The sequence below is a fragment of the Bacillus sp. 5RYD7K genome, from assembly GCF_059831465.1.
In genome coordinates this window covers 2,501-233,186 of the sequence record NZ_CP191200.1, presented here as the reverse complement: position 1 = coordinate 233,186, position 230,686 = coordinate 2,501, and the positions used below count along the sequence as shown (strand labels likewise).

Below are 230,686 nucleotides of genomic sequence, written 5' to 3'. Positions count from 1 at the left end.
ATTGTGTTGTTAACATTATCTGGCGTCATTTTGGGAATAGCCAATCAATTTTACATTTATGTTATCGGCTACGCCCTTTTGGTTTGTGGAATAGGGATTTTTAATGTATTTCTAAGAACAGAACGAGTTAAGCTAATACCGAAACATCATTTAGGTAAGAGTATGGGAACTATTGTTTTCTTTAATCGTCTAAGCCTGCCCCTTGCTGGATTAATAACTTCTACCTTTACTAAAATTACAGGACCTCAAGAAGTAATATTAGGAGTTTCGATTTTTTGGATTATAGTCAACTCCACAATATTTACTTATTATTTTTATAATAAACGTCATGCTGCCCAGAAAGATGTTTTAGAATTATAATATGAAGATAAAGGGGACAAGTATTATGACTAAACACATATGTATTATTAATCGCTGGTCAGTAGGGTGGGATTCTGAAAAACCTGATTATGAAAAGATAATGAATCATAACGAATATAAAGTAAGTTATATTGTTGACGCTGAAGGTAATAAGGGTTTAACTCAAAATATTTTAGAAAATTCTATCATAGAGCTTGTTGAGGATATTAACTCTTTGGATAACATTCGTACAGCATTTGAAACGATTGAAAAAAAAGGTGGAAGTATAGATCGGTTAATAGCTCTGAGTGAATGGGATATATTGAATTCAGGGAAATTAAGAGATGAAAAGGGATTAGAGGGTCTATCTTTTGAACAGGCTCTAAATGCCAGAGATAAGGTAAGGATGAAAGAGATTGTCAGCCAATCTGGCTTAAGAACTCCTAAATTTAGTAAATGTGATAGTGTAGAGGAGTTAGAACAATTTATTAACCAAGCAGGCTTTCCTATTGTCATAAAGCCTAGGAGAATGGCTGCTAGTAAAGGAGTTCATATTCTTCATAATCAAGAGGAGTATGACGAAATATTGCCACACATAGAATTTAAGGACTTGGAATGCGAGGAATATTGTGAGGGAACAGTATTTCACGTTGATGGATTAGTAAAGGATAATCAATTAAAATTTTGTATTCCGTTTCGGTATATCAATCCGCCAATAAAATTCTTTCAACAAAGTCCATTGGGATCGGTTTCTGTAGATAAGAATGAGACTATGTTATATGAGGGGCTCATCGACTTTACCCAAAAGACCGTTAATGCCTTGGGAATAAACAATACTATGTTCCATCTTGAAATAATTGCAGATGAGAAAAGTGACAAGCTCGAACCTATTTTTATGGAAATTGGAGCCCGTATGGGAGGAGCAGATATCCCAAGATGTGTAAGTCTATTGATTGGCAGAGATGCTGTAACTGATCAGTTAAAAGTTGAATTAGGGGAAGAAGTTTCGGATGTGCGGCTGGATGAAGGAGTATCTTCAGGCTATCTCTTAATTCCTTTTCCAGCAGAACTGCCTTGTTTAATGGAAAAAAACACTTCATTTAAAGGGAAATTGTCAACTTTAGTAGAAGAGTATTTACGGAGTAAAGGAGAAGTACTGGATGGAAGCGGCGGATATTTGAAGATTCCGGCCAGATACATCTTTAAAGGGGAAACAAATCAAGTTTATAAAGATGTCATGAATGCTATAAAAGAACATCAGTATGAATATAAAAGCTTTGTAAAACAGTAATATTACAATAAAAAATAATTTTATAAGATTCATTAACTTGAGTTTTGGAAGGGGAAGATTAAATTGTCAACCTTGCTTACCGAAGAAAAAAGTTTGTCTCTAGGTATGAGTGAAGGTGTAGTTTTAGAAATATCACAGGCTGAAAAAGAACTGATTGAGAACTTAATAAAGGAAATTAATTTCAATCCAAATGTTATTAATAATTCTGCCCTAAATAGATTACAATTTGTTTCGCATAATCTTCCAGACAGAGTAAAGAGTGCTCTAATTAATTTTAAGCGAAATTCTAACAGAGAAGGAACGATTTTATTTAGAAACTTGCCTACAGACGATAGTTTACCTCAGACTCCTGATGATGGCAATCCCTCTTTGGATAAGATCTCCTTTGTTAGTGAATTATGTCTAATGCTATTCATGCTGTATATGGGTGAGCCGATTGGGTATGCTGATGAAAAAAATGGACAACTCATTCATGATATTTGTCCAATTAAGGGGAAAGAAAGCGGTTTGGAAAACTCTGGATCGAAAGTCTTTTTTACTTATCATACTGAAGACGCTATACATCCATACAGACCTGATCACCTTGCTTTATATTGCTTACGATCAGACCATAAAAACGAAGCACAAACAGAAACTGCTTCTATAGTTAATGCTTTAGAATTACTGCCAAGTTCAGTAGTATTAACATTAAGAGAGCCTCTGTATAAATTAAGCCCGCCTGCTTCATTTAATTCGGATGACTTATCAAAGATCATACCCGTGCTTTCAGGCAGCATTCAAGCACCAGAAATGGTCATTCATTGTTCCTTAATGGAAGGAATAACTGAAGAAGCAAAATGGGCATTGGAATTATTAAAAGAAGCATTAAGTAAGGTTTCTATAAAAGTACCCCTCTGTCCTGGGGACCTTATTATTATCGACAACAGATTAGCAGCGCACGCTCGCTCATCCTTTACCCCACAATACGATGGGAATGATCGTTGGCTTCAAAGAATGTTTACAGTGAATGATCTAGGCCGATCTAGTTTTAGCAGAAGCCCTGGCAGTCATGTATGCATACCTCTAAAATATGAACTCAAATTAAAGTAAATTGTCGTTTTATGCAGTTAGCTTAATATAAAATTCTTAAATCATACACTTAGAATAAATTTTATTGTTTAACTAAGTGTATGGTTTATTTAAATTGTTAACCTCTAAGATATTAACAAGGAGAGAACCAGAATGAATAATAGTGAGGTTTATAAAATTGGAATTCTTGCAGGGATGGGACCAAGATCAACAGGTCCATTTTTAGAATCTGTTCTGGACTGCTGTGAAAATTTATATGGAGCAAAGTTCGATAATGATTTTCCCCATATGATAATATATTCGCTGCCAACACCTTTTCATCCTAAAAAAGCGATTGATGACAGCGAGATGTTAAAGGCATTAAAAGTCGGAATTGACTCACTAAACAATTCTAATTGTTCGATTATAGCAATACCTTGTAACGTGGTTCATTCATATTATAAAGAATTGTGCCAAATGACAAGTATACCCATATTAAATATAATTGATGAAACAGTAAATGAATTAGAAAATGAAGGAAATGAAGTCGGCTTACTTGCTACAAGAGGGACTGTGGAAAGCAATTTATATCAAGAAAAACTAAAGTTAAAAGGTAAAAATGTATTTTGGAACGATGAGTATCAAAAAAGAGTTGATGAATTAATTTTAAAAACTAAAACATTAGGAGTTTGTTCAAAAGTAACGGATGAATGGAAAACGATAGAAGATATTCTTTTAACAGAAGGGATAAATGAAGTAGTTTGTGCTTGTACTGATTTATTTTTTTGTACGAATCATACTAAACTCAAGATATATGATTCTTCTCAGATACTAGCGAGAAGACTAGTAGAAAGATATATAAAAGAGGGCTTGGAGAGTGGGAAGAATGAATAGTACCTTGAAAGTAGGGGTTTCGTCTATTTCTAAAAATATCTCTCCTTTTAATATTTATTCATGTGATTATGAAATATGCAGAGCTCTTTTTCCTCCATTATTTAAGATGTCCAAAGAAGGGCATTTATTGCCTAACATTATTGAACAATGGGAAATTAATGATTGTGATAATGAATACCTCCTTGTACTTAGAAAAGATATTTACTTTCACAATGGCAGAAAAGCTTTAGCTCGAGATATTGAGTTTTCTTTATGCAGAGGAATGATGAAGGGGGCAAGATCTACCTTTTCAGAATTACTATCCGATATAGAAGGTTACGAAGAGGTAAGTCAGACAAATAAATATGTTCCGAATATGTGTTCCGGCATAAAGGTTATTGATGATTACAGACTAAAAATAAAATTGAAACATCTAAATTTGCTTTTTCTAAAATACTTTACTCGAAGTGCCTTAAGTATTGTTCCGCGAGAAGAGTTTTTAGAAAATGATCTCTGGGTGTGGAAAGACAACCCCATAGGAGTTGGAGCTTACTGCTATGAAAGCCTAAGTGAAGACTCTAAGGTTTTGACTTTAAAAAAGAATGAGGATTACTTTGAGGAAAGAATCGATTCTTTTGATAAATTACAGTTTGTGGTATATACAGACGTAAGTCAAGTTGATTTATTAGCCGAAGTGGAAAATCAAACAGAAAACGAGTTTGACATTTTGAAAAGCCCTATAAGCGTCACAATAGCTATAGAATATTTTGTGTTACATGATAAAGATAAGATGTGGAAGGAATTAAGAAGTTTAATTAACTTAGCATTAAACAAAGAAGATATATTATCCAGCATACCGAAAACAGAGAGGTCAATATATTCGCCTGCTCATAGTTTCTTACCTGAAACTATATTAGATGTGCCTAATCATGAGGAAGAATTAGTAAATTTTAATTTTCAAGCTGCTAAGGAAAATTATCTTTTGAAATGGGGGTATATTCCTCAATTAAGTATCATTGTTTACAATAATTATAGTGAACACTCTCATTTGCGTAAAATGCAGAACAAGCTATATCATTTATTGAGTGCCAAAGGCTTCGACGTAGTTAAAACAGAACTTTCTTCCTTACATGAAAGCCTTTTAGATACTCAGCAGCATATATTAGTCAGTTCCTCAAGTTTTAACTATAATGATCCGGAAGATTTATCTTTATTTTTCAGCAGTGATAAAGAAATCTATCGTGCGAATACTGGAACTCTTATGAATATTAGAGGTCTCCTCAAAGATGCGAAAAAAGAAATTAATATGAATAAGAGAAATAAAATGTATAGAAAAGTAGAAGAGTTAGTTATAGAAAACAGCTTAGTGTTTCCTATAGCTTTAACCTATGAATCTTATCTATTTCGTAAATCCAAAATGGATGGAAAAAGTTTTTTTGATCAATTTTATCAGCCTGCATATGAATACATAAAACCATTATCATTGGAAACGATGTAATCCTAAGGTGAACTTAACCATTGAGTTGCAAATCTGCCTTGCTTGGATTGATACAGTCACGGTGTGTGATCGGTCTCCTTATTTTGAAAAGAATCATCCCGCTCTTTGACAGTGGCTCCGATGTAACGGACATTTCAGCTTATAAACAGACGATCGAAAAATCTCGGCGTCAGCCGTTTAAAAGATATTAAAGCGAGATATCTTGGCAGCTCCGTTCATATTGATGTCGTCATTGAAGTGCCGTCTGATCTGAATATTAAAGAGAGCCATGATATCGCAAATGAGGCAGAACGCAGGATGAAAGAGGAACACGCCATCGGCCATTCACACGTTCATATGGAGCCTCTCCAGCTGAAATAAAGCTTCCTTTTTAAAGGGAGCTTTTTTGCTTTTTCGGACTGGACACAATTCGCTGAAACGTTTTTTTATACTGATTATATTTTGTGGTAAAGTTAGGTTACAATAATTGAAATTTGAGAGATGACTAGGGGGAGAAGAATGGCTTATAAAGAAGAGCTGCATCCGCTGCTGGAGAAAGCCGTTGAGCATATTGAAAACATCATCATAGGAAAACGGGACATCGCCATACTCAGCCTGGCCGCCATTCTCGCAAAAGGGCATGTGCTGCTGGAAGACGTGCCGGGAGTCGGAAAAACGATGATGGTCCGCGCTTTGGCCAAGCTGATCGGTGCTGACTTTAAGAGGATTCAATTCACGCCGGATCTTCTGCCGTCAGATGTGACGGGTGTCTCTATTTATAATACGAAAACGATGGAATTTGAGTACCGCCCCGGACCAATTATGGGGAACATCGTGCTGGCCGATGAAATTAACAGAACCTCGCCGAAAACGCAGTCTTCTTTGCTTGAGGCGATGGAAGAGGGAAATGTCACGATTGACGGAAAGACAATGCGGCTGGCTGAGCCGTTTTTCGTCATGGCGACACAAAACCCGGTTGAATATGAAGGAACGTATCCGCTTCCTGAAGCGCAGCTTGACCGGTTTTTATTTAAGCTGCGCATGGGCTATCCGACTGCCGAGGAGGAGCTTCGGGTACTGTCTTTGCAGGAAGGGCGCAATCCGCTCGAAACAATCGAGCCCGTCATTTCTAAAGAACAGTTCATCACCCTCCAGCAACAACTGGAGCAGGTGCGGGTAGATGATGGAATTAAAGCGTATATCGTCGGCATCACTCAGCATACCCGCCGGCATCCTTCCGTCCATTTGGGCGTAAGTCCGCGCGGTTCGATCTCATTAATGAAAGCCGCGCAGGCGTACGCGCTGCTTCATGACCGCGATTATGTTATTCCTGATGACGTCCAGTATTTGGCTCCGTATACGCTGCCGCACAGAATGATCTTGACTGCCGATGCGAAATTTAATGATGTCACGCCGGAAGCGGTTATCGCAGACATCATGCAAACGGAAAAAGTTCCCGTTCAAAGGATGTCGGTCCGCTAATGAGAAAGAAAGTACATTGGCTGTTATACGGCTGGAAGCTGCTTATTTTGGCCGTACTGATGGCGGCGGTCTTTTCTTATGCCATGTTCCAGGGCGGATTTGTGAGCTGGTTTTTATTTTATGCGTTTTTGCCGTTTACCGTTTACGCCGGGCTGGTCGCCGTGTATCCGCTGCGGGCGTTTCAGGCGGCGCGTGAGATTTCTTCCGCCCGGTTAACCTCTGGTGACAGACTGTCTGTCACCATCAGGCTGACGAGACGCCTGCCGTTTCCGCTGACATATATGGTCATTGAAGACGTGATGCCGGAAACGCTCGGCGAGAGGCGCAGTGCAAAACAGCTCATATTTCCGTGGTTTCAAAAGAAGCTGACGTTACAATATGAGCTGCCGCAGGCGCCGCGCGGGGAGCATCATTTCCATACGATAAGAGTGCGGACGGGAGATGTTCTCGGGCTCTTGGACAAGACGGCTTCATTTTCCGTAACGGACACGGTCTTAGTATTCCCGGCGTACGGGTCTGTTCATGATAAGCAGCAGGCTGCATCAGGCGAAGAGGGTGCGGGTGCCGGCACGCCGTTTCAGGTTCACCGCTCCGCAATAGCCGCGGGCGTCAGAAATTATCAGCCGGGCGACCGGTTTTCCGCTCTCGACTGGAAAACGTCCGCGCGCCGCAATGAACTGATGACGAAGGAATTTGACCCGCTGCAGAGCACGGATATGATTTTCGTTTTGGACTGCAATCCGTCTCCTTCATTTGAAGCCGCGGTGTCAGCCTCAGCATCTCTGCTTTACACCGCGCTTGTGAAGGGCTCTCCCGCAGGATTTATTTCATTAGGGAGCGACCGGACTGTTTTTCCCGTCCGGGAGGGAGAAGAGCATTTCAGAAATGTGCTGCGTTACCTGGCATCAGCTTCTGAATCGGAAGAAGCTGGTGCAGGCGGGCGTTTAGGAAAAGAGCTGGCGGATCCGCGCGTCCGCAAGGCTTTTATTGCCGTCGTGACGGGCAGTCTTACAGAAGATCTCCTCAAACAGGCTGAGTCCGTCCGCGCTGACATGACGGTGTTTTTGGCGAAAGAAACGAATGCCGTGCTTTCTGAAAAAGAACGGAATCTCGCTCTCATCTTCGCTCAAAAGAATATCAAGGTGCAAATGATCAGGGACAAACGGGTGTCCCATGTTGTTTAGAAAGAGAGGTGGCGCGCCATGCCGCATGACGAGAACCAGGGAAGCAGGCTGAGTCTGCTGCTGTTTTATTTTCTCGCTTTTTTATTGTTGTGGGAATGGCTCAGGCCGCTGCACAATTTTACGGATACAAAGCATACCGGTTTTTTCATCGTCTTTATCGGTTTGGCATTTCTGCTGTCATTCTTCCGGATGAGGTGGTACGTCACCGTGCCGTCCTGCATTCTGTTTACGTTGATCAGTATTCACATGCTGTTTTATAAAGGGTCGGTTTTTCAGCCGGAATGGCTTGCTTCTTTTTTGCGGGACGTGATGCTGAATGTCCGGCACATCGGAACCGGAAGATGGAATGATATGAACCCGTCATTCCGCACATTGCTGTTTTTTGTGCTTTTATGGCTGCTTGTGTATTTGCTGCATTATTGGGTGATCTATCAGCGGAAAATCTTATTCTTTTTTATCATGACGGTGGCGTATATTACCGTACTTGATACATTTACTCCTTATGATGCCGCATACGCTGTCATCCGGATTGTCTTTATCGGCTTTTTGATGATGGGGCTTTTGTATATGGAGCGCATCCGCCTGACAGAACACATAGCATTTAAAAAAAGATTGATTATCAAATGGTTTCTGCCGCTGGCGCTGTTTATCTGCGCTTCCGTCGTGTTCGGTCTGGCGGCTCCGAAATCAGATCCGAATTGGCCGGACCCCGTGCCGTTTCTGAAAAAAATAACAAATCACAAAGAAGTGCCCGCCGCTGAAAGCAAAATCGGCTACGGCAATCATGATGAAACATTGGGCGGCCCTTTTCAGCAGGACGATACGCCGGTTTTTACATGGAAGGGAAAAGAGCGGTCGTACTTCCGGGTGGAAACGAAAGATACATATACGGGAAAAGGCTGGGTGGAGACCGACCAGGGCATGTCCTATAAACTGAACGGCGGCAATGTGGAAGACATATGGTTTGATCGGAGTGTGCAGACGAGACGCTATACGGCGCAGGTGTCCATTGATGAAAATTATCTTTATAATCACGTCATGTATCCGATCGGCCTCTCCAATATTAAACCGAAGCACTCGATTCAGCTTGAAATGAACGGAAACACCGAGCAAATCACGCCGATCAGTGAACAAGTGGGCAACATCCGCAATATGGGACGGTACACGGTGACTTTTCACGCGCCCGTCTTTAAGCTGAATGATCTCAGAAAAGTGAAAGTGAAACGATACCGTGAGCAGAACCAATTCAATGACCGGTATTTACAGCTTCCGGACAGTGTTCCGCAAAGAGTGAGACAGCTTGCAGACAGACTGACGCGGGATCATCATAATATGTTTGATAAAGCGAAGGCTGTCGAGGACTATCTGGGATCTTCCGCATTTTCGTATGATACGCAGGATGTCGCCATTCCGGAGCACAATCAGGATTATGTCGATCAATTTCTGTTTGAAACGAAAAGAGGTTATTGTGATAACTTTTCATCGGCTATGGCGGTGCTGCTCCGATCTGCGGGTATTCCCGCCCGCTGGGTGAAGGGTTATACATCCGGCGAGTATAAAAGCGCAGGCGACCATAACGGCCACATTTATGAAGTCACAAACAACAACGCCCATTCGTGGGTTGAAGTGTATTTTCCCGATCAGGGCTGGGTGACGTTTGAGCCGACGAAAGGCTTCACCAATCCGACGGAGTTTACGTCAGAGCAAAATCAAACAGCTGGAAAAGACAGCGGAAGCTCAGCGGGGAATTCGGATACACCGTCTGACAAGCAGCGTCAGGAAACAAAGCCTGAAAAAGAAGAAGCGCCGAAAAAGCGGGATCACAGTGCGGCACCGCATCCTGTGATCCGCAACAATACCGCGGCACAGCTGTGGCCGTATGCAGCCGTCATCATCGTGATTTCAGCCGCGGCGGCGCTCGCCTGGCTGCTCCGCGCGCGCTGGATTCCGTACGCTGCAGCAGCCAGACTGAAGCGGCGTACGGATGAAGACGTCTTTTTCGACGCATATGCCGCGCTGCTCCGCCAGCTGAAACGAAAAGGATTCAGCAGAGGAGACGGAGAAACGCTGCGCGATTTTGCGGCGAGGATTGACGAGGCATACGGTACAAACGACATGTCCGAGCTGACGCTGCGCTATGAGCGGGCCTTATACCGCAGGGATAATGCCGCGGAGCTTTGGAATGAATCGGGACAGTTGTGGGAAAATATAATTAAAACAAGATAGTCTTGACCGTATATCGTCCTGTTGTTAGAATAAATGAATGTTAAATGGGAGCCCGGGAGCGTTAAAAAGCCGGGCTTCCGGACAAGTCTTGCGCGACAGAGGGCTGAACGTTTGTCCTCCGTTTTTTCTGTGTCAAAAACTTAGAGGAGATTAGGTGACAACCATGACGAAGTTAGTGAATGAAATGATTCTTGTTCTTGATTTCGGCAGTCAGTATAACCAGCTGATTACCCGCCGGATCCGTGAATTTGGCGTATATAGCGAGCTGCATCCCCATACGTTGACAGCTGAGGAAATCAAAGAAATGAATCCAAAAGGAATTATCCTTTCAGGCGGACCGAACAGTGTATATGATGAAGGATCTTTCCGCTGTGACGAAAAAATCTTTGAACTCGATATTCCTGTATTAGGCATCTGCTACGGCATGCAGCTGATGACTCATTATCTCGGAGGGAAAGTCGAGGCGGCAAGCCAGCGCGAATACGGAAAAGCGAACATTCAGATTCAAGGAACTCCTGATTTGTTCAAAGATCTTCCGGAAGAACAGGTTGTGTGGATGAGCCACGGCGATTTGGTTGTAGAAGTTCCTGAAGGCTTCACTGTTGACGCAACAAGCCATCACTGCCCGAATTCAGCGATGAGCAAAGCGGACAAGAATTGGTACGGCGTTCAGTTCCACCCGGAAGTGCGCCACTCTGAATACGGCAATGATCTTCTGAAAAACTTTGTCTTCGGCGTTTGCGATTGTGAAGGCAAATGGTCAATGGAAAACTTTATCGAAATCGAAATGCAAAAAATCCGTGAAACAGTCGGAGACAAGCAGGTTCTTTGCGCGCTAAGCGGCGGTGTTGATTCCTCTGTTGTGGCTGCTTTGATTCATAAAGCGATCGGCGACCAGCTGACTTGTATTTTCGTCGATCACGGCCTGCTTCGTAAAGGCGAAGCGGAAGGCGTCATGAAAACGTTCAGCGAAGGCTTTAATATGAATGTCATTAAAGTTGATGCGAAAGACAGATTCTTAAACAAGCTGAAAGGTGTTTCTGATCCTGAGCAAAAACGCAAAATCATCGGCAACGAATTCATTTACGTGTTTGATGATGAAGCGGACAAGCTTAAAGGCATCGATTACCTTGCGCAAGGAACGCTTTACACGGATATTATCGAGAGCGGTACTGCAACGGCGCAAACGATCAAATCTCACCACAATGTCGGCGGACTTCCTGAAGATATGCAGTTTGAACTGATCGAGCCGTTAAACACCCTTTTCAAAGATGAAGTGCGCGCGCTTGGCACAGAGCTCGGCCTTCCGGATGATATCGTATGGCGTCAGCCGTTCCCTGGCCCTGGCCTTGGCATCCGCGTACTTGGCGAAGTAACGGAAGAAAAACTTGAAATCGTTCGGGAATCAGACGCGATTCTGCGTGAAGAAGTGGCGAACCACGGCCTAGAGCGCGACATCTGGCAATACTTCACGGTTCTTCCTGACATCCGCAGCGTCGGCGTCATGGGAGATGCGAGAACGTATGATTACACAATCGGTATCCGTGCCGTAACATCAATCGACGGCATGACATCTGACTGGGCGCGTATCCCTTGGGATGTGCTTGAAGTGATTTCAACACGGATCGTCAACGAAGTGAAACACATCAACCGCGTCGTGTATGACATTACGAGCAAGCCGCCTGCAACGATTGAGTGGGAATAAATCAAGATAAAAAACGTCTCTTTTTAAAAAGAGGCGTTTTTTTTCATCTTTTTGAAACCGTTTTGGCCCGATTCATATCTAACAGCATAGGAGGTGGATAAGGTGAAGGAAGAACGATTGATCAAAAAGGCGAAAAAAGGTGATGCCTCAGCCTTTGAAAAACTGATCACAGCACACCAGGAGACTTTATATAAAACAGCTTATCTCTATTTGCATCACAAGGAAGATACGCTGGACGCAGTGCAGGAAACGGCTTACAAGGCTTTTCTTCATATCGCGCAGCTGAAGGAGCCGAAATATTTTAAAACGTGGCTGATCCGGATTTTGCTTCATACGATTTTTGCAATGAGGAAAAAGAACGGAGACGTCATTCCGTTTGAGCCGCAACATGATACACGCGCGGAGAATAAGAACATTGAAGAATACATAGATCTTCGGAATGCTCTGGAAACGCTTGACGAACATATACAGCTGACCATTCAGCTTTATTATTTTCAAGATTTCTCGATTGCCATGATTGCAGAACAGACCGGTATGGCGGAAGGCACTGTAAAAACGCATCTTCACAGGGCGAGAAAAGCATTCCAATTGTATCAGGACATTGACGTGCCGAAAGCTGAATTGAAAAACGTGATACATAGCGCCGCTGTCCGTGCCGGAAAAGAAGGCGCCGTCAGACGGAGATGGGGACGAAAAGTGATAAACGGCCTCGCGATTGCTGCTGCTTTGTTTATTCTGTATCTGTCCTCAGGCTTGTTCATGCCCTCCGTTAATACGGCTATGGGAAACATCCCTGTTGCCGGGCAGATTTACAGGGTATTTCAGGATAAGGCAGGTTCTGCGCTGTTTAAAAGCAATTTGGTGACAAAACTGAACGAGAAAGCGGAATCGCGCGGGATTACGGTTACAGTGAAAAGTGTGTATTACGACAGCGGACAGCTCGTTTATAATTTTATTGTTGACAATTTGAAATCTGATGAGGAGGATATTCCTTTTGAAGTCGATTATAAAGACAGCCGGAATATATTATCGTTGGATTATGACAGTCAGGGCATGAAAAAAATGAAAGACGGGCAGTACGGGGGGCAGCTTCGCTTTTTTGCGGACGGCCCCAAGATGAAAGACGGTGATAAGCTTCCGCTTGTCATTAAACAAATCAAGGATATCCCAGGAAACTGGCGCTTTACACTTCCGATCAAGAAACAAAAGTCCGTTTCTCTTGAAGGAACGAAAGCTGTGAATGTAAATCACGGACTATACCGTTTTTTCGATATCCGGGCGGAAAACGGAACGATGGGATCGGCTCTCTTATTTTCAGTCGACTTTCAAGATGCAGCTAAAAATGATACCATCTCGATTCACGAAGCAACGGATGATGCAGGAAACCATTATGAAATGACGATGGCGGCTATTGAACTTGGCAGCAGGAAGAACCTTCCCGGCGGCGGGAAAAGAGTACGCGGCCAAACTCAATTCAGCAAACCGATAGACCCGAAAGCGAAAACACTTTTCATAACGGGTGATGTAAAATCAGAATCAGAGCCGGGAGAAATCGTCCCTCTGAAAACAAAACTGCCCGCCAGCTATGAAACGAAACATCATCATGTCGGCATCACCATCAAAAAGATCAAACAGCAAGGCAGACGGGTAATCGTTGATTATCAATTCACCGGAATCAATTACAGCAAGGCGGATGAAAATCAGCTGATGAATACTGGTGAATCAATCGGTCTCGGCAATACGAAAAAAATGAAAACCTGGCCATCGCTTAATGAGTATGAAAAAGGCTATTATCTGAAAGGGAATAAGGCGAAAGTCACGAATCTTAAAACGGGTGAAATGGAATCCGTTTTTGAATTAGATGATTCATCCGATAAAGAATATTCATTGCGCGATTTCTCATTCGATTCATACGCTTTGTATGTCAATCAAACGGCCATGAACACTTTAGCAGGTGACGGCAAAATTACATTCTCGGTGCCGGTGCGGCCTGCGGACGGAAAATGATGTCAGGAAGGCGGCTTTTGCCGTCTTCCATTATTGCTCAATTAACGAATAAACTAATTTTTTTAAACAAGATTGTTCGTTTTTTTATTGAGTTTTCAAAATTGAATTGATACAATAGACTCAGAAATCAAATATGCAGATATCGTATAATGGCGGGGATATGGCCCGCAAGTTTCTACCAAGCTACCGTAAATGGCTTGACTACGGATCAATCTCAATCGTTTGATATAAATAATCCATTCTTATTTATTCAGACTGAACGTATGTAGTCAAGCGTCCCAAATGTATTTGGGGCGTTTTTTATTTGGCGGATAACGGGCAGAATAAATGGGAGAGAATGAAGGAGGCAATTGGCTTGAAGCAATTTTTTCAGTTTGATGAGCTGGGGACAAGCTATCGTAATGAAATCATCGGCGGTTTAACGACCTTTTTGTCAATGGCGTACATTCTGTTCGTCAATCCGCTGACATTGTCTTTAAACGGTGTGAAAGGATTTCCGGAAGCATTAAAAATTGATCAGGGCGCGGTGTTCACCGCTACAGCCCTTGCGTCTGCGGCCGGATGTATTTTAATGGGGCTCATTGCAAAGTATCCGATCGCGATTGCGCCGGGTATGGGATTAAACGCGTTTTTTGCTTTCTCTGTCGTCCTCGGCATGGGGATTTCATGGCAGGCTGCGCTTTCCGGCGTCTTGATTTCCGGAATTATCTTCGTGGCGCTTTCGCTGACGGGATTGCGGGAAAAAATCATTAATGCGATTCCGCCTGAGCTGAAATTGGCGGTCGGCGCGGGTATCGGTTTATTCATTACATTTGTCGGTTTGCAGGGTTCGGGCATTATTGAAGCGAACTCATCGACTTTGGTATCTATCGGCAATATTCACAGCGGGCCTGTGCTGCTGACGGTTTTCGGTGTTATTGTGACGGTCATTCTGATGGTGCTTCGCGTAAACGGCGGCGTGTTTATCGGAATGCTTCTGACGGCGGTTGCCGGTATGATCTGCGGGCTGATTCCGGTTCCGACACACATTGTCGGCAGCGTGCCGAGTCTTGCGCCGACTTTCGGACAGGCGTGGATGCACCTTCCGGATATCTTCTCCGTACAAATGCTGATTGTCATTTTAACTTTCCTGTTCGTCGGATTTTTCGATACGGCCGGTACGCTGGTGGCTGTAGCGACACAGGCCGGACTGATGAAGGAAAACAAACTTCCGCGCGCAGGAAGAGCGCTTTTGGCAGATTCAACTTCAATCGTTATCGGAGCCGTGCTCGGTACGTCTACAACAACTTCTTATGTTGAATCAAGCTCAGGTGTTGCGGCGGGAGCGCGCTCCGGCTTCGCAGCTGTTGTGACGGGCATTCTCTTTATGCTGGCGATGTTTTTCTCGCCGCTTCTGTCAGTTGTCACCACGAATGTGACGGCTCCGGCTTTGATTATCGTCGGCGCGCTGATGGTGGCGCCGCTCGGTAAGATCGCCTGGGATAAATTCGAGGTGGCTGTTCCGGCATTTTTAACGATGATTATGATGCCGCTGACGTACAGCATTGCGACGGGGATTGCGATCGGTTTTATTTTCTACCCGATTACAATGATCTGCAAAGGAAAAGGAAAAAGCGTTCACCCGATTATGTACGGGCTGTTCGTCATCTTTATCCTGTATTTCATCTTCTTGAAATAACGGAAAAACCGGCTGTTCTCAGCCGGTTTTTTGTTTTTGTCCTATTCCGTAAAACCAATACATACTATAAAACGTCATGTGGGTGTCCGGGTGAAGAAAACCGCTTGACTGTTTAAGGACGCTTCGGTACCTTATATAAGTGTTTTATTTTCTTGCTTAACAAATTCCGCCGTATTTTTTTGATAGGAGTTGCTGACATGACGGAAGAAAGAAAAGAAACGTTGGAAGAAGAAAAACAGCATCAGGGAACTGATGAAGAACCGCTCTCGAGAATGTCCAGAAAAGCGGGACGTTATCAAAAGCAAAAGAAGAAAGAAAAGGAACGGCGCCCGGCTCCGGCTTTTACGGAAAAACTCGCTTCTGTATGGGCCGCGGTCAAACGTTATTGCCGTTTCGCGTTGCGCATTTTGACATCACCGGTGAAGGTCGTTGGAGAAGACGGCTTTTCCCGCTTTAAATATGCTCTTATTTCAATGCTTGTATTCAGTATTTTTTTCTCAATCGGAAATTGGTTTCAGCTGAGGGCGAGCCAGCAGAGACCGCTCGGATACGGGGAACGGCATCACACGTTTTTTGACGGCTTTACCGTCGTTCTCGTGTATTCGCTCGTCTTTTTTGCCGCTGCGGCCGGCGCGGTCTGGCTTGTATCACGCTATCTGCTGAAACAGAAAATGACGATGCGGGATGCGGCCGCGGGAGTCGGCTCACTTCTTGTTCCGGCTGTCGTCTGCTCTATCGTGTGGATGATTTTCGCGATATTGAATCTGCCGGTTATCACCGTGGTGTTTACGGCGCTGACCTTATTTCTCGCTGCATCGGCGATGGTGCAGTTTGTGCAGATTCTGTACAAATCGGCTGAGAATCCTGCCGTCGACGTGATGTACTGTATTTCTGCGGCGGTCATCATCATGCTCGTCTTTACGGCTGTGACATGGCCGCTTATTTCAGAGTACTTTACTGCCTCGCTGATCCCTTTGTAAGTCGAAATTTGTCTTTCACAATGTTTACAAATATTTCTAATATAGCGTGTTGTTTTGAAAAGCCGTCCGATATATGATGGGAGCAACAGAAATTGGAAAGCGGCATTAATCTTTATGATTCGGAAAGGATGATGAGGATGGCCCCGTTGTTGCGAGAAGCCATTAATCGGAAAAAACAGCATCTGAGGACAAAGCTGATCCGCTCAGGGTTATACCAAAACCATGTTCAGGAACTGTCCGGATACACGCTGAGCGAGCTTGAAAAGGAATATGAAGCGGTCAAACGATTGAAGAAAGCTGAGCTTCACTGAAAAGAGTTTGAAAGTCTGCCTTGGGGCGGGCTTTTTTTTCTTTTGAAAATGATCAAAAGAGGGTAAACTATCCTTAATTGAAAGATTGGCTTTTCAAATTATCAGAGGAGGGGGAATCAATGATGCAGACGATTTTATCCAACAGTATAGGTATGGTTCTCATTATTCTCATCATTAATATTATATATGTCTCTTTTTTTACGATCAGGATGATCCTTACATTAAAGGGGCAGCGCTATTTCGCAGCAGGCATCAGTACGGTTGAAATCCTTGTGTATGTGACCGGCTTGAGTCTCGTGCTCGGCAATCTGAACCAGATTCAAAACGTCATTGCCTACGCGCTCGGCTACGGCCTCGGTGTCATAGTGGGAATGAAAATTGAAGAAAAACTGGCGCTCGGCTACATAACAGTCAACGTCATTACGAAAGAGCTTGATCTGGACCTGCCGAAACAGCTTCGGGAAAAAGGATACGGAGTCACAAGCTGGGTCGCGGGCGGCCTTGAAGGGGACCGGACCGCCATGCAGATTCTGACGCCGCGCAAATATGAGCTTCAGCTGTATGATACGATTAAAACGCTCGATGAAAAAGCGTTTATCATCGCTTTTGAGCCGAAAGCGATCCATGGCGGATTCTGGGTGAAAGCAGTGAAGAAGAGGAGAATTAAGGAATGACAAAGCCAAAGAAGAAACGGTTTGAAGTAACGGAACATGAAACGATTGACACCATTCTCACTTTAATGAAGGAAGAGGGCTATATGCCCGTCCGGCGGATGGAAGAGCCGATCTTTACAGAAAAGAAAGAAAATGGATCAATTCAAGTTGTTCCTTGCGGGAAAAAAATCGTATTTGAAGGGAAATTGATCTAAACACGAACATTAAAAGAAAGAATTTTTATATCGTTCGATAATGTCGTTGACATTATCCAAGTCCGTTGTTAAGATAAACATGAAATCAAAACACGACCTCATATAATCTTGGGAATATGGCCCATAAGTTTCTACCCGGCTGCCGTAAACGGCCGGACTATGCAGGAAAGTGATAAACAGCTGACATGGATATCGCAGAAGCGAACGACTGACGATACGCGCGCCATGCCCGGTTTGTATTGCTTCCTCATAGTTGCAATATAAGCCGGGCTTTTTTTTCTGAAAAACAAAGCATGAGAAGGTGGGAACAGAATGCAGCCGCTAGCAGGAATCATCATGGGAAGCACCTCCGATTGGGAGACAATGAAACATGCATGCGACATACTTGACGAACTTCACATTCCTTATGAAAAACAGGTAGTATCCGCGCATCGGACGCCTGATTTGATGTTTGAATATGCAGAAAGCGCAAGGGACAGAGGCTTAAAAGTCATTATTGCCGGAGCCGGGGGAGCGGCGCATCTGCCGGGAATGACAGCGGCCAAAACGACGCTGCCGGTGATCGGCGTACCGGTTCAGACGAAATCACTTAACGGGCTTGATTCTCTTTTGTCTATCGTACAGATGCCCGGCGGCGTGCCGGTCGCGACGACGGCGATCGGGAAAGCGGGCGCAGTGAACGCGGGTCTGTTAGCCGCGCAAATTTTGTCGGCATTTGACGGTGATATTGCGGATAAACTAGAGGCGAGAAGAAATGCGACAAAACAAACGGTGCTGGAAAGCAGTGATCAGCTTGTCTGATAAAAAAACGATTTTTCCCGGCGCCGTCATCGGCATTATCGGAGGCGGACAGCTCGGAAAAATGATGGCTGTCGCCGCAAAACAGATGGGTTATAAAGTCGCAGTCGTCGATCCCGTTAAAGACTCGCCATGCGGACAGATCGCCGATATTGAGATTACCGCCCAGTATAATGACCGTGAAGCGATTCAAAAATTGGCCGGAGTCAGCGACATCATTACGTACGAATTTGAAAACATCGATTACGATGCGCTCAACTGGCTCAAAGAACATGCATACCTTCCCCAAGGAAGCGAGCTGCTGCTTATCACCCAAAACAGGGAAACGGAAAAAAAGGCGATCCAGTCAGCCGGATGTCAGGTCGCTCCTTATCGGATCGTAAACAGCAGACGGGAGCTTGAGGAAGCCGTTCAGTCATTGGGGCTTCCGGCAGTGCTGAAAACATGCCGCGGCGGATATGACGGCAAAGGCCAATTTGTCATTAAGGAAGAAGGACAGACAGATGAAGCGGCCGCGCTGCTAGAAAACGGCACGTGCATACTGGAAAGCTGGGTGTCATTCCGGATGGAGCTTTCCGTTATCGTGACAAGATCGGTGCACGGAGAGATTTCAACCTTTCCGGCTGCTGAAAATATCCACAAAAATAATATTCTGTTCCAAAGCATCGTGCCCGCGAGAGCGGAGGAAACGGTTCAGAAGCGGGCAGAGGCGCTTGCCGTTCAGCTCGCGGAGAAATTGGAGCTTGTCGGGCCGCTTGCGGTGGAAATGTTCGTCACAGAAGACGGAGACCTTTTGATCAATGAACTGGCGCCGCGTCCTCACAATTCGGGGCATTATACGCTCGACCTTTGCGAAACGAGCCAGTTCGAACAGCACATCAGAGCGGTCTGCGGACTTCCTCTCGGCCGAACCGATCTGCTCAAACCGGGAATGATGGTGAATCTTCTCGGTGATGAAGTGAAGCTGGCGGAGGAGCATACGGAGCTTTTAAAAGAAGCCAAACTGTATCTCTACGGAAAACATGAGATTAAAAAAGGCCGCAAAATGGGGCATATAACGTTTTTGCGGGAGCCTGATGAAAAATGGATTCAGGACATCACGAACATATGGATGAAAAGAGACGGAGGACGAGCATAATGATCGAACGTTATTCAAGACCTGAAATGTCCGCGATCTGGACGGACGAAAACAGATACCAAGCATGGCTGGAAGTCGAGATTTTAGCCTGTGAAGCCTGGGCTGAGCTTGGCGTCATTCCGAAAGAAGATGTTAAAGTCATGCGCGAAAACGCGTCTTTCGACATCAACCGCATTTTGGAAATCGAGCAGGATACGCGCCATGACGTCGTGGCATTCACCCGCGCGGTTTCAGAATCATTAGGCAAAGAAAGAAAATGGGTCCACTACGGCCTGACGTCAACAGATGTCGTGGATACCGCTCTTTCCTATCTATTAAAACAGGCGAATGAGATTTTGCTCAAGGACATTGAGAGATTTGTTGACATTATAAAAGAAAAAGCGAAAGAACATAAATACACGGTCATGATGGGCCGCACGCACGGCGTACACGCGGAACCGACGACATTCGGCCTGAAGCTCGCACTTTGGCACGAAGAAATGAAACGCAACCTTGAACGTTTCAAGCAGGCAAAAGAAGGGATCGAAGTCGGGAAGCTTTCCGGCGCGGTCGGCACGTATGCAAATATTGATCCGTTCGTAGAGCAGTATGTCTGTGAAAAACTCGGCCTGAAAGCGGCGCCGATCTCCACTCAGACATTGCAGCGGGACCGTCATGCGGATTATATGGCGGCACTGGCTTTGATCGCGACGAGTATTGAAAAATTCGCAGTGGAAATCCGCGGTCTGCAAAAGAGTGAAACACGTGAAGTGGAAGAATTTTTTGCAAAAGGACAAAAAGGTTCATCGGCTATGCCTCATAAACGGAATCCGATCGGGTCGGAAAATATGACGGGCATGGCGCGCGTGATCCGCGGGTACATGCTGACGGCATACGAAAATGTTCCGTTATGGCATGAACGTGATATTTCTCATTCATCAGCTGAACGCATCATTCTTCCTGACGCGACAATCGCGCTGAATTACATGCTGAACCGTTTCAGCCATATCGTCAAAAACTTAACGGTATTCCCGGAAAATATGAAACGCAACATGGACCGCACACTCGGTTTAATCTATTCTCAGCGCGTGCTGCTCGCTTTAATCGACACGGGTCTGCCTCGTGAAGAAGCATATGACACGGTTCAGCCGAAAGCGATGGAAGCGTGGGAAAAACAAGTGCCGTTCCGCCAGCTTGTCGAAGCGGAAGAAAAAATCACGTCCCGTCTTACACCGGAACAGATTGCCGATTGCTTTGACTACAATTATCATTTGAAAAACGTCGACTTGATCTTTGAGCGTTTAGGTTTATAGAAGAAGCCAGCCAGGGGCGGCTTCTTCAGCCGCCATAGATTGAATATTCCCAACATTCGGTTAGGAGGCCTTCCGTGAATATTATGAACAATAATCTTCTTTATGAAGGAAAAGCGAAACGAATTTATCAAACAGAAGACGAACAGATTCTCCGCGTGGTCTACAAGGATTCCGCAACAGCCTTTAACGGTGAGAAAAAAGCGGAGATCAGCGGAAAGGGCCGTCTGAACAATGAAATTTCAAGCCTGATTTTCAAACATCTGCATGCTAAAGGAATTGACAATCACTTTGTAGAGCGCCTTTCAGAATCAGAGCAGCTTATCAAAAAGGTAAGCATTATTCCGATTGAAGTCGTGGTCAGAAACTTTGCCGCCGGAAGCATGTCGAAACGCCTCGGCATCCCGGAAGGAACTGAGCTTCCGCAGCCGATTATCGAATTTTACTATAAAGACGACGCACTCGGTGATCCGCTCATTACCGAAGATCATATCTGGCTCTTGAAAGCGGCGGTTCCTGAGCAGGTCAAAACGATCAAATCAATTACAAAACAAGTGAATCCAGAACTTCAGCATATTTTTGAAGACTGCGGTGTCAGATTAATAGATTTTAAGCTGGAATTCGGCTTAGACGCAGAGGGACGGGTGCTTTTAGCAGATGAAATTTCTCCTGACACGTGCCGTCTGTGGGATAAAGACACGAACGAAAAGCTTGATAAAGATTTGTTCAGACAGAACCTGGGAAGCTTAACCGACGGATATGAAGAGATTTTCAAAAGACTGGGAGGCATTTCATCATGTATAAAGTGAAAGTTTATGTCAGCTTAAAAGAAAGTGTGCTCGATCCTCAAGGAAGCGCGGTGCAGCATGCATTGCACAGCATGACCTACAATGAAGTGCAGGACGTGCGAATCGGAAAATACATGGAGCTGACGATCGAAAAATCTGACCGTGATCTTGACACGCTCGTGAAAGAAATGTGTGAGAAGCTCCTAGCCAATACAGTCATTGAAGACTACCGATATGAAGTTGAGGAGGTTGTCGCACAGTGAAATTTGCGGTGATTGTGTTACCCGGCTCCAACTGTGATATTGATATGTTCCACGCCGTGAAGGACGAACTCGGCGAAGAAGTCGAGTATGTCTGGCACGAGGAAACAAGCCTTGACGGATTTGACGGCGTGCTCATCCCCGGCGGCTTCTCTTACGGCGATTACCTAAGATGCGGCGCCATCGCCAGATTCGCAAACATCATGCCGGCGGTGAAAAAAGCGGCTGCTGAAGGCAAACCGGTTCTCGGCGTCTGCAACGGATTCCAGATTCTGCAGGAGCTCGGACTTCTGCCCGGCGCCATGAGACGCAACAAAGATTTAAAATTCATCTGCCGCCCGGTTGAATTAATCGTGCAGAACGGCGAAACAATGTTCACATCTTCTTATAAAGAGGGACAATCGATTACGATTCCGGTTGCCCACGGCGAAGGCAATTTCTACTGTGATGACGAAACGCTTGAAAGATTAAAAGAAAACAATCAAATCGCCTTCACATACGGAAGCGATATTAACGGAAGCGTAAGCGGCATTGCCGGCGTCGTGAATGAGAAAGGCAACGTATTAGGCATGATGCCTCACCCGGAGCGTGCGGTCGATGAACTGCTCGGCAGCGCAGACGGTCTTGCATTGTTCCAGTCTATTGTGAAAAATTGGAGGGAAACTCATGTCGCTACTGCTTGAACCAAGTAAAGAACAAATAAAAGAAGAGAAACTCTATCAGCAAATGGGTGTCAGTGATGACGAGTTTGCACTGATTGAATCGATTATCGGAAGATTGCCGAACTATACGGAAATCGGGATTTTTTCCGTGATGTGGTCAGAGCACTGCAGCTATAAAAACTCAAAACCGGTTTTACGCAAATTCCCGACTAGCGGCGAACGCGTGCTGCAGGGTCCCGGAGAAGGCGCGGGAATCGTTGACATCGGTGACAATCAGGCGGTCGTGTTCAAAATTGAATCGCATAACCACCCGTCAGCACTTGAGCCATACCAAGGTGCTGCGACGGGAGTGGGCGGCATCATCCGTGACGTTTTTTCAATGGGCGCCCGTCCGATAGCTGTATTAAACTCTCTTCGATTTGGTGAACTCACTTCACCTCGAGTGAAGTACTTGTTTGAAGAAGTAGTGGCGGGAATCGCGGGATACGGAAACTGTATCGGCATTCCGACCGTCGGCGGAGAAGTGCAGTTTGACGCAAGCTATGAGGGCAACCCGCTTGTCAATGCAATGTGCGTCGGCTTAATCGATCATAAGGATATTAAAAAAGGCCAGGCGAAAGGTGTCGGCAACACGGTCATGTACGTCGGCGCTAAGACGGGGCGCGACGGCATCCACGGCGCTACTTTCGCATCAGAAGAAATGTCTGATTCGTCTGAGGAAAAACGATCCGCGGTGCAGGTCGGCGATCCTTTCATGGAAAAACTTCTCTTGGAAGCCTGCCTTGAAGTCATTCAGTGCGACGCGTTAGTCGGCATTCAGGATATGGGGGCGGCCGGTCTGACCAGTTCAAGTGCGGAAATGGCAAGCAAAGCCGGCTCCGGCATTGAAATGAACCTTGACCTCATTCCGCAGCGGGAAACAGGTATGACCGCTTACGAAATGATGCTTTCCGAGTCTCAGGAACGCATGCTTCTCGTCATTGAACGCGGACGTGAACAGGAAATTGTCGATATTTTTAATAAATATGAGCTAGAAGCGGTTTCCGTGGGCCATGTTACGGATGATAAAATGCTCCGCCTCCGCCATAACGGAGAGGTTGTTTGCGAACTTCCGGTCGACGCGCTGGCGGAAGAAGCGCCTGTGTACCACAAGCCGTCAGCGGAACCCGCGTACTACCGCGAGTTTCAGGAAACGGAAGTTCCCGCGCCTGAAGTGAAAGATGCGACAGAGACGCTTTTTGCCCTGCTGCAGCAGCCGACAATCGCCAGCAAAGAGTGGGTGTACGATCAATATGACTACATGGTGCGTACAAACACGGTTGTCGCTCCGGGATCTGATGCGGGAGTGCTCAGAATCCGCGGCACAAAAAAAGCGCTGGCGATGACGACGGATTGCAACGCCCGCTATTTATATCTTGATCCGGAAGAAGGCGGAAAAATCGCCGTTGCCGAAGCGGCGCGCAACATCATTTGCTCAGGTGCAGAACCGCTTGCGGTCACAGACAACCTTAACTTCGGAAATCCGGAGAAACCGGAAATCTTCTGGCAAATCGAAAAAGCAGCCGACGGCATCAGCGAGGCGTGCAATGTGCTCAGCACTCCGGTTATCGGCGGTAACGTATCACTTTATAATGAATCGAACGGAACGGCTATCTATCCGACGCCTGTTATCGGCATGGTCGGCTTAATTGAAGATACGGCTCATATTACGACACAGCATGTCAAAGCGGCCGGAGACTTGATTTACGTCATCGGTGAAACGAAGCCTGAGTATGCAGGCAGTGAACTTCAGAAAATGACTGAAGGAAAAATCTATGGCCGAGCGCCTGAAATTGATCTGGACGTTGAAAAAGCCCGCCAAACATCACTTCTTAACGCCATTAAACAAGGTCTGATCCAATCCGCGCATGACGTGTCAGAAGGCGGCTTGGGCGTGGCGATTGCGGAAATCGTCATGACGACGGAACACTTTGGCGCGAACGTGACTGTAGAAGGGGAAGCGGCGTTATTATTCTCTGAGTCTCAATCCCGCTTTGTCATTTCCGTGAAGAAAGAAAACAAGGCGGCGTTTGAAGCGGCTGCGGCAGATGCCGTTCACATCGGTGAAGTGACAGGAGACGGACAGCTGACGATCCGAAGCCAAGAAGGACAACAATTGGTTCACGCGCAAACGAAAGAACTTGAGCGCGCGTGGAAAGGAGCTATTCCATGCTTGCTGAAATCAAAGGCCTGAATGAAGAATGCGGTGTGTTTGGCATCTGGGGTCATGAAGAGGCTCCGCAGATTACGTATTACGGCCTGCACAGTCTGCAGCACAGAGGACAGGAAGGCGCCGGCATCGTGGCGACCGACGGCGAAAAACTGACGGCGCATAAAGGGCAGGGGCTTATTACCGAGGTTTTTCAAAACGGCGAACTGAGCAAAGTGAAGGGAAAAGGCGCGATCGGCCACGTCCGCTATGCGACGGCCGGCGGAGGCGGATATGAAAATGTCCAGCCGCTCCTGTTCCATTCGCAAAACAACGGCAGCCTCGCGCTTGCCCATAACGGCAACTTGGTCAACGCCACACAATTGAAGCAGCAGCTTGAAAACCAAGGGAGCATCTTTCAGACTTCCTCCGATACGGAAGTGCTCGCTCATCTGATTAAACGCAGCGGCCACTTTTCGCTGAAGGATCAGATCAAAAATTCGCTGTCCATGCTGAAAGGCGCTTACGCCTTTTTAATCATGACAGAAACAGAGATGATTGTAGCGCTTGATCCGAACGGACTCAGACCGCTCTCGCTCGGCATGCTCGGCGACGCTTACGTCGTGGCATCAGAAACATGCGCATTCGATGTGGTCGGCGCGGCATACCTTCGCGAGGTAGAGCCGGGCGAAATGCTGATCATCAATGATGAAGGCATGAAATCAGAGCGTTTCTCCATGAATATCAATCGTTCCATCTGCAGCATGGAGTACATTTATTTCTCAAGACCTGACAGCAATATCGACGGCATTAACGTGCACAGCGCCCGGAAGAATCTCGGGAAAATGCTTGCCCAGGAGTCCGCAGTTGAAGCGGATGTCGTCACAGGCGTGCCTGATTCCAGTATTTCTGCCGCCATCGGCTATGCCGAGGCAACGGGCATTCCGTACGAACTCGGTCTCATTAAAAACCGTTATGTCGGCAGAACGTTTATCCAGCCGTCACAGGCTCTCCGTGAGCAAGGCGTGAGAATGAAGCTGTCGGCCGTACGCGGTGTTGTTGAAGGAAAACGGGTCGTCATGGTTGATGATTCCATCGTGCGCGGAACGACAAGCCGCCGGATTGTTACAATGCTCAGAGAAGCGGGAGCAACAGAGGTGCACGTCAAGATCAGTTCACCGCCGATCGCCCATCCGTGCTTCTACGGCATTGACACATCAACCCATGAGGAGCTGATCGCTTCCGCCCATTCCGTGGAAGAAATCCGCCAGATCATCGGTGCCGACACGCTGTCTTTCTTAAGTGTAGACGGATTGTTAAAAGGAGTCGGCCGAAAATTTGAAGACACCAATTGCGGACAATGCCTCGCTTGTTTTACGGGCAAATATCCGACGGAAATTTATCAGGATACAGTGCTTCCTCACGTAAAAGAAGCGGTGCTGACAAAATAAAGTTTGAAAATGATATAAAGGCAGCGCGAGTTCAGGCTGCCTTTCTCTTTCTGCCTTTAAGGAGAAACGAATTAACAAGGAGTGATAGGGATGTCTGATGCTTATAAAAATGCCGGAGTCGACATCGAAGCCGGATATGAAGCCGTCAAACGAATGAAAAAACACGTGGAGCGCACGAAAAGGCTCGGCGTTATGGGAAGCCTGGGCGGTTTTGGCGGAATGTTTGATCTGTCAGAGCTCCCGTATCAAAAGCCTGTTTTAATTTCAGGAACAGACGGTGTCGGCACCAAGCTGAAACTCGCATTTTCAATGGATAAGCATGACACGATCGGCGTCGATGCGGTCGCGATGTGTGTAAACGATGTGCTCGCCCAGGGAGCGGAGCCGCTGTTTTTCCTTGATTATTTGGCAGTCGGCAAGGCCGATCCGGTGAAAATTGAGCAGATCGTTCAAGGTGTGGCAGACGGATGTGAGCAGTCAGGATCAGCGCTTATCGGCGGTGAGACGGCGGAAATGCCGGGGCTGTATACAGCTGATGAATACGATATTGCCGGATTTTCAGTCGGTGTTGCGGAAAAAGACGAAATCGTCACCGGTGAACATATCGAAGAAGGGCATCTCTTAATCGGACTAACTTCAAGCGGCCTTCACAGCAACGGTTTTTCCCTTGTGAGAAAAGTGCTTCTTGATGATGGCGGACTTGATTTGGATACTGTCTATGAACCGTTTGCGCGGCCTCTCGGAGAAGAATTGCTGGAACCGACGAGAATATATGTAAAACCGGTGCTTGAAGCGGTGAAAAGCGGTAAGGTGGACGGCATGGCGCATGTGACAGGCGGAGGATTCATCGAGAACATCCCGCGGATGCTGCCGGCCGGATTGAGCGCGGAAATTGATCACGGATCATGGCCGATCCCGCCGATTTTTCCGTTTTTACAGGAGAACGGCAAGCTGAAAGAAGAAGAAATGTTCAATGTCTTTAACATGGGCATCGGTTTTGTCCTTGCCGTTAAAGAAGAGGACCTTACAGACGTTATCGAAACGCTTGAAGCTCAAGGCGAAAAGGCTTATTTGATCGGACGGGTCAAACGCGGCGAAGGCATTTCTTTCGGCGGTGCGGCTCTTTCATGAAGAAATTTGCGGTATTTGCTTCAGGAAATGGATCGAACTTTGAGGCCATTGCCAAACGTATGAGAGAAGAGAAGTGGGACGCGGAGCTCTCCCTTCTCGTGACGGATAAGCCCCAGGCAAAGGCTGCGGAAAGGGCGGAGGCTTTACATATCCCGTCATTCGCCTTTGAGCCGTCAGCTTTTGCAAACAAGGCCGCCTTTGAACGGGCCATTATTGAACAGCTTCGTCTGCACGGAGCGGAACTAATCGTTCTCGCCGGCTATATGAGACTGATCGGAAATACGCTCCTTGAAGCTTACGGAGGCCGCATTGTTAATATACATCCCTCGCTTCTTCCGGCATTTCCGGGAATTGACGCTGTCGGACAGGCGTATCGGGCCGGTGTGAAAGTGGCCGGCATTACCGTTCATTACGTCGACGAAGGCATGGACACCGGACCGATTATCACGCAAAAAGCATTCGAGATACAGGAAAACGATACGCTTGAAGATATAGAACATACGATACACGAGCTTGAGCACAAATGGTATCCGAGCGTTGTGAAACAGCTGCTGGGACTAAATAACAGAGGTGAAAAGGCATGACAATCAAACGCGCACTAATCAGTGTTTCTGATAAAACAAATCTCGTACCTTTCGTAAAGGAACTGACAGAGCTCGGCGTCGAAGTCATTTCGACCGGAGGAACAAAAAAACTTCTCCAGGAAAACGGTGTGGATGTCATCGGCATTTCGGAAGTGACCGGATTTCCTGAAATCATGGACGGACGGTTAAAAACGCTCCATCCTAATATTCACGGCGGACTGCTTGCCGTAAGAGACAATGAAGAGCATATGGCGCAGATCAATGAGCACGGCATTGCCCCCATTGATCTTGTGGTCGTCAACCTTTATCCGTTTAAAGAAACGATTTCAAAAGAAGACGTAACATATGATGAAGCGATAGAAAACATTGATATCGGAGGCCCCGGCATGCTGCGCGCCGCATCGAAAAACCATCAGGATGTGACGGTCATCACAGATCCGGCCGATTACAGCTCAGTGCTCAATGAGCTCAAAGAAAACGGCGGCGTTTCGCTTAAAAGAAAACGCGAGCTTGCGGCCAAAGTATTCCGCCACACCGCGGCATACGACGCATTAATCGCTGATTACTTAACACGCGAGGCCGGTGAGAAAGACCCAGAGCAATTCACCGTTACATTTGAAAAAAAACAATCGCTCCGCTACGGCGAAAACCCTCACCAAGAGGCTGTTTTCTATCAAAGCGCACTGCCTGTCTCCGGTTCCATTGCGGCGGCAAAACAGCTTCACGGCAAAGAGCTTTCTTACAATAATATTAAGGACGCGGATGCGGCCGTTCAAATCGTCCGGGAGTTTGCAGAACCCGCAGCTGTTGCCGTTAAACATATGAACCCGTGCGGAGTCGGTACGGGAGCTTCAATTGAGGAAGCATTCAATAAAGCGTATGAAGCTGATAAAACGTCCATTTTCGGCGGCATCATCGCGCTGAACCGTGAAGTTGATCAGGCGACGGCTGAAGCTCTTCACGGCATCTTTTTAGAAATCATTATCGCCCCTTCTTTCAGTGAAGAAGCGCTGAACGTGCTGACGGCGAAGAAAAATCTTCGTCTGCTCACGCTTGATGTGACCGCATCAGGAAAGAAAGAAAAACAGCTGACTTCCGTACAGGGAGGCCTTTTGATTCAAGATTTAGACGTGCACGGATTTGATGACGCCGACATCAGCATTCCGACAAAAAGAGAGCCGAACGAGCAGGAGTGGGAAGATCTGAAGCTTGCCTGGAAAGTCGTTAAACACGTGAAATCCAACGCAATCGTTCTTGCAAAAGACCATATGACGGTCGGTGTGGGCGCAGGACAGATGAATCGCGTCGGTTCAGCCAAAATCGCCATTGAGCAGGCCGGAGAAAAAGCAAAAGGCAGCGCGCTCGGTTCAGACGCGTTTTTCCCGATGCCGGATACAGTCGAAGAAGCCGCAAAAGCGGGCGTCACGGCAATTATCCAGCCCGGCGGATCGGTCCGCGACGAAGATTCAATTAAAAAAGCGGATGAATACGGCATCGCCATGGTATTCACCGGCATCAGACATTTCAAACATTAAGGGGAGGAACGAAGCGTGAATGTATTGATTATCGGTAAAGGCGGCAGAGAGCACACACTGGCTTGGAAAGCAGCGCAAAGCCCGCTTGTTGACACGGTGTACGCCGCGCCCGGAAATGACGGTATGGCGGATTGCGCGACGCTGGTCAGCATCGAAGAAAGCGATCATGCCGCACTCATCGCCTTTGCGAAAGAACATCATGTCGGCCTGACGATTATCGGCCCCGAAGTTCCTCTGATTGAAGGGATAGCGGATGAGTTTGAAAAAGCCGGACTGCTTGTTTTCGGACCGTCCGAAAAAGCGGCAATCATTGAGGGAAGCAAACAGTTTGCCAAGGATTTAATGAAAAAATACGGCATTCCGACGGCGGAGTATGAGACATTTACTTCATTTGAAGAGGCGAAAGCTTATGTGCGGCAAAAAGGCGCGCCGATTGTCATTAAAGCCGACGGGCTTGCGGCCGGAAAAGGTGTAACGGTCGCGATGACGGAAGAAGAAGCGATTGAATGCCTGCACGATTTTCTGGAGGATGAGAAATTCGGCGAGGCGAGCGCATCTGTTGTCATTGAAGAGTTCCTCGCCGGCGAAGAATTTTCCTTAATGGCGTTTGTGAAGGGGGAGACCGTCTATCCGATGGTGATCGCCCAAGACCATAAGCGCGCCTTCGACGGAGACAAAGGGCCGAACACGGGCGGAATGGGCGCCTATTCACCTGTGCCGCACATTTCCGATGATATCGTCAAAAGCGCCGTCGAAACGATTGTGAAGCCGGCGGCAAAAGCAATGGTGAAGGAGGGACGCTCCTTCACGGGCGTGCTGTACGCGGGGCTGATTCTGACGGAAAACGGATCAAAAGTCATTGAATTCAACGCGCGCTTCGGAGATCCGGAAACACAGGTCGTCGTGCCGAGAATGGAATCAGACCTTATTCAGGTGCTTTTGGATCTGCTGCATGAGAAAGATGTTGACCTAAGATGGAAGGATACGGCCGCCGTCAGCGTTGTGCTGGCTTCTGAAGGTTATCCTGAAAGCTATGCGAAAGGCACACCAATCGGCGGTTTGACGGCCGCTGAAGAGGGGATCGCCGTTTTTCATGCCGGAACGAAAAAAGCCGGCGGCCAATTTGTCACAAACGGCGGACGGGTCGCCAATGTCACGGCATTTGCTGAGACATTTGAAGCGGCGAGGGATAAAGTGTACAGCGCCGTTTCAGGGCTGACAAAACCCGGACTGTTTTACAGAAGCGACATCGGCGCCCGTGCGCTGAAAGCTTCGCAGCGATAAAGAAGAAAACCCGCGTCATATAAGACGCGGGTTTTCTTCTGAAAGGACGACTAAGGTTGTCGATTTACTGTGAGAGATGATTCTTCTCGGAATAACAAGCCGTTGGGGCTTGTTATTTTTCTTGCTGATGGCTGTCATCCTGATTCATTCCGGCCTGGAACATATATGTCACCGGACAGAAGCGGAGGATGCCGGACGCCGCTTTCATCGCGCCCATCATCATACAGAAGAGATGCATCTTGCACCAAGGTTTCCTCGTATATTTCGCTGACGCAGCAGACAAAATGGTGAGGCCGCAAGTGATGCGCATAACGGCGTTCAATAAACTGATATTCGGTTTCATCATTTCAGCTCCCTTAGAAAAAGTTTTTTCATTCATCTTCAATAATTTGTAACGTTTCAGCCGTGCGATAATTGTGCGGATGTGATACGATGGGTCTAATATAAGCGAAGGAGAGTATGTGAATGTCCGAACGTACCTTTAACTGGAAAAATAAAGACATCAGATCACAGGCGGATGTTGTAGACTCAAAGCTGCTTCCAACGCTGCTTTTACGGAACGCTCTCGTTTTAAATCCTTTTTTAAAACAATGGCTGAATAAGAATATCTGGATTTACGGAGACCGAATCGTATATGTTGGTGATGAGCTTCCTGATGCAGCAGAGCACATTCATACCATAAATTGTGAAGGAAAATACATTGTGCCAGGTTACATTGAACCGCATACACATCCTTTTCAAATATATAATCCCCAAACGCTCGCCGAATATGTGTCTCAATTCGGAACAACGACGTTTGTGAATGATAACTTGTTTTTTCTTTTGAACAGCGGTAAAAAGAAAGCGCTTACTATATTAGAGGAACTGAAAAAACAGCCGGTGCAATATTTCTGGTGGTCCAGATACGACCTGCAGACTGAAGTGCTGAATGAGGATCAGCTGCTTTCTTTTGATGTCCGCAAACAATGGATTGAGCACCCGGATGTCATTCAAGGCGGAGAATTGACCGGGTGGCCGCGCCTGATGGACGGCGATGACTTAATGCTTCATTGCATGCAGGCGACGAAAAAACTGCGCAAGCGGATCGAAGGGCATTTTCCCGGCGCTTCTGAGAAAACATTGACGAAGATGAAACTGTTCGGAGCTGATTCCGACCACGAGGCCATGAATGGTGACGAGGTGATGAGACGGCTTGAATTGGGCTACTATGTCTCACTCAGGCATTCATCCATCCGCCCTGATTTGAGAACGATATTGCAGGATCTCCATCAAAAAGGCTTCCGGCATTATGATCATTTCTTTTACACGACGGATGGGGCGGCGCCGCATTTTTATAAAGGCGGCATGACGAATGAATTGATCAAAATCGCATTGGAGGAAGGGGTTCCGGCGATTGACGCCTACAATATGGCGTCTTTTAATATCGCGAAGTATTATCAGATGGATGACTTTCTCGGTGTGGTCGGTCCGGGACGGCTTGCCTCATTGAACATTCTTGACGACCCGATGAATCCGGACCCGGTCACGGTGATCTCTAAAGGCATCCTGCTGAAAGAAGACGGCCAAAATATGAAGGCGTTTACAAAAACGGATTGGAAAAGAGGCGGTCTTGTCCCTCTTGAGCTTTCATATGATATGACGATGGATGATTTACAGTTTTCAATGCCGATGGGTGTGAAAATGCGCAATGCGGTCATTATGGAGCCGTATATGATTGCGATTGATAATTCTGTTGACCAGCTTTCTTTTGATCATGATGAAAGTTACCTCACACTTCTCGATAAGCATGGAAAATGGCGGGTTAATACAATGCTGAAAGGTTTTGCCGAGCGGGTGCAGGGCTTTGTCAGTTCTTACACGACAACCGGAGATATTATCGCAGCGGGAAAAAATAAGGAAGATATCCTGCTTGCTTTCTCACGGATGAAAGAAATCGGCGGCGGAATTGTGCTTGCCGAAAACGGGAAGATTCTTCATGAAATTCCCCTTGCCTTAAACGGTTCTGCATCTGCGGAGAGTTTTGAAGACGTGCTTGAAAAAGAGCATAAGCTGAGGACTTTGCTGGAGGAGCGGGGCTACCGATTCTGCGATCCGATCTATACGCTGCTCTTTTTGCAGAGCACACACCTGCCTTATATTCGCATTACGCCGAGAGGAATATTCGACGTGATGAAAAAAACTGTACTCTTTCCATCGATAATGCGTTAAAATATAAAAGCAGGGAGCCGACATATGAAAAGATGGAAAACCGTTTGTATGCTTTGTTTTGCGTTTTTGCTGCTTGCCGCCTGCCGGCAGAGTGATGCCGATCAGGTGAAGCCGAAAGAGGCGGAAGCTCCTTTAACGGGGTTAAAAACTGACCGGAAACTTGCAGAACGCCGTCCGATTGCAGTGATAGTGAACAATCATCCGAAGGCGAGGCCCCAATCCGGGCTGTCAAAGGCGGATGTTGTCATCGAAGCGCTTGCGGAAGGCAGGATTACGCGGTTTCTCGCGATTTTTCAGAGTGAGATGCCGGAAATGGTCGGGCCTGTGCGGAGCGCGAGGGAATACTTTGTCACCCTCAGCAGCGGGTTTAACAGCATATTTATCCATCATGGCTGGAGTCCCGGCGCTAAAAAGCAGCTGGAGTCCGGTGCTTACGATTATATAAACGGTTTGGATTTTGACGGAAGCCTGTTTTGGCGGGCCGATTTCAGCAAGCCGCCCCACAATTCCTACACGTCTTATGACAATATCAAAAAGGCGGCGGAACAAAAAGGATACAAGCTGAACGGAAAAACAAAACCGCTTCCATTTCAGACATCAGAAGCAAAACCCGGAAACGAAACCTACAATATTCGGATAGATTATGGAACACAAAACGTTACAAATCTTGTCGAATACGATTATGATAAAAAAGCTGATACTTATACAAGAAGCTCTGATGGTGTGAAAGCGACAGACCGGGAGACCGGAAAGCCTTTAGCCATGCGCAACATTTTTATTGTTGAAGCCGGCCATCGCATGACAGACAAAGATGGAAGGCGGGCCATCGATATTCAATCAGGAGGGAAAGGCCTCCTGATTCAGCACGGCGATGTTATTGAGTCAGACTGGGAATACAAAGACGGCCGTATTCTGCCTGTTAAAGGCGGTGAGATTCTTCCGTTTGTGCCGGGAAAGACATGGATTAATATCGTTCCTGATCTCGATGCAGCTTCCATTAGTAAAGGAGAAGGTGTTTGACGATGCAAATCGATAAATTACGCGGAAAAGAACTGGACCAGTTATTTTTATCTATTTTATCGCTGAAAGATCTGGAGGAATGCTATCGTTTCTTTGACGATCTTTGTACGATTAATGAAATTCAATCGCTGGCGCAGCGTTTGGAAGTGGCAAGAATGCTCCGCGAAGGAAATACGTATCACAAAATTGAAAGCGAAACGGGTGCTTCAACAGCGACGATTTCCCGAGTGAAGCGCTGCTTAAATTATGGAAATGACGCCTATGAAATGGCGCTTGACCGTGTAAACAAAGGAGAATCCTCCTCAGCAACGTAAAAAACCGACCTGCCGGTGACGGCAGGCGGTTTTTTTTATGCGTGCTGATCCATAATGCTGGGAAGTTCCCTCAGGCTTCCGTCTTCCTCCCGGTATACGATGTGTTCAGCTGAGAAATGAATCGGCGAGTTGATGCCCGCCGCCGCGGCAAGGTGAAACAGCCCTTCACGCAGGGAAAGCACGTAGTTGCAGACGCGGTGCTGTTTGTCTTCGATACTGAGCGCGCGCTGAAGCTTCGGATCGGTTGTCGCTACACCGACAGGACAATGGTTGGTGTGGCATACTTGAGCGCGGATACAGCCGACTGAAAACATCATTCCCCGGGCAATATTGACAAAATCCGCGCCTAACGCGAGGGCGACGGCAATCTTATCCGGAGTAAGCAGCTTTCCGGATGCGAAAATTTTCAGCTTATCTCTTATACCGTATGTCTTCAAAAGGCCGTCAACTAGGGGGAGGCCGGTCAGAATCGGCAGGCCGACGGAATCCGCCAGCTCATGGAAAGAAGCCCCGGTTCCCCCTTCACTGCCGTCAATCGTAATAAAGTCGGGATGCTTGCCTGATGAACTCATGCAGGAAATAAGGTCTTCAAGGTCTTTGCGGCTGCCCGGAACAATTTTGATGCCGACCGGTTTTTCACCGACAGTCCTTAATTTCTCAATGAAATCAAGCATGTCCGGAACATTTGAAAATTCGTTGAAGCGGTTGGGACTGTCAATGGATTGTCCGGGCTGCACATTCCTGATGGCGGCAATTTCTTCGGTCACCTTTGAGCCGTCAATATGCCCGCCTCTTGCTTTCGCCCCTTGGGCAAGCTTTAATTCAAAGGCTTTAATCTGCTTGAGACGGCTTTTTTTCTTAAATTCTTCCCATGAAAATTCTCCTTCTTCGGTGCGGACGCCGAACAGCCCCGGGCCGATTTGGCAAATAATATCCGCGCCGCCTTTCAGGTGATACTCTGACAGGCCGCCTTCGCCTGTATTCATCCATGTGCCTCCGGCTTGGTGCAGCCCTTTTGACAGGGCGGTAATTGCCCGGTCGCCAAGTGAGCCGTAGCTCATCGCTGATTGTCCGATTAATCCTTTTACATAAAACGGCTTTTTGCATGTGTCACGTCCGATTATTTGCACATCGTCCGGATGCAGGTAATAAGGGTCTGCTTTCGCTTTTTCACGGTGCTCGCTGCGCTTCAGCAGATTGTCCTTGTCAATTTTGTATACCATCGTCTCGATCTTCGGCGTCTGATCCGTGCGCAGCTCTTCCCTTTGTTTCGGGAAGAGGGCGTTACGGATATAATAGCCCGGCTGCTCGAAATCCCGTTCTGATCCGAAGCCCATCATTCTGCTTTTATACTTTCCCGACATGACTGTCTGTTCATATTCTCTCCGGGAAAACGGCTGTTCTTCGTTATCATTGCTGAACAAATACTGCCGCAGCTCAGGTCCGATTTTTTCAAATATATAACGCAGCTTTCCCGTTACAGGATAATTGCGCAGCACTGAATGCTCTTCCTGCTTTTCGTCTCTTATGTATATCCAAAGAAACAATGCGGCGGGAACTAAAATAATCAAAATTAATATACAAATCAGTATGATAATGGCTTGTTCCATTGAAATCAGACTCCTTGCCTTTTTTCTCTTTGACATTCCACATTTTGTCTTTTTTGAAACATAGCCGTATCCCTGCAGGCGGAGCGCAATCTTTTTTTGTGAATCAGGTGAATGACGTCTTTTTCCGTTTTTCCGGGCCAAATGAATTTGTTATAATGTTTAAATGGCAAGAAACGAATGGAGGAACGAAAACGCATGTACGATGTTAACGAGTGGAAGCACGTTTTTAAACTCGATCCGAATAAAGATTTACCGGATGAACAGCTGGAACGGCTTTGTGAATCAGGGACTGACGCCATTGTGATCGGAGGAAGCGACAATGTCACTGAGGACAATGTGCTGAGGCTGATGTCAAAGGTGCGGCGGTTTTTAGTGCCGTGCGTACTTGAGGTGTCAACGATTGATTCCATTGTGCCCGGGTTTGATCTTTATTTCATTCCGAGTGTGCTTAACAGCAAAAATGCGGACTGGATTGTCGGCATGCACCACCAGGCGATGAAAGAATACGGCGAGCTCATGTCAATGGAGGAAATCGTGACCGAGGGCTATTGCATCGTCAACCCTGATTGTAAGGCGGCCGCTTTGACGGAGGCGGATACACATATAGAAACAGAAGATATTCTCGCCTATGCGCGGGTCGCGGAGAATTTGCTTCATCTCCCGATTTTTTATCTGGAATACAGCGGGATGCTGGCGGACATAGAAACAGTGGAGAAAACGAAGGCTGTGCTGGACAAGTCCGTCCTGTTTTACGGCGGCGGCATTAAAGACGCGGAAACGGCGGAACGGTTCGGCCGTCATGCCGATGTCATCGTTGTGGGAAATGCCGTATATGAAGATTTTGACCAGGCGCTCAAAACGGTGGCGGCTGTAAAGACAAAGTAGCCAAGCGGCGAATTTGATTTATGATAGAACATATGTTTGATAGGCGGTGAACGGATATGAATTACATTAGCAATCAATTATTAAGCGGATTAAATCCCGTTCAGCAGGAAGCGGTCAAGACGACGGACGGTCCGCTGCTTCTGATGGCAGGTGCGGGAAGCGGAAAAACACGGGTGCTGACGCACAGAATCGCGTACTTAATGGCGGAAAAGCACGTGGCGCCGTGGAACATTCTGGCGATTACATTTACAAATAAAGCCGCCAGAGAAATGAAGGAGCGGGTGGAGAGCATTCTCGGCCCCGGCGCGGATGAAATCTGGATATCCACCTTCCACAGCATGTGCGTGCGGATTCTGCGCAGGGACATTGACAGAATCGGCATCAACCGAAACTTCTCCATTCTTGATACGGCTGATCAGCTTTCCGTTATTAAAGGGATTCTGAAAGAGCGGAATATCGACCCGAAAAAGTTTGATCCGAGAAGCATTTTAGGCTCGATCAGCAGCGCAAAAAACGAGCTGATCGAACCTGAGGAATTCGCAAAAACGGCCGGCGGCTACTACGACCAGGTCACGAGTGACGTGTATACCGATTATCAGAAAAAACTGCTGAAAAACCAATCGCTCGATTTTGATGATTTAATCATGACGACGATCAAGCTTTTCGAGCGTGTGCCGGAAGTGCTTGAGTTTTATCAGCGCAAATTCCAGTACATTCACGTAGACGAGTATCAGGATACGAACAGAGCGCAATACCTGCTCGTTAAGCAGCTTGCGGCCCGTCTTGAAAATATCTGCGTCGTCGGTGACTCCGACCAGTCCATTTACAGATGGCGCGGGGCGGATATCGCGAATATCCTTTCCTTTGAAAAAGATTATCCGAGCGCAAACGTGATTCTGCTCGAACAAAACTACCGCTCAACAAAGCGGATTCTGCAGGCAGCCAACGAAGTGATCAAAAACAACTCAAACCGCAAGCCGAAAAATCTGTGGACGGAGAATGACGAAGGCGTCAAGCTTGCTTATTACAGCGGCGACAATGAATTCGGCGAAGGCCAATTCGTCGCGGGCAAAATTTATGAGCTGAACAGCTCAGGCCGGCGGAAGCTTTCCGATATCGCGATTTTATACCGGACAAACGCCCAGTCGCGCGTTATCGAGGAAACCCTTTTAAAAGCCGGTCTGAACTACAATATCGTCGGCGGAACCAAGTTCTACGACAGAAAAGAAATTAAAGACATTCTCGCATATCTGCGCCTTGTGTCAAACCCGGACGATGACATCAGTTTTACACGGATCGTCAATGTGCCGAAACGGGGCGTCGGCGCCACTTCGCTTGAAAAAATCGCTTCATACGCGGCGATGAACGGCATGTCAATGTTCCAGGCGATCAAACAGATTGATTTCATCGGCGTCAGCGCGAAAGCGGCAAACGCGCTTGACGGCTTTGGCGCGATGATTGAAAATCTGACGAATATGCAGGATTACCTGTCCATTACGGAACTCACGGAAGAAATTCTCGATAAAACGGAATACAGAGAAATGCTCAAGGCTGAAAAGTCTATTGAGGCCCAGAGCCGTCTTGAAAATATCGACGAGTTTCTTTCTGTTACGAAAAACTTCGAACAAAAAAGCGAAGACAAGTCTCTCGTCGCGTTTCTGACCGATCTGGCGCTGATTGCGGATATTGACCAGCTCGACCAGAAGGAAGAGGAATCGGGCGGAAAGGATGCCGTCACGTTAATGACGCTGCACGCCGCTAAGGGGCTTGAATTTCCGGTCGTGTTCTTAATGGGCATGGAGGAAGGCGTATTCCCGCACAGCCGCTCCCTGATGGAAGAAGCCGAGATGGAAGAAGAGCGCAGGCTCGCATATGTAGGCATTACGAGGGCGGAAGAAGAACTGTACTTAACGAATGCCAAAATGCGCACCTTGTTCGGGCGCACCAATATGAATCCGGAATCACGCTTTATCAGGGAAATACCTGACGATTTATTGGAGAACCTAAATGAGAAGAAAACCCCGCGCATGCAGCCGGGAAGAAAAATGCAGCCGAAACGCGGGCCCGTATCCCGTCCTGTTTCCTACGCGAACAAAACAGGCGGCGACTCGCTCAGCTGGGCGGTCGGCGATAAAGCGGGCCATAAAAAATGGGGCACCGGAACGGTTGTCAGCGTAAAAGGAGAAGGCGAAAGCACGGAGCTTGATATCGCATTCCCGAGCCCAGTCGGCGTGAAACGTCTGCTGGCCGCCTTTGCCCCGATTGAAAAGCAGTAACCTGAAGAGAAAGGAAGAACATGATGGACAAAGAAACAGCGAAACACCGGGCAGAAGAATTGCGCCGCACCATCGATCAGTACAGTTACGAATACTACACCCTAGATGAACCGAGCGTGCCGGATTCCGAGTACGACAGACTGATGCAGGAGCTGATGGCCATAGAAGAAGAGCACCCGGAGCTCAGAACGCCTGATTCGCCCACACAGCGGGTCGGAGGAGCGGTGCTTGAGTCGTTTCAAAAGGTGCAGCACGGCACGCCGATGCTCAGTCTCGGCAACGCATTTAGCGATGACGATCTTCGCGATTTTGACCGCCGCGTCCGTCAGGCTGTCGGCGACGGCGTCGCTTACAATGTAGAGCTGAAAATAGACGGTCTTGCTGTTTCTCTCCGTTATGAAGACGGCTATTTCGTCAGAGGCGCGACAAGAGGAGACGGAACGACGGGCGAAGATATTACGGAAAACTTAAAAACGATCCGAAACATTCCGCTGAAAATGAAACGGAACCTTTCCATAGAAGTGCGCGGAGAGGCGTACATGCCGAAACAGTCATTCGAAGCACTCAACGAAGAACGGCTGAAACATGAAGAAGAGCCGTTTGCCAATCCCCGGAATGCGGCTGCGGGCTCACTCCGACAGCTCGATCCGAAAATTGCAGCGAAACGAAATCTTGACATCTTCGTCTACAGTATAGCGGAGCTTGACGAAATGGGTGTGGAAACACAGAGTCAAGGCCTGGATTTTCTGGATGAGCTCGGTTTTAAAACAAACCAGGAACGGAAAAAATGCGCCACGATAGATGAAGTGATTGAAATGATCGAAGAGCTGCAGGCGAAGCGGGCCGATCTCCCGTATGAAATTGACGGAATCGTCATCAAGGTGGATTCGCTCGATCAGCAGGAAGAGCTCGGGTATACGGCAAAAAGCCCGCGCTGGGCGATTGCTTATAAATTCCCGGCAGAAGAAGTCGTGACAAAACTGCTCGATATCGAACTGAATGTCGGAAGAACGGGCGTCATTACGCCGACTGCAGTCCTAGAGCCGGTAAAAGTCGCGGGGACGACGGTCTCAAGAGCATCCCTTCATAACGAAGATTTAATTAAAGAGAAGGATATCCGCATTCTCGATAAAGTGGTCGTCAAAAAAGCGGGCGATATCATCCCTGAGGTCGTCAATGTCTTAGTTGAACAGCGGACCGGAGAAGAAAAAGAATTCAATATGCCGACCGGCTGCCCTGAGTGCGGAAGCGAACTTGTCCGCATTGAAGGAGAGGTCGCGCTGCGCTGTATCAACCCGGAATGCCCGGCGCAAATCAGAGAAGGCCTGATTCATTTTGTCTCACGCAACGCGATGAATATTGACGGCCTCGGAGAACGTGTCATCACACAGCTTTTCCGTGAACATCTCGTCCGTAATGTCGCTGATTTATATAAGCTGACAAAAGAACAGGTCATCCGGCTTGAGCGGATGGGGGAAAAATCAACTGACAATCTGATCAGCTCCATCCAAAAGTCGAAAGAGAATTCGCTGGAACGGCTGCTGTTCGGTCTCGGCATCCGTTTTATCGGCTCAAAAGCGGCCAAAACACTGGCCATGCATTTTGAAAGCCTGGAAAATCTGAAACAAGCCACAGAGGAAGAGCTGCTTGCAGTAGACGAAATCGGTGAAAAGATGGCTGATGCCGTCATCACCTACTTCCGAAAAGAAGAAATGCTTGAGCTTTTGAATGAACTGGAAGAGCTCGGTGTGAACACACTCTATAAAGGCCCGAAAAAAGTAAAAGCGGAGGACAGCGACTCTTATTTTGCCGGAAAAACCATTGTGTTAACCGGAAAGCTTGAAGAGCTGTCCAGAAATGAAGCCAAAGCGCAGATCGAAGCGCTCGGCGGAAAGCTGACGGGATCTGTCAGCAAAAAAACAGACTTGGTGATCGCCGGAGAAGCGGCCGGAAGCAAGCTGGAAAAAGCGCAGGAATTAAACATTGAAGTATGGAATGAAGCACAGCTATTGGGAGAGCTAAAGAAATAAGAGGAGTGTTTTCTATTGAAAAAGTTGTTGGCATTGGCGGCGACGGCGACCGCGGCAGTATTGATGCTGTCAGCCTGTTCGCCGAGTTTCGGAGGAAAAAAAGAGGAAGAGATCACGCAGAAAACCGCAAAGTCTTCTGAAAAAGCGATCATACCGAAATATAATATCTCTGATTCCTACTATAAGATGGTGCTTCCGTTTAAGGCCGGAAAAGCGCGCGGCCTGACCGCGGACCGGCTGAATACGAGGCTGGACATCGATGAATTCGAGACGGGGCTGATGCGGCTCGCCCAAGACACGTTCCCGACGGATGATTATTTGTATCAGGAAGGCCAGTATTTAGATGAGGATACGGTACTCAGCTGGCTTGACCGCAAAAAAGAAGGCAGTGATCTGAAAAAGGCGAAAAAGGCAGACGCCAATTTTCAGAATCTCGGTTTAAACCCGGTGCTGCCAAGTTCGGGATCGGCAAAAGAGAAAAACGAAAACAGCCCGATTTACTTAGCGTCTATGCTTGAACAGGATTACTTAGTAAGAAAAGATAAAAATTCCATCCAGCTTGGCGGTGTCATGATCGGTCTCGCTCTCAACTCTGTTTACTATTACCGCGAAAAAACCGGTGATCCGCAGCAGGAAGTAGAGCTCAGCGACAAAACGATCCGCAGCCACGGTGAAGAAATCGCCCAGGAAGTCGTTAACCGTCTCCGGAAAATGGATAACCTGAAAAATGTGCCGATTACCGTCGCCCTTTATAAACAAGCGCCGAAAACATCAATCGTACCGGGAAATTACATTGCAAAAACAGAAGTCAAAGCCGGCTCATCCACCATTTCAAACTGGGATGATGTCAAAGAAAAATACGTGTTCTATCCGGCGGATACAGACACGGCAAAGAAATACCCTGACGATTCCGAAGTGTTTAAACGCTTCAAAAACGCGATCGACAGCTACTTCCCGAACTACACCGGAGTAGTCGGAACGGCGATGTACGAAAATGATGAAATGAGAAAAATGAAAATAGAAATCCCGATGCAATTTTACGGAAAAAGCGAAGTCATCGCCTTTACCCAATACTTAACGGGTGAGCTTATGGATTATTATTCAAAAGGCTCAGTCGATGTTGAAATCAATATCACCTCATCAGACGGCCAGGAAGCGCTGATCGTCCGCAATGCGGGTGACAAAGAACCGACCGTCCATATTTACGATTAATTAAGCGCCCTTGTTCATTTCTTTGTGAGCAAGGGTTTTCTTGTATATATCGTTGGTGAGAGAAGTGACGTATGTTATGATATTTGTATAAATAGGGATTAACAGGAAAAACTTTTTTGTTTATAGGCGGATGTTACTAATCTGTTAGGAATAAAAAGAAGGGCGGGATGTTGATGAATGACTTATGCTGAGTACACATATCACACTGCCAAAAGATATGAAGAGGGTGAATCAGCATGCATAAAGATATTAAAGCGGTTTTTGAGGAAGATAAGGTGCTCGCTAAAGCCGGTGAAATATACGGCTTTACCAAGTTTCAATTTATCGCAGACGCAGAGAACTACGTATATGAAATTGTGAAAGATAACGAACCTTATATCTTGAAAATTACGCATACGATCCGCAGAACACCGGAATATATTCTGGGAGAAATGGAATGGCTTCATCATCTCACAAAGGGAGGGCTTTCAGCAGCAAAACCGATTCCTTCATTAAATGGCAGAGATGTCGAAGAAGTGCCGGATGGAAAAGGCGGAGCGTTTTTATTAAGAGTCTACGAAAAAGCGCCGGGCCATAAAGTAGAAGAATCAGACTGGAACGGAACTCTGTTTTATGAGCTTGGCAAGTATACGGGGCACATGCATCGGCTGACGAAAAGCTACCGTCTGAGCGACCCGAAATATAAAAGACAGGAATGGGACGAAGAGGAGCAGCTGAAGCTGAGAAAATACGTGCCCGCAGATCAGCAGCTCGTATTCGAGCGGGCGGATGCTTTAATGGAAGAACTGCGGAAATTGCCGAAGAACCCGGAAAGCTACGGCCTGGTGCACGCCGATTTGCACCATGGCAATTTCAACTGGGACAACGGAAAAATTACTGCCTTTGATTTTGATGATATCGGCTACAATTGGTTTGTGAATGATATCAGTATTTTGTTGTACAACATGTTGTGGTATCCGGTCATCCCGTATGAAGACAAGGCCGCGTTTACGGGTGAATTCATGACACACTTTATGAAAGGCTACAGGGAAGAAAATGACCTTGATCCCGCATGGCTTGAAAAAATCCCGGATTTCCTCCGGCTGCGCCATATGCTGATTTACGGATTATTGCATCAGGCGTTTGACCTCGACTCACTCGGAGATGAAGAGCTTGAGATGCTGAAAGGCTTCAGACGCGATATTGAAAATGAAACACCGATTACTGAATATCATTTTTCTGCATTCGTATAAATAGAAAAACGCCGGCTGACATCAGTCCGGCGTTTTTTTATAACGTATCGCATTTCACTCCGACGACACCCTGAATTTCTTTAATATCATAATACACGTCCGTGGTGTAGCGGTTTTTATGAACGCTGATTTTCACTTCCATAATCGGAAATTCTTTTTCATGCAGATCATCTATCCGGACGGAGTGAATGCGGAGCTGTTTGCTTTTCATTTCCTTTAAAATCTCGGTCATTTTGTCTTTGTCGGAAAGAGACATCCTCACGCGGATATCTTTCTCCTTCAAGCGGTTGGGGCCGATTTTTCTGATCAGCCATGGAAGAAACTCGACGCTGATCAGGATAAACAAGAGGCTTGCGAACGCCTCCTTATAAAAGCCGGCGCCTGTGGCCAGACCCAATCCGGCTGCACCCCAGATGATAGCCGATGTCGTCAGGCCGGAAATGACGTCATTGCTTTTACGCAGAATCACGCCCGCACCGATAAAGCCGACGCCGGAAATGATTTGGGCGGGAAGACGGAGCGGGTCCATCATGATACGGTAATATTTCGGAAAATGATAGGCCGCATTAATGCTGACGATCGTCAGCATACAGGAGCTGACGGCGATGACGATACAGGTTTTCAGTCCGAGCGGTTTATTTTTCAGCTCGCGCTCAAGCCCGATGATCATCCCGATCAGCGTGGCAATGCCCAGTTTTAATAAAATGTCCGGATCGATAGGCCAGCTCAATTTGCACAGCACCTCCGCAGTTTTTCTTATAGTAAATTGATATGATTTTCTCACAGTATTTATAGCAGGACAAGTGCGGAAGAAAAAAGCCGTCAGGGATAAAATCTGACGGCTTTTTGTCTATTTCTTCTTTTTCAAAAGAGCTTCCATCCGGCTGAACAGCTGATAAGAAGCATCGGCCGGTTTTTTGGTCAGCAGACTGACGGCAATACCGGCAATCAGACTGAGGAAGAACCCCGGAATGATTTCGTATATGCCGGTTGAAGCGGCAAGCCCTGTCGTAATCCAGATTAGAACGGCCGCAGCTCCGGTAATCATCGCCGCAAGCGCTCCCCATTCATTCATCCGTTTCCAGTACAGACTGAGAAGGAGCGCCGGACCGATGGCCGAACCGAAGCCTGCCCACGCATATCCGACCAGATCAAGAATGGTGCTGTTCGGATTCATGGAAAGCAGGATGGCGATCACGGCCACGATGAATACCGACAAGCGTCCGGTCATGACCAATTCTTTATCGCTCGCTTCCCGTCTGAAAAAGGCGCGGTATAAATCTTCTGTAATGGCGCTTGCCGTTACGAGAAGCTGTGAGGAGATAGAACTCATAATCGCCGCTAAAATTGCGGACAGCAGGAAGCCCGTAATCAGCGGATGGAACAAGATTTTAGAAAAAATAATGAAAATCGTTTCCGGATCTTTTACGGAGACCCCGAAGTGATGAGAATACGCAACCCCGATAATCCCGGTCAGCAGTGAACCGACAACTGAAATAACCATCCAGCTCATCCCGATTCTGCGGGCAGGTTTTAAATCCTTCACTTCTTTAATCGCCATAAATCGTACGATGATATGAGGCTGGCCGTAATAGCCGAGTCCCCATGCCAAGTAAGAAATAATGCTAATGACGCTCGCGCCTTTAAAGATATCCAATAGTTTCGGGTTTACGGCGTTGATCGAATCAATCGTCGTTGAAACGCTCCCGAGCTGGGTAAAAGCAACGATCGGCACAAGCACTAATGCCGCAAACATGATCGCTCCCTGTACGAAGTCAGTCAGACTGACAGCAAGGAAACCGCCAAACAGCGTGTAAAGCACAACAACACCGGCCGTTAAAAACAAACCGAATTTGTAGTCGGCGCCGAATGCCGATTCAAATAACCTGCCTCCGGATACCATTCCGGACGATGTGTACAGTGTGAAAAAGATCATAATAATCACGGCGGAAACAATTTTCAGCAATGATGACGAATGGCGGAACCGTTTATCGAAGAAATCGGGAATCGTAATTGCATCATCCGCAACTTCCGTATAGGCGCGCAGCCTCGGAGCAAGCAGCAGATAATTTGAATATGCGCCGATCGTCAAACCGAGCGCCAGCCATAAGGTCGATAATCCCGTTGCGAACATTGCGCCGGGAACTCCCATCAGCATCCATGCACTCATGTCCGCCGCACCTGCGGACAGCGCCGTTACGAACGGGCCGAGTCCTCTTCCGCCCAGCATGTAATCATTAATATTCGTTGTCTTTCTGAATGCGTACCAGCCGATTAACAGCATGGCAGCAAAGTAAATGCCAAGAGATATAATTAATTCAATACTCACGTTTCTGGACCCTCTCTTCTTTTAAGTAAATGTTGCATCACCTCTGCAGATTAGTAGTGCCGGACTTTTGCGCCGGCGGCAAGCCTTTAGTTATCATGACATGCCGAATGCATGATTTTGTGCAGGCTATGGTTACTAAACCTAACAAAGTATCCCCGATCAATCAACTCTCGAAACCTGGCCCATTCAAGGAAAAAATCCCCGGCAACATAGAACAGCTTAAAGATGAAAACGCTACCAATAAATTATAAAAGTAAAAATTTTCTGACATATAATTCGTTTCTCTTTCTCCCCGATTTAGGATAAAATAGAGAGGGTTTCATCATGCCTCAGGAGGCGGCGTTTTGTTGCTTTAGAGGGCTCGTTTTTGATATGATCAGTATTATATGACGAAACGGAGAATTATGCGGAGGTGGATCTTATGTCACGAATTTCTATAGAAGAAGTAAAACATGTCGCTCATTTGGCGAGACTCGCCATTACAGATGAAGAAGCTGAAATGTTCACAGAACAGCTTGACAGCATTATCTCGTTTGCCGAGGAGCTTAATGAAGTGGACACGGATAACGTGGAACCGACAACACACGTGCTGAAAATGAAAAACGTAATGAGAGAAGATGAAGCGGGTAAAGGCCTTCCGGTCGAGGATGTCATGAAGAATGCTCCCGATCATAAAGACGGCTATGTCCGTGTGCCATCTATTCTGGATTAAAGGAGGGAGACAGTATGTCATTATTTGATCACAAAATCACAGAACTGAAACAAATGATACATAATAAAGACATCAAGATTTCCGATCTTGTTGACGAATCTTACAAACGGATCGCATCCGTGGATGATAAGGTGCAGGCGTTTTTGCAGCTTGACGAAGAAAGAGCCCGCGCTTACGCGAAAGAGCTTGACGAAGCGGTTGACGGCCGGTCTGAACACGGTCTTCTTTTCGGAATGCCGATCGGCGTCAAAGACAACATCGTGACAAAAGGGCTTCGCACAACATGCTCAAGCAAAATCCTCGAAAACTTCGATCCGATTTACGATGCGACGGTAGTGGAGCGCCTTCAGGCCGCTGAAGCCGTCACGATCGGAAAGCTGAATATGGACGAGTTCGCGATGGGTTCTTCTACTGAAAACTCCGCGTACAAAGCGACGAAAAACCCTTGGAATCTTGATACGGTTCCCGGCGGATCAAGCGGCGGTTCCGCAGCTGCGGTTGCAGCCGGCGAAGTGCCGTTTTCACTCGGATCTGATACGGGCGGCTCCATCCGTCAGCCGGCTTCTTTCTGCGGCGTCGTCGGATTAAAACCTACATACGGACGTGTGTCACGTTACGGTTTGGTCGCTTTTGCATCTTCATTAGACCAGATCGGACCGATCACAAGAAACGTAGAAGATAACGCATTCCTGCTTCAGGCGATTTCAGGCGCGGACAAAATGGACTCTACGAGCGCCAATGTCGAAGTGCCGGACTTTCTTTCTTCATTAACGGGCGACATTAAAGGCTTAAAAATCGCCGTGCCGAAAGAATACCTCGGGGAAGGCGTCGGCAAAGAAGCGAAAGAATCGGTTTTAGCCGCTTTAAAAGTGCTTGAAGACCTTGGAGCGACATGGGAAGAAGTATCTCTGCCGCACAGCAAATACGCGCTTGCGACGTATTATCTGCTGTCATCTTCCGAAGCGTCTGCGAACCTTGCGCGCTTTGACGGCATCCGCTACGGATACCGCTCAGACAATGCGGACAACCTGATCGACCTTTATAAACAGACACGCTCAGAAGGCTTCGGCAACGAAGTGAAGCGCCGCATCATGCTCGGCACCTTCGCGCTCAGCTCAGGCTACTATGACGCGTATTACAAAAAAGCACAAAAAGTGCGCACGCTCATTAAAAAAGATTTTGAAGACGTCTTTGAGAAATACGATGTCATCGTCGGACCGACAACGCCGACACCGGCTTTCAAAATCGGCGAAAAAACCAGCGATCCGCTCACAATGTACGCCAACGATATTTTAACGATCCCTGTCAATCTCGCGGGTGTGCCGGGAATCAGCGTGCCGTGCGGATTTGCGGACGGACTGCCGCTCGGACTGCAAATCATCGGAAAACATTTCGATGAAGGCACTGTATACCGTGTCGCTCATGCTTTTGAGCAGGCAACAGATCATCATAAAGCGAAACCTGAACTGTAAGGGGTGAAATGAAGTGAACTTTGAAACGGTAATCGGACTTGAAGTCCATGTGGAATTAAAAACAAAATCTAAAATTTTCTCAAGCTCACCGACGCCATTCGGAGCGGAAGCGAATACCCAAACGAGCGTCATTGACCTTGGGTATCCCGGCGTGCTGCCCGTTTTAAACAAAGAAGCGGTCGAATTCGCGATGAAAGCCGCAATGGCTTTGAACTGCGAAATCGCAACGGATACGAAGTTTGACCGGAAAAACTATTTCTACCCGGACAACCCGAAGGCATATCAAATTTCTCAATTTGACAAGCCGATCGGTGAAAACGGCTGGATCGAAATCGAAGTCGGCGGAAAAACGAAAAAAATCGGCATTACCCGTCTTCACCTTGAAGAAGATGCGGGAAAACTGACGCATACGGGCGACGGCTATTCCCTCGTTGACTTCAACCGCCAGGGCACGCCGCTTGTCGAGATTGTATCTGAGCCGGATATCCGTACACCGGAGGAAGCTTACGCATATCTCGAAAAGCTGAAATCAATTATCCAATACACAGGCGTGTCTGACTGTAAAATGGAAGAAGGTTCACTGCGCTGTGACGCCAACATTTCTCTCCGTCCGATCGGCCAGGAGAAATTCGGCACAAAAACGGAGCTGAAAAACCTGAACTCCTTCGCATTCGTGCAAAAAGGCCTTGAGCATGAAGAAAAACGCCAGGAGCAGGTGCTTCTGTCAGGAGGCGTCATTCAGCAAGAGACGCGCCGCTACGATGAAGCGACGAAAAAAACCATTTTGATGCGTATCAAAGAAGGTTCGGATGACTATCGTTATTTCCCAGAGCCTGACCTTGTCGAGCTCTACATTGATGACGAATGGAAAGAACGCGTAAGAGCAACCATTCCTGAGCTTCCGGATGAGCGCCGCAAACGTTATATCGAAGAGCTTGGCCTGCCGGCTTATGACGCAATGGTTCTGACGCTCACGAAAGAAATGGCTGATTTCTTCGAAGAAACGGTCAATAAAGGCGCAGAAGCCAAGCAGGCATCAAACTGGCTGATGGGTGAAGTGTCAGCTTACCTGAACGCCGAACAAAAAGAGCTTGAGGATGTCGCACTGACGCCTGAAGGCCTTGCCGGCATGATTAAGCTGATTGAAAAAGGGACCATTTCGTCTAAAATCGCGAAGAAAGTCTTCAAAGAATTAATTGAAAAAGGCGGAGACGCTGAAAAAATCGTCAAAGAAAAAGGCCTCGTGCAGATTTCTGACGAAAGCGTGCTTCTGAAGCTTGTGACAGATGCGCTTGACAGCAACCCGCAGTCAATTGAAGACTTCAAAAACGGAAAAGACCGCGCGATCGGCTTCCTTGTCGGGCAGATTATGAAAGCCTCAAAAGGACAGGCCAACCCGCCGATGGTCAACAAAATCTTACTTGAAGAAATCAAAAAACGATAAAAAAAGCAGCCGCCTGTAAGGGCGCTGCTGACACGGAGACCGGTATGCGCCGGTCTCTTTTTTTTATAAGCTGAAATAGGTTTCAATGGAAGCACGCAGCGTTTCAATCTGTTTATTTCCGCTGCCTGCCAAATTAGACAGCATTCCTTTAATAATCGGTTTTCGCGGCTCTTCCTTTGCACTTTCCTCTTCAATGACTTCCAGCGAAACGAGAACGTCCTCAGGCAGCCCCTGCTGAGCTTTTGCCATTTGAATATCCGCGAGCAGTCTCTTCCTGTCCGCCGCGGGCTGAGTGAAAATATCCTCAGGCAAAAGCGGATCGGGATTGTCTTTTATCAGTCCGGTAATCAGATCATCGATCCTGGCGATCAGAAAGGGGGCCACGTTTTCCGTCCGGAATGCGGTATTTTCATTGAAAATCAAGAAATGAATATAAGAGCTCACAATCCCTTGGGCCATAACAGATGCGTCCGCTAAAAACGGTATGACGGCATCTCCGTAAACGGAAAGCAAAGCATCCCGGTACAGCATGTTAAATTGAATATTCGCCTCATGAAAGTATTGTTTCACCTTTTGATTTTCTGGGATGACCTTTTCGCTCAGCAAGAGAATGATAAAGTCCTTATGCTCCATAAATTCCTGGAATTGATATGCGATTTGTTTTTGGAATACGTCCTTAGGCGGTTGATGCTGATGTTCTGTTTTGATCTTCTTTATTTCTTCCATAGACATGCCGATGTAATACTCACATGCGGACAGTAAAAGGTCTTCTTTTGATTTGAAATGGAGATAGAAGGCTCCTTTTGAAATTCCGCATTCACCGGCGATTTCCTGAATGGTTGTTGAAGAAAACCCTTTTTTGGCAAATAAATGGATGCCTGTTTTTATGATTTTCTCTTTTTTTTCGTTCATGACGTGCTTCCCCTTAATCCTGAAAAATTTAGAAAAATTTACTGCCTTATTAGTTGACGATGTTGAGTTATACCGTTTAGTATTATATAGAATGACCAGTCAGTCAATAAAAAATAACGGAGGACATGATGAACCACATTATTAACTTTGTACTGAAGAACAAATTCGCAGTTTGGCTGATGACGATTATCGTTACTGTAGCAGGGCTGTATGCCGGTCTGAATATGAAACAGGAATCCATACCGGACGTCAACATGCCTTACCTTTCAGTAAATACGACTTATCCCGGAGCTGCTCCGAGTCAAGTTGCGGATGACGTGACGAAACCGATTGAGCAGGCGGTGCAGAATTTAGAAGGAGTGAGCGTCGTATCGTCCACATCCTCTGAAAACGTCTCATCGGTTACGATTGAATATGATTACAGCAAGGATATGGACAAGGCGAAAACTGAAGTCGCTGAAGCGCTGGACAGTGTCAGCCTTCCTGACGACGCGAAAAAACCTGACATTTCCCGTTACAGCATCAACTCTTTCCCGATTTTGACGCTCAGTGTGACAAGCGGCAAAAGCTCGCTTGAAGATCTGACCAAAAATGTGGAAAACACTCTCGTTCCTAAGCTCAAAGGCATCCAGGGCGTTGCGTCCGTGCAAGTTTCCGGACAGCAGGAAGAGCAGGTGGAATTCTCTTTCAAAGACAAAAAAATGAAAGAGTACGGACTTGATGAAGATACCGTCAAGAAAGTGATCCAAGGCTCTGACGTCAATACGCCGCTTGGATTGTACACGTTCGGCAACAAAGAAAAATCAGTTGTCGTTAACGGAAATATTACGTCAATTAAAGATCTGAAAGATATGAGAATTCCGGTCACATCTTCTTCTGCCGCTCAAGGTCAAGCGGGCGGAGCTGGTGCGGCATCCGCGGCGGACGCTCAGGCTGCGCAGCAGGCACAGCAAAGCGCATCAGCAGGGGTGCCGACAGTCAAGCTTTCTGACATTGCCGACATTAAAGATGTGAAAAAAGCAGAATCCATTTCCCGCACGAACGGAAAGGACAGCATCGGAATTAATATCGTAAAGGCCAATGACGCCAATACGGTGGAAGTGGCCGATGCGATTAAAGATGAACTGAATCAATACAAAAAAGACCACAAAGGGTTCAAGTACAGCTCGACTCTTGATATGGCAAAGCCGATTACAGAGTCAGTGGAGACGATGTTAAGCAAAGCGATTTTCGGCGCGATTTTTGCGGTCGTGATTATTCTCTTATTCTTAAGAGATATTAAATCAACGATGATTTCTATCGTTTCCATCCCTCTGTCACTGCTGATTGCGCTTCTGGTGCTGAATCAGCTCGATGTCACATTGAACATTATGACACTCGGCGCGATGACGGTCGCTATCGGACGGGTAGTCGATGATTCCATTGTCGTTATCGAAAACATTTACCGCCGCATGAGGCTGAAAGATGAGCCTTTACGCGGGAAGCAATTGGTGCGTGAAGCGACAAAAGAAATGTTTAAACCGATCATGTCATCAACGATCGTAACCATTGCCGTATTCCTGCCGCTTGCCATGGTCGGCGGACAGATCGGCGAACTGTTTATGCCGTTTGCCCTAACAATCGTTTTCGCGCTTGCCGCATCATTGTTGATTTCCATCACACTGGTGCCGATGCTTGCGCACAGTTTATTCAAAAAATCGCTCACAGGCGCGCCTGTTAAAGCGAAAGAGCATAAGCCGGGCAGATTGGCCGATTTCTATAAAAAAGTGCTGAATTGGTCATTAAGCCATAAATGGATTACATCTATTATCGCGGTTCTGATGCTTGCCGGCAGTTTGTTCCTCGTACCTCTGATCGGCGCGAGCTACCTGCCTGCGCAAGCGGACAAAACGATGCAGCTCACATACACGCCTGAACCGGGCGAAACGAAAAGTGAAGCTGAAAAAGCTGCGCAAAAAGCGGAAGACATGCTGCTTAAACGCAAACATGTCGATACCGTCCAGTATTCATTAGGCTCGCAAAGCCCGCTCGGCGGAAGCTCAAACGGGGCATTGTTCTACGTGAAATACGAGGATGACACGCCTGATTTTGACAAAGAAAAAGACAATGTCTTAAAAGAAGTCAAAAAAACATCCAGCCGCGGCGAATGGAAATCACAAAATTTCAGCTCGTCAGGCAACAACAACGAATTAACGTACTATGTGTACGGAGATTCAGAGTCTGATATTAAAGGCACGGTCAAAGACATCGAAGGCATCATGAAAAAGCAGAAGGATCTGAAAGACGTCAACTCAGGCCTTTCAAGCACATATGATGAGTACACGTTCACCGCTGACCAGGAGAAGCTCAGCAAGCTGGGCCTGACGGCTTCGCAAATCTCCCAAGCCTTGATGCCGCAAACGTCACAGTCTCCTTTGACAACGGTGAAAAAAGACGGCAAAGAGCTTGACGTAAACATCAAAACAGAAAAAGACCAGTATAAGAGTGTAAAAGAATTAGAGGATAAAACCATCACATCGCCTGCAGGCCAAGAAGTAAAAATCGGCGATGTGGCGAAAGTGAAAAACGGCACGACATCTGATACCATTTCCAGACGCGACGGCAAAGTGTACGCTGACGTAACGGCAACCGTCACTTCTGACAACATCACGAAGGTGTCATCAGCCGTTCAAAAGAAAGTAGACAAACTGGATAAGCCGGACAATGTATCCATTGATACCGGCGGTGTATCAGCCGATATTGCTGATTCCTTTACGAAACTCGGTTTAGCGATGCTTGCCGCAATCGCCATCGTATACCTCGTGCTTGTGATCACGTTCGGCGGAGCATTAGCGCCGTTTGCGATTCTGTTCTCGCTGCCGTTTACAATCATCGGCGCATTAGCCGGACTGTATGTATCCGGAGAGACGATCAGTCTGAACGCCATGATCGGTATGCTGATGCTGATCGGAATCGTCGTTACAAATGCGATTGTCTTAATTGACCGCGTCATCCATAAAGAAGCGGAAGGCTTATCGACGAGAGAAGCGCTCCTTGAAGCCGGCTCTACGAGATTGCGTCCGATTCTGATGACGGCGATCGCGACAATCGGCGCCCTGCTTCCATTGGCATTGGGCTTTGAAGGCGGAAGCCAGGTCATTTCTAAAGGACTCGGTGTCACCGTTATCGGCGGTTTAATCAGTTCGACTCTGCTTACCCTTCTGATTGTGCCGATCGTATATGAAGTATTGGCGAAATTCCGTAAGAAAAAACCAGGAACAGAAGAAGAGTAAGACAGCGGGCCTTGGCTCCTTAAAAGGAGCCGGGCCCTTTTTTCTTCTGGCAATTCCTGTACATATTGTTGCGATTTTCTCAAGTCATAGTATAATTAAAGGTTGTTAGTGTTAATAATGGATCGGATACTCTTAAGTAGGATGATGAGATAATGAAACGTGCACGCATAATATACAATCCGACTTCAGGACGGGAGCTTTTTAAGAAAAATCTTGCCCAGGTCCTGCAAAAATTTGAACAAGCCGGTTATGAAACCTCCACCCATGCCACCACATGCGCGGGGGATGCCACTCACGCCGCAAAAGAAGCCGCTTTGCGGGAGTTTGACCTGATTATCGCAGCCGGCGGAGACGGAACGATTAATGAAGTCGTCAACGGCCTTGCGCCGTTAGACAAACGCCCGACACTCGGCATCATTCCGGTCGGCACGACAAATGACTTCGCCAGAGCGCTGGGCATTCCGAGAGAGAGTATACTGAATGCCGCTGATACCGTCATTAACGGCGCAGCCCGCCCGATCGACATCGGCCAGGTGAACGGTCAGTACTTCATCAACATCGCCGGCGGAGGCCGTCTGACGGAGCTGACGTATGATGTGCCGAGCAAACTGAAAACAATGCTCGGCCAGCTTGCTTATTATTTAAAGGGAATGGAAATGCTGCCTTCACTTCGACCGACAGAAGTCGAGATTGAATATGACGGCAAGCTGTTTCAAGGCGAAATTATGCTGTTTTTAGTGACGCTGACCAACTCGGTCGGCGGATTCGAGAAGCTGGCCCCTGATTCCAGCCTGAATGACGGCATGTTTGATTTAATTATTTTGAAAAAAGCCAATCTCGCGGAGTTTATCAGAGTCGCGAGCATGGCGCTCAGAGGCGATCATATTAACGATCAGCACATTATTTACACAAAAGCGAACCGTGTAAAAGTCAATGTATCAGAAAAGATGCAGCTGAACCTGGACGGCGAATACGGCGGCATGCTGCCCGGCGAATTCGTGAATCTGTATCGGCATATTCACGTCATCATGCCGAAGGAGAAAGCGGAACAGCTGGATGATTAATACGCGGACAAAATCCTAAAACAGTATTCGTTTTAGGATTTTGTCATCTTTTCAGCGTGATCGGAAACCTTTGAAGGCTGATATTGAATTTGAAGGTTTGCCAGCACGCTGAAACAAGGCTATTGGTAAAACTAGAGGTGATTATATATGAAAATGAAACCCCCGGTAGAAAAAAATGAATACTATGACGTGACATTTGAGGATTTGACGCACGAAGGAGCGGGCGTCGCAAAGGTTGAGGGCTTCCCGATCTTCGTGCCGAACGCCCTGCCTGAGGAAAAAGCGCAAATCAAAGTGACACGCGTCAAAAAAGGCTTCGCTTTCGGCCGCTTGATTGAGCTGAAGGAAGAAAGCCCGCACAGAACGGATGCTCCGTGCCCAATCTACAAGCAATGCGGCGGCTGCCAGCTTCAGCACATGACCTATGAAGGCCAGCTATTATTTAAACAGAAACAAGTCAAAGACGTCTTAGAACGGATCGGCAAGCTGGATCTCTCTAAAGTCACTGTGCACCCGACGCTCGGCATGGAAGACCCGTGGAACTACAGAAACAAAGCACAGGTGCCTGTCGGTGAAAGAGAAAGCGGACTCGTCGCCGGATTTTATCAGCAAAGAAGCCATGACATCATCGACATGAGCGCCTGCCTGATTCAGCAATCCAAAAACGACGAAGCCGTCCAAGCCGTCAAAGACATCTGCGCAAACTACGGCGTCAAAGCCTACAACGAAGAACGCCACAAAGGCTGGCTCCGCCATATCATGGTCAGATACGGCGTCGTTACAGGCGAAATGATGATCGTCTTCATCACAAGAACAAACGACTTCCCGCACAAAGCGAAGATCATCGAAGACATTACGGCGCAATTCCCGCACGTTAAATCAATCGTGCAAAACATCAACCCAAATAAAACAAACGTGATTTTTGGGGACGAAACAAATGTCATCTGGGGCGAAGAATACATCTACGACCTCATCGGAGACGTCAAATTCGCCATCTCCGCCAGATCGTTCTATCAGGTTAATCCAGAGCAAACGAAAGTGCTCTACGACAAAGCGCTTGAGTACGCGGAGCTGCAAGGGGAAGAAGTCGTCATCGACGCCTACTGCGGCATCGGAACGATTTCTCTATTTCTGGCGAAGCAGGCGAAAAAAGTGTACGGCGTCGAAATCGTGCCGGAAGCCATCGAGGATGCGAAACGAAACGCTGAACTGAACGGCATCACAAACGCGGAATTCGCAGTCGGAGAAGCAGAAACCGTCATTCCAAAGTGGTACGAAGAAGGCATCACGGCAGATACACTAGTCGTCGACCCGCCAAGAAAAGGCTGTGACGAAGCGCTGTTGCGCACAATCATCGACATGAAACCGAAGCGGGTGGTGTACGTGTCCTGCAACCCAGGAACGCTTGCAAGAGACCTGCGGGTGCTTGAGGATGGCGGATATGCGACGCTGGAAGTGCAGCCGGTGGATATGTTCCCGCATACGAATCATGTGGAGGTAGTATCGCAGATGATTTTAAAAAATGAAGCAGGCTCCCGATAAGGGAAAAACCTGCTTTTATTCAAATGTTGGGGCGGCAAATCGGTAATTAATCACCGGTGTACCGTCTTCTTTTATATCAAAGGCGGTACAGTAAAAGTTTTGACTACAAGTGATATTGAGGATATCGAGTTTCCTGATGTTAATCTTCAAGAGCAAATGGAGATTGTTCAGGGTGTTAGAAATGCTGAACAGAAATATAACGGTTTAATCTAACAAGCAAAAGAAATATTAAAGCAAGGCAAGTTGAGTGCTTAAACAAAATGGGAATCGGAAATGTAATTGAGGGTCTAGATTAATTTTTATCAGCGTCAGCTCATGTGTTAGGTTTGTGAGCTGACTACTTCAAGATTATAGGTCCTTTATAAGTGATTTTAAAACGGTATAATAGATATAGAAATATAAGGGGTGAAATTCCATGAAATTTAAATAATCATTTCATCCTTATAATTAATGAGATATGATAAAGAGAATTGGGGGCTATTTTAATGGCTAAAAAGAAAGATACAAAAGAAAAGAGTATGGAGGAAACATTATGGGATTCCGCCAATAAATTACGCGGATCCGTTGAGGCTTCAGAATATAAACACGTTGTTTTAGGATTAATCTTTTTGAAATTTGCTAGTGATAAATTTGAAGAACGAAAAGCGGAGTTATTAGATGAGGGTAAAGAAAAATATGTTGATATGGTTGAGTTTTACACCATGAAAAATGTATTTTATCTATCTGAAATTTCGAGATGGAGTTACTTAGTAGAGAACGCCAAGCAAGAAGATATTGCATTAAAAATCGATACCGCTCTTTTTACTGTAGAGAAAAATAATCCGGCATTAAAAGGCGCGTTACCTGATAATTATTATTCCCGTTTAAACCTTGATGTAAGTAAACTAGCATCCTTAATAGATACAATAAACAACATAAACACTATCAAAGATAAGCAGCAAGACATTGTAGGAAGGATTTATGAGTATTTCCTAAGTAAGTTTGCATTGGCAGAAGGAAAAGGAAAAGGAGAATTTTATACTCCAAAAAGCATAGTAAATCTTATTGCAGAAATGCTCGAACCATATAAAGGTAAAATTTATGACCCCGCTTGTGGATCAGGGGGTATGTTTGTGCAATCAGTAAAATTTATTGAATCACATCAGGGAAATAAGAAAGATATATCGATTTACGGACAGGAGTATACAACTACAACCTACAAGCTGGCTAAGATGAACCTAGCTATAAGAGGAATTTCGGCTAATCTTGGAGAGACTGCTGCTGATACTTTCTTTAATGACCAACATAAAGATTTGAAGGCTGATTTTATTATGGCAAATCCTCCGTTTAATCAGAAACAATGGAGAGCTGAGAATGAGTTAACAGATGATCCGCGTTGGGCAGGTTACGAAGTACCACCTAGAGGTAATGCTAACTATGCTTGGATTCTCAATATTGTTTCTAAACTATCTGAGAATGGTGTAGCCGGGTTTCTATTGGCGAATGGTGCATTAAGCGGTGGTGGCGATGAATATAAAATACGTAAGAAATTGATTGAAAATGATCTAGTCGAATCTATCATTGTATTACCGCAAAATATGTTTTATACCACTAACATAAGTGTTACGCTTTGGATCCTGAATAAAAACAAAAAGGCTCGTACTATTGACCAAAATGGAAGTTTAAAAAAGTATCGTAACAGAGAAAAAGAAGTATTATTTATGGATTTGCGAGAAATGGGTGTCCCATTTGAAAAAAAATATACTCAGTTTTCGGAAGATGATATTACAAAGGTTACAAACATATATCATAACTGGCAACAAACTGATTATGAAACTAAATATCAAAATATCCCGGAATTCAGTTACAGCGCAACATTTGAAGAGGTTGTAAATAAAGATTTCTCATTAGTGCCAAGTAAATACATTGAGTTTGCTAATCGTGACGAGGATATTGACTTTGATGAGAAGATGAAACTAATACAAAGTGAATTTGTTGACCTGCTTAAAGCTGAAGAAGACTCTAAAAAGGATTTATTAAAAGTTTTTAAGGAGTTAGGTTATGAAATCGAATTATAAGAGGATTGGTGATTGCATTCGGTTAGTTGATGAAAGGAATGTTAATCTTAATGTAACAACCCTTTTAGGACTAAGTATTACAAAAGAATTCATTCCATCAGTTGCAAATACAATTGGAACAGATTTTAAAAACTATAAGATTATAAGAAAAAAACAGTTTGCTTGTAGCACCATGCAAGTAAGGCGAGATAAAAAAATGCCAGTTGCATTACTACAGGATTATGATGAAGCTATCATATCTGCTGCCTATCCTGTTTTTGAAGTTGTAGATACTGAGATGATTTTACCGGAGTATTTAATGATGTGGTTTAGTAGAAGTGAGTTTGACAGAGAAGCTTGTTTTTATGCTATAGGTGGTGTTAGAGGTAGTATTGAGTGGGAAGATTTTTGTAATATGCAACTCCCGGTTCCTTCCATTGATGAGCAAAAGGAAATTATAAATAAGCACAAAATATTATTAGATAGAATAAAGGTGAATAATCTTTTCATTCAAAAATTAGAAGAAACCGTACAGACTATCTATAAGCAATGGTTTATTGACTTTGAATTTCCAAATCAATTGGGTAATCCTTATAAATCTAGTGGTGGAAAAATGAAATTTAATCCAATATTAAACACTGAGATACCGAAGGGTTGGGAAGTAAAATCATTCACGGATGTTGTAAAAGTGGGTGGTGGGGGTACACCAGATACAACTATCGATACTTATTGGAATGGTGGTATTCCATTTTTTACTCCGGGAGATGTTTCCGAAAGTTATTATTGCCTTGAGACAGAAAAATCTGTATCTAAACTGGGATTACGAAATAGCAGTACAAAATTATATCCCAAAAACACCGTTTTTGTTACAGCTAGAGGGACAGTTGGAGCTATAGCTTTAGCTGGGACTGAAATGACAATGAATCAAAGTTGTTATGCATTGATGGGGGATAATCAGTATTATATCCACCAATTAACTATTGCTACAATTAGAAGTTTAAAAAAACAAGCAAGTGGAGCGGTTTTTAATGCATTGATAGTAAAAGATTTTGCGGAGCAAAATGTAGTGCATCCACCTAAAGATATCGAAAATAGTTTTCAAAATATAGTAAGGGGTTTATATAACGCAATTTATCTTAAAGTTGAACTAAATAAGTTATTAAGCTCAACTGTAAAGCTGCTTTTATCTAAACTTGCCACGACGAGGGGGAAGAACATTGAAATTCTCTGAAAAGTCCTTAGAGCAAGCCGTAATAGAACTTTTTGAAAGTGAAAGCTATTCACACCAAAGCGGAACGGGCATTCAGAAGGAAATAAGTGATGTACTTCTACGCGATGATTTAAAAGCATTTTTACTTAATCGCTACTCAGATGATAACATTACGCCGAATGAGATTGACAATATCATGCGACAGATGGAAGTATTACCTGCATCGAATTTATACGAAAGTAACAAAGCTATTATCAAAATGATTTCAGATGGTTTTATTCTAAAACGAGAAGACCGAAGTAAAAAGGATTTATTTATTCAATTAATAGATTTTGCTCCTAATAATATCGACAATAATCTATTTAGAATAGTAAATCAACTAGAGATACAAGGGTTTAAAAAGCGTATTCCAGATGCAATTGTTTATGTAAATGGCTTACCTTTAGTAGTGATAGAGTTCAAAAGTGCTATCAAAGAAAATACGACTATAAAAGATGCCTATACACAACTGACTGTTCGTTACCAGAGGGATATCCCTGAGCTTTTTAAGTATAATACATTTTGTGTTATTAGTGATGGAGTAAATAATAAGGCTGGTTCCTTATTTGCTCCCTATGATTTCTTTTATGCATGGCGAAAAATAGAAGGTAAGGAATCGTTTGAAAAGGATGGCATTGATTCACTTTATTCAATGGTGAAGGGTCTATTTAACCAAAAACGTTTCCTAGAAGTGGTACGTCACTTCATTTATTTCCCTGATACAAGCAGCAAAAAAGAAAAAATTGTTCCTTGTTATCCACAATATTATGCCGCAACAAAATTATTAAAAAGCATTAAAAGAAATATGCGGCCGCAAGGTTCAGGTAAGGGTGGTACGTATTTTGGAGCAACAGGTTCAGGCAAGAGTTATACCATGCTATATCTTACAAGACTTTTAATGAGAGATAAAGACCTACAAAGCCCTACTGTTGTCTTGATATCAGATAGAACAGATTTAGATGATCAACTTGCAGGACAATTCACAAATGCTAAGTATTTTATAGGCGATGACCAAGTAATAAGTGTGGAAAGTCGGGAAGATTTAAAGTCATACCTACAAAATAGAAAAAGTGGTGGCGTATTTTTAACTACTATTCAAAAGTTTAATGAAAATGTTGATCTGCTGACAGATAGAAACAATGTAATTTGTATTTCGGACGAAGCACATCGTTCGCAAACAAATCTTGACCAAAAAATAAAAATCACTAAAGATGGTGTCGAGAAAAAATATGGTTTTGCCAAGCATTTGCACAAATCTCTGCCTAATGCAACTTATATTGGTTTTACTGGTACACCGGTGGATGCAACTATAGATGTATTTGGGGAAGTAGAAGATGCATACACAATGATTGAAGCTGTATACGATGAAATAACTGTACGGATTGTTTATGAGGGAAGAGCTGCTAAAGTAAATCTAAATGAAACAAAATTGCATGAAATCGAAGAATACTATAAAGTGTGCGAAACTGCTGGAGCTAATGAGTATCAGATTGATGAAAGTAAAAGAGCAGTAACCCAAATGGAAGTTATTCTTGGTGATCCTAAACGGTTAAAATTAGTGGCTGAAGATTTTGTAGAGCATTATGAAAAGAGAATTGAAGAAGGTGCAACAATAAAAGGTAAGGCAATGTTTGTAGCTGCCAACCGACATATTGCTTATGACTTGTATAAAGAAATTATTGCACTACGTCCAGAGTGGGCAGAAGTTAGAGTCTGTGACGAAGGTGTTGAGCTTACTGATAAAGAAAAAAAAGAAATTAAACCAATGGAAAAAATTAAAATGGTCATGACTCGTACTAAAGATGATAGTAAAGAACTTTATGACCTGTTAGGTACGAAAGAATATCGTAAAGAGTTAGATAGGCAATTCAAAAATGAAAAATCAAACTTCAAAATAGCCATCGTTGTTGATATGTGGCTAACAGGATTTGATGTACCATCACTAGATACCATATATATTGATAAACCAATTCAGCAGCACACCCTGATTCAGACTATTTCACGAGTAAACAGAGTTTATGAAGGTAAAGAAACTGGATTAGTTGTCGATTATTTTGGAATAAAGAGCAATTTAAATGTAGCGATGAAAAAATATGGTGTTGTAGAGGGGGAAAATTTTAATGGTATCGATAAGGCAGTTGTCATTGTAAAGGATCAGCTAGATTTATTAGCAAAAATCTTTTATAAATTTGATAATACTGCATATTTTCACGGAACTCCATTGCAACAATTACAATGCTTAAATCAAGCAGCAGAATTTGTACAACAAACGGAGCAATTAGAAAAACGTTTTATGGCCATAACGAAGAAACTTCGCTCTGCCTACAATTTATGTGTGTCTAGTGAAAATATAAGCCAAATGGAAAGAGATTATATTCACTATTACCTAGCTATAAGGTCCATCATCCATAAACTAACAAAAGGTGATGCTCCGGATACTGCTCAAATGAATGAAAAAGTAAGGCAGATGATGGAAGAAGCTTTAATAAGTGAAGGAGTGGAAGAAGTATTTAAGCTTGATAAAAATGATCCGAAAAATAATGCGGATTTATTTAGTGACGAATACTTAGCTAAGATTAATAAAATCAAACTACCAAACACTAAAATTAAGCTTCTACAAAAACTACTGTCAAAAGCAATTGAGGAATTTAAAAAAACCAATAAAATTCAGGGTGTCGACTTTTCAAAAAGATTTAAAAAATTGGTTGAACAATATAATGAAAGAAAAGACTTCCAAGCTTTGCAAAGTGATGTTTTGGATGATGTTGCAGAACAATTTGCGAATTTGTTTGGAGAACTAATGAACGAGCGGGATTCTTTCAAGGATTTAGGAATTGATTATGAGGAGAAGGCTTTCTACGATATTCTCAAAGCAATATCGGAGAAACATGAATTTGAATACCCGCACGGCAAACTTATTAAGCTATCACAAGAAATAAAGTCTATCATCGCGGATAAAGCAAGATATACAGACTGGTCGAGTAGAGATGATATTAAGGCAGAGCTAAAAGTCGATCTTATTTTAACGCTTGCTGAAAACGATTACCCTCCTGTTCCTAAAGATGAGATTTTTAAAGAGATATTTGAGCAGGCAGAGAATTTTAAGAAGTATAGGGCGTAACCATAGACGTACCCACTATATTTACAAATCAAATGAAGAGATGTTTGTGCATCTCGTCCCTGTCAGACTTACAAGTTGCACTAACAACTTATTTTAAGTATGTACAGAAATAAACCAAAGTATAAGGTGTTTAAAGGGGAAAGTATGGATAGAAAAAGTTTGATTGAATTTTATAAAGAAACGGATTATAAGACTAAAAGTTTATCTATAAGAGGAATACCTCCTAGACCTAGCGAGTGGAATGTTCCCCTTTTTATTTAAAAAATATATCCTGAAAACAAAGACATATTTAAAAACTCTATTAATAATAATCAGGTTGAAGTTAAATTAGTACAGGAAGATTTAGAATTTTTTAAGGCGTTATTGTTACATGAATCGTTATTTAACTTTTACAAGGCTTTTTATAATTATTTATGTGCATTAAAGCTTTATGACGGCGGATTACAGCATTGGATTGAAATTACTGCGTATTATGCAAAATTCTATTTAGCCAACAGTATTATTGCTTTAACAGGAAAATCTAGATATATAGTTACCGGGAGTAGTAAAAATTTCGTTGAAGATATCTATAAGCTAGTAAATAATAATGGTTATCAAAGTAATATAAGGAAGAATGGCAGTTTTGTGGCTAGTTATGCAAGGTACGGTATAGAAATCAATATCAATCCATCTTTAAATGAAGGTAAGCTGATAATTACTAAAGATTTAGGTAGCGGTGGTTCACATGGTCATGTTTGGAACAAGTATTCGGATATAGATACAAAAAAAATCGGTGTTACAGAGTTGACCCATAGCTACCCTCAGCATCTTACCGAAGAAAGAAACCTTGAGAATTATTCTTTTGAAGGTTATAGACAGTTGGACTTTAATTTGGAATTGGATAATTTTAAGGGTTACTTCCAAAGAGAATATATTAAAAATCAATCAAATCTAATTTATACTAGTGAAACAGCTATAATACTTGGGGTAATTGGTGAATTGTTTAATTTATTTGAGGAATTAAAGGTAAATGAATTACCAATTGAAAAAGAAAAATTAATACATATGTGCAAATACACATTAGGTGAATCTGAACAATCCAAGAAATTGTCAGATTTAATTTGTTCCGGTTTTCCAACTAAGAATAAATATTTAGACGAGTATCATTGGTATGAATCAAATTAAAATAATTTGCGAAGACAAGCTGAAACAAATGGTATATAAATGAAACTTTTATTGTGCCTTGAGTGTAACAATATATTTAGCTTCGACCTCGGAATGGAAAAATATAGATGTTGAGGGCAATACATGACAATCTTAATGCGTTTATTAAAGCTTTTAGGTATCTCATTTATATATAGAGGTGTTTGAAATAATGGCTAAAGTTTTAGATGATACGAAATCAACCATACAAGAAAAAATGGTTAAGGTAATAACAGAATATCATAAAGCTAAAAGAGAGAGGTTTAAAGACCATCCTTTAGGGACCCTTGTTCGTCATAAGATAAAGGAGTCTTTTTTTAAAGACGCTGAATTGGATCAAAAAATTTATCATATAGTAGGTTCGGCAGGACAAGGTAGATGGGCTGAGATCCCATGGATTTCTGTCTTTATTAAGAAATTAACGATTTCAGCCACAAGAGGGTACTATATTGTATACTTGTTTAATGCTGATGGCAGTGGCTTTTATGTTAGTTTGAATCAAGGTTGGACATATTTTAAAGATAAATATGGAACAAAGCTAGGGAAGGAAAAAATAAAAAAAACAGCTTCTATAATTAGAGGAAAATTAAATACTATACCTAGAAACATGAATCTTTTAAATATTGATTTAAAGGGTAATGGTGATCTTGCTAGAGGATATGAACTAGGACATATATGTGGACGATATTATGATGTGAGCAATATACCTAGTAAGGAAGAATTCATAACCGATTTACAAAATTTGTTGATTACATATAAAGAAATAGAAGGACTGATTGGAAAGAGATCAATAGAACAGTTCAATGATTTCATTTTATTACAGGAAGACGGGTTGTTTACAGATGATACGACTAATGAAGAAGAATATCAGCTAGCAGTTCAGCATTTTATTATATCTGAGAGTGTAAAAAAGACATATGAAGTAAATCAAAAAAAAGTACGTCCAGAACCAATTTATAATAAAGGTGGACAAAAGCAGTGGACAAGGAATGCAAGCCTAGCCTCAATGGCTATGATGCTTTCAAATTACACTTGCGAAATTGAAGACTCCCATAAAACATTTATCTCTAAATTTACCAATAAGCCTTTTGTTGAATGTCATCATCTTGTGCCCATATCTAAGCAAGGTGAATTCCAATATGACTTAGATCAACTAGAGAACATGGTAAGTTTATGTCCACTTTGTCATCGTCTTATACATTTAGGGAGAGATGAAGATAAAGAAACACTTTTAAAAAAATTGTTTGATCAGCGTAAGGATCAATTGAAACGTATAGGTATAGAAATCACCTTTTCAGATCTTAAAGAGATGTACGGCTGTCTAATGATAAGCGAGTGATATCATTTGTATTTTTTTCTGAAAGTAATTAATCCTCTAATTATTGATTATAACAGATCTTTTATTGCTATCAATGGTTTTAAGGGCATAATTGACACTCGGCAATGCTATGTAAGAACTAACTTTGAAAACTGTTCATTATGTTTTTCATTACTGGAGTAGGATTCTTTTGATTACATTTTATTGATCCAATTGTTAAATTATTTTTTTTCTTACTGCCAAGATGGTGCCCCTTTATAAAGTGAGATGAGATAAATTTAAAGCCCACAATTAAGAGGGCTCAGAGTTATTTATTAGGGCTGGAGGAATATAAAATAGTATCTTTATTGATAAATTTCCTATTTTGCTCAATTTATTTAGAAATCGTTTTCTATTTTAAATTTTACTCAAACAAAAGGTTACTGAACCAATAAATTGTATTGTTTTTTGCGTTTATTTTTCTTTGTCCCCTCAATATATTCAAAATTATATAAAAGAATAGCAGCATTGGTTTGCGGTACCATAGTTCTCAAATTGAGGTTATATAACACTCTCACGCAAGCGCTTCCTAAATAATGTAGTTAAATTATTACAACTGTTTATTTATGATTAAAACTCTTCTTTTAAGGATCATTGTTTCAAAAATTCACCTCCAGAAAAAGGAGTGGGATATCAATTTTGAGAACTTAGATATTGTTTTAAAAAGGATTTTAAAGGTTTACTCTTAGGATAAATTCCTACATTTTTATAAGTCCAGATTGTTTCTCTTTGAGAGATGGTATATGGAGATTGAATAACGTCTTCATAATTATAATCTATCGAAAATTCTCCGCTTATCCCCAGACTAAGTGTTAGATTAGTCCATATATCTTGATTGTTTTCTTTAAATTCATCTCGTAATTCCTCGAATAAGTCATGCAAGTCAAATAGTAGCTCCTCATAAATCTCCTCACTGACATGATAGTGTTCAGGGATATTATGAGAATATATCAAATCTTCATTATATGGAGTATTGAAATAAAAGAAAACCTCAGATGAATCGTCAAGTATTTCCGCATAAAGAATAACTCTTTCCCATTCAGAAGGAATGATTTCGTTAATGCCTTCTGCTATCTGTTGATATAATTCACCCATTTTTTCTGTTTCCATGCTAACCTCCAGTTTTTTTAAGAGCTATATCAAATTTATAGATTTAGGTAGCTAATTAAAAATTCTTGATCTTCCTCGTCTTCAGTCAAAACTCCAAGAGTTTTGTACTCCCATAATGCAATTCTTTGATACCCATCAAGCTCAGATGCCAAAATATCATTATCATTATAATCAAGTTGGAATTGACCGTTGCTCTCCAATGTCAATGTAAGGTTCGTCCAAACCTGATCATTATTATTTTTGTGCTCAGCTCGTAATTCCTCAAAAAGTTTACGGATTTCTCCTTAATAAAGTTTTGAAGATATCTTTACTTACACTGTATCGGACTGGTATATCTTGCGAATAAATCAGTTGACGCTTTTCTGGTGTCTTGAAGTGAAGGAGAACCATGGTAGAGTCATCTAATACTTCTGCATAAAGATACATTTTTGTCCATTCACAAGGTATGATGTCATTTAATTTCTCACCAATAATCTGGTACAAATCTTGCGTTTTTTTAGTTTCCAACCTTTTCACTTTCAATACTCGAGAAATCCTAGTTATAAAAAATAGCCCAGCAAGGAAGTGCTGAGCCATTATTGTTTTATAGACTGCAGTAGCTTATTACAAATTCTTTATCGTCCTCATCTTTAGGCAATATCCCTAAATTTTGATATTTCCAAACATCGCGTCTTTGAAGGTCATCAAGTTCAGAGGATAAAACATCATCATAATTATAATCAATTGAAAACTTTCCGGTGTTTTCAAATTTTAAAGTGAGATTTGTCCAAATATCTTGATTGCCTAGTTTAAATTCTTCTTTTAGTTCTTCAAATAGCTCTTGAAGTTCAATCAGCAGTTGATCGTAAATCTCTTCGCTTACATTAAATTGTTCAGGTATATAATGAGAATATAAGTAATCACCATTATTTGGTGTTGTGAAATAAAAGTATATATCCGCTGAGTCATCAAGTATTTCAGCATATAAAACGATCTTTTCCCATCGAGATGGAATCATTTCATTTAGATGTTCAGCAATCTTTTGATATAATTCACCCATTTTTTCATTGTTCATTTAGATATTGTTCAAGGAACTTTCTGCTGCTCTCGCTTATTGGCGTAATTCCCAAGTGCTTATATTCCCAAATTACTTGTCGCTCAGTATCAGTATATTTTGAAGCGAGTACATCTTCATAATCATAATCAATTGAGAATTCACCGTTTCTATCTAAATTTAGTGTGAGGTTAGTCCAAATATCTGAGGATTGCTTTTTAAATTCATCCCTTAATTCATCAAATAAATCTTGAAGGTCTAGCAGCATATTTTTGTAAATTCGATTACTTACTTGAAAATGTTCTGGAATATCGTGTGAATAAATATATTCTTCGTCTTCATGTGTGTTAAAGAAAAAATAAACTTCTCTGGAATCATCTAAAATTTCAGCGTATAGAGTAACCCTCATCCATTCGGAGGGAATCATATCATTTATTTTTTCAGCAATCATTTGATATAGTTGTTCCATTTTTGTAGTTTCCATTTTCATCAGCCCCCAATTTGGTTTCTAATTGTTATGCTCTTTGTTCTTTCTTCTCCAATTTTATATGTTATATCAAATAAAGTGGGTCTTAACGAATCGCTTTCATACACATTTTCAATTGTGACCGTAACCTTCTTTGGAGGTTCTTCTTTAAGCGCCTGCGACCATGCCTGTTCTAACTTATACCATTTCCCGCCGCTCCTATTAATCTGAGAATTCATCGGCACGATATTGTCGAATTGGCCTGAGCCTTTGAATTGGGTGGCGATTAGGTGGCCTCCGTCGTCATCTGTCAGACGGTCTGGTTTACCTGCTTTTGACTGTGCATATTGGTTGCGTTTTGCTTCTCCCAGCTGCAAGTCTGCTTTGACACTTGTAATTCTACCATAGTTGTCAGTGGTGTATGTGTAGCCTTCTTTTGTTTTATAGATGACATTCGGCTTCAATACTTTCTTTCTGGTCCATTTCGCAAAATGCTCGCCGTATTTGACCGTTACCGGCGGTACATGCGGTGCCGGTGTCCGTCTGCCGCTTGCGGAGGTTCCGTACGGTTTCGGCAGGATGACCTTGGCGAATTTCTGAAGTCCTTCTTTAAGTGTGACCCCGTTGACTGCGTTATAAGGAACGCCCGCCGGCACTAAGTCGTGACGCGGATGATACGGGAGAATATCAGCCAGAGTGAGATCTCCGATTTGATTCAACTTGGTTTTGACACGTTTTTTTGATACTTCCATGCCTGTGTTGACCTTTTGCTTGATGTGGTCAACGGTTTGTTTTGAGACCGTTATCGCTTTTTGAGCTGTGGCGGATTTGCTTGCTGCTGTTTTGACTTTGGTCGTCACTTTGGCTGCTGTGCCAGTTTTTGAGACAGCGCCGACGCCTTTTGTCCCGACAACTGATGTCACAATGGTGCCAACCGCATATGACACCCATCTTGCTCTGGAGTAAGTGTCGCCATTCACCATGTCTTTTTGGTACGATTCTTCGATTGCCGCTGAAATGGCTTCATACGTTTTGATCGGGTGAGCCACCGCTCCTGTAATGGCTTCAACCGTTCCGCCCGGATCTGTGACCATATCCCACAGGCCTGTGACCGCGTCTTTTCCGGAATCATAAAGGCCGACGGCAACGCCTTTGAAACCTTCTGTGAGTTCACGCGTGTTTTCAATTTGAGTGAAGTAGCGCTGCTGTTCTTTTGTCAGGTTTTTATAGCCGATCGTTTTGGCCATTGAATAGAATTCATCGGCATTCGCATAATCGTAGTTTTTCAGTCTTTCTTTCAGTTTTTCAATCTCCCGCTCTTTTGCCTCTTCCTTTTTAATCGTCAAATAAGCATCCGAATGTCTTGCGATATCGCCTTTTTTCTTATGGATGTCGCTTTCTCGGTACGCTTTGGCATTGTAGTGAAGCGGCGTGGCGCTTTTTCCTTTGCCTGTGGCGTTTTGGAGCTGCTGAAAGTCGTCTTGGATGAACTGTTCGTTCGCTTCGGTTTCTGCGTATTCTTTCGTTAAATCGTGATCAAGCTTGCCGAGCTTATGTATGGTTTCGCTTCTTTTTTTATCAGCTGAAGAGAGCTTCAGATCCGTGTTTTCGGTTGAAAACAGATCGAGCGAGATGATGTCATTGATCTCACCGAGGATGGAGCGCATGTCCTTTTTCTGCTCCTCCATAATCGCCTTTGATTTACTGAGGGCGTGGGTGAGCTCGTGCTCCAGAAACGATTCCTCCACATGCGAATTGGAAAGTCCGGCGTCTTCGACCTTGCCGGGAAGGCTTGTGAGAAATGCGATTTTCATGTCGATCAGATTAAGCCAGCTGTCTGTGACGCCGGCGTGGTCTTGGAAAAAGGCTTTGATGTTGTCAGCGCCTCGGCCTGAGAAGTCGCTGTCACCGAGGTCAGCCATGCCTTGAAACGCTTTTTTCAGATTAACCATCTGACCGCGCAGTTTTTTGTATTCACCCGCACGCTGTTTGGCAGCGGTCAACAAGCTGTTTGCTTCGAAAACTTTCATGACCATATCCTTTCTTTTGTTCGATATCAAAATTTTACCACGCGAATCGGAATATACAGTGTAGGAAATAGGTAATGAGAACAAAATGAATCTTTTGGTTTGCGACTTCCTTCCTGTATGAAGGGAGGCTTTTTATGTTTTGTACAATAATCCCCAAATTCGGCTTAGTGCGCGCGGTGATTTTGAGCGTGCCTGTTTTTTCTAATGTCTTACACTCGAAACAACCCAATCGCTGAGGTATAATAGAAACAGAGTATTTATCATACAGATTCAATTCGTGAAAGAGAGTGGAACAAAATGGGCCGTAAGTGGAACAATATTAAAGAAAAGAAAGCATCAAAGGACGCAAATACGAGCCGGATTTACGCGAAGTTCGGCCGTGAGATTTATGTGGCGGCAAAACAGGGCGAGCCTGATCCGGAATCGAACCAGGCGTTAAAAGTGGTGCTTGAGCGCGCGAAGACGTACAGCGTGCCGAAAAACATTATTGAGCGTGCGATTGAAAAGGCGAAAGGCGGCGCGGAGGAGAACTTTGACGAGCTGCGTTACGAAGGTTTCGGGCCGAACGGTTCAATGATCATCGTGGATGCGTTAACGAATAATGTAAACCGCACGGCGCCTGAAGTGCGCGCCGCATTCGGGAAAAACGGCGGAAATATGGGTGTGAGCGGGTCTGTCGCTTACATGTTCGATGCGACTGCCGTTATCGGCGTTGAAGGCAAGACGGCGGATGAAGCGCTGGAATTGCTGATGGAGGCTGATGTGGACGTTCGCGATATTTTGGAAGAGGATGACAGTGTGATCGTGTATGCCGAGCCTGATCAATTCCATGCCGTACAAGAGGCATTCAAAAATGCCGGCGTTGAAGAGTTCACAGTTGCGGAACTGACGATGCTTGCGCAAAATGAAATCGAGCTTCCCGAAGATGCGAAAGCTCAATTTGAAAAGCTGATCGATGTGCTGGAAGACCTGGAAGACGTACAGCAGGTTTATCACAATGTAGATTTAGGCGAATAAAGACAAAAAGGCCGGGACTGCTTATGTTCCGGCTTTTTATTTTGCCCGTGCGTTCAGCCTGTATTGCAATCCGTAAAGCTATAATTGATTAATTCGCCAAAACTGGGCGGCTGCCCATACGTTTCCCTCCGAATGTCATAAACTGGACTGTAACCTATGTGAAGGAGCGATAAATCATGGATGAAAGAAGACCGATTTACGGCGGCGGCTTTGGCGGCGGCTATGGAGGGTTTGGGGGCTATCCGGGGCACGGTTTTGGCGGTTACGGAGGCTTCGGAGGCTATCCGGGGTACGGCTTCGGCGGAGGCTTCGGAGGCTACCCGGGATACGGTTTTGGCGGTTACGGAGGTTACGGCGGCTATGGCGGCTTTGGCGGCCATGGCGGCTTCGGAGGCTATCCGGGGTACGGTTTTGGCGGCTATGGCGGAGGCTACGGCGGCTACCCGTTCCATCATCGGGACAGTCAATATATCTGACCATTCGGGAAAAAGCACTCTTGGACAGCAAGAGTGTTTTTTTTGTGACCGTTTCTAAGCGCCGGGCTTTTTTCATTTCTTGCGGGGCATAAATGCCGTTACGGGTTCATACCTATTAAGGTCATGTGTTTAGGAAAGGAGGATCGTAATGAAAGAAAATCAGCCGTTTACACCGGTCAAATCTTATAAGCCCTTCCACAGCCGGTTTGATCCCTGCCCGCCGATCGGGAGAAAATACTACAGAACGCCGCCGCATCTTTATATGCGGTTTCAGCCGTATCACTTGGAGCAGTTTTCTCCGATGGAGGCATTGAGAAAAGGGACCCTTTGGAAGGATCTTTACGATTTCTATGATAATCCTTATCGGGGGGGAATCGAATATGGCGAAAAAGATTGATGATGAATACTATCGGCTGTTGGAGCAAATCCAGGCGGCGGACTTTGTCTTAGTGGAGCTGACGCTTTATCTGGATACGCATCCCCATGACCGTCTCGCGCTTCAGCAGTTTCATGAATATTCCCGGTACTCAAGGCAGCTGAGAAAGCGGTTTGAGCCTGAGTACGGACCGCTTCTGCAATTTGGCGTGAGTCAGGTCGGCGCGCAGTGGGATTGGGGCCGCGGTCCTTGGCCGTGGCAAGTATAAGGAGGGATCTGTAAATGTGGGTATATGAAAAAAAGCTGCAGTATCCGGTTAAAGTGAGCACATGCAACCCGATGCTGGCTAAGTTTTTGATTGAACAATACGGCGGGGCTGACGGCGAATTAGCCGCCGCGCTCCGGTATTTAAACCAGCGCTACACGATTCCTGATAAGGTGATCGGCCTGCTGACGGATATCGGCACGGAGGAGTTTGCCCATTTGGAAATGATTGCGACGATGATTTATAAGCTGACAAAAGATGCAACCCCGCAGCAGCTGCGTGATGCAGGGCTCAGCGATCATTACGTCAACCATGACAGCGCGCTGTTTTATCATAATGCGGCCGGAGTTCCGTTCACGGCGTCTTACATACAGGCGAAGGGAGACCCAATCGCTGATTTATATGAAGATATCGCGGCTGAAGAGAAGGCGAGAGCGACGTATCAATGGATTATTGATATTTCCGATGACCCTGACCTGAATGATTCACTCCGTTTTCTGCGTGAGCGTGAAATCGTTCACTCCATGCGTTTCAGGGAAGCGGTCGAGATTTTAAAAGAAGAACGTGATAAGAAGAAAATTTTTTAAACGGCCCTCAAACATGACGGCTGTTTTTTTCCTTTCTGCGTTTGGTCTATAATGAAGGTGTCGAATATTCTGATTACGGGAGGATTTTATGACACCATTTACGATGACGGAAGAGACGGCGGGAGCCTTCCGGGTCACCCCCGCCCGGAAGGATGATACTAAAGAGGTGATGGAGCTGCTCGTGTCAGCGGCGGAATGGCTTCGGGATAAAGGATCAAACCAGTGGAGCGGGCTTTTGCAAGGGGAAGATACCCACAATATGCGGGAGGCGATTGCCAAAGGACATGTTTTTTTATTCAGGCAGAAAGCAGAGTTGGCCGGTGTCGTCATGCTGCTTCCCGAAGCAAGCGAGTGGGACAGACGTCTATGGGGCAATGAAGGACATGGAGAATCCGTATATCTGCATCGGCTGGCGATTAACAGGCGGTTTGCAGGCGCGGGACTCGGGCGGACGATCATGACTTGGGCGGAGACGGGGGTGTCTTGTCCGGGAAAAACGAAAATCCGGCTCGATTGCGTGTCTGACAACAAGGCGCTTCAGTCGTTTTACAGCGGGATGGGATACGAATCAAAAGGATTTGCATCAGGTTACCATTTGTTTGAAAAAGAGATGAGCAAATAAAAAGCTCCTCATGACGGAGGTGCAAGAGACATGGGATATTTTTATCTGATCTGTCTGGCCGCGTTTTGTCTTAATTTTGCCGTATCGGTTGTTCTCCGTAAAAAATGGCCGAAAAAGATGTGGCCTGAATGCCTTTTGGCGGTTCTGGGCCTTGCTGCATTCGGTACGGTTGTTTACAGCATTTTCGGTGTCGGCGGTTGGGAAGGGATGGGCCTGGGCCTTGCTGCGATGTTTGCCGGCTTCGGAGCGGCCGTCGGTTATGTTGCTGAGACGTGCGTTCGGGTCGTGAAATCGAATCAAAAACATTAAACTGAGAAACGCGGCTTCGGCTGCGTTTTTTGTGTTTTCGGCCGCTGTATAGAAAACAGGCGGATGTCCATAATGGTAATGACTTTTAAGAAGAAGGTGCAGATATGGGACATTTATTTACAGTGGCTTGGGAATTAGTATGCGGTTTGGGTATTTTATTTGTGATTTTAAAATTGCTCGGAAAAACTCAATTCTCACAGATTACGCCGTTTGATTTTATTTCGGCGCTTATCCTCGGCGAATTGGTCGGAAATGCGGTGTATGATAAAGGCGTCAGGATCGTTGAAATCATTTTTGCTTCTCTGTTATGGGGGATTTTAATCTATTTCATCGAACTGATTACGCAGAAAGTGAAAAGCTCCAGAAAGCTGTTGGAAGGCGAGCCGAACATTGTCATCCATAAAGGAAAACTGAAATATGATGTACTGAAAAAGAATAAATTGGACATAAATCAGCTGCAGAGCCTTCTCAGACAGGCGAACTGCTTTTCCATACAGGAAGCGGAATATGCGATTTTAGAAACAAACGGGATGGTCAGCGTCCTGCCGAAATTTCCGTACGACACGACGAAAAACGGAGACATGCAAATCAAGCCGAAGCAGGTCTCCTTACCGGTCACACTGATTATTGATGGTGAAGTGCTGCACGAAAATCTGAAAGAAGCCGGGGTGGAAGAAAAGCAGCTGACTCAGGAGCTGAAAAAGCTGAACATCAAAAAAACGGAGGACGTGTTGTATGCGGAATGGAAGCCCGATAAACCGCTGTTTGTCCTGCCGTATGAGGAGAAAAAATAAAAAGAGCTTTGCCCTGGGGCAAACGCTCTTTATTATTTTCCATGTACGCCTGTTTTAACGGCTTTGACATGATACATACCGACGTCCGTCCCAAGCATGTAATCAGGTTTCGGCTTGCCTTGGTTTGCTTTGTGGGCCGCGATGTGATCTTCGCTTTTTTCCCATTGCTTCCAATGGTCTTCTGACTCCCAGCGGATTAAGACGACGACTTCTTCGTCGCCGCGGCGGACTTTTTTCTCCAGGACTGTTACGTCAATCAAGCCTTCCTGCTTTTCGATCACGCCTTCTGAGCTGAAGCGTTCGATCACTTTATCGGCATGTCCTTCTTTTACGGTCATTTTTCTGATTTGCACGAACATCTGGCATCTCTCCAATCATTTTCAAGCTTTATTTTAAATGAAAATGATTCTCAAAGTCAATTGAGATTCATGATTTGAGGAGAAAGACATGGCCTTCCTCGTCTTTAAATTGCACGAAGCTGCCCCACTCCATTTGTTTCGGTTCATCTATAAATGTGACGCCGTTTTTTTTCATCTGTTCGTACGCGGCAAAGACATCTTCGCATTCAAATACGATTGAAGCCTTCATATGCTCGGCCCCTTTCATCATCGCTTTCGGATAGATAACCAAATGAGTCTCGGCTCCTTTTGGCGCTACTTCAAGCCAGAAGGCATTCGGGCCCATCGGATGTTCGGCGACGGTTTCAAATCCCGCTTTTTCCGTCCAGAATGTTTTTGCTTTTTGCTGATCGTCAGTGTATACGGCGACTGTTGCGATTTTTTTGATCATCTTACTGACCTCCTGTTTCATTTCTTTTATAGTGTGTCCAGCAGGCGAAAAAAGCAACCGAAAGCTTTAATGTGCCGGCTTTTTTTTATTTCTCTAGTACGATCGGCAATTCCGATTTATAATTTAGATAAAAGGACATATTCTTGAAAGAGGAGACGGCAGTGAACAAAGACCAATTACTTCATGATTATATTATTACACATTCGGCCGAGCTGACGGAAAAATGGCTCAAGCTGAGACGGAAGCTGAGAGGGCGTTTTTATTCTGCGGATCAATTAAGTGAGGAAATGAAACAGCTGCTGATCGAGCAGCATACCTTTACGAACACGGCCGTCGCAAGCGCTTTTTTGGAAGACCCGGCTGTTTTTCAGCATAACAAAGAAAAATGGGCCGCACAGGTAGCGAAAAGCAGAGTGGAGCAGGACGCGCAGGTTCATGAGGTCGTTGAAGCGATCGGCAATTCAAGAACCGTCTTTTGGGAAGCGGTCACCCGTTTTATAGATGAGAATCCGGATATCGTAACAAAAGAGGATGTCCGCCGCTGGAATCATCTTGTTAACGGCTCATTTGATCAGCTGATGACGGATTTTACTGAACAGTATCAGACATTAATGATCGCGAGGCTGTCATCTCAGCAGGAGCTTATTTCCGAATTGAGCTGTCCGGTTATTTTGATCGCGGATACGATCGGCACTCTGCCGCTCATCGGCGCGATTGATACGAGACGGGCGCGCGTGATATTGGAGACGGTGCCGGAAAACTGTGTCGCTAAACGGATCACAAACCTTGTGATTGATCTGTCCGGTGTGCCCATTGTCGATACAATGGTGGCGCAGCAATTGTACATGCTGTCGAAAACGTTATTTCTCCTCGGCATCAGAACCGTGTTTTCCGGCATTCGGCCTGATGTGGCACAGACTTCTATCCAATTGGGGCTTGATTTTTCAGCGTATCAAACCTACGGCTCTCTGGAGCAGGCGCTCGCCAGCATGGGTGTCACATGTACTATTGAGGAAACAAAAGTGTGAGAAAAAAAGTGCTCCGGCCAGAGGCGGGGCGCTTTTTTTTTGTCAGCGGGAAACAAGTACGATTATCCGGTCAATTGAAGGTATATTATGTTCCTTTTTTAAAAAGGAGATCATATGCCTTTTTTTATGCAGAGAAAGAGAAAAGAAAACATATCCAAAAATCGTGTAAATGTTATTGATTTTTGGAGGGAAACATAATAGTATAATTATATATTTCTTATCAGAATAGTATGAATTAAAAACCATTGTCTTCAAGACGAACGGCCAGACATAAAGGGGGAGCATGATGACGTCCAAAGGAAACGTAGATCCGCATGTGGTTGAAAAGATTATCAGTGCGCTGGAAACGATCGATTTCGGGACTGTTCAGATTACGGTTCATAATTCCCAAGTGACACAAATTGATAAGGTGGAGAAATATCGATTTTCCCTGAAGAGCAAAGAAGCCAAACAGCAATCTTAAAAAACGGCCAATGACAGGAGGCGGTACATATGAAGCATTCAACTGTTCCTTTCCGGGAGAGCCGGTATCTGCACCTGCCCGAAGTGCGCTTTCTGCATTGGTGCACGAAGCAGTACGGTATAAATAAAGGCGTGCTGAATACAATTGACGGCTGGTTTTATGATGCGGGCATCATTCCCATTCCCGTCAGGCGCCTTTATGTGCTGGCGTTTCTCGATTATGCGAAAACGCCGGGACAGAAGGGGAATATCCGATTCGGGCACGGCGGATTGACGAAAAAACTGCATGATTTCATGAATATGCAGGAGTGTGCAGCAAAACGCCAGGCCTGATATCCTTAAAATCTTCTTAAAATCATGCAAATTTCTCCCATTTTATTTATAATAGACCTATCACGATCAATTTTTGGGAGGACTTTTGACATGCAAACTGCTGCTTATGAGAGCAAACAATCTATTATGCAGCGCATTATAACGGTATTTGTGTTTACGCTGTTAGTTGCGACAATCGGCCTGTATACCGGCCAGTTCATTCCGCCGGCATTGATGCTGCCGCTGTCGATCTTAGAGGTCGTCATGATCTTCGCGGCGTTTTGGCTGCGCCGAAAAAAAGCCGTCGGATATGCGTTTGTGTTTTCATTCGCTTTTATTTCCGGAGTGACGCTGTTTCCGATTATCAGCCATTATGCGTCCGCAGCGGGCGCCTATGTCGTATTGGAGGCATTCGGCTCTTCGTTTGTGATTTTTGCGGTGCTCGGCACGATCGGCGCTAAGACGAAAAAGGACTTGTCGTTTTTATGGTCCTTCTTGCTTGTCGCTGTTATCGCGCTTCTCGCGGTGGGGATCTTTAATATTTTCAGCCCGCTGAATTCCGCCGCCATGATGGCGTATTCCGTCATCGGAACGATTGTGTTTTCAATGTACATCTTATACGACCTGAACCAGATCAAACACCGTGACATCACGGCGGATCTGATTCCTTTGATGGCATTGACGCTTTATATCGACTTTATCAACCTGTTTATCAACCTGCTTCGGTTTTTCGGGATTTTAAACAGTGATGATTAACCGCGCGAAAAAGGCGCCCTTCTAAAGGGGCGCCTTTTATGTTCTGCCGCCGGAAAACAGCAGAATCTTATCAAATAATACTTCAAGCATTTTTGTGAAGGCCGCTTTTTCTTCAGCGGTGAAGTTTTCCATGACACCTGAAATTTTAGAAAAGTGGCCGGGGAGGAACAGCATCAGCTTTTCTTTTCCTTCCTTTGTGAGCTCGATGCTGATTTTTCGTCTGTCGCCGGTATGCCGGCTGCGGTTTACAAAGCCGTCCCGTGCGAGTCCGTCGATCAATCCGGTGATGGTCGCTTTGGTGACGTTGGATTTTTTTGCCAGCTCCGTCGGACTCAGGCTGCGGCCGGGTGCGTCAAACAGAAACATTAAAATTTTGAATTTGCCTTCTGACAATCCGTGACTTGAGAAATAATGCTCCATGACATGATTCATTTTTTTCGCCATATCAAATAAAGTCAAAAATGTTTTCAATGAGTCAGCGTCCATATCGGCGTAAATCTCAGCGTGTCCGGCAATCTGCGAGTAATCCGGCAAATCTCTCAATTCCATTTTGTAAGCCTCCGTACATTTTTGTGATTCAAAGTATAAGCTTGCCGGATTCAAAAGGCAACTTATAAAGATTGACAGTTTTTCAGCCTATATAGTAAGGTGGCTAATAGTTAATGGATAGTAAACAAATAGAGAAGGCGGTATCGTGATGAACCATGAAGTGAAGAAGATCATCATAGCGGGCGGAGGGATCGGCGGCTTGTCCGCAGCGATTTCTCTCGGGAGAGCGGGTTTTGAAGTGACCCTTTGCGAGGCGGCGTCCGATATGCGAAAAAGCGGAGCGGGCATTCTCCAGCCTCAAAATGCGCTGCGGGTGCTGAGGGAAATCGGTGTGTATGAAGAATGCTGCCAACACGGCTTTCAAACGGAATGGCTGAAGCAGCATGATGAAAACGGAACGCTGCTGTTTAAAGTGAGTGAGGCGTTTTTAGATGATTCATTGCCTGGGAGGAATAATATACTTCGGCAAACCTTAAATGATGTCCTCAGAAAGCATGCTGAAGCGGCGGGGGTTACGATTCTGCTGGGGAAAAGAGTCGTATCTTACGAAGAAACGGCGGATGAAATAACGGTGCATTTCGCAGACGGAACCGCGCTGACGGCTGACATCCTGGCCGGTTTTGACGGCATCCGCTCTGCTGTCCGCGATCAAATGCTGCAAAGAGAAGTGAAAACGGAGTATCTCGGCATGGGGGCGCACAGATTTTACATCTCTTTTCCCGAGCCGATATTTCATGATTCAACACTGATGTATAAAAAAGGGCAGACGCAGGTCGGGGTCGTGCCGCTGTCCGAAAAAACAGGATACGTATTTATCATCCGGCCGTATGACGCTGGCTACAGGGATGATGAGGACACGCGTTTTGAACGGGTGAAAGACTTGCTGCGCGGATTTCCGGGAGTGAAGTTTGTGACAGAAAATATGTCAAAGGAATATCCCGTTTTGTTTCATAAGGTTGAGCAGATGGCGGTCAAAGAGCCGTGGCACAGAGGCCGCGTCGTTCTGGGCGGGGATGCCGTCCATGCAGGAGCGCCGACATTGGCGCAGGGCGCGGCGATGGCGATTGAAGACGCGATCGTGCTTAGTGAAGAACTGCAAAAGCACAAAAACCATGAAACTGCATGTCAGGCATACTTCGAACGACGGGCGGAGCGGGCTTTACGGGTGCAGAATCTCTCATCTGAAATCGTCCGCCGCGAGATAAAGGGAACGCCCGGCGTCCAAGACATCATCGGTGAATGCTATCGATTGCTCAAAGAGCCTTATTAAATAGAGAAAGTCCAGAACATGGCGTCTGGACTTTTTGTCAGTCTTGTTCAGATTTATTCCGTATCCGTTCAATCACCTCATGCAGCCCCTCAGGCTTGTGAAATTCCACCGGCGAACTGCCTTTTTCAAACGAGATCGTCTCCGCCTCAATGAGCGCGACATAGCGCCCGTTTATTTTTGCGAGATGGATGGTTTCGCCGAAATCGGCCAGCAATCCTTTAATCTCTGTTTCTCCGACTTTCATTTTCAGCTCGGCTTCCGGCGTGTGTTCAATGATCTGCGCAGATGCCTCGATGACTTGATGGGTGTCGAGGCGCTCCTGAATTTCCCGCTTTTCACTCGCTTCCCAAATTTCAATGTCGTGCTCAAACTGCTGAAGCTCTTCGCTGTTTTCTTCAAAAGTTTCATACACGTGCTCCTGCACCATGTTCATGACTTGATTTTTCATGATTTCCGGCATCGATTCGCCGTATTCGACAAATTTGAGAAAGTCCTCAAAATAACGGGCATGCGAGGCTTGGTGGATTTTCAGCTCGTGCTCTTCTGTCATGCCTTCTTCCGGCATATACGGATATTGAATGCTTTTCATGTTTTTTGTTGTGATGGCCATTTCGACCTTTTTAATGAGAGATGAAGCGTCTGAGATCCGGGCGACTTTCGGCTCGAAATCGCATTTCATCATAAAGACGAACTTGTCCTCAAAATATTTACGCGGCACGGCCGATGCCACGATAAAAACACCGCCGCGAACGGCGCTCGTGTCCAGATAAGTGCGGACGAACTGCTCGCTTGCTTCGATAAATGCGTCCTTCGTATCCGCAAGTCTGGCGCGGTTGAAAAGGTTGTAATTCGGATTTGAATCAAGCTCATGGCCCGGCTCCGTGATAAAATGGCCGATTTTTGTGGGGACCTGATCGGATTGCGGATGCCGTTCGGCTTTCCGTTTGACGATTTTCTTCAATTCCCCGTCCAGGAAATCCTTCAGCTCGCTTTCTTCAAATTCTTCCGTATCAAGCGTCTGGAAATGTTTGAACTGTTTGTTTGCCTGTTCGTCTTTTCCTTCCACTTGAATGACATAAAACGATAAAAACTTGATTTCAAAATCCATATATGAACTCACCTTATTTCTGTATTTGACAAGCCTCTCCAGTATAGAAAAAACCGTTAATGATCGTCAATGAGGATTGCCCGCTCTGGCGGATAATCGGCGGGTGAAAAGGGCACTGTAGTTGGAAGAAACGCATTCCGTTTAAGAAAGGGTGTTATTCATGAAGGAAACAAGTCCGATTCCGCAGCCAAAGACGTTCGGCCCGCTCGGAAATCTTCCTTTGCTTGATAAAGACAAGCCCACCATGTCGCTTCTCAAACTGGCAAATGAGCAGGGGCCTATTTTTCAGCTGCATACGCCGGCGGGTACGATTATCGTCGTGTCCGGCCATGAACTGGTGAAAGAGGTTTGTGATGAAGAGCGGTTCGATAAAAGCATTGAAGGGGCTTTGGAGAAAGTCCGCGCGTTTGCCGGTGACGGGCTGTTTACAAGCTGGACGCATGAGCCCAACTGGCGAAAGGCGCATCATATTCTGATGCCGACCTTCAGCCAGCGCGCGATGAAAGATTATCATGCGATGATGACGGATATCGCGGTGCAGCTGATTCAAAAATGGGCAAGGCTGAACCCGGATGAGGCCGTTGATGTGCCTGCTGATATGACCCGGCTGACGCTCGATACGATCGGGCTGTGCGGTTTTAACTATCGGTTTAACAGCTATTACAGGGAAACGCCTCACCCGTTTATCAACAGCATGGTGCGCGCCCTTGATGAAGCGATGCACCAAATGCAGCGCCTTGACGTTCAGGATAAGCTCATGATCAGGACGAAGCGCCAATTTCATCATGACATTCAGGCGATGTTTTCGTTAGTAGACAGTATTATCGCAGAGCGTAAGTCAGACGGCGGCCGGGATGAAAAGGATCTGCTGGCCAGAATGCTGAATGTGGAAGACCCGGAAACAGGCGACAAACTTGACGATGAAAATATCCGGTTTCAAATCATCACGTTTTTAATTGCCGGCCATGAAACGACAAGCGGCCTGCTTTCTTTTGCCATCTACTTTCTGCTGAAGCATCCCCGTGTTTTGGAAAAAGCCTATGAGGAAGCCGATCGGGTATTGACCGATCCCGTTCCTTCATATAAACAAGTGCTGGATCTTACTTATATCCGGATGATTTTGCAGGAGTCATTGCGCTTATGGCCGACCGCGCCTGCGTTCAGTCTTTATGCGAAAGAGGATACGGTGATTGGCGGGAAATATCCGATCACGGCAAAAGACAGAATTTCCGTCTTAATTCCTCAGATTCATCGTGATAAAGAGGCGTGGGGAGACAATGCGGAGGAATTTTATCCGGAGCGGTTTGAAGATCCGGATCAAGTGCCCCACCATGCGTACAAGCCGTTCGGAAACGGTCAGAGGGCGTGTATCGGTATGCAGTTCGCCCTGCACGAAGCAACTCTTGTTCTGGGGATGATTCTTCAGCATTTTACCTTTACAGACCACACCGATTATGAGCTCGATATTAAACAAACATTAACGCTCAAGCCCGGCGATTTTCATATTCGGGTGCGGCCGCGAAACAAAGAAGCCGTTTCGGCTGCTCTCCCGGCGGCTGAAAAACCGGGGGAAGGCGTCAAAAAAGAAAAACAGGAGACAAAAGGCGCTTCCATTATCGGACTTGATAACCGTCCGCTTCTGATTCTGTACGGCTCAGATACGGGAACTGCAGAAGGCGTGGCGCGGGAGCTTGCCGATACTGCCGGGATGCACGGCGTCCGGACTGAAACAGCGCCCTTGAATGACCGGATCGGAAAACTGCCGAAAGAAGGAGCGCTCTTGATCATTACATCCTCTTATAACGGAAAGCCTCCGAGCAACGCGGGGCAATTCGTGCAATGGCTTGAAGAAGTCAAACCCGGGGAACTGAAAGGCGTCCGATATGCCGTCTTCGGCTGCGGTGACCATAACTGGGCGGCGACATATCAGGCCGTTCCGAGACTGATTGATGAAAAACTTGCCGAAAAAGGGGCGGAACGCTTTTCTGCCCGCGGCGAAGGGGATGTCAGCGGCGATTTTGAAGGAAAGCTTGATGAATGGAAAAAAAGGATGTGGGCGGACGCCATGAAAGCGTTCGATCTCAAGCTGAATGAAAATGCCGAAAAAGAGCGGAGTACGCTGGGCCTTCAATTTGTGAGCGGGCTTGGCGGCTCCCCTTTGGCACAGACGTATGAAGCGGTTTACGCATCCGTTGCGGTAAACAGGGAGCTTCAGGCGCCGGAAAGCGGCCGAAGCACAAGGCATATTGAAATCATTCTGCCGAAAGAGGCTGCTTACAATGAGGGGGATCATCTCGGCGTGCTGCCTGTAAACAGCAAAGAGCAGGTCGGCCGTGTTCTCCGCCGGTATAATCTGAACGGGAACGACCAAGTGCTGCTGACGGCCAGCGGACAGAGCGCGGCTCATCTCCCGCTCGATCGGCCGGTCAGGCTGCACGATCTTCTGAGCAGCTGTGTCGAATTGCAGGAAGCGGCATCAAGGGCGCAAATTCGGGAAATGGCCGCTTATACGGTCTGCCCGCCGCACAAACGGGAATTGGAAGATTTACTCGGAGAGGGCGTCTATCAGGAGCAAATCTTAACATTGCGCGTCTCAATGCTCGATCTCCTTGAAAAATATGAAGCGTGTGAACTGCCGTTTGAGCGATTTCTGGAGCTTTTGCGTCCGCTGAAGCCGCGTTATTATTCGATTTCCAGCTCACCGCGGAAACATCCCGGACAGGCTTCAATTACCGTCGGCGTCGTTCGCGGCCCCGCCCGGAGCGGTTTGGGGGAGTATCGCGGAGTCGCTTCGAATTATTTGGCGGAACGCAGACCTGATGATGGTATCGTGATGTTTGTCCGCACTCCGGAAACAAAATTCCGGCTGCCCGAAGACCCGGAAAAACCGATTATTATGGTCGGTCCCGGCACAGGAGTTGCCCCCTTCCGCGGTTTTCTGCAGGCACGCGCGGCGTTAAAAGAAGAAGGGAAAGAGCTGGGGGAAGCTCATCTGTATTTCGGATGCAGAAACGATCATGATTTTATTTACCGTGATGAGCTTGAAGGTTATGAAAAAGACGGAGTCGTGACGCTTCATACGGCGTTTTCACGCAAAGAAGGCGTGCCGAAAACGTATGTGCAGCACGTCATGACGGAGGATGCCGAAGCTTTAATTTCGATCCTTGACCGGGGAGGGCATCTATACGTATGCGGCGACGGAAGCAAAATGGCGCCTGATGTAGAGGCAGCACTGCAAAAAGCGTATCAGTCGGTTCACGAAACAGATGCACGGCAAGCGCAAGAATGGCTTTTGGATCTCCAAACAAAAGGCATTTACGCAAAAGATGTCTGGGCCGGCATTTAACCACTTTGATGAAAAGGACTGGATGACTCCAGTCCTTTTTCCTTCAAGAAAATGAATTGCTTTCCAATCCTTTGTTGTGAGCTCTTATAACAAGATAAGGATGTCTCACAGTGATGGAAGGATATCAGCGCCAAGAGTCCCATCTACTGTTTTAAAATAAATAGTTGCGCCTATTTCGGGTGAAACACCTTTACAAATTTATGGAATTGGAATATACTCTGTTTCACAAAGTACTTTGTGAAAAGAGGAGCTTGTCTTATGTCAAATCAGAATTTTCGTGAATCAGAGATAGCTGAAAACTTATCTCATATCAAAGTCTTGACGAACTACAAGACTGAGTACTCAAGGCAAACCAGTCCATATTTCATTATTTGGGGCTGTATATGGATTATTGCGTATTCCGTTTCTTTATTTAAGGTACTTTCTGTAGTCCTTGCTTGTGTTTGGTTAATACTGGCAGTATTAGGGTGGATACTGACTTTGAAGACATATCTTAAGCAGAAACAATTTGATCCCATGCCCACTTTCTTAAAGAATCAATTAAAATATGTATGGATTGGATTCATATTAGTGGTATGCATTTTTGTTTTTCTGATTTTAATGGGGTTATTGCCGCGAACAGGAGAATTTCTATCGTTTTTGATTGTTTTAATGGTGTCTATTATGTACATATTCTTAGGCATCGTGTTAACAAAAGAGATTTTTGTTATGGGATTTTGGCTGAGCATACTCGGTATGCTTACATTCTGCTTATTTCCTGATGCAATGAATATTGTTTTTGCATTTATTGGCGGAGGCAGCCTATTACTTACAGGAATGATTTTGAAAAGAAAAGGGCAAGGAAATGAGTAATGTTAACAATATCAATGATTTAATACATGCAAAAGTACGGTTGGGAATTATGAGTTTACTGATGACTTATGATAAATGTGATTTTACTTTCCTGAAAAAGTCATTAGACATCACAGATGGTAATTTAGGTTCGCATCTGAAAAAGTTAGAGGATGCAGCTTATATAGAACTAACCAAGAAGTTCGTATCCAAAAAGCCGAAGACTATTGTTCAGATTACGAAAGAAGGGAAAGCAGCCTACAAGGAGTACATTAATACAATTGAATCCATATTTAAAATAAATAACAGTGGGGGAATGGTGTAAATGCTGCAAGTTGAACATATAAGTAAGCGCTATGGCACGACTCTGGCTTTGGACAATGTGGTTTTAACAATTCCGAAAGGAGTCTGCTATGGACTTGTTGGACCGAACGGATCCGGTAAATCTACCTTAATCAAGATCATCTCGCGCATCATCCGGGAATATGACGGTAAGGTTGAATTTGTCGGCAATGAAAATGGCAGACTGGGTTATGTTCCACAGGATATCAGCCTTGAAGAAAAATTAACTGCAAAGACCAATATGGAGTTTTTCGGAAAGGTGCACGGGCTGAATGGCTTAAACCTAAAGCAAACAACAAAAAAATTGTTAGAAGATATCGGATTGTTAGAAAGGGCAAATGACGTTGTGGAGAACTTTTCTGGAGGAATGAAGCGCCGTTTAAATATCGGGTGTGCATTAATGCACGATCCAGACTTAATTATTCTAGATGAGCCGACGGTAGGCGTGGATCCACAATCACGCCGCTACATTTTTAAAATTGTAAATCGACTCAAAAAAGCCGGTAAAACTATTATTTATGTGAGTCATTACATGGAAGAGATTGAAACTCTTTGTGACTATGTAGCTTTTATCGACAGAGGGAAAATTATCGATGAAGGAGAAATAAATGAACTGCTTAAACGACATGAAGAATCATCTATTATGTTTAACTCCTCGTTGTCTCATGAATTAATAATGAGCCATGGTTTTGAGTTTTCAGTCGTTAATTCAGGGCTGATAATAAAAACCAAAGAACCTTTAGAAACCATGGAGCGCTTAATTAGGATCAGTAAGGAAAACAATATTGTGCCTCATCAGTTGTTTTTATATAAGCCAAAATTAGAAGATGTATTCTTTAAACTTACCGGCACTGATTTGCGTGATGAAGAATAAAGGGGGAATTTATAATGTTACCGCTCGCTCAAATTGAAACGATAAAACAGTTAAAGGATAAGTCTCTGTTTTTTTGGACGATTATATTACCTATTGTGTCCATCATATTGCTGATTGAGCTATTTACGACAGACAGCACAAACAAAACTTTAGTAGCTTCACAATCTGTAACCGGTATGAGCGTATTCTTTTCTACATTTATTATTATCTCCATCGTTATAAGTTTTGTAAAGGATCGGGAAAAAGGAATTGTATCAAGACTAGCAAGTACTCCTTTAAAGCCTTATAACTTCTTCTTAGGAAAAAGTATCCCTTTTTTAGTCATAACTTTTATGCAAATTCTTCTCCTTTCTGTTCTAGGAATATTTCTGTATGATATTGAAATTAATAATTTTCTGGCGTATCTGTGGGTTGTTGTGTTGATATCTTTACTGGTTACATCCTGGGGAGTTGCTATTTCAGTCTTTGCCAAGACTGAAAATACAGGTTTGGTCATGACTAATGTTATTGCATTAGGTACTGCTGTTGTTTGTGGTTTATGGACCCCTTACGAACAATTACCAAGCTACCTTCAAACCATTGGAATGCTCTTTCCGCAGTACTGGGCGCATCAGGGGTTAATTCAATCGGTCTCGACGATATCGGGAGGAGAAAGTCTAATATGGGTAACATTTGTTGTACTGGGCTATACAATACTAGGATTTATAGTTTCTCTAATTGGATACAGATATTACATTAAAATGGCGAGAAATTAGACCGCTGAAGAATAGTGACATTAAAACGCAGCTGGGACAAAAAGGAGAGTGGGAAATGATTAGTGAAAATCTAAAACTGTATGTCGAGACTCAATTTAAAAAGTACGAAAGAAATTCGTTACTGAGCAGAAAAAAAACGGAGCTTTTAACTAAGATTCATGATAGAAGTATTAGCCTGAAAAATTTTATATGGGTAATTCCTTTATTGGCGGGTTTGATGAGACCAGTTCACAATTTTTTTCGCTAATTAGAAACAAAAATTTGCAAGACGCGTTAAGGTCCGGTGGTGGAGAACAGTTTAAGCAGTCACAAATGCCAGCTCTGCTGCATGGATGGATTATAAAAAACACAAGGTATACGTGAAGAAAGCATTTTTGTATAACGTCAGGATCTCGGGAATAATTTCACGGCGCAAGGACTGTAAACATCCAGTCCTTTTTTGCATCGGCCGAAAAAAATATTCAAGTTTTTCAATCCCTTTGCATACAATAACTTCAGCCCGCCTGTGGGGCGGCTGTCTTTGATATTCATTTTTTGTTTTTAAGAAGTTTGTGGTATTCTTATATTTGGTATCTCCTAGTTTCAGACTGGGTCTGAAACGGTACCTTTTAATGCCAGAAAAAAATGTGAAACGAAGAACGGATATCCTGCGTCTAATGGCTGGCGGGATAAGATGTTCAATGGGCATGACACGAATGATAAATATATCGTTTATTAAAATGGTGTGTTTATGGGGCTGTGTGATGCTTTCGTTTTGCTCGGAAAGCAGGAATTGAAGCAAAAAGTAAGAATACAGATTTAAAGTGTTTAGGAAAGTAGAGGTTGCCATGAAGAAATTATTTTCTTACAGACTTAGTTTTTTTGTACTGGCTATTATTTTGTTTTGGGCCAAAACGTATTTAGCCTATCATGCTGAATTCAACCTTGGGGTGAAGGGGCCGACGCAGCAGTTTCTGCTAGCGATCAATCCGTTCTCAAGCGCCATTTTCTTTTTAGGACTGGCATTGTTTGCGAAAGGCCGCAAATCAGCGATTATCATGGTGGTTATTGATTTCATCATGACGTTTATTTTGTATGCAAATATCCTATTCTATCGATTCTTCGATGATTTCTTGACATTCCCTAACTTAAAGCAATCCGGTAATGTCGGAAATATGGGAGACGGCATCTTCAGCATTATGTCCGGCCATGATATTTTGTACTTTGTTGACATTATTATTTTAATCGCACTTCTGGTGTGGAGACGTGAGCTGAAGGAATTCAAGCTGAAAAAACGGTATACGTCTTTAATTATCGTGACGGGTATTGTTTTGTTCTTTGTTAACTTGGCGATTGCCGAAGAGGACCGCCCGGAGCTGCTGACAAGAACGTTTGACCGCAATTACATTGTAAAATACTTAGGTCTTTATAATTACACGATTTATGACGGCGTGCAGACGGCGCAGACGGAAACGCAGCGGGCATATGCAAGCAGCGATGACCTGACGAGCGTTGAGAACTACACATCGTCGCATTATGCGAAGCCGAACGCCGAGTATTTCGGCAAGGCCAAAGGCAAAAACATCATTAAGATTCACTTGGAAAGTTTCCAATCGTTTTTAATCAACTACAAACTTGACGGAAAAGAAGTCACGCCGTTCCTGAATAAACTCGCCCGCGGCGGTGAGGACATGACGTACTTTGATAACTTTTTCCACCAAACAGGCCAAGGTAAAACATCTGACGCCGAGCTGATGATGGATAACAGCCTGTTCGGACTGCCTGAAGGGTCAGCCTTCGTGACAAAAGGGGAAAACACGTATCAATCGCTTCCTGCCATCCTTGACCAAAGTGAAGGCTATACAAGCGCCGTTTTACACGGTGACTACAAATCATTCTGGAACCGTGACCAGATTTACAAACATATCGGCTATGACAAATTCTTTGACGCCAGCACATACGATATGTCTGATGACAACCTTGTCAATATGGGACTGAAGGATAAACCGTTCTTCAAAGAATCCATTCCGAAGCTTAAATCGCTGAAACAGCCGTTCTATGCGCATTTGCTCACGCTGACGAACCATTATCCGTTTACGCTTGATGAAAAAGATGCAACGATTGAAAAAGCGAAAACAGGCGATGCAACTGTAGATGACTATTTCCAGACGGCTCGTTATCTCGACGAAGCGCTTGAACAGTTCTTTAAAGATCTGAAGTCATCCGGTTTATATGACAACTCGGTGATTATGATTTACGGAGACCATTACGGAATCTCTGAAAACCATAACCGCGCGATGAAAGAAATTCTCGGCAAAGAAATTACGCCTTATCAAAACGCGCAGAACCAGCGTGTGCCGCTTATGCTTCACATCCCCGGCAAAAAAGGCGGAGTGAACCATACATTCGGCGGTGAAATGGACGTTGTGCCGACGATCCTTCACTTGGAAGGCATTGATTCTAAGAAATATATTAATTTCGGAACCGATCTCTTCTCGAAAGACCATGATGATACGGTGACGTTCCGTAACGGAGACTACGTCACGCCGAAATATACTTCTATCTCCAATGTCGTATACGATACGAAGACAGGAAAAGAACTGAAAGGCAATCAGGAAACGAAAAACCTGAAAGCCAGAGTCACAGAGCAGCTGAAGCTGTCTGACAGCGTGATGTACAAAGACTTGCTCAGATTCCACAAATTGAGCGACTTTACGCCGGTTGATCCGTCTAAATATCATTACGGCAAAGAAAAGCTTAATGAGGATAATAAATAATAGAAAGAGCCTTACGGATGGTTTTCCGTGAGGCTCTTTTTTTGTGTGTATCTTCACCAATCTGAAAAAAGAGAGAGCTTTCGGTCACAAAGGGCGCCAATCTCTCATATCTTACTTGTAGATTTTGAAACCGGTGATAGAGAATCGGACAAATTATCCGGTTGGTTTCTCTTGTACGGGCGGTTTCGAATCCAATATTCACAGAGAAGAGGGGTAGAGATGAAAGCAGTCATTCTCTGCGGCGGAAAAGGAACGAGAATGAGCGAAGTCACCAATGAACGTCCCAAACCGCTCGCCATGATAGGCGGAAAACCGATTCTATGGCATATTATGAAACTCTATCAATACTATGGCGTGAACGAATTTATCCTGCTTCTTGGTTTCAAAGGAGAGATGATTAAGGAATATTTCTTAGATTATGACTGGAAGAATCATAGTATGACGCTCGACAGCTCTACCGGAGAAGTGCGGATATTGGGAAAATCCGAGCCGTGGAAAATCACTTTTTTAGACACGGGGGAACACACGCAGACAGCGGGGCGGCTTTTACAGGCAAAGGACCTCATCGGTGATGAAACCTTTCTCATGACATACGGAGACGGACTGGCCAACATCAACCTGTTTCACCTGATCAGCTATCATCAATCAAAAGGGGCTGCTGCAACCGTCACCGGTATTGAAAAGACCTCGCAATTCGGGACGCTGACGGTCGAAGACGGCATGGCGAAAAGCTTTTCTGAAAAAACCTCGAGTGACGGCATCATCAACGGCGGATTCTTCGTGCTCAGCCCGAAGGTATTCGATTATCTGCCGAAAGACAGCGATGTCATGTTTGAAGAAGAACCGCTGAAGGAGCTGGCGAAGGACGGCGAATTGGCGGTATATCGGCATTACGGTTTCTGGACGGCGATCGATACGTATAAAAACCTGCTGGAAATCAACAAGATGTGGGACAGGGGACAACATGTATGGAAGGTATGGTGATCAAGTTTGAGTTTCTGGAAAAATAAAAATGTGTTTGTGACGGGATGTACAGGTCTTTTAGGAAGCTGCTTGGTAAAGGAACTGATCGATCAGGGGGCCAATGTGACGGGACTTGTCCGTGACACTGTGCCCAAATCTAATCTGTATCAGGGAGAGCAAGTGAAGCAAATGAATATCGTGCAGGGCGCTCTTGAAGATCTGGATGTGATTGAGCGGGCGCTGGGCGAATATGAAATCGACACGGTCTTTCATTTAGCAGCACAGGCGATCGTCGGCGTCGCAAACCGCAATCCGATTTCTACATTTGAAGCCAATATTCTCGGCACATGGAACATCCTTGAAGCGTGCCGCCGGCATCCGCTCATCAAGCGGGTGATCGTCGCCTCCAGTGATAAAGCGTACGGCGACCAGCCGGCACTGCCGTACAATGAAAACATGCCTCTTCAGGGCAAACATCCGTATGATGTGTCAAAAAGCTGTGCCGATTTGATAAGCCACACATATTTTAATACGTACGGCCTTCCGGTTTGTATTACGCGCTGCGGCAACTTGTACGGCGGCGGGGATTTGAATTTCAACCGGATTATCCCGCAGACGATTCAGCTCGTGCTGAACGGTGAAGCGCCGGAAATCCGCAGCGACGGCACATTTATTCGTGATTATTTTTACATTGAGGATGCGGTCGAGGCGTACCTTTTGCTGGGGGAAAAGATGGAGGAGCTCAATCTTGCGGGAGAAGCGTTCAACTTCAGCAATGAGATTCAGCTGACGGTGCTGGAACTTGTAGAAAAAATTCTTAAGGCCATGGACAGTGACTTGAAGCCGAAAGTGCTCAACCAGGGGAGCCACGAAATTAAGCATCAATATTTGTCGGCGGAAAAGGCGAGAAAGCTTCTGAACTGGACACCCGCGCATACCATTGATGAAGGGTTGGAAAAAACGATCGAATGGTATAAAGCCTTTTTTCAAAAGTAACAGAAACAGAGGTGATAAAGACGTGACAAGCGCATATTGCACAGTTTTATCAAAAGGAAGGCTGTATCAGGCCATCGCTTTATTCGGCTCATTGAAAGAGGTTCAGGCGGACGCCCCCATTTTTACTTTGTGTATGGATCAAGACACCTATGACGTGCTTCAGGCAATGCAGCCGGATAATGTCACCCTGATTCCGGTGTCTGCAATGGAAAATGAGGAGCTCCTTGAACTGAAGCGGACGAGAGACCAGAGCGAATACTGCTGGACGGTGAAGCCGGTATTTCTCGAATTCGTGCTGGACGGACATCCGGACTTAGAGCGTGTCACGTACATTGATGCCGATTTGTTTTTTTTCGCTGATCCGCGCCCGATTTTTGAAAATCAGCCGGATTGTTCGGTGCTTCTGTCACGGGGCGATATCGTCATCCCCTCATTTGAAAAACAGGAAATTGACATGCTGCAGCGCCTTTTAGGCCGGTATAACTCCGGATTTCTCAGCTTCAAAAACGACCGGGCCGGCACAGATTGTCTCAGATGGTGGAAAGAACGCTGTCTTGAAGAATGCAAAAATGCGCCGGGTGAAGGAAAATTCGGAGATCAGGGCTACTTGGATTACATGTCTGATCTATTCCCGAATGTGTGTGACATTACAACGCCCGGTGTGAATATCGGCCATTGGAATTACGGCCGGCACACATTTTCATGGAAGGACGGGCGTCTTGTGCTCGAAGACGAAAGTCCGCTGATTTTCTATCATTTCAGCGGATACCGGATCATCACAGCCGGCGACATTCGGCAGATTCACGAGAAGACCCGGACCGACCTGCCGTTTGTCCATCAGCTTTACAAAGACATTCTGAAGCAGGTGATCGGGACGGTCAGCGCCGTCTGCCCGAAGTTCAGCGGCTTTGCATCTGAGGACGATAACAAATAAATGATTATATACAGGAAGTGAACAAAAGTGAAGGCAAGCGTCATAGTTCCCGCATATAATTCCAGGGAGCGGCTTTATAACAGCCTGCTGTCCCTGAATGAACAGGAATGCACAGAGCCGTTCGAAGTGATTGTGGCTGACAACGGTTCGGAAGACGGAACCTTATCCATGCTCGAATCATTCAGCGCGAATTTTCCGCTGATTTTTGTGAGAATTAAAGAAAACAGAGGGATCGCTTACGGCCGGAATCAGGCGGTCCGTAATGCCAGAGGCGATATTTTGATTTTCCATGACAGTGACATGCTTGCCGAAAAGGATTTGGTGGCGAAGCATATCAAGGCTCATGAGAACCGGGACGATCTTGTCGTATGCGGTATGTTCTGGAAGCGGCTGTACAGCTTTTATTATGACCGTTTTGAAAAAGAGCACAAGGAAAAGCTCGCCGAACTGTATGAAGAGCTGCCGGGCGATAAAGAGCCGCTTCTTGATGAAAGTGCCATCAGAGACGGAAGCTTTCTCGACCGATGCTTTGACTTAGATACCGATTTTATACGTGTGCTGAAAAGCATTTTGGAAAAATACGGAGACGACTTGAAAGGCTACCGTCTGCCGTGGCGTTTTTTCATTACGAACAATTCATCAGTCAAACGGCAGCACGTGGCAGATCTTGGTCTGTTTGATGAAGGCATTGTCAGATACGGTTTTGAAGATTATGATCTCGGCATCAGGTTTCACCAGTCGGGCTTGTCGTTTCAGCTGCGGCGCGATATCATGAGCGTCCATCAGGAGCATCCGAGCAACTGTGCTTCTGTTGATGACATCAGGGCGAATATCGCGTACATGTGCGACAAGTACAATGACATCCATTCGCTTGACGTGCACCTCGCGTTTAACGGCCCGTTTGATGCGGAGTTAACCAACAGCATTATGGCAGACATCGAAGTGCTGCTTGATTATGAGAAATATGAAAGCCTGCTGTACATCTTTCTTGAGCTGATGCACGCGGTTAAAGACCGCAACCTCGATCCGGACTGGAGGACGAAAAGCCCGCGTATCACGGCGAACAGCTTTCATCTGCCGGAGGCCCAAAAGCTTTTGTCAAAAGCGGAAAAAAAGCTGGGCGTTACGCACTTTGCAAGAGCGTTCAAAGCGCTGTTTGCTGATTTACTGCATGTGGATTTTAAATAAATTGGATGTGATATGGTGAGTAAATATCATTTTTCAACCATTGTTTCAAGAACGCATATCTTTAAACTGATGCCGATGATTCATTCTCTCCATGAGCATTGCCGTGATTTTCATCTGTATGTGCTGTGTGTCGACAAGAAGGCGTATGAACTGCTTCAGCAGGTGCCGTGGGAGCATGTCACGGCGGTTCAGCTCCATGAAATGGAGGACCCGGAGCTGCTTGAAGCAAAGGGCGGGCGGACGTTTCATGAATATTGCTGGACGCTGAAGCCGGCATTTTTGTTCCATGTGATGACGGAGTATGATGAAGCCGAATATTTTGCCCATTTGGACACTGATCTCTTTTTCTTCTCAGATGCAGGCGAGCTGTTCGCCGAAAAGCCGGATGCTTCTCTTTTCCTGACGGATCACCGCAATTCAGAACGGTTTGCGTCTTATTACAAGCTGACCGGGCAGTACAACACCGGGTTTGTCGGCGCGCGGAATACCGAGGAAGCGTATCGGGCGGTCTGGCAGTGGAGACAGGATTGCATCTCCTATTGTACGGTGGAGATGAATGAAGAAAAAAAGACATACGGTGACCAAAGGTATGTTGAAAAGTGGCCCGCGCAGTTTGAGAACGTTCATGTCACGGAGTCGATCGGCGCGAATGCCGCGCTGTGGAATATTGAGCAATACGAAGTCAGCCTGCGTGACGAGGCTGTATATGTCAATGACACCCCGCTGATTTTTTATCATTTTTCAGGCTTTACGCTCGTCACGGAGAACGAATTCAATCTGTGCTGGTACTATCACATTGATGACGAGGCGACAGTCAATATGATTTACGTGCCGTACATCAAAAACGTAAAAAAATGGATTGATGAAATTCAAAAGGCGTTTCCTGATTTCAGAGACGGGTTTATTCCGCGATATGCGGTTCCTGACACTCATTTTTATACGGTTGAAACATAAAATCCCTGCCGAAAAGGCAGGGATTTTTTTATGAATGCCATTCTTTTAATGTTTTGTCGCTCGGCAGGACAAACGCGAGCAGTCCTAAAACGGGCAGAAAGGCGACGGCTGTCATGGTCGGCGTCAATCCCGCGGAATCAATGAGGGCGCCGAGCGCAACGGCTCCGATCGCGCCCATTCCGAAGGCGAGCCCGACCGTAAGCCCTGACATCGTGCCGATTTTACCCGGAACGAGCTCCTGCGCGTAGACAACGGTCACAGAGAAGCTGGACATCAGGACAACGCCGATCAGCGCCAGTACGCCATAGGCGATGACCGGCCCCGCAAACGGAAGGAAAATCGTCAAGGGAGCCGATGCCATCATTGATACGATAATGACGTTCCGCTTTCCGAAACGGTCTGCCAGCGGCCCGCCGAGAAACGTTCCGACAGCCCCGAAGAATAAAAAGACGAAGATGTAGCTCTGTGCCTGCTGAATGCTGACATGATAGGCATTCATCGCATAGAATGTATAAAAGTTGCCGATCGCGCTCACATACCAGGAACGCGCGAAAATCAAGAAAATAATCATGATAAGGGCAAGAATAATCGGCTTTGTAATCACGGTCTCCACAGCGGCAGCCGGTGATTTTTTACTTGCGGCGCGCAAATGAATAAGGCGGCCTTTATACCATTTGGCGATATAAATGAGAAACAGCACAGCGATTGCGGCGACAAGCGTAAACCAGACAGAGCCGAATTGACCGAGCGGAACGAGAATCAGCGCGGTAATCAGGGGCGCCATCGCCTGGCCGGTATTTCCGCCGACTTGGTAAATCGATTGCGCCAAGCCGCGCTTTTCGCCGGCGGCCATGTAAGCGACACGCGATCCTTCAGGATGAAAAACAGCGGAGCCAAGGCCGATAAAAAATACACAGAATAAAATCGTCAGAAAAGACGGGGCGAACGCGAGACCTAAAATGCCGAGCATGCTTGCGGTGAGTCCGAGCGGCAGGGCATACGGCATCGGGCGTTTATCCGTATACCAGCCGATGACGGGCTGCATCACGGAAGACACCATATTCAGCGTAAAGGCGATCATTCCGAGCTGTGTAAAGGTAAGGCTCATGGAACGTTCCAAAATAGGAAACATCGCCGGAATCACCGCTTGCAGTGAATCGTTCAGCAAATGACAAATCCCGATAATCAATAAAATGGAATACATGGTTGTATCGGGACGATGGACAGGTTTTTCTTTCATCGGTGCGGCAATTGCCAAAGTGATTCTCCTCCTTTTATGTAAGCAAAGCATACACCATATTATTCATAAGGTGAATGAATGATCAAGAGCAAAAAAGGCTCTTCTTTCTCAAATCGAAAAAAGAGCCTCCCTTTTTATTTGTTTAACAAACTGTGTTTTCTCGAATAAACCATATAAACGACGATCCCGGCGGCGATCCAGATGACAAAGGAAAGCCATGTCACGCCGGGCAGGCTGCTTGCGAGATAGAGGCATAAGCATGCGCTGATGATCGGCACAAAAGGAACGAAAGGAACACGGAAGGAAGATTTGATCTCCGGATGTTTCTTTCTTAAAACGATGACGGCGATCGCGATGACCGTAAAGGCCGCCAATGTTCCCATATTGACGAGATGGGCTAATGTTCCCAAATCAATAAAACCGGCGAGCCCGGCGGCAACGATCCCCGTCACCCAGGTGTTTTGAAACGGTGTTTTAAAACGCGGGTGCACCTTGGAAAATACGCGGGGCAAAAGACCGTCTCTGCTCATCGCAAATGTGAGACGCACCTGAGCGTACAGCAGAGCAAGCATGACTGTTGTAATCCCGATAATCGCGCCGACGGAAATAATGCCCGCTATTTTGTTCTGGCCGACAAACTGCAGCGCAAATGATACCGGATCTCCGACATTTAATTTAGTGTACGAAAGCATTCCCGTCAGAACGAGCGATACGGTAATGTAAAGAATGGTGCAGATGGCGAGCGCGCCGATAATCCCGATCGGCATTGATTTCTGCGGGTTCTTCACTTCTTCCGATGCGTTTGACACAGCATCAAATCCGAGATACGCGAAGAAAACGGTCGCGGCGCTCGTGATGACGCCTTTCATTCCGAACGGCATAAACGGCGACCAGTTTTCCGGTTTCACGTAGCCGAATCCGACGATGATAAACAGCAAAATAATGGCAATTTTCATCAAAACAATGACATTATTAAATCGGGTGCTTTCTTTCACGCCTCTTGAAACAATCGCGGTAATCACCAAAATAATAATAACGGCCGGCAGATTGAGCACGGCGCCCGCTTTGCTTCCGGGTGCGGCGGTCAGCGCCTCCGGAAGATGCAGCCCGAAGCCCGCAAGAAGCGACTGGAAATACGATGACCAGCCGGTTGCAACGGCGGCGATTGCAATGACATATTCAAGCATTAAGTCCCATCCGATCAAAAACGCGAGACATTCTCCGAGAGTGACATAGGAGTAAGTATATACGCTGCCTGAAATCGGAATGGTTGAAGAGAATTCCGCATAACAAAACGCTGCGAGCGCGCAGGCAAGGCCCGCGAGCACAAACGACAGAATCAAAGCCGGCCCTGCCCCTGTTGCGGCCACGGTCCCGGTAATCACAAAAATCCCCGTGCCGACAACACAGCCGATTCCGAGTAAAACCAAGTCAAAAGCGCTTAACGAGCGGGCCAGACCGGCCTGTTTGCTTTGGGCCTTTAAGTCGGCGATCGGCTTTTTCCGAAATAATAAAGACATATGGGTCCTCCTGAAAATTCATAATATTCATATCATTATATACACTGACGTTTGTATTATATTGTCGAAATTTCGCACAGTCAATTAAAGAATTTTCCACTTTAAAAGGAAAAAGCTCAAAAGCGTCGATGTGCGGAAGGAACAGTAATTTTATTGTGAAATAGTTCAATTTTCTTACGTTAAGACCGATACAAAAAATGACTCATCAACTATTTTCAAGTTTCGGTGAAAGGGAGATGTTTACATGTTTCAATATGAAGAACTAAATAAGCAGTTTATCGGCGGCCGATGGAGGGATGGGAGCAGCCGGAACGTATTGGAAAACAGGAATCCTTATACTCAGAAAGTCATCACCTCATTCCGAAAAGCGACGCCTGATGACGTGGATGCGGCGTATCGCGCCGCGGCTCTTGCGAAACAAGAATGGGACAAAGTCAATCCTTTTAAAAAGCGGGCCATTTTGGAAAAAGCCGTATCTTTCATCGAAGAGCACGAAGAAGCGATCATTTACTTAATCATGGAGGAGCTTGGCGGAACAAGGCTGAAGGCTGAGTTTGAAATCGGACTTGTCAAAAATATGATAAAAGAAGCCGCAACATTTCCGGTGCGGATGGAAGGGAAAATTCTCCCGTCCACGATTGACGGAAAAGAAAACAGGCTGTACAGAATACCGGCCGGCGTCGTCGGGGTCATCAGCCCGTTTAACTTCCCGTTTTTCCTTTCGGTGAAATCGGTTGCGCCGGCACTCGGAGCGGGCAACGGCGTTGTGCTGAAGCCTCATGAAGAAACACCGATCTGCGGCGGAACACTGATTGCGAAGATTTTTGAAGCGGCCGGCGTACCGGACGGGCTGCTGAATGTCATCGTGACGGATATCGGGGAGATCGGCGACAGTTTTGTTGAGCATCCCGTGCCGCGGATTATCTCATTTACGGGTTCAACCGGAGTGGGCAGCTATATCGGACAGCTTGCGATCAAACACTTTAAAAAACCGCTGTTGGAGCTTGGCGGAAACAGCGCGCTGATCGTGCTTGAGGATGCTGATCTTGAATACGCCGTCAATGCGGCCGTATTCAGCAGGTTTACGCATCAAGGCCAGATCTGTATGTCGGCGAACCGCGTGCTCGTTCACACATCTGTATATGACAAATTTACAGAGCTTTACGAAGCGAAAGTGTCATCGCTGAAAGTCGGCGATCCGATGGACCCTGACACGGTGATCGGGCCTTTAATCAATGAGAGGCAGGCGGAAGGTCTGAAACGGTCCGTAGAAAAAGCGATAGAAGAGGGAGCGGTTCCGGTGCTGTCCGGCCGATTCAGCGGAACGGTCGCTGAGCCCGTCATTTTAAAAGATGTGAAACCTGAGATGAGCATCGCGAAGGAGGAGCTGTTCGGACCGGCCGTCTGCATCATGCCGTTTGAAACGGAGGATGAAGCGGTAAGCATCGCAAACGCGACACCGTTCGGTTTAAGCGGAGCCGTGCATACGGCAAACGTTGAGCGCGGCGTTGAGTTTGCTAAGCGGATCGAAACCGGCATGATTCACGTCAACGATACGACCATTAATGATGAACCGAATGTCGCGTTCGGAGGCGAGAAGCAATCAGGTCTCGGCAGGCTGAACGGCGAATGGAGCCTAGAAGAATTCACTACGCTGAAATGGATTTCGGTTCAGCATGAAAAACGGCAATTCCCATATTAAGAAGGAGTGAAAGAAATGAGTATACAGACGGAACAGCAAACGCACAGCCTGCTTGACGCTTTTGTCAAAGTTGCGCCTTTTTTAAACAGCCTGATCCAAGATGACATCACCATCGGGATTTATGATACAGAAAAATTAATCGTGAATATTCCGGCTAAAACGTTTTCTCTTAATGTAAAGCCGGGAGACCTGCTCCAAAAAGGAGACATCATTACAGACGCAATCCGTTTGAATCAGAAAAAGACAAGCATGGTGCCGAAAGAGCTGTTCGGATTTCCGCTTATCGCCAGAGCGATCCCGCTTCACGATGAAAACGGAAAAGTCATCGGCGGCGTCGGTCTCGGCACGAGCCTTGAAAAATCAGCCAAGCTTCATGATGTCGCTGAAAGCCTGTCCGCCGTCGTGGAACAGACCGCTTCAGCCATCGCGGATATTTCAGAATCCATCAGCGGCTTTTCAGCACAGATGACCGGGATTTCCGCTCAGGCGAAACAAGTCAGTGAAAGCGCGGGAGAAATCGCCGACATTTCCGTCACTGTCAAGGGCATCTCGGATCAAAGCAATCTGCTCGGTTTGAATGCGGCCATTGAAGCCGCGAGAGCTGGAGAATCCGGAAAGGGCTTTTCCGTGGTGGCGGACGAAATCCGCAAGCTTGCCACTCATTCAAAAGACAACGTCGGACAAATTGACCAGATTACGAAAAAAATCCACAGCCTGCTGAAAGGGCTGGAGGACTCTATTGAATCCATCAACCAGAACACGGACGGCCAAGCGGCGGCGGTTGAACAAATTTCTGCCACGATGCAGGAGATTTCAGGAAGCGCACAGCATTTAGCGAAAATGGCTGAAAACGTGCTCGGAGATTCATAAAAAAGGGGAGCTTACGGGCTCCTTTTTTGTTTTCTCTCCATTATTCGGAAACTGCATTTCATACGTTTGATCCGCTATGCTCAGGGGTACACATACGAATACATCACCAATGATAAAGGAGAGTTTTGTATGTCTGATGCAAATCTGCACAACCCGCTGACGAAATATGATCATGATGAATTTCCAAAACAATATCAGGAGCCGCCCGGTTTGCAGAAAGAGATGAAGCCTGTGCCGGACTGCGGCGAAACAAGCTATAAAGGAGCCGGCAAGCTGAAGGGAAGAAAAGCCCTCGTCACCGGCGGCGATTCGGGGATCGGCCGGGCTGCCGCGATTGCTTATGCCCGGGAAGGGGCGGATGTGGCCATTAACTATCTGCCTGAGGAACAGCCGGATGCGGAAGAAGTGAAAGCATTAATTGAAAAAGAAGGAAGAAAAGCCGTTCTGCTGCCGGGAGATTTAAGCGATGAAGCGTTTTGCGGAGAATTGGCGGAAAAAGCGTATCAAGAGCTTGGCGGTCTTGACACGCTCGCTCTTGTCGCCGGCAAACAGCAGGCAGTGGATGATATCAGCGATCTTGCCACAGAACAAATCTATCAAACATTCGAAGTCAACGTATTCTCGCTGTATTGGCTCGTCAAAGCCGCGCTTCCGTATCTGCCGGAAGGCGCGTCTATTATCACGACAACTTCTGTCGAAGGGTACAATCCAAGTCCGATGCTGTTGGATTATGCCGCGACGAAACATGCCATTATCGGCTTTACCGTCGGCTTAGGAAAGCAGCTGGCGAATAAAGGAATCAGAGTCAACTCTGTAGCGCCGGGGCCGATCTGGACGCCGCTTCAGATTTCCGGAGGACAGCCCGGTGAAAACATTCCGAAATTCGGCAAGGAAACACCGGCCGTGCCATTACAGCGTGCCGGCCAGCCCGCGGAGCTTGCAGGGATTTATGTCTTTTTGGCCTCAGAAGAATCGAGCTATGTGACATCCCAGATCTACAGTGTCAGCGGAGGTATTCCGACGGCGTAATGAATAAGGAGCTGCCCTCTTACAAGGTGCAGCTCTTTTTTTCGATGTTATGTGCCGAGCACGTTTTGATTATACAGTACGCTCGGATGTGACGGGTGATAGGAGGCGGCTTTGTCGTTATGAAACTTCGCTTTTTCTCTGTCGCCGAGCTGCCAGTGGCAGACGCAGAGCTGCAGATGAGGATACCAGGTGGAATATTCGAGCTGGGTAAAGCCTGAATCGCTGTATGTGGCGGATAGGGCGAGCTCATACCAAAACACGCCCTGCCGGTATTGCCGTTTCTCCGCAAAATAGTCGCCGAGCCTGCAGCAGAACTCCGGCCGCGGACAATCAATCAAAAATGATTTTAAGAGCGACGTCATGGCGGCCTCTTCATGGCCGACCGCCCTGTAGCAATCGAATAGATATTGGCACGTTCTGATCTCGTCTTCGATCCAGCACTGTTTAGTAGAAAGAAAATGGTGATAATACGTAATGGCGCGCTGATACTGGCCGTGATCCTTTAATTCATTCGCGAAATAAAATAAATCGCGCGGTGTCATCGTTTCACTGTTTTCCGCCATTTTCTCGTAAATCCTCAGGTTGCGGTCTGAGGGAGGCGAGTGCTTTTTCTCGGATTTGCGGTGTGTGACGGCGATATCGGTTTCTATAATGTTTCCGTATACTTCCAGATATTCATGCACGGCTCCGATCCAGCGGAACCCTTTTTCCCGCTTGACGAGACGGTTGCGGCGGTATCTGAAGCTGACCTCTCCCCGATCATCAAAGCCGACGTGATAATACATGGATACCGCGTCCACCTCTTTTGAAAGCGACGCCTTCAGTTCAATCAGTTTTTCACGATCCTTTTCCGTCAGCATATCGTCGGCGTCCAGCCACAGAATATATTCCATTTCCGCTTTCGAAAACGCAAAATTACGGGCGGCCGCAAAATGATCGACCCATTCAAAATCATAAATCTTATCTGTATAACGGGCCGCGATTTCTTTCGTCCGGTCGGTCGACCCCGTATCAGCAATCACAATTTCATCCGCAATGTCTTTGACGGAATCAAGACAGCCCGCAAGCACTTCCTCTTCATTTTTCACGATAACGCATAAACTGATGCTGATCATGTCATCACCTCTTCACCTCCAGTGTATAAAAGGAGAGGCGGAAACATTCTTCGGACAAAATGATCGCTTCCAAGAAATTTGTCTGCCCTTTTACTAGTTTTATTCCAGCGCCTGATTTAAAATGAACACATGAACTTACGTGAGGATTGATAGGAACCATGAGCATCATAAAAGCGGAAAACCTTTATAAAACATACGGAGAAAAGACATTATTCGACCATATCTCCTTTCATATTGAAGAGAATGAAAGAATCGGTTTAATCGGCCCGAACGGAACGGGGAAGTCTACGCTTCTGAAAACCATTGCCGGCCTTGAATCAACGGAGGAAGGCGAGATAACGGCTTCAGGAAACGTGCATATTGAGTTTTTGCATCAGGACCCTGAGCTTCCTGCCGGACAAACCGTCCTTGAGCATATTTATTCCGGCGACTCAGCCGTCATGAGAACGATGCGGGAGTACGAAAAAGCGCTTCAGGAGCTGAATGAAGAGCCGGAAAATGAACAGCGCCAAAAGCACCTGCTTGATGCGCAGGCGAGAATGGACGCGAATGACGCGTGGGAGGCGAATACATTAGCCAAAACGGTTTTAACCAAACTCGGTGTCACCGACTTGATGAAGGATGTCAGCGAGCTGTCCGGCGGCCAGAAAAAGCGCGTCGCGATTGCGAAAAACGTCATCCAGCCGGCGGACCTGCTTATTTTGGATGAACCGACAAACCATTTGGACAATGAAACGATTGAATGGCTGGAAGGCTACTTATCGCAATATCCGGGCGCCGTCATGCTTGTCACGCACGACAGGTATTTTCTGAACAGGGTGACGAACAGAATTTACGAGCTTGAGAGAGGCAGCCTTTATACGTATAAGGGAAACTATGAAGTATTCCTGGAAAAACGGGCCGAACGGGAGGCGCTGGCAGAGCAGAAAGAAACGAAACGTCAAAACCTCCTGCGCCGCGAATTGGCGTGGCTCAGAAGAGGAGCGAAAGCACGCTCGACGAAACAAAAAGCGAGAGTGGACAGAGCGGAGGCGCTCAAAGAGCAAAAAGGGCCGGCAGTCTCAGGATCGCTCGATTTCGCGATCGGTTCCCACCGTCTCGGAAAACAGGTGATAGAAGCGGAAAACGTCACCCTCACCTACGACGGCCAAGCACTGATCAGCCAATTTAACGAGCTTGTCATCCCGGGTGAAAGAATCGGCATCATCGGGCCGAACGGAATCGGGAAAACGACACTTTTAAACAGCCTCGCCGGCAGAATTCAGCCAGACAGCGGCCGCATCACCATCGGGCAGACGGTCAGGATCGGGTACTACACCCAGGACCACAGCGAAATGAACGGCGATATGAAAGTCATTGAATATATAAAAGAGACGGCTGAAATCGTCAAGACGGCGGAAGGTGATGTCATCACCGCGGAACAAATGCTTGAGCGCTTTCTATTCCCGCGCCCGATGCAGCAGACATATATCAGAAAGCTGTCAGGCGGGGAAAAGCGCCGTCTGTACTTGCTGAATGTACTGATGCAGGAGCCGAATGTGCTGTTTTTAGATGAGCCGACCAATGATCTGGACACAGAAACATTAAGCGTGCTCGAAGATTACATCGAACAGTTTCCGGGCGTCGTCATTACCGTATCCCATGACCGCTATTTTCTTGACCGTGTCGTGGACCGCCTGATCGTATTTGAAGGACAAGGCGTCATTTCGCGTTTCCAAGGTTCGTACAGTGAATACATGGAATACGCAAAAGCGAAGAAGACTGCGGTAAAACAGCCGGCCGAAGAGAAAAAGGCGGAAGAAGAGCCGAAGAAAAAGCGCAAAAAGCTTTCATACAAGGATCAGATCGAATGGGACGGCATCGAAGACAAAATTGCCGGCCTTGAAGAAAAGCATCAGCGTTTGGAAGCGGAAATCGCTGAAGCGGGAAGTGATTTCGGAAAGATTCAAGAACTGATGGCCGAACAGGCAAAAACGGCTGAAGAGCTTGAAGCGGCGATGGAGCGCTGGACCGAATTGTCACTGATGATTGAAGAACTTGAGAATTAAAAAAAGCCGGTACGGCCCCCAAGAAAATGGCGGGTCATACCGGCTTTTTTTGTCATGAGCAGATGTCCATTATGCGGTATGGATGCTTATCCAGTAAAAATTCCTTTTCAAAACTTTACGTTTACGTTAAGGTTCAAAAGGTGTATAATAGAAACAGAAACGACAAGAGGGGGATTCACCTTGGAATGGATGAAGATTGATCAAGTTGCCAAACGAAGCGGATTGACAAAACGAACCATTCGTTTTTACGAGGAGATTGGTTTGATTCCTGCACCTAAACGGACAGAAGGCGGCGTCCGGCTTTACTCTGAAGATGATATGGAGGAGCTCGAAAAAGTCACCAGCACAAAAGAAGTGCTCGGTTTTTCCCTTCAGGAGCTTCAGCAGTTTATGGAGATGAGCCGTCAGCTGGAATTAAACAAAGAGGGGTACTTGTTGTCACTGGATCCGAAGGAACGGAAAGCAAAGCTGGAAGAGATTCAGCACGCATTGAACCACCAGCTTGAGATGATTGATGAGAAGATCAGCACATTTCTGCATTTTAAAGAGCGCCTTAACGGAATGAAAGAAAAAGCTGACCGCGCCATTCAATCAATCGAATGATTTTGCTGTAAACGCTATGAAGATAGCGTTTCTTTTAATGGATTAAATAGGAGGTCTGATCAAATGGATACATCATCACAACAGAAAACAGGCTTATTCAGCCAGCCGAAAGCCGTTTGGGCGGTTGCGTTTGCCTGTGTGATTTCCTTTATGGGAATCGGACTCGTCGACCCGATTCTTCCGGCGATTGCCGCACAATTACATGCTTCACCTAGTGAAGTATCTCTGTTATTTACAAGTTATTTACTCGTTACCGGTTTTATGATGTTTTTCTCCGGCGCGATTTCCAGCCGGATCGGCGCGAAATGGACACTGCTTCTCGGTCTTATTTTTATCATCGTGTTTGCCGCCCTTGGCGGAAGCTCAAGTTCAATCGCTCAGCTTGTCGGCTATCGCGGCGGCTGGGGGCTTGGGAATGCTCTCTTTATTTCAACCGCGCTTGCCGTCATTGTCGGGGTATCAGTCGGCGGCAGCGCCAAAGCCATTATTTTGTATGAGGCCGCGCTCGGCTTGGGGATTTCCGTCGGGCCGCTTGCAGGCGGAGAGCTTGGCAGCATTTCATGGCGCGCTCCGTTCTTCGGAGTGTCTGTCCTGATGTTTATAGCGCTTTGCGCGATTTCACTCATGCTGCCGAAGCTGCCGAAACCGGCGAAGCGCGTCGGTGTGTTTGATGCGATGAAGGCGCTCAAATATAAAGGCCTTTTGACAATGGCAGTATCGGCATTTTTATACAACTTTGGATTTTTTATTTTGCTTGCCTATTCTCCGTTCGTTCTGGATTTAGATGAACACGGTCTTGGATACGTCTTCTTCGGCTGGGGGTTATTGCTGGCAATTACGTCAGTCTTTACGGCGCCGCTCTTGCACAAAGCGCTGGGAACAGTGCGTTCGCTCGTCGTTCTCTTTATCGCCTTTGCGGTCATTCTCATCGTCATGGGGATCTGGACTGACCATCAGACGTTGATCATTACATGTATCGTTGTCGCCGGTGCCGTGCTCGGTATGGTGAATACGATCATGACAACAGCTGTGATGGGTTCTGCGCCGGTTGAACGTTCAATCGCATCTTCAGCCTACAGCTCAGTCCGCTTTATCGGCGGTGCGCTCGCTCCGTGGATTGCGGGAATGCTGTCAGAACACTTTACCGCAAGCACACCATATACAGTAGGCGGGATCGTCGTTTTTGTCGGCATGCTTGTCCTTCTCATGGGACACAAACATCTCTCCGGAATAAAAGCCGGACATTAAGAAAAAAAGGAACTTCCGCACAGGCGGGAGTTCCTTTTTGTGTTTACAGCACTTTCGTCGTCCAAGACTCGCAGTTCCATGTTTCCGTCGCGATATCCATATAGAACTCCGGTTCGTGGGAAATGAGCAGAATGGAGCCCTTGTATTCTTTCAGCGCGCGTTTCAGCTCTTCTTTCGCATCGACATCCAGGTGGTTTGTCGGCTCGTCAAGCACGAGCAGATTTGTTTCTGAATTGATCAGCTTGCACAGTCTGACCTTCGCTTTTTCTCCTCCGCTTAATACGGAGACGCGGCTTTCAATGTGTTTAGTGGTCAGGCCGCATTTGGCGAGGGCGGCGCGGATTTCGTACTGGGTAAAGGAAGGAAATTCGCTCCACACTTCTTCGATGCACGTATTGTTATTGGTTTCTTTTACTTCCTGCTCGAAATAGCCTGTGTATTGATGCTCGCCGCGCTCCACCGTACCTTCCAGCGGCTGAATTTCACCGAGCAGGCTTTTTAACAGCGTCGTTTTCCCGATGCCGTTCGCGCCGTACAGGGCGACTTTCTGTCCGCGTTCCATTCTGAGGTTGAGCGGACGTGACAGCGGGGTATCGTAGCCGATGACTAAGTCCTTCGTTTCAAAAATCAGCTTGCCTGACGTTCTCGCCGGCTTGAAATGGAATTCCGGTTTCGGTTTTTCAGCCGCCAGTTCAATCATATCCATCTTATCGAGTTTCTTTTGGCGGGACATCGCCATATTTCTCGTGCTGACCCGCGCTTTGTTGCGGGCGACGAAATCTTTCAGCTCAGCCACTTCCTGCTGCTGCTTTTTGTAGGCCGCTTCGAGCTGCTGTTTTTTCACCTCGTATACTTCCATAAACTGATGGTAGTCGCCGACATAACGCGTCAGCTCTTGATTTTCCACATGATAAATCAAATTGATCACGCTGTTTAAAAACGGAATGTCGTGAGAAATTAAGATGAACGCATTTTCATATTCCTGCAAATAGCGTTTCAGCCATTCAATATGCTGCTCATCAAGGTAGTTGGTCGGTTCGTCCAACAGGAGGATTTCCGGTTTTTCCAAAAGCAGCTTGGCGAGCAGCACTTTCGTCCGCTGTCCGCCGCTTAAGTCAGTGACATCGCGGTCAAGGCCGACATCCTGCAGGCCGAGGCCGCGGGCGATTTCTTCAACTTTGCTGTCAATCACGTAGAAATCATTATTTGTCAGGGCGTCCTGAATGACACCGACATCTTCAAGCAGCTGCTCAAGCTCATCGGGGTCCGCTTCGCCCATTTTGTTGTAAATCTCATTCATTTCTTCTTCCATCGCAAATAAGTAATGGAACGCATCTTTCAGCACGTCGCGGATCGTTTTTCCTTTTTCAAGCACGGTATGCTGATCGAGATAGCCGACGCGCACGTTTTTCGCCCATTCAACCTTTCCCTCATCAGGCTCAAGCTTTCCGGTAATAATATTCATAAATGTTGATTTACCTTCGCCGTTAGCTCCGATTAAGCCGACGTGTTCCCCTTTTAAAAGACGGAACGATACATTGTTAAAAAGCGCACGGTCACCGAAGCCGTGGCTTAAATCTTTTACGGATAAAATACTCATCATTACACCTCTATCGTTATCAGACACGCTTTTTCATTATGTGTCTTTCTCATTAATGATTATAAAGGAGGAGACCGTTTGTTAAAAGGCTTGGAAGGAAAAAGAAAATTGCGTTTGCCGCGTGCATTTGAGATACTATGGAGTAGATTTTAAGAATTGAGGAGAACGACATGACCCAAACATGGCCATTTTTACAGCATACACAACCATTTATCGCCGAAAACTGGAAGGCGTCAGGCTTTCAGAAGCCGACCGACATTCAGGAAAAAGCCGCTCAGGTGATCATGGAAGGGAAGGACGTCATCGCCGAATCCCCGACGGGAACGGGAAAAACATTGGCGTACACGCTTCCGGTTCTGGAGCGGATCAATCCGGAGCAAAAACATCCGCAAGTGATTATTTTAGCGCCGTCCCGCGAGCTTGTGATGCAGATTTTTCAGGTGATTCAGGATTGGACAAAAGGCTCCGATCTTCGCGCCCTGTCTTTGATCGGCGGGGCAAACGTGAAAAAGCAGGTGGAAAAGCTCAAAAATAAACCGCATATCATTGCAGGCACACCGGGCAGGGTGCTCGAATTGATTCAGGCGAAAAAGCTGAAAATGCATGAAGTCAAGACGATCGTTCTTGATGAAGCGGATCAGCTCGTGACAAAGGAACACCGCGAAACAATGAAAAAAATCATTAAAACGACGCTGAAAGACCGCCAGCTTTTAAGCTTTTCCGCTACGCTGCAGCCGGAGACAGAAGAAGTGCTGAAGGGCATTGCACACGAACCGGCCGTTTTGAAGGTGGAGCGGAATACGGCGGAAAAAGCACGGGTCACGCATCAATATCTCGTCTGCGATCAGCGGGATAAAGTGAAGCTATTGCAAAAGCTGTCACGGCTGAACGGCATGCAGGCGCTCGTGTTCGTCAGAGATATCGGAAATTTAAGCGTCTATGCGGAAAAACTCGCCTATCATCACGTGGATCTCGGCATCCTGCACGGAGAAGCGAAAAAAATGGAGCGGGCAAAGATATTATCAGCGTTTGAACGGGGAGAATTTCCGCTGCTTCTGGCGACTGACATAGCGGCGCGCGGACTCGATATCGACGATCTTCCGTACGTCATTCACGCGGACATCCCGAATGAAGACGGGTACATTCACAGATCCGGCCGAACGGGGCGGGCCGGTAAAGAAGGAACGGTACTCAGCCTTGTCACGCCGATGGAAGAATCCAAACTGAAAAAAATGGCCAAATCACTCGGAATTGAGCTGAAAGAGGCCGTTTATTCAGGCGGAAAATTATCTGAGAAATAAGAAACGGAGGGCGGGAAGCCCTTCTTTTTTTTGTTGTGAAATAATAGAAAAGGTTCGCACGGGGGATGGGAAGATGGTTTCAATAGACAGATTTCAAATATTGAAGGAACGTGAGCTGAAAATAATTGAACACTGGTTTAAGGACGATAATATCAGTCGGAGAATGGATGCGATACTGCCATTAGATGCGTGGTATGCACGATTGAATAAAGATGAAGACGATACTGTCCTTATGGCATATGACGGGCAGCTGCCGGCAGGCATAGTCTCTATAGAGTTTGTGGAGGAACGGGTGTATATCGGATTGATCGTCAATCCTTTGTACCAGCTTCAAGGGTACGGAAAACGGATATTGCAAAAACTCCTGACTGACCCTGGGTTTACCAGTGTGCGGGAATGGGCGGCAAGCATCGAAAAAGACAATCAAATGAGTTTAGCCTGCTTTCAAGCAGCGGGATTCACTTTGGAAGATACGGAGCCGGATGAAGACGGCTTTCTGACTTTGATTCTTCACAGCTGATCCGAAAAAGCAGAAAAGGAGGGGACAAAGCCCTCCTTTTTTTCATCATCATGTTAACTTGGATCACTGACTTTGATGATCTGTTTGCCTTTGTTTTCTCCCTTAAACAAACCGAGGAACGCGTCAGGGATATGGCTGAATCCTTCCGTAATCGTTTCTTCATAATGAAGCTTTCCGTCCTTGAGCCATTCAGCCAATTGTTTCGCGCCTTCGGAAAAGCGGTCAGCATAATCACCGACGATGAATCCCTGCATCAGCGCTTTTGTTTTGATCAGTTTCGGCTGTACGCGGGGGCCCATGTCTTCCTCTTCACTTTCGGTATTGTATGAAGAGATCGCTCCGCATACCGGAATACGGGCGAATTCATTCAGCAGGTTGATCACCGCATCTGAAATCGGTCCGCCGACATTGTCAAAATAGACATCGACGCCGTCAGGGCATGCCTGTTCAAGCGCTTTTTGAATATCATCCGCCGTTTTGTAATTAATGGCTTCATCAAATTGAAGCTCCTCTTTCAGATACGCGATTTTTTCGTCAGAACCGGCGATGCCGACAACCCGCGCGCCTTTGATTTTGGCAATCTGCCCGACCGTTGAGCCGACGGCGCCCGCAGCCCCTGAAACGACGACGGTTTCGCCTTTTTTCGGACGGCCGATATCAAGCAGCCCGAAGTAAGCGGTCAGTCCGGTCATCCCTAAAATGCCGAGATACGCCGAGGCGGGTGCGATATCCGTGTCCAGTTTGCGGAGAGCGGACTCATTCACTGCTGAGTATTCCTGCCATGCGAGATTCCCGATCACGATATCGCCTTTTTTCAGCTTATTGCCGTCTGTGAGAACCTCGGCAATCACTCCGCCTGTTATCGCTTCATCTAAAGCGAACGGCTCGACATATGATTTTGTATCCTGCATTCGTCCGCGCATGTACGGATCAACGGACACATAACTCGTTTTTACAAGCACTTCACCGTCTTGCGGCTCGGGAACGGCAATCGTTTCAAAACGGAAATCGTCATGGACGGGAACGCCTTTAGGGCGTCTCGCTAATTGAATTTGCTGTTGATTTTTCGGCATGATGCATCCTCCTTCAACATGAGTGTTTGTTCCAAATGTAACACGAACCATTTCCTGAATACAAAATCAAACCGTCCGCCGGCAACAAAAAAAGAAGGGCCCGGGCCCTTCTTTTAATAGAACAACCGGAACATCTCAGTGTTTTTCTCATGTTCCAAATATTCATAGGCATTTGTTTTAGAAGAATGAAGCATGTCGGCGGTAATGACGGGCTGAAGCGCGGTCAGATAAGAACCCAGCGTATTCTCAATTTCTTTCGGCAGAACGGATTCGATATCACCGATGTTGATAATAATAGAGAACACGAAATCGATATTAATATGAAAGGTATCTTCAGCAAAGGCCGTAAGCTCTTTTATTCCATCCGGGCAGCGGGTATGCCGGCGGAATACCTGTTTCACTAAATCACTGACAACCCAAGCGTTAAATCGCTGTTCCGGTGAAAAATAATGAATAGGAACCACCTCCCTGCTTGATCGGCTCTTGAAAATTTTTATTTTTCTGATAAAAGTAGCTTCTCCTACTGTAACATGTCCCGGAAGAAAATATCCACCGACGATCTGCCCGATTTTTCACTGAACGCTCTTTCTTTTGTTTGGCATTTGGTGAAGCGGGTAAACACACAATATACAAAAACAAAAGGGAGGACTTATCAATGAAACCGGTAGTAAGAGAGTATACAAACGATCAAAAACTGATGCAGGACGTAAAAGAGCTTCAGCAAATGGGTGTTGCAAAAGAAGATGTATACGTGCTTTCTCATGATGACGACAGAACGGAACGACTGGCCGACAATACGGATGTCAATACCATCGGAGCAAAAGAAACGGGCATTAAACACGCGGTCGGCAATATGTTTAATAAAAAAGGCGACGAGCTCCGCAACAAAATTCACGAAATCGGCTTTTCAGAAGAGGAAGCATCACAATTTGAAAAGCGCTTAGATGAAGGAAAAGTTCTTCTGTTTGTCACGGATAACGAAAAAGTAAAATCATGGGCGTAAGCCAATCAGGTCCCAAGGGGTTTCGGTCCCTTGGGATTTTTTTGCGGATTCCGCAATAAAACCGAAAGACACAATCAGTACATTTTCGGTGCTGTTTCTTAATTGATTTGATACAATTCGGTTGTAATAAATTGGAATATCAAATCGGGAGGAGCACCATTTATGAAAAAAATGTTACTGATGCTGGCGGTTTGTTTATGGATGATTCCTGCGGGTGTCCATGCCGCTGACCTTGGCCGGCAGACGTTAGGAGCAAATGACGGATGGGGAGCCGCTTCCGGCGGGACAACCGGCGGCGCGAAAGCCTCTTCATCGAATGTATACACCGTATCAAACAGACAGCAGCTCGTTTCTGCATTAGGGCGAAGCGCCAACAGCACGCCGAAGATTATTTACATACAAGGCACAATCAATATGAATACCGACGACCGCAATAAAACGCTGGGCTTTCATGATTATAAAGATCCGGCTTATGATCTCAATGCCTATTTGAAGGCGTACGACCCGGATAAATGGGGGAAAAAAGCACCGTCAGGCACCCAGGAAGATGCCAGACAGCGATCCCAAAAAAACCAGAAAGCGCGGGTCGTGATTGATATCCCTTCAAATACGACGATCATCGGGTCAGGCTCAAACGCCAAAGTGACAGGCGGAAATTTTAATATGAAGAACGGCGTCGACAACGTCATCATCCGCAACATCGAATTTCAGGATGCTTACGACTATTTTCCGCAATGGGACCCAACTGACGGCAGCAGCGGCAACTGGAACTCGGAATATGACAATATCACCATTAACGGCGCGACGCACATCTGGATCGACCATTGCACCTTTAATGACGGAGCGAATCCCGACAGCGGTTTTCCCTACTATTACGGGAGAAAATATCAGCACCATGACGGCCAGACGGATATAGCCAACGGGGCGAATTATATTACATTATCCTATAATAAATATCATGACCATGATAAAGGCTCCGTCATCGGAAACAGCGACAGCAAGACGTCGGATGAAGGAAAACTGAAGGTGACCCTTCACCATAACTATTACCAGAACATCGTCCAGCGCGCACCGCGTGTCCGGTACGGGCAGGTTCATATTTATAATAATTTTTACGCAGGCTCGAAAAGCGCCGCGTACCCGTTCAGTTATGCATGGGGCGCAGGACATGCGTCAAAAATATATGCACAGAATAATGTTTTTGAAGTGCCGGGCCTGGCTGCTGATAAGGTCATCAGTGTCTTCAGCGGCGGAAAAGCGCTTCATGAAGAGGGCACTCTTTTAAACGGCGCTGCCATTAACGCGTCAGCCGCCAACGGATTAAGTCAGTCTGTCGGCTGGACACCGGCATTGCACGGCTCTATCGGCTCATCTGCAAATGTAAAACCGGATGTTATATCTAAAGCCGGCTCGGGTACGTTGAAATAAGAAACACAAAGGAATATTTTCCTTTGTGTTTTTTAATTAACAAAAACGTTTATTAACTTAGTTAAGTAGTAAAATGGGATGGGGGATGGAAGACAACAAAATAGGAGGAGACCTGTAATGGCTTCAGAAAAAGACGCAAAAAAACAGCAGGCGGTAAAAATCATTCCTTTGCTTATTACTGTTGCTGTGGGATTAATCATTTGGTTTATTCCCGCGCCGTCCGGACTTGAACCTAAAGCATGGCATTTGTTCGCTATTTTTGTCGCAACAATTATCGGCTTTATCTCCAAGCCCTTGCCAATGGGCGCAATTGCAATTTTTGCATTGGCAGTCACCGCGTTAACGGGAACGCTTTCTATTGAAAATACGTTAAGCGGATTTGGAAACAAGACAATCTGGTTGATTGTCATCGCCTTTTTTATTTCCCGGGGATTTATCAAAACCGGGCTCGGCGCCAGGATTTCTTACGTATTCGTACAACGGTTCGGGAAGAAAACACTCGGCCTTTCTTATTCACTGCTGTTCAGTGATTTAATTTTATCACCTGCCATTCCGAGTAACACGGCACGGGCGGGCGGCATTATTTTTCCTATTATCAGATCATTATCCGAAACTTTCGGATCAACGCCGGCAGACGGAACAGAGCGGAAAATCGGCGCTTTCTTATTAAAGACCGGTTTCCAAGGAAACTTGATTACGTCTGCGATGTTTTTGACGGCAATGGCGGCGAACCCGCTGATCGCCAAGCTGGCCCACGATGTCGCAGGGGTGGACATCACATGGACAAGCTGGGCAATCGCGGCCATTGTCCCGGGATTGGCGAGCTTAATCATTACACCGCTCGTCATTTATAAGCTGTATCCGCCGGAAATTAAAGAAACACCGGATGCGGCTAAAATCGCAACGGAAAAATTGAAAGAAATGGGGCCGTTTAAAAAATCCGAGCTCTCCATGGTCATCGTCTTTTTATTGGTGCTTGCGCTGTGGATTTTCGGAGGAAGCTTAAATATCGACGCAACGACGACGGCCCTGATCGGATTATCCGTTTTGCTTTTGTCACAGGTATTAACATGGGAGGACATCAAAAAGGAACAAGGTGCGTGGGATACACTGACTTGGTTCGCGGCGCTTGTGATGCTGGCGAATTTCCTGAATGAACTCGGCATGGTGTCTTGGTTCAGTAATATGATGAAATCCTCTGTTTCCGGTTTTTCATGGATTGTGGCATTTATGATTCTGATCGTTGTGTATTATTACACCCATTACTTCTTTGCGAGCGCAACCGCGCATATCAGCGCCATGTATGCGGCATTTCTCGCCGTCATCGTGGCGGCAGGCGCTCCGCCGTTATTGGCGGCGCTCAGCCTGGCGTTTTTCAGCAACCTTTTCGGTTCGACGACGCATTACGGCTCAGGAGCGGCTCCGGTCTTTTTCGGAGCGGGCTATATTTCGCAAAGCAAATGGTGGTCCATCGGCTTTATCCTGTCAATCGTCCATATTGTGACATGGCTTGTGATCGGCGGATTATGGTGGAAAGTATTGGGTTTATGGTAGAAGAAAAAAGGCAGACTCAGGTCTGCCTTTTTTTGTTTGATAAGAGGCGGGAAGGCCCTGCACATGATGGCTTCAGCGTGAATACAATATAGCCGGGGTGATAATATGAGCAGCGGCCGTAATCAATACATGATATTGAAACAGAAACCTTACAAATATATGAGCAGACATATGAAACGCTGGTATGAACAATTACTATATGATAATGAAAAAACGGAAATAGTGACGGAAAAACAGTTTCCGTCTTTAGATGAAAATCGATCTGCCCTGTGCGTGCCCCAGACGCGGGGTCCCGAAGGCAAAAGAGGACCCGCAGGCTCCCGCGGTCCGCAAGGGGAAGCAGGTCCGCCCGGTCCGCCCGGTCCCCCGGGGCCTGAGGGTCCGCCCGGTGCGGTTCCGGCTGTAGCTTTTCAAAATACAACAGAACAAATGACGATTCCGTTAGAAGGAACACCGATAAATGTATTAAGCACTGTGGTAGATGCGCCGACAGATCAATTGGTAAAAACGGATGCCGTCATACAAGTAAATGTGGAATTAGATCTGCTCGCTTCTAATTTTTCATTAGACTTAGCTGTCGATCTCCAAAGAAATGGGGTATCTATTCAAACACTAAGACAAGAGCTGAACCTCTTTTCTTCAGGCGGGCAAATCTTGGGGATTCCTTTTACGTACATCGAGGAAATGACGGCGGGAGAAACAGCTGCGTATCAGCTCTTTTTATCTGTACTGTCTTCGAATCATGTCACGCAAGTCACAGCGGCAAACCGTTCCCTCATTGCAACGGGATTCCCCATTCAAGGATCAGACTAAGGTGATGAATAGAAATCACCTTTTTTATTTAGGTTGTCAAAAGACAGCCCGTATTAATATGCTGTCTTAAAAAGTAAGGTTATTCGCAACAGAAAGGAGAGGGAAAAAGCTTGAATGAATAATCCGATTATAAATGGGAGCTTTGAAACCGGCACATTAGAGGGTTGGAGTTCGGCAAATACCCAGATTAACAGTTTGTTTGCACATTCAGGGAGATATTCTGCACAATTTGTTGGAACTCAGCCATTTGCTTACCTCAGTCAAATCATCCCCATTTCAGCTCAGTCACTGACTCTATTCGTATCACTGGCAACGCTCGGAAATGAGCCAAGTCCCCAGGTAACCCTCCAGATCATATATGTCAGCGCAGCAGGTGAACAAATCAGTTCCGTTCAAGAAAATATCACACCCGGAAATTTGCCGAACGTGCTCTTTTATACATGGTCTGAAATCTATAAAACAAGCAGTGTGCCTTCTGGCGCGGCCTCTGCTGTCATTGTATTAAGTAAAGTTTCTTCCGGCACGGTTTTAATAGACGATGTTTCATTGGCACAAACCGGGGGTGAACCTGGCGTAACGGGTATTACAGGCCCCACAGGAGTGACGGGTCCCACGGGAGCAACCGGGGTAACGGGAGCAACTGGTGCAACCGGCCCAATTGGAGCGACAGGAGCAACTGGAGTAAGAGGAGCAACCGGGGTAACAGGTGTAACGGGAGCAACAGGAGCCACTGGAGTAAGAGGAGCAACAGGAGCAACTGGAGTAAGAGGAGCCACCGGATCGACTGGAGTAACAGGTGTAACAGGTTCAACCGGATCAACCGGATCAACCGGATCAACCGGTCCAACGGGATCAACCGGAGCGACCGGATCAACAGGGGCAACCGGAGCGACCGGATCAACAGGGGCAACCGGAGCGACCGGATCAACAGGGGCAACCGGATCAACCGGTCCAACGGGATCAACCGGATCGACTGGATCAACAGGGGCAACCGGAGCGACCGGATCAACCGGATCAACCGGCCCAACGGGATCAACCGGATCGACTGGATCAACAGGGGCAACCGGATCAACCGGTCCAACGGGATCAACCGGATCGACTGGATCAACAGGGGCAACCGGAGCGACCGGATCAACAGGGGCAACAGGAGCAACAGGTGTAAACGGAGCAACAGGAGCAACAGGAGCGACAGGAGTAACCGGCCCAACTGGAGAAACAGGAGCGACAGGAGTAACCGGCCCAACTGGAGTAACAGGAGCAACAGGAGCAACAGGATCAACCGGAGTAAGTGGTGTAACCGGCTCAACTGGAGCAACTGGAGCAACTGGTGTAACAGGATCAACCGGAGCGACCGGAGTAACTGGAGCAACGGGCCCAACAGGTCCAACCGGGGCAACTGGTGTAACAGGAGCAACAGGATCAACCGGAGTAACTGGTGTAACCGGCTCAACTGGAGCAACTGGTGTAACAGGATCAACCGGGGCAACCGGCTCAACCGGAGAAACTGGATCGACAGGAGTAACAGGTGCAACCGGGGAAACTGGCCCAACAGGTGCAACTGGCTTAACAGGAGTAACCGGCCCAACTGGCCAAACGGGAGCAACAGGTGTAACCGGATCGACAGGAGTAACAGGAGCAACAGGGGCAACAGGTGCAACCGGAGTAACGGGCGCGACAGGAGTAACAGGAGCCACTGGGGAAACGGGTCCAACCGGTGCGCCAGGAGCAACGGGCCCAACCGGGGTGACTGGCCCAACCGGCTCAACTGGGGAAACCGGAGCAACAGGAGCCACCGGAGCAACAGGAGCCACCGGAGTAACAGGTGCAACCGGAGCAACTGGAGCAACCGGCTCAACTGGAGCAACCGGGGAAACAGGCCCAACCGGCTCAACCGGGGAAACAGGATCGACAGGAGAAACAGGTCCAACCGGTCCAACAGGTCCAACCGGAGCAACAGGCTCAACCGGGGCAACTGGAGTAACTGGAGTAACGGGAGCCACAGGTGAAACCGGGCCAACCGGAGTGACTGGTGCAACCGGAGAAACCGGGCCAACCGGAGTGACTGGTGCAACCGGAGAAACCGGGATAACAGGAGTAACTGGATCGACAGGAGCAACTGGCGCAACAGGTGAAACTGGGGCAACAGGAGCCACCGGGGCAACAGGAGTAACAGGGGCAACAGGAGTAACTGGTGTAACGGGAGTAACAGGAGCAACAGGGGTAACAGGAGAAACCGGCCCAACGGGAGCAACCGGAGAAACTGGATCGACAGGAGAAACCGGAGCAACAGGGGTAACAGGAGCAACAGGGGTAACAGGAGCAACAGGTTCAACCGGAGCAACAGGGGAAACCGGAGCAATAGGAGCCACCGGGGTGACTGGAACAACAGGAGAAACCGGCCCAACGGGCTCAACCGGAGCAACGGGAGCAACCGGAGCAACCGGAGCAACAGGAGCAACTGGGGTAACAGGAGCAACGGGAGCAACCGGGGCAACTGGAGTAAGAGGAGCAACGGGTGCAACCGGAGCAACCGGAATCACCGGGTCAACAGGTCCAACTGGAGTAACCGGAGCAACAGGTGTAACCGGAGCAACCGGGGCAACTGGTGTAACCGGGGCAACCGGAGCGACAGGAGTAACTGGAGAAACGGGCCCAACGGGATCAACCGGATCGACTGGATCAACAGGGGCAACCGGATCGACCGGATCAACAGGGGCAACCGGATCGACCGGATCAACAGGGGCAACCGGATCGACCGGATCAACCGGATCAACCGGATCAACCGGATCAACCGGAGCAACAGGAGCAACAGGAGCAACAGGTGTAAACGGAGCAACAGGAGCGACAGGAGTAACCGGCCCAACTGGAGAAACAGGAGCGACAGGAGTAACCGGCCCAACTGGAGTAACAGGAGCAACCGGATCAACCGGAGCAACTGGCCCAACTGGAGTAACCGGAGTAACCGGCCCAACTGGCCAAACGGGAGCAACAGGTGTAACCGGATCGACAGGAGTAACAGGAGTAACAGGTGTAACTGGGGGAACGGGTCCAACCGGCTCAACCGGGGTGGCTGGCCCAACCGGAGTGACTGGAGTAACAGGTCCAACCGGAGAAACGGGAGCGACCGGAGCAACAGGCTCAACCGGAGAAACGGGAGCCACCGGAGAAACCGGCCCAACCGGAGCGACAGGAGTAACAGGTGCAACAGGTATAACGGGAGTAACAGGAGCCACAGGTCCAACAGGAGTGACTGGTCCAACCGGCTCAACCGGAGTGACAGGAGTGACAGGCTTAACCGGCCCAACAGGAGTGACTGGTGAAACAGGTCCAACGGGTCCAACCGGCTCAACTGGTGTAACCGGAGCAACCGGAGCAGCTGGGGTAACAGGCCCAACAGGAGCGACAGGCTTAACAGGAGTAACCGGAGTAACGGGAATAGCAGGAGCCACTGGGATAACGGGAGCCACCGGAGTAACCGGAGCAACAGGGATAACCGGAGCAACAGGAGCAACAGGCCCAACGGGTCCAACAGGAACAACAGGAGTAACCGGAGCAACGGGAACGACCGGGACAACCGGAGTGACTGGTGCAACGGGAGAAACCGGGCCAACTGGAGTAACAGGAGCAACAGGAGCAACCGGAACAACAGGAGCAACAGGAGCAACCGGATCAACCGGGGCAACTGGAGTAACTGGTGTAACGGGAGCAACCGGCTCGACTGGAGTAACTGGAGCAACCGGCTCGACTGGAGTAACTGGAGTAACCGGCTCAACCGGAGTAACTGGAGTAACGGGAGCTACAGGTGAAACTGGGGCAACCGGGGAAACCGGGCCAACCGGAGTGACTGGTGCAACGGGAGAAACCGGGCCAACCGGAGTAACCGGCTCAACAGGAGTAACAGGGGCAACAGGAGTAACGGGAGTAACAGGAGTAACAGGGGAAACCGGAGCAACTGGGGAAACCGGAGCAACTGGGGTAACAGGAGCAACAGGTTCAACCGGGGCAACTGGGGTAACTGGGGTAACAGGGGCAACAGGAGTAACGGGAGTAACGGGAGTAACAGGAGTAACAGGGGAAACCGGAGCAACAGGGGAAACCGGAGCAACTGGGGTAACAGGAGCAACAGGTTCAACCGGGGCAACTGGGGTAACTGGGGTAACAGGGGCAACAGGAGTAACGGGAGTAACAGGAGTAACAGGGGAAACCGGAGCAACTGGGGAAACCGGAGCAACTGGGGTAACAGGAGCAACAGGTTCAACCGGGGCAACTGGGGTAACTGGGGTAACAGGGTCAACCGGAGCGACAGGAGTAACAGGTGTAACTGGTGTAACGGGAGCAACCGGCTCAACCGGGGTGACTGGCCCAACCGGAGTGACTGGAGTAACAGGTTCAACCGGGGCAACAGGAGCAACCGGGCCAACCGGAGAAACTGGCCCAACGGGTCCAACAGGAACAACTGGGGTAACAGGCCCAACAGGAGCAACCGGAGTGACTGGTGAAACTGGTCCAACGGGTTCGACAGGCTCAACCGGTCCAACAGGGGCAACCGGAGTGACTGGAGCAACAGGGTCAACAGGTGCAACCGGAGTAACAGGATCGACAGGAGAAACCGGAGCAACAGGTCTAACCGGAGAAACCGGCCCAACAGGTCCAACGGGTTCAACAGGAACAACCGGGGCAACAGGTGCAACAGGAGTAACGGGCTCAACCGGGGAAACAGGAGCGACTGGAGAAACCGGAGCAACTGGAGCAACAGGAGCCACCGGAGCAACAGGAGTGACTGGAATCACTGGGTCAACCGGTCCAACTGGAGTAACAGGAACAACAGGATCAACAGGTCCAACGGGTGCAACCGGAGCAACAGGAGTAACTGGTGTAACGGGAGTAACAGGAGCAACAGGGGTAACCGGAGCCACCGGAGTGACTGGTGCAACGGGAGAAACCGGGACAAACGGAGTGACTGGTGCAACGGGAGAAACCGGAGCAACCGGGGAAACTGGCTTAACAGGCCCAACCGGATCGACTGGAGTAACAGGTGCAACTGGTGTAACCGGAGTAACGGGAGCAACTGGATTGACAGGGGCAACAGGTGTAACGGGAGTAACCGGAGTGACTGGAGTACCAGGTTCAACCGGGGCAACAGGAGCAACCGGGCCAACCGGAGAAACTGGCCCAACGGGTCCAACAGGAACAACTGGGGTAACAGGCCCAACAGGAGCAACCGGCCCAACAGGAGAAACAGGTGCAACCGGAGTAACGGGAGCAACCGGGGCAACTGGGGTAACAGGGTCAACCGGAGCGACAGGAGTAACAGGAGTAACAGGGTCAACCGGAGCGACAGGAGTAACAGGAGTAACAGGGGAAACCGGAGCAACAGGTCCAACCGGAGAAACGGGAGCGACCGGAGCAACAGGCTCAACCGGAGAAACGGGAGCAACCGGGGAAACCGGCCCAACAGGCTCAACCGGGGAAACAGGAGCGACCGGAGCAACAGGTCCAACAGGAACAACTGGGGTAACAGGCCCAACAGGAGAAACCGGAGCAACTGGGGTAACAGGAGCAACTGGGGTAACAGGAGCAACAGGTGCAACCGGAGTAACGGGAGCAACCGGGGCAACTGGGGTAACAGGAGCAACTGGGGTAACAGGAGCAACAGGTGCAACCGGAGTAACGGGAGCAACCGGGGCAACTGGGGTAACAGGGTCAACCGGAGCGACAGGAGTAACAGGTGTAACTGGGGGAACGGGTCCAACCGGCTCAACCGGGGTGACTGGCCCAACCGGAGTGACTGGAGTAACAGGAGCAACTGGTGCAACAGGAGCCACCGGAGAAACCGGCCCAACCGGATCGACAGGAGTAACAGGTGCAACAGGTGTAACGGGAGCAACCGGGGAAACAGGAGCAAATGGGGTAACAGGAGCCACAGGGCCAACAGGTCCAACCGGAGCAACCGGAGTGACTGGAGTACCAGGTTCAACCGGGGCAACAGGAGCAACCGGGCCAACCGGAGAAACTGGCCCAACGGGTCCAACAGGAACAACTGGGGTAACAGGCCCAACAGGAGCAACCGGCTCAACAGGAGAAACAGGTTCAACCGGAGTAACGGGAGCAACCGGGGCAACTGGGGTAACAGGGTCAACCGGAGCGACAGGAGTAACAGGTGTAACTGGGGGAACGGGTCCAACCGGCTCAACCGGGGTGACTGGCCCAACCGGAGTGACTGGAGTAACAGGAGCAACTGGTGCAACAGGAGCCACCGGAGAAACCGGCCCAACCGGATCGACAGGAGTAACAGGTGCAACAGGTGTAACGGGAGCAACCGGGGAAACAGGAGCAAATGGGGTAACAGGAGCCACAGGGCCAACAGGTCCAACCGGAGCAACCGGAGTGACTGGAGTACCAGGTTCAACCGGGGCAACAGGAGCAACCGGGCCAACCGGAGAAACTGGCCCAACGGGTCCAACAGGAACAACTGGGGTAACAGGCCCAACAGGAGCAACCGGCCCAACAGGAGAAACAGGCTCAACCGGAGAAACGGGAGCAACCGGGGCAACTGGGGTAACAGGGTCAACCGGAGCGACAGGAGTAACAGGTGTAACTGGGGGAACGGGTCCAACCGGCTCAACCGGGGTGACTGGCCCAACCGGAGTGACTGGAGTAACAGGAGCAACTGGTGCAACAGGAGCCGCCGGAGAAACCGGCCCAACCGGATCGACAGGAGTAACAGGGGCAACAGGTGTAACAGGAGTAACAGGAGCCACAGGTCCAACCGGAGCAGCCGGAGCAACAGGTTCAACCGGATCGACTGGTGAAACTGGTCCAACGGGTTCAACCGGAACAACAGGTCCAACCGGAGCAACGGGAGTGACCGGGGCAACAGGTGAAACTGGGGCAACCGGAGTGACTGGAGTAACGGGAGCAACAGGAGTAACAGGGTCGACCGGTCCAACCGGTGCAACTGGCTCAACCGGAGCAACGGGTGCAACTGGAGTAACGGGAGCGACAGGAGTAACAGGAGCCACTGGGGAAACGGGCCCAACCGGTGCGACAGGAGCAACAGGAGTAACAGGGGCAACGGGCTCAACCGGTGCGACAGGAGCAACAGGAGTAACTGGAGCAAGCGGAGTGACTGGTGCAACGGGAGCAACCGGCCCAACCGGAGTAACCGGGGTGACTGGCCCAACCGGAGTGACTGGAGTAACGGGAGCAACCGGAAGAACAGGAGTAACTGGTGTAACCGGGGCAACAGGAGCAACAGGAGTGACTGGTGAAACTGGTCCAACGGGTCCAACAGGAACAACCGGGGCAACAGGTGCAACTGGGGTAACAGGGTCAACCGGTCCAACCGGGGCAACAGGAGCGACTGGAGAAACCGGAGCAACAGGGGAAACTGGCCCAACTGGAGCAACGGGATCAACAGGTGTAACGGGATCAACCGGAGAAACTGGATCGACAGGAGTAACAGGAGCAACCGGGGCAACAGGAGTAACAGGCCCAACCGGATCGGCAGGAGCCACAGGAGTGACTGGTGAAACTGGTCCAACTGGCGTAACCGGCTCAACCGGCCCGACCGGGGTGACTGGCCCAACGGGAGCCACAGGTGTAACTGGAGTAACGGGCTCAACCGGAGCAACAGGATCAACCGGATCGACTGGAGTAACAGGGGAAACAGGAGTAACCGGAGCAACGGGCTCAACCGGAGTAACGGGCTCAACCGGAGCAACAGGATCAACCGGATCGACTGGAGTAACAGGGGCAACAGGTGTAACAGGAGTAACAGGAGCACCTGGAGCAACGGGCCCAACAGGTCCAATCGGGTCAACAGGTCCAACCGGGGCAACAGGTGTAACAGGAGCAACAGGATCAACCGGAGTAACTGGTGTAACCGGCTCAACTGGAGCAACTGGTGTAACAGGATCAACCGGGGCAACCGGCTCAACCGGAGCAACAGGAGTAACCGGAGCAGCTGGCCCAACAGGAGAAACCGGCTCAACCGGAGAAACTGGATCGACAGGAGTAACAGGTGCAACCGGGGAAACTGGCCCAACAGGTGCAACTGGCTTAACAGGAGTAACCGGCCCAACTGGCCAAACGGGAGCAACAGGTGTAACCGGATCGACAGGAGTAACCGGAGCAACAGGGGGAACAGGGGCAACAGGTGCAACCGGAGTAACGGGCGCGACTGGAGTAACAGGAGCCACTGGGGAAACGGGTCCAACCGGTGCGCCAGGAGCAACGGGCCCAACCGGGGTGACTGGCCCAACCGGCTCAACTGGGGAAACCGGCCCAACCGGCTCAACCGGGGAAACAGGATCGACAGGAGAAACAGGTCCAACCGGTCCAACCGGTCCAACCGGAGCGACAGGAGTAACAGGCGTAACTGGCCCAACTGGTGTAACGGGCTCAACAGGTCCAACCGGGGCAACAGGAGCAACTGGAGTAACTGGTGTAACGGGAACAACCGGAGCAACAGGTGCAACAGGAGTAACAGGAACAACAGGAGCAACAGGCTCAACCGGCCCAACCGGGGTGACTGGCCCAACCGGAGCAACAGGAGTAACGGGAGCAACCGGTGATACTGGGGCAACCGGAGTGACTGGAGTAACGGGAGCAACAGGAGTAACCGGAGCGACCGGTGCAACTGGAGTAACAGGAGCAACCGGATCGACAGGAGTAACGGGCTCAACAGGTCCAACCGGAGCATCTGGAGCAACTGGAGTAACTGGAGTAACGGGAGCAACCGGGGTAACCGGTCTAACAGGAGCCACTGGCCCAACGGGTCCAACAGGAACAACAGGATCAACCGGAGTAACCGGCCCAACCGGATCGACAGGAGTAACAGGGGCAACTGGAGTAACGGGCGCGACAGGAGTAACCGGAGCCACTGGGGTAACGGGCCCAACCGGTGCGACAGGAGCAACAGGAGTAACAGGGGCAACGGGCTCAACCGGTGCGACAGGAGCAACAGGAGTAACTGGGGTGACTGGCCCAACCGGAGTGACTGGAGTAACAGGAGCAACCGGGGCAACTGGAGTAACAGGAGTAACAGGAGTAACAGGGGCAACAGGAGTAACGGGCGCGACAGGAGTAACCGGAGCCACTGGGGTAACGGGCCCAACCGGTGCGACAGGAGCAACAGGAGTAACAGGGGCAACGGGCTCAACCGGTGCGACAGGAGCAACAGGAGTAACTGGGGTGACTGGCCCAACCGGAGTGACTGGAGTAACAGGAGCAACCGGGGCAACTGGAGTAACAGGAGTAACAGGATCAACCGGGGCAACAGGAGTAACGGGCGCGACAGGAGTAACCGGCTCAACAGGAGTAACGGGCGCGACTGGTGTAACGGGCTCAACCGGAGAAACGGGCGCGACAGGAGTAACCGGAGCCACCGGAGTAACAGGCCCAACCGGGGTAACAGGCCCGACCGGGGTGACTGGCCCAACTGGTGTAACGGGCCCAACCGGTCCAACGGGTGCAACTGGCTCGACAGGATCAACCGGCTCAACAGGAGTAACTGGGGCAACAGGATCAACCGGCTCAACCGGAGTAACAGGATCAACCGGAGTAACGGGAGCAACCGGCTCAACTGGTGTAACCGGCTCAACCGGAGTAACGGGCCCAACCGGAGCAACAGGTGTAACTGGGGTAACGGGTCCAACAGGAACAACAGGAGTAACCGGGGTGACTGGCCCAACTGGAGTAACAGGAGTAACAGGAGCAACCGGGGCAACAGGCCCGACCGGGGTGACTGGCCCAACGGGTGTAACGGGCCCAACCGGAGCAACAGGTGTAACTGGGGTAACGGGTCCAACAGGAACAACAGGAGTAACCGGGGTGACTGGCCCAACTGGAGTAACAGGAGTAACAGGAGCAACCGGGGCAACTGGAGTAACGGGAGCCACCGGAGTAACGGGAGCCACCGGAGTAACAGGCCCAACCGGGGTAACAGGCCCGACCGGGGTGACTGGCCCAACGGGTGTAACGGGTCCAACCGGCTCAACAGGAGCCACCGGAGTGACTGGCCCAACTGGTGTAACGGGCCCAACCGGAGTAACAGGAGCAACCGGAGTAACCGGCCGAACCGGCTCAACAGGTGTAACAGGAGCAACAGGAGCAACAGGATCAACCGGCTCAACAGGTGTAACAGGAGCAACCGGCTCGACAGGTGTAACAGGAGCAACGGGCCCAACGGGAGTAACCGGCTCAACAGGTCCAACCGGCGCCACAGGCAGTACACCAACCTTGCTCTTCACAAGAACTAATGGGCCGCTCACTGTTTATCCGCCGTTAAATACAGAAGTTCCCATCGCTACGCTGGCAATTCCAGTTAATGCTTTGGAGAATGTAAAGCTTGATTATGCACTCAGTGTCGCATTAACAACTACAGCAAATTCAAACTTTGTTTATGAAGTGAGATTATATAGGGGGGCAGTGCAAATTCATACAAGAACTCTGGCGCGAACTAGTACTACCGCAGCTACGGATAGTTTTTCCATTGCTGATACAACAGTGGATACTGCGCCGACCGCAGGAACGAACACTTACCAGCTCAGGGTTATTTTCACAACTGCTAATGATTTAACGACAGCTATTGCTCTCAATATCGATTTTAACAGCATAAGTTTTCCGACAACCTGATGAAAATAGCAGTCTGATATTTTAAAGATGAAAGGCCTGACTGATACGCGGTTAGGTCTTTTTTCCGTAAACGCTGTGCAACATTCACTCTTAGAGACCAGTTGATCATTTAAATGGGTTTTTGAAACACCATTTGTTTTTGAAAAAATATTATGCAAGAAGAGGTGGTGTAATGAGAAAAGGAGATACTTGGTATAACAGATACGACTCTGGAGATTATGACTGCCGGTATTGTAATGATTGTTGCTGTCATTCCCAACACAAAAGAAGAAATCAAAGACGCAGTTACCATAATCGAGCACATTGCTGTGAAGGATGCTGCTGTGAAAACTCTTGCTGTCATGAAAGATGGTGTCCGTGCTGTCATCCAAATCATTATCATATGAGAGGCGCGACCGGAGCAACGGGGCTGACTGGAGCAACGGGGTTCACTGGAGCGACCGGAGTAACAGGCGACCCCGGAGTAACGGGAGCCACCGGGGTAACTGGAGCAACGGGGTTCACTGGAGCGACCGGAGTAACAGGCGACCCCGGAGTAACGGGAGCCACCGGGGTAACTGGAGCAACGGGGTTCACTGGAGCGACCGGAGTAACAGGCGACCCCGGAGTAACAGGAGCAACCGGGATAACAGGAGCAACAGGGATAACGGGAGCAACTGGGTTAACCGGAGCCACCGGAGTAACGGGAGCCACCGGGTTAACCGGAGCCACCGGGATAACGGGAGCAGCTGGAGTAACCGGAGCAACCGGAGCCACCGGGTTAACGGGAGTCGCCGGAGAAACGGGAGTAACAGGGCCAACCGGGTTAACAGGAGCCACCGGGATAACAGGAGCCACCGGAGTAACGGGAGCCACTGGGATAACAGGAGCCACCGGAGTAACCGGAGCGACAGGAATAACGGGAGCCACCGGGGTGACAGGATCGACCGGAGCAACAGGAGTAACGGGAGCAACCGGGGTAACAGGAGCAACAGGGCCAACCGGGTTAACCGGAGCCACCGGGATAACGGGAGCCACCGGAGTAACGGGAGCAACAGGGATAACCGGAGCAACCGGGTTAACGGGAGCCACCGGAGTAACGGGAGTAACAGGGCCAACCGGGTTAACCGGAGCAACTGGGTTAACAGGAGCAACCGGGATAACAGGAGAAACGGGAGCAACCGGGATAACAGGAGCAACTGGGATAACAGGGCCAACCGGGTTAACAGGAGCAACTGGGGTGACAGGAGCAACTGGGATAACAGGGCCAACCGGGTTAACAGGAGCAACTGGGATAACGGGAGCAACCGGGATAACGGGAGCTACTGGAGATACAGGCGCGACTGGAGAAACGGGAGCAACCGGGATAACCGGAGCTACTGGGTTAACAGGAGCAACCGGAGTAACGGGCGCGACAGGAGTAACGGGAGCAACTGGGTTAACAGGAGCAACAGGGATAACGGGAGTAACCGGCTCAACGGGAGTAACGGGAGCAACCGGGATAACCGGAGCAACTGGGTTAACAGGAGCCACCGGAGTAACGGGCGCGACAGGAATAACGGGAGCCACCGGGGTAACAGGCGTAACCGGAGTAACGGGAGCAACCGGAGCAACAGGTTTAACCGGAGCAACTGGTGTAACGGGAGCCACCGGAGTAACGGGCGCGACTGGAGTAACAGGAGCCACCGGAGTAACCGGAGCGACAGGAATAACGGGAGCAACCGGGGTGACAGGACCAACCGGAGTAACGGGGACCACTGGAATAACAGGAGCAACCGGGATAACCGGGGCAACTGGTGTAACCGGCGCTACCGGGGTAACGGGGGTAACCGGCTCAACGGGAGTAACCGGGATAACCGGAGCCACTGGTGTAACCGGAGCGACAGGAATAACAGGAGCAACAGGTTTAACCGGAGCCACTGGAGTAACGGGAGCAACCGGGATAACGGGAGCAACCGGAGTAACGGGCGCGACTGGAGTAACAGGAGCCACCGGAGTAACCGGAGCGACAGGAATAACGGGAGCAACCGGGGTGACAGGACCAACCGGAGTAACGGGGACCACTGGAATAACCGGAGCAACCGGGATAACCGGGGCAACTGGTGTAACCGGCTCAACGGGAGCAACAGGGATAACCGGAGCCACCGGAGTAACGGGTGTAACCGGAGCAGGCTCGATCATTCCTTATGCTTCAGGTCTTCCGACTGCCGTGACCACGATTGCCGGCGGATTAATCGGAACGGTGAGCCTTGTCGGGTTCGGCAGTTCTGTGACGGGCGTCAATGTCGGAGGGGGAGGCGCAATTGATCTTACCGGAGCCGGAGGGACTCTGCTGAACTTTGCTTTTTCTGCTCCGAGAAGCGGAACCATTACATCAATTGCCGCCTATTTCAGTACCACCGCAGCATTGTCGCTTGTCGGCTCGACTGTTACGATAACTGCACAATTATACAGTTCCGCTGTGCCGAATAATACGTTCACGCCGATTCCCGGAGCATCCGTCACTTTAGCTCCTGCCCTTACCGGCGTATTGTCAATCGGCAGCATCAGCAACGGAATCACTACAGGGCTGAACATTGCGGTAACTCCTCAAACCCGGCTGTTAATGGTATTCTCCGCCACTGCGTCGGGTCTTTCTCTTATTAATACAGTGGCGGGATACGCAAGCGCGGGAGTTACGATTTCCTGATAAAAAGAAGGCTGACTTCGGTCAGTGTTCTTTTTTGTTACATAAATCCTCAAAAGTGAAAATATGCCTACCATCCTTTTTGAAAATCGGCAAGAGAAAAAGATCACGAAAATTCTTAAAAATAAAAAATAAGGATATAAAAAGTGGTATGATTTTAGGAGGAAAGGACGGCTGGTGCTGTGTTGGAAGAGAAACGGTTTTATGTCTCTCTGCAAATGAAAATCGCCGGATTAATTACGGCTTTATTAATACTTGTCATCGGAACGCTTACTGTTATATTTGCCTTTCAGCAATTAAAGGAAGGCCAGAAGCAGGCGGAACAGCTGGCGGTGCAGACGGCAAAAACCATATCATACATGCCGCCTGTAAAAGAGGCATTCCGGCTTGCGGATCAAAATGCTTTTAAAAAGTTAGACGTCATTGAACAAATGAAAGAACAGGCAGGTGCGCACGCCGTCTACATTACCGATCAAAAAGGGCGTGCCGTGTTTCATTCGGCCCGCAGCAGCATTCCGAAAGATAATCAAAATCTGAAAAACAAAGCTGTCATGTTCGGCGGGGCTCCGGTTTCTGACGGAATGAAGGCCGTCCGGGGAAGCGCACCGGTTATTCTGGAGGAAAAAAATCATAACGAAGTCGTCGGAACGGTGACAGTCGAGTTTCTGCAAGATGAGATAGAAAAAGATATGAAAGCGCATTTGCGGCACTTAAGCTATTTTGCATGTTTGGTGTTCCTTATCGGCATCGGGGGAGCGGCGGCGCTCGCAAAAAGCATCCGTAAAGATACACTCGGCCTTGAACCGCATGAAATTGCGGCGCTGTACCGGGAGCGAAATGCGATGCTCCTTGCGATTAAAGAAGGGATTATCGCCGTAAACAAAGAAGGCGCGGTAACCATGATGAATTTGTCTGCGGCTGATATGCTGCATCTTCCGGAACCGATGATCGGAAGGCATATAAAAGAAATTATGCCGGGCGCAAGGCTCATGCCGGTTTTTGCAGGCGGAGAATTACCGCCGAATGTGGAGGTGCGTGCCGGGGATAAAGTGTTTATTTTAAACGTGAAAGAGATGAGACAGGCCGGGCAAGTATACGGAGCGGTCATAAGCTTTCGCGAAAAAACGGAGCTCAAGAAGCTGATTAACGAGCTGACTGAAATAAAAAAATACTCGGAAGATCTCCGTGCGCAAACGCATGAATTCTCGAATAAGCTTTACGCGATACTCGGTCTGTTAGAACTGGGAGAATACGATGAAGCCATTGAACTGATTAAAGAAGAGTACGCCATCCAGAATGAACAGCACGAAATCCTCTTTCAAAACATTCATTCACAGCGGGTTCAGGCCATACTATTAGGAAAAATGGGAAAGGCATCTGAGAAGAAAGTGAAGCTTTCAATAGATGAAAACAGCTTTTTAGAATCGCTGCCGGCGCATGTGGGCTCATCCCAGCTCATTACAATCATAGGAAATCTTATTGATAACGCTTTCGAAGCTGTCGCCGAAAAAGAGAAAAAAGAGGTATCCTTTTTTATGACCGATATCGGAAGGGATATTGTCATAGAAGTGGCGGACTCAGGAGACGGGGTGCCTCAGGAAAAAACAGAAACGATATTTGAAAAGGGATACTCTTCAAAGGGGACAAGGAGAGGATACGGCTTAGCCAATCTGAAGGAAGCCGTCAGTGAATTGCAGGGATGGATAGAGATTTCGCAGCAAAAGAGCGGCGGTGCCGTATTTACGGTGTTTATACCGAAAGAAAGGCCAAAGGGGGAATCCGTGTGATTAACATCGCGATTGCAGAGGACGACTTTCGAATCGCGCAAATCCATGAAAAATTCATCGAACATCTTGATGGATTCAATGTCATCGGCAAAGCAATCAATGCCAAAGACACCATATCGCTGCTTGAGAACCGGCAGCCTGATCTGCTGCTTTTGGATATTTATATGCCGGATGAGCTGGGAACGGATTTGCTTCCGCTCATCCGCTGCCGTTTTCCTTCTGTTGATATCATCATTATTACGGCTTCTGCCGAAACAAGACTGCTGCAGGAAGCGCTCAGATCAGGCGTTTCCCACTATGTCATAAAGCCGGTTTCGGCACATAAATTTACAGAAGTGCTTTTGCAGTACCGTGAAAAAAGAGAATGGCTGCACTCACAGCCGGAGCTGAGCCAGTCCGTCATCGATATGTTTTTCGGAAGCGGCCAGAAAGAACAAAAACAGCTCAATGATCTGCCCAAAGGCATTAATTCTATTACACTCCAAAAGATAAAAAACGCGCTCAGGACTGCCGAAAAAGGGATGACGGCTGAAGAACTGGGTGAAAAAATGGGGGCTTCCAGAACAACGGCGCGGCGCTATGCCGAGTTTCTCGTTTCTCAGGAAGAAGCGCTCGCTGAATTAGAGTACGGCATTATCGGCAGGCCGGAACGGAAATATTATTTAGCACATGAATAAGGGATGGGAGAAATGAAGCGGTTGGGAGTGCTCCTTGTTTTGCTGGCGGCGCTGGTTTCATTTGACGGACGGCAGATGGCGGGCATCCGCTCAGCCGGAGGGCCGATTGAAATCGTCGTACCCGCAGCGCCTCAAGGGGGCTGGGATGTAACGGCAAAAGCTTTGCAATCGGTAATAGAGCGGAAGCATATATTAGACCGGTCCGTAAAGATTGTCTATAAGCCCGGCGGAGGCGGAGACAGCGGCTGGAAATATGTAAACGAACGCAAAACGGATGTCATCAGTATGAATTCAAGCCTGCTGTTAAGCAATGAAATTTTAGGACAAAGCCGGCTGAAGGCAGATGATTTTACGCCTTTGGCGATTATCGCAAAAGAGTGGCAGACTGTCGCTCTTCCGAAAGATTCAAAGATAAAAAGCGGAAAGCAGCTGCTCGGGGATATTAAAACACATCCGGGCGGCATAAAGATCGGATTTGCGCCCGGTCTCGGAAATGATGACCAGCTCTCCTTTGCGAGAGCCGTGGAAATGGCGGGAATTTCGCCGTTTGATATCCGCTTTTTTCAATACGGGAGCAGCAATGAAGTCATTGAAGCTCTTATCAACCACGATATAGATGCCGCCTCGATGACCATTTCAGAAGCGAGAGACACCTATCAAAAAGGGAAAATCACATTAGCGGCCGTTACTTCTGACAAAAGGCTTTCAGGCTTCAGCGATGTTCCGACATGGAAAGAACAGGGGGTGCCGTTTGTCTTTGCGCATTGGAGAGGCATCATGGGACCGAAAGACATGACCGAAGGCGAAATCGCTTATTGGGATCAGGCTTTGAAACAGATTACCTCATCTGCGGAGTGGAAACAAATGATGAAAAAACGGGATTGGGAGAGTTTTTATAAAAACAGCAGCGGCGCAAAACACTTTTTAGAAGAGCAGACCGAGTTTTATAAAGAAATGATGAGCAGCGAAAAATAAAGATTCCGCATACATGCGGAATCCTTTTTATTTATAAATGAACAAAATGAACGAAAAGGTTATAAAAAATTAAAAATCTTTAAAATCCAAAATATTTACTTCAATATGCAATTCTCATAATATAGCAAAAAGGCGGATAAAGGGGAATCGGGCCTTTAAAATGTAAGCGTATTCATAATAAGGGGGACATACTGTGTTAGCAATCTTAGGCTTTCTTATGATGGTTGTTTTTATGGTGCTGATTATGACAAAACGGCTTTCGGTGTTAACGGCGCTCGTATTGACGCCGATCGTATTTGCGCTGATTGCCGGCTTTTCATTTAATCGGGTCGGCGGGATGATGATCTCCGGTATTGAACAGGTGGCGCCGATTGCAGTCATGATTATGTTTGCGATTCTTTATTTCGGCATTATGATTGATACCGGTTTATTCAATCCGATGGTTGCGCGTATTTTAAAACTGGTCAAGGGCGATCCGCTCAAAATTGTTGTCGGAACAGCCGTGCTGACCATGCTTGTCGCGCTGGACGGAGACGGTTCGACGACGTATATGATTACAACTAGCGCAATGCTGCCTTTATATATCATGCTCGGAATCCGTCCGATTATTTTAGCGGGAATCGCCGGGGTCGGCATGGGGATTATGAACACGATCCCATGGGGCGGCGCGACGCCGCGTGCGGCGAGCGCGCTCGGCGTGGACCCGGCGGAGCTGACGGGACCGATGCTGCCTGTCATTGCGAGCGGCATGGTGTGTATGATTGCGGTCGCTTATGTACTCGGAAGGATGGAAAGGAAACGGCTTGGGGTGATCGAATTAAAGCAGCCGTCCCATACAAATGAAACGGCTGCGGCTGCAGAAGATGAATGGAAGCGGCCGAAACTGTGGTGGTTCAATTTACTGTTAACGCTTTCTTTAGTCGGGTTTTTAGTATCAGGAAAAGTGAATTTAACCGTGCTGTTCATCATCGCGTTTTGTATCGCGCTGATTGTCAATTATCCGAAGCTTAACGATCAAAGGGAGCGCATTTCAGCCCATTCGAGCAATGTGCTGGCGATCGGGTCGATGATTTTTGCCGCAGGCGTGTTTACCGGAATTTTGACGGGGACGAAGATGGTTGATGAAATGGCCATCTCTCTCGTTTCGCTTATTCCGGAGCAGCTGGGGGGATTTATTCCGGCGATTGTTGCCTTAACGAGCGGTATTTTTACATTTCTGATGCCCAATGACGCCTATTTTTACGGCGTACTGCCCATTTTGTCCGAAACCGCCGTGGCGTATGGTGTTGATAAGGTGGAAATCGCCCGCGCTTCAATTATCGGCCAGCCGATTCATATGTTAAGCCCGCTCGTACCGTCGACGCATTTATTAGTCGGGCTTGCCGGGGTAACCATTGATGAGCATCAGAAATTTGCGATGAAATGGGCGGTTCTCGCCGTTATCGTCATGACTGCCTTTGCACTCCTTATCGGCGCGATTACGATTTTTTAACATAAAACAGCCTGTTCGTCGCACACTAAAGGCATCAGAGGAGGTGCCATGATGAGTGATCCGTTTATGCCGCTTTTTTCGGTTAAAAGCGGCGTCGGTTTTAAAGCGGCGGACGGCGTTTACGGACTGACCGTGCAGATTGCGAATGTTTACTTTATCGAAAATCCCTCAGCTCCGGGGGAAATCATTCTGGTTGACGCGGGAATGCCGCAATCGGCAGAAATGATTACAGATGAAATGAAAAGCCGGTTCGGCGAGGGGTATCAGCTGAAGGCGGTCATTTTGACGCACGGCCATTTTGACCATGTCGGTGCGATGGAAGAGCTGCTTAAACTTTGGGATGTACCGGTTTATATTCATGAACAGGAGCTCCCGTACGTCACGGGAAAAGCGGATTACCCGCCTGCCAGGCCCGATGCGAAAAAAGGGCTTGTCGCAAAGCTGTCCCCGCTGTTTCCCCGCCATACGATCCGCATTCCGTCCGTTCAGGCGCTGCCTTCAGACGGCGCCGTTCCATTGCTTGAAGATTGGAAATGGATTCATACGCCCGGCCACACCCCCGGCCATATTTCATTATTTCGGGAGAAAGACCGCGTTCTGATTGCCGGTGATGCCGTGATCACTGTTGAACAGGAATCCCTTGCGGACGTTGTCATTCAAAAGCAAGAGCTTCACGGGCCGCCCGCCTATTTCACAGCGGATACGCAGACTGCGGCAGCATCCGTTCAAAAACTGGCTGAACTGGAGCCGGAAGCGCTTTTGACGGGTCATGGGATTCCGATGTCAGGAAAAAGCTACCGTGATGATTTGCTTACACTGGCTGAAAAACTGCATTCCGTTTTGTGAAACACCTGCGAAAATCACAGGTGTTTTTTCTTTGTACTTTCCAGTATGAGACAAAAAAACCATTGTGTTCACCCTTAAAAACGATACAATGGGAAGCAGATGTAAATTGAAGGAGAGAGTTTTTTGAAACATACGGAATTACTCTGGGATGAGGCGAAGGATTTTATTGAGGTCTGCTATCAGGAACTCGGCATGGAATCGCAAATCAATACGCGTCTTCACGCGATAAAAGATGAGATAGATCGGACGGGCAGTTACGTCCATACGGCGGAAGAGCTTGAACACGGGGCGAAAATGGCATGGCGCAACAGCAACCGCTGTATCGGGCGTCTGTTCTGGCAATCGCTGAACGTCATTGACCGGCGCGGCGTGAATACGAAAGAAGAGGTGCGCGACGCTTTATTTGAACATATCGAAATCGCGACGAACGGCGGAAAAATTAAACCGACAATTACGATTTTCCCTCCTGAGAAGAATGGGGAGAAACAGGTGGAAATCTGGAATCATCAGCTCATCCGCTATGCGGGATATGAGACTGAAAAAGGAAGAATCGGCGATCCGGCATCGTATGAGCTGACGGCTGTCTGCGAAAAGCTCGGCTGGCGCGGAAAGCGGACTGATTTTGATATTTTGCCGCTGCTGTTCCGGATGAAAGGGGACGAGCAGCCGGTCTGGTACGACCTGCCTCAGGCTCTCGTGAAAGAGGTGCCGATCTCCCATCCTGATATAGTAGAGTTTGCCGATTTGAATATCAAATGGTACGGGGTTCCGATTATCGCCGATATGAGGCTTGAAATCGGCGGATTGTCGTACAACGCGGCGCCTTTTAACGGCTGGTATATGGGAACCGAAATCGGCGCAAGGAATCTTGCTGATGAAAAACGGTATGATCTGCTCAGAAAAATCGCGTCGGCCATAGGGATTTCATCCAGCCTGAATACCGACCTGTGGAAAGATCAGGTGCTTGTAGAACTGAATAAGGCAGTGCTCTATTCATACAAAAAACACGGTGTCAGCATTGTCGATCATCATACGGCGGCAAATCAATTTAAGCGCTTTGAAGAGCAGGAACAAGACGCGGGCAGAAAGCTGACGGGAGACTGGACCTGGCTGATTCCGCCGATCTCGCCGGCTTCCACCCACATTTTCCATAAATCATACGACAATACGATTGTGAAGCCGAATTATTTTTATCAGGACAAGCCTTATCAGTAACTGATGGAAAAGGTGCGGTACCCTTTCAGATGGCGTGATTCTTCGATGGTTACGCTTGTTACATTTGAGAAGGGGCTGCCTTTTCTGACGGCTTCGGCAAAGTGTTTTAACGACTCTTCAGGGCCTTCGGCAAGGATTTCAACCCGGCCGTCATCGCGGTTTTTAACCCAGCCGGTAATCTTATGTCTGTCTGCTTCCATCTGGACGAAGTAGCGAAAACCGACGCCTTGAACCCTGCCGTCTGCAAACATATGATATTGAAGCATGGAAAAACCACCTTTTTCCTACTATGATAAAGGAAAGATATGATATTTCGCAAAGGATGTGAACGGGATGACGCAAGACTATTCTGTCTTATCTATCAATCTCGGAATGCCGGCAACTCTTGAATTTGCCGGCAGACAAATCAATTCCGGCATCGTCAAGCAGCCTGCGGATTCTCCCGTCATGCTGTATAAAACCCATTTTGCGGGGGACGGACAAGCCGATCTGAAGAATCACGGCGGCCCTGATAAAGCGGTGTGCGTGTATCCCGCCGAGCATTATTCATATTGGGAAACAACGCTTGCGAGAAAGCTGCCCGCCGCAGCGTTCGGAGAGAATGTAACAGTCAAAGGGCTGGCCGAACAGGACGTATGGATCGGAGACGTGTTTCAGCTGGGCGAAGCCGTCGTTCAAGTAAGCCAGCCGCGCCAGCCCTGCGTCAAACTCGCCCTCAAGTACGGCATCAAAGATATGGTGCTCCGTGTACAGCAGACGGGATTTACCGGCTTTTATTTCAGGGTGCTTGAAGAAGGATATGTCGATCCGCATCCGGTCCTCAAGCGTTTGTCGCGAGGCAAAGAAAGCATTTCCGTCTGGTATGCGAATGAAGTGAAATACCGTGATTCAGGCAATCTGCCGGCCATTGAAGAAGTGCTCCGGGAAGAAGCGCTGTCAGAAAGCTGGAGGGAGTCCTTTCTTAAAAAAAGAGACAGGCTCTTGAATGTATAGAAAAAAAGCCGTGCTGCACTGACAGCACGGCTGATTGACGTTATGCTTGTTTCTTTGTTTCCAGCAGATTGGCAAGGAAATACTTTTTGAAGCTTTGAAGCTTTCTTCCTTCATAGTGGGTAATTCCTTTTTTCTTTAATTCTTCTACATACCAGCCTTTACTGCCATAATGCATGTCAGAAAACTCCTTTCTCCGTTCTCCCTCAGGGGAGAGTTTCTTCAGTTTTTGCCAAACTTTTGGCATTGTAACATCTATAAAAAGACACTGAAAAGGGGTAAAGCAAAAACTGAGCCTTTCGATTCAGAGATGTAAAGCTTTCTTACATATATATGTAAAGGACGGTCTTTTCATGCTTAATGGCCGGTTAATTTTAACAGCACCGTGCCGAGTGTCATAATTCCGAATACGACGCCGAAATAAATCAGCATCCCCTTCTTTTTCTTCACCCCGTAAACGGTAAGAATGATGCTTTCAATAAAGAAAATAAACCCGAAGATAATAAACCACATGTTGAAAAATGGCTCCTTTCACAGACATATGTCCAGTGTAGCACATCTCTTGTCACGAAACATAAAAAGCCGGGCACTGTATCAGTGTCCGGCAAGTTTGACGAGAAGCTGGGCCAAATGCTGTTTTTCATTGTCGTCCGCAATATCCCACAGCTCTTGTAAAAGTTTTTCTTCCGCATTGCGGGGCTCCTCGTGCTTGGCGAGATAGTCCCCGAGGATGGCGGCGCTTTTGATGATTTTGCTGTCATCCAGGCCTAGTTTCTTTCCGGCGGAAATTTTCTGGTGAAGGTACGCTTTAAATTCCTCGAAATCCTCTAAAATCTGCTGTTTCGTTACGCCGTGCATGGCGTGTATTTCGTTTTCGATTTTGATTTTTTCTTTATCTTTTTTCATGCGTCTCCCTCCTTCGGGTTAGTTGTTGTATACCTGTTTGGGAGGGAGATGAAACATTACAATGCCGTTAAAATAATCGGTTTGTCTTTTGTGATGACGATGGTGTGCTCCACTTGGGCGACAAGGCTTTTATCCGGTGTTTTATATGTCCAGCCGTCTCCCGCTTCAACAATGGTTTCAGCCTTCGTGGAAATAAACGGCTCAAGCGCGATCACGGTGCCGTTTTTAAACAGCGCGTTATCAAACGGATCGTAGTAATTCATGATGTGGTTAGGCGCTTCATGGAGGTTTCTGCCGATTCCGTGGCCCGTCAGCGTTTTAATGACGGTAAATCCGTTGGAGCGGGCTTCATGGTAGACGGCTCTGCCGATCTGGTTTTGGCGTTTTCCGGCTTTTGCCTGATCCAGTCCCTTTTGAAACGCGGATTGTGCACAGTTGCAAAGCTTTTGCAGACGTTCATCGCCTTCTCCGAGCACAAATGAAATTCCCGTATCGGAATAAAAACCGCCGAACTCCGCCGAAATATCGATATTTACAAGATCCCCGGCTTTTAAGATTTTAGAGGCGCTCGGAATGCCGTGAGCGACTTCGTCATTTACGCTGATGCATGTCACGCCGGGGAAATCGTATTCCTTCTCCGGAGCGGAAGCGGCTCCGTGTTCGTCAAGCACCGCCTTTCCGATCAGGTCAAGATCTTTCGTGCTCATGCCGGGCTCTGCCTTTTTCTTCATTTCTTCACGCGCCAGGGCGACGATTCTGCCGATTTTTTTAAGACCTTCTAATTCTTGATCGTTCGTTACAATCATTGTCATTCCCGCTTTCTATGTTTAATCATCTGATTCAAGCTTACCACAACTGCTTTATAAATAGAAAACCAACAAGCCTTATGTGCATAAATGAAGGGAAAATTGGTATAGATCACTAGATAACTTATGTGATATATTTAAGAAAAAAGAAGGGGGATGGGTAAAATGCTTCAATTTTTGCAAAAACTCGGAAAATCCTTTATGCTTCCGATTGCCGTTCTGCCCGCCGTGGGTATTATTTTGGCCATCGGCAGAGAGGATTTATTAAATATTCCGTTCATTTATGCGGCGGGGACAGCGGTATTTGATCATTTGCCGCTGATTTTTGCGATCGGAATCGCGATCGGGATCTCAAAAGACAGCAATGGGGCCGCCGCTCTGTCGGGAGCAATTTCCTATATTATGCTGGACGCGGCTGTAAAATCAATCAATTCGACAAATAATATGGCCGTTTTCGGAGGGATTATCGCGGGGTTAATTGCGGGATACACGTATAATCGCTTTAAGGATACGAAGCTGCCTGAATATCTCGGATTTTTCAGCGGGCGCAGGCTCGTTCCGATTGTAACGGCGCTGATTACCATTATTTTGGCCGGTATTTTCGGCTTTGTGTGGCCGCCTATTCAGTCGGTGATTACGTCATTCGGGGAATGGATGATCGGGCTTGGGGGCATCGGCGCCGGGATTTACGGGATTTTTAACCGGCTTTTGATTCCATTCGGTCTTCATCATGTGCTGAATAATATTTTTTGGTTCCAATTTGGCGATTTTCACGGAAAAACGGGAGATCTGGCCCGCTTCTTTGCGAAGGATCCGACGGCCGGGACTTATATGACGGGGTTCTTCCCGATTATGATGTTCGGGCTTCCGGCCGCTTGTCTGGCAATGATTGCCGCAGCTAAGCCAAGCAAGCGCAAAGCGACGGCCGGGATGATGATCGGTCTTGCGCTGACGGCATTTATTACCGGAATTACAGAACCGATTGAATTTGCATTTATGTTTTTATCACCGCTTCTGTACGGGGTTCATGCTTTATTAACCGGGTTCTCTTTATTTATCGTCAATATTCTCGGCATCAGATCAGGCTTTTCGTTCTCAGCGGGGGCGATAGATTATCTTCTCAGCTACGGTATTGCGGAAAAACCGCTTTTGCTGCTCGTTGTCGGGCTTTGTTATGCGGTGATCTATTTTGCCGTCTTCTACGTGCTCATCAAATCGTTAAACTTGAAGACGCCGGGACGGGAAGATGATGAGGAAGAGGAAGAAGTGCTTAGTGAGGATACGGCCGGTTCGGTTGAAGAACATGCCATGCTCAAGGGGCTCGGCGGCAGACAAAATCTCGAAACGATTGACCACTGTGCGACCCGCCTCAGACTGACCGTTCAGGATACATCCCTCATTAATGAGACGGCACTTAAAAAAGCGGGAGCAAAAGGGGTTATCAAAACGGGGAATAAAACGGCGCAGGTCATTATCGGGCCGAACGTCGAGTTTGTCGCAGAAGAGCTGAGAGAGGCCGTCCGCCATGACGGTCAGAAGTAGAACGAAGCCCGGGTCATCTATATGATCCGGGTTTTTTTGAACATATATCAAGTTTCACATAATGGACAAAAAACAACGTTTCCTCCTGTGGTAAGATTCATGTAGAACAAGTATGGAGATGATGTAAGGTGACGTGGATTGCAGTTGTTTCAATTGTTGTCATAAGCCTGATTAAGATTGTGCTGACATGCCTTCCTACCGGAGCGGTGGAATGGATTCTCCGAAAATTTGAAACCCATTCGAAGCTCAGTGACGCGTCCGCTGCCGTATCCCTCGGCGGAAAACGTCTGGAAGGCGAAGACAAACGCCGGGTGATTGATGATTTTAACGAAGCCGTATTTATCGAACGGCATTATATATACCCAGGTGATGAAGAGCGGTATCTTCATCCGCAGAACGGAGCCGACCCGCTTGTCATTAAGACGAGAAAAGGGAAAAAAGATGTGACGGTGTTTGTATACAGCTACGAAGATCATGTAGATGTCGTCAAACAGCAGAAAAAGAAAGTCGTCGCTTATTCGGTTCTTTCCGACAGCCTGCAAAAGCGCTCTATGGCCGCTGCCGGGAGCTGAACATAAAAAAGCCAGATCATTGATATGATCTGGCTTTTGTTTATTCTTTTTGATCATCTGCTGAAGAATCTTCACGCTTTGTATAATCGAATTGTGAAGGATCCACTTTCTTGAAGCCTTTCGGCTGATAGAAGCGAAGCAGATCTCCGTTGATGATCTTATCAGACATTTCAAGCTCAGTCTTGACGAGTGAGTCTTCTTTTTTGTCGACTTCTGAATCATCTAAAAGTCTTCCGGTTTTCGTATCGTAATACTTGCCGGATACTTTCGTGTAGTTCGGTGAGATGAAGTCGCCGTTACGGAACGGAATCACTTCTCTGTGCTCTTTCGATAAGATATCTGAACCTGACATGAGATAATCTTTCGTATCGACGCCGAGCAGATGGAGAACGGTCGGCGCGACATCGACATCGCCGGCAAATTTATGATTGCGGCCGCCTTTCACGCCCGGAGCGTGGATAAAGAGCGGAACCCGCTGAAGCTGGGCATTCTCGTATTCATTGATCTCATCTTTGCCAAGCACTTTCGCCATCGCTTTATTATGGTTTTCAGAGATGCCGTAGTGATCTCCGTACATCACAATAATCGATTTATCATACAGGCCGTCTTTTTTCAGGTCATGAAAGAACTGTTCGATTGATTCATCCAGATAGTTCGCGGACTGGAAGTAGTTATTGACGACCGAATCGCCAAAGTCTCCTGCCGGGAAGTCTGTGTCTTCTTTATCCATCCCGAACGGGAAGTGGTTTGACAGCGTAATGAACTTCGTATAGAACGGCTGCGGCAGGCTCTTTAAGAGCGGCATGGATTCTTTGAAATACGGTTTGTCTTTCATGCCGTAGTTTTTCGTATTCTCTTCGCTCATGTCATAATAAGCAGAATCGAAAAACTTATCGATGCCTTCCGCTTTGTACATTTCGTTACGGTTCCAGAACGTCTGCGTATTTCCGTGGAAAGCGGCAGACGTGTAGTTTTTGCCTTTTAAAATCGCAGGAACGGACTGCAGCGTGTTTTGCGCTTTATTGACGAAAACCGAACCTTGCGAGAGCGGGTACAGAGAGTTCTCCATCATAAATTCCGCATCTGATGTTTTACCTTGTCCCGTTTGGTGGAAAAAGTTATCAAAGTAGAATGTTTGATTGTCATGCGCCAGTTTGTTTAAAAATGGCGTCACTTCCTTGCCGTTAATTTTGTAATCAATGATGAAGGACTGAAGAGACTCTAATGAGACATAGATGACGTTTTTTCCTTCGGCTTTTCCGAAGTAGACGTTGTTCGGCACGTCATAATTGGCCTTCATATAGTTTTCCACATCCGTTACATCGCTTGAATCGGCAAGCGCGCGCTGGCTGTTTGACTTCACATTCTGCACGGCATCGTAAATCGTAAAGTTGTACGTGCCCAAGTATTTCACCAGATAGTTACGGTCAAATGAGCGTGTCAAAAGCTCAGGACGGTCGGTTTCCGCTACGGCGAGGTTGATCAGGAACACAAGCACGGCGGAAGCCAAAACGATTCTGAATGATTTCTTCGCCGGTTTTTCAGCCGGTTTTTTCATCTTAATGGCCAAAATAATCAAAATGACGGTATCCAGGAAGTAGAAGACGTCTGTCCATCTCATTAATGAGAACGCGCTGTCTCCGAGCTGGCCGCCGTTTGTTTTTGCCTGCATCATGACCGGGATGGTAATGAAATCATTAAAGAATCTATAATAGACGATGTTTGCATAAAGCAAAAAAGACAATAAAAAATGAATCACAATAATGGCTGTCTGCTGTAATTTTTTCTTGAAAAGAAGTCCAAATCCAAGAAAGAACAGGCCGGAGCTCAGCGGATTCACAAAAAGCAATATTTTCTGGATCGTGTTGTCTATGCCGAGGTTAAAGTTTAAAATATAAGCAGCATATGTTTTCACCCACAATAACACGACCGCTATCAAGAAGAAGGCAAGTCCTCTTTCTTTTATAAATGTTTTCATTGTTACACTCCTTTTTTCCGATCACGGTTTACACGGAACGATAGAAAAAACGAACGTAATCAATATACCATGAAACCAGCAAATAGAAAAGGTGGAAAAGGCTCATCGGAAAAAGGGCGAAAAACACTGTCGCAACGGCGGTTTATCTGTTGAATGCCGGCTATGAAAAATTCGAATGGAACAAAATGGGATATGGATTTTTGTATGGATATGATCCGGTTTAATTGAAAAAAGGAGGTAACAAGTGATGGATATTGCCCATATCGTGGCTGAAGATAAAATCAAGCGCGCCATTAAGGATGGAGAATTCGCCGGCATCAAAGGCATGGGAAAGCCCCTGCCGAAAGACGATGCCGCACATCTTCCGGAGTCGCTCAGAATGGGCTACCGCATGTTGAAAAATGCCGGGATCGCCGAGGATGAGGGCGCGCTGAAGAAAGAGCTGATGACGCTCGATTATTTGATCGCCAAGTGCCGCAATGAAACGGAGCTGGATCACCTGCGGAACAAACGGACGGAAAAACAAGTCAGACTCGACAAGCTGACGGAGGAGAGAGACATGTTCTCAGAACCCGCATCTTCTCATTATAAGGAGAAAGTGTACAGACGCCTGAACCGTCCGTAAACCGGTTCCTTATATTTTCTGCTGAAAAGGAATGTATTCCATAAGGCGCGGATAGGAAATGTGTAGCAGGCCGTTCATGCACTGCGCCTGCAGCAGATGGGGCTCAGCCGGTTCAGGGAGTTCAATCGTCTCATCAATTTCTCCGTAATACCGATTTTGGCAGATCCCCATGTCCTTTGGAAAAAGGGGCGTGATGTTTCCTTTTATATGCAGCCGTGTTCTTGACACCAGCCTCAATGTCAATTCTTCTTCGTAAACGCCGGGCATTTCCACAATGACAAATGTGTGCTGTTCATCCTGATAGATATCATAAACCAGGGTGTTTTTTTGTAAGGAGAAAAACTCTTCGGGAGATTTCCGTTTCAGGACATTGGTCCAAAAGTCGCTGGGCTTGTGCTCGTTCGTAATCTCAAGCCACTTTCTCATTTTTTCGATATCCACTTCAGCAAACCCCCCTTATATTTGATTTGCGATCGGCATTGACGGGTTGGCGATCTGATCCTGGTCGCTCACATCAGGATCAAGATGGCCCGAATTCAAACATCCGGCGGCCGGTGAAAAGTCTCCTAAAGAAAAGTTCGCGCCGACAAATTTGCTGTTGGCGGTGTGGCTGTTTTGTACGGTCTGACCGATATCGACGTTTCCGTTTTGGGTGGCTCCGTTTACTTTTATATTGACGACGTTAATTTGGTAAGGCATTCATAAAAACCCCTTTAATCTATAATGGGCGGCACCGGCGTAATATTTGCGGTATCTGCGGTTCCGATGGCTGTCTGGTCGTTTACATCAGGATCATTTAACAAGTTCTCCATCATCGATTCTATAGGTGACGTATCGCCGAATGAAGAGTTCAGTCCTTGTGATTTGTTGTTTGTGGTGGGACTGTTGTATGCCGCTTCCCCAATCGTAATAGATCCGTTGCCAGAAATACTGTTAATCTTCAGATAGTACAGGTTGATAACAGTGGATGGCATCTCTTCACACCTCTTTAACTTAGTTGTACAGTACTGTATGCTTTTTGCGCTCCTGTTGTGAATTCCGCCCGGATTCAGCCATATGGCGGTCGTGAAAAACCGTATCTTTTTGGAGGGCGCCAGCCTCTTTCAGTACACAGAAAGCCGGCACAGGCTCGATACATTCCGTTTCGTCGGCTTTGCGAGAAGAGAAAAATAAAAACGGACTGCCGCGGCAGCCCGTTTTTTTGTCAGTATCAAAATGAATACTATCCAACAAAAATGTGCGTACTGGTACTTTCAAAAATAATGGCTACAATAGTACATAACGAGATAAAAAGGAGAGATCATGAATGTCAGATAAAAAACAGCAGATCATCGAAGCGTATCAATTCAGACACGCCACAAAGGAATTTGATCCTGAGAAAAAAATTTCAGAAAGTGATTTTGAATTCATTTTAGAAACGGGAAGACTGTCCCCAAGCTCACTCGGTTTGGAGCCTTGGAAATTTGTCGTCGTTCAAAACCCGGAGCTTCGTGAAAAACTCCGCGAGTTCACATGGGGCGCGCAAAAGCAGCTGCCGACTGCAAGCCACTTCGTACTTCTGCTTGCCCGGACGGCAAAGGATATCCGTTTTGACGCCGATTATGTCAAAAACCACTTGAAGGAAGTCAAAAAAATGCCGGAAGATATGTATGAAGGCTATATCAGCAAAACAGAAGATTTCCAGAAAAATGATTTCAATCTGCTTGAATCAGATCGCGCGCTGTTTGACTGGGCTTCCAAACAGACATACATCGCCCTTGGCAATATGATGACAGCCGCGGCGCAGATCGGAATCGACTCCTGCCCTGTAGAAGGCTTCAACTACAAAGAAATCCACCGGATTCTTGAAGAAGAAGGACTTCTGGAAAACGGAAGTTTCGACATCTCTGTCATGGCCGCATTCGGTTACCGTGTCAGAGAACCGCGTCCGAAAACAAGATCTGCCGCAAAAGACGTTGTAAAGTGGGTATAAGATCAATAAAAAAAGCTGCCGGGAGTTTCCCGGCAGCTTTTAACGTTTCGTCTGTTTCGCTAAAAAACAGGCGGTGATCCAGGACGTAACGGGAATGATGATGCCGATCCCGACGCCGGCGCAAAGAATGGTGACGGCTTCCGCGCTGAAGACTTTTGAGTTCACTATTTTTTCAGCAGAGTATGATAAGTCTTTAAACCAGATAATTAAAGCCAAATAGCTGCCGAAAAAAGCAAAGAATAGCGTATTTGTATTCGTTCCTAAAATATCTCTTCCGATGCTTAAACCGAATTTGTACAGATCTTTTCGGCTCATGGACGGATTATAGCTGTAAATCTCTCTCATGGGTGATGTAATGGAGATCGCGACATCGGTAATTGCCCCTATCGTGCCCATAATGATCATAGCCGCGGTAACCTTTACAAAATCCACCCCGACAAAAAGTGTGAATATGCCGATATCACCCAGTTCTTCTTCACCAAACCCTTGAATCGAAGTCTGTTTCGTGACGGCCAGAATAAAAAACAGCATCAATACGATCGTCAGCATGGCAGAAATAAAGGCGGTTACGGTTTTGACGTTTCCCCCGTTAATATAAAAAAGTGTAATGCTGCAAATCGCGGCGGAAGAGAGCAACGTTAAAACAATCGGATTGATGTGCGGGTCAGTCATTAAAATGATGGTGAGAAAGAGAACGCCGAAATTTAAAAATAGCGCAATAAAAGACCTCGCTCCCTTTTTACCGCCGATGAGAACCATCAATAGAAATAAAATCGCCGCAAGAATTACGATGACATTCATGAGCTTGCCTTCTTTCGTTTAATAAAAAAGACAGAAGCATACAGACTGGCGGGGATGGTTAATACAATTCCGATTCCCCCGGCCAATGCTCTGGCTATTTCCAAGGAAATGTTCATAGAAAGAGTGAATCCTATCGGGGAATCATTTTTCAAATACAAAAGCATCATCGGTATAGAGCCGCTGATATAGGCAAAAAACAGAATGTTGGTCATCGCCCCCATGATGTCTTTACCGATCTCCATTCCGGAACGTTTGAGTGCTTGTAATGAGATACTCTTGTTTTCTTCATATAATCCAAAGACAGATGACGTCATGGTAATGGCCACATCCATGACCGCTCCCAGTGATCCGATAAATACTCCGGCCATGAACACCGTGTGATAAGGGCGGGTTAAATACTGCATTTCTTCATATCTGAGACCTTTTTCTCCGGTTGCCGCCATCACCAAATACGTAATGAGCAGGGAGACAAAAGTGCCTGCGAGCGTCGCGGCTATGGCGGCATATGTTTTCGCGTGAAAACCGCTGACAAGCAGCAATGAAATGACAGTAAAGATGAGAATACAGATACCGCAGATGAAAATCAGCCCGATATTCGGGTGCTTTCGGTACAAATCTAATGCATAAGACAATAAAACAGCATTAAACATCAGGCTGATGATCGAAAAGAAGCCTTGTTTTTTGCCGACGATCAGTAAGGTGAATATGAAAATCCAAGCGATCAGCAAAAGCTGTTTATCCCGTTTTTTATCTATAATGCTTCCGGATATATCCTTACTTGATGTTTTCCCTTTATCAATAGAGACGAATACTTCATCGCCGGGCTGATATTTCTGATCATTCGCTCCGGATGAGGAATACTGATTGGACAAATGAATGAGCTTTCCTTTTTGACTGCCGTTTTCAAGTTTGGCTGTAATCGTCTGATTGAAAATCTTATCTTTGTTTTTGTGCATGTCCTGCACATCAGACTGGTGTTCCAATGCTGTTTTTGTCACCTTGGCAATCGGGCGCTCATAAAAAGAAGCGTTGTAATTGACGAAAATGAGCGAGCTGATACAGCAAAGCGCTGTTATCACGTAAAACAGCTTTATTTTGTAAGTCATGCTGTTGCGTTTGTTTTTTGTTATTTTCAAAAAAAGTCCTCCAAACAGGCCCCGCCGTGAAGTGTCAAGCTATGCAGCAGCTGCATAAATAACGCTCATATTTTATCATTCGGCCGTACCGCTGTCGATTCAGAGGGCGGACCGGGAAAAGCTCCCCTGACATCAGATCAGGAGAGCCTTTGGGATGAACCGGCCGAGAAAAGCGGCCTTTTTATGCTTCATTCACTTTTTTTGCTTTTCTTCTTTGATACAGATACAGTGCCGTTCCGAGCGCGCTGATGAGAAACCCGGCAAGGAGGATGGAATACATCGCTGTGGCTGTATCAGGAAGCAGGCCGCCCGGCGATACTCCGTCCTGCGCTTGGCCGGATGAAGGGTTTTGTCCGTTTGGCTGTTTTCCGGAGCCGTGATCTCCGCTTGTCGGCGGCGCGCTCTTCGTGTTTGCGTTTAATATGGCGTATTCACTGAAATGATTGGTATAGCCCGTGACGAGATCGTGTGAAACCGATCCGTTGTCTGTTTTTGTATAGGCGTTCTTTTTCCGGTCTATGTGATAAATGCCCGGCTGTTTCGCCTTCTTCGTATTCTCCATGCGCATGGTAAACTTTACAGGCGCTTTAAATGTTTTGATGTCTTTGTTTTTCTGCTTCATTGTAAAGTCGTATACGTTTGAAAGCGCACCGCTTACTTTCTTTTTCGGCGTCACGCCGAACCGTGTGTCATCAGCTCCAGCGTTTGCCATCGGCATTTTCATGCTGAACTTGTCATGCAGGATCGTAAGGGAAGAATCAGATGTTCTGTCCTTTAACAGGCCGATCTGTTTTTTGGTTACGCTGAGATCAATCGGCTTTTTGGCGCCGTCATTCTTGTCGTAGTATACGATCGGTGTATTGGCGTTTTTGGCATAGGCCGCAAATGCGCTGTCATCTTCAAGCGTCCACGAGCCGTTCTTTTGCTTCGTCGGCAGGTACACTTCTTGCGCACGGCCGTCAACTTTCGGCTCAACCGCTTTTTCCGCTTTTTCAAGCTGCTCGATAAAGACCTCATAGTCGACAAAGCCAAGGTCTTCTTTATGGGACGCTTCGTTAAAGACGGAATATCCGTCTCCGCCTTCACCGACAAAGTTACTGGTGGCGACTCTGTATGTTTTCTTATCAGAAATCGGCTTTACGCTGCCGTCATCCTGCACGGCCGCAGCTTGAAGAACGCGGTGTCCCGGCTTTTTATTCAGTGTAAACGTGTATGTTAAACCGGCAACTTGAGGGAAGGCGCCTCCTTGAGCCTCGATACCGCTTAACCCTTGTTCCAGGGCTTGTTTGATCTGTTTCCCGGTTAAATCTGCGACGTAAAGCGTGTTGCCGAACGGCATTACATTCAGCACATCGCCGAGTGTGATGTCTCCTTTATCAATGCCTGCGCGGATGCCGCCCCCGTTTGTGATCGCAATCTGGGCGCCGGCGGCTTCCTTCGCTTTTTGCAGCATGCCGTCCGCGATGAAGTTTCCGAGATTGGTTTCTTTGGAGCGGACATGCTCGCGCCGGCCGTCAAGCGCAACTTTCGTGGAGCCGACTTTTTCATTTTTGACGGAGATGAGCTCTTTTTTAAACGGATCAAGCTCTTTTTTTAGATCAGGGTCTTCTTTCGTCTGCTCATTCACCGGCAGCGCTTGAAGAGAGGATTGTTCCGGCAGAACGACCCCGTTTTTGTCAAATGCGACATCCACCCGGCCTAAATATTCGCCGTATTCTTTTGCCTGGGCGACGATGGTCGGCTCTTCGTTTTTGACAATTTCCATTTTATCTACAAGCGTATGCGTATGTCCGCCGACGATTAAGTCGATGCCTTTTACTTTTTTGGCAAGATCGAGATCACGCTGATGCCCGATATGGGTCAGGGCGATAATTTTATTGACATGTTCCTTGTTCTGTATTTCTTTTACCGTATCTTGTGCGGATTGGAAGGCATCATTAAAGACAATGCTTTTACCCGGGCTTGATGTGACGGACGTATCTTCCGTTGTTAAGCCGAATACGGCGGCTTTTTCTCCGTTTACATCAAGCAGAATGTATGGATAGATGCCTGCTTTTTTCTTTTTCCCTGCCGTAAAGGTGTCTGCTTTTTTCATGAATGGTCTGAGTTTTGACTCTTTGGACACATCGACATTTGAGCTGATGAGCGGGAAGTCAGGCGCTTGGAAATTGTATTTTCCCGACGGGTCAGCCGCGCTTCCGTTCCCGCTCAAGAAGCTGGCGAGAGCACCCGGGCCTTTATCAAATTCATGGTTTCCGAAGGTCATTGCGTCGTAGCCCATGCTGTTCATCAATTTTAAATCAGCCAGCCCCTGCCACTTCGTAAAATAAAGATCGCCTGAGAAAACGTCTCCCGCATCAAGCAGAATGCTGCGGTCGGTTTCGCTTCTGATTTCTTTGATTTTCGTCATTCGCCTCGCCGCGTTATCAAGGTGCGCGTGCGTGTCGTTTGTATGCATAACGGTGAGCTTCCATGCGTCATCTTTCGGCGGATCTGTGCCCGGTTCATCATCTTTGAACTGGAGCTTGTACTGTCCGTAGCCGGCGTTTTGTGATTCTCCGATATAGGCGACGTCATCTGCGCGGTCGGCAAACGGCTTTGCGGCCAAGGAGGATTCAAATGTCAGGTTCGTCCCTTTGACCGGAAGGATGGACCAGTTATGATCAGCCTGCGGATTAATTGTTTTCTGCTGGATGATGTAATCCATTAAGACCTGCCTGTTTTCATCGGCTGATGAGTATACGATTTTATCATTGCTTAAGTGAGGAAATCCTCCGCCTCCTGAAGCGCGGTAATTATTTGTGACAATCAGAAATTCCTGCTTGGCGCTGACGGGTTTTCCTTGATAAGAAAGGTTGACGATCCGGCTTGCATCGGGATGAATGACTGTTCCGTTTTCGTTGTATTTCGCCGGTTTAGTGACATCGACCTGATAGGTGACGCCGTCAATGACATCAAAATTGTATGAGCGGTAGGCGTCATTTAAAAGCGCTTGGCTGCCGCCTTTTGCCTGATCGATCTGATTAAATTGCCCTGCGGACATTTCAAGCCAGTCTTTCACTTCGCTGCCGTTCAGCTTGACGATCTGAACCGTGTTGTCATACAGGTATAAATCGCCGATATTTTTGATGGCGAGGTCACCTGCGGAAATGTTTGTATAGTAGTTTGAACCGTTCCGCCCGCCGGCTTTAAACGGAGCGCCCGCCGAGAGGATTGGCAGATCTTTATATTCCGTATCCTTCATCTTATTTTCGGCGTACCATTTTTGCGCATCCGTCACGATTTGAATGGACGGATCATCTTTGACTTGGGCGAAAAAACTGTTGATATCGGCTTTTGTCTGGCCGACGGGTTCTCTGATGTATTGCAGTGTGCTTTCATGCGCTTTTTTGACGGTATTGACGACGGTTTCGTTTTCCGAAGTCACATTGCCGGCAATCGGCTCGATCCTGCCTTTTCCATCTTCCACATGCCATGCGCCGTCTGTTTTTTCAAGCCGAAGGTCGATGACCCCCGCATATTTGCCCCAGCTGCTTGACATGACAACGGGGATGCCGTTAATCGTGCCTTTATCGACGTCGAATTGATCAGCGCCTTTGTATTCGGTATCAGGGAACAGACCGTGCTGATGGCCTGATACGATCGCATCAATTCCGCTGACTTTCGTTGCGAGATCAAAAACGGCATTTTCCGCACGGGAGGACTGTGCTTTTTTTTCTATGCCGCTGTGGGCGAGGGCGATGACGATATCGGCACCTTCAGCTTTCATTTTCGGAACGGTTTTCTTCGCGGATTCCACAATGTCCTCGACTTGAACGCGTCCTTCAAGATTTTTTTTATCCCACGTCATGATTTGGGGAGGGACAAAGCCGATGTAGCCGACTTTTAGCTGATGTTTTCCGCCGTTTTCATCCGTGACGGTTTTATCTTTTATGACATAAGGCGTATAACGGTTTTCACCGCTCAATGTTTTCACATTGGCGTTGACGATCGGATAATCAGCGCCTTTCATCGTCCCGTCCAGAAAATCCAGCCCGTAATTAAATTCATGATTGCCGAGTGTTCCTGCGTCATAGTGCAGACTATTCATCACTTCAATGATCGGATGGGTCTTTGCGCCTGAAATGATATCGTTTTTCTGATATTTTACTGCGTATTCACCGAGGGGATTCCCTTGAATCAGGTCTCCGTTATCGACAAGCAGCGTATTCGGATTTTCGCTTCTGTGCTTCGCAATGAGCTGAGCCGTTCGGGCCAGCCCGAATTCCGTTGTCGGTTTGTCGCTGTAGTAATCGTAGTCCATCATATTGGCGTGAACGTCAGTTGTCGCTAAAATGCTGAGATTCACACTGGAGGATTTGTTATCTTCTGCTTTAATGGGTGTTATTGGGAGGATTAGACTAAGTATCATAACTAGGGGCAGCAGAATACGGAGTGTCCTATTGACGCTGCATTTCTGTATTCTCACCTGTTCTCCACCTTTCAACAAATTTTGTCATGCAGTACCATTGTAAGAATATTTTGTGAAAGTTTATATAGATTTCATGATGATTCTTGTAAAAAGAAGAAAAATGAGGATAATGACCTATGTAAAACGAATGGGCGGCAAATGCGTCTTTTATGTTTGATGTTAGTGTGGCTGGGGTACATGGATTTATGTAGACTTCATCAAGCAGGAGGTAGTAACTATGGGTAAAAAAATTGCAGTTGTATTAACGGATTATTTTGAGGACGTCGAGTATACAGAACCTGCGAAAGCTTTTAAAGATGCGGGTCATGAATTAACAGTGATCGAACAGGAAAAAGGAAAAACAGTCAAAGGCAAACAAGGGGAAGCGGAAGTGAAAGTGGATGCGTCCATCGATGATGTGAATCCGAAAGACTTTGACGCATTGCTGATCCCGGGCGGATTCTCACCTGACATGCTGCGTGCGGATGACCGTTTCGTCCAATTTGCCAAAGCATTTATGGATGATAAAAAACCGGTTTTCGCCATCTGCCACGGCCCTCAGCTTCTCATCAACGCGAAAGCATTGGACGGGCGCAAAGCGACAGGATTTACATCCATCCGTATTGACATGGAAAACGCGGGCGCAAATGTGGTGGATGAAGAAGTCGTCGTCTGCCAGAACCAGCTGGTCACAAGCCGCACACCAGATGACATTCCGGCATTCAACCGCGAATCATTAAAACTGCTTGCATAATATAAAAGCGGAGCGCCGTATCAGGCGTTCCGCTTTTTTTGTGAAGATTCACGAATGACCAGCTCGGGCGCCAAAATAATGCGCTGTTTTTTGTGCTGGGAATTGGCGATTTTATGATGCAGCAATTGAGCCGCTTCTTTTCCCGACTGCCGCGGAAAAGAAGCAACGGTTGTAAGCGGGGGATAAGAAATTTCAGCTTCCGGCACGTTGTCAAAGCCGACAATATCAATATCTTCGCCCGGGATGAGTCCTGCTTTTCTGATCCCTTGCATGACGCCGAACGCGACCAAATCACTGAAGCAGAAAATCGCGGCCGGGCGCTCAGGCCGGCGGAGCAGCTTCATCACAGCTTCATAGCCTGCCTCGCGGGTCGGCGCGCTGTCAATCACAAATTCACTTTTCACTTCAAGATCCGCTTCACGGAGCGCTTTTTTAAACCCTTTCATCCGTTTCGTCCATGTTGATGAGTGCTTCACGCCGCCCAGAAACGCAATCTCCTGATGCCCTTTTTCAATGAGATGGCGCACTGCCTTATAGGTGCCTTCCTCATAGTCAGCTCCGACAAAATCACAGTCCGCATCGGCAATCTCCCTGACGGCAAGCACGACCGGAATATCAAGCTGCTCAAGGCGGGAAAGGGTTTCCTCGGCCGCGCCTGAAACCGGGCATAAAATCAATCCGCCGACCCTGTGTTCCAGCATGGTCGAGATCAGCTGCTCCTGCTTGGCGACGGAATCAAATGTCGTGCCTAAGAGCACTGTTAATCCGACTTCCTCGAGTGTATTCTGCACGCCGATCAGAAACTCTGAGAAAAACGTATTGGAAATGTCAGTGATAATCAATCCTACCGTTGTGGACGTCTGTGATCGTAAATTCGCGGCGACCCGATCATATACGTATCCAAGCTCCCGCATGGATTGCAGCACTTTCTCACGGGTTGCTTCGGAAATTCGCGGATTATTGCGGACGATTAATGAGGCGGTGGATGTTGAGACGCCTGCATGCTCAGCGACCTGCTGCAATGTCACCCGGCGTTTTTTTTGCTGTTTCATACGTCGCATTCCTCACTTGGTTATTATTCGTTACCTCCATTATAAGCGTTTTGGCGCGTGAGAAGAAAGAGAGAGGGGGAGAAAAAGATAAAGCGCCGGAAGACGGATTGTCCTTCGGCGCTTTCTATCACAATAGATTATTCAAACATCTGCTCTTTAATATACTGAACCGGCATTTCACGGCCTGTCCAATATTCAAACGCCTTGGCGCCCTGCCAAAGCATCATGCCGAGGCCGTTAATGGTTTTGCAGCCGGCCGCTTGAGCCTGTTCAAGCAATTTCGACGTAACGGGGGTGTAAACGACGTCTGTCACAATCAAATCCGGACGGAGCATGGATGTGTCTTCAATAACACTCAAGCCTTCAAGCGGTTTCATGCCGACACCCGTTCCGTTTGTAAAAATATCGCTTGAAGCGATTTCAGCACGCAGCGCATCTTGATCTTCGAGCGGGAAAAGATTCGCTTTACAAGAAGAGCCCTTCATTTCTTCATTGATGATGCGGACATTCTCTTCCGCCTTTTCGAAAAACGCGTCATTGCGGGCGAAAATTGAGATTTCGCCGAGGCCTTCCAATGCGGATTGAATCGCAATCGGAGTGGCGGCTCCGCCGGAACCGACCAGCGTCATTTTTTTGCCTGTGATGTCGATGCCGTGTTCTTTTAGGTTGCGGACGTATCCCATACCGTCAGTGGAGTGTCCGATCAATTTTCCGTTCTCATTCACCACTGTATTCACCGCACCGGTGAATTTCGCTGAATCTGCGAGTTCATCGAGGTAAGGGAGAATGTTCATCTTGTTCGGCATCGAGACATTGAAGCCTCTGACGTTTAAGGCGCGCATTCCCGTCACCACATCTTCAAGCTGTTCATGACCTACTTCAAATGCGAGGTAAGCGTAGTTCAGCCCTAATTTTTTAAACGCCAGGTTGTGCATCGCCGGAGATAAAGAGTGTCCGATCGGTGTCGCGAATAATCCGATAAGCTGCGTTTTTCCGTTAATCCGTCCTAAATCTTTCTTCATGATGTATTCCTCCGTTAGTCCATTCATCTGTTTTTCATCCCGCTTGAGGGAAGAAAAACGCTGGTTACATATTTTTATTTAAAATGCTGAGTACACTTCGCAATTCAGCAACGGGAATCTGTCCGGGCGCAGATGCTTCTTTGCCCGCGCCGAACGTACACGCCGAGCCGAAGACTTCCCCGGCCAGCCGGCTGATCAGGCCCGTTCCCGCCATTGACATCGTGATGATCGGCCGGTCTGCGTATTGTGTTTTCATCGTATGTGTGGCATCCAATAAGACGAAAACATCTTCAGTGTTTTGCGGCATCACCGCGATTTTCGGGATGTGCGCGCCGTACGCCTGCATTTTCCGCAGCCGGGAGATGATTTCTTCTTTTTTCGGTGTCTGATGAAAATCATGATTGGACATGACGACATATACGCCGTTGTCTTCAGCAGTTTTCACAATTGATTTGACTTCCGCTTCTCCCGTAAACAATTCAACGTCTACAAGTTCAATGTGTCTTGTTTCGATTACGGTTTTAAGCAATTCAATGTAAAGGCGGACGTCAATAACTTTATTTCCGCCTTCTTTATGGGTTCTGAATGTAAAAAGCAGCGGTGTTGCGCCTGCGGCTTTCCGCACCTTTTCAAGCATGCCTTTTACGGCGTCCGGGCTTTCAACGTGTTCATATACATCCGCCCGCCACTCAATGATATCCGGGTTAAGCCTGTTGACGGCTTCAATTTCTTCAAGGAGCTCTTTCTCTCCGCCTGCCATCAGCGGCACAATGATCTTCGGAAGTCCTTCGCCGATGACCGTGTTTCTGATTGTAATAGATTGCATGATAGGTTCTCTCCCTTTAAAAAATAGTCAGGCTTTCATCACCTGCTTATAAACGGATACCGATAAACAATGCGAGGAGGGCGCTGACAGCCGCAATTCCGATATCAAGCAGAAAAACAGGGGTCAGGCCGGCCGTTTTGGATATCGCTCCCGTAATAAGCGGAATGACAATAAAAGATAAGCTTGATGCTATATTAACAAAAGATGTGATGGTTCCTTTATTTTTAGGGAATAAAACAGCCATAACCGTCATCGCCAATTGCAGAATGCCCGCAGTTGAAAGTCCGATGACGAAGGAACTGATGACCGATACGGCCGGCTGCTGAATGAAAATCAGAGCTAGCAGCGCGATTGCCGCGATCACCGGGTACAGCACCATTACCGTAATCGGCTGAATCACTCTGTTTAACAGCACAGCCAGCAATAACACGGACACAAGCGCCCCGATGCTGTAATAGCTCAACAATTTGACGGCTTGCACTTCGGGCATGCCCAAAACGGATTGACCGAACTTAGGAAGCCATACTTGAACGAGCATAAACAGCGCTGTTTATGAAAAGCCTAACAAAATAATCGCAAGGCCTTCGCGCCATATCGACGGCTGTGATCTGAACGTGTCATCAGACGGAGAGGCATCCGCCCGGCCGCAGTCTTCTTTTTGCTTATGATTCGGGAACGGAACTTTCAACAGGAAAAAGCCGTTCAGGAAGAAAATGATGCCGGGCACGAAAAACGTCCACCCGTAAAACAAATGCCTGTCCGCCATAAATGCGATAAAAAACGGAAGCACCGTCGCGCCGATGGATACAAACGCTTTGATTAACACGGCTGCAGAGCTTGCGTTTTTCGGAAATCCTTCAATAAGCGCCGGATATGTGCCGGAATCCAAAAATGAATTGGCGATCCCTGCGAAAATAGCGAAGATAAACGCTTCCGTATAGTTTGTCGAAAGCGGAATTCCGATTAAGAAAATCAGATACAGAAATGCGCCCGCCACGATAAACGGCCGTCTCCCGAATGTATCTGAGAGCTTTCCGGCAAACAGAAGCGAGATCAGCTTCCCGATGCCGATGGCGGAGACCAAATAGCTGACTCCGGCTGCTGATGTATGAAGCTGTTTTGATAATGCTTCCATATTCGATGCGATCATAATAATGATCATGCCCAGCAGGAAATAGTTGATATAAAGACCCGCTGCCATTTTGGTGTATATGTTTTTCATGATGACATCCCCTAATGCGGTTATTAAAGTTAAATTATTGATGAACGCACAGAACCATTCCCCTTTATTGAACCACTGCCTTTCTTTAAAAAACTGGTTTGATAAAACGGCTGCAGGTATACTTGATTAACGTTGATAAGACAGTAAGTATATCGTTATACTAAAAAATAAATTAGAAGACCGCATATTTCGTTCTGCCAAAGTTCGCAGTTACTATACCCCTTCTTTTTATATGTGTCAAACCGATGAACTTTTATTTTTTACTTTTTTAAATCAAAAAAGCCCCGCTGTTTTTCGGCGGGGCTGACACGGGTTTATTTTCTGAGAGAGGCGAGTTCCTCAGCAATGGCCTGCATTTCACTCGGGCTGAATGATGCTTTTTTCATGACCATTTGATGAAGGTATGTAAGATCTTCTATTTTTTCATCACTGAAATCTTCCGCTCTGATGACGCCGACATTGAGCATGTTGAGCTTCTGCGAAATGTCTTCAATCATTTTGTTTAACGTTTCTGTTTGTTGGCTCGGCAAATTCATGCATCCTTTCATGACCGTTTTCGTACCCTTTATTCTAACAGAATTCATTTAGAATAAAAGCTTATTTCCACAGCCGCAGAAAAATTGCTAAGATGATGATAAGGTTTTTGATCCTCAAAATGCGGGGAAAGAATAGGGAGGTTATCGATATGATACATGTGCTGTTTGTCTGTCTTGGAAATATTTGCCGTTCACCTATGGCAGAGGCGGTATTTTCTGATATGGTGAAGAAAAACGGGCTGAACGGGCAGATTAACATTGATTCAGCGGGAATCGGCGCCTGGCATGCGGGAAATCCGCCGCATGAGGGAACGGAGCAGATCCTTAAAGAGAAAGGGATCAGCACAAGCGGCATTACGGCGAGACAGGTCCGTGAGTCTGATCTGACCGATTTTGATTACGTCATTGCGATGGATGCTGAAAATATTGGGCATCTGCGCAGCATGGCCGGTTATAAAAAAGCGGCGCCGCGTATCGCAAGGCTGCTTGATTATGTACCGGAATCGGATCTTGCGGACGTGCCCGATCCGTATTATACCGGGAATTTCAGCGAAGTGTACGCTCTGATCGAGTCCGGGTGCCGTCATTTGCTGGAAACAATAAAGAAAGACCATCATTTATAAGGGGGATTGACCGATGAAGCAGACACGCATCATGGCAAAAGCGATTCTGATCGGCGCTGCCGCCGGCGGAGCACTTTCTTTATTACATAAGCCGACAAGAGAGGCATGTTTCCGGAACATGGACGCGTGCAGGCGGCGTGCGGCATTTTACCGGACTAATCCCGAAGCCTTGAAACAGGAGGCTTCTGCAAAACTGGACCAAGTGAAAAGCATCGCCAATACCGTATCGGACGATCTGAGTTTTTTAAACGGGCAGATCACCAAGCTGAAGCAGACGACGCCGCAGGTCATTGACCTGTTAAAAGAGACGAAGGAGCATTTTTCGAAAAACGATCATTGAGGTGGGATGTCATGAGTTTTATAAAGGAGCTGTTTGCAAGATTTTCTCTGCATGAAGGACAAAGTAAATCGGCGGAGCTGGCGTATTTTTTTCTTCTGTCATTGTTTCCGTTAATAATTTTCATGCTGACGCTCACGGCCTATCTTCCCATATCGGCAGAAGACGTGCTCGGCGCAGTCGATCAATACGCGCCCGACAGCGCAATGTCTATGGTGAAATCCATTACGGAGCAAACGCTGAACAAACGCAGCGGCGGACTTTTGTCATTCGGGATTATCGCCGTCATCTGGTCGGCTTCCAACGGTATGAACGCAATTGTCAGAGCATTTAACCATGCCTACGAAGTCGAGGAAAACCGCTCATTTATCATCATTCGCTTGACCTCAATTTTTTTAACCATCGCGATGGTGGTTACGATTTTAATCGCACTGCTTCTGCCGGTATTCGGCAGAGAAATCGGACTGCTGGCCGCAGATGTCATCGGCGCCCCCGGCCTATTTTTGCAGGTATGGTCGGTTGTCCGCTGGGGTATCAGTCCGCTTATCCTTTTAATCGTCTTTACCGCGCTTTACATTTTCGCGCCGAATAAAAGGCTTTCTCTCCGTTTTGTGCTGCCGGGAGCCGTATTTGCGGCAGCCGGCTGGATTATCGTCAGTATGCTGTTCTCATTTTACGTCGGCACCTTTGCCAACTACAGCGCCACATACGGGAGCATCGGGGGAATTATCGTCCTTATGATCTGGTTTTACCTTACGGGAACTCTGCTGATTTTAGGAGGAGAAATCAACGCGCTTTTACATAAACGTAAAAAGCTTCCTGATGAAAATCCGTACCGCGGGAGCAAGCTATAGAGGAACGGATGACGTTCAAGCTGAAAAACGGAGGGGAATCGGCTATGACCAAGCATACGAAAAAAGGCGGAAGCCATAATAAACAAAACTCAAAAAACGGCCCGAAGAATAAAACAAGCGGAAGCGCCAACGGGCAGAACGGATACCACTAGAAAAAAGCCGCCTGGCCTAAATCAGGCGGCTTTTTATGAGGCGGGAAAAGAATGGGATTCGGAAGCGGCGCTGTGCTTTGTTTTCCCGAAGACGAGCGCAAGCCAAATACAGACCAGGATCACCGTAATAAAGTAAAACAAATTGGCGCTTTCAAACCGCTGCATATACCAGCCGCCCGCCACCGGCCCGATCATGCTGCCGAGGCTGAACGAAATCCCGCAGAGCAGATTGCCCGCCGGAAGAAGATGGGACGGCAGCAGGTCGCTCATATAGCTGATGCCGAGGGAAAACATACTGCCGACCGCCATCCCTGCCATGAAAAAGCAGCCGCCGATGACAGAAGGCGACGGAAACAATCCGGCCGTCAAAAAGCAGAGGACGCCCGTCAGTAAAATGACGAGCAGGACACGTTTTCTCCCGAACCGATCGCTTAATAAACCAAGCGGAAACTGGAATACAATACTGCCGATGGCGAAAGCGGGCAATATCAATGCGACGGCATCTACGGATATGCCTAAGCGCAAGGCGTACACGGGGAAGCTTCCGTTCAGCGCCGTTTCTAAAAAACCGTAGCCGAATGCCGGAAGAAAAGCGACCCAGCCGAAAAGCAGGGCGCGGTAAAACCGTTTTGCGCTGTTGTCCCCGGATGTTTCATCCGGACCTTGCGCCGGGTGCTCATTACGTAAGACAAATACAAACAGCCAGGCGGCGAGACTGATACAGCCGGAGACGATAAACGGAAGGGACGGACTTGTTTTTACGAGAGGGACCATAAACGGACCGACAGCGAAACCAAGCCCGAAGGACAGCCCGTACAGCGAAATGTTTCTTCCTCTGTTTTGGGGCGTTGATTTTGAAGTCACCCATGTTTGGGTTGAGAAATGCAGCATATGATCCCCGATTCCGATCAGCAGCCGAAGAAAAAACCATAACCAGATGGATTGAAGCCAAATAAAACTGAATAAGCTGATGATAACAAGAAATCCGCCCATGACCATCAGAGGTTTGAATCCGAGCTTGCGTAGCGGGGCCTCCATAAACGGCGACGCCAGAAGCACGCCGATATACAGGCCGGTTGCGTGCAGGCCGTTTATAGCGGCTGATTCTCCGTTCGTTTCAAAAATGACGGAAATGACCGGCAGAAGCATGCCTTGGGAAAAACCGGAGATGGAAACAAGCAGAACCAAAATAAAGAAGTGCAGTCGTGACATCGCGTATTTTCTCCTTCTTCAGTATCTTTCTTGATCGTACACGGATTTTTCGTGTCCGGCAACCTGAAAATGCCAATTGGGATTTCTCCGGAAGTGTAATTGAGGGAGTTTTTGAGAAGGATATAAAAAGACTCATTCGAAAAAAGGAGCCAGGCAGAATATGAATCGGATTTTTTTCTTTACCGCTGCGGCGGGAGTGCCGCTTTCAGTTATCGGAAGCCTGATGCACTGGCCGTCAGCTGTTTTGTTTATGATTTATTGCTTGACGATTATCGCGCTTGCAAGTTTTATGGGGAGAGCGACTGAATCTCTGGCCATTATCGCGGGTCCGCGGGTCGGGGGGCTGCTGAATGCCACGTTCGGAAATGCGGTAGAGCTGATTATATCGCTATTTGCCTTAAAGGAAGGGCTGACGGGCATCGTGCTTGCTTCACTGACCGGTTCGGTGCTCGGCAACCTTCTGCTTGTCGCGGGATTGTCGTTTTTTATCGGCGGTTTGAAATACAAGCGGCAGGAATTCAATATTCATGATGCCCGGCATAATTCAGGCCTGCTGATATTTGCCATTATCGTAGCTTTTGTCATTCCCGAAGTGTTTTCCATGGATATGGGGGAAAAAAGCAAGCTTGATTTGAGTGTCGGCATCAGCATCATCATGATCCTTTTATACGTGGCGGCTCTTTATTTCAAGCTCGTCACCCACCGCGGCGTTTATCAGCCGAACCAGCCGGAGGCCAAGGAAGAAGAGGAGCAGCCTGAATGGTCGGGGAAAAGAGCGACAGCCGTCTTATTTATCGCAACCATTATTGTCGCCTACATATCTGAAAATCTTGTCCATACGTTTCATGCGGTGGCTGAACAGTTCGGCTGGAGCGAATTGTTTATCGGGGTGATTATCGTCGCAATCGTCGGAAATGCCGCAGAGCATGCGTCGGCCATCATTATGGCGTACAAAGACAAAATGGATGTCGCCGTTGAAATCGCGGTCGGCTCGACTTTGCAGATCGCCATGTTTGTCGCTCCGGTGCTCGTGATCTGTTCCGTCTTTTTCCCGGTGAATATGCCGCTGGTATTCACATTGCCTGAGCTTGTCGCGATGATATCATCCGTCCTTTTGATGACGATGATTTCAAATGACGGTGATTCGAACTGGTTTGAGGGGGCTACTCTCCTTGCCGCTTATGTCATCATGGCGATCGGATTTTTCCTGCTTTAACCTGTAAAAAATGCGGATAACAACGATTACGGAGGAAAAGACTAAAGGAAAATGCTATAGAAAGAGTGATATGATGAAAAAGCTGTTTCATGCCACATTGATTCTGCTGTTATCCTTTAGTTTTTTTGCAGCGCCGTCTGCCGGTGCAAAGAAACCGTTTAAGGTTCCCAACTCTGTCGTCAGCATTTCCAAGGAAAATACGTATCCGAATGCTTCACAGGACCAGCCGATGCTTCAGCCGAGCAAACTGGCAAAGGAATTGTTAGATACATCAGAGATCAACATCGAAAATCCGCATCTGATAAAGATGCTGAATGAATCTTCGGTTTCCGGTTCACCGCTTGCCATCGGATACCGGGCGACAATATTTCTCGGGAAATGGGCGCTCGGCTATCAATCGAACGAAACGGTCGCCAACTGGGAATATAAAAAAATCAACACGAACAGAGCGGATAACCGGGGCGGGCAGCAAGCCGCGGAAATCTCATACGCCCAAGAACAGCAATACAAAATCAAAGGCGGGCTCACAGCGAAAGTGCCGAACGCAGAAGACGTGAAAAGCATGATGATGCAAAAAGCGATGAAGAAAACAAAACTGCCGCTCGCGTTTGAAACGGTCATCGGCGCCGGCACAAAACGCGATCAGATTTATAAAATTTCTCCGCAGCGGCTCGGCTATTTACACGCCTATGCCCCGGCCGTTAATGAAAAAGGAAAAGTAACATACGGCGAAGTGTATTTGGTGCTGAAAGGCAGCAAGCGGAAACTTGTCGTCAAAAATGTGACCTCGCAAGGAATCGGCGCTTGGATTCCGGTGCAGGATCATGTCACATTCGGTTTTCAAATGACAGCGCAGCCGAGATAAATAAAAAAAGCTGATTCCGGTTTGGGAATCAGCTTTTTTGAGTATAATTCATTTCCTCAAGCAATTGCACATTGTTGTTGTACAGCTCCCGGGCAAGAACGCGTCTCACCGCAAGGCTCGCCGAGAAATATTCTTTGTCTTGAACCATGCCTTTGACGGTAAATTCAATGCCTCTCGTCAATTTGTTCAGGCTCATGATTCCATGCACTTGAAACGGTTCTGTCGCATTGAGAAATTCATCCCGCTTCAGTGAATCGCGAAGCTCATCATTGAGCATGTCACAGGCTTTTTCTAAGACGGCATATACCCGCTCAGGATCTTCCTTATAACTGATCACGACAGACTCGGTAATCCGCATAAAATCAATGTTATAGTTTTGAAGCTGTCTCACCTCACCATTTGAAATGGTAAGCAGCTTGCCGGTCCACTCACGGATCTGCAGGGAACGGAGTCCGATTTCTTCCACTGTACCGTTGAAGAGATTATTAATCGTCACGTAATCGCCCTTATGCAGCTGACGTTCGTATATTAAAAAGATACCGGCCAAAATATCCTTGATTAAAGACTGGGCGCCGAAACCGATGACGATACCGGCAACGCCCGCCCCGGCTAAAATTCTGCCGAAATCATGAACGAATAAAGAAATGACGTAAAAGATGAATCCGATCGTCGCCGTATACTGGGTGATAGAGCGGACGAGGCTCTCAATCGTTTTCCCTTTCCGTTCCTCCAAGAAATCTGTGCGTTTAAATAACACCTGTACAAAGCGGTTGATCAGAAAGACACCGGCGTAAAGCACGAGAGCGACGATGATGATCTCAACCACTTTGCTTTTCAAAATATCCGTAATTGTCGTTTCCATCTTCTGTTAACCTCTGGCTTTTCGTAATGAAAAATCTGTCTCCTGATAATAACTGTTTTTGACAAGGACGTTCGGTCCGAGGCACCGGACGTTTGTACAGCGGCAGTTCAGCTCTTTGCTCAGCTTCGTCTGTCTCCACTTGTCATACGCTTCAGGAAGGCTGTCTGTTTTAATATTGCCGAGCGGCAGTGTATCCCCGAAATCCGTGACAATGATATTTCCGTCAAAGATGTTGACATTCAGGCGGGAGCGGCCGTCAGGATCGTTTCGCACCGTAACGTTTTTCGCTTCCCGCAGGCGGCGGAGGAGCTTCTGATCTTCTTCATCAGGGCTGCATGCGTAAAACGGGAGAGTGCCGAACAGCATCCATGTTTCTTCATCGCGAATATCGAGCAGATGATGAATGGCCTGTCTCATGTCCTTCAGGCTGAGTGATTCAAGCGCGCTGGCGAAATCACTCGGATACATCGGATGGACTTCGTGGCGCTGGCATTTCATTTCTTCTGTAATCTGCCGGTGAATATGTTCAATATGCGGCAGCGTGCGTTTATTCAGCATCGTTTCCGCTGAAACCATTACACCCGCTTCGACCAGCGTGCGGCTGTTTTCAATCATTTTGTCAAAATAGCGCGCCCGCTGTTCAAATGTCGGTTTCTTCTCCATCATCGCAAATCCGATGTCGGCAAAGTCCTCGACCGTTCCCCAGTTGTGGGAAATATGAAGGACGTCCAAATAAGGAATAATCCGTTCGTAGCGCCCGATATCAAGCGTCAGGTTTGAATTGATCTGTGTGCGCACGCCGCGTTCATGCGCATATTTCAAAAGCGGGACGACATATTCCTTTACCGATTTCAGGGAAAGCATCGGTTCGCCGCCTGTAATGCTGATCGAGCGTAACAGCGGAATTTCTTCAAGCCGCTTTAATAAAAGGTCAATCGGCAGCGCATTCGGATCTTTCGGCTGAAGCGTGTACCCGACCGCGCAGTGCTCGCATCTCATATTGCACAAGGTCGTCGTTGTAAATTCAACGTTCGTCAGTTTCATATCTCCATACTGGTCGACATCCATGTACGCTTCCCAAGGATCGTACTCCGGTGTGATCGGACGCAGTGCTGTGTTTTGTGTCATGACTATCTAACTCCTTTATAAATGGGCATACTAACGTCTGCCAAGTGTTAATTTTAGACCTGATCTGCCAAGATCGCAAGTAGCGGAACCATTGAAAAACGGCAAAAAATACGCTACCATTATAAAAAATGAATGGAGTGGAAGTATGGGGAATGCAGTAAACAGCAAAGATCAGCAGCTCGATTACTTGAAGAACAGACTCGATATGTTTATGAATGTCATTGATTCATTAGACCCTGAATCAACGGACGTTGAAGATATAGACCGGCTCATCGGTATGCTTGATGATCTGGAAGCAAAATACGAACGCTTCAAAAAGGATTGGGAATAAACCCCGGCAGGCCGCCGGGGTTTTTCTCTTTCCATAATGCGGCTGTATAAAAGAGGTGAGCCTACTGCAAAATAAGGAAAAATGCAGAAGGAGTGCTGGGCATGAAATGGTTTTGTTCAATTTGCTGCATGGCTGTTTTACTTGCGGGAGGCATGAAGAGTGCAGAGGCCGTGCCGAATGAACGGATAAACTGGGGATTTAAACGCAGCGTCAATCATCAGCCGCCGGATGCCGGCAGACAGCTGGACAATCTTGTCAAAAAATACGATGCCTTTTATTTAGGCAACACGAAAGAAAAGACCATTTATTTAACGTTTGATAACGGATATGAAAATGGGTATACCCCGAAAGTGCTTGATGTTTTAAAGAAACATCATGTCACAGGCACTTTTTTTGTCACAGGCCATTTTGTGAAAGAGCAGCCTGATTTGATTAAACGGATGTCAAAGGAAGGCCATATTATCGGCAATCATTCTTTTCATCATCCTGATCTGACGACAAAAACGGGCGATCAGATTCAAGATGAACTCGATTCCGTCACGGAAGCTGTTTACAACATTACCGGAAAGCGGGACAATCTGTATCTTCGTCCGCCGCGCGGCGTGTTCAGCGAATATGTCCTGAAAGAAACGAAGCGCCTCGGCTACCAAACCGTTTTCTGGTCCGTCGCATTTGTCGATTGGAAGGTTAACGAGCAGAAAGGGAAAAAATACGCCTATGATCACATGATAAAACAGGCGCATCCCGGCGCGATCTATCTTCTCCACACCGTTTCAAAGGACAATTCAGAAGCTCTGGACGATGCAATTACTGATTTGAAAAAAGAAGGCTACACGTTTAAAAGCATTGATGATCTGATGTTTGAGAAAGAAATGAAGCTGCCGCGTCTGTAAAAAACACCTCTCCTGATAACGGAGAGGTGTTTTGTTATTTCAGACATTTAATCAAAGCGGCCCAATCCAGATCCCCGAATCCTTGTTCGATCCCGCTTTCAAAATGGCTCTTGGCCAGCTCGGCAAGAGGGAGTTTGGCCGAAACCTGTTCTGCGGCGGTGAGCGCCAGATTGGTATCCTTCAGCCCTAAAGACATTTTGAAACCGGCCGGCTCAAATGCCTCATCAGCCATAATGGTACCGTAATTTTGATAGACAGGAGAGCCAAAGAGCGCGCTGGCGATTTCTAAAAATTGTTTCCGTTCTAAACCGTACTTCTCCATCATTAAGAATGATTCAGATAGCGCCTCCAGCATAGAAACGAGCAAGAAATTGATGCTGATTTTCGCGGCATTTGCGGTCTTTGTTTCTTCACCGACGTCAAATATCTGCTGGCTCAGGCTTTTTAGCAAAGGCTCGGCCTTTTTCTTCGCTTCTGCCGGTCCGGCTGTGATGATGCGGAGCTCGGCCTTCTCAGCGGCATCGGGCCGGCCGAGGACGAGAGCGGCAATAAAGGATTGGCCTCTGCCCGAATGTGCAGCGGAAAGCTGTTCTGACAGTGCCGTACTGATGGTGCTCATTGAAATATGAATGCCGTTTTCAGATAACCCGGCAATAATGCCGTCAGCTCCGAACGTCACGCCTGTTACGGCTTCATCGTCTGACAGCATTGAAAGTACAATGTCCGCATGTTCAGCTGCCTGGCGGGGCGTTTCGGCATATTCAGCCCCTTTTTCCAGCAGATCAGCCGCTTTTCCCTTCGTCCGGTTATATACAGTCAGACTGTATCCGGCTTTCATGATATTGTCGGCGATGGGGCGTCCCATATTGCCGAGTCCGACGATGGCGATCTTCATTTAACAATCCCTCCAATTACGTGTTTTCCATCATTATATAGGCAACGTGTTTATTCTGCTGTGTTCAGGCTTGCCACTTTTAATTCAGGTTCTGAAGACCATCCGGAGTCTGAAGCGGCTTTTCCTTTATAAAACCCGGTAAACCGCGTCTTGATGATTGTTTTTGAACGGGGCTTTACTGTGAACGTTTTTGATTTGAATGTGACGCCTTTTATGTCCTCAGATAAATCCGGTGTGACAGAAATGGCTTGTTCCCCTTTTCCGTAGTGATTGACATAAAGCGTACAGCTCATGCTCGCTCTTTTTCCCTCAATGAAATGGCTGCATTCACTGCGGTGCTTCAAATATTCGACAGCGTCTTTTTCGGGTGCGAATTGTTTTAAGGAAAAAGCGGCATATTCGGTGAAGGGGCTGATACCGGAAGCGGCCCCCATACTGAGAAAGATCCAAAACAGCCCCGCCGCGGGAAGCGTCCGTCTGAACGCGGCGGCACACCAGATTAACGCCGCAAAGTAAAGGACGACCCCGGGAATGACGGAGATATGGGCTCCGTCTTCAGACCAGGGAGAAAAGCCGAGCGATTCAAAGATGTAATCAGACATCGTACAGCCGTTATACAGCGGGGCAATGGAGATGACACAAAAAAGCAGGAGGACAGAAGAAATGGTTTTGTGAGAAAGCATGATAACGGCGCACACCTCTTTACGTTTTTTTCCAACATATCATGTTTTCTCAAAAAAAAGAACAGCCGGCAGCCGTTCTTACTTGAAAATATTAAACCAGCCTTTGCGGGCGAACCAAAACAGCATGGCGGCCACAAGAACGGCCATAACGCCCAAAACGATAAAATATCCGTATTTCCAGTGAAGCTCAGGCATGTTATCAAAATTCATACCGTACACCCCCGCGATGAACGTCAGCGGTATAAAGATGGTCGAGACGATGGTTAACGTCATCATAATGGCGTTCATCCGGTTTGAATTCAGCGTCACGTAGCTGTCCCGCAGATCTGACGTCATATCACGGTTTGACTCGATCAGCTCAGCCAGTTTTAACAGGTGGTCATAAATATCGCTGAAATACGCCTTCGTTTCACGGCTTTCTTTTACATGGTCAAGGCTCAAAATCCGGTACATTAAATCGCGCATCGGAATGATCGTCCGTCTCAGGTTCAAAAGATCAGTCCGCAATTCAAACACTTCATTCATTAAAGTGCCGTAAGATTTATGTGTTCTGCTGTCTTCAATTTCATTCAGCCGGTCTTCAATTTTGTACAGCACAGGGAAATATTCATCGACAAGCTGATCCATAATCATATAAGTGATATGTCCGGGCCCTTTTTTAGCTAACCCCGGAGAAGCGAAAAACCGTTCTCTCACCCTTGAGACGCCGGGCGATTCGTGCAAATGGAAGCTGACGATGAAACGGTCGGACTGAAAGATGTCCACCTCTTCCATTTCCAGTGTGTCCGGGTTTAAAGCGTGGAGCACATAAAAACGGTAGCCGTCATAGTGGTCGATTTTCGGCCGCTGCATGTGCTGAAAGCAATCCTCGATCGCAAGCGGATGAAAATGAAAATAATCCCGCAGCAGCTCGGTTTCATCATTCTCGGCGCCGAAAAAATCAACCCAGTACCATGCGATGTCCGGTTGTTCTGTACGTGATAGGGGGATATTATCTAATATCTCATTATGTGTTGTGATTGCGGTTATATGTATCATAAACAACCCTCCGCCTGCCATTATATCATGCGGCGTTATGAAGAAAAGTATACGAATTGCCGCCGGGCCGCTTCATGATATACTTGGACAAAAAGGGGTGGAGCATATGTGGGAGGAAACGGTTTCGGTCACACCGCCGTATCATTTTGATAAAGTGCTTGAAAGGCTGTCACTCGATCCGCTGAATGCGGTCGATCTTAAAGCAAGATCAATCAAAGTGCCGCTCAGAACACGGGACGGCAAACTGTCCGTCATCACGGTTCAAGCGGAAGGCACCGCCGCAGACCCGGTTTTTCTCGTCAGCGGAGAAAGTGACCGCGAGGAGATGATTGAACGGATCAAACACATTTTTCAGTGGGAGCAGCCGCTTCAGCCGGTGCTTGATCATTTCTCAAAAACAAATCTGTCGGCGCTTTTTGAGGAGCATGCGGGAACCCCGCTCGTCTTAGAATATGACGTCTACAACTGTCTCATGAAATGCATCATCCACCAGCAGCTCAACCTGTCCTTCGCTTTTACGTTAACGGAACGGTTCGTCCATGCCTTCGGTGAACAAAAAGACGGCGTCTGGTGCTATCCCGAACCAAAAACGATTGCGGCGCTTGATTATCAGGACTTGAGGGAGCTCCAGTTCAGTATGAGAAAAGCGGAATATGCGATTGACATTTCACGGATGATTGCAGATGGGGCGCTCAATCTGGCGGAACTGTCCCATCTATCGGATGAAGACATTATGAAAAAGCTGATCACCATCAGAGGCATCGGGCCGTGGACCGTCCAAAACGTCCTCATGTTCGGCCTCGGCCGCCCGAATCTGTTTCCTTTGGCGGACATCGGCCTGCAAAACGCCGTCAAACACCGCTTCGCCCTTGAGGATAAACCGTCAAAAGACATGATGCTCCAGGTAAGCAGCGAATGGGCGCCGTATTTAAGCTATGCGTCCTTATATTTGTGGAGAAGTATTGAATGAAAACCGCTTTGATCATTTTTTGGAAACTTCCAATGAAAAACATGAAGGAACCGCCGGCTGCATGTTATACTGAAAAGATGCGGTATTTCAAATCAGCCGTTTTCCCATGAGGAAGGCTTTATATAGAAACGGAGAGAAAAAAACGTGAATCAACATCAAAAAAAGGCGCCTGCCGAATTGAAAATCGGACAGACATTTCCGCTGACCATCAAACGCCTCGGCATTAATGGAGAGGGCGTCGGTTATTTTAAGAAAAAGGTTGTCTTTGTTCCCGGCGCTCTGCCCGGCGAAGAAGTCGTTGCTGAAGCGACAAATGTGCAGCCGAAATTTTCAGAAGCACGCGTCAAAAAAATCCGCAAGCCGTCTGAACACCGCGTCACACCGCCATGTCCGGTCTATGACCAATGCGGCGGCTGTCAGCTTCAGCATCTGGCATACACCCAGCAGCTTCGCGAAAAACGCGATATCGTCATTCAGTCTTTGGAACGTCATACGAGATTCAATGCCGAAGAAATGAACATTAAAGAAACGATCGGAATGGACAACCCGTGGAATTACCGGAACAAAAGCCAGTTCCAAGTCGGACGCTCGCAAAGCGGCAGCATCATTGCCGGCTTATACGGACTTGACTCCCATAAAATTGTTCCGATCAAGGAATGCATTGTCCAGCATCCGGCGACAAACAAAACAACGGGTATCGTCCGCCGCATTTTGGAAAAACACAACGTATCTGTTTATAACGAACGGACCAAAAAAGGCGATGTCCGCACCATCGTGACGAGAGTCGGTTTTGAAACAGGCGAAGTGCAGGTTGTGCTTGTCACTGCGAAGGAGACACTGCCGAATAAAGACGAAATCGTCAAAGCCATTCAAAATCGTCTGCCGGAAGTGAAATCGATTATTCAAAACATCAACGGCGCGCGCACATCTGTCATTTTCGGTGACAAAACAAAAGCGCTGGCCGGAAGCCATGCCATTCAAGAGGTGCTCGGCGACGTGTCATTTGAACTGAGCGCCCGCGCTTTCTTCCAGCTCAACCCTGAGCAGACGGTCAAGCTGTATGACGAAGTGAAAAAAGCGGCGCAGCTGACCGGAACAGAGAAAGTCGTTGACGCATATTGCGGCGTCGGTACGATCGGCATGTGGGTCTCAAGCGGCGCAAAAGAGATCCGCGGCATGGACGTCATTAAAGAATCAATTGATGATGCGAAGAAGAACGCTAAAAAACACGGCATCAAAAACGCGGCATATGTCACAGGAACAGCCGAACACTGGCTCCCGAAATGGACGAAAGAAGGTTTCCGCCCTGACGTGGTCATCGTCGACCCGCCGAGAACCGGCTGTGACAGAACATTTTTAGACACCATCAAAAAAGTAAAACCGAAACGCTTCGTCTACGTTTCCTGCAATCCTTCCACACTGGCCAAAGACTTGCAGGCGCTGTCGAAAGACTATCGCGTCGAATATATTCAGCCTGTGGATATGTTTCCGCAGACGGCTCATGTGGAAGCTGTAGCGAAGCTTGTGTTGAAATCGTCTCACTAAAATTAAACAATTTCTCATCAGATCTGGATTTCGGCAGAATGAACATTGCCGATTTCCGGATCTTTTTCATGTGCGGATACTTATTTTAACTGACGAAAAGAGTTGAAAAAACGTGAGATAAGCGAATGAAAACAGCTAATGTCGAGCAGAAAAGTATGCAGGAAAAGTCTATTACAACTCGAACGGTGGAATGTGGGTTGGAAGGGTCTGATTTAGGAAAAGTACATCGTAAGAGGGAAGAGATTTTACTACTCCGAAAGTGCCGGCATAACTCTAGTTCTCAAATCCGTTATATCGGCAGCCAATAATAAAAATTGATCGTTTCAAAAAAGAATTTTATAACAGTTAAAACTCTAACACTTATCGTTCGATGATAATCATTGAAGGTTGGAATGAAAGCAGTTCACATACAGACTTATGAAGGTAGTGAGAAAAGAAGTTGGCACATCTGCTGCTTCATAATATAATGATTTTAGATGGACACTTAGTAAAATATTGCAGAAAAGGAAACTGGTTAAATGGATAAAGTAAACAAAAAACGACCGTTATATAAAAGAAGTTGGTTTCTCACGGTCTTGGCATTTTTAGTTTCACAGCTTTATTTTAACTTTGTAGAATTAACGGGATGGGGTCCTAAGTATAGAGAAATGAATGGATTCCCAGCAAATATAGTTGAACTGGATTTCTTTCAAAACTATCTTTCATTCTATGATAATCCATGGTTTAATATTGTCACTGTTTTCCTAGGGGTTTTCACTGTTACACAAATCATCACAGGTATAAAAAAGGATATTCGAAATGAAGACTGCGGCACTTAGTCAGCAGTCTATTTTTTGGTTTTGGATCAGGGTTACCGAATCGAAACCTTATCCAAACATATATAGTGATTTCTGGAAGTGTCTTATAAAAGTAATTATTTATTTTTTATGCAGATATTTTGACAATTATTTTGCATTGGTAATCGGGAGAACTCATATGATATTCTATTTAGGTTGGAATCCTTTTTATCCAAAAAGTTCATAAGTAAGACCGCTGCGAAAGATGAAGGTCAGCGCTACTATTAATAAACCACAATATAAATAAGGTGCAGTTAATCATCACACTTTTTCTCTTAGAACCTATTAAAGGTTAAGGAGTTGACTGAGTTGATCAGAAATGAACGATATGAGGATAACTATAGCGATAGACTATTACGTTAACTCAATTCATGTGTTCTGCTTCTGTTTGCTTTTTCACTTTTTCAATTGTAAAAAGTGAAATGTTCAAAATTTACTATCGTTTGATAAGAAATGCTTTCGCGTGCTATAAGTGTAAAAGGAAAGCATGGTCAGTTTTTTAATAAATGATGCAGCCGTATTCCCTAATGAAAGGATATGAATTTGTTATGATAGATAATTTCTGGCGTGAATTGCCGCGGCCATTTTTTGTATTGGCGCCAATGGAAGATGTGACGGATGTCGTTTTTCGCCATGTTGTGAGTGAAGCTGGCAGGCCTGATGTGTTTTTTACAGAGTTTACAAACTCAGAAAGCTATTGTCACCCGGATGGGAAGGATAGTGTGCGCGGCCGTTTGACTTTCACAGAGGATGAACAGCCGATGGTAGCCCACATATGGGGAGATAAGCCTGAAAACTTTCGCCAAATGAGTATTGGGATGGCGGAATTAGGGTTTAAAGGGCTGGATATCAATATGGGCTGTCCTGTGCCTAATGTGGCGGGGAACGGAAAGGGAAGCGGCCTGATCTGCCGTCCTGAAGTTGCAGCCGAATTAATACAGGCAGCGAAAGCGGGAGGGCTGCCGGTAAGTGTGAAGACCAGACTTGGCTACACGGATGTAGACGAATGGCGCGGCTGGCTGACACACGTATTGAAACAGGATATTGCTAACCTTTCCATTCATCTGCGCACCAGAGCGGAAATGAGTAAAGTAGATGCGCATTGGGAGTTGATCCCGGAAATCAAGAAACTTCGTGACGAGATAGCGCCAGATACCCTTCTGACGATCAACGGGGATATTCCTGACCGGGAAACCGGGTTAAAGCTTGCCGAACAATACGGTGTTGACGGGATTATGATTGGACGAGGCATTTTTACAAATCCATTCGCCTTTGAAAAGGAGCCGAAAGAGCATAGCAGTAAGGAATTGCTTGATCTTTTGAGACTGCATCTGGATCTTCATGATGAATATTCAAAAGAAGAAGCTAGAGCATACAAACCGCTCCCTCGCTTTTTTAAGATTTATCTCCGCGGATTCCGGGGAGCAAGTGAATTAAGAAATCAATGCATGAATACAAAGTCAACAGATGAAGTGCGTGCATTGCTCGATGACTTTGAGAGAAAGTATCTTGATGGGATGGAGCAAGAGTGACATATACAATTCCTCATCCGGCCCGGATTTCAGTATGAATTCCGGGTCTTTTTGTGTGCAGCCTTTCCCCCGCCTGCACCCTGATTACAGAAAGCAGATCTATGTCCCGTTCTCCAGGGGCTTCTGTCTGACGTTTTATCATGCGTAAATCAGCAGATAATGGTACATTGATATGAGAAACTGCATAAAGGGGGAAAGAAAAATGAAACGACTGTGCATCATCCCCTGCGGCAAGAAAAAAATCTGGGACATCAATCCGGATACAGGGCCGGTAAAGGCGGAGGACGCCTATCTCAGCCCGTTTCATCAAGCATGCGAGAGATACGCGAAAGCTTTTTTCGATGAGTGGGTGATTTTGTCGGCAAAGCACGGATTCCTTCGTCCGGATGATATGGTTCCTGGAAATTACGATGTCACTTTTGGAACCGGTCATCCGGAGATCATGGCAGCGGAGGAGCTGCAGCGCCAATTTTGTGAAAAAGGCTTTTCTGACACTGTTGAAATTGTCATGCTTGGCGGGAAAAAATACCGAAGCGTCCTAAAAGCCGTTATCGGAAAGCATCAGCATGTCAGCTGGCCTCTGTCATCGTACAAAGGCATTGGCTACATGCTTCAAGCGCTGAATAAGGCTGCAGAAGAAAAGCATGAACTGTAACAGCCATTCAGACAAGCAGTGCAGAAGAAGCTGTTAAAAGATTTCCGAGGAAATAAATACGTCGATCGTTGTCAAAGACCGGGTGATGTCCGGTCTTTTTTGTATACCTGAAACGAGACAAATGGATATAGATCGAGACAAAATGAGACACCTGTATCAAACTGTCTCACAGTATAAAATAAAAACATTGATTTTACGGGCTTTAAAAGCTGGCACACTTCTTGCATTTATAAATATGAACCCTAAATAGAAGGAGGCGCACAAAAAATGGAATTGTTAAAACGAGAAGGCTTGTCATTAACTGAGGAGAAAGCGCTGTGGATGTACCAAAAGATGCTGGAAATCAGGGGCTTTGAAGACAAAGTCCATGAACTGTTCGCGCAGGGAGTGCTTCCAGGATTCGTCCATTTGTATGCCGGTGAGGAAGCGGTAGCTGCAGGGGTGTGCGCTCATTTGAATGATGGAGACAGCATTACAAGCACACACAGAGGACATGGCCATTGTATCGCCAAAGGCTGTGATCTGGATGGTATGATGGCGGAAATATTCGGGAAAGCGACCGGACTGTGTAAAGGCAAGGGCGGTTCTATGCACATTGCGGATCTGGATAAAGGCATGCTCGGCGCAAACGGAATTGTAGGCGGAGGATTTACGCTTGCCTGCGGATCAGCGCTGACGGCTAAATATAAAGGGACTAATAATGTAAGCGTTTGCTTCTTCGGGGACGGCGCAAACAACCAAGGCACGTTTCATGAGGGGCTCAATCTGGCGGCTGTATGGAATCTTCCTGTCGTGTTTATCGCGGAAAACAACGGCTACGGAGAAGCGACGCCGTTTTCGTACGCGTCGGCCTGTGACTCTATTGCCGACAGAGCGGCGGCTTACCGGATGCCTGGCGTAACTGTGGACGGAAAAGACGTGCTGGCCGTTTATGAAGCCGCAGAAGAAGCGGTCACGCGGGCGAGAAACGGCGGAGGGCCGTCATTAATTGAATGCATGACTTACAGAAATTACGGCCACTTCGAAGGAGACGCCCAGACGTATAAGCCGAAAGAGGAAAAGACGGTTCACTTAGACCGTGATGCAATCAGCGCTTTTAAAGCATATCTGCTTCAGGAAAAGATGGCGGAACAAAAGCTCGCCGATATTGAAAACAATGTGAAACAAGCGGTTGAAAAAGCGGTTTCTTTCAGTGAGAAAAGCCCGTATCCGAGCGAATCTGAGCTTCTGACCGATGTGTATGTGAGCTATTAAAAAAGGGGGAATGTTGAAATGGCAAGAATCGTGAGCATGTCCGACGCAATCAATGAAGCGATGAGACTTGCGATGCAAAGAGATGAAAATGTGCTGTTAATCGGTGAAGATGTGGCCGGAGGCGCGGATGTCGACCATTTGCAGAATGATGAAGCATGGGGCGGCGTGCTTGGTGTGACGAAGGGGCTTGTTCAGGAATTCGGGAGAAGCAGGGTGCTTGATACGCCGATTTCTGAAGCGGGTTACATGGGAGCGGCCATGGCTGCGGCCTCCACCGGACTCAGACCGATTGCCGAGCTGATGTTCAATGACTTTATCGGAACCTGTTTTGATCAGGTGCTTAATCAGGGGGCGAAATTCCGCTATATGTTCGGCGGGAAAGCCCAAGTGCCGATTACAGTGCGAACGACTTACGGAGCGGGTTTCAGAGCGGCCGCCCAGCATTCTCAAGCCATGTATGCTCTGTTTACAAGCATTCCCGGCCTGAAAACCGTCGTTCCTTCAAATCCGTATGATGCAAAAGGACTTCTTCTGGCTGCGATTGAGGACAATGATCCGGTGTTCTTTTTTGAAGACAAAACGTCCTACAGCATGACGGGCGAGGTGCCTGAAGGATATTATACGATTCCGCTCGGCAAAGCCGATATTAAACGCCAAGGCGGCGATGTGACACTTTTTGCAGTCGGCAAGCAGGTGAATACGGCGCTGGAAGCCGCGGAAGAGCTGTCGAAAAAAGGGATCGAAGCAGAGGTGCTTGACCCCCGCAGTCTGTCACCGCTTGATGAAGAGGCTATCCTTGCGTCACTTGAAAAAACAAACAGGCTGATCATTATTGATGAAGCCAATCCGCGCTGCAGCATTGCGACAGACATCGCGGCGCTTGCTGCGGATAAAGGCTTTGACCTGCTGGACGCACCGATAAAACGAATCACGGCTCCGCATACGCCTGTTCCGTTTTCGCCGGTCTTAGAAGATATCTATCTTCCGACGCCGGCACGTATCGTAAATGAGACGCTTGAGCTTTTAGGAGAACCTTTGGCGTATTAAAGGAGGGATAAAGAATGGCTGTAAAAGTAGTGATGCCGAAGCTTGGAATGGCGATGAAAAAAGGTGAAGTATCCGTCTGGAATAAAAAAGTCGGCGACCCGGTTGAAAAGGGAGAAAGCATCGCCAGCATCAACTCTGAAAAAATAGAAATGGACATTGAAGCGCCTGAAAGCGGCACGCTTCTTCATATTAAAGTCAAAGAGGGAGAGGGAGTCCCGCCGGGAACGGCCATCTGTTATATCGGGGAAAACGGCGAAGAAGTGCGGGAAAAAGAGACACCGGCGCCTGAAAATGAAGGGAAACCGCAAGCTGAACCTGAAAATATTCCCGCTCCCAAAGCCGGGCAAAAGCGTAAACACCGCGTGAAAATATCTCCCGTTGCCCGAAAAATGGCCGAGAAAGCCGGATTGAAAGTTGATACGCTGAACGGGACGGGTCCCGGAGGCCGAATTGTAAAAGCTGACGTCATCAAGGCCATAAAGACGGAAGCTGAACCGCAGTCTTCGGTTCAGACGGCACAGCCGGAGGGAAAACCGGCTTCAGCGATGAGAAAAGTGATTGCAGACCGAATGCACAAAAGCCTGCAAAACAGCGCCCAGCTGACGCTGACCATGAAAGCCGACATTACAGAGCTGTTGAAATGGCAGCGGCAGCTCGCTGACAGTGCGAAAAAGCGGAGCGGTGTTAAGCTGACAGTCACGCACTTCGTATCCCGGGCGGCGGTGCTTGCGCTGAAACAGCATCCTGAACTGAACAGCTCTTATCAAGAGGAGCGGATCATCACCTATCCATATGTCCATCTCGGGATGGCGGTTTCGCTTGAAAACGGCCTTGTTGTGCCGGTGATCCGGGATGCGGAAAAGCTTTCATTCCTTGAGCTTGCGGATCACATCAGCACATCTGCACGGCGGGCGCGGGAAGGTAATGCTTCCGGCGCTGACCTTCGCGGATCGACATTTTCTATTACGAATCTCGGGGGTTACGGAGTGGAGCATTTCACCCCGATCCTCAACCCGCCTGAAGCCGGTATTCTCGGAGTGGGCGCAAGCTATGAAACACCGGCGTTCAAAGGAGATGAGCTTGTCAAAAGCACCATCCTGCCGCTGAGCCTTACTTTTGATCACAGAGTATGTGACGGCGCCCCGGCTGCGGACTTCCTGAAAACGGTCAAAACGCTGCTTGAAGAGCCTGCCGGATTGATTTTATAGAGAGAGGTGAAGAAATGAAACTAGCCATTATCGGCGGCGGGCCGGCCGGATATGCAGCTGCCGTGACTGCCGCGCGGAGGGGAGCAGAAGTCGTTCTGATAGACAAAGGACCGCTCGGGGGCACGTGTCTCAATGAAGGGTGCATCCCGACAAAGTCGCTTTTGGAAAGCGCAAATGTGCTTGATAAAATCAGGCACGCAGATACATTCGGCATCGAACTCCCGCAAAACATTACACTCAATTGGGCCCGCATGCAGGGGCGCAAACGGCAAATCGTCAGCCAGCTCGTGCAGGGAATTCAATACTTAATGAAAGCAAATCAGATTAAAGTCATCCGCGGGACTGCTTCATTTCTCACAGATCAGACGCTGCTGATTGAAGAAGAAGAAGGCGCAAAAGACATTCTGGAAGCGGACCGGATATTGATTGCATCCGGATCTGAACCGGCGGAGCTGCCGTTTGCCCCTTTTGACGGCAATTGGGTGATCGACAGCAAAGATGCGCTTTCTTTGCAGCACATTCCTTCTTCTCTTCTCATTGTCGGAGGAGGTGTAATCGGCTGTGAGTTTGCATCTTTATTCAGCCGGTTTAAAACGAAAGTAACGGTGATTGAATCGGCTGACAGGCTGCTCCCGGCAGAAGACGGAGAAATCGCAGCCGCTTTTGAAGACTCTTTAAGAGAGAGCGGGGTTGATATTCAGACGAAAGCCGCCCTCCAGCGGATTGACAGAGAAAGGAAAACCGCCGTGTGGACACAAGACGGCAAAGAAATTGAGGCCAATGCTGATCACATTCTGGTTGCAATCGGCAGAAAACCGCGTTTGCAAAAGCTGAACATCGAGCAGGCAGGCATCCGGTATTCTCCGCGCGGCATTGAAGTCAATGACCATATGCAGACAAATGTGCCGCATATATATGCATGCGGCGACGCGGCCGGAGGAATGCAGCTGGCGCATGCCGCTATTCATGAAGGCATCACCGCCGCTTCGCATGCCACGGGAAAAGATAGTAAAGTCGATATGCGGGCGGTGCCCCGCTGCATTTATACATCGCCGGAAATGGCCGCTGTCGGATTGACGGAAACGCAGGCGAGAGAGACATACGGAGACGTGAAAATCGGAGAATGCTCATTTTCCGCTAACGGAAAAGCGTTAATTAAACATCAGCACGGCGGCAAAATGAAAATCATTGCCGAACCGGAATTCGGAGAAATCGTCGGCGTGTCAATGATCGGGCCGGACGTAACAGAATTGATCGGCCAGGCGGTCATGCTGATGAACAGTGAAATGACGGCGGATATGTCAGAGCAATTGATCGCCGCGCATCCGACTCTTTCGGAAACGCTTCAGGAAGCTCTGCTGAATGTCACCGGACTTGCGGTGCATTCCGTATAGCCGGAATACCCTTTCTCAGACTGAGAAGGGGTATTTTTTATTGAAAGCGCTTTACTTTTCCCCTACAATATATGAAAAGATGGTCTGAACAGGGGGGAGCGGATACGATGAATGTCATTCGGAATGATTTTAAAACCTGGAAGCGCTTTGTGAAAGAAGGCGTGCTTGATGAATCCCGTATTCAGAAGAGGATCGCAGCCTCATGGCACCGCTGTAAAAAAGCCGACGTCAACCCTTATCTGGAAAAGGGGCCGAAGGTAATGCAGGCAGATCATTTAGAAAGGCAGGCCGAGAAGCATGCGCTATTTTTGGCAGCCTCGTCGCCGCATACAGAAAAAATAAAGACGGCGATGCGGGAAATGGAAATGATGGTTCTCCTGATTGATGCCGACGGCGTTGTCCATTCTGTTAAAGGCCACCCGCGCACCATTCATGAAGCGAACCGCATCAATTTCTTAAAAGGCGCCCGCTGGACGGAGACGGCAGTCGGCACGAATGCGATCGGGACGGCCCTTTATACGAATGAGCCGGTCATGATACACGGCTCTGAACATTATTCACTCGCTTCCCATCAGTGGAGCTGTTCCGCCGCTCCGATCCGTTATGAAGACGGGCGGCTGGCCGGTGTCATTGATATTTCCTGCCCTGCCGCCCGCGCTCAGCCTTTTATGCTCGGAATTGCTTCCTCCATCGCTTATACGGCGGAACGGGAGCTTGCCTTAAAGATGAAGATGACAGAACTTGACATGATCGGCAAATTCGCGGAACTCACCAAGTCTCATGAACCGATCGTGCTTTGCAATGAGATCAATCGGATTATCGCCGCAAGCCGCCCCGTTCAGCATTTAACCGGGCATATGCTGCGCGAGCTTGAGGAACAGGGCTTTCAGATCAAGCAGGCCAAACGGGAGGAGAACGGCTTCACATGCTTTTATGTAACCAAACGAGAAGAAAAGCCGTCTTTTATATTTCATGGCGCGGCAGGCGAAAGCCCGTCATCCCGACATATGCTGCAGCAGCTGGAGCTTGTCGCCCGAACGGACGCAACCGTCTGTCTGACCGGAGAAACCGGTACGGGAAAGGAGGTTGCCGCCCGGGCGATTCATAACAACAGCTCCCGAAAAAACGGCCCGTTTATCGCAGTGAACTGCGGAGCGGTCCCCGAGAAGCTGATTGAAAGCGAACTATTCGGCTACACGGAAGGCGCCTTCACCGGAGCCAAACGGAAAGGACAGATCGGCGCATTGCAAAAAGCCGATAAAGGCACGCTTTTCCTCGATGAAATCGGAGAAATATCACACACCATGCAGGTCGCTCTCTTACGGGTGCTGCAGGAACGGAAGGTCACCCCGATCGGCGGGACGAAAGAAATTCCCGTTGACATCAGAATCATCACCGCCGCCCACACTGATCTGAAACAGCTTGTCGAAAGCAAAAAGCTGAGAGAGGATTTATTTTACCGGCTTCACGTCTGTCCGATCCATCTCCCGCCATTAAGAGAACGCACCGAAGACATTCCCGGCCTCTTCTTTGAATTTCAGCGGAACCGCGGCTGGCCGGGAGAGCTTCCTGATGATTTTTTAGACATCTTAAAGAACCGCAAATGGCCGGGAAATATCAGAGAATTGTTTAATGTGTTTGAACGTCTGTCCGTCATGTTCCCGGACGGAAGACTGTCAGGGCGCCCTCTCCCATCTCTGCTTGAAGCGTCAGGCCTCACAGAAGAGTTTCAGTCTTTTAGCCAAGAAGAAGCGCCTCCTGTATCCATCCGGGAGCACATTCAGAAAAACATCATCGTAAACGCGCTTGAATCGGCAAAGGGAAATGTCACGCTGGCCGCCAAAATGGCGGGAATTCCGCGGAGCACGTTTTACAAACGCCTCAAAAAATTCAAACTCACCGCCGGACAATTGTAAGAAACAAGCATACTTCTCTTGGCTGCCGGACACGTTATGTGTGAGGCCCAAAGGAGGTTTGAGACGTGAACACACAGCGTGCGAAAGACATTGCTGAATCCGCTGCCATGGCGTATGTGACATATGAAGGCGTCCCGATTTATATTCAGCATGTCAACGAGAACAAGGAAACGGCCAGGATTTTTCCGATCGGAAATCCTCAATTTGAGCAGGAAGTGCAGCTTTCTGATTTACAAGAGCATTTTTGAGACACAGGTCTGCTGATCACAGCAGGCCTTTTTTGTTCCTGTGAGAATTTTCCCGCTTTTTGAGAAAAATAACTAAAAATGATTAAATGATCTAACTCCCACAAACCCGGTACAGAGAAGCCGTTCTCATGATATAAATAAAATGTAAACGTTATCAGAGGAGGGCTTCACATGACAGACAAATCATTCTCAATCGTTATTGCAGGCGGCGGCAGCACATTTACCCCCGGAATTGTATTAATGCTTTTGAATCACCTGGAAGAGTTTCCGATCAGAAAGCTGAAACTTTATGACAATGATAAAGAAAGGCAGGAGCGGATTGCGGGTGCGTGTGAGGTATTCATAAAAGAAAAAGCGCCGGACATTGAATTTTTGGCGACTGATGACCCGGAGACGGCTTTTACGGATGTTGATTTCGTCATGGCGCATATCCGCGTCGGGAAATATGCGATGCGCGCGCTGGATGAACAAATCCCGCTGAAGTACGGAGTCGTCGGACAGGAAACATGCGGTCCGGGCGGAATTGCATACGGCATGCGGTCTATCGGCGGCGTTCTGGAAATCCTTGATTATATGGAAACGTACTCGCCTGACGCATGGATGCTGAATTACTCCAATCCTGCGGCGATTGTGGCCGAAGCGACACGGCGCCTCAGACCGAATTCAAAAATATTGAACATCTGCGACATGCCGGTCGGAATTGAGGATCGCATGGCGAACATCCTCGGATTATCGTCAAGAAAAGAAATGAAGGTCCGTTATTACGGCTTGAACCACTTTGGCTGGTGGACGTCCATCACGGATCGAGAGGGCAATGATTTAATGCCGAAGCTGAAAGAGCATGTCCGTGAATACGGCTACGTTCCGAAGACGGAGGCCGAACAGACCGAAGCAAGCTGGAATGACACCTTCAAAAAGGCGCGCGACGTTCAGGCGGCCGATCCGGATACGCTTCCGAACACATATCTGCAATATTACTTATTCCCGGATGATATGGTGAAAAAATCAAATCCGAATCATACGAGAGCCAACGAAGTCATGGAAGGGCGCGAAGCTTTCATTTTCAGCCAATGTGATATGATTACGCGCGAGCAGTCATCGGAAAACAGTGAAATTACAATTGACGATCATGCTTCCTATATCGTCGATCTTGCCCGGGCCATCGCTTACAATACCGGGGAGAGAATGCTGTTAATCGTTGAAAATAACGGCGCGATCGCAAATTTTGATCCATCAGCCATGGTTGAGATTCCTTGTCTCGTAGGTTCAAACGGACCTGAACCGCTCTCCGTCGGGAATATTCCGCAATTTCAAAAAGGCCTGATGGAACAGCAGGTATCTGTCGAAAAACTGACGGCTGAAGCATGGGAAGAGCGGTCATTTCAAAAGCTGTGGCAGGCGCTGATCCTGTCAAAAACAGTGCCGAATGCCCGTGTGGCAAGACTGATTCTTGAAGATCTGATGGAGGCCAATAAGGATTACTGGCCTGAGCTTGATGTAAGTCCGTCTCATATTTCCTGATGACAATCTTCCCCGTTTTCTTCATCTGTTATTCTATATAATAGAAAGAAAACGGGGGGATTTTGGGATGAGTCTTGAAGAACTGGTGAATCAGCATTACGCGAAATTAAATGACAACGATTTTTATATTTTAAAATATATATTGAACAATAAGCATACGTGCTACCATCTCGGTATCAATGACATGGCGAAAGCCTGCAATGTCTCTCGGTCTTCGATTCTGCGGCTCGCCCAAAAGCTCGGCTTCAGCGGCTACAGTGAATTCCGGGTTTTTCTGAAATGGGAGGATCAGCCTGAAGAAGGCGAGAATATGACATTTGAAAAGCTGCTGGATGATATTGAAGCCAACGTAAAATACGTAAAGTCAAAAGATATGACGGAGATGTGCCGGCTGATAGATGAAGCAAAACGGATTTTCGTTTACGGATCGGGCACGGCTCAAAGGGTGTGCGCCCGCGAGCTGCAGCGGATGTTTGTATCCCGGCGGAAGTATTTGATTTTAATACAGGACATCACAGAGTTTGATATCATGTGTGATGATTTTACGGTTGATGACGTATTCATCATTATTTCTTTATCCGGGGAAACACCCGAATTAATTCCGCAGGCAAGGACCTTGTCCGCAAAGGGAGTTCCGTTCATTTCAATCACCAATCTGAAAAACAACGTACTGGCGCAGACGACGCCGTATAATCTTTATGCGACCAGCAAGCCGGTGACGTTAAGCGATAAAACGGAAATTGTCGCATTTGCCCCGTTTTTTCTGGTGGGCGAAGCGTTATTCCGTGCATATGTTGATTATAAAGAGCTTGAAAATTTTGATAAATAGCGGGGGGTCACGTGAAATGATGCAAAAAGTCCAGCGCTTCGGCAGCGCGATGTTTGTGCCTGTTTTGTTATTTGCATTTTCCGGTATTATTGTCGGTCTGAGTACGCTCTTTAAAAATAAAACGCTGATGGGGCCGCTGGCTGATCCTGACGGGCTTTGGTATCAATGCTGGTACGTCATTGAACAAGGCGGCTGGACCGTCTTTAATCAAATGCCGCTCCTGTTTGCGATCGGCATCCCTGTCGCTTTAGCGAAAAAAGCGCAGGCGCGGGCTTGTTTGGAAGCGCTTACAGTTTATCTTACATTCAATTACTTTATCAATGCGATTCTGACGGTTTGGGGCGGGGCTTTTCATGTCGATATGAACCAGGAAGCCGGCGGAACGAGCGGGCTGACGATGATCGCCGGGATCAAAACGCTTGATACGAATATTATCGGCGCCATCTTTATTTCATCTATTGTCGTTTACTTGCACAATCGGTATTTTGATAAAAAACTGCCGGATTTCCTGGGGATTTTCCAGGGATCTTCGTACATCGTCATTATTTCTTTTTTCATTATGATACCGATTTCACTTGCGGTGGCCTACGTATGGCCGATGGTTCAGTCCGGAATCGGATCGCTGCAAAGCTTTCTCGTTTCTTCCGGGGCGGTCGGCGTGTGGATTTACACGTTCCTGGAGCGGATTTTAATTCCGACGGGTCTGCATCATTTTATTTACTCACCGTTTGTTTACGGGCCGGCTGTAGCTGAAGGCGGTATCGTCACCTATTGGGCCCAGCATCTCGGAGAATACTCCCAAAGCGTCAAACCGCTGAAAGAATTGTTCCCGCAGGGGGGCTTCGCGCTTCACGGCAACTCGAAAATCTTCGGCATTCCGGGAATCGCGCTCGCCTTTTACGCTACGGCTTCAAAGGAAAAGAAAAAAATCGTCGCCGGCCTTTTGATCCCGGTCACTTTGACGTCCATTGTCGCCGGTATTACGGAGCCGATTGAATTTACATTCCTTTTTATCTCGCCGTTTTTATTTGCGGTTCATGCTTTGCTTGCCGCTTCCATGGCGACCGTCATGTATATGGCCGGCGTCGTCGGAAATATGGGCGGCGGTTTGATTGAAGCGGCGACCTTGAACTGGATCCCGCTGGCGCCAAGCCATGGTTTGACGTATGTATACCAGATCATCATCGGCTTGTGCTTTACCGCCATTTACTTTTTCGTCTTCCGTTTCCTCATTCTCAAATTCAACATCGCCACTCCGGGCAGAGAGAAAGATGAAGGACAGGAAACAAAGCTTTATTCGAAAAAGGAATACAGAGAACGGAAGCAGGCTTCAAAAGAAACAGCGGCGGCAGACGAAACACAGCGGGATACAGCTGCTTTGTATATTGAAGCGCTGGGCGGAAAGGACAATATTACAGAGGTCACCAATTGCGCCACCCGTCTCCGTGTCACAGTCGCTGATGAATCAAAGGTCAAAAGTGATGCCGATTTCAGAGAGCTGGGAGCCCACGGCGTCGTCAGAAAAGGCAAGGCGCTTCAGGTCATTGTCGGATTAAGCGTTCCGCAAATGCGGGAGCGTGTCGAGAAAATATTGAACGGTTAAAATACTGCAGCAGACTATGTGCAGAATGGGAAGAGCGCTTGTTAATCCGGCGCTCTTTTTATGTTTTGAAAAAATGTATGAATTTGTCATACCTTTGCCACCTGTACATGCAGGAGTGAAAGTGGGAGATGCAAAAACGGAATGACTTCTGCGATGTTTCAAATAGCAATTAAAAAATGGGAGGCAAGATCATGACAAACTATACGACGTTCTTAGGACTTTACAAACCCGATAAAACTGATGGGATTGAAGTTGAAAGCATTGCTCAAAACTTTGAAGCGATTGACAGTAAAATCGGTGCTGCCCTTAGCGACGGCACGTCAACTTATGAAAATTTAAATGAAAGACTTAAAATGTATGAAAACAGATTTGAACATGTGACAGAGCGAAACGTTATGGATTTCGGGGCTAAAGGTGACGGAGTAACAGATGACACGCAGGCATTTCATGATGCTATGGCCGACGGAGGTTATGTCGTAACGGTTCCTGCGGGTGTATTCAGAACATCCGGATTGTTTGTGCCGTCAAATACAATGCTTGTCGGAGCAGGTAAGAAAAGAACGGTCATTAAATTATTAGACGAAACACCGGTCGGCCATTCTGTTCTGACCAACAGCGATTATACGAACGGTAATGAAAATATTTACGTCGGCCATCTTACGCTGGACTGGAACAAGGATACGCGTCCTGCCGGCTGGAAGATTCCGAAGGGCCCTACTTCAAGCTGTTTGCTTTTTGCGAATGTTGACTATTCTTTTGTCGAGCATGTGTTTGCGAAGAACGCCGGCCTGCATGGCTTTGATTCTACAAGCCCGAACTATAACAGACATGGAGAAATGGACGACCCCACTTATTATCAGCCCAACGGCTGTAACTTTGTAACGTTCTCTCATTGTGAAGCAACAGGGTCCGGAGATGATAACTTTACTTGTCATTTTGGGAAACACACGACTTTCAGTCATTGCCTCTCTTACCATCCAATGGGGCTAAATGACGGCACTTCTAACACGAATTGTTTTGAAATTGATGACGGCTCTCAAGACGTAATGATTGATAGTTGTATCTCAATTGGAGGAGTCCGAGGCTTTGAAATTAAAGCACACAGTTATGCACCGGCTGCGAAGAGAGTACAGCTTGTTAATTGTCGCGCATACGAAAATGCCATTGGATATAGCATTCGCCATATCGGTCACCACACAGCAAGCGATCCTCAGTCAGCGACAGCACATGATGTGCAGCTCGCGAATTGTATCTCATATAACCCTAAACCAAATGATCTATACAAAGGGGCGGGTCCAAACGCGTTACAAATCTCCGGATATGATGGTGTGAGCGTTGTGAATTTCCATGCTATTTGTGATGACAGTTCAATTGATTATAAGGGGAATTCAGTAGTCAGCGTATTTTATAAAGGACGCTTAATCAGTCTAAAGAATATAACCATCCGCGGATTTAAAACTGCAGACAACGACTTATATATTGTCGGCGGGGATAACTCAGTAGGGAAAGTGATGGTGGATGGTGTCACATTGATTGACTCCGGAAAAAAAGGAGTTGCATTCGGCAGCGGAATGTACGAGTCTGTTGTTAGCAATGTTTGGGGGCAGAGATCTCCAAAAAATAATAGCGGGACAGTTGGAATTTATTCCTCAGATCCAGACCTTAATGTATCCAATTGTGATTTTTCAGGTTATGAAACTGACTTTAACATTGGAGGAGCAGTCACTCCTTATTTCTTATTTAAACATAAAGGAAGCGGAGTCATTGGCTCCCGTGAATCTCATGCTACAGGGAACAATAATTTTGTGGCTGGTTCTGTTCGGGGAAGAGCGGCCGGAGCGGCACAATCTTCAGTGCTTTCTTCGTACAATACAATTAACCCGAATTCAGATTCTGTAGCACTTGGCTGGGGTGCCGGCAGTACTCCGTCATCAGCCAACAGAAAAATTGAGCTTCACGCAAAAGAAGGAACAATTAAGGCTTCCGGAGGCGTAACAGGTTCCTCGACATTCTCTGACTACGCCGAGTATTTTGAGAGTCTGAGCGGGAAGAAAATTCCGACGGGAACACTTGTCACACTTGAAGGTGATAAGATCAGACCAGCTGAAAAGGGTGATCTCATGCTTGGGGTTATTTCCGAGACTGCCGGGGTGATTCTCGGTGAGTCGAGTTTTCACTGGTCGGGCCGATACGTAAAGAATGAGTTTGGCGGCTATATTTATGAAGAACAGAAAGATGCGAACGGCCATACGGTCATGGCGCCAAAAGAAAATCCGGATTTTCGCCCTGAAGAAGACTACACTTCAAGACAAGAAAGAGACGAGTGGAACATTGTCGGGCTTATCGGTCAGGTATATGTCAAATGCGATGAGACTGTGAAAGCGGGAGATTTTATTCATGCCCATAACGGGATTGCAGCAAAATCCGACGCTCCAAACCAGCGCTGGCAGGTCATGAAAGTGATCAAAGAGTTTGATGCCGATAAAGGATTCGGGGTCGCTCTCGTTTTTATTCGTTAAATGAAATGACAAAGCATAAATGACCATCCTGAATAGCGGACGCCTTTTTAAAGGCTCCGCTCATTCATTCTAAAATCAGGGCTCCGGTTCAGGAGCTGGTAAAAAGAAAAGATAAGACAGCCTCCATATATCTGCATCCCTCATTCCTTCAATTTTGATCTTCAATGATTTCCGTTTTTTCTTCACAAAGTACATAATAAAAGGTGCGGGTTCAAGGGTTAATCCTTTATTCATTTAAGACAAACAAATAAAATAAATATACATACATACTGAACAAAGAATTTGGAGGCTTACACATGTCAAAGGCTTTATCATATGTAAAACCGTATTCTCTGTTGGCGGGAATCGCTCTGTTTTTCATGCTCATCGAGCTTGCGGTAGAACTGATTCAGCCCCTGCTGATCGGGAAAATCATCGATGAAGGAATTTTAAAGCAGGAGCTCGGGACGGTCTGGCTGTGGGGCGGCGTGATGATCGGACTGACAGTTGTTTCATTTGCATCGGGCATTTTAAATTCGTTCTACTCCGCCCATATCAGCCAAAGTTATGCGTATGATACGCGAAAAGGGCTATTTCAAAAAATCCAGTCCTTCTCCTATTCGACGTTTGCGCAATTCTCATCCACATCGTTTATCACCCGGCTGACAAACGATGTGACGCAGGTCCAAAATATGCTTTTCATGAGTCTCCGGTTTATGCTTCGGGCGCCGTTAATGATCGCGGGCGGCATTATTCTCTCGCTGACCGTCAATGCGAAACTCGGTTTTTTTCTGCTGATCACTGTGCCGATTTTGCTTTTGTTTTTACTGTGGGTGCTGAAAAGAGGCGGCGCGCTGTTTCGGTCTGTGCAAAAGCGGCTTGACCAGGTCAATACGATCATGCAGGAAAACCTGACGGCGATCAAACTGATTAAAGCGCTTCTCCGTGCAAACCACGAAGTGAAACGTTTTTTGAAATCGAATACGAAGCTGATGGAAAAAACAGTATCCGCCTTTCGTCTCGTGGAAGCGGCGATGCCGATCTTAATGCTGCTGATGAACAGCTGCATTTTGTTTATCTTATGGTTCGGCGCCAAAAGCATTGACCAGGGAGGGGCGCAGGTCGGAGATATCGTTTCCGTGATTAACTATGCGACGCGGATTACAGGCGCGCTGTCCGTCCTGCCATTTCTCATTATGGTATTTTCCCGGGCGAAGGCTTCCGGAGAAAGAATCGGCGAGGTGCTGGAAACAGAAGGCGGCGAGGGAACGGGACATGACCCGGCACAAGCGCTTGCAGGCGAAATTGAGTTTCGCGAAGTGTCCTTCCGCTATCCGGACATGGAAAAAGACGCGCTGCATCACGTGTCCTTTTCTGCCAGTCCGAAAGAAACGGTTGCCATTATGGGCGCGACAGGCTCAGGAAAATCAACGCTCTTTCAGCTGATTCCGCGCCTGTACACGGCTGATTCAGGCAGTATTTTCATAGACGGAAAACCGATCGGTGAATTCTCCGCTCACGGGCTGCGCAGGGAAATCGGCTATGTTCCGCAGGAAGTGCTCCTGTTTTCGGGCACAATCCGTGAAAATATCGCCTGGGGGCGGGAGGATGCTTCACTAGATGAAGTAATGGAAGCAGCCAAAGACGCGCAAATCCATGAAACGATTATGAAGCTGTCAAACGGATACGACACGGTGCTGGGACAGCGGGGCGTCAATTTGTCAGGCGGGCAGAAGCAGCGCATTTCCATCGCGCGCGCTTTTATCAGAAAGCCGTCCCTCCTGCTGTTAGACGACAGTACGAGCGCGCTGGATCTTCAGACGGAAGCAAAGCTTTTAAAAGCGATCAGATCATATGAATGCACGACACTGATTATCACGCAAAAAATAACGACCGCAATGAAGGCTGACACCATCTTATTGCTTGAAGACGGCGAACTGCTGGCAAAAGGCACGCACCAAGAGCTGATGGCAGAGTCTCATCTGTACCGGCAGATTTATGAATCCCAATTCGGAAAGGAGGGAGCTGACAGTGGAGAAAGACATTCGTAAACCTTTCCGTTATCCGAAAATACCGCTCAAATCGAGTGAAGGCGGCAGAAAACGTGCGAAAGCAAAAGATGCAAAAGGCACGCTGCGCAGAATCTGGTCGTATGTAGCAGAGAAAAAAGGGCTATTGACTCTTGTGATTATCATGGTAGTCATAAGCGCCGTATTCGGCCTCCTCGGACCGTTCGTCATCGGGAAAGCGATTGATCATTTCATCGTCGGACGGACGACGGACGGATTGGCGGGGGTGCTGTTCATACTGTTTGGGATTTACCTCGTGCAATCGTTGTCCTTATGGTTTCAAAACTATTGGATGATCAATATCTCGCAAAGCACCGTGTTTAAAATGCGGAGCGAGCTGTTTACCCATCTGCATGAGCTGCCGATTCCGTTTTTTGATAAACAGCGGCTCGGCGACTTGATGAGCCGGGTCACCAATGATATTGAAAATGTCAGCTCCACTTTAAATACATCCGTCATTCAGGTGCTCTCCAGCGTCATTACATTCGCAGGCACAATCGCCGTGATGCTGTACATGAGCCCGCTTTTAACATTGATCACGCTTTTGATCATTCCGATCATGTTTTTAAGCATCAAATGGATCACCAACCGGACGGGACTCCTGTTTAAGCAGCAGCAGAAAAACCTCGGCGAGCTGAACGGTTTTATTGAAGAGTCGGTATCAGGAGCGAAGGTCATTAAAGCCTACTCCAGAGAAGACCGCGTCATGGAGCAATTTTTAGAAAAAAACGCGGCGTTAAAATCATCAGGGTTTTGGGCGCAGACAATTTCGGGTTTCATTCCGAAAGTAATGAACTCTTTAAACAATTTAAGCTTTACGATTATAGCGGCGGTCGGCGGGCTGTTTGCGCTGAAAGGGTGGATTTCGATCGGTTCCATTGTCGTATTCGCCGAATACTCGCGGCAGTTCACCCGCCCTTTGAATGATTTAGCCAATCAGTTCAATACGATGTTATCGGCAATCGCCGGGGCTGAACGGGTGTTTGACGTGCTTGATGAAAAAGAGGAGCGGGAAGATGAAGAGCATGCGGCGCATCAGCCGATCAAAACGGGTGACATCGAATTCCGCAATGTCTCCTTCGGCTATCGGGAAGACAGCCTGATCTTAAAACATCTGTCCTTCAGCGTTCCGAAAGGGCAGTCAATCGCCTTCGTCGGTCCGACCGGAGCGGGTAAAACAACCGTTACGAGCCTGATCGCCCGTTTTTACGAGCCGAATGAAGGAAAAATCCTCATTGACGGAACGGACATCAAAAAACTGACAAGATCCAGTCTGAGAAAAAACATGGGGTTTGTTCTGCAGGATTCATTTCTCTTCCAGGGCACCATCAGAGAGAATATCCGCTACGGCCGGCTGGATGCTTCTGACAAAGAGGTGGAGGAAGCCGCAAAAGCCGCCAATGCCCACGGATTCATCGAACGGCTCCCGAAAGGCTACGATACCGTTCTTACCCAAAACGGCGCGGGCATCAGTCAAGGACAGAAGCAGCTCATTTCCATCGCGAGAGCTGTGCTCGCGGACCCGGTTCTGCTCATTTTGGATGAAGCGACGAGCAACATTGATACAGTGACCGAAGTGAAAATACAAGAAGCGCTCGGCCGCTTAATGGCAGGCAGAACGAGCGTCATTATTGCTCACAGGCTGAACACGATTCAAAAAGCCGACCAGATTCTTGTGCTGAAAGACGGCGAAATGGCTGAAAAAGGAACCCATGCCGAACTTCTCAGCCAGAAAGGTTTTTACCAAGAATTATATGAAAGCCAGTTCCGGGAATCGTAAATATTGTAAATAGGGACAAAGACCTCCGACAGAGTGCGGAGGTCTTTTTTTATGCGGATAAATAGTACTTTTCAGTTATTTTCGTGAAATGTAACGAAATTACTTGACGTAAATAAGTTATGTATATATACTAGCTTACATAAAGTAAGTGATAATAATTTTCAAGGAGGATTTTATGAATAAATCATTCGAAACAGGAACACTGCTTTTAAGGGTTGTAACAGGTATTATCTTTTTTGTACACGGTTTATCCAAGTTCCAAGGATTAGAAGGCACCACACAATTTTTCCAAAGCATCGGGCTTCCGGCGTTTATGGTCTATGTCATCGCAACGATTGAGCTTGTCGGCGGGGTTCTGATCTTTTTCGGCTTGGCGACGCGCATAATCGGCGTTCTGTTTGCCCTTACATTAGTCGGCGCCATCTTTACGGCGAAGCTTTCCTCCCCATTTATGGGCGGCTCGGAATTTGATTTCATCTTACTGGCGGCATCTATTCACTTAGCGCTTTCAGGAAGCCGTCTGCTTTCATTGGACCAGCTCCTTTTCAAATCAAAAAAGGGAGAAACTTTTTCAGCATAAGAAAGAAGGCGTTCAAATGACCGGCATTCATCAAGATACAGCAATCGGTTATGTCAAATTGACCATCAAAAATTTGGAACGGTCGCTCGACTTTTACCAAAATGTGATCGGCTTTCAAGTCATCTCGCAAACCGATCGTTCCGCAGAACTGTCAGCAGATGGAAAACGCGTCCTGCTGATGCTTGAAGAAAATCCAAGCGCCGTCATTCTACCGGAGCGGTCTGTCACCGGCCTGTACCATTTCGCGATACTTCTGCCTGACCGGAAAGAACTCGGCATCGCATTGGCCCGGCTGATTGAAAACGGCATCGCGCTCGGTCAGGGGGATCACGCGGTCAGTGAGGCTCTTTACCTGTCTGATCCGGACGGAAACGGCATTGAAATATACGCCGATCGTCCCCGCAGCACGTGGCAGCGCGATGCAGAGGGCAATTACGTCATGCAAACGGCGCCCGTCGATGTGGACGGGCTTTTGAAAGAAGCCGGAGCTGAACGTAAAAGCCGTCTCCCGGAAGGAACCGTAATCGGTCACATCCATCTCCATGTGACGGATTTACAGGAAGCTAAAGCTTTTTATACCGATATCCTCGGTTTTGACATTGTCGGCAATTACGCCTCCATGTCCGCCCTGTTTGTTTCAGCGGGAGGGTATCACCATCACATCGGCCTGAATATATGGGCCGGAACACATGCGCCGCCGAAACCGGGAAACGCAAGCGGACTGGATTATTACACCATCGTGCTTCCGCATCAAAAAGAGCTCTCACGTGTGACAAAAGCGCTGACCGATGCCGGCTTTGAGATTGAAGAAAAAGAAGCGGGCATATTCGTCAAAGACCCTGTGTCAGGGGCGGATATCGCATTTACATTGTAAGAAAGAAACCTTGCCGTCTGCCGGCAAGGTTTTTTATTTTTCTGAAGTGTTCTCGAAAGAGAGCGAAAATCACAGTGACGCGCAAAAATGGCGCCTGGAGCCCGCCATCGCCGGCCCGCGCTCAGAACCTCCGCTGAATTGAAAACTGTGTACGTCCGGCAAGAGCCGAAAGCCGCATTCGGTCAGAAGATGCGGCTTTTCGTATACTATTTACAATTTTGTGAAAAGTAACCAGCATGAATTGAACTTCCTTATTCTTCCTGATATGATAAGCCGAAAAAGGAGAACCTGAACTGATGAATTCTAATGCAGCACAGACGGAACAGCCGATGAAGCATAATAAAAACCGGGTGACGGTCAAGGACTTTATCATCCTTGCCAAACCGGGGATTATCATCTCAAATTCACTCGCCGCATTGGGCGGATTTTGGATCGCGTGGCTTCAGTCAGAAAGGACGGGCGGAGGGCCCGGTATATTTGCGGCTATGACGATCGCCATGATCGGAACGGCGCTTGTCATGGCATCAAGCACTGTTTTTAATAACTTCTTTGACCGCGGCATGGATGCAAAGATGGCGCGAACCCGCACCCGCGCAAGCGTCACGGGGAAAATACCGCCGCCGGTCATGATCCTGTACGGCATCTGTCACGGCGCATGCGGATTCATCATGCTTGCTGCGCTTAATGTACTGACTGCCGTTCTTGGCCTGCTTGCGTTTTTGCTGTATGCCGTCGTTTATACGCTTTGGTTTAAAAGACAATCCGTCTGGAGCACATTTGTCGGCAGCTTTCCGGGAGCCGCTCCGCCATTAATCGGTTATTGCGCGCTGGCCGGGTGTATTGATATGCCCGCGATTTTGTTATATGCGATTATGTTTTTGTGGCAGCCGCCGCATTTTTGGGCGATCGGGATCAGGCGAAAGGAAGAGTATCGTGCCGCCGGTATTCCGCTTTTGCCGATTGTAAAAGGCAACCGCGTCACAAAAATGAAAATGCTGCGTTACATCGCCGTTCTGACTGCGGTTTCGCTGCTCGTTCCTTTCTATATAGATGTCAGCCCGCTTTATACCGCGTCCGCTCTTCTGCTCGGAGCCATCTGGCTGTACCGGAGCGTCAAAGGTTTTCAGGCGGCGGATGACACGCAATGGTCGAAGGGGATGTTTTTGTATTCGATTGTATATTTCAGCCTGCTTTTTCTTATTTTAATGGCTGATTCGTTAATAATGGCGGTTCTCAGTACGTAAACAGGCGGCTTATAGATACAGAGCCGCCCGTTTTTTTGTTTATGCTTTTTTGATGAGAGCCAAAATATCTTCAAGCCAGGAAATGTAATTGCGTTCCCGCTCAAGCGCTTTTGTCAGCACGAGATAATGGCCGAAATCGGGAGACGAAAATGAATCCGCATCCTCGGACGATGTCATCAGTTCGTGATAACTGTTTTCCAAGTCGGACAATTTTTCCTTCCGCTTTACGAGCTGATCGGTGAATAGTTCATCTGCTTCCTCCCGGGTCAAAGCTGAGATGAAATAAGCCTTCAGCATAAATTCATCCTTCACCGTTTCCGGAATCGGATCTTTTTTCGTCAGCCAGGCGGCAAGCTCCCGTTCTCCGTTGCCGGTCAGCGTGTACATTTTTTTCTCAAGCTTCGTTCCTTGGATCGCAGTGCGGAACGTAATAAACCCCTCAGCCGTCAGTTTTTTCAATTCCGGATAAATCTGGCTGTGCTTTGCGCTCCAGAACTGGCCGAGCTCTTCTTTAAAATAGCTCGATATATCATATCCGCTCAATTCGCCTTTTCTTAAAAGCCCTAAAATCGCGTACTTTAAAATTCTCATGTTGTCCTCCAAGCCCATTCATTTGACAGCTAGTATACCACACGGCTGCGAAAAAACGCAGAAGTGCCGGATGCGGCAATCCTCAGCCGCATACAGATTTGAAACGCCTTTCATCATGTCTTTGCCTTATTCATATGACATCATGATATAATCATTGTAAAAATTAAAAAATACTGGGAGGGACATATGAAGACGGTGATTGTGTATGCAGATCCGGATGAGAACAGCTTCAATGCGGCTATCGTAAAATACGTCGCCATGGCTTTGAAGGACAGCGGCAAAAGCTATACTGTCATTGACTTATACGCCGATCAATTTGATCCCGTGCTGAAGGCCGGAGATGAAAAAAAGCGGGCGGATATGAAACGGGACGCTGAAACGAAGAGATACCGGAAACTGGTGAAAGAAGCGGATCATCTCATTTTCATCTACCCGCTGTGGTGGGGAGGCGTTCCGGCGATTATGAAAGGCTTTTTTGACAAAGTGCTTGTCGCCGGAGAAGCCTACACATTTGAAAACGGCCGCGTAAAAGGCCTGCTTCGGGCAGAGACGGCACAGGTGTTTTATACAGCAGACTCCCCGAACAGGCACTTAAAGTGGTTCCGGAAAAACGCGGACTGGATTACGCTGAAAAAAGGAATTCTGCAATGTTGCGGCATTCAAAAAGCCGAACGGAACTTTATATCCTCAGTTAAAACGAGCACACCCGAGCTGCGGGAAAAGCGGCTTCGCCAGGCATACGCCAAAGTCCGCCGCGCTTGTGAAAAAGGAGCGGCCGCATGCAGATAAAAGAAATTTTCGTGATCCGCTGTCTGTCCTGCTTAAGTGTCGTTCTGCTGCACGTGGTGTCAATGGTGCTGATGATTCAGGAAGAGTTCTTAGCAAGCGCCGCCCGTACGGTTGATGCATTCCGGACCTTGCTGATGTTCAGCACGCCGGCGTTTATCTTTATCTCGGAATTTCTGCTTGCCAGGTCCTATCCGGAAGGCGTCCCCGCAGGTTTCTTAAAGAAAAGGGGAAAAGTTATTTTCGTGCCGTTTCTGTTTATCGCCGCGGTGGATGCCATCTTAATGAAAAGTGTCGCAGAAGAGGGAGCCGGTTTCGTTTCAGTTTTCGGTAAATTTTTAGAAAACGTCTTTTTAGGAAACTTTATCGGCTATTTCATTCTTGTGATCTTTCAATTTTACATTCTCCATATGCTGCTGCACCGCTGGCTGAGCAACACATCTCCCGTGTGGGTGCTGGCTGTTTCGTTTATCATCAACGCCGTCTATCTGGCCTATTTTTCAATCGTTCGTCCACCTGCTTCATCGGGGCTTGATTCTATTTTTCCGTTCTTTTGGGTTCCGTTTCCGGGCTGGCTGTTTTATTTCTGTCTGGCATTTTATTGCGGAAAGGAATACCGGCGTTTTTTAGCGCTCATCAATCAATACCGTTATGCGGTTTACTTCAGTGCGGCCGTATCGGCAATATTGATTGTGACGGTTTCATATGTCAGCGGCGGCTCCATTTCCTCTAAGCGTCCGGATATTATGATTTACGCGGTCAGTATGATCTTTCTGTGTTTTCATCTGTTTTCAAAGCTCAAAAAAGTGCCCGCGATTGTGATGATGATCAGCAACTATTCGTTTTCAATCTATCTGCTGCACTCCTACTTTTTAATCAGCGGATATCTTCTGGAAGGCTATTTGCGATCAATGCCTTTGCCGGCTGCCATCCTTCTTTTATTTTTGATCTGCACGATCGGTCCCATTTTCTTATCTTGGGTGTGCAGCCATTTCAGATACGGATACTTGTTTGTCGGGAAAGTGTATCAGCCGAAGCAGACCAAAAGAAATACGGCGGCGTCTCAAAGCCGCACAATCTGAAAAAAGGCGGCGTTTCGGCCGCCTTTTTGATACGGGTCCGCTTTATCCGGCACGAGGACGGATAGTTGTACATCCTGCATACAAAGCCCCCCGCGGCAAGCCGACAGCGAATGCCAGGTAAGCGGTATCGGGCGGCCAATCTCTAATTTTAATAGCGCTTTCACTGTAAGGCTGAAGACCCCCGCCTGCATCCGTTTTGACCGGATGCATTTATGACAACATAACGCCATCGATTTTCTCCCTTGTGAAGACCGATATATTGTATACTTATAGGAAATACTTTCAAAAAAAGTGAAAAAGAGAAAAACGGTGAGCTTGGATGAACGACTAAAAAGGAGCGGGGACATTATGAATGACTGTGTCAAAACATTCGGAGAACTTCCGGCCGAACTTTATTCCTCTGCGGGAGGAAAAGGAAGCATTCTCTCTAAAATGTATCAAAGCGGGTATCCTGTGCCTGAAGGGTTTGTGATTTTGCCGTCAGCTTTTCAGGACGGACAGCTCCGCCATCAGGCGAGAGAGGCTATTGATCAATATGTGAATTCCATCCGCAGCCGCCATGCAACTGCGTTGTTTGCCGTACGCTCATCTGCGCTGAGCGAGGATTCCGCTCAGGCTTCCTTTGCCGGAGAATTCGATACGGTGTTGAATGTCAAAACAGATCAAGACATGTCCAAGGCGATTGATGAAGTCCGCCGATCGGCACAGTCAGAAAGGGTAAAAGCGTACAGCGCCGTTCAGGGAATGGAAGATGAGCATGAAATCGCAATCGTCATCCAGCTGATGATACCGTCTGAGATATCCGGAGTGCTGTTTACCGCAGATCCGATTACGGGGAGCAGGCGGGAGATGACAGGCAATTACGTCTACGGTCTCGGGGAGCAGCTCGTTTCCGGGGAAGCCGATGCCTATTCTTTTAAACTGGCACGGCCCAAGAAAAAATATGACGGCCCCGGGGAATTTCGTAAATATGCGTCAAAGCTCTATAAACTGGCGAAAAAGCTGGAAAAAGATCTTGGAGGGCCGCAGGATATTGAATGGGCCGCCGCGGGCGGGACATTGTATATTCTTCAATCCCGCCCGATTACGACCTTACAAGCCGGAAATCTGGAAACCTATGAATGGAATGATTCTTTCAGCGGTGATTTTTTATGGACAAACACAAATATAGGAGAAGCGATTCCCGATGTGATGACGCCGCTGACATGGTCGCTCCTCCGGAATCTGGATGAAGAGTCGGGCATTATTCCGGGTTATTATGTCTGGTCCGGCAATATTTGCGGAAGAGCCTATAACAATATGAGCCAGCCGCTTTCCGTTCTCGCCGCTTTCGGTCTGAATCCGAAAGGCGGTAAAATAGGAAAAATGATGAGCGATACATTGGGAGAAATCCCGGCGGAAATGAAGATTCCTTTATATCCGTTCTCAAAGTATGAACTTTTGAAGATCATCTCGAAAAAACTGAAACCGTATCTGTCGAAAATGAAGCACGCAAAAAAAAACATGTCCTCCTACTTGGACGAATCGCCGGAGTGGTGCCGGAATATTGAGGAAAAGCTGAAACGTGCCGAAACGGAGCGGGCATTATTGGCGATATGGAACAATGAGATCTATCCGTATTTATGCAACGCGTGGTTTGCGTTAATATCCGGCGGGCGTGATTCTGCGCAATCCTCTTCGTCGTTAACCTCTCAATTAACAAAACTCGCAGGCATAGAAGATGCGAATCTCCTGCTTTCCAATCTGAGGGGAAAAGGCGGACTGGCCAGCCTGGAGCCGATTATCGGCATTGATCAAGTCATGAAAGGCCGTATGAGCGAGGAAGAATATCTCAGGAACCAAGGCCACCGAGGCCCGCATGAATACGAACTTTCCATACCGCATCCGGGAGAAAACCGGGATTGGCTGACGAAGCAGATCAAAGAACACAAGGCGTCGGGTATTGATGCCGAACAACTGCTTTTGAAACAGCAGCGGGCGCATGAACAGGCCTTCCGAAGATTTGAAGAAAAGTTTCCTCGTAAGGTCAAATGGCTCAAAGCCAAAATGGAAAAAGCGTCAGAATACGCGAATATTAGAGAAACAACCAGATCCGAATTTGTCAGGGTGTACCGGACAGCCAGAGCATTCGCGCTCAGAGCGGCGGAAATGACCGGCATGAAGGACGATATTTTCTTCTTGTATCTGCATGAAATAACCGATCTGCTCGCGGGGAAAGAGCCGGCGGTTGCGTCGATTCAAGCGAGAAAGCAAAACTATGAAACCTATAAAAAACTGCCGCCGTTCCCATCCGTTATTAACGGAAGATTCAATCCGTTTAAATGGGCTGAGGAACCTGACAGAAGAGCGGATTATTATGATGCTTTTATGCCTGCGGAAACTGATGATGCGTATACTTTAAAAGGTTTCGCGGGAGCGGCCGGGAGAGTGGAGGGCATTGTCCGTGTCCTTGATGTCCCGGAAGACGGGGATTCTTTTGCGGCGGGGGAAATTTTAGTGACTTCGACAACCAATGTAGGCTGGACCCCGCTTTTTCCAAGAGCGGCTGCTATCATAACGGACATCGGCGCCCCTTTGTCCCACGCGGCGATCGTCGCCCGGGAACTGGGGATTCCTGCTGTTGTCGGGTGCGGAAATGCAACGTCAAAACTGAAAACGGGGGACAGGGTGGCCGTTGACGGCGGGCAAGGCATCGTCCAGCTGGAACCGCGGCAGACTCCGGTCACTTCTGAAGAGGAAAATGGTAAACTGATAGAATAAAATCATGAGAAAGGAGCCGCACATGAAAAAAGCAATTATTAACGGGGAACAAATCAGAAGTATGAGCGACCTGCACAAGACATTGAAAAAGGAGCTTGCCCTTCCTGAATACTACGGTGAAAACCTTGACGCTTTATGGGATTGTCTGACCGGCTGGGTCGAGTACCCCCTCGTTTTAGAATGGAGACAGTTTGAACAAAGCAAGCAGCTTACAGAAAACGGCGCCGAGAGTGTGCTTCAAGTCTTTCGTGAAGCGAAAGCGGAAGGCTGCGATATCACCATCATACTTTCATAATACGATCAACGGGAGAGAGACAAAAATGGAAAAACAAACCCTCAGCTATCCGATTGGAGAATATCAGCCGGCTGAATCGATTTCGGGCGGACAGAAACAAGAATGGATCAATGCGCTGGAACACGCTCCGGCCAAACTGAAACAAGCTGTCAGAGCGATGTCGGACAATCAGCTCGATACGCCGTACCGCGAAGGGGGATGGACTGTCCGTCAAGTGGTTCACCATCTGGCGGACAGCCACATGAACGGCTATACCCGGTTTAAATTGGCTTTAACAGAAGATGAACCGGAAATCCGTCCCTATGATGAAAAAGGCTGGGCCGATCTTCATGATTCAAAAACCGCCGCTTGCGGGGATGCGCTTGAGCTGTTAACAATCCTGCACAGAAGATGGGCCGCTCTTTTGCGCTCCATGACGGAAGCCCAATTCAAACGGAGATACTTCCATCCTGTTTCCAAAGAGACGGTTACGCTGGAACAAGCGCTCGGATTATATGTCTGGCACTCTGAACATCATATCGCCCATATTACTGAGCTTTGCCAGCGGATGGGCTGGCATTTGTCTTAGAGGATGCCGGCTTCCGGAAAAACGCCAAAACAGCCGCGGACACAATCGTGCATAACGAAATGACGGCGGCTGCCGTATAAAGGTGATGATAGCCGCTGGCAATGCCCGCTTCAATCGCATCAGAAACCGCTTTTTTGACGGCGGGAACGGGGATTCGGCTTACCAGCTCCTGCAACGAAGAAAGCCCGCCGCTGATATCGGGCAATTGCGCCTGATCAGCGGGAACGCCGCTTTTTGCTAAACGGTTTTTGATGTCATCTCCGATCCGGTCAAAGCCGGCTGTAATGAAGCCGGCATATAAGGCCGGGGCGAGCGTCAGCCCGACCTGCCTCACGAGAGAAAGCGTGCCGAGCGCCGTCCCTTTGTTTTGGCCCGCCGTTTCTGATACAAGCACATTCAGCGGAGCTCCGAGCAGAAATCCGAAACCGGTCCCCGCAATGACACTCGCCGTGACAAATTCCCATTTATCCGTCACCCATAACGGAAACAGGCTGAAGCCGGCAAATGCGATAGCGCCTGATACAACAGCAGAGAAGACCGGCCCTTTTTTATCCGTGACCGCCCCGCCGAGCCATGCGCCGATGCCTGATGCCAACGCGAGCGGCGTCACCCAATAACCCGCTTTCTCCGCGGATACGTGCAAATACTGCTCCGCGTAAGAAGGAATAAAAATGACCGCAGCGAGCAGCCCGCCCGATAAAAACCCGATGACAAGCGTCCATTGAAACACTTTATTTTGCAGCAGCGAGTAGGCGAGAATCGGATCGTCCCCGCGGTGTTCAACCCGCTTTTCAACCTTAAGCAGCGCAAGAAAGAGAAATGCCGCCCCAGAAGATATCCGTACACCTTCACGTCCATTATGCTTTCTGACAGCTTTGCCCCGTCGAGGTTCGTGATACCGATCATGCAAGATAAGATTGCGAGAGACAGCATCATCGTGCCGGCAAGATCAAGCTTTTTCGCCTCAGGCTCTTTCGTTTCAGCGATAAACAAACCCCCGCACGCAACCAAAGCGGCGGCTATCGGCAGATTAATCAAAAACAGCCAATGCCACGACCCGGTTACATCAAGCAAAAAACTCCCGATATTCGGTCCGAGGACGGCCGCCATACCGTTCATCGCCCCTAAAAGCCCGAGAGCTTTTCCCTGTTTTTCTTTCGGAAGCACAGCCAGCACATGTGAGCTGCCGATAATAAAAATTCCCCCGCCGCCAAAGGCTTGAATGAGCCGCGCCGCCAAAAACATCGGGAAGCTCTGACTGAGTGCGACAAGCAAAGAGCCAAGACCAAACAGTCCGACTTCAATCATAAACAGTTTTTTCCGCCCGTAGCGGTCCGACAGCTTGCCGACAATCGGCACACTGACACTGAGTCCCAATGTATAAAGGGTCACGCCCCACGATCCCCATGAAGGAGAAATATCAAAAGAGCTGTTAATCGTCGTCAGAGCAGCGGAAATAATTCCGTTGTCCAGCGCCGCCATGAACACACCGATCGTAAAAAGGGTGATGGCCCAGCTCTGGTTTTTTCCTGTTTGCACTCGTCTCGGCATACTGATCAATCCTTCCATTTTAATTCACTTAAAATATATTATTCACTTGGAGTGAATTAAATGTCAAATGAAAAAAGGCCGCCGATACGGCAGGCCTTTTTCATCTCTATGCCTGTTTGGAGGATTCCAGCGCTTTTGCCAAAATGGCGAGTCCTTGATTGACCGTTTGTTTTTCTTCAGCGGTCAGCGTTTCCAATGAACGCTTCAATTTTATATGCCCTTTTTGATAAAGGCTGCGGAAAATGTCTTTCGCGTTTTCCGTCAATTGAACGACGACTGAACGGCGGTCTTCTTCTGACGGGGCGCGTGTAACGAAACCTGATTTTTCCAACCGGTCGAGCAGCCCCGTCGTATTTGAAAGGGAAGCGCCCATTTTTTCTGCAATTTCACTCACCTTCAGCGTCCCGTGGTTGTTCAGAAGCATCAGTACCTTCATTTGCGGCATGCTCATATCAAGCTTCATCCATTCTGACACATCGCCGAGTCCCGCCGACGTCATCACTTTCATGTACAGCACCCAAATATCCCGTTCCTCAGGAGAAAAAATATCGCCGCCCAAGACCGTTGTATCATGCAGGTTATAATCCATCGTCTCACTTCCTCATTCATACTCCTTCATACCATATTACTGATTTTCATCTGAGAAAGAAAGTTGCAGGCGAGTTTTGTTTGAATAGGAGGTGGTAGTGTATAATATGTTGGAGATTATTGGGGGAATTATAATAAATAAGCTATTTTATGATGATTGGAGAGAATATTGCTGACTAAAAAGAATGCCTTATCGATATTAAAAGTATTATTTCCTATTGCAGTTTTGCTTTTAGTCATTTATCAGTCGAAGAAGGAATTGACGGATCTTTCTTTTAAACGCACGCTGTACATTATTAACGGGATTGAACGGTACGATTTATTTATCCTCGTTCTGCTCGGCCTCCTTGCCGTCAGTGCGATGTCCTTTTATGACTTTGTGCTGAAACGGACGCTGCGGCTCAACATTCCGAATTGGAAAGTGTTCAGGGTTTCCTTTATCGCCAATTCCTTTAACAATGTCCTTGGATTCGGGGGTCTGGCGGGCGTCGGACTGCGGACGATGCTGTACAAAGAGCATACGAGCGACGTAAAACGACTTGTCGCAGGCATTGCCTGGCTTACTTCTTCAGCGCTGCTCGGGCTGTCGGTCTTCAGTATTCTGACCGTCGCCCGGGTGCTGCCGGTGGGCGAAATCACAGGCGAGAAGCCGTGGCTGTGGGCTGTCATCGCCGGCGTGGCGCTTATTGTGCCGGTGGCCTTAATCGCCGCTTGGATCAACAATAAAAAAGCTCGAACGGAAGATGGTGAAGCAAAACTGAGGCATCCGATTTTTTCTTATATCGGAGCTTCGTTTGCCGAATGGTTTGCGGCGGCCGTCGTTATGTATTATTCACTGCACGTCATGGGGATTCACGCAGATGTCCGCCATGTATTCGGTGTATTCGCGATAGCCGCTATCGGGGGAATCATCAGCCTTGTGCCGGGCGGATTCGGCTCGTTTGACCTCCTGTTTCTGCTCGGCATGCAGAATATGGGCTTTCCGCAGGAGGCAGTCGTGACATCCATCGTCATCTACCGGATTGTGTATTCATTTATTCCGTTTGTGTTCGGGCTGTTCTTTGCGGCCGGCGACTTAACGGAAAACACGCTGAAACGGCTGGAATCAAATCCGAAGATGGCGCCTGCCGTAGAAACGACGAACGTGCTTCTCGTATTGCAGCGCGGGATCTTAATCAGAGTGCTCTACGGTTCGCTGTCGCTTTTGGTTTTCGTGTCGGGAGTCGTCGTGCTTGCGTCCGTCGCATTGCCGATTGACAGGGAGACGGTCATTCCGCACATTCCGCGCCCGGCGCTCCTTGCGTTTAACGCGTTATCGCTAAGCGCGGCATTGATTCTATTAATCCTGCCGATTGAATTATACAAACGGACGAAACGCTCTTATTCAATGGCGGTCGCCGCGCTGGTCGGCGGTTTTGTGTTCAGTTTCTTAAAAGGAATGAACATCAGTGCGATCTTTATTCTGCCTGTCGTCATCGTCGTGCTTGTGCTGCTGAAGCGGCAGTTTATCAGGGAGCAGGCATCGTATACACTCGGCCAGATGATTTTTGCGGCCGCTCTGTTTATTATCGCCTTGTTTAACTATAATCTCATTGCCGGTTTTATTTGGGATAAAATGAACCGGCTGCTGCGCCACGATTACTTCGTCCATAATAATTCGCACATTACATATGCGACGATGACGGCCATTATTGTCGTGCCTCTGTTTTTCTTTGTCTTCACGGCAATTTATCATAAAAGATTGAAGCCGATCGGGGAAGCGGCCGATCCTGAACGGCTGAAGACCTTTTTGGCGGAAGAAGGCGGAAATGCGCTCAGCCATCTCGGCTTTCTCGGGGATAAGCGGTTTTATTTCTCAAGCGACGGCAAAGCGCTTTTATTGTTCGGCCAGATTTCGAGAAGACTTGTCGTGCTCGGTGATCCGTCGGGACAGAAAGACTCTTTTCCGCTGGTGATCGAGGAATTTCTGAACGAAGCGCATAAGCAGGGGCTGAGTGTCATGTTTTATCAGATTGAACGTGAAGACATGGCGCTGTACCACGACTTCGGCTATAACTTCTTCAAGCTTGGAGAAGAAGCTCTCGTGGATATGGAGGCATTTACGCTGTCAGGAAAGAAAAAAGCGGGTCTGCGCGCGATTAACAACAAATTTGACCGCGAAGGCTATACATTTCATGTCGGGGAGCCGCCGTTTTCTTCCGAGTTTATGACCAAGCTGAAAGACATTTCGGACGAATGGCTCGGACCGAAAAAAGAGAAAGGCTTCTCTCTCGGTTTCTTCGATCGGGACTATTTGGAACAGGCTCCGATTGCTTACGTAAAAGACACAGAAGGGGAGATCATCGCTTTTGCCAACCTTATGCCGATGTACCAGGAAGGCGAAATATCAGTCGACTTGATGCGTTATCGGAAAAACGCGCCGAACGGGATCATGGACGCGCTTTTCATCCGTCTGTTTCTCTGGGCGCAGGAAAAAGGCTATACCACTTTTAATATGGGGATGGCGCCGTTGTCAAACGTAGGAACGGCCTTTACATCTTTCTGGTCGGAAAGAATCGCAGCCGTCATCTTCAATAACGTCCGGTATATGTACAGCTTCAGCGGGCTGCGGGCCTTTAAAGAAAAATACAAACCGGAATGGCGCGGGAAATACTTGGCATACCGCAAAAACAGATCGCTGTCTGTCACGATGTTTCTCGTCACCCGCCTGATCGGAAAAACAAAAAAAAGACGCCGTTAAAAGGCGTCTTTTTTTTCCTTTAATGTAATTAACTAAAAATTCTAATTTTCTTTTGTTATACTGAATAACATACCATAAGACGAAAGGAAGACTGATGAATGAAACAGGCAGCCGTATTTAAATATGAAGCGTTTACCGATATTCCTGATCTGGGAAATCCGGCTGGAATCGTCTTTAACGGTGATGATTATTCAGATGAAGAGATGCAGATGATCGCCGAAATGGCAGGGTACAATGAAACCTCATTTCTCTGTAAAAGCGGAGAAGCCGATCTGCGCATCCGCTATTTTACACCCGGCCATGAAATGAATTTATGCGGACATGCTACCGTTGCCTCTCTCTACGCATTAATTGAAAAGGGAAGGCTTCAGGCTGATCAGACGTATCGGATTGAGACAAAAGCCGGTATTCTTCCCGTAAAAGCCGCTGAACGAAACGGGCGGGTATACATCACGCTTGAACAGGCTCCCCCGCAATTTCTGCCGTTTACAGGAGACAAAGAAAAGCTTGCGGCTTCGCTCGGGATAACGGCTGAGGATTTCCACGGCGAGCTTCCGATTGTTTACGGATCAACGGGAATCTGGACACTGATTGTTCCGCTGAAATCACTGGGAGCATCACGGAATATGGTGCCGGACAACTCACAATTTCCCGCTGTATTGCAAGATCTTCCGAAAGCGAGTGTTCATCCTTTTTCTCTGGAAACTGTTCATCAGGAAAGCGATCTGCACGGACGCCATTTTTCTTCTCCTTTTTCCGGAACGACCGAAGACCCCGTCACGGGAACCGCTTCAGGCGTTATGGCGGCCTATATGCGGCAATACGGGGGCTCTGAAGCCGAATGCCTCACGATTGAACAAGGCCAGGAAATAGGGAAAGACGGAAAAGTGGAAATCAGGATCACGGAGGAAGGCGGCGAGGTGAAAATCGAGATGACGGGAACTGCCGTGTATGCCGAATCAATTAATCTTCAGCTTCCGTAATGGTTTACAAAAGACGGTTCTATCCGTTATATTATAAATGATAATCATTTTCAATTGAATAGGAAGGTGAATCGGCATGCCGAAAACCGAACAATTACAACAAAACGAGAGTCTTAAACATACGATCAGAAACAGAAGATCCATCCGGTCATTTAAACCGGAAACCGTTCCTTCTGAAGTCATATTAGATATGCTCGAAACAGCCGTTTACGCACCGAACCACAGACTGACGGAGCCATGGCGTTTTATCTACGCGGCAAGCGAAGCGGGAAAAGAAAAGCTTGCGGACAGCTACGTCTCATTTTTCAAAAAAATAAAAGATGATTTCAACGAGGAAAAAGAGCGGAACATGAGAAAAAATCTCAGTGCCGTACCGGGATTTTTGTTGGTCGTCTTAAAAGAAGATGAAAATGAATTTACGCGAAATGATGATTTCGCGGCGCTGAGCGGCATGATTCAAAACCTTCAGCTTCTCGCACATGAAAACGGCATCGGCATGGTTTGGAAAAGCGGCCGCATTATGTATGACAAACAAGTGCATCAAGACTTCGGCCTTGCAGACAATGAACGCTTCGCTGCCATCATCCAAACGGGCTATCCGGATGAACAGCCTAAGGCGAAAGAACGGACGCCGGCAAAAAGCCTGTTTACCGAACTGTAAAAAAATCCCCGTCCTCAAGAAGAGGCGGGGATTTTGTATTAGCGGGTTTTGCTTTTTGCTCTGTTGTCAGCGGCTTTCATCCGCGCCTGCGCTTCGCGGTCAGCGGAATCAGCAAGCTCGCTTGAATATTCCTCATATGTGCCGTCTGTTTCACGTTTCAAAGCAGCCGGAACTTGAGGAAGTTTTTGTTTGTTTTTATCACGGTTTTTGTGAGTATGATTTCTGCCCATAACAATCGCCCCCTGAAAAAAGTGATATCAAACAAACATAGTATCTGCCCGGTCCCGATCTTTATTCGTTTATTTCCGTTTGGCTGCTCTTTCCGCTTTTTTGAATTCACCGGAATAAAGGACTTCCTGCATTTTTTTGAGATTGGCTCCCTGCTGATGTTTTTCGCGCTTCTTTTCCATAAAAGAAGACCCTCCTTCAAAACAGAATACCAATAGGATTGGCTTTTATTTCCGTTTTTATGCAGATAAGAGATCCTTTAAAGCCAAATCAAGTTCTTCATACGTAAATTGAAAACCGGATGTCAGCGCCTGTTTAGGCAGGGCGCGCTGGCCTTTTACGACCAGCAGGCTCATCTCTCCCAATGCTTTCTCCAGAAAAAATTCCGGTACTGGAATCCAGTGGGGGCGGTGCAGGACGCTTGCGATCGTCTTTCCGAATTGCTTCATTTCAACGGGGTTCGGCGATGTCACATTCATCGGCCCGGACAAGTCATCATGCTCCGCCGCATACGCGATGAGTTCCGCGGCGTCATCGACATGAACCCATGACAGCCATTGCCGTCCCGAGCCGACGGTGCCGCCCGCTAACAGCTTATAAGGGAGAACCATGAGCGGCAGGGCGCCTTTTTCACCGAGCATCACGCCGAATCTGGCATATACCGTCCGAATGCCGAGCGCTTCAATTTTCTGGCCTTCACGCTCCCACATATGAGCCGTATGACTGAGAAAGTCTTCATTTGACGTATCGGACTGCTCAGTGAACGTTTTCTCTGTGCTGGTGCCGTAAATGCCGACGGCGCTAGCCTGAATGAAAGCCCGCGGTTTTTGAGGCTGCTGCTTAATAATCCGTCTGACTTCTCTCGTCGCTTTTACCCGGCTTGAGATAATTTGTTCCTTCGTTGTGTCCGTCCAGCGGTCAAAGATGGATTTGCCGGCGAGGTTCACCCATACATCAATAGGGGGAAGCTCGCGCTCAGGCGCCGCGTTTTCGGCCAGCCATTGAACATATGTCACATTTTTTTGTTCGGTTTCTCTCTGTTTTCTTGATAAAATATAGACATGATGTCCCCGGCGGGTAAACACACCTGTCAGATGCCGGCCGAGAAAACCCGTGCCGCCTGTCATCGCGATATTCATATCCATCTCTCCTTACACGTTGATACATATACTGTACCTCATTTGCCGAAAAGAAAAACGCCTGAACATCGGGGCGGGAAAGGAGACCGGTATGCCGTTTATTACAAAAATATCGACCCAAAAGAAAAACACTGAGCGCTTCAACATCTTTCTTGATGAGAAATATGCATTCAGCGTCGACGCCGACGTGCTTGTGCGTTTTGACCTGAAAAAAGGGAAAGAACTGGACGAGCTTGACATTCTTGAAATCCAGCACGGCGATGAAGCGAAAAAAGCCTTTAACCGCGCCGTAGATTTTTTATCATACCGGATGCGCTCTGAAAAAGAAGTCCGGGACCATCTGAAGAAAAAAGAAACACCTGAGATGGTCATTCCTGAAGTCATCCATAAACTGTACGATTACCGCTACTTAAATGACAAAGAATTTGCCGAAGCCTATGCAAGCACCCACAAGAAAACAAACGGCAAAGGCCCTGACGTCTTGTTCCGCGAGCTGAAAGCGAAAGGAATAGACGACGATACCATCAAGGAGACTCTCAGTGCGTTTACATTTGACGAGCAGATACAAGAAGCGCTGAAACATATCGGGAAAATCCTGAAAAAAGACAAAAAGCTGTCCACAAAAGAGATCAGACAGCGGGCGCAGATGCAGCTTCAGCGAAAAGGTTTTCCATTCGACGTTATCAACGCCGCCCTGGAGCAGACGGAGTATGAGAATGATGACGAAACTGAGATGGAAGCCCTGAAGATTCATGCGGAAAAGGCGATCAGGAAATACCGCTATGACGGCAGCTATGAAAGCAGAATGAAGGTCAAACAGTACTTATTCAGAAAAGGATTCTCGATTGACGATATTGAACAATTTTTGCAGGAAGAGGAGTAAACCGAAATGGATAAACGATACAGTCAAATGACGCCTCATGAACTACAGACAGAAATTGCGGGATTGACGGAAAAAGCGAGAAAAGCGGAACAGATGGGCATTGTAAATGAATTGGCCGTGCTTGAACGGAAAATCACGATGGCCAAAGCCTACATGCTGGAGCCGGAAGACTTTCGGCCCGGCGCAGTGTATCAGATAGAAGGTTCTGATGACACATTCAGCATTGATTACATCAACGGCGTATTCGCCTGGGGGCACAGATCTTCGTCGCCTGACCGGGAAGAGGCGCTGCCGATTTCTGTTTTAAAAGAAAAAAGTTAACAAAAGAGGCCGGTTCCGGCCTCTTTTTTTCGGGCACATTCATTTCAAACGTTCAGTAAAAAATGATTGAATTCAATTTCGATATCTTTTAAGATGAAATTCGTTGTTTTTTTATTAAAAAGGAGGCGATTCGCGTTGAATATCAAAATGAAACAGCCATCAGTGAAATTAATGATTTTTGTTTTAATGATTTGCACGTTTTCCATCGGGTATACGGAATATGCTGTCATGGGTATTTTGACGTCGATTGCCGATGACTTTCATATACATGTGTCCTCAGCGGGCATGCTTGTTACGGCGTACGCGGCAAGCGTCTGCCTGACGGGTCCGATCGTAACCATTATCGCGGTTAAGCTCCCGAGAAAACCGGTGCTGCTCGGGTTGATGGGCATCTTCGTCCTTGCCAATCTGATGAGCGTCTTTGCGCCAAATTTTGCCGTGCTGGCGATTTCCAGAATTTTATCCGCATCCATTCACGGAGCCTTTTTTGCGATTGCTATGGTGTTTGCAAGTGAAATGGTGCCGCCTGAAAAACGTTCCGCCGCCGCTGCCTCGATGAACGGAGGATTAACTGTGGCGCTGATGCTCGGCGTTCCGTTCGGCTCTTATTTAGGGGATGCCCTTAATTGGCGTGCCGTCTTTTTCATTATTTCTGTTTTAGGCCTGATCGGACTGATCGGCCTGATGCTGGTCGTACCGAATCAAAAACCGAAAGTGATTCCGATGCTGATGAATGAATGGAGTGTCTTTAAGCATAAGCAAGTCATTTTTTCCTTTGCGATCACCATTCTCGGCTACTCAGGCGTTTTTATCGCTTACACGTTTATCGAGCCGATTTTAAGAGATTCAGCGGGATTCGGCACGGTCGGCATCACAGGCGCGTTATTTGCCTACGGTCTCGGCGGAGTGGCGGGGAATTTCTTCGCAGGGAAAGTGCCGCTCAAACTGCTGACACGCACAATGATCGGCGTGATGATCGGCTTGATCGGCGTCATGGCGATTTTCCCTTATATCGCTGTGTTTCCCGCCGCCGCCGTTTCGGCGACATTTTTATTCGGTGCGTGTGCGTTCGGCACGCCGCCGCTTTTACAGACAAAGGTTATATCTTCCTCTGAAAACGGCACGACGATCGCCGCCGCGGTGAGCGTTTCCGCCTTTAACCTGGCAAACGCGCTCGGCGCCTGGATCGGCGGTTTGATTCTCGGCGGAACGGGATCTTACTCATGGCTGTTTGCCGGCGGTGCTCTGATGACCGCTCTCGGCCTTGTGCTGTCCACGTTCGCTCATCTGTCTGAGAAGAAGGACGTTTATGAATACCAAATGCATAAAGGATAACAAAAAGCTTGCAGCGGATATTCCGTCCGCAAGCTTTTTCAGTTTTCATCACGGTGAGCCGTCACACCTTCAGCCGGTGAGCCGTCCGCGAGAGTAACGGGCAGCGGTTTTTCACTGACATATTACGGACTCAAGAGGATTTTTTCGGATGCAAAAAAGAGACCGGATCATTCCCGGTCTCTTTACGGTGTATTTATCGTCTGCCTGAAGCTCTCATGCGCTCTTGCGGGTGCGAATTAATTGAACCGTCCGCCCGTTTAGAAGCGTAGTCATCTTTTGCCCGCGGTTCGCCTTCAAACTTATTATTGTTCTGATTAGGAAATCCTTTTGCTTTGTTCCGGACCATTTGTTTTCCCCCTCGGCCAATATCAAAAGGTTGCGCCTTCTGGACTGAAGACGTAAAGTTAGTATATGCCTGTGACAAGCTGCGTAAAAGCAGCAGGTTTTCCCAAGGAAAGGAGACAGAGACATGAATACATATATCGACAAACTGACGAATTTGCTGCTTGAGAAAAATGATATGCTCAGCTATTTGCAAGCGCGTACTTGGGTGGAGCTTTTATGGGGAGATTTCGAAGCGACTTACGCAAAAGCCGGCCGCCCGTATCAGGGAGAGCAAATGACAGAACGCGTCGTCAAGGAATGGATTGAATCTTACGGCAGCAAGCTTCATATGTTCCAAAGCATGCGGGAAGACGTTTCTCATTATTTGGATCAAAGCAGGGGACTCCTGCATTAACATAATAGTGCGTTCCGCCGGAATCTTCCGGCGGTTTTTTCTTTTTATAAAAGAAATAGGAAAATCATGTTTGATGACCCGCAAAGTGTGGAATTGTGTAATAACTTAAAATAGCGGGGAGGAACCACAATGAACATGAAAAAAGGGTTAACCGCAATTATTCCGGCCGCAGGACTTTGCTTATTTTTAGCCGCAGGCACCGTTTTTTTTGATCCGTCAGCGAATGCCACAGCAGTTCAGCAGACAAAAATAGACACCGCAGCAGATACATATATCGTGAAAGCAGGAGAACTTAACGTCCGTAAAGAACCAAATAAACAAGGGCGGATTGTCGGCACGCTCCGTTCAGAAGATGCCGTAAAGGTTAAACAGCTTGAAGGGGCAGATTGGGCCGAGATTAACTACAAAGGCCAGAAAGCCTATATCTCCACTCATTTTCTGATGAAGCAGCCGATGAAGGCAGTGACCGCGAAACAAACCGCTTTTTATACGCCGACTTTGGAAACCGGCAAAAAAAGCTCCGTGAAAGCGGGGGAAACCGTCAATGTGCTCGGCTGGGGATTCAGCCATGACGGAGGATTTGACCGTAAATGGGGGTACGTCACATACGGCGGGAAAGCAGGTTATGTGAAGACGGCCGACTTAGTTCAAAAATAAAGATTCAGGCAGGCGGATGAGCCTGCTTTTTTTCTGAAACGTTCCGCCTTTCCTTTCGTATGAAATGAAAAGGAGAGTGACGGATATGATAATGGTAATCGGCGGCCTTCTGATGGCTGCAGCCGGCATTTTAGTCACACTTTTCCCGCCGAAGTCAATTAACAGCCTGTACGGATATCGGACAAAACGCTCAATGGCGGATGAATCCCAGTGGAGAGAAGGCAACCGTTTCAGTGCGATCCTCATGATTCTGTTCGGCCTTCTGACGGCTGCGGCCGGATTTGCGGGCAGCCTGCTCATTCCGCTCACACAGCCGTACAGCCTGATCGTTCAGGCCGTATGTTTGATTGCGATCAGCGCGCTGATCATAGCTTTAACAGAAAGAAGATTAAAACAAAAGGGGAGGAGAACCGATTGAATGACATCACTTTTCACATGATCGAAACAAACGGAGTGACGCTGCACACGGCTTCAGCGGGTCCGAAAGACGGCCCTTTGGCGGTGCTGCTGCACGGGTTTCCGGAATTTTGGCACGGCTGGAAGAGCCAGATCAAACCGCTTGCGGATGCCGGATACCATGTTGTCGTGCCCGATCAGCGCGGCTATAATCTCAGTGATAAACCGGAGGGCATTGAAAACTATACCATTGATAAACTCAGGGATGACATTATCGGGCTGATCACTCACTTTACAGATGACAAGGCTGTCGTCATCGGTCACGATTGGGGAGGAGCCGTAGCCTGGCACTTGGCATCCACGCGGCCGCAATACGTTGAAAAATTGATCACGGTCAATATCCCGCATCCGGCGGTTATGCGGAAGGTCACACCGTTCTACCCGCCGCAATGGAAGAAAAGCTCTTATATCGCATTCTTTCAGCTACCGGAAAAACCTGAGCGGAGATTATCTGAAGACAATTACCGCGTATTGGATCACGCCATCGGCTTATCCGAATGCCCGGAGCTTTTTTCACGGGAAGATGTCGACAGCTACAAAGAAGCGTGGGGCAGAAAAGGAGCCCTCACGGCTATGCTGAACTGGTACAGGGCGATCAGATGCGGCGGTTTAGGCCCTGCCGTTCCGCTTAAAATGTCTGTTCCGTACCGATTAATATGGGGCGTCAATGACCGCGCGCTGAGCAAAAAGCTCGCTTTGGAAACAAAACGGATGATTCCAAACGGCGACTTAATCTTCATAGACGATGCCTCGCATTGGGTCATTCACGAAAAACCGCGCATCGTCAGCCATTTGATTCATGAATACCTTCAGCAATAAAGTCTGTCCCGCGTACAGACTTTTTCTTTTTTTTTCTCATATCTGCCGAAAAACATGACAAAATAAAAATATATAACCATATGCAGAAAAATTTTTCTTTCCCTGTAACGAAAAAAGGGTTTAAACGACTTTAAAAAAAGGAAAAGCCTTACTGAAGTTTTGCGGACTATTCCACTAAGGCCGTATTAAAAAAAGAATAATACAAAGAAGGTGCCTTCATGAAACAAAGGTTAATCTCAATTATTATTCCGTCTTACAATGAAGGAAACAACGTCAAGCTCATCCATGAATCTTTAAAAAAAGAGTTTCAATCGATTCATTATGACTATGAAATTTTCTACATTAATGACGGAAGCGCGGATGACACCCTTCAGCAGATTAAGGAACTGGCCGCCAGAAACCATCGCGTCAAATACATATCTTTTTCCCGCAACTTCGGGAAAGAAGCGGCCATTTTGGCGGGGTTTGAACACGTGCAGGGCGAAGCAGTAATCGTGATGGACGCCGATCTGCAGCACCCGACGCATCTGCTGAAAGACTTCATTCAAGGCTATGAAGAAGGGTATGACCAAGTCATTGCGCAGCGCAACCGAAAAGGTGACAGCCCCGTGCGTTCCGTGCTTTCTTCCCTGTATTATAAATTTATTAACAAAGCCGTCGAAGTGGATCTGCGTGACGGAGTCGGCGATTTCCGCCTGCTGAGCCGGCAGGCCGTTGATGCCCTTTTGAAGCTGAGTGAAGGGAACCGCTTCTCAAAAGGGCTGTTCTGCTGGATCGGGTTTGACCAGAAAATCGTATTTTATGAAAATGTCGAAAGGAAGAACGGCAAGTCCAAATGGTCATTCAGCAATCTGTTCAACTACGGAATGGACGGCGTCGTCTCCTTTAACAACAAACCGCTGAGGGTTTGCTTTTTCACCGGTATTCTGATATTGCTTCTGTCGATGGTTTATATTGTAACGACCTTTATTCATATTCTGACAAACGGCGTGTCCGTTCCCGGATACTTCACCATTATTTCCGCCGTGCTGTTTTTAGGAGGCATCCAGCTTTTGAGTCTCGGCATCATCGGCGAGTACATCGGCCGGATTTACTATGAAACGAAAAAACGCCCGCACTATTTAATTAAAGAAGCGAATATTACGTACGGAGAACAAAATGAAACGAATTATACAAAAAAGCGCAAGTGGAACCATTAAACAGCCGCCGCTGTGCGCAGGGTCTGGAGACGTTGTATGAAAAAAAATAAATGGATCTTGCCGGCAGCCTGTGTGCTGGCTGCGGCAGCCGCTCATATTTTTTTCTTGAAGGAGTGGTCAGAAGGCCGCTATATGACGGGGTCTGGAGACGGGATCGCCCAAATGGCGGTCTTCAAAAAGCTGCTGTTTGACCAATATATGAACGGCCGGCTGTTTTACAGCTATTCGTTCGGAATGGGCGGGGGAGTGTACAGTCAGCTCGGCTATTATTTCTCTACTTCTTTTCTCTTTCTGTTTATCTCCGCCGCTGTCCGCATCCTGCAGCTTATGCAGCTGTCGGGTGACGCGGATGCGCTGTTTTGGGCCCAGGCCTCCGTTTTTATCAGCATCGCTAAGCAGAGTTTCGTCATATTCACGGCAGCCTGTGTGTTCCGTTATTTCGTCAAACGGACAGTGCCTGCTTTTGTCGGCGCCGTGTTGTACGGGGTCTCGATTATCTACTTCCGGCATGAGGTGTATTGGGACTTTTTCACTGACAGTATGGTGTGGCTGCCGCTGCTCGTGCTCGGCGCGGAAAAAATCATCACAGAAAAAAAGCCGGCGTGGTTTATCTTCGCCTGTGCGCTGACATTGATCAACAACTTTTATTTTGCGTATATTAATCTGATTTTCATCGGCATTTACATCTTATTCAGATGGGTCATTCATCTTGAAGACAATGAAGCCAAAAAGCTCACTCAATGCAGAATGTTTATTCTGTCAGGCCTGCTCGGCTTCGGCATAAGCGCAGTCTCCTTTATCCCTGTCGTATACGGATATCTTCATAATCTGCGGCCGCCGTATGCAGAGCAAATTACATGGCTTGATTTTTCCGACAACATTTTATTTTCAAGCCGGATAATCATTCTGCCGGCGGTTTTTTTGCTTTTTCTATTTACATTTTCTTTATACAAAAACCGGCTGTTCCGGCTGTTTGCGGGAATCAGTCTGCTGTACATTCTGTTTCACTTCAGTCCGTTTGCGGCAAGTGCTTTTAACGGTTTTTCAGCTCCGCAAAACAGGTTTGAATACGTCCTGTGCTTCACGATTGCCGGAACGGTCGCAGCAGGGCTTTCTAAGCTTTCAGACATCAGCATGAAGAGTATGCTGATATCCGCCGTACTCGCCGTTCTGCTCTATTGGAGCCAGGTGAGGCGGTTCAGCCTGGATATTTCTGATCAGGCCAACCTGCCTATCCTGCTCCTTCTGGGGCTGACCATTATCGCTTTCCTTGCAGCAAAGACAAGACTGAAAGGCGCGGTGCCCGCCGTCTATGCCGTCATTCTCTTGACGGCGGTGCTGACGGCTAATACATATGAAAAATATGCGTTATCAGAAGGCGGGAAGATTTATACGGTATCGCATACCTTTATGACGGGTCCTGACTATAAGGGCAAAGAACAAACAGAGCTTATTCAGCGTCTGAAAGAAAAAGACCCGGATCCCTTTGCCCGTTTAGATTGGATGAACGGAGTATTCAATAATACCCCGATCATTTACGGGTTCAACGGATTCAGCGTATACTCAAGCATCCTGAACCGCAATCTGCTGTCCTTTTACTGGAACGACCTCCAGATTGATATGGGCAGGGAAAGCGTCAGCCGCTATGCAACATTAGGAAACAGGGCTAATTTATACAGCCTGCTTTACGGAAAATATTATATGACGGAAAAAACAAACGAGGCCGGCGTCCCTTACGGATTCAAAAAAATCATGGAGTCATCCCGCTATGCGGTTTATCAAAATCAATATGTGCTCCCGTTCGTACGGACAGCCGATCGTGTATATAACGAGGGCGACTTGAAAAAAGCGCCCGCCCTTGCCAGGGAGCGGGCGATGCTTGATGGGATCATCACGGAATCGAGCACAGTAAAAACGAAAAAAGCGCCAGAAGTGAAAAATATGATCCGTCAGGCAAAGGTAACGGCCGACCATGCGGGTTATCAAGACGGCGTCCTGACGGTAAACGAAGACGGCGGCGGCCTGATCATTACACCGCACGGCGCTGAGGCTGGCGGCGGAGATTATTATGTCAGCTTTTATTTATTGAACAAAGCGAAGGACCAGGGATTTACATTAAAAGTGAACGATTACACGACAACGAGAAAATCGAATCAATCCATTTATAAAACAGGTGTAAATGATCTCACCGTCAGAGTGCCGAAAACAAAAAACATTCAAATCCGGTTGCCGAAAGGAACGTATCAGCTCGACAGACTGGCGCTTTATGAAGAACGGTACGGAACGCTGAAAAATGCATACCGAAAAGCGGAAAAAGAACCGCCGGCCGATCTCAGCTGGCGCGGAAATACGCTTCATATCTCGTATAAAAACAAAACCGGCGCGCCGTACATCATGCTTCCGATTCCATATGAAAAGGGCTGGGAGCTGAAGGTAAACGGCAGACAAGAACAGGTTGAAAAAGCGGATTATTCCTTTATCGGATTTAAAGCGCAAAAAGGAAAAAATGATATTCAATTAACGTATTACCCGCCGTTTTTTAAACCGGCTGCCGCTCTATCGGTGATCAGCCTCGTGTTTTCCGCCATATATGTGAGAAGACAAAAAAAGCCCGGCTCTTAAACAGAGCCGAGCTTTAATTTTTTCTGCAGTTTTTCCTCGCTGAAAATCCAGCCCGTGTAAGAAGAAAGAGGCTCTAAATCATGACTGAGGTGGACGATGGCGACAAAGGGGTAGTGCCCTTTGCTTCGATAGCGCAAATCAATAAAGCGCACCTCATAATGATCTTTAAAGGTATCGACCTCCCACCTGTAAACGGGCGAGAACGATAGAAAAGCTGCAATATTTTCATCCTGTTTCGCGGCCTTCATCACATCGGTTTCCGGTACGGGCACGCGGTTGAATGTATCCAATATCACCACATGGCCGTCAAGGCTTCTGCCGACATAAAAGGCATGCGCCGTCGTTACGGCGATTCGCCACTGCCTGAATTTCATCGTCGGCGAAATAATGATGGTTTCAATTTCTTCTTCAATCATCTCACGCAGCCGCCGCTTAATCCGCAGCTGCATCAAAAACCGTACGGCGTAATATCCCGCGAGGATGATATACAGCGTCAAAAATGTCACGCCCGGATGGCCTCCGATATACCACACGGCAATCGCGGTCAAATGGCTGATGAAAATAAACGGGTCAAAGGTATTGATGAGACCGAGAGCGACCCATTTTTTCGAAAACGGGCGGAGGGCCTGCGTTCCGTACGCGTTAAAAATGTCGACAAACACATGCAAAACGACAGCCAGAAGCGTCCACAGCCACAAGTGCAGAAAGTTCGCTTCCGGGTAAAACATAAACAGAATGCCCGGAATCAGAATGGACCAAAATAAAACGGCGGGAATGGAGTGCGTGAACCCTCTATGATTTCGAATATAAACGGCATTATTTTTCAGCTTCAATATGGTATCAATATCAGGTGCCTGAGAGCCGGCAAGAGCGGCGATCATAACTGCCTGAGACATGGGGGTATGCATGCCGACGGCAGGATCGAGAGTTGCGATTCCGCCAAGCGCGATGCCCATGACAACGTGAGTGCCAGTATCCATTGGTGACCTCCTAGCAGGCGTTATACATCAGTCGCCCGCATATTTCGCATTATAAGATATTCCCCATTTTCTGTTTGCCCAATCATGGCGTTTATCCGCCGTTCTCATATGTTTCCGCTTTTTCTTTATCACTATTTAATGTAACATATTATCGTAACGTGCCCTTAGTTTACACCAAAATACAGTGTCAAGAAAAGCGGGACCCGAAACATCTGAGGAGAAGATATGAACGCACTTGAAGAAAAATTGAAACAAAAAGATATAGACGCATTTCGTGAGGACTTAATTACATGGTTCGAAAGAGAACAGAGAATTCTGCCGTGGAGAGAAAATCAGGACCCGTATCGGGTGTGGGTGTCAGAGGTCATGCTGCAGCAGACGCGCGTAGATACCGTCATCCCTTATTTCCAACGGTTTCTTGAGCAATTTCCGACCGTCTCGGCGCTCGCTGAAGCCGATGAGGAAAAAGTGCTCAAAGCCTGGGAAGGGTTAGGCTATTACTCCCGTGTGAGAAATCTGCAAAGCGCCGTAAAAGAAGTGCACGAGCGGTACGGAGGAGTCGTTCCTGACGGGGAAAAGGAATTCGGCGGACTGAAAGGTGTCGGCCCTTATACAAAAGGCGCCGTGCTCAGCATCGCATACAACAAGCCGATTCCGGCCGTAGACGGCAATGTGATGCGTGTCATGTCGAGAATTCTTTCCATATGGGACGATATCGCAAAACCGAAAACGAGAACCATTTTCGAACAGGCGGTATCCGCATTCATTTCTCATGAAAAACCTTCTGAATTCAATCAGGGTTTAATGGAGCTCGGCGCGATCATCTGCACTCCGAAATCGCCGTCCTGTCTGCTGTGCCCCGTGCAAAAGCACTGTTCGGCATTTGCGGAAGGGACAGAGCGGGAGCTGCCCGTCAAAAGCAAAAAGAAAAAACCCGGGGTGAAAACAATGGCAGCCGTTGTGCTGACAGACGACCAGGACAATGTCTATATTCATAAACGGCCGCCAAAAGGATTGCTCGCCAATCTGTGGGAGTTTCCGAACACCGAAACCCAAAAAGGAATCAAAACCGAAAGAGAGCAGCTTGAAGCCTTTTTAGAAAAAGAGATGGGAACAACCGCTGAAATCGGGGAGCTGGAAGGCATCGTTGAGCATGTTTTTACTCATCTCGTCTGGAATATTTCGGTCTTTTTCGGTAAAGTAAAACAAGTGTCGGATACATCAGAATTAATACGGGTCACAAAAGAGGAACTCGGGGAATATGCTTTTCCCGTTTCCCATCAAAAGATTTGGAAAATGGCGGACGAGAGCGGCCGCCGGTAAAAAGCGTCAGTCATAGCTGACGCGCGTGCCGTGGCTGTAATCCGCCTCATTCCGTTTCAGTCCGCCGCGGGATTCGATTTCCTGAATCAGTTCCCGGTATTTGGACTGGCCTTCCTCGTTTAAATACGGCATAATTTGCTGGAAGGCATGGTGGAAATAGGCGAGCTCTGAATCTTTCCAATCTTGTTTGGGCATCATAGCCAATTCGCCCATATCACGTCCGACATACATATAAAAAGACCCCTTTCAACAATTATTGCTTTTATTGTTTGTTGAATGAAAAGAACTATACGCAGCAAGGAGCTGAGGAAAAATGGAACAAAATAAATGCGCACTGATCACAGGAAGCAGCCGAGGCGTTGGAAAAGCGGCAGCCATCAGACTCGCGGAAAAAGGCTACAACATCGTCATCAATTACGCCCGCAGTAAAAAAGCGGCATTAGAAACAGCCGAAGAAATTGAGAAACTCGGCGTTAAAACGCTCGTCATTAAAGCCAATGTCGGCCAGCCGGCAAAAATTAAAGACATGTTCCGCCAGATCGACGAAACATTCGGCAGACTGGACGTATTCGTCAATAACGCGGCTTCAGGCGTGCTGAGACCGGTCATGGAACTCGAAGAAACACATTGGGACTGGACGATGAATATCAACGCGAAAGCATTGCTTTTCTGCGCTCAGGAAGCGGCAAAGCTGATGGAGAAAAACGGAGGCGGCCACATCGTCAGCATCAGCTCGCTCGGCAGCATCCGCTATCTTGAGAACTATACGACGGTCGGTGTCTCAAAAGCCGCTTTAGAAGCGTTAACCCGTTACCTGGCGGTTGAGCTTTCTCCGAAAAACATCATCGTAAACGCGGTTTCCGGCGGAGCGATTGATACGGACGCGCTGACGCATTTCCCTAACAGAGACGAATTGCTTGAAGATGCCCGCCAAAATACGCCGGCCGGACGAATGGTCGAAATTAAAGATATGATCGATACGGTGGAGTTTTTAGTTTCTTCAAAAGCGGACATGATCCGCGGCCAGACCATCATTATCGACGGCGGACGCTCTCTGCTCGTATAAGTTTTTAAAAAACATGAATAGCCTTAACACCTCCTGCACATTCTAAAGTGCGTGGAGGTGATAACAATGGCAAACTCAAAATACAGCAAAACAGACGTTCAGCAGGTGAAAAAACAAAACCAGCAATCAGCTTCCGGTCAAGGTCAATACGGCACTGAATTCGGCAGTGAAACTGATGCACAGCAGGTAAGAAAGCAAAACCAATCTGCTGAACAAAACAAACAGCAAAACAGCTAATCACTGAAACAAAAAAGCACTTCATCTTCGGGTGGAAGTGCTTTTTTTCTTTTATCCAAACGACAAAACTTGTGATTCCTCTACAGAATGAGTCAAAGGGTTTTCCTGCAGAAAATCGAAATGGTAAGGAGTATCAACCTAAAAGCCTAAGGAGGAACCCGATGTCAGAGTTTGAAAAGCTTGTAAGTGAACAGATGAAGATCATGGATCAGCTTCTCGAGCTGCAGTCAGAACTCGACCGCTGCCGGCAGGTGGAGGCGGAACTCATCAGTCTGGAAAGAGATGCGAAGCTGGACAATGTACAGGACGAAATTGCGACAAAGCGAAAAGATCTGGCCGGCATACAGGAGTTATTCCAAAGGCAGACAGAGCAAGTCATCCAGTCTTATCGCAGCACGGAAAAGCCGTCTTCCTATGTGCAGAAATGAATGTGCCATTCCGGAAGCGGAGTGGTTCTTTTATTTTCATTTTTTAATTCGTAACGGTATAATAGTGAAAAGACTTGTCGGAAAGCAATTGCGGCTGCATTGACTGCAGGGCTTTACAGAAAGTAGGGGAGAAATATGGGATATCCCAAGGAAGGAGAAACCATTCAAATTCACAGCTATAAGCATAACGGGCTGCTTCATCGAATTTGGAATGAAACGACGATTTTAAAAAGTACGGAATTGTGTATCATCGGAGCTAACGACCGGACAATGGTGACCGAATCCGACGGACGGACGTGGGTGACGAGAGAACCGGCGATCTGCTACTTTCATGCCCGTCAGTGGTTTAACGTTATTGGAATGCTGAGAGATGACGGGGTTCACTATTATTGCAACATCAGCTCGCCGTTCGCTTATGACGGGGAGGCCATCAAATATATTGATTACGATTTGGATGTCAAGGTGTTTCCGGATATGACGTATAACATTCTTGACGAAGATGAATACGATGATCACCGCAAATCAATGAATTACCCTAAAGAGATCGACAGCATTTTGAAGGAGTATCTGAATACGCTGCTGCACTGTATTCATCAGCGGAAAGGACCGTTTGCTCCGGAATTTGTTGATATGTGGTATGAACGGTATCTGCGCTATACAAAATAAAGAATATAATAAAAACCTGTTGGGGTGTCAACAGGTTTTTCACATGGGCTCACACGCCTTAAAGAGAGAGGGGGATAAAGTGTGGGCGTAATCAGACGCTATATGCAATTTGTAAAACCTTATAAAAAACAAATCTTTATCACAGTGTGTATCGGTATTATAAAGTTCTCCATCCCGCTGGCTCTCCCGCTTCTGTTAAAATACGTAGTCGACGACATTATTCAAGGGAGCGGAACAGCAAGCGCTAAAACGTCATCACTATTCACGATTATGGGCATCATGTTCGTGCTGTTTTTAGTCCTGCGTCCGCCGGTAGAGTATTATCGGCAATATTTCGCGCAATGGACGGGCAGCCGGGTGCTCTACGATATCAGAGGAGTATTGTTTGACCATATTCAAAAATTGAGCCTGCGGTTTTATGCCAATACGAGGACAGGCGAAGTCATTTCCCGGGTGATAAATGATGTCGAACAGACAAAAGACTTTGTCATAACGGGACTGATGAATATCTGGCTTGATATGATGACGGTGCTGATCGTCATCTGTATTATGTTCACACTCGATATCAAGCTGACACTGATATCTGTCATTTTATTTCCGTTATACGGAATTTCAGTGAAATACTTTTACGGCCGTCTCCGAAAACTGACACGCGAGCGCTCTCAGGCTCTCGCTCAGGTGCAGGGCCATTTGCACGAAAGAGTTCAAGGGATGCCCGTTATCAGAAGCTTCGCCATTGAGAATTATGAACAAGCCAATTTTGATGAGAAAAACGGACATTTTCTGGACAAAGCGATCCGTCATACGAATTGGAACGCCAAAACGTTTGCGGTCGTAAACACCATTACGGATTTAGCGCCGCTGCTCGTTATCGCGTTTGCGGGCTATTTTGTCATAAACGGCCCGCTGACAGTAGGAACAATGGTTGCATTCGTCGGTTACATTGACAGAATGTACAATCCGGTCAGAAGATTGATCAACTCATCGACGACGCTGACCCAGTCGATTGCTTCAATGGACCGCATATTTGAATTTATCGACGAGCCGTATGAATTGACTGATAAACCGAATGCCGTCAAAGCTGACGGCATTAAAGGCGAGGTTGAATTCCGAAATGTCTCGTTCTCCTATGAAGAAGGGAAAGAAAAGATCTTGCGGGACGTTTCCTTAAAGGTGACAAAAGGGGAGACCGTTGCGCTTGTCGGAATGAGCGGCGGCGGAAAATCGACGCTTGTCAGCCTCATACCGCGTTTTTATGATGTGTCCGGCGGCAGCCTGCTGATTGACGGCACAGATATTCGCGATTATGAAGCGAGAAGCCTCCGCAATCAAGTCGGAATGGTGCTTCAGGATACATTTCTGTTCAGTGAGACGATTCGTGAAAATATCGCCATCGGTAAACCGGGAGCGTCTCTGGATGAGGTTGTTGCGGCTGCGAAAGCGGCAAATGCCCATGAATTTATTATGGGTTTCCCCGAAGGCTATGAGACCAAAGTAGGCGAGCGGGGCGTCAAATTGTCAGGCGGGCAGAAGCAGCGGATTTCGATCGCCCGTGTATTCTTAAAAAATCCGCCGCTGCTGATTTTGGATGAAGCGACATCGGCTCTTGATCTTGAAAGTGAACACTACATTCAGGAAGCGATGGACAAGCTTGCGAAAAACCGGACGACATTTATCGTCGCCCATAGGCTGTCCACGATTACGCATGCGGATAAAATTGTCGTCATGGAAAACGGCTCTGTCATTGAAAGCGGCACGCACGAAGAATTAATGGCGCGGGACGGCCAGTACAGACATTTATTTACGATCCAGAATTTAAATTGACCGAAAAACTTATGCCGACCGAATGGGCGGCATAAGTTTTTTTATACAAAAAAACCCGGTTCTTCTTAGCACCGGGTTACTCATCATCGTCTGTTTCTAATTCGCTGTCTTTCGGGTGGTATGTCTGAAAACTCGTAATCAGTGTATCAAGATGTTCCAGCTGCTCGCGGTATTCTGCAACCGCAGCCATAATGCTGAGCATATTGTAATCAAGCAGTTCATCCTCGCAGTTCTGCTGATTTTTCAAGAAAGACTTCGTCAAAAGCTGTTTATACCTTATGCTTTCTTCAGCATCGTCATCATGCGGCTTAATCTTGCCGACAGTCCGCATCAAAATTCTTTCGTGCCAATGAAGCAGATAATCAATTTCTTCTGTCAGCGTCTCCTGAAATTCCTCCGGCATATGATAAATCTCGTTTTCATAGCGATGCAGCTTTTTCAGCGTATCAAGCGCCCGGTTCGCCGTAATAATCGCCTGTCTGAATAAAACAAGCTTGCGCGACTTTACATACGTCGTCTTCTTAAAGTAGCTTCTCTCTTCTTTATAAAGAAGATACGTATGGTCAAGCTTCATCATCTTTTCCTTCAGCTTCTCAATATCCTCTTTCAATATCGAGTGCTCCGTCGACTGGCGCATGGTCAGTCTGATCCATTTCATGATCTCATCGGTATATTCAACCGTATGATGAGTCAGTTTCGTTTCGTATTTCGGCGGAAGAAACACAAGGTTCACAATAAAGGAAGACAGCACGCCTAAAATAACGGTGCTTGTTCGAATCAGAGCGAACGTCAGGAAGCTGTTTCCCGGTGTTTCCAAAATCGCGATAACCGTAACGAGCGCAATCGAAATGGTGTGTTCAATTTTCAGTTTTAACATAATCGTAATGACAATGACTGCGGTCAATCCGATCATAATCGGACTCGGTCCGAAAATCAGTCCGAATACCGTAGCGATGACAGCGCCGATGATATTTGCCTGCACCTGATCAATAATGATAAGAAAAGACCTGTAAATAGAGGGCTGTATGGCAAATATAGCTGCAATCCCGGCAAAGATCGGCGACGGAAGTCCGATCCATGATGCTAAGTAGAGGGCGAGCGTAATCGCAATCCCTGTTTTAAAAATGCGGGCACCAAGTTTCATTGGTTTGTGCGTGCATTCCTTTCTCTAATAAATTATGTGCCGAACGAACGGCTGACACTTACATTTCCCTGTCGGTTTATTTGCTAAACAATAAAGTAATATACAGGGATCATACCAATTATTCAAGGTCTTTTTTTGAAAAAACCATTATCTCACAAATCGGACAAAAAGAAAAAGCGGAAGCCCCGGGCTCCCGCTTGTTTCAGCAGTTATTTTTTCATATGTCTGAACGCATCTTCAACCGCTTTTAAAGTGGCGTCGATATCTTCTTCAGTATGTGCGGTTGTGATAAACCAAGCTTCATACTTCGACGGGGCGAGATTGATCCCGCGTTCTAGCATCAGCTTGAAGAACTTGGCAAATGCTTCTCCGTCCGTATTTTCCGCCTGCTCATAATTGACGATTTTTTCATCACTGAAGTAAACCGTAAGCGCGCCTTTTAAACGGTTGACGGTAATGGTAATGCCATGTGTCTCCGCATGGGCGAGAATGCCTTGCTCAAGTCTGGCGCCGAGCTGATCAAGCCGCTCATAAACGCCTTCTTCCTTCAGCACTTCCAGACAGGCGATACCTGATAAGATGGATGCGGGATTCCCGGCCATCGTGCCGGCTTGATATGCCGGACCGAGCGGAGCGACCTGCTCCATGATCTCTTTTTTGCCTCCGTAAGCGCCGATCGGCAACCCGCCTCCGATGATTTTTCCGAGCGCCGTTAAATCAGGCTTTACTTGGAGAAGATCCTGCGCGCCTCCGTACATAAAACGGAACGCCGTGATCACTTCATCATAAATGACGAGCGCGCCCGCTTTGTGGGTCAATTCATTGACCTGTTCCAAAAAGCCTTCTTTAGGTTCAACGATGCCGAAATTGCCGACAATCGGCTCGACAAGAACCGCTGCAATTTCTGAACCCCATTTGTCCAATGCGGCCTTGTAGCTGTCAATGTCATTGAAAGGAACGGTAATCACTTCTTTGGCGATGCTTTTCGGCACACCGGCGGAATCGGGGGTGCCGAGCGTAGACGGACCTGAACCCGCAGCGACGAGCACGAGATCAGAATGGCCGTGATAGCAGCCGGCGAATTTAATGATTTTTGTCCGGCCTGTATAAGCGCGTGCAACCCGGATCGTTGTCATCACAGCTTCAGTACCCGAGTTTACGAACCGCACTTTATCAAGTGAAGGAATGGCCTCCTTCAGCATTTTAGCGAAAGTGACCTCATGCTTAGTCGGCGTTCCGTACAGTACGCCGTTTTCAGCGGCTTTTTTAATCGCTTCTGTAATATGCGGGTGGGCATGTCCGGTAATAATCGGACCGTAAGCCGCTAAATAATCAATATACTGATTCCCGTCTACATCCCAGAAATAAGCGCCGTTTGCTTTTTCCATCGCAACTGGTGAACCGCCGCCTACCGCTTTATAGGATCTGGACGGGCTGTTCACGCCTCCCACGATATGCTCTAACGCTTCTTTATGAAGTTCAACTGATTTTGTATACAAAAAATGACCCTCCTAATATCTCCTTACATCATATTCTATTGTAGCATGCTTCAATGTGAGCACAACGGTTCTTGCTTCCAGAAAAGAGCGGGGGATAACGGTTGTAATCTTAACGCGAATTGGATACGCTTAATAAAAAACCCGGAGGTATAAGAAATGACGATTGAAATCGGACAAGCAGCACCGGATATGAAATTAGTGAACGACAGCGGAGAAAAAGTATCATTAACGGATTTTAGAGGAAAGTACGTCGTGCTCTATTTTTATCCGAAAGACATGACACCCGGATGCACGACGGAAGCATGCGATTTCCGTGATCAGCACGAAAGTTTCGCGGGACTTGATGCGGTTATCATCGGAGTAAGCCCTGACAGCCGTGACAAACATGAAAAATTCAAGCAGAAACACGATCTTCCTTTCCAGCTCCTCGTCGATGATGAGCACAAACTGGCGGAAGCTTTTGATGTGTGGAAGCTGAAGAAGAATTTTGGGAAAGAATATATGGGAATCGAACGCTCCACCTTTCTGTTAGACAAAGAAGGCCGTCTCGTGAAGGAATGGAGAAAGGTAAAAGTAAAAGATCATGTTGCGGAAGCGCTTCGCGAATTGGAACAAATTGCGTCTAATTAATGGACAAATGCTGAACTCACGGGGTTTTCGTCAGATTGCATTTGACAGGAGACCGGGAAAAGATGTACACTAATTATAAACATTATAAAGTAAGAATCTTTTTTAGAAGAGAGGTGCATGACGGATGGCTGCACATGAATTAAAAGAAGCCTTAGACACGTTGAAGGATACGGGAGTCCGGATTACTCCTCAACGTCATGCCATTCTGGAATATCTCGTGGACTCTATGGCTCATCCGACAGCGGACGATATATATAAAGCCTTGGAAGGGAAATTCCCTAATATGAGTGTTGCGACAGTTTATAACAATTTGCGTGTATTCCGGGAAGCGGGGCTTGTAAAGGAGCTTACGTACGGAGATGCGTCCAGCAGATTTGACTTTGTCACCTCTGACCATTATCACGCCATTTGTGAAAACTGCGGAAAAATCGTGGACTTCCATTATCCTGGCCTTGACGAAGTGGAACAGCTTGCGGCTCACGTAACGGGGTTTAAGGTAAGCCACCATCGTTTGGAGATTTACGGCGTCTGCCAAGAATGCTCCAAAAAAGAAAACCATTAAACGAAGCTGACCGCTTTGATACGGTCAGCTTTGTTTATTTCACACTGTTTTTTCTATTATAAGACTCATCGAACGCTTTGCCTTCCAAACCTTTATCCAATGTAAGCGGCTCTCTGCAATGCATGCACATATCCACTCTGCCCAGAATCTTCGTTTCTTTCTCGCAGGCGGGGCATATCACCCGGACCGCTTTTGTGGACAGCATGCCAATCCAAAAATAAACGGCGGTGCTGAGCCCGATCGACAGCAGGCCGAGAATCATAAACAAGCTGGCAAGTAAAACAGACTGCTTAAAGAACAGCCCGATGTACATAATGATAAACCCAACGAAAACCAAACTTAACGCAAACGTTCTGATCTTATTAATTTTGCTTGAGTATTTCGCCATGTCCATCCCCCTCTGGTTTAACTATAGCACAAATCAGATGGCATATTCTTCATGTTTTCGTAAGAAAAGGGAAGAATAGATATGGCAGCTGAAAGGAAATTTGTTATAATAGTTCAATGTGTTTAGAAAAAAGGACTTTCATGTTTTATCATAGAAATGTAGAAACAAAAGCTTGTGAAACAATCGCATTGGAGGAATCGTAATGGACAATCTTCTCCGTCCAATTTACCAAGAAAGAGCAAGTCATCCCGATACGCTGGCCGTCCTTATGATTGAGAGAAGGAGCAAAGCATCATCCATCACAGATAACTTTGATGCGGTCATGCTTGTCATTGTCAAACAGGCTGAAGAGCCACTTTTTATAAAGCATTATGAATTCGAACACAAAACCGCTTCCTTACATATTGTAACGGATGCCCTGCTCCAGGAATGGATTCTGCTGGGGACAAATAGAAGAGTTATAGATTGGATCATAAACGGCAAGGTGCTGTTTGACCGCAATGAATATATATCTGAACTCAATGACCGGCTCAGCACTTTTCCTTTCGCTGAGCGGAAATTAAAGATCGGAATGGAATACGGCAAGCTGATCAGAAGGTTTGTAGAAGGAAAAGCGTTTTTTGAAGCTGATCATTTTCTGGATGCATATTATGCGGTCGTGCATGCTCTTCACCACTTGGCCCGCATAGAAGTGATTGACCGGGGGTTCTATCCTGAAACGACTGTCTGGAATCAGGTCCGCCATATTGAGCCGCAGGTATATAAGTTATATTCCGAACTTGTTGAGAGTCACGAAAGTTTGGAGAAAAGGCTCGAATTATTATTCTTAGCAAATGATTTTCTCATCCATTCAAAAGCTGAAATCGGTTCGGCGCATCTTTTTCAAGTTATGAGTGAAAAAGAAATGTGGCAGTTTGGAGAATTGCTCCAGCATCCTGAGCTGGCGCCTTTCACCCAAGATCTCGGTGTCATGCTTGATTACCTGACGGAAAAAGGTTTTATTGAAGTATCTCAAATAGAGACAAAAGGGCAGGAAGTATATCATCGAGGATATTCTTTCAAAAAAAGTGTTGACGCTGAATTATAGGCGTGTTATATTATTAAACGTCGCTGATGCGCTTCGACAAAAAGCACACAGCGGCGGAGAAATAAAAACAAAAAAACATTTGACAGCAACTCGCTGAAATGTTATACTGAGAAAGTCGCCTCAAGATGAGGTTGAAGATGATCTTTGAAAACTAAACAAGACAAAACGTACCTGTTAATTCAAAGTTTTAAATAAATCGCACAGTGATGTGCGTAGTCAGTCAAACTAAGGTCTGCATGATGCAGGTCACACAGATGTTACTGCAGGATGCAGTGAACTTAGTCTGTGATCCATTTATCGGAGAGTTTGATCCTGGCTCAGGACGAACGCTGGCGGCGTGCCTAATACATGCAAGTCGAGCGGACAGATGGGAGCTTGCTCCCTGATGTTAGCGGCGGACGGGTGAGTAACACGTGGGTAACCTGCCTGTAAGACTGGGATAACTCCGGGAAACCGGGGCTAATACCGGATGGTTGTTTGAACCGCATGGTTCAGACATAAAAGGTGGCTTCGGCTACCACTTACAGATGGACCCGCGGCGCATTAGCTAGTTGGTGAGGTAACGGCTCACCAAGGCGACGATGCGTAGCCGACCTGAGAGGGTGATCGGCCACACTGGGACTGAGACACGGCCCAGACTCCTACGGGAGGCAGCAGTAGGGAATCTTCCGCAATGGACGAAAGTCTGACGGAGCAACGCCGCGTGAGTGATGAAGGTTTTCGGATCGTAAAGCTCTGTTGTTAGGGAAGAACAAGTGCCGTTCAAATAGGGCGGCACCTTGACGGTACCTAACCAGAAAGCCACGGCTAACTACGTGCCAGCAGCCGCGGTAATACGTAGGTGGCAAGCGTTGTCCGGAATTATTGGGCGTAAAGGGCTCGCAGGCGGTTTCTTAAGTCTGATGTGAAAGCCCCCGGCTCAACCGGGGAGGGTCATTGGAAACTGGGGAACTTGAGTGCAGAAGAGGAGAGTGGAATTCCACGTGTAGCGGTGAAATGCGTAGAGATGTGGAGGAACACCAGTGGCGAAGGCGACTCTCTGGTCTGTAACTGACGCTGAGGAGCGAAAGCGTGGGGAGCGAACAGGATTAGATACCCTGGTAGTCCACGCCGTAAACGATGAGTGCTAAGTGTTAGGGGGTTTCCGCCCCTTAGTGCTGCAGCTAACGCATTAAGCACTCCGCCTGGGGAGTACGGTCGCAAGACTGAAACTCAAAGGAATTGACGGGGGCCCGCACAAGCGGTGGAGCATGTGGTTTAATTCGAAGCAACGCGAAGAACCTTACCAGGTCTTGACATCCTCTGACAATCCTAGAGATAGGACGTCCCCTTCGGGGGCAGAGTGACAGGTGGTGCATGGTTGTCGTCAGCTCGTGTCGTGAGATGTTGGGTTAAGTCCCGCAACGAGCGCAACCCTTGATCTTAGTTGCCAGCATTCAGTTGGGCACTCTAAGGTGACTGCCGGTGACAAACCGGAGGAAGGTGGGGATGACGTCAAATCATCATGCCCCTTATGACCTGGGCTACACACGTGCTACAATGGACAGAACAAAGGGCAGCGAAACCGCGAGGTTAAGCCAATCCCACAAATCTGTTCTCAGTTCGGATCGCAGTCTGCAACTCGACTGCGTGAAGCTGGAATCGCTAGTAATCGCGGATCAGCATGCCGCGGTGAATACGTTCCCGGGCCTTGTACACACCGCCCGTCACACCACGAGAGTTTGTAACACCCGAAGTCGGTGAGGTAACCTTTATGGAGCCAGCCGCCGAAGGTGGGACAGATGATTGGGGTGAAGTCGTAACAAGGTAGCCGTATCGGAAGGTGCGGCTGGATCACCTCCTTTCTAAGGATTTTAACGGAATATAAGACCTTGGGTCTTATAAACAGAACGTTCCCTGTCTTGTTTAGTTTTGAAGGATCATTCGATTCTTCGAGATAATGTTCTTTGAAAACTAGATAACAGAAGTAATTCACATTCAATTGTAATGCAAGAAATCACGTAGTGATTCTTTTTAACGGTTAAGTTAGAAAGGGCGCACGGTGGATGCCTTGGCACTAGGAGCCGATGAAGGACGGGACGAACACCGATATGCTTCGGGGAGCTGTAAGCAAGCTTTGATCCGGAGATTTCCGAATGGGGAAACCCACCACTCGTAATGGAGTGGTATCCATATCTGAATACATAGGATATGAGAAGGCAGACCCGGGGAACTGAAACATCTAAGTACCCGGAGGAAGAGAAAGCAAATGCGATTCCCTGAGTAGCGGCGAGCGAAACGGGACCAGCCCAAACCAAGAGGCTTGCCTCTTGGGGTTGTAGGACACTCTATACGGAGTTACAAATGAATGATATAAGCGAAGAGGTCTGGAAAGGCCCGCCAAAGAAGGTAACAGCCCTGTAACTGAAATGTCGTTCTCTCCAGAGTGGATCCTGAGTACGGCGGAACACGTGAAATTCCGTCGGAATCCGGGAGGACCATCTCCCAAGGCTAAATACTCCCTAGTGACCGATAGTGAACCAGTACCGTGAGGGAAAGGTGAAAAGCACCCCGGAAGGGGAGTGAAATAGATCCTGAAACCGTGTGCCTACAAGTAGTCAGAGCCCGTTAACGGGTGATGGCGTGCCTTTTGTAGAATGAACCGGCGAGTTA

Annotated in this window: 198 protein-coding genes, 2 rRNA genes, 10 pseudogenes and 2 riboswitches (2 of these 212 cut by a window edge); of the genes and pseudogenes, 154 read left to right on the top strand and 56 right to left on the bottom strand. The window is 47.2% G+C overall.

Annotation, left to right across the window (positions count from 1 at the left end):
* From ACQE26_RS01055 to purD, 29 genes and pseudogenes are all read left to right on the top strand, one after another.
* A protein-coding gene (locus ACQE26_RS01055; RefSeq protein ID WP_489201670.1) for an MFS transporter crosses the window boundary here: on the top strand, positions 1-360 show its 3' end. 888 nt of this gene lie to the left of the window's left edge; 360 of the gene's 1,248 nt are visible here — the last part of the coding sequence; the start codon falls outside the window, past its left edge; its stop codon occupies positions 358-360.
* Positions 361-385: 25 nt separating this feature from the next.
* Positions 386-1,630, top strand: coding sequence for an ATP-grasp domain-containing protein (locus ACQE26_RS01050; protein ID WP_438421351.1), 1,245 nt, complete (start codon positions 386-388; stop codon positions 1,628-1,630).
* Between the two features lie 63 nt (positions 1,631-1,693).
* Positions 1,694-2,719, top strand: coding sequence for a TauD/TfdA family dioxygenase (locus ACQE26_RS01045; RefSeq protein ID WP_438421352.1), 1,026 nt, complete (start codon positions 1,694-1,696; stop codon positions 2,717-2,719).
* 132 nt (positions 2,720-2,851) lie between these two features.
* The gene (locus tag ACQE26_RS01040) at positions 2,852-3,571 is read left to right on the top strand and encodes an aspartate/glutamate racemase family protein (RefSeq protein WP_060963411.1); all 720 of its coding nucleotides are present in this window, start codon (positions 2,852-2,854) and stop codon (positions 3,569-3,571) included.
* Positions 3,564-5,048, top strand: a complete 1,485-nt coding sequence (locus ACQE26_RS01035; protein WP_500471435.1) for an ABC transporter substrate-binding protein — start codon at positions 3,564-3,566, stop codon at positions 5,046-5,048. The genes ACQE26_RS01040 and ACQE26_RS01035 overlap by 8 nt, the downstream gene beginning before the upstream one ends.
* A gap of 19 nt (positions 5,049-5,067) precedes the next feature.
* Positions 5,068-5,408: pseudogene (locus tag ACQE26_RS01030) on the top strand (cation transporter dimerization domain-containing protein); the annotation flags it as partial.
* 138 nt (positions 5,409-5,546) lie between these two features.
* Positions 5,547-6,509 carry an AAA family ATPase gene (locus ACQE26_RS01025; RefSeq protein ID WP_500470417.1) on the top strand — a complete coding sequence of 321 codons (963 nt, stop codon included), beginning with the start codon at positions 5,547-5,549 and terminating at the stop codon, positions 6,507-6,509.
* Positions 6,509-7,693 (top strand): DUF58 domain-containing protein, encoded by a 1,185-nt coding sequence (locus tag ACQE26_RS01020; RefSeq protein ID WP_438421354.1) that lies wholly within the window; start codon positions 6,509-6,511, stop codon positions 7,691-7,693. The genes ACQE26_RS01025 and ACQE26_RS01020 overlap by 1 nt, the downstream gene beginning before the upstream one ends.
* Before the next feature lie 18 nt (positions 7,694-7,711).
* The gene (locus ACQE26_RS01015) at positions 7,712-9,919 is read left to right on the top strand and encodes a DUF4129 domain-containing transglutaminase family protein (RefSeq protein ID WP_500470415.1); all 2,208 of its coding nucleotides are present in this window, start codon (positions 7,712-7,714) and stop codon (positions 9,917-9,919) included.
* 163 nt (positions 9,920-10,082) lie between these two features.
* Positions 10,083-11,624: a glutamine-hydrolyzing GMP synthase gene (guaA, locus tag ACQE26_RS01010; protein WP_007408887.1), complete on the top strand. Its 1,542-nt coding sequence runs from the start codon at positions 10,083-10,085 to the stop codon at positions 11,622-11,624.
* Positions 11,625-11,726: 102 nt separating this feature from the next.
* Positions 11,727-12,212, top strand: a pseudogene (locus ACQE26_RS01005) (sigma-70 family RNA polymerase sigma factor); the annotation flags it as partial.
* An 18-nt stretch (positions 12,213-12,230) separates the two neighbouring features.
* Positions 12,231-13,631: a DUF4179 domain-containing protein gene (locus tag ACQE26_RS01000; protein ID WP_500471433.1), complete on the top strand. Its 1,401-nt coding sequence runs from the start codon at positions 12,231-12,233 to the stop codon at positions 13,629-13,631.
* A gap of 122 nt (positions 13,632-13,753) precedes the next feature.
* Positions 13,754-13,855, top strand: a riboswitch (purine riboswitch).
* Positions 13,856-13,986: 131 nt separating this feature from the next.
* Positions 13,987-15,309 carry an NCS2 family permease gene (locus tag ACQE26_RS00995; protein WP_060963404.1) on the top strand — a complete coding sequence of 441 codons (1,323 nt, stop codon included), beginning with the start codon at positions 13,987-13,989 and terminating at the stop codon, positions 15,307-15,309.
* Positions 15,310-15,506: 197 nt separating this feature from the next.
* On the top strand, positions 15,507-16,289 hold the full coding sequence (locus tag ACQE26_RS00990) for a DUF6574 domain-containing protein (protein WP_500470413.1): 783 nt from the start codon (positions 15,507-15,509) through the stop codon (positions 16,287-16,289).
* A 137-nt stretch (positions 16,290-16,426) separates the two neighbouring features.
* Positions 16,427-16,600, top strand: coding sequence for a Fur-regulated basic protein FbpA (locus ACQE26_RS00985; protein WP_076982558.1), 174 nt, complete (start codon positions 16,427-16,429; stop codon positions 16,598-16,600).
* Positions 16,601-16,719: 119 nt separating this feature from the next.
* Positions 16,720-17,274: a DUF2179 domain-containing protein gene (locus ACQE26_RS00980; RefSeq protein WP_016937019.1), complete on the top strand. Its 555-nt coding sequence runs from the start codon at positions 16,720-16,722 to the stop codon at positions 17,272-17,274.
* Complete coding sequence (locus tag ACQE26_RS00975) at positions 17,271-17,468, top strand: NETI motif-containing protein (RefSeq protein WP_003155772.1); 198 nt, start codon at positions 17,271-17,273, stop codon at positions 17,466-17,468. The genes ACQE26_RS00980 and ACQE26_RS00975 overlap by 4 nt, the downstream gene beginning before the upstream one ends.
* Before the next feature lie 78 nt (positions 17,469-17,546).
* Positions 17,547-17,648, top strand: a riboswitch (purine riboswitch).
* 132 nt (positions 17,649-17,780) lie between these two features.
* The gene (gene purE, locus ACQE26_RS00970) at positions 17,781-18,269 is read left to right on the top strand and encodes a 5-(carboxyamino)imidazole ribonucleotide mutase (RefSeq protein WP_003155768.1); all 489 of its coding nucleotides are present in this window, start codon (positions 17,781-17,783) and stop codon (positions 18,267-18,269) included.
* Complete coding sequence (purK, locus tag ACQE26_RS00965) at positions 18,223-19,404, top strand: 5-(carboxyamino)imidazole ribonucleotide synthase (protein ID WP_500470412.1); 1,182 nt, start codon at positions 18,223-18,225, stop codon at positions 19,402-19,404. Before purE ends, purK begins: the two co-directional genes overlap by 47 nt.
* Positions 19,404-20,696 (top strand): adenylosuccinate lyase, encoded by a 1,293-nt coding sequence (gene purB / locus ACQE26_RS00960; protein ID WP_500470411.1) that lies wholly within the window; start codon positions 19,404-19,406, stop codon positions 20,694-20,696. Before purK ends, purB begins: the two co-directional genes overlap by 1 nt.
* 74 nt (positions 20,697-20,770) lie before the next feature.
* Complete coding sequence (purC, locus tag ACQE26_RS00955; protein WP_060963400.1) at positions 20,771-21,502, top strand: phosphoribosylaminoimidazolesuccinocarboxamide synthase; 732 nt, start codon at positions 20,771-20,773, stop codon at positions 21,500-21,502.
* Positions 21,490-21,744 (top strand): phosphoribosylformylglycinamidine synthase subunit PurS, encoded by a 255-nt coding sequence (purS, locus tag ACQE26_RS00950; RefSeq protein WP_099744439.1) that lies wholly within the window; start codon positions 21,490-21,492, stop codon positions 21,742-21,744. Before purC ends, purS begins: the two co-directional genes overlap by 13 nt.
* Positions 21,741-22,424 (top strand): phosphoribosylformylglycinamidine synthase subunit PurQ, encoded by a 684-nt coding sequence (gene purQ / locus ACQE26_RS00945; RefSeq protein WP_016937015.1) that lies wholly within the window; start codon positions 21,741-21,743, stop codon positions 22,422-22,424. The genes purS and purQ overlap by 4 nt, the downstream gene beginning before the upstream one ends.
* A complete protein-coding gene (gene purL, locus ACQE26_RS00940; protein ID WP_500470410.1) occupies positions 22,408-24,636 on the top strand; it encodes a phosphoribosylformylglycinamidine synthase subunit PurL in 2,229 nt (742 codons plus the stop codon). The genes purQ and purL overlap by 17 nt, the downstream gene beginning before the upstream one ends.
* Positions 24,612-26,042 (top strand): amidophosphoribosyltransferase, encoded by a 1,431-nt coding sequence (purF, locus tag ACQE26_RS00935; protein ID WP_060963397.1) that lies wholly within the window; start codon positions 24,612-24,614, stop codon positions 26,040-26,042. The genes purL and purF overlap by 25 nt, the downstream gene beginning before the upstream one ends.
* Positions 26,043-26,132: 90 nt before the next feature.
* Entirely contained in the window at positions 26,133-27,173 is a 1,041-nt protein-coding gene (purM, locus tag ACQE26_RS00930) for a phosphoribosylformylglycinamidine cyclo-ligase (protein ID WP_500470409.1), read from the top strand.
* Entirely contained in the window at positions 27,170-27,757 is a 588-nt protein-coding gene (purN, locus tag ACQE26_RS00925) for a phosphoribosylglycinamide formyltransferase (RefSeq protein ID WP_500470408.1), read from the top strand. Before purM ends, purN begins: the two co-directional genes overlap by 4 nt.
* Positions 27,754-29,292: a bifunctional phosphoribosylaminoimidazolecarboxamide formyltransferase/IMP cyclohydrolase gene (gene purH / locus ACQE26_RS00920; protein ID WP_500470407.1), complete on the top strand. Its 1,539-nt coding sequence runs from the start codon at positions 27,754-27,756 to the stop codon at positions 29,290-29,292. The genes purN and purH overlap by 4 nt, the downstream gene beginning before the upstream one ends.
* A gap of 15 nt (positions 29,293-29,307) precedes the next feature.
* A complete protein-coding gene (purD, locus tag ACQE26_RS00915) occupies positions 29,308-30,576 on the top strand; it encodes a phosphoribosylamine--glycine ligase (protein WP_500470406.1) in 1,269 nt (422 codons plus the stop codon).
* Positions 30,577-30,688: 112 nt separating this feature from the next.
* Here the strand turns inward: purD and ACQE26_RS00910 are convergent, their stop codons facing one another.
* A complete protein-coding gene (locus ACQE26_RS00910; RefSeq protein ID WP_003155749.1) occupies positions 30,689-30,919 on the bottom strand; it encodes a YgaP family membrane protein in 231 nt (76 codons plus the stop codon).
* A 122-nt stretch (positions 30,920-31,041) separates the two neighbouring features.
* Here ACQE26_RS00910 and ACQE26_RS00905 point away from each other — a divergent pair, with 122 nt between their 5' ends.
* The 3 genes from ACQE26_RS00905 to ACQE26_RS00895 are packed head-to-tail and all read left to right on the top strand — an operon-like array spanning position 31,042 to position 34,118.
* The gene (locus tag ACQE26_RS00905; RefSeq protein WP_500470405.1) at positions 31,042-32,784 is read left to right on the top strand and encodes an adenine deaminase; all 1,743 of its coding nucleotides are present in this window, start codon (positions 31,042-31,044) and stop codon (positions 32,782-32,784) included.
* 24 nt (positions 32,785-32,808) lie between these two features.
* Positions 32,809-33,804, top strand: coding sequence for a DUF3048 domain-containing protein (locus ACQE26_RS00900; RefSeq protein WP_500470404.1), 996 nt, complete (start codon positions 32,809-32,811; stop codon positions 33,802-33,804).
* A 2-nt stretch (positions 33,805-33,806) separates the two neighbouring features.
* Entirely contained in the window at positions 33,807-34,118 is a 312-nt protein-coding gene (locus ACQE26_RS00895) for a YerC/YecD family TrpR-related protein (protein ID WP_003155745.1), read from the top strand.
* Between the two features lie 35 nt (positions 34,119-34,153).
* Here ACQE26_RS00895 and ACQE26_RS00890 read toward each other — a convergent pair whose 3' ends face one another.
* A complete protein-coding gene (locus tag ACQE26_RS00890) occupies positions 34,154-35,728 on the bottom strand; it encodes an FMN-binding glutamate synthase family protein (protein WP_500470403.1) in 1,575 nt (524 codons plus the stop codon).
* Between the two features lie 195 nt (positions 35,729-35,923).
* On the opposite strand from ACQE26_RS00890, the gene pcrB reads away from it, so the two are divergent.
* From pcrB to ACQE26_RS00865, 5 genes are all read left to right on the top strand, one after another.
* On the top strand, positions 35,924-36,613 hold the full coding sequence (gene pcrB, locus ACQE26_RS00885; protein ID WP_047476393.1) for a heptaprenylglyceryl phosphate synthase: 690 nt from the start codon (positions 35,924-35,926) through the stop codon (positions 36,611-36,613).
* Positions 36,614-36,669: 56 nt separating this feature from the next.
* Positions 36,670-38,889, top strand: coding sequence for a DNA helicase PcrA (gene pcrA / locus ACQE26_RS00880; RefSeq protein ID WP_045926642.1), 2,220 nt, complete (start codon positions 36,670-36,672; stop codon positions 38,887-38,889).
* A gap of 23 nt (positions 38,890-38,912) precedes the next feature.
* Positions 38,913-40,919, top strand: coding sequence for an NAD-dependent DNA ligase LigA (gene ligA / locus ACQE26_RS00875; protein ID WP_500470402.1), 2,007 nt, complete (start codon positions 38,913-38,915; stop codon positions 40,917-40,919).
* Positions 40,920-40,934: 15 nt separating this feature from the next.
* Positions 40,935-42,131, top strand: a complete 1,197-nt coding sequence (locus ACQE26_RS00870; protein ID WP_500470401.1) for a CamS family sex pheromone protein — start codon at positions 40,935-40,937, stop codon at positions 42,129-42,131.
* 236 nt (positions 42,132-42,367) lie between these two features.
* The gene (locus ACQE26_RS00865) at positions 42,368-43,363 is read left to right on the top strand and encodes a phosphotransferase enzyme family protein (protein ID WP_500470400.1); all 996 of its coding nucleotides are present in this window, start codon (positions 42,368-42,370) and stop codon (positions 43,361-43,363) included.
* A 37-nt stretch (positions 43,364-43,400) separates the two neighbouring features.
* On the opposite strand, the gene ACQE26_RS00860 is transcribed toward ACQE26_RS00865, so the two are convergent.
* Complete coding sequence (locus ACQE26_RS00860; protein WP_045926645.1) at positions 43,401-44,093, bottom strand: MgtC/SapB family protein; 693 nt, start codon at positions 44,091-44,093, stop codon at positions 43,401-43,403.
* A 120-nt stretch (positions 44,094-44,213) separates the two neighbouring features.
* Entirely contained in the window at positions 44,214-45,692 is a 1,479-nt protein-coding gene (gene putP / locus ACQE26_RS00855) for a sodium/proline symporter PutP (protein WP_269773894.1), read from the bottom strand.
* Between the two features lie 421 nt (positions 45,693-46,113).
* On the opposite strand from putP, the gene gatC reads away from it, so the two are divergent.
* The 3 genes from gatC to gatB are packed head-to-tail and all read left to right on the top strand — an operon-like array spanning position 46,114 to position 49,320.
* Positions 46,114-46,404, top strand: coding sequence for an Asp-tRNA(Asn)/Glu-tRNA(Gln) amidotransferase subunit GatC (gatC, locus tag ACQE26_RS00850; protein WP_003155732.1), 291 nt, complete (start codon positions 46,114-46,116; stop codon positions 46,402-46,404).
* Between the two features lie 14 nt (positions 46,405-46,418).
* On the top strand, positions 46,419-47,876 hold the full coding sequence (gatA, locus tag ACQE26_RS00845; protein ID WP_016936998.1) for an Asp-tRNA(Asn)/Glu-tRNA(Gln) amidotransferase subunit GatA: 1,458 nt from the start codon (positions 46,419-46,421) through the stop codon (positions 47,874-47,876).
* Positions 47,877-47,889: 13 nt separating this feature from the next.
* The gene (gene gatB, locus ACQE26_RS00840; protein WP_016936997.1) at positions 47,890-49,320 is read left to right on the top strand and encodes an Asp-tRNA(Asn)/Glu-tRNA(Gln) amidotransferase subunit GatB; all 1,431 of its coding nucleotides are present in this window, start codon (positions 47,890-47,892) and stop codon (positions 49,318-49,320) included.
* A 63-nt stretch (positions 49,321-49,383) separates the two neighbouring features.
* Here the strand turns inward: gatB and ACQE26_RS00835 are convergent, their stop codons facing one another.
* A complete protein-coding gene (locus tag ACQE26_RS00835; protein ID WP_500470399.1) occupies positions 49,384-50,232 on the bottom strand; it encodes a TetR/AcrR family transcriptional regulator in 849 nt (282 codons plus the stop codon).
* A gap of 128 nt (positions 50,233-50,360) precedes the next feature.
* Between ACQE26_RS00835 and ACQE26_RS00830 the strand changes: the two genes are divergently transcribed.
* The 8 genes from ACQE26_RS00830 (at position 50,361) to ACQE26_RS00795 (ending at position 65,037) form a co-directional block, all read left to right on the top strand.
* The gene (locus ACQE26_RS00830) at positions 50,361-53,504 is read left to right on the top strand and encodes an efflux RND transporter permease subunit (RefSeq protein ID WP_489201654.1); all 3,144 of its coding nucleotides are present in this window, start codon (positions 50,361-50,363) and stop codon (positions 53,502-53,504) included.
* Positions 53,505-53,656: 152 nt separating this feature from the next.
* The gene (locus ACQE26_RS00825) at positions 53,657-54,568 is read left to right on the top strand and encodes a diacylglycerol kinase (RefSeq protein ID WP_060963386.1); all 912 of its coding nucleotides are present in this window, start codon (positions 53,657-53,659) and stop codon (positions 54,566-54,568) included.
* Between the two features lie 147 nt (positions 54,569-54,715).
* On the top strand, positions 54,716-56,110 hold the full coding sequence (rlmD, locus tag ACQE26_RS00820; protein ID WP_500470398.1) for a 23S rRNA (uracil(1939)-C(5))-methyltransferase RlmD: 1,395 nt from the start codon (positions 54,716-54,718) through the stop codon (positions 56,108-56,110).
* 485 nt (positions 56,111-56,595) lie between these two features.
* Positions 56,596-58,167, top strand: coding sequence for a type I restriction-modification system subunit M (locus ACQE26_RS00815; protein WP_182069644.1), 1,572 nt, complete (start codon positions 56,596-56,598; stop codon positions 58,165-58,167).
* Positions 58,151-59,377, top strand: coding sequence for a restriction endonuclease subunit S (locus ACQE26_RS00810; protein ID WP_012117014.1), 1,227 nt, complete (start codon positions 58,151-58,153; stop codon positions 59,375-59,377). The genes ACQE26_RS00815 and ACQE26_RS00810 overlap by 17 nt, the downstream gene beginning before the upstream one ends.
* Positions 59,364-62,516 (top strand): type I restriction endonuclease subunit R, encoded by a 3,153-nt coding sequence (locus ACQE26_RS00805; protein WP_500470396.1) that lies wholly within the window; start codon positions 59,364-59,366, stop codon positions 62,514-62,516. The genes ACQE26_RS00810 and ACQE26_RS00805 overlap by 14 nt, the downstream gene beginning before the upstream one ends.
* A 363-nt stretch (positions 62,517-62,879) precedes the next feature.
* Complete coding sequence (locus ACQE26_RS00800; protein WP_500470395.1) at positions 62,880-63,680, top strand: hypothetical protein; 801 nt, start codon at positions 62,880-62,882, stop codon at positions 63,678-63,680.
* Between the two features lie 190 nt (positions 63,681-63,870).
* Positions 63,871-65,037 carry an MrcB family domain-containing protein gene (locus ACQE26_RS00795; protein WP_500470394.1) on the top strand — a complete coding sequence of 389 codons (1,167 nt, stop codon included), beginning with the start codon at positions 63,871-63,873 and terminating at the stop codon, positions 65,035-65,037.
* A gap of 651 nt (positions 65,038-65,688) precedes the next feature.
* On the opposite strand, the gene ACQE26_RS00790 is transcribed toward ACQE26_RS00795, so the two are convergent.
* From ACQE26_RS00790 to ACQE26_RS00770, 5 genes and pseudogenes are all read right to left on the bottom strand, one after another.
* Complete coding sequence (locus ACQE26_RS00790) at positions 65,689-66,165, bottom strand: antitoxin YezG family protein (RefSeq protein ID WP_500470393.1); 477 nt, start codon at positions 66,163-66,165, stop codon at positions 65,689-65,691.
* A 35-nt stretch (positions 66,166-66,200) separates the two neighbouring features.
* Positions 66,201-66,672 (bottom strand): annotated as a pseudogene (locus tag ACQE26_RS00785) (TIGR01741 family protein).
* Between the two features lie 76 nt (positions 66,673-66,748).
* Positions 66,749-67,219 (bottom strand): TIGR01741 family protein, encoded by a 471-nt coding sequence (locus tag ACQE26_RS00780; protein WP_500470391.1) that lies wholly within the window; start codon positions 67,217-67,219, stop codon positions 66,749-66,751.
* Complete coding sequence (locus ACQE26_RS00775) at positions 67,209-67,682, bottom strand: antitoxin YezG family protein (protein WP_060963380.1); 474 nt, start codon at positions 67,680-67,682, stop codon at positions 67,209-67,211. Before ACQE26_RS00775 ends, ACQE26_RS00780 begins: the two co-directional genes overlap by 11 nt.
* 5 nt (positions 67,683-67,687) lie before the next feature.
* Positions 67,688-69,694 carry a T7SS effector LXG polymorphic toxin gene (locus ACQE26_RS00770; RefSeq protein WP_500470389.1) on the bottom strand — a complete coding sequence of 669 codons (2,007 nt, stop codon included), beginning with the start codon at positions 69,692-69,694 and terminating at the stop codon, positions 67,688-67,690.
* 297 nt (positions 69,695-69,991) lie between these two features.
* Between ACQE26_RS00770 and ACQE26_RS00765 the strand changes: the two genes are divergently transcribed.
* The 8 genes and pseudogenes from ACQE26_RS00765 to ACQE26_RS00730 all read left to right on the top strand — a co-directional run bounded on the left by ACQE26_RS00765 (position 69,992) and on the right by ACQE26_RS00730 (position 74,140).
* Positions 69,992-70,711 carry a YebC/PmpR family DNA-binding transcriptional regulator gene (locus ACQE26_RS00765; RefSeq protein WP_014469866.1) on the top strand — a complete coding sequence of 240 codons (720 nt, stop codon included), beginning with the start codon at positions 69,992-69,994 and terminating at the stop codon, positions 70,709-70,711.
* Between the two features lie 287 nt (positions 70,712-70,998).
* A pseudogene (locus ACQE26_RS00760) lies at positions 70,999-71,094 on the top strand (hypothetical protein); the annotation flags it as partial.
* Positions 71,095-71,335: 241 nt separating this feature from the next.
* Complete coding sequence (cotJA, locus tag ACQE26_RS00755; RefSeq protein ID WP_003155704.1) at positions 71,336-71,584, top strand: spore coat-associated protein CotJA; 249 nt, start codon at positions 71,336-71,338, stop codon at positions 71,582-71,584.
* On the top strand, positions 71,568-71,831 hold the full coding sequence (gene cotJB / locus ACQE26_RS00750; RefSeq protein ID WP_007408934.1) for a spore coat protein CotJB: 264 nt from the start codon (positions 71,568-71,570) through the stop codon (positions 71,829-71,831). Before cotJA ends, cotJB begins: the two co-directional genes overlap by 17 nt.
* A gap of 14 nt (positions 71,832-71,845) precedes the next feature.
* The gene (gene cotJC / locus ACQE26_RS00745; RefSeq protein ID WP_013351314.1) at positions 71,846-72,415 is read left to right on the top strand and encodes a spore coat protein CotJC; all 570 of its coding nucleotides are present in this window, start codon (positions 71,846-71,848) and stop codon (positions 72,413-72,415) included.
* A gap of 88 nt (positions 72,416-72,503) precedes the next feature.
* Entirely contained in the window at positions 72,504-73,037 is a 534-nt protein-coding gene (locus tag ACQE26_RS00740; RefSeq protein ID WP_438421382.1) for a GNAT family N-acetyltransferase, read from the top strand.
* A gap of 30 nt (positions 73,038-73,067) precedes the next feature.
* Entirely contained in the window at positions 73,068-73,346 is a 279-nt protein-coding gene (locus ACQE26_RS00735) for a YesK-like family protein (RefSeq protein ID WP_500470387.1), read from the top strand.
* Between the two features lie 104 nt (positions 73,347-73,450).
* On the top strand, positions 73,451-74,140 hold the full coding sequence (locus ACQE26_RS00730) for a YetF domain-containing protein (RefSeq protein ID WP_016936944.1): 690 nt from the start codon (positions 73,451-73,453) through the stop codon (positions 74,138-74,140).
* A gap of 32 nt (positions 74,141-74,172) precedes the next feature.
* Here ACQE26_RS00730 and hmoA read toward each other — a convergent pair whose 3' ends face one another.
* The gene (gene hmoA, locus ACQE26_RS00725) at positions 74,173-74,499 is read right to left on the bottom strand and encodes a heme-degrading oxygenase HmoA (protein ID WP_016936945.1); all 327 of its coding nucleotides are present in this window, start codon (positions 74,497-74,499) and stop codon (positions 74,173-74,175) included.
* A 67-nt stretch (positions 74,500-74,566) separates the two neighbouring features.
* On the bottom strand, positions 74,567-74,929 hold the full coding sequence (locus tag ACQE26_RS00720) for a VOC family protein (RefSeq protein WP_016936946.1): 363 nt from the start codon (positions 74,927-74,929) through the stop codon (positions 74,567-74,569).
* A gap of 161 nt (positions 74,930-75,090) precedes the next feature.
* On the opposite strand from ACQE26_RS00720, the gene ACQE26_RS00715 reads away from it, so the two are divergent.
* The 4 genes from ACQE26_RS00715 to ACQE26_RS00700 all read left to right on the top strand — a co-directional run bounded on the left by ACQE26_RS00715 (position 75,091) and on the right by ACQE26_RS00700 (position 77,487).
* Positions 75,091-75,957 (top strand): STAS domain-containing protein, encoded by an 867-nt coding sequence (locus tag ACQE26_RS00715; protein ID WP_500470386.1) that lies wholly within the window; start codon positions 75,091-75,093, stop codon positions 75,955-75,957.
* A 286-nt stretch (positions 75,958-76,243) separates the two neighbouring features.
* On the top strand, positions 76,244-76,420 hold the full coding sequence (locus ACQE26_RS00710) for a YezD family protein (protein ID WP_016936952.1): 177 nt from the start codon (positions 76,244-76,246) through the stop codon (positions 76,418-76,420).
* Between the two features lie 29 nt (positions 76,421-76,449).
* Entirely contained in the window at positions 76,450-76,752 is a 303-nt protein-coding gene (gene ribR / locus ACQE26_RS00705) for an FMN riboswitch-binding regulator RibR (protein WP_045927129.1), read from the top strand.
* A 90-nt stretch (positions 76,753-76,842) separates the two neighbouring features.
* Positions 76,843-77,487 (top strand): Bax inhibitor-1/YccA family protein, encoded by a 645-nt coding sequence (locus tag ACQE26_RS00700; RefSeq protein ID WP_060963372.1) that lies wholly within the window; start codon positions 76,843-76,845, stop codon positions 77,485-77,487.
* Positions 77,488-77,523: 36 nt separating this feature from the next.
* Here the strand turns inward: ACQE26_RS00700 and ACQE26_RS00695 are convergent, their stop codons facing one another.
* Positions 77,524-78,036 carry a MarR family transcriptional regulator gene (locus tag ACQE26_RS00695; RefSeq protein ID WP_060963371.1) on the bottom strand — a complete coding sequence of 171 codons (513 nt, stop codon included), beginning with the start codon at positions 78,034-78,036 and terminating at the stop codon, positions 77,524-77,526.
* A 148-nt stretch (positions 78,037-78,184) separates the two neighbouring features.
* On the opposite strand from ACQE26_RS00695, the gene ACQE26_RS00690 reads away from it, so the two are divergent.
* Positions 78,185-79,306 (top strand): FAD-dependent oxidoreductase, encoded by a 1,122-nt coding sequence (locus ACQE26_RS00690; RefSeq protein WP_500470383.1) that lies wholly within the window; start codon positions 78,185-78,187, stop codon positions 79,304-79,306.
* A 37-nt stretch (positions 79,307-79,343) separates the two neighbouring features.
* On the opposite strand, the gene ACQE26_RS00685 is transcribed toward ACQE26_RS00690, so the two are convergent.
* On the bottom strand, positions 79,344-80,414 hold the full coding sequence (locus ACQE26_RS00685; protein ID WP_500470381.1) for a DUF3900 domain-containing protein: 1,071 nt from the start codon (positions 80,412-80,414) through the stop codon (positions 79,344-79,346).
* A 160-nt stretch (positions 80,415-80,574) separates the two neighbouring features.
* Between ACQE26_RS00685 and ACQE26_RS00680 the strand changes: the two genes are divergently transcribed.
* From ACQE26_RS00680 to ACQE26_RS00630, 11 genes and pseudogenes are all read left to right on the top strand, one after another.
* Positions 80,575-83,760, top strand: a complete 3,186-nt coding sequence (locus ACQE26_RS00680) for a bifunctional cytochrome P450/NADPH--P450 reductase (RefSeq protein ID WP_500470380.1) — start codon at positions 80,575-80,577, stop codon at positions 83,758-83,760.
* A 258-nt stretch (positions 83,761-84,018) separates the two neighbouring features.
* Complete coding sequence (locus tag ACQE26_RS00675) at positions 84,019-84,612, top strand: hypothetical protein (protein WP_500470379.1); 594 nt, start codon at positions 84,019-84,021, stop codon at positions 84,610-84,612.
* Positions 84,605-84,916, top strand: a complete 312-nt coding sequence (locus ACQE26_RS00670; RefSeq protein WP_326351672.1) for a winged helix-turn-helix domain-containing protein — start codon at positions 84,605-84,607, stop codon at positions 84,914-84,916. The genes ACQE26_RS00675 and ACQE26_RS00670 overlap by 8 nt, the downstream gene beginning before the upstream one ends.
* A complete protein-coding gene (locus ACQE26_RS00665) occupies positions 84,917-85,807 on the top strand; it encodes an ABC transporter ATP-binding protein (RefSeq protein WP_500470378.1) in 891 nt (296 codons plus the stop codon).
* Between the two features lie 14 nt (positions 85,808-85,821).
* Positions 85,822-86,562: an ABC transporter permease gene (locus ACQE26_RS00660; RefSeq protein WP_198698498.1), complete on the top strand. Its 741-nt coding sequence runs from the start codon at positions 85,822-85,824 to the stop codon at positions 86,560-86,562.
* Positions 86,563-87,389: 827 nt separating this feature from the next.
* Positions 87,390-89,318, top strand: a complete 1,929-nt coding sequence (ltaS, locus tag ACQE26_RS00655; protein ID WP_438421391.1) for a lipoteichoic acid synthase — start codon at positions 87,390-87,392, stop codon at positions 89,316-89,318.
* A gap of 219 nt (positions 89,319-89,537) precedes the next feature.
* Entirely contained in the window at positions 89,538-90,302 is a 765-nt protein-coding gene (rfbF, locus tag ACQE26_RS00650) for a glucose-1-phosphate cytidylyltransferase (RefSeq protein WP_438421392.1), read from the top strand.
* 6 nt (positions 90,303-90,308) lie between these two features.
* Positions 90,309-91,277, top strand: a complete 969-nt coding sequence (locus tag ACQE26_RS00645) for a GDP-mannose 4,6-dehydratase (protein ID WP_438421394.1) — start codon at positions 90,309-90,311, stop codon at positions 91,275-91,277.
* Positions 91,278-91,299: 22 nt separating this feature from the next.
* A complete protein-coding gene (locus ACQE26_RS00640; RefSeq protein WP_500470377.1) occupies positions 91,300-92,211 on the top strand; it encodes a putative nucleotide-diphospho-sugar transferase in 912 nt (303 codons plus the stop codon).
* 27 nt (positions 92,212-92,238) lie between these two features.
* Positions 92,239-93,418, top strand: a pseudogene (locus ACQE26_RS00635) (glycosyltransferase).
* Positions 93,415-94,353, top strand: coding sequence for a putative nucleotide-diphospho-sugar transferase (locus ACQE26_RS00630; protein ID WP_500470376.1), 939 nt, complete (start codon positions 93,415-93,417; stop codon positions 94,351-94,353). Before ACQE26_RS00635 ends, ACQE26_RS00630 begins: the two are co-directional and overlap by 4 nt.
* 28 nt (positions 94,354-94,381) lie before the next feature.
* Here ACQE26_RS00630 and ACQE26_RS00625 read toward each other — a convergent pair whose 3' ends face one another.
* Positions 94,382-95,611, bottom strand: a complete 1,230-nt coding sequence (locus ACQE26_RS00625) for an MFS transporter (RefSeq protein WP_438421398.1) — start codon at positions 95,609-95,611, stop codon at positions 94,382-94,384.
* 116 nt (positions 95,612-95,727) lie between these two features.
* Positions 95,728-97,113: a branched-chain amino acid transporter BcaP gene (gene bcaP / locus ACQE26_RS00620; RefSeq protein WP_500470375.1), complete on the bottom strand. Its 1,386-nt coding sequence runs from the start codon at positions 97,111-97,113 to the stop codon at positions 95,728-95,730.
* Positions 97,114-97,357: 244 nt separating this feature from the next.
* Here bcaP and yfmT point away from each other — a divergent pair, with 244 nt between their 5' ends.
* The 3 genes from yfmT (at position 97,358) to ACQE26_RS00605 (ending at position 100,714) form a co-directional block, all read left to right on the top strand.
* Positions 97,358-98,815, top strand: coding sequence for a benzaldehyde dehydrogenase (gene yfmT / locus ACQE26_RS00615; RefSeq protein ID WP_500470374.1), 1,458 nt, complete (start codon positions 97,358-97,360; stop codon positions 98,813-98,815).
* A 15-nt stretch (positions 98,816-98,830) separates the two neighbouring features.
* Entirely contained in the window at positions 98,831-99,685 is an 855-nt protein-coding gene (locus ACQE26_RS00610) for a methyl-accepting chemotaxis protein (RefSeq protein WP_500470373.1), read from the top strand.
* 129 nt (positions 99,686-99,814) lie between these two features.
* The gene (locus ACQE26_RS00605) at positions 99,815-100,714 is read left to right on the top strand and encodes an SDR family oxidoreductase (protein ID WP_032858503.1); all 900 of its coding nucleotides are present in this window, start codon (positions 99,815-99,817) and stop codon (positions 100,712-100,714) included.
* A 47-nt stretch (positions 100,715-100,761) separates the two neighbouring features.
* Here the strand turns inward: ACQE26_RS00605 and ACQE26_RS00600 are convergent, their stop codons facing one another.
* Positions 100,762-101,829: a tetratricopeptide repeat-containing glycosyltransferase family 2 protein gene (locus tag ACQE26_RS00600; protein WP_500470372.1), complete on the bottom strand. Its 1,068-nt coding sequence runs from the start codon at positions 101,827-101,829 to the stop codon at positions 100,762-100,764.
* A gap of 158 nt (positions 101,830-101,987) precedes the next feature.
* On the opposite strand from ACQE26_RS00600, the gene ACQE26_RS00595 reads away from it, so the two are divergent.
* The 3 genes from ACQE26_RS00595 to ACQE26_RS00585 all read left to right on the top strand — a co-directional run bounded on the left by ACQE26_RS00595 (position 101,988) and on the right by ACQE26_RS00585 (position 105,728).
* The gene (locus ACQE26_RS00595) at positions 101,988-103,877 is read left to right on the top strand and encodes an ABC-F family ATP-binding cassette domain-containing protein (RefSeq protein WP_438421402.1); all 1,890 of its coding nucleotides are present in this window, start codon (positions 101,988-101,990) and stop codon (positions 103,875-103,877) included.
* A gap of 180 nt (positions 103,878-104,057) precedes the next feature.
* A complete protein-coding gene (locus ACQE26_RS00590) occupies positions 104,058-104,480 on the top strand; it encodes a MerR family transcriptional regulator (RefSeq protein ID WP_016936971.1) in 423 nt (140 codons plus the stop codon).
* A 63-nt stretch (positions 104,481-104,543) separates the two neighbouring features.
* Positions 104,544-105,728, top strand: a complete 1,185-nt coding sequence (locus tag ACQE26_RS00585; RefSeq protein WP_500470371.1) for an MFS transporter — start codon at positions 104,544-104,546, stop codon at positions 105,726-105,728.
* Positions 105,729-105,771: 43 nt separating this feature from the next.
* Here the strand turns inward: ACQE26_RS00585 and ACQE26_RS00580 are convergent, their stop codons facing one another.
* A complete protein-coding gene (locus ACQE26_RS00580) occupies positions 105,772-107,328 on the bottom strand; it encodes an ABC-F family ATP-binding cassette domain-containing protein (RefSeq protein WP_012117051.1) in 1,557 nt (518 codons plus the stop codon).
* A 170-nt stretch (positions 107,329-107,498) separates the two neighbouring features.
* On the opposite strand from ACQE26_RS00580, the gene ACQE26_RS00575 reads away from it, so the two are divergent.
* Both ACQE26_RS00575 and ACQE26_RS00570 read left to right on the top strand, forming a co-directional pair.
* Entirely contained in the window at positions 107,499-108,629 is a 1,131-nt protein-coding gene (locus ACQE26_RS00575; RefSeq protein ID WP_438421404.1) for a DEAD/DEAH box helicase, read from the top strand.
* A 73-nt stretch (positions 108,630-108,702) separates the two neighbouring features.
* Positions 108,703-109,149 (top strand): GNAT family N-acetyltransferase, encoded by a 447-nt coding sequence (locus ACQE26_RS00570; protein ID WP_500470370.1) that lies wholly within the window; start codon positions 108,703-108,705, stop codon positions 109,147-109,149.
* Positions 109,150-109,202: 53 nt separating this feature from the next.
* On the opposite strand, the gene ACQE26_RS00565 is transcribed toward ACQE26_RS00570, so the two are convergent.
* Together ACQE26_RS00565 and ACQE26_RS00560 are read right to left on the bottom strand one after the other, a co-directional pair.
* The gene (locus ACQE26_RS00565) at positions 109,203-110,222 is read right to left on the bottom strand and encodes an NADP-dependent oxidoreductase (protein ID WP_264819815.1); all 1,020 of its coding nucleotides are present in this window, start codon (positions 110,220-110,222) and stop codon (positions 109,203-109,205) included.
* 113 nt (positions 110,223-110,335) lie between these two features.
* Positions 110,336-110,686 (bottom strand): DUF3212 family protein, encoded by a 351-nt coding sequence (locus ACQE26_RS00560; protein WP_438421407.1) that lies wholly within the window; start codon positions 110,684-110,686, stop codon positions 110,336-110,338.
* A 191-nt stretch (positions 110,687-110,877) separates the two neighbouring features.
* Between ACQE26_RS00560 and ACQE26_RS00555 the strand changes: the two genes are divergently transcribed.
* The 12 genes from ACQE26_RS00555 (at position 110,878) to nosA (ending at position 135,315) form a co-directional block, all read left to right on the top strand.
* Complete coding sequence (locus tag ACQE26_RS00555) at positions 110,878-111,225, top strand: YflT domain-containing protein (RefSeq protein ID WP_016936978.1); 348 nt, start codon at positions 110,878-110,880, stop codon at positions 111,223-111,225.
* A gap of 162 nt (positions 111,226-111,387) precedes the next feature.
* Positions 111,388-112,653: a pectate lyase gene (locus ACQE26_RS00550; protein WP_500470369.1), complete on the top strand. Its 1,266-nt coding sequence runs from the start codon at positions 111,388-111,390 to the stop codon at positions 112,651-112,653.
* Positions 112,654-112,770: 117 nt separating this feature from the next.
* Positions 112,771-114,207 (top strand): anion permease, encoded by a 1,437-nt coding sequence (locus tag ACQE26_RS00545; protein WP_007408966.1) that lies wholly within the window; start codon positions 112,771-112,773, stop codon positions 114,205-114,207.
* 105 nt (positions 114,208-114,312) lie between these two features.
* Complete coding sequence (locus ACQE26_RS00540) at positions 114,313-115,020, top strand: hypothetical protein (protein WP_500470368.1); 708 nt, start codon at positions 114,313-114,315, stop codon at positions 115,018-115,020.
* A 114-nt stretch (positions 115,021-115,134) separates the two neighbouring features.
* The gene (locus ACQE26_RS00535) at positions 115,135-125,658 is read left to right on the top strand and encodes an NTTRR-F1 domain (RefSeq protein ID WP_500470367.1); all 10,524 of its coding nucleotides are present in this window, start codon (positions 115,135-115,137) and stop codon (positions 125,656-125,658) included.
* A gap of 172 nt (positions 125,659-125,830) precedes the next feature.
* Positions 125,831-128,326 carry an exosporium glycoprotein BclB-related protein gene (locus ACQE26_RS00530; protein ID WP_500471431.1) on the top strand — a complete coding sequence of 832 codons (2,496 nt, stop codon included), beginning with the start codon at positions 125,831-125,833 and terminating at the stop codon, positions 128,324-128,326.
* Positions 128,327-128,505: 179 nt separating this feature from the next.
* On the top strand, positions 128,506-130,110 hold the full coding sequence (locus tag ACQE26_RS00525; RefSeq protein WP_500470366.1) for a sensor histidine kinase: 1,605 nt from the start codon (positions 128,506-128,508) through the stop codon (positions 130,108-130,110).
* On the top strand, positions 130,107-130,787 hold the full coding sequence (locus tag ACQE26_RS00520; RefSeq protein WP_047476460.1) for a response regulator: 681 nt from the start codon (positions 130,107-130,109) through the stop codon (positions 130,785-130,787). Before ACQE26_RS00525 ends, ACQE26_RS00520 begins: the two co-directional genes overlap by 4 nt.
* Before the next feature lie 12 nt (positions 130,788-130,799).
* Positions 130,800-131,762, top strand: coding sequence for a tripartite tricarboxylate transporter substrate binding protein (locus tag ACQE26_RS00515; protein WP_500470365.1), 963 nt, complete (start codon positions 130,800-130,802; stop codon positions 131,760-131,762).
* 193 nt (positions 131,763-131,955) lie between these two features.
* Positions 131,956-133,254: an Mg(2+)/citrate complex secondary transporter CitM gene (citM, locus tag ACQE26_RS00510; RefSeq protein ID WP_500470364.1), complete on the top strand. Its 1,299-nt coding sequence runs from the start codon at positions 131,956-131,958 to the stop codon at positions 133,252-133,254.
* A gap of 51 nt (positions 133,255-133,305) precedes the next feature.
* Entirely contained in the window at positions 133,306-134,100 is a 795-nt protein-coding gene (locus ACQE26_RS00505) for an MBL fold metallo-hydrolase (protein ID WP_500470363.1), read from the top strand.
* Positions 134,101-134,223: 123 nt separating this feature from the next.
* Positions 134,224-135,315 (top strand): nitric oxide synthase, encoded by a 1,092-nt coding sequence (gene nosA / locus ACQE26_RS00500; RefSeq protein ID WP_500470362.1) that lies wholly within the window; start codon positions 134,224-134,226, stop codon positions 135,313-135,315.
* On the opposite strand, the gene ACQE26_RS00495 is transcribed toward nosA, so the two are convergent.
* A complete protein-coding gene (locus tag ACQE26_RS00495; protein WP_064778127.1) occupies positions 135,309-135,581 on the bottom strand; it encodes an acylphosphatase in 273 nt (90 codons plus the stop codon). The two genes, nosA and ACQE26_RS00495, sit on opposite strands and share 7 nt — an antisense overlap.
* A gap of 67 nt (positions 135,582-135,648) precedes the next feature.
* Here ACQE26_RS00495 and ACQE26_RS00490 point away from each other — a divergent pair, with 67 nt between their 5' ends.
* Positions 135,649-136,308 (top strand): MOSC domain-containing protein, encoded by a 660-nt coding sequence (locus ACQE26_RS00490; protein ID WP_500470361.1) that lies wholly within the window; start codon positions 135,649-135,651, stop codon positions 136,306-136,308.
* Positions 136,309-136,348: 40 nt separating this feature from the next.
* On the opposite strand, the gene ACQE26_RS00485 is transcribed toward ACQE26_RS00490, so the two are convergent.
* The 4 genes from ACQE26_RS00485 to map form a co-directional block, all read right to left on the bottom strand.
* Positions 136,349-136,483: a YflJ family protein gene (locus ACQE26_RS00485; RefSeq protein WP_003155609.1), complete on the bottom strand. Its 135-nt coding sequence runs from the start codon at positions 136,481-136,483 to the stop codon at positions 136,349-136,351.
* Between the two features lie 179 nt (positions 136,484-136,662).
* On the bottom strand, positions 136,663-136,818 hold the full coding sequence (locus ACQE26_RS00480; RefSeq protein ID WP_003155608.1) for a hypothetical protein: 156 nt from the start codon (positions 136,816-136,818) through the stop codon (positions 136,663-136,665).
* Between the two features lie 81 nt (positions 136,819-136,899).
* A complete protein-coding gene (locus ACQE26_RS00475; RefSeq protein WP_003155607.1) occupies positions 136,900-137,211 on the bottom strand; it encodes a DUF3243 domain-containing protein in 312 nt (103 codons plus the stop codon).
* 56 nt (positions 137,212-137,267) lie between these two features.
* Entirely contained in the window at positions 137,268-138,017 is a 750-nt protein-coding gene (gene map / locus ACQE26_RS00470; protein WP_064778125.1) for a type I methionyl aminopeptidase, read from the bottom strand.
* A gap of 165 nt (positions 138,018-138,182) precedes the next feature.
* Between map and nagE the strand changes: the two genes are divergently transcribed.
* Positions 138,183-139,559, top strand: coding sequence for an N-acetylglucosamine-specific PTS transporter subunit IIBC (gene nagE, locus ACQE26_RS00465; RefSeq protein WP_342007469.1), 1,377 nt, complete (start codon positions 138,183-138,185; stop codon positions 139,557-139,559).
* 128 nt (positions 139,560-139,687) lie between these two features.
* Positions 139,688-140,131: a YfmQ family protein gene (locus ACQE26_RS00460; RefSeq protein ID WP_007408492.1), complete on the top strand. Its 444-nt coding sequence runs from the start codon at positions 139,688-139,690 to the stop codon at positions 140,129-140,131.
* 40 nt (positions 140,132-140,171) lie between these two features.
* On the opposite strand, the gene ltaS (ACQE26_RS00455) is transcribed toward ACQE26_RS00460, so the two are convergent.
* Positions 140,172-142,109: a lipoteichoic acid synthase gene (ltaS, locus tag ACQE26_RS00455; RefSeq protein ID WP_060963338.1), complete on the bottom strand. Its 1,938-nt coding sequence runs from the start codon at positions 142,107-142,109 to the stop codon at positions 140,172-140,174.
* 247 nt (positions 142,110-142,356) lie between these two features.
* Here ltaS (ACQE26_RS00455) and ACQE26_RS00450 point away from each other — a divergent pair, with 247 nt between their 5' ends.
* The gene (locus ACQE26_RS00450; protein ID WP_016936778.1) at positions 142,357-142,734 is read left to right on the top strand and encodes a DnaJ family domain-containing protein; all 378 of its coding nucleotides are present in this window, start codon (positions 142,357-142,359) and stop codon (positions 142,732-142,734) included.
* Between the two features lie 9 nt (positions 142,735-142,743).
* Here ACQE26_RS00450 and ACQE26_RS00445 read toward each other — a convergent pair whose 3' ends face one another.
* From ACQE26_RS00445 to ACQE26_RS00435, 3 genes are read right to left on the bottom strand one after another with little or no spacing between them, the layout of a single operon-like run.
* Positions 142,744-143,175: an Hsp20/alpha crystallin family protein gene (locus ACQE26_RS00445; RefSeq protein WP_016936777.1), complete on the bottom strand. Its 432-nt coding sequence runs from the start codon at positions 143,173-143,175 to the stop codon at positions 142,744-142,746.
* 15 nt (positions 143,176-143,190) lie between these two features.
* Positions 143,191-143,433, bottom strand: coding sequence for a spore germination protein (locus ACQE26_RS00440; RefSeq protein WP_003155595.1), 243 nt, complete (start codon positions 143,431-143,433; stop codon positions 143,191-143,193).
* A gap of 14 nt (positions 143,434-143,447) precedes the next feature.
* Complete coding sequence (locus ACQE26_RS00435) at positions 143,448-143,708, bottom strand: spore germination protein (protein ID WP_007408496.1); 261 nt, start codon at positions 143,706-143,708, stop codon at positions 143,448-143,450.
* Between the two features lie 70 nt (positions 143,709-143,778).
* Between ACQE26_RS00435 and ACQE26_RS00430 the strand changes: the two are divergent.
* Positions 143,779-143,907: pseudogene (locus tag ACQE26_RS00430) on the top strand (trehalose operon repressor); the annotation flags it as partial.
* 133 nt (positions 143,908-144,040) lie between these two features.
* On the top strand, positions 144,041-144,706 hold the full coding sequence (locus tag ACQE26_RS00425) for an NAD(P)H-dependent oxidoreductase (protein WP_016936776.1): 666 nt from the start codon (positions 144,041-144,043) through the stop codon (positions 144,704-144,706).
* A 39-nt stretch (positions 144,707-144,745) separates the two neighbouring features.
* Here ACQE26_RS00425 and ACQE26_RS00420 read toward each other — a convergent pair whose 3' ends face one another.
* The 3 genes from ACQE26_RS00420 to ACQE26_RS00410 form a co-directional block, all read right to left on the bottom strand.
* A complete protein-coding gene (locus tag ACQE26_RS00420) occupies positions 144,746-145,507 on the bottom strand; it encodes a YibE/F family protein (RefSeq protein WP_047476487.1) in 762 nt (253 codons plus the stop codon).
* Positions 145,504-146,643 (bottom strand): YibE/F family protein, encoded by a 1,140-nt coding sequence (locus ACQE26_RS00415; RefSeq protein WP_500470360.1) that lies wholly within the window; start codon positions 146,641-146,643, stop codon positions 145,504-145,506. Before ACQE26_RS00415 ends, ACQE26_RS00420 begins: the two co-directional genes overlap by 4 nt.
* Positions 146,644-146,824: 181 nt before the next feature.
* The gene (locus ACQE26_RS00410) at positions 146,825-151,111 is read right to left on the bottom strand and encodes a multifunctional 2',3'-cyclic-nucleotide 2'-phosphodiesterase/3'-nucleotidase/5'-nucleotidase (protein WP_500470359.1); all 4,287 of its coding nucleotides are present in this window, start codon (positions 151,109-151,111) and stop codon (positions 146,825-146,827) included.
* Between the two features lie 220 nt (positions 151,112-151,331).
* Here ACQE26_RS00410 and ACQE26_RS00405 point away from each other — a divergent pair, with 220 nt between their 5' ends.
* Positions 151,332-151,847 carry a type 1 glutamine amidotransferase domain-containing protein gene (locus ACQE26_RS00405; RefSeq protein WP_003155578.1) on the top strand — a complete coding sequence of 172 codons (516 nt, stop codon included), beginning with the start codon at positions 151,332-151,334 and terminating at the stop codon, positions 151,845-151,847.
* Positions 151,848-151,867: 20 nt separating this feature from the next.
* On the opposite strand, the gene ACQE26_RS00400 is transcribed toward ACQE26_RS00405, so the two are convergent.
* The 5 genes and pseudogenes from ACQE26_RS00400 to ACQE26_RS00380 all read right to left on the bottom strand — a co-directional run bounded on the left by ACQE26_RS00400 (position 151,868) and on the right by ACQE26_RS00380 (position 156,499).
* Positions 151,868-152,899 (bottom strand): LacI family DNA-binding transcriptional regulator, encoded by a 1,032-nt coding sequence (locus ACQE26_RS00400; RefSeq protein ID WP_438421420.1) that lies wholly within the window; start codon positions 152,897-152,899, stop codon positions 151,868-151,870.
* A 137-nt stretch (positions 152,900-153,036) separates the two neighbouring features.
* Positions 153,037-153,921 carry a shikimate dehydrogenase gene (locus ACQE26_RS00395; protein WP_438421421.1) on the bottom strand — a complete coding sequence of 295 codons (885 nt, stop codon included), beginning with the start codon at positions 153,919-153,921 and terminating at the stop codon, positions 153,037-153,039.
* A gap of 64 nt (positions 153,922-153,985) precedes the next feature.
* Positions 153,986-154,747, bottom strand: coding sequence for a type I 3-dehydroquinate dehydratase (gene aroD, locus ACQE26_RS00390; RefSeq protein ID WP_500470358.1), 762 nt, complete (start codon positions 154,745-154,747; stop codon positions 153,986-153,988).
* Positions 154,748-154,774: 27 nt separating this feature from the next.
* A pseudogene (locus ACQE26_RS00385) lies at positions 154,775-155,969 on the bottom strand (MFS transporter).
* 314 nt (positions 155,970-156,283) lie between these two features.
* The gene (locus ACQE26_RS00380) at positions 156,284-156,499 is read right to left on the bottom strand and encodes a DUF1128 domain-containing protein (RefSeq protein ID WP_003155571.1); all 216 of its coding nucleotides are present in this window, start codon (positions 156,497-156,499) and stop codon (positions 156,284-156,286) included.
* Between the two features lie 155 nt (positions 156,500-156,654).
* Here ACQE26_RS00380 and ACQE26_RS00375 point away from each other — a divergent pair, with 155 nt between their 5' ends.
* Genes ACQE26_RS00375 through ACQE26_RS00365 form a run of 3 tightly spaced genes read left to right on the top strand, consistent with a single transcriptional unit; the run spans position 156,655 to position 158,319 of the window.
* Positions 156,655-157,128, top strand: coding sequence for a low molecular weight protein-tyrosine-phosphatase (locus ACQE26_RS00375; RefSeq protein WP_016936767.1), 474 nt, complete (start codon positions 156,655-156,657; stop codon positions 157,126-157,128).
* 13 nt (positions 157,129-157,141) lie between these two features.
* Positions 157,142-157,468, top strand: a complete 327-nt coding sequence (locus ACQE26_RS00370; protein WP_500470357.1) for a hypothetical protein — start codon at positions 157,142-157,144, stop codon at positions 157,466-157,468.
* A gap of 11 nt (positions 157,469-157,479) precedes the next feature.
* Positions 157,480-158,319: a YihY family inner membrane protein gene (locus ACQE26_RS00365; protein WP_438421426.1), complete on the top strand. Its 840-nt coding sequence runs from the start codon at positions 157,480-157,482 to the stop codon at positions 158,317-158,319.
* 185 nt (positions 158,320-158,504) lie between these two features.
* On the opposite strand, the gene ACQE26_RS00360 is transcribed toward ACQE26_RS00365, so the two are convergent.
* A complete protein-coding gene (locus ACQE26_RS00360) occupies positions 158,505-159,683 on the bottom strand; it encodes an MFS transporter (protein ID WP_500470356.1) in 1,179 nt (392 codons plus the stop codon).
* Positions 159,684-159,843: 160 nt separating this feature from the next.
* Here ACQE26_RS00360 and cax point away from each other — a divergent pair, with 160 nt between their 5' ends.
* Positions 159,844-160,899: a calcium/proton exchanger gene (cax, locus tag ACQE26_RS00355; RefSeq protein WP_500470355.1), complete on the top strand. Its 1,056-nt coding sequence runs from the start codon at positions 159,844-159,846 to the stop codon at positions 160,897-160,899.
* A 70-nt stretch (positions 160,900-160,969) separates the two neighbouring features.
* A complete protein-coding gene (locus ACQE26_RS00350; RefSeq protein WP_095242108.1) occupies positions 160,970-161,764 on the top strand; it encodes a YfkD famly protein in 795 nt (264 codons plus the stop codon).
* A 28-nt stretch (positions 161,765-161,792) separates the two neighbouring features.
* On the opposite strand, the gene ACQE26_RS00345 is transcribed toward ACQE26_RS00350, so the two are convergent.
* Entirely contained in the window at positions 161,793-162,626 is an 834-nt protein-coding gene (locus ACQE26_RS00345; RefSeq protein WP_438421430.1) for a mechanosensitive ion channel family protein, read from the bottom strand.
* A gap of 6 nt (positions 162,627-162,632) precedes the next feature.
* Positions 162,633-163,754, bottom strand: coding sequence for a radical SAM/CxCxxxxC motif protein YfkAB (gene yfkAB / locus ACQE26_RS00340; protein WP_500470354.1), 1,122 nt, complete (start codon positions 163,752-163,754; stop codon positions 162,633-162,635).
* Positions 163,755-163,899: 145 nt separating this feature from the next.
* Between yfkAB and ACQE26_RS00335 the strand changes: the two genes are divergently transcribed.
* Positions 163,900-164,085 (top strand): SE1561 family protein, encoded by a 186-nt coding sequence (locus ACQE26_RS00335; RefSeq protein WP_003155558.1) that lies wholly within the window; start codon positions 163,900-163,902, stop codon positions 164,083-164,085.
* Between the two features lie 101 nt (positions 164,086-164,186).
* On the top strand, positions 164,187-164,978 hold the full coding sequence (gene pdaA / locus ACQE26_RS00330) for a delta-lactam-biosynthetic de-N-acetylase (protein WP_500470353.1): 792 nt from the start codon (positions 164,187-164,189) through the stop codon (positions 164,976-164,978).
* A gap of 34 nt (positions 164,979-165,012) precedes the next feature.
* Here the strand turns inward: pdaA and ACQE26_RS00325 are convergent, their stop codons facing one another.
* From ACQE26_RS00325 to corA, 3 genes are all read right to left on the bottom strand, one after another.
* Positions 165,013-165,873: an NAD(P)-dependent oxidoreductase gene (locus ACQE26_RS00325; RefSeq protein WP_500470352.1), complete on the bottom strand. Its 861-nt coding sequence runs from the start codon at positions 165,871-165,873 to the stop codon at positions 165,013-165,015.
* A gap of 50 nt (positions 165,874-165,923) precedes the next feature.
* Positions 165,924-166,571 carry a hypothetical protein gene (locus ACQE26_RS00320; RefSeq protein WP_500470351.1) on the bottom strand — a complete coding sequence of 216 codons (648 nt, stop codon included), beginning with the start codon at positions 166,569-166,571 and terminating at the stop codon, positions 165,924-165,926.
* A 63-nt stretch (positions 166,572-166,634) separates the two neighbouring features.
* On the bottom strand, positions 166,635-167,594 hold the full coding sequence (corA, locus tag ACQE26_RS00315) for a magnesium/cobalt transporter CorA (protein WP_016936755.1): 960 nt from the start codon (positions 167,592-167,594) through the stop codon (positions 166,635-166,637).
* A gap of 106 nt (positions 167,595-167,700) precedes the next feature.
* Between corA and ACQE26_RS00310 the strand changes: the two genes are divergently transcribed.
* The 20 genes and pseudogenes from ACQE26_RS00310 (at position 167,701) to cyoE (ending at position 193,197) form a co-directional block, all read left to right on the top strand.
* Entirely contained in the window at positions 167,701-168,564 is an 864-nt protein-coding gene (locus tag ACQE26_RS00310; RefSeq protein ID WP_500470350.1) for a DNA-3-methyladenine glycosylase family protein, read from the top strand.
* A 144-nt stretch (positions 168,565-168,708) separates the two neighbouring features.
* Complete coding sequence (gene rlmD, locus ACQE26_RS00305) at positions 168,709-170,109, top strand: 23S rRNA (uracil(1939)-C(5))-methyltransferase RlmD (RefSeq protein ID WP_060963320.1); 1,401 nt, start codon at positions 168,709-168,711, stop codon at positions 170,107-170,109.
* Between the two features lie 518 nt (positions 170,110-170,627).
* On the top strand, positions 170,628-170,927 hold the full coding sequence (locus ACQE26_RS00300) for a YfzA family protein (protein WP_500470349.1): 300 nt from the start codon (positions 170,628-170,630) through the stop codon (positions 170,925-170,927).
* 566 nt (positions 170,928-171,493) lie between these two features.
* Positions 171,494-172,477: a tRNA dihydrouridine synthase gene (locus ACQE26_RS00295; protein ID WP_060965068.1), complete on the top strand. Its 984-nt coding sequence runs from the start codon at positions 171,494-171,496 to the stop codon at positions 172,475-172,477.
* Between the two features lie 202 nt (positions 172,478-172,679).
* Positions 172,680-173,132 (top strand): DUF6884 domain-containing protein, encoded by a 453-nt coding sequence (locus ACQE26_RS00290; protein ID WP_500470348.1) that lies wholly within the window; start codon positions 172,680-172,682, stop codon positions 173,130-173,132.
* A 267-nt stretch (positions 173,133-173,399) separates the two neighbouring features.
* A pseudogene (locus tag ACQE26_RS00285) lies at positions 173,400-174,420 on the top strand (thiamine pyrophosphate-dependent dehydrogenase E1 component subunit alpha).
* Positions 174,405-175,433 (top strand): alpha-ketoacid dehydrogenase subunit beta, encoded by a 1,029-nt coding sequence (locus ACQE26_RS00280; RefSeq protein WP_060963317.1) that lies wholly within the window; start codon positions 174,405-174,407, stop codon positions 175,431-175,433. The pseudogene ACQE26_RS00285 and the gene ACQE26_RS00280 overlap by 16 nt, the downstream one beginning before the upstream one ends.
* A gap of 14 nt (positions 175,434-175,447) precedes the next feature.
* A complete protein-coding gene (locus tag ACQE26_RS00275) occupies positions 175,448-176,641 on the top strand; it encodes a dihydrolipoamide acetyltransferase family protein (RefSeq protein ID WP_500470347.1) in 1,194 nt (397 codons plus the stop codon).
* Between the two features lie 14 nt (positions 176,642-176,655).
* Entirely contained in the window at positions 176,656-178,035 is a 1,380-nt protein-coding gene (lpdA, locus tag ACQE26_RS00270) for a dihydrolipoyl dehydrogenase (RefSeq protein WP_500470346.1), read from the top strand.
* Positions 178,036-178,142: 107 nt separating this feature from the next.
* Positions 178,143-179,951 (top strand): sigma-54-dependent Fis family transcriptional regulator, encoded by a 1,809-nt coding sequence (locus tag ACQE26_RS00265; protein WP_500470345.1) that lies wholly within the window; start codon positions 178,143-178,145, stop codon positions 179,949-179,951.
* A 65-nt stretch (positions 179,952-180,016) separates the two neighbouring features.
* Complete coding sequence (locus ACQE26_RS00260) at positions 180,017-180,199, top strand: small acid-soluble spore protein H (RefSeq protein ID WP_438421442.1); 183 nt, start codon at positions 180,017-180,019, stop codon at positions 180,197-180,199.
* Positions 180,200-180,370: 171 nt separating this feature from the next.
* A complete protein-coding gene (gene glvA, locus ACQE26_RS00255; protein ID WP_060963313.1) occupies positions 180,371-181,720 on the top strand; it encodes a maltose-6'-phosphate glucosidase in 1,350 nt (449 codons plus the stop codon).
* Between the two features lie 67 nt (positions 181,721-181,787).
* Positions 181,788-182,549: a MurR/RpiR family transcriptional regulator gene (locus ACQE26_RS00250; RefSeq protein ID WP_016936741.1), complete on the top strand. Its 762-nt coding sequence runs from the start codon at positions 181,788-181,790 to the stop codon at positions 182,547-182,549.
* Positions 182,550-182,565: 16 nt separating this feature from the next.
* Entirely contained in the window at positions 182,566-184,152 is a 1,587-nt protein-coding gene (locus ACQE26_RS00245; protein WP_500470344.1) for an alpha-glucoside-specific PTS transporter subunit IIBC, read from the top strand.
* Positions 184,153-184,343: 191 nt separating this feature from the next.
* A complete protein-coding gene (locus tag ACQE26_RS00240; RefSeq protein WP_500470343.1) occupies positions 184,344-186,671 on the top strand; it encodes a peptidase G2 autoproteolytic cleavage domain-containing protein in 2,328 nt (775 codons plus the stop codon).
* A 296-nt stretch (positions 186,672-186,967) separates the two neighbouring features.
* Positions 186,968-188,701: an ABC transporter ATP-binding protein gene (locus ACQE26_RS00235; RefSeq protein WP_448814498.1), complete on the top strand. Its 1,734-nt coding sequence runs from the start codon at positions 186,968-186,970 to the stop codon at positions 188,699-188,701.
* Positions 188,682-190,499, top strand: coding sequence for an ABC transporter ATP-binding protein (locus ACQE26_RS00230; protein WP_500470342.1), 1,818 nt, complete (start codon positions 188,682-188,684; stop codon positions 190,497-190,499). Before ACQE26_RS00235 ends, ACQE26_RS00230 begins: the two co-directional genes overlap by 20 nt.
* A gap of 175 nt (positions 190,500-190,674) precedes the next feature.
* Complete coding sequence (gene catD, locus ACQE26_RS00225) at positions 190,675-191,079, top strand: DoxX family oxidoreductase CatD (protein ID WP_060963309.1); 405 nt, start codon at positions 190,675-190,677, stop codon at positions 191,077-191,079.
* A 16-nt stretch (positions 191,080-191,095) separates the two neighbouring features.
* On the top strand, positions 191,096-191,953 hold the full coding sequence (catE, locus tag ACQE26_RS00220) for a catechol 2,3-dioxygenase (RefSeq protein WP_500470341.1): 858 nt from the start codon (positions 191,096-191,098) through the stop codon (positions 191,951-191,953).
* A 296-nt stretch (positions 191,954-192,249) separates the two neighbouring features.
* Complete coding sequence (cyoE, locus tag ACQE26_RS00215) at positions 192,250-193,197, top strand: heme o synthase (RefSeq protein WP_500470340.1); 948 nt, start codon at positions 192,250-192,252, stop codon at positions 193,195-193,197.
* 39 nt (positions 193,198-193,236) lie between these two features.
* Here the strand turns inward: cyoE and ACQE26_RS00210 are convergent, their stop codons facing one another.
* Complete coding sequence (locus tag ACQE26_RS00210) at positions 193,237-193,788, bottom strand: PadR family transcriptional regulator (protein WP_016936735.1); 552 nt, start codon at positions 193,786-193,788, stop codon at positions 193,237-193,239.
* A gap of 186 nt (positions 193,789-193,974) precedes the next feature.
* Here ACQE26_RS00210 and ACQE26_RS00205 point away from each other — a divergent pair, with 186 nt between their 5' ends.
* Together ACQE26_RS00205 and ACQE26_RS00200 are read left to right on the top strand one after the other, a co-directional pair.
* Positions 193,975-194,577: an NAD(P)H-dependent oxidoreductase gene (locus ACQE26_RS00205; RefSeq protein ID WP_438421448.1), complete on the top strand. Its 603-nt coding sequence runs from the start codon at positions 193,975-193,977 to the stop codon at positions 194,575-194,577.
* Positions 194,568-195,656: an acyltransferase family protein gene (locus ACQE26_RS00200; RefSeq protein WP_500470339.1), complete on the top strand. Its 1,089-nt coding sequence runs from the start codon at positions 194,568-194,570 to the stop codon at positions 195,654-195,656. The genes ACQE26_RS00205 and ACQE26_RS00200 overlap by 10 nt, the downstream gene beginning before the upstream one ends.
* On the opposite strand, the gene ACQE26_RS00195 is transcribed toward ACQE26_RS00200, so the two are convergent.
* Complete coding sequence (locus ACQE26_RS00195; protein ID WP_500470338.1) at positions 195,638-195,886, bottom strand: hypothetical protein; 249 nt, start codon at positions 195,884-195,886, stop codon at positions 195,638-195,640. The genes ACQE26_RS00200 and ACQE26_RS00195 overlap by 19 nt on opposite strands.
* 118 nt (positions 195,887-196,004) lie before the next feature.
* On the opposite strand from ACQE26_RS00195, the gene ACQE26_RS00190 reads away from it, so the two are divergent.
* The 3 genes from ACQE26_RS00190 to ACQE26_RS00180 are packed head-to-tail and all read left to right on the top strand — an operon-like array spanning position 196,005 to position 199,279.
* Positions 196,005-198,416 carry a PEP/pyruvate-binding domain-containing protein gene (locus tag ACQE26_RS00190; RefSeq protein ID WP_500470337.1) on the top strand — a complete coding sequence of 804 codons (2,412 nt, stop codon included), beginning with the start codon at positions 196,005-196,007 and terminating at the stop codon, positions 198,414-198,416.
* A gap of 22 nt (positions 198,417-198,438) precedes the next feature.
* Positions 198,439-198,711, top strand: coding sequence for a ribonuclease inhibitor Barstar (locus tag ACQE26_RS00185; RefSeq protein ID WP_060963303.1), 273 nt, complete (start codon positions 198,439-198,441; stop codon positions 198,709-198,711).
* Between the two features lie 25 nt (positions 198,712-198,736).
* The gene (locus ACQE26_RS00180) at positions 198,737-199,279 is read left to right on the top strand and encodes a YfiT family bacillithiol transferase (protein WP_500470336.1); all 543 of its coding nucleotides are present in this window, start codon (positions 198,737-198,739) and stop codon (positions 199,277-199,279) included.
* On the opposite strand, the pseudogene ACQE26_RS00175 reads toward ACQE26_RS00180, so the two are convergent.
* Both ACQE26_RS00175 and ACQE26_RS00170 read right to left on the bottom strand, forming a co-directional pair.
* Positions 199,239-200,830, bottom strand: a pseudogene (locus tag ACQE26_RS00175) (MFS transporter). The gene ACQE26_RS00180 and the pseudogene ACQE26_RS00175 overlap by 41 nt on opposite strands.
* 106 nt (positions 200,831-200,936) lie before the next feature.
* Complete coding sequence (locus ACQE26_RS00170) at positions 200,937-201,419, bottom strand: MarR family transcriptional regulator (protein ID WP_438421454.1); 483 nt, start codon at positions 201,417-201,419, stop codon at positions 200,937-200,939.
* 168 nt (positions 201,420-201,587) lie between these two features.
* On the opposite strand from ACQE26_RS00170, the gene mprF reads away from it, so the two are divergent.
* From mprF to ACQE26_RS00155, 3 genes are all read left to right on the top strand, one after another.
* Positions 201,588-204,158, top strand: a complete 2,571-nt coding sequence (gene mprF / locus ACQE26_RS00165) for a bifunctional lysylphosphatidylglycerol flippase/synthetase MprF (RefSeq protein ID WP_500470335.1) — start codon at positions 201,588-201,590, stop codon at positions 204,156-204,158.
* A 98-nt stretch (positions 204,159-204,256) separates the two neighbouring features.
* Positions 204,257-205,141, top strand: coding sequence for a PhzF family phenazine biosynthesis isomerase (locus ACQE26_RS00160; RefSeq protein WP_500470334.1), 885 nt, complete (start codon positions 204,257-204,259; stop codon positions 205,139-205,141).
* A 76-nt stretch (positions 205,142-205,217) separates the two neighbouring features.
* Positions 205,218-205,802, top strand: coding sequence for a nitroreductase family protein (locus ACQE26_RS00155; protein ID WP_016936723.1), 585 nt, complete (start codon positions 205,218-205,220; stop codon positions 205,800-205,802).
* 38 nt (positions 205,803-205,840) lie between these two features.
* On the opposite strand, the gene ACQE26_RS00150 is transcribed toward ACQE26_RS00155, so the two are convergent.
* The 3 genes from ACQE26_RS00150 to ACQE26_RS00140 form a co-directional block, all read right to left on the bottom strand.
* Positions 205,841-206,032 carry a YfhD family protein gene (locus tag ACQE26_RS00150; RefSeq protein WP_016936722.1) on the bottom strand — a complete coding sequence of 64 codons (192 nt, stop codon included), beginning with the start codon at positions 206,030-206,032 and terminating at the stop codon, positions 205,841-205,843.
* A 69-nt stretch (positions 206,033-206,101) separates the two neighbouring features.
* Complete coding sequence (locus tag ACQE26_RS00145) at positions 206,102-206,212, bottom strand: YfhE family protein (protein WP_003155504.1); 111 nt, start codon at positions 206,210-206,212, stop codon at positions 206,102-206,104.
* Positions 206,213-206,269: 57 nt separating this feature from the next.
* Positions 206,270-207,169, bottom strand: a complete 900-nt coding sequence (locus ACQE26_RS00140; RefSeq protein ID WP_500470333.1) for a TIGR01777 family oxidoreductase — start codon at positions 207,167-207,169, stop codon at positions 206,270-206,272.
* Between the two features lie 91 nt (positions 207,170-207,260).
* Between ACQE26_RS00140 and recX the strand changes: the two genes are divergently transcribed.
* From recX to ACQE26_RS00125, 3 genes are all read left to right on the top strand, one after another.
* Complete coding sequence (recX, locus tag ACQE26_RS00135; RefSeq protein ID WP_060963296.1) at positions 207,261-208,052, top strand: recombination regulator RecX; 792 nt, start codon at positions 207,261-207,263, stop codon at positions 208,050-208,052.
* Between the two features lie 6 nt (positions 208,053-208,058).
* Entirely contained in the window at positions 208,059-208,373 is a 315-nt protein-coding gene (locus ACQE26_RS00130; protein WP_060963295.1) for a YfhH family protein, read from the top strand.
* Positions 208,374-208,514: 141 nt separating this feature from the next.
* Positions 208,515-209,708, top strand: a complete 1,194-nt coding sequence (locus ACQE26_RS00125) for an MFS transporter (RefSeq protein WP_076983019.1) — start codon at positions 208,515-208,517, stop codon at positions 209,706-209,708.
* A gap of 193 nt (positions 209,709-209,901) precedes the next feature.
* On the opposite strand, the gene ACQE26_RS00120 is transcribed toward ACQE26_RS00125, so the two are convergent.
* Entirely contained in the window at positions 209,902-210,054 is a 153-nt protein-coding gene (locus ACQE26_RS00120) for a small, acid-soluble spore protein K (protein WP_003155495.1), read from the bottom strand.
* 123 nt (positions 210,055-210,177) lie between these two features.
* On the opposite strand from ACQE26_RS00120, the gene ACQE26_RS00115 reads away from it, so the two are divergent.
* The 6 genes from ACQE26_RS00115 to ACQE26_RS00090 all read left to right on the top strand — a co-directional run bounded on the left by ACQE26_RS00115 (position 210,178) and on the right by ACQE26_RS00090 (position 216,200).
* Positions 210,178-210,447, top strand: a complete 270-nt coding sequence (locus ACQE26_RS00115; protein ID WP_016936717.1) for a YfhJ family protein — start codon at positions 210,178-210,180, stop codon at positions 210,445-210,447.
* A 129-nt stretch (positions 210,448-210,576) separates the two neighbouring features.
* Positions 210,577-211,104, top strand: coding sequence for an SH3 domain-containing protein (locus tag ACQE26_RS00110; protein WP_500470332.1), 528 nt, complete (start codon positions 210,577-210,579; stop codon positions 211,102-211,104).
* Between the two features lie 85 nt (positions 211,105-211,189).
* On the top strand, positions 211,190-211,522 hold the full coding sequence (locus ACQE26_RS00105; RefSeq protein WP_060963292.1) for an SdpI family protein: 333 nt from the start codon (positions 211,190-211,192) through the stop codon (positions 211,520-211,522).
* Positions 211,519-212,379 carry an alpha/beta fold hydrolase gene (locus tag ACQE26_RS00100; protein ID WP_500470331.1) on the top strand — a complete coding sequence of 287 codons (861 nt, stop codon included), beginning with the start codon at positions 211,519-211,521 and terminating at the stop codon, positions 212,377-212,379. The genes ACQE26_RS00105 and ACQE26_RS00100 overlap by 4 nt, the downstream gene beginning before the upstream one ends.
* A 218-nt stretch (positions 212,380-212,597) precedes the next feature.
* A complete protein-coding gene (locus tag ACQE26_RS00095) occupies positions 212,598-213,578 on the top strand; it encodes a glycosyltransferase family 2 protein (protein WP_500470330.1) in 981 nt (326 codons plus the stop codon).
* A 36-nt stretch (positions 213,579-213,614) separates the two neighbouring features.
* Positions 213,615-216,200, top strand: coding sequence for a YfhO family protein (locus tag ACQE26_RS00090; RefSeq protein ID WP_500470329.1), 2,586 nt, complete (start codon positions 213,615-213,617; stop codon positions 216,198-216,200).
* Here the strand turns inward: ACQE26_RS00090 and ACQE26_RS00085 are convergent.
* On the bottom strand, positions 216,197-217,180 hold the full coding sequence (locus ACQE26_RS00085; RefSeq protein ID WP_500470328.1) for a metal-dependent hydrolase: 984 nt from the start codon (positions 217,178-217,180) through the stop codon (positions 216,197-216,199). The two genes, ACQE26_RS00090 and ACQE26_RS00085, sit on opposite strands and share 4 nt — an antisense overlap.
* A gap of 225 nt (positions 217,181-217,405) precedes the next feature.
* On the opposite strand from ACQE26_RS00085, the gene mutY reads away from it, so the two are divergent.
* Positions 217,406-218,503, top strand: a complete 1,098-nt coding sequence (gene mutY, locus ACQE26_RS00080) for an A/G-specific adenine glycosylase (protein WP_500470327.1) — start codon at positions 217,406-217,408, stop codon at positions 218,501-218,503.
* Positions 218,504-218,509: 6 nt separating this feature from the next.
* Here the strand turns inward: mutY and yfhS are convergent, their stop codons facing one another.
* On the bottom strand, positions 218,510-218,734 hold the full coding sequence (gene yfhS, locus ACQE26_RS00075; protein ID WP_500470326.1) for a mother cell protein YfhS: 225 nt from the start codon (positions 218,732-218,734) through the stop codon (positions 218,510-218,512).
* Positions 218,735-218,816: 82 nt separating this feature from the next.
* Here yfhS and fabL point away from each other — a divergent pair, with 82 nt between their 5' ends.
* From fabL to ACQE26_RS00050, 5 genes and pseudogenes are all read left to right on the top strand, one after another.
* Positions 218,817-219,569 carry an enoyl-[acyl-carrier-protein] reductase FabL gene (gene fabL / locus ACQE26_RS00070; RefSeq protein ID WP_500470325.1) on the top strand — a complete coding sequence of 251 codons (753 nt, stop codon included), beginning with the start codon at positions 218,817-218,819 and terminating at the stop codon, positions 219,567-219,569.
* Between the two features lie 84 nt (positions 219,570-219,653).
* Positions 219,654-219,806, top strand: a pseudogene (locus ACQE26_RS00065) (gamma-type small acid-soluble spore protein); the annotation flags it as partial.
* A 161-nt stretch (positions 219,807-219,967) separates the two neighbouring features.
* Positions 219,968-220,234 (top strand): YgaB family protein, encoded by a 267-nt coding sequence (locus ACQE26_RS00060; RefSeq protein ID WP_003155476.1) that lies wholly within the window; start codon positions 219,968-219,970, stop codon positions 220,232-220,234.
* A 135-nt stretch (positions 220,235-220,369) separates the two neighbouring features.
* Positions 220,370-220,900, top strand: coding sequence for a nucleoside tri-diphosphate phosphatase (gene ntdP / locus ACQE26_RS00055; RefSeq protein ID WP_276788364.1), 531 nt, complete (start codon positions 220,370-220,372; stop codon positions 220,898-220,900).
* 81 nt (positions 220,901-220,981) lie between these two features.
* Positions 220,982-222,724, top strand: a complete 1,743-nt coding sequence (locus ACQE26_RS00050; protein ID WP_500470324.1) for an ABC transporter ATP-binding protein — start codon at positions 220,982-220,984, stop codon at positions 222,722-222,724.
* A 76-nt stretch (positions 222,725-222,800) separates the two neighbouring features.
* On the opposite strand, the gene ACQE26_RS00045 is transcribed toward ACQE26_RS00050, so the two are convergent.
* Positions 222,801-223,868, bottom strand: coding sequence for an aromatic acid exporter family protein (locus ACQE26_RS00045; protein WP_016936706.1), 1,068 nt, complete (start codon positions 223,866-223,868; stop codon positions 222,801-222,803).
* 209 nt (positions 223,869-224,077) lie between these two features.
* Positions 224,078-225,367 carry a glutamate-1-semialdehyde 2,1-aminomutase gene (locus ACQE26_RS00040; protein WP_016936705.1) on the bottom strand — a complete coding sequence of 430 codons (1,290 nt, stop codon included), beginning with the start codon at positions 225,365-225,367 and terminating at the stop codon, positions 224,078-224,080.
* Positions 225,368-225,523: 156 nt separating this feature from the next.
* Here ACQE26_RS00040 and bcp point away from each other — a divergent pair, with 156 nt between their 5' ends.
* Positions 225,524-225,997: a thioredoxin-dependent thiol peroxidase gene (gene bcp / locus ACQE26_RS00035; protein ID WP_060963248.1), complete on the top strand. Its 474-nt coding sequence runs from the start codon at positions 225,524-225,526 to the stop codon at positions 225,995-225,997.
* Between the two features lie 124 nt (positions 225,998-226,121).
* Positions 226,122-226,559 carry a peroxide-responsive transcriptional repressor PerR gene (gene perR, locus ACQE26_RS00030; protein WP_013351502.1) on the top strand — a complete coding sequence of 146 codons (438 nt, stop codon included), beginning with the start codon at positions 226,122-226,124 and terminating at the stop codon, positions 226,557-226,559.
* Between the two features lie 34 nt (positions 226,560-226,593).
* Here perR and ACQE26_RS00025 read toward each other — a convergent pair whose 3' ends face one another.
* Positions 226,594-226,947, bottom strand: coding sequence for a YgzB family protein (locus tag ACQE26_RS00025; protein WP_007610193.1), 354 nt, complete (start codon positions 226,945-226,947; stop codon positions 226,594-226,596).
* Positions 226,948-227,149: 202 nt separating this feature from the next.
* Between ACQE26_RS00025 and ACQE26_RS00020 the strand changes: the two genes are divergently transcribed.
* The 3 genes from ACQE26_RS00020 to ACQE26_RS00010 all read left to right on the top strand — a co-directional run.
* On the top strand, positions 227,150-228,034 hold the full coding sequence (locus ACQE26_RS00020) for a nucleotidyltransferase-like protein (RefSeq protein ID WP_016936703.1): 885 nt from the start codon (positions 227,150-227,152) through the stop codon (positions 228,032-228,034).
* Positions 228,035-228,328: 294 nt separating this feature from the next.
* Positions 228,329-229,878 (top strand): 16S ribosomal RNA (locus tag ACQE26_RS00015).
* A 174-nt stretch (positions 229,879-230,052) separates the two neighbouring features.
* Positions 230,053-230,686, top strand: a 23S ribosomal RNA gene (locus tag ACQE26_RS00010); it runs 2,295 nt beyond the window's last position.
* The 16S and 23S rRNA genes sit together here, the layout of an rRNA operon.

Coding starts and splice junctions, on each gene's coding strand:
- ACQE26_RS01050 (WP_438421351.1), top strand. CDS start 386: ATGACTAAACACATATGTATTATTAATCGCTGGTCAGTAGGGTGGGAT.
- ACQE26_RS01040 (WP_060963411.1), top strand. CDS start 2,852: ATGAATAATAGTGAGGTTTATAAAATTGGAATTCTTGCAGGGATGGGA.
- ACQE26_RS01035 (WP_500471435.1), top strand. CDS start 3,564: ATGAATAGTACCTTGAAAGTAGGGGTTTCGTCTATTTCTAAAAATATC.
- ACQE26_RS01025 (WP_500470417.1), top strand. CDS start 5,547: ATGGCTTATAAAGAAGAGCTGCATCCGCTGCTGGAGAAAGCCGTTGAG.
- ACQE26_RS01020 (WP_438421354.1), top strand. CDS start 6,509: ATGAGAAAGAAAGTACATTGGCTGTTATACGGCTGGAAGCTGCTTATT.
- ACQE26_RS01015 (WP_500470415.1), top strand. CDS start 7,712: ATGCCGCATGACGAGAACCAGGGAAGCAGGCTGAGTCTGCTGCTGTTT.
- guaA (WP_007408887.1), top strand. CDS start 10,083: ATGACGAAGTTAGTGAATGAAATGATTCTTGTTCTTGATTTCGGCAGT.
- ACQE26_RS00990 (WP_500470413.1), top strand. CDS start 15,507: ATGACGGAAGAAAGAAAAGAAACGTTGGAAGAAGAAAAACAGCATCAG.
- ACQE26_RS00985 (WP_076982558.1), top strand. CDS start 16,427: ATGGCCCCGTTGTTGCGAGAAGCCATTAATCGGAAAAAACAGCATCTG.
- ACQE26_RS00980 (WP_016937019.1), top strand. CDS start 16,720: ATGATGCAGACGATTTTATCCAACAGTATAGGTATGGTTCTCATTATT.
- ACQE26_RS00975 (WP_003155772.1), top strand. CDS start 17,271: ATGACAAAGCCAAAGAAGAAACGGTTTGAAGTAACGGAACATGAAACG.
- purE (WP_003155768.1), top strand. CDS start 17,781: ATGCAGCCGCTAGCAGGAATCATCATGGGAAGCACCTCCGATTGGGAG.
- purK (WP_500470412.1), top strand. CDS start 18,223: ATGCGACAAAACAAACGGTGCTGGAAAGCAGTGATCAGCTTGTCTGAT.
- purB (WP_500470411.1), top strand. CDS start 19,404: ATGATCGAACGTTATTCAAGACCTGAAATGTCCGCGATCTGGACGGAC.
- purS (WP_099744439.1), top strand. CDS start 21,490: ATGTATAAAGTGAAAGTTTATGTCAGCTTAAAAGAAAGTGTGCTCGAT.
- purL (WP_500470410.1), top strand. CDS start 22,408: ATGTCGCTACTGCTTGAACCAAGTAAAGAACAAATAAAAGAAGAGAAA.
- purF (WP_060963397.1), top strand. CDS start 24,612: ATGCTTGCTGAAATCAAAGGCCTGAATGAAGAATGCGGTGTGTTTGGC.
- purM (WP_500470409.1), top strand. CDS start 26,133: ATGTCTGATGCTTATAAAAATGCCGGAGTCGACATCGAAGCCGGATAT.
- purN (WP_500470408.1), top strand. CDS start 27,170: ATGAAGAAATTTGCGGTATTTGCTTCAGGAAATGGATCGAACTTTGAG.
- purH (WP_500470407.1), top strand. CDS start 27,754: ATGACAATCAAACGCGCACTAATCAGTGTTTCTGATAAAACAAATCTC.
- ACQE26_RS00910 (WP_003155749.1), bottom strand. CDS start 30,919: ATGAAACCGAATATCAGTTTATTGAACGCCGTTATGCGCATCACTTGC.
- ACQE26_RS00905 (WP_500470405.1), top strand. CDS start 31,042: ATGTCCGAACGTACCTTTAACTGGAAAAATAAAGACATCAGATCACAG.
- ACQE26_RS00900 (WP_500470404.1), top strand. CDS start 32,809: ATGAAAAGATGGAAAACCGTTTGTATGCTTTGTTTTGCGTTTTTGCTG.
- ACQE26_RS00895 (WP_003155745.1), top strand. CDS start 33,807: ATGCAAATCGATAAATTACGCGGAAAAGAACTGGACCAGTTATTTTTA.
- ACQE26_RS00890 (WP_500470403.1), bottom strand. CDS start 35,728: ATGGAACAAGCCATTATCATACTGATTTGTATATTAATTTTGATTATT.
- pcrB (WP_047476393.1), top strand. CDS start 35,924: ATGTACGATGTTAACGAGTGGAAGCACGTTTTTAAACTCGATCCGAAT.
- pcrA (WP_045926642.1), top strand. CDS start 36,670: ATGAATTACATTAGCAATCAATTATTAAGCGGATTAAATCCCGTTCAG.
- ligA (WP_500470402.1), top strand. CDS start 38,913: ATGGACAAAGAAACAGCGAAACACCGGGCAGAAGAATTGCGCCGCACC.
- ACQE26_RS00865 (WP_500470400.1), top strand. CDS start 42,368: ATGCATAAAGATATTAAAGCGGTTTTTGAGGAAGATAAGGTGCTCGCT.
- gatC (WP_003155732.1), top strand. CDS start 46,114: ATGTCACGAATTTCTATAGAAGAAGTAAAACATGTCGCTCATTTGGCG.
- gatA (WP_016936998.1), top strand. CDS start 46,419: ATGTCATTATTTGATCACAAAATCACAGAACTGAAACAAATGATACAT.
- ACQE26_RS00835 (WP_500470399.1), bottom strand. CDS start 50,232: ATGAACGAAAAAAAAGAGAAAATCATAAAAACAGGCATCCATTTATTT.
- ACQE26_RS00830 (WP_489201654.1), top strand. CDS start 50,361: ATGAACCACATTATTAACTTTGTACTGAAGAACAAATTCGCAGTTTGG.
- ACQE26_RS00825 (WP_060963386.1), top strand. CDS start 53,657: ATGAAACGTGCACGCATAATATACAATCCGACTTCAGGACGGGAGCTT.
- rlmD (WP_500470398.1), top strand. CDS start 54,716: ATGAAAATGAAACCCCCGGTAGAAAAAAATGAATACTATGACGTGACA.
- ACQE26_RS00815 (WP_182069644.1), top strand. CDS start 56,596: ATGGCTAAAAAGAAAGATACAAAAGAAAAGAGTATGGAGGAAACATTA.
- ACQE26_RS00810 (WP_012117014.1), top strand. CDS start 58,151: ATGAAATCGAATTATAAGAGGATTGGTGATTGCATTCGGTTAGTTGAT.
- ACQE26_RS00795 (WP_500470394.1), top strand. CDS start 63,871: ATGGCTAAAGTTTTAGATGATACGAAATCAACCATACAAGAAAAAATG.
- ACQE26_RS00790 (WP_500470393.1), bottom strand. CDS start 66,165: ATGGAAACAGAAAAAATGGGTGAATTATATCAACAGATAGCAGAAGGC.
- ACQE26_RS00780 (WP_500470391.1), bottom strand. CDS start 67,219: ATGAACAATGAAAAAATGGGTGAATTATATCAAAAGATTGCTGAACAT.
- ACQE26_RS00775 (WP_060963380.1), bottom strand. CDS start 67,682: ATGGAAACTACAAAAATGGAACAACTATATCAAATGATTGCTGAAAAA.
- ACQE26_RS00770 (WP_500470389.1), bottom strand. CDS start 69,694: ATGAAAGTTTTCGAAGCAAACAGCTTGTTGACCGCTGCCAAACAGCGT.
- ACQE26_RS00765 (WP_014469866.1), top strand. CDS start 69,992: ATGGGCCGTAAGTGGAACAATATTAAAGAAAAGAAAGCATCAAAGGAC.
- cotJA (WP_003155704.1), top strand. CDS start 71,336: ATGAAAGAAAATCAGCCGTTTACACCGGTCAAATCTTATAAGCCCTTC.
- cotJB (WP_007408934.1), top strand. CDS start 71,568: ATGGCGAAAAAGATTGATGATGAATACTATCGGCTGTTGGAGCAAATC.
- cotJC (WP_013351314.1), top strand. CDS start 71,846: ATGTGGGTATATGAAAAAAAGCTGCAGTATCCGGTTAAAGTGAGCACA.
- ACQE26_RS00740 (WP_438421382.1), top strand. CDS start 72,504: ATGACACCATTTACGATGACGGAAGAGACGGCGGGAGCCTTCCGGGTC.
- ACQE26_RS00735 (WP_500470387.1), top strand. CDS start 73,068: ATGGGATATTTTTATCTGATCTGTCTGGCCGCGTTTTGTCTTAATTTT.
- ACQE26_RS00730 (WP_016936944.1), top strand. CDS start 73,451: ATGGGACATTTATTTACAGTGGCTTGGGAATTAGTATGCGGTTTGGGT.
- hmoA (WP_016936945.1), bottom strand. CDS start 74,499: ATGTTCGTGCAAATCAGAAAAATGACCGTAAAAGAAGGACATGCCGAT.
- ACQE26_RS00720 (WP_016936946.1), bottom strand. CDS start 74,929: ATGATCAAAAAAATCGCAACAGTCGCCGTATACACTGACGATCAGCAA.
- ACQE26_RS00710 (WP_016936952.1), top strand. CDS start 76,244: ATGACGTCCAAAGGAAACGTAGATCCGCATGTGGTTGAAAAGATTATC.
- ribR (WP_045927129.1), top strand. CDS start 76,450: ATGAAGCATTCAACTGTTCCTTTCCGGGAGAGCCGGTATCTGCACCTG.
- ACQE26_RS00700 (WP_060963372.1), top strand. CDS start 76,843: ATGCAAACTGCTGCTTATGAGAGCAAACAATCTATTATGCAGCGCATT.
- ACQE26_RS00695 (WP_060963371.1), bottom strand. CDS start 78,036: ATGGAATTGAGAGATTTGCCGGATTACTCGCAGATTGCCGGACACGCT.
- ACQE26_RS00690 (WP_500470383.1), top strand. CDS start 78,185: ATGAACCATGAAGTGAAGAAGATCATCATAGCGGGCGGAGGGATCGGC.
- ACQE26_RS00685 (WP_500470381.1), bottom strand. CDS start 80,414: ATGGATTTTGAAATCAAGTTTTTATCGTTTTATGTCATTCAAGTGGAA.
- ACQE26_RS00680 (WP_500470380.1), top strand. CDS start 80,575: ATGAAGGAAACAAGTCCGATTCCGCAGCCAAAGACGTTCGGCCCGCTC.
- ACQE26_RS00675 (WP_500470379.1), top strand. CDS start 84,019: ATGTCAAATCAGAATTTTCGTGAATCAGAGATAGCTGAAAACTTATCT.
- ACQE26_RS00670 (WP_326351672.1), top strand. CDS start 84,605: ATGAGTAATGTTAACAATATCAATGATTTAATACATGCAAAAGTACGG.
- ACQE26_RS00665 (WP_500470378.1), top strand. CDS start 84,917: ATGCTGCAAGTTGAACATATAAGTAAGCGCTATGGCACGACTCTGGCT.
- ACQE26_RS00660 (WP_198698498.1), top strand. CDS start 85,822: ATGTTACCGCTCGCTCAAATTGAAACGATAAAACAGTTAAAGGATAAG.
- ltaS (WP_438421391.1), top strand. CDS start 87,390: ATGAAGAAATTATTTTCTTACAGACTTAGTTTTTTTGTACTGGCTATT.
- rfbF (WP_438421392.1), top strand. CDS start 89,538: ATGAAAGCAGTCATTCTCTGCGGCGGAAAAGGAACGAGAATGAGCGAA.
- bcaP (WP_500470375.1), bottom strand. CDS start 97,113: ATGTCTTTATTATTTCGGAAAAAGCCGATCGCCGACTTAAAGGCCCAA.
- yfmT (WP_500470374.1), top strand. CDS start 97,358: ATGTTTCAATATGAAGAACTAAATAAGCAGTTTATCGGCGGCCGATGG.
- ACQE26_RS00610 (WP_500470373.1), top strand. CDS start 98,831: ATGAGTATACAGACGGAACAGCAAACGCACAGCCTGCTTGACGCTTTT.
- ACQE26_RS00605 (WP_032858503.1), top strand. CDS start 99,815: ATGTCTGATGCAAATCTGCACAACCCGCTGACGAAATATGATCATGAT.
- ACQE26_RS00600 (WP_500470372.1), bottom strand. CDS start 101,829: ATGATCAGCATCAGTTTATGCGTTATCGTGAAAAATGAAGAGGAAGTG.
- ACQE26_RS00595 (WP_438421402.1), top strand. CDS start 101,988: ATGAGCATCATAAAAGCGGAAAACCTTTATAAAACATACGGAGAAAAG.
- ACQE26_RS00585 (WP_500470371.1), top strand. CDS start 104,544: ATGGATACATCATCACAACAGAAAACAGGCTTATTCAGCCAGCCGAAA.
- ACQE26_RS00580 (WP_012117051.1), bottom strand. CDS start 107,328: ATGAGTATTTTATCCGTAAAAGATTTAAGCCACGGCTTCGGTGACCGT.
- ACQE26_RS00575 (WP_438421404.1), top strand. CDS start 107,499: ATGACCCAAACATGGCCATTTTTACAGCATACACAACCATTTATCGCC.
- ACQE26_RS00570 (WP_500470370.1), top strand. CDS start 108,703: ATGGTTTCAATAGACAGATTTCAAATATTGAAGGAACGTGAGCTGAAA.
- ACQE26_RS00565 (WP_264819815.1), bottom strand. CDS start 110,222: ATGCCGAAAAATCAACAGCAAATTCAATTAGCGAGACGCCCTAAAGGC.
- ACQE26_RS00555 (WP_016936978.1), top strand. CDS start 110,878: ATGAAACCGGTAGTAAGAGAGTATACAAACGATCAAAAACTGATGCAG.
- ACQE26_RS00550 (WP_500470369.1), top strand. CDS start 111,388: ATGAAAAAAATGTTACTGATGCTGGCGGTTTGTTTATGGATGATTCCT.
- ACQE26_RS00545 (WP_007408966.1), top strand. CDS start 112,771: ATGGCTTCAGAAAAAGACGCAAAAAAACAGCAGGCGGTAAAAATCATT.
- ACQE26_RS00540 (WP_500470368.1), top strand. CDS start 114,313: ATGAGCAGCGGCCGTAATCAATACATGATATTGAAACAGAAACCTTAC.
- ACQE26_RS00535 (WP_500470367.1), top strand. CDS start 115,135: ATGAATAATCCGATTATAAATGGGAGCTTTGAAACCGGCACATTAGAG.
- ACQE26_RS00530 (WP_500471431.1), top strand. CDS start 125,831: ATGAGAAAAGGAGATACTTGGTATAACAGATACGACTCTGGAGATTAT.
- ACQE26_RS00515 (WP_500470365.1), top strand. CDS start 130,800: ATGAAGCGGTTGGGAGTGCTCCTTGTTTTGCTGGCGGCGCTGGTTTCA.
- ACQE26_RS00505 (WP_500470363.1), top strand. CDS start 133,306: ATGAGTGATCCGTTTATGCCGCTTTTTTCGGTTAAAAGCGGCGTCGGT.
- ACQE26_RS00495 (WP_064778127.1), bottom strand. CDS start 135,581: ATGCTTCAATATCATATGTTTGCAGACGGCAGGGTTCAAGGCGTCGGT.
- ACQE26_RS00490 (WP_500470361.1), top strand. CDS start 135,649: ATGACGCAAGACTATTCTGTCTTATCTATCAATCTCGGAATGCCGGCA.
- ACQE26_RS00485 (WP_003155609.1), bottom strand. CDS start 136,483: ATGCATTATGGCAGTAAAGGCTGGTATGTAGAAGAATTAAAGAAAAAA.
- ACQE26_RS00480 (WP_003155608.1), bottom strand. CDS start 136,818: ATGTGGTTTATTATCTTCGGGTTTATTTTCTTTATTGAAAGCATCATT.
- ACQE26_RS00475 (WP_003155607.1), bottom strand. CDS start 137,211: ATGAAAAAAGATAAAGAAAAAATCAAAATCGAAAACGAAATACACGCC.
- map (WP_064778125.1), bottom strand. CDS start 138,017: ATGATTGTAACGAACGATCAAGAATTAGAAGGTCTTAAAAAAATCGGC.
- nagE (WP_342007469.1), top strand. CDS start 138,183: ATGCTTCAATTTTTGCAAAAACTCGGAAAATCCTTTATGCTTCCGATT.
- ltaS (WP_060963338.1), bottom strand. CDS start 142,109: ATGAAAACATTTATAAAAGAAAGAGGACTTGCCTTCTTCTTGATAGCG.
- ACQE26_RS00450 (WP_016936778.1), top strand. CDS start 142,357: ATGGATATTGCCCATATCGTGGCTGAAGATAAAATCAAGCGCGCCATT.
- ACQE26_RS00440 (WP_003155595.1), bottom strand. CDS start 143,433: ATGCCTTACCAAATTAACGTCGTCAATATAAAAGTAAACGGAGCCACC.
- ACQE26_RS00435 (WP_007408496.1), bottom strand. CDS start 143,708: ATGCCATCCACTGTTATCAACCTGTACTATCTGAAGATTAACAGTATT.
- ACQE26_RS00425 (WP_016936776.1), top strand. CDS start 144,041: ATGTCAGATAAAAAACAGCAGATCATCGAAGCGTATCAATTCAGACAC.
- ACQE26_RS00420 (WP_047476487.1), bottom strand. CDS start 145,507: ATGAATGTCATCGTAATTCTTGCGGCGATTTTATTTCTATTGATGGTT.
- ACQE26_RS00405 (WP_003155578.1), top strand. CDS start 151,332: ATGGGTAAAAAAATTGCAGTTGTATTAACGGATTATTTTGAGGACGTC.
- ACQE26_RS00400 (WP_438421420.1), bottom strand. CDS start 152,899: ATGAAACAGCAAAAAAAACGCCGGGTGACATTGCAGCAGGTCGCTGAG.
- ACQE26_RS00395 (WP_438421421.1), bottom strand. CDS start 153,921: ATGAAGAAAGATTTAGGACGGATTAACGGAAAAACGCAGCTTATCGGA.
- aroD (WP_500470358.1), bottom strand. CDS start 154,747: ATGCAATCTATTACAATCAGAAACACGGTCATCGGCGAAGGACTTCCG.
- ACQE26_RS00375 (WP_016936767.1), top strand. CDS start 156,655: ATGATACATGTGCTGTTTGTCTGTCTTGGAAATATTTGCCGTTCACCT.
- ACQE26_RS00370 (WP_500470357.1), top strand. CDS start 157,142: ATGAAGCAGACACGCATCATGGCAAAAGCGATTCTGATCGGCGCTGCC.
- ACQE26_RS00365 (WP_438421426.1), top strand. CDS start 157,480: ATGAGTTTTATAAAGGAGCTGTTTGCAAGATTTTCTCTGCATGAAGGA.
- ACQE26_RS00360 (WP_500470356.1), bottom strand. CDS start 159,683: ATGTCACGACTGCACTTCTTTATTTTGGTTCTGCTTGTTTCCATCTCC.
- cax (WP_500470355.1), top strand. CDS start 159,844: ATGAATCGGATTTTTTTCTTTACCGCTGCGGCGGGAGTGCCGCTTTCA.
- ACQE26_RS00350 (WP_095242108.1), top strand. CDS start 160,970: ATGATGAAAAAGCTGTTTCATGCCACATTGATTCTGCTGTTATCCTTT.
- ACQE26_RS00345 (WP_438421430.1), bottom strand. CDS start 162,626: ATGGAAACGACAATTACGGATATTTTGAAAAGCAAAGTGGTTGAGATC.
- yfkAB (WP_500470354.1), bottom strand. CDS start 163,754: ATGACACAAAACACAGCACTGCGTCCGATCACACCGGAGTACGATCCT.
- ACQE26_RS00335 (WP_003155558.1), top strand. CDS start 163,900: ATGGGGAATGCAGTAAACAGCAAAGATCAGCAGCTCGATTACTTGAAG.
- pdaA (WP_500470353.1), top strand. CDS start 164,187: ATGAAATGGTTTTGTTCAATTTGCTGCATGGCTGTTTTACTTGCGGGA.
- ACQE26_RS00325 (WP_500470352.1), bottom strand. CDS start 165,873: ATGAAGATCGCCATCGTCGGACTCGGCAATATGGGACGCCCCATCGCC.
- corA (WP_016936755.1), bottom strand. CDS start 167,594: ATGATACATATAACCGCAATCACAACACATAATGAGATATTAGATAAT.
- ACQE26_RS00310 (WP_500470350.1), top strand. CDS start 167,701: ATGTGGGAGGAAACGGTTTCGGTCACACCGCCGTATCATTTTGATAAA.
- ACQE26_RS00300 (WP_500470349.1), top strand. CDS start 170,628: ATGGATAAAGTAAACAAAAAACGACCGTTATATAAAAGAAGTTGGTTT.
- ACQE26_RS00295 (WP_060965068.1), top strand. CDS start 171,494: ATGATAGATAATTTCTGGCGTGAATTGCCGCGGCCATTTTTTGTATTG.
- ACQE26_RS00290 (WP_500470348.1), top strand. CDS start 172,680: ATGAAACGACTGTGCATCATCCCCTGCGGCAAGAAAAAAATCTGGGAC.
- ACQE26_RS00280 (WP_060963317.1), top strand. CDS start 174,405: ATGGCAAGAATCGTGAGCATGTCCGACGCAATCAATGAAGCGATGAGA.
- ACQE26_RS00275 (WP_500470347.1), top strand. CDS start 175,448: ATGGCTGTAAAAGTAGTGATGCCGAAGCTTGGAATGGCGATGAAAAAA.
- lpdA (WP_500470346.1), top strand. CDS start 176,656: ATGAAACTAGCCATTATCGGCGGCGGGCCGGCCGGATATGCAGCTGCC.
- ACQE26_RS00265 (WP_500470345.1), top strand. CDS start 178,143: ATGAATGTCATTCGGAATGATTTTAAAACCTGGAAGCGCTTTGTGAAA.
- glvA (WP_060963313.1), top strand. CDS start 180,371: ATGACAGACAAATCATTCTCAATCGTTATTGCAGGCGGCGGCAGCACA.
- ACQE26_RS00250 (WP_016936741.1), top strand. CDS start 181,788: ATGAGTCTTGAAGAACTGGTGAATCAGCATTACGCGAAATTAAATGAC.
- ACQE26_RS00245 (WP_500470344.1), top strand. CDS start 182,566: ATGATGCAAAAAGTCCAGCGCTTCGGCAGCGCGATGTTTGTGCCTGTT.
- ACQE26_RS00240 (WP_500470343.1), top strand. CDS start 184,344: ATGACAAACTATACGACGTTCTTAGGACTTTACAAACCCGATAAAACT.
- ACQE26_RS00235 (WP_448814498.1), top strand. CDS start 186,968: ATGTCAAAGGCTTTATCATATGTAAAACCGTATTCTCTGTTGGCGGGA.
- catD (WP_060963309.1), top strand. CDS start 190,675: ATGAATAAATCATTCGAAACAGGAACACTGCTTTTAAGGGTTGTAACA.
- catE (WP_500470341.1), top strand. CDS start 191,096: ATGACCGGCATTCATCAAGATACAGCAATCGGTTATGTCAAATTGACC.
- cyoE (WP_500470340.1), top strand. CDS start 192,250: ATGAATTCTAATGCAGCACAGACGGAACAGCCGATGAAGCATAATAAA.
- ACQE26_RS00210 (WP_016936735.1), bottom strand. CDS start 193,788: ATGAGAATTTTAAAGTACGCGATTTTAGGGCTTTTAAGAAAAGGCGAA.
- ACQE26_RS00205 (WP_438421448.1), top strand. CDS start 193,975: ATGAAGACGGTGATTGTGTATGCAGATCCGGATGAGAACAGCTTCAAT.
- ACQE26_RS00200 (WP_500470339.1), top strand. CDS start 194,568: ATGCAGATAAAAGAAATTTTCGTGATCCGCTGTCTGTCCTGCTTAAGT.
- ACQE26_RS00195 (WP_500470338.1), bottom strand. CDS start 195,886: ATGGCGTTATGTTGTCATAAATGCATCCGGTCAAAACGGATGCAGGCG.
- ACQE26_RS00190 (WP_500470337.1), top strand. CDS start 196,005: ATGAATGACTGTGTCAAAACATTCGGAGAACTTCCGGCCGAACTTTAT.
- ACQE26_RS00185 (WP_060963303.1), top strand. CDS start 198,439: ATGAAAAAAGCAATTATTAACGGGGAACAAATCAGAAGTATGAGCGAC.
- ACQE26_RS00180 (WP_500470336.1), top strand. CDS start 198,737: ATGGAAAAACAAACCCTCAGCTATCCGATTGGAGAATATCAGCCGGCT.
- ACQE26_RS00170 (WP_438421454.1), bottom strand. CDS start 201,419: ATGGATTATAACCTGCATGATACAACGGTCTTGGGCGGCGATATTTTT.
- ACQE26_RS00160 (WP_500470334.1), top strand. CDS start 204,257: ATGAAACAGGCAGCCGTATTTAAATATGAAGCGTTTACCGATATTCCT.
- ACQE26_RS00155 (WP_016936723.1), top strand. CDS start 205,218: ATGCCGAAAACCGAACAATTACAACAAAACGAGAGTCTTAAACATACG.
- ACQE26_RS00150 (WP_016936722.1), bottom strand. CDS start 206,032: ATGGGCAGAAATCATACTCACAAAAACCGTGATAAAAACAAACAAAAA.
- ACQE26_RS00145 (WP_003155504.1), bottom strand. CDS start 206,212: ATGGAAAAGAAGCGCGAAAAACATCAGCAGGGAGCCAATCTCAAAAAA.
- ACQE26_RS00140 (WP_500470333.1), bottom strand. CDS start 207,169: ATGAATATCGCGATGACAGGCGGCACGGGTTTTCTCGGCCGGCATCTG.
- recX (WP_060963296.1), top strand. CDS start 207,261: ATGCCGTTTATTACAAAAATATCGACCCAAAAGAAAAACACTGAGCGC.
- ACQE26_RS00130 (WP_060963295.1), top strand. CDS start 208,059: ATGGATAAACGATACAGTCAAATGACGCCTCATGAACTACAGACAGAA.
- ACQE26_RS00120 (WP_003155495.1), bottom strand. CDS start 210,054: ATGGTCCGGAACAAAGCAAAAGGATTTCCTAATCAGAACAATAATAAG.
- ACQE26_RS00115 (WP_016936717.1), top strand. CDS start 210,178: ATGAATACATATATCGACAAACTGACGAATTTGCTGCTTGAGAAAAAT.
- ACQE26_RS00110 (WP_500470332.1), top strand. CDS start 210,577: ATGAACATGAAAAAAGGGTTAACCGCAATTATTCCGGCCGCAGGACTT.
- ACQE26_RS00105 (WP_060963292.1), top strand. CDS start 211,190: ATGATAATGGTAATCGGCGGCCTTCTGATGGCTGCAGCCGGCATTTTA.
- ACQE26_RS00095 (WP_500470330.1), top strand. CDS start 212,598: ATGAAACAAAGGTTAATCTCAATTATTATTCCGTCTTACAATGAAGGA.
- ACQE26_RS00090 (WP_500470329.1), top strand. CDS start 213,615: ATGAAAAAAAATAAATGGATCTTGCCGGCAGCCTGTGTGCTGGCTGCG.
- ACQE26_RS00085 (WP_500470328.1), bottom strand. CDS start 217,180: ATGGATACTGGCACTCACGTTGTCATGGGCATCGCGCTTGGCGGAATC.
- mutY (WP_500470327.1), top strand. CDS start 217,406: ATGAACGCACTTGAAGAAAAATTGAAACAAAAAGATATAGACGCATTT.
- yfhS (WP_500470326.1), bottom strand. CDS start 218,734: ATGTATGTCGGACGTGATATGGGCGAATTGGCTATGATGCCCAAACAA.
- fabL (WP_500470325.1), top strand. CDS start 218,817: ATGGAACAAAATAAATGCGCACTGATCACAGGAAGCAGCCGAGGCGTT.
- ACQE26_RS00060 (WP_003155476.1), top strand. CDS start 219,968: ATGTCAGAGTTTGAAAAGCTTGTAAGTGAACAGATGAAGATCATGGAT.
- ntdP (WP_276788364.1), top strand. CDS start 220,370: ATGGGATATCCCAAGGAAGGAGAAACCATTCAAATTCACAGCTATAAG.
- ACQE26_RS00045 (WP_016936706.1), bottom strand. CDS start 223,868: ATGAAACTTGGTGCCCGCATTTTTAAAACAGGGATTGCGATTACGCTC.
- bcp (WP_060963248.1), top strand. CDS start 225,524: ATGACGATTGAAATCGGACAAGCAGCACCGGATATGAAATTAGTGAAC.
- perR (WP_013351502.1), top strand. CDS start 226,122: ATGGCTGCACATGAATTAAAAGAAGCCTTAGACACGTTGAAGGATACG.
- ACQE26_RS00025 (WP_007610193.1), bottom strand. CDS start 226,947: ATGGCGAAATACTCAAGCAAAATTAATAAGATCAGAACGTTTGCGTTA.
- ACQE26_RS00020 (WP_016936703.1), top strand. CDS start 227,150: ATGGACAATCTTCTCCGTCCAATTTACCAAGAAAGAGCAAGTCATCCC.